This is a genomic window from Butyrivibrio sp. XB500-5 (genome assembly GCF_003625505.1).
Taxonomy (GTDB): Bacteria; Bacillota; Clostridia; order Lachnospirales; family Lachnospiraceae; genus Butyrivibrio.
Window position 1 is genome coordinate 115,343 of the sequence record NZ_RAIS01000005.1, and the last position, 186,197, is coordinate 301,539.

At 42.2% G+C, this 186,197-nt stretch carries 178 protein-coding genes (1 of these 178 cut by a window edge); 9 read left to right on the forward strand and 169 right to left on the reverse strand.

The features are described 5' to 3' along the window. The 25 genes from D6856_RS10085 to D6856_RS10205 form a co-directional block, all read right to left on the reverse strand. Positions 1 to 883, reverse strand: partial view of a CDP-glycerol glycerophosphotransferase family protein gene (locus tag D6856_RS10085; protein WP_120686774.1) — the 5' portion only. Its footprint begins 347 nt before the window's first position; only the first 883 of its 1,230 coding nucleotides appear in the window; its start codon is at positions 881 to 883; the stop codon falls past the left edge of the window. Between the two features lie 2 nt (positions 884 to 885). Further along, positions 886 to 2,115: a hypothetical protein gene (locus D6856_RS10090; protein ID WP_147367828.1), complete on the reverse strand. Its 1,230-nt coding sequence runs from the start codon at positions 2,113 to 2,115 to the stop codon at positions 886 to 888. Positions 2,116 to 2,242: 127 nt separating this feature from the next. After that, positions 2,243 to 3,409, reverse strand: coding sequence for a Coenzyme F420 hydrogenase/dehydrogenase, beta subunit C-terminal domain (locus D6856_RS10095; protein WP_120686776.1), 1,167 nt, complete (start codon positions 3,407 to 3,409; stop codon positions 2,243 to 2,245). 5 nt (positions 3,410 to 3,414) lie between these two features. Further along, positions 3,415 to 4,437, reverse strand: coding sequence for a glycosyltransferase (locus tag D6856_RS10100; RefSeq protein WP_120686777.1), 1,023 nt, complete (start codon positions 4,435 to 4,437; stop codon positions 3,415 to 3,417). A gap of 32 nt (positions 4,438 to 4,469) precedes the next feature. Beyond that, positions 4,470 to 5,642: a polysaccharide pyruvyl transferase family protein gene (locus D6856_RS10105; RefSeq protein ID WP_120686778.1), complete on the reverse strand. Its 1,173-nt coding sequence runs from the start codon at positions 5,640 to 5,642 to the stop codon at positions 4,470 to 4,472. A 17-nt stretch (positions 5,643 to 5,659) separates the two neighbouring features. After that, complete coding sequence (locus tag D6856_RS15440) at positions 5,660 to 6,295, reverse strand: acyltransferase (RefSeq protein WP_120686779.1); 636 nt, start codon at positions 6,293 to 6,295, stop codon at positions 5,660 to 5,662. Continuing rightward, entirely contained in the window at positions 6,296 to 7,366 is a 1,071-nt protein-coding gene (locus tag D6856_RS10115; protein ID WP_120686780.1) for a glycosyltransferase family 4 protein, read from the reverse strand. A gap of 5 nt (positions 7,367 to 7,371) precedes the next feature. Next, on the reverse strand, positions 7,372 to 8,121 hold the full coding sequence (locus tag D6856_RS10120) for a WecB/TagA/CpsF family glycosyltransferase (protein ID WP_243114072.1): 750 nt from the start codon (positions 8,119 to 8,121) through the stop codon (positions 7,372 to 7,374). Between the two features lie 26 nt (positions 8,122 to 8,147). Further along, the gene (locus D6856_RS10125; RefSeq protein ID WP_120686781.1) at positions 8,148 to 9,179 is read right to left on the reverse strand and encodes a GDP-mannose 4,6-dehydratase; all 1,032 of its coding nucleotides are present in this window, start codon (positions 9,177 to 9,179) and stop codon (positions 8,148 to 8,150) included. After that, positions 9,176 to 10,039 carry a sugar nucleotide-binding protein gene (locus D6856_RS10130; RefSeq protein WP_158588906.1) on the reverse strand — a complete coding sequence of 288 codons (864 nt, stop codon included), beginning with the start codon at positions 10,037 to 10,039 and terminating at the stop codon, positions 9,176 to 9,178. The genes D6856_RS10125 and D6856_RS10130 overlap by 4 nt, the downstream gene beginning before the upstream one ends. A 1-nt stretch (position 10,040) precedes the next feature. After that, complete coding sequence (locus D6856_RS10135; RefSeq protein WP_120686783.1) at positions 10,041 to 11,048, reverse strand: GHMP family kinase ATP-binding protein; 1,008 nt, start codon at positions 11,046 to 11,048, stop codon at positions 10,041 to 10,043. 17 nt (positions 11,049 to 11,065) lie between these two features. Beyond that, positions 11,066 to 11,620, reverse strand: a complete 555-nt coding sequence (locus D6856_RS10140; protein WP_120686784.1) for an NUDIX hydrolase — start codon at positions 11,618 to 11,620, stop codon at positions 11,066 to 11,068. Then, positions 11,610 to 12,269, reverse strand: a complete 660-nt coding sequence (locus D6856_RS10145; RefSeq protein WP_120686785.1) for a D-sedoheptulose-7-phosphate isomerase — start codon at positions 12,267 to 12,269, stop codon at positions 11,610 to 11,612. The genes D6856_RS10140 and D6856_RS10145 overlap by 11 nt, the downstream gene beginning before the upstream one ends. A gap of 44 nt (positions 12,270 to 12,313) precedes the next feature. Continuing rightward, positions 12,314 to 13,639 (reverse strand): D-glycero-beta-D-manno-heptose 1,7-bisphosphate 7-phosphatase, encoded by a 1,326-nt coding sequence (gene gmhB, locus D6856_RS10150; RefSeq protein ID WP_330544291.1) that lies wholly within the window; start codon positions 13,637 to 13,639, stop codon positions 12,314 to 12,316. Between the two features lie 524 nt (positions 13,640 to 14,163). Then, positions 14,164 to 14,640, reverse strand: a complete 477-nt coding sequence (locus D6856_RS10155; RefSeq protein WP_120686787.1) for a hypothetical protein — start codon at positions 14,638 to 14,640, stop codon at positions 14,164 to 14,166. A 119-nt stretch (positions 14,641 to 14,759) separates the two neighbouring features. Beyond that, positions 14,760 to 15,518, reverse strand: coding sequence for a DUF2971 domain-containing protein (locus D6856_RS10160; RefSeq protein WP_120686788.1), 759 nt, complete (start codon positions 15,516 to 15,518; stop codon positions 14,760 to 14,762). Between the two features lie 89 nt (positions 15,519 to 15,607). Then, positions 15,608 to 16,228, reverse strand: a complete 621-nt coding sequence (locus tag D6856_RS10165) for an RloB family protein (RefSeq protein ID WP_120686789.1) — start codon at positions 16,226 to 16,228, stop codon at positions 15,608 to 15,610. Beyond that, positions 16,229 to 17,491 carry an AAA family ATPase gene (locus D6856_RS10170; RefSeq protein ID WP_120686790.1) on the reverse strand — a complete coding sequence of 421 codons (1,263 nt, stop codon included), beginning with the start codon at positions 17,489 to 17,491 and terminating at the stop codon, positions 16,229 to 16,231. It abuts the gene before it with no gap. A gap of 229 nt (positions 17,492 to 17,720) precedes the next feature. Then, positions 17,721 to 17,987 carry a hypothetical protein gene (locus D6856_RS10175; protein WP_120686791.1) on the reverse strand — a complete coding sequence of 89 codons (267 nt, stop codon included), beginning with the start codon at positions 17,985 to 17,987 and terminating at the stop codon, positions 17,721 to 17,723. Between the two features lie 92 nt (positions 17,988 to 18,079). Further along, positions 18,080 to 18,646 (reverse strand): rubrerythrin, encoded by a 567-nt coding sequence (rbr, locus tag D6856_RS10180; protein ID WP_120658427.1) that lies wholly within the window; start codon positions 18,644 to 18,646, stop codon positions 18,080 to 18,082. A gap of 355 nt (positions 18,647 to 19,001) precedes the next feature. Next, on the reverse strand, positions 19,002 to 20,114 hold the full coding sequence (locus tag D6856_RS10185; protein WP_120686792.1) for a galactitol-1-phosphate 5-dehydrogenase: 1,113 nt from the start codon (positions 20,112 to 20,114) through the stop codon (positions 19,002 to 19,004). A gap of 45 nt (positions 20,115 to 20,159) precedes the next feature. Then, the gene (locus D6856_RS10190) at positions 20,160 to 20,867 is read right to left on the reverse strand and encodes an IspD/TarI family cytidylyltransferase (protein ID WP_120686793.1); all 708 of its coding nucleotides are present in this window, start codon (positions 20,865 to 20,867) and stop codon (positions 20,160 to 20,162) included. A gap of 4 nt (positions 20,868 to 20,871) precedes the next feature. Next, positions 20,872 to 23,004: a LicD family protein gene (locus D6856_RS10195; RefSeq protein WP_120686794.1), complete on the reverse strand. Its 2,133-nt coding sequence runs from the start codon at positions 23,002 to 23,004 to the stop codon at positions 20,872 to 20,874. Positions 23,005 to 23,033: 29 nt separating this feature from the next. Continuing rightward, entirely contained in the window at positions 23,034 to 23,741 is a 708-nt protein-coding gene (locus tag D6856_RS10200; protein ID WP_120658629.1) for a ribulose-phosphate 3-epimerase, read from the reverse strand. A gap of 106 nt (positions 23,742 to 23,847) precedes the next feature. Next, positions 23,848 to 24,927 (reverse strand): glycosyltransferase domain-containing protein, encoded by a 1,080-nt coding sequence (locus tag D6856_RS10205; RefSeq protein ID WP_120686795.1) that lies wholly within the window; start codon positions 24,925 to 24,927, stop codon positions 23,848 to 23,850. 124 nt (positions 24,928 to 25,051) lie between these two features. Here D6856_RS10205 and D6856_RS10210 point away from each other — a divergent pair, with 124 nt between their 5' ends. Beyond that, positions 25,052 to 26,236 (forward strand): glycosyltransferase family protein, encoded by a 1,185-nt coding sequence (locus tag D6856_RS10210; RefSeq protein ID WP_207667277.1) that lies wholly within the window; start codon positions 25,052 to 25,054, stop codon positions 26,234 to 26,236. 204 nt (positions 26,237 to 26,440) lie between these two features. Here the strand turns inward: D6856_RS10210 and D6856_RS10215 are convergent, their stop codons facing one another. The 24 genes from D6856_RS10215 to D6856_RS10330 form a co-directional block, all read right to left on the reverse strand. After that, on the reverse strand, positions 26,441 to 27,265 hold the full coding sequence (locus D6856_RS10215) for a flagellin N-terminal helical domain-containing protein (protein ID WP_120686797.1): 825 nt from the start codon (positions 27,263 to 27,265) through the stop codon (positions 26,441 to 26,443). A gap of 244 nt (positions 27,266 to 27,509) precedes the next feature. Then, a complete protein-coding gene (locus D6856_RS10220; protein ID WP_092245381.1) occupies positions 27,510 to 28,340 on the reverse strand; it encodes a flagellin N-terminal helical domain-containing protein in 831 nt (276 codons plus the stop codon). A gap of 386 nt (positions 28,341 to 28,726) precedes the next feature. Further along, positions 28,727 to 29,206 carry a hypothetical protein gene (locus tag D6856_RS10225; RefSeq protein ID WP_120686798.1) on the reverse strand — a complete coding sequence of 160 codons (480 nt, stop codon included), beginning with the start codon at positions 29,204 to 29,206 and terminating at the stop codon, positions 28,727 to 28,729. A gap of 17 nt (positions 29,207 to 29,223) precedes the next feature. Next, a complete protein-coding gene (fliS, locus tag D6856_RS10230) occupies positions 29,224 to 29,622 on the reverse strand; it encodes a flagellar export chaperone FliS (RefSeq protein WP_120686799.1) in 399 nt (132 codons plus the stop codon). A gap of 59 nt (positions 29,623 to 29,681) precedes the next feature. Then, positions 29,682 to 31,250, reverse strand: a complete 1,569-nt coding sequence (gene fliD, locus D6856_RS10235; protein ID WP_120686800.1) for a flagellar filament capping protein FliD — start codon at positions 31,248 to 31,250, stop codon at positions 29,682 to 29,684. A gap of 115 nt (positions 31,251 to 31,365) precedes the next feature. Then, positions 31,366 to 31,839, reverse strand: coding sequence for a flagellar protein FlaG (locus D6856_RS10240; RefSeq protein ID WP_243114073.1), 474 nt, complete (start codon positions 31,837 to 31,839; stop codon positions 31,366 to 31,368). Positions 31,840 to 32,032: 193 nt separating this feature from the next. Next, positions 32,033 to 33,220 (reverse strand): CgeB family protein, encoded by a 1,188-nt coding sequence (locus D6856_RS10245; protein ID WP_120686801.1) that lies wholly within the window; start codon positions 33,218 to 33,220, stop codon positions 32,033 to 32,035. Between the two features lie 77 nt (positions 33,221 to 33,297). Then, positions 33,298 to 33,513 carry a carbon storage regulator CsrA gene (gene csrA / locus D6856_RS10250; protein ID WP_092245403.1) on the reverse strand — a complete coding sequence of 72 codons (216 nt, stop codon included), beginning with the start codon at positions 33,511 to 33,513 and terminating at the stop codon, positions 33,298 to 33,300. Between the two features lie 24 nt (positions 33,514 to 33,537). Further along, positions 33,538 to 33,993 carry a flagellar assembly protein FliW gene (gene fliW, locus D6856_RS10255; RefSeq protein ID WP_120686802.1) on the reverse strand — a complete coding sequence of 152 codons (456 nt, stop codon included), beginning with the start codon at positions 33,991 to 33,993 and terminating at the stop codon, positions 33,538 to 33,540. A gap of 97 nt (positions 33,994 to 34,090) precedes the next feature. Next, positions 34,091 to 36,196 carry a flagellin N-terminal helical domain-containing protein gene (locus D6856_RS10260; protein ID WP_120686803.1) on the reverse strand — a complete coding sequence of 702 codons (2,106 nt, stop codon included), beginning with the start codon at positions 36,194 to 36,196 and terminating at the stop codon, positions 34,091 to 34,093. Between the two features lie 463 nt (positions 36,197 to 36,659). Next, positions 36,660 to 37,193, reverse strand: a complete 534-nt coding sequence (locus D6856_RS10270; protein ID WP_120686805.1) for an imm11 family protein — start codon at positions 37,191 to 37,193, stop codon at positions 36,660 to 36,662. Positions 37,194 to 37,283: 90 nt separating this feature from the next. Further along, complete coding sequence (locus D6856_RS15200) at positions 37,284 to 37,454, reverse strand: hypothetical protein (RefSeq protein WP_158588908.1); 171 nt, start codon at positions 37,452 to 37,454, stop codon at positions 37,284 to 37,286. Between the two features lie 127 nt (positions 37,455 to 37,581). Next, positions 37,582 to 38,799 (reverse strand): PoNe immunity protein domain-containing protein, encoded by a 1,218-nt coding sequence (locus D6856_RS10275; protein ID WP_158588909.1) that lies wholly within the window; start codon positions 38,797 to 38,799, stop codon positions 37,582 to 37,584. An 11-nt stretch (positions 38,800 to 38,810) separates the two neighbouring features. Continuing rightward, positions 38,811 to 40,853 (reverse strand): T7SS effector LXG polymorphic toxin, encoded by a 2,043-nt coding sequence (locus tag D6856_RS10280; RefSeq protein ID WP_120686807.1) that lies wholly within the window; start codon positions 40,851 to 40,853, stop codon positions 38,811 to 38,813. A 14-nt stretch (positions 40,854 to 40,867) separates the two neighbouring features. Then, complete coding sequence (locus D6856_RS10285; RefSeq protein ID WP_120686808.1) at positions 40,868 to 41,272, reverse strand: hypothetical protein; 405 nt, start codon at positions 41,270 to 41,272, stop codon at positions 40,868 to 40,870. A 12-nt stretch (positions 41,273 to 41,284) separates the two neighbouring features. Then, a complete protein-coding gene (locus tag D6856_RS10290; RefSeq protein WP_120686809.1) occupies positions 41,285 to 41,587 on the reverse strand; it encodes a hypothetical protein in 303 nt (100 codons plus the stop codon). Between the two features lie 314 nt (positions 41,588 to 41,901). Further along, positions 41,902 to 43,749 carry a flagellar hook-associated protein FlgK gene (locus D6856_RS10295; RefSeq protein WP_120686810.1) on the reverse strand — a complete coding sequence of 616 codons (1,848 nt, stop codon included), beginning with the start codon at positions 43,747 to 43,749 and terminating at the stop codon, positions 41,902 to 41,904. 55 nt (positions 43,750 to 43,804) lie between these two features. After that, entirely contained in the window at positions 43,805 to 45,463 is a 1,659-nt protein-coding gene (gene flgK / locus D6856_RS10300; RefSeq protein WP_092245415.1) for a flagellar hook-associated protein FlgK, read from the reverse strand. A 128-nt stretch (positions 45,464 to 45,591) separates the two neighbouring features. Continuing rightward, the gene (locus D6856_RS10305; protein WP_256372425.1) at positions 45,592 to 46,119 is read right to left on the reverse strand and encodes a flagellar protein FlgN; all 528 of its coding nucleotides are present in this window, start codon (positions 46,117 to 46,119) and stop codon (positions 45,592 to 45,594) included. A 42-nt stretch (positions 46,120 to 46,161) separates the two neighbouring features. Continuing rightward, positions 46,162 to 46,449 carry a flagellar biosynthesis anti-sigma factor FlgM gene (gene flgM, locus D6856_RS10310; RefSeq protein WP_120686811.1) on the reverse strand — a complete coding sequence of 96 codons (288 nt, stop codon included), beginning with the start codon at positions 46,447 to 46,449 and terminating at the stop codon, positions 46,162 to 46,164. A gap of 258 nt (positions 46,450 to 46,707) precedes the next feature. Continuing rightward, entirely contained in the window at positions 46,708 to 47,259 is a 552-nt protein-coding gene (locus tag D6856_RS10315) for an ANTAR domain-containing response regulator (RefSeq protein WP_243114075.1), read from the reverse strand. A gap of 19 nt (positions 47,260 to 47,278) precedes the next feature. Then, positions 47,279 to 48,613 (reverse strand): type I glutamate--ammonia ligase, encoded by a 1,335-nt coding sequence (glnA, locus tag D6856_RS10320; RefSeq protein ID WP_120686812.1) that lies wholly within the window; start codon positions 48,611 to 48,613, stop codon positions 47,279 to 47,281. 58 nt (positions 48,614 to 48,671) lie between these two features. Next, complete coding sequence (locus tag D6856_RS10325) at positions 48,672 to 49,271, reverse strand: cytidylate kinase-like family protein (RefSeq protein WP_120686813.1); 600 nt, start codon at positions 49,269 to 49,271, stop codon at positions 48,672 to 48,674. Positions 49,272 to 49,333: 62 nt separating this feature from the next. Then, complete coding sequence (locus tag D6856_RS10330) at positions 49,334 to 50,686, reverse strand: SLC13 family permease (protein WP_120686814.1); 1,353 nt, start codon at positions 50,684 to 50,686, stop codon at positions 49,334 to 49,336. Between the two features lie 802 nt (positions 50,687 to 51,488). Between D6856_RS10330 and D6856_RS10335 the strand changes: the two genes are divergently transcribed. Next, complete coding sequence (locus D6856_RS10335; protein WP_120686815.1) at positions 51,489 to 52,559, forward strand: hypothetical protein; 1,071 nt, start codon at positions 51,489 to 51,491, stop codon at positions 52,557 to 52,559. A gap of 78 nt (positions 52,560 to 52,637) precedes the next feature. Here the strand turns inward: D6856_RS10335 and D6856_RS10340 are convergent, their stop codons facing one another. The 4 genes from D6856_RS10340 to D6856_RS10355 all read right to left on the reverse strand — a co-directional run bounded on the left by D6856_RS10340 (position 52,638) and on the right by D6856_RS10355 (position 54,871). Further along, a complete protein-coding gene (locus D6856_RS10340) occupies positions 52,638 to 53,243 on the reverse strand; it encodes a thymidine kinase (protein ID WP_120686816.1) in 606 nt (201 codons plus the stop codon). A gap of 12 nt (positions 53,244 to 53,255) precedes the next feature. Beyond that, the gene (locus tag D6856_RS10345; protein WP_120686817.1) at positions 53,256 to 54,038 is read right to left on the reverse strand and encodes a mechanosensitive ion channel family protein; all 783 of its coding nucleotides are present in this window, start codon (positions 54,036 to 54,038) and stop codon (positions 53,256 to 53,258) included. Next, positions 54,025 to 54,225 carry a hypothetical protein gene (locus D6856_RS10350; RefSeq protein ID WP_092245446.1) on the reverse strand — a complete coding sequence of 67 codons (201 nt, stop codon included), beginning with the start codon at positions 54,223 to 54,225 and terminating at the stop codon, positions 54,025 to 54,027. Before D6856_RS10350 ends, D6856_RS10345 begins: the two co-directional genes overlap by 14 nt. A gap of 181 nt (positions 54,226 to 54,406) precedes the next feature. After that, positions 54,407 to 54,871, reverse strand: a complete 465-nt coding sequence (locus D6856_RS10355; protein WP_120658606.1) for an Hsp20/alpha crystallin family protein — start codon at positions 54,869 to 54,871, stop codon at positions 54,407 to 54,409. A gap of 292 nt (positions 54,872 to 55,163) precedes the next feature. Between D6856_RS10355 and D6856_RS10360 the strand changes: the two genes are divergently transcribed. Next, positions 55,164 to 57,179: a carbohydrate-binding domain-containing protein gene (locus D6856_RS10360; RefSeq protein ID WP_120686818.1), complete on the forward strand. Its 2,016-nt coding sequence runs from the start codon at positions 55,164 to 55,166 to the stop codon at positions 57,177 to 57,179. A gap of 97 nt (positions 57,180 to 57,276) precedes the next feature. Further along, positions 57,277 to 57,534, forward strand: a complete 258-nt coding sequence (locus tag D6856_RS10365) for a hypothetical protein (RefSeq protein ID WP_092245455.1) — start codon at positions 57,277 to 57,279, stop codon at positions 57,532 to 57,534. A gap of 96 nt (positions 57,535 to 57,630) precedes the next feature. On the opposite strand, the gene D6856_RS10370 is transcribed toward D6856_RS10365, so the two are convergent. The 39 genes from D6856_RS10370 to D6856_RS10560 all read right to left on the reverse strand — a co-directional run bounded on the left by D6856_RS10370 (position 57,631) and on the right by D6856_RS10560 (position 102,412). Next, complete coding sequence (locus D6856_RS10370) at positions 57,631 to 58,806, reverse strand: glycoside hydrolase family 88 protein (RefSeq protein WP_158588910.1); 1,176 nt, start codon at positions 58,804 to 58,806, stop codon at positions 57,631 to 57,633. A 92-nt stretch (positions 58,807 to 58,898) separates the two neighbouring features. After that, a complete protein-coding gene (locus D6856_RS10375) occupies positions 58,899 to 60,464 on the reverse strand; it encodes a lipopolysaccharide biosynthesis protein (RefSeq protein WP_120686820.1) in 1,566 nt (521 codons plus the stop codon). Further along, positions 60,464 to 61,393 carry an alpha-1,2-fucosyltransferase gene (locus D6856_RS10380; RefSeq protein WP_120686821.1) on the reverse strand — a complete coding sequence of 310 codons (930 nt, stop codon included), beginning with the start codon at positions 61,391 to 61,393 and terminating at the stop codon, positions 60,464 to 60,466. The genes D6856_RS10375 and D6856_RS10380 overlap by 1 nt, the downstream gene beginning before the upstream one ends. After that, entirely contained in the window at positions 61,390 to 62,574 is a 1,185-nt protein-coding gene (locus D6856_RS10385) for a polysaccharide pyruvyl transferase family protein (protein ID WP_120686822.1), read from the reverse strand. The genes D6856_RS10380 and D6856_RS10385 overlap by 4 nt, the downstream gene beginning before the upstream one ends. 54 nt (positions 62,575 to 62,628) lie before the next feature. Next, complete coding sequence (locus D6856_RS10390) at positions 62,629 to 63,618, reverse strand: glycosyltransferase family 2 protein (protein ID WP_158588911.1); 990 nt, start codon at positions 63,616 to 63,618, stop codon at positions 62,629 to 62,631. Continuing rightward, entirely contained in the window at positions 63,615 to 65,039 is a 1,425-nt protein-coding gene (locus tag D6856_RS10395; protein ID WP_120686824.1) for a DUF3329 domain-containing protein, read from the reverse strand. Before D6856_RS10395 ends, D6856_RS10390 begins: the two co-directional genes overlap by 4 nt. Positions 65,040 to 65,065: 26 nt before the next feature. Further along, complete coding sequence (locus D6856_RS10400) at positions 65,066 to 66,241, reverse strand: hypothetical protein (RefSeq protein ID WP_120686825.1); 1,176 nt, start codon at positions 66,239 to 66,241, stop codon at positions 65,066 to 65,068. After that, positions 66,228 to 67,190 carry a glycosyl transferase GT17 family protein gene (locus D6856_RS10405; protein ID WP_120686826.1) on the reverse strand — a complete coding sequence of 321 codons (963 nt, stop codon included), beginning with the start codon at positions 67,188 to 67,190 and terminating at the stop codon, positions 66,228 to 66,230. Before D6856_RS10405 ends, D6856_RS10400 begins: the two co-directional genes overlap by 14 nt. Positions 67,191 to 67,200: 10 nt before the next feature. Further along, positions 67,201 to 68,244: a glycosyltransferase family 2 protein gene (locus D6856_RS10410; protein WP_120686827.1), complete on the reverse strand. Its 1,044-nt coding sequence runs from the start codon at positions 68,242 to 68,244 to the stop codon at positions 67,201 to 67,203. Beyond that, the gene (locus tag D6856_RS10415) at positions 68,241 to 69,002 is read right to left on the reverse strand and encodes a DUF5672 family protein (RefSeq protein WP_243114076.1); all 762 of its coding nucleotides are present in this window, start codon (positions 69,000 to 69,002) and stop codon (positions 68,241 to 68,243) included. Before D6856_RS10415 ends, D6856_RS10410 begins: the two co-directional genes overlap by 4 nt. A 1-nt stretch (position 69,003) precedes the next feature. After that, complete coding sequence (locus D6856_RS10420) at positions 69,004 to 70,047, reverse strand: alpha-1,2-fucosyltransferase (protein WP_120686828.1); 1,044 nt, start codon at positions 70,045 to 70,047, stop codon at positions 69,004 to 69,006. 321 nt (positions 70,048 to 70,368) lie between these two features. Next, positions 70,369 to 72,177: an ABC transporter ATP-binding protein gene (locus D6856_RS10425; protein WP_120686829.1), complete on the reverse strand. Its 1,809-nt coding sequence runs from the start codon at positions 72,175 to 72,177 to the stop codon at positions 70,369 to 70,371. 44 nt (positions 72,178 to 72,221) lie between these two features. After that, positions 72,222 to 73,094 (reverse strand): alpha-1,2-fucosyltransferase, encoded by an 873-nt coding sequence (locus D6856_RS10430; protein WP_120686830.1) that lies wholly within the window; start codon positions 73,092 to 73,094, stop codon positions 72,222 to 72,224. Positions 73,095 to 73,177: 83 nt separating this feature from the next. Then, positions 73,178 to 74,332: an SGNH/GDSL hydrolase family protein gene (locus D6856_RS10435; RefSeq protein ID WP_120686831.1), complete on the reverse strand. Its 1,155-nt coding sequence runs from the start codon at positions 74,330 to 74,332 to the stop codon at positions 73,178 to 73,180. A gap of 47 nt (positions 74,333 to 74,379) precedes the next feature. Further along, a complete protein-coding gene (locus tag D6856_RS10440; protein WP_120686832.1) occupies positions 74,380 to 75,933 on the reverse strand; it encodes an MBOAT family O-acyltransferase in 1,554 nt (517 codons plus the stop codon). After that, positions 75,930 to 77,819 carry an asparagine synthase (glutamine-hydrolyzing) gene (gene asnB / locus D6856_RS10445; protein WP_120686833.1) on the reverse strand — a complete coding sequence of 630 codons (1,890 nt, stop codon included), beginning with the start codon at positions 77,817 to 77,819 and terminating at the stop codon, positions 75,930 to 75,932. The genes D6856_RS10440 and asnB (D6856_RS10445) overlap by 4 nt, the downstream gene beginning before the upstream one ends. Before the next feature lie 42 nt (positions 77,820 to 77,861). After that, positions 77,862 to 79,649, reverse strand: a complete 1,788-nt coding sequence (locus D6856_RS10450) for an HAD-IIIC family phosphatase (protein WP_120686834.1) — start codon at positions 79,647 to 79,649, stop codon at positions 77,862 to 77,864. Between the two features lie 11 nt (positions 79,650 to 79,660). After that, positions 79,661 to 80,818: a glycosyltransferase gene (locus D6856_RS10455; protein WP_147367830.1), complete on the reverse strand. Its 1,158-nt coding sequence runs from the start codon at positions 80,816 to 80,818 to the stop codon at positions 79,661 to 79,663. A 67-nt stretch (positions 80,819 to 80,885) separates the two neighbouring features. Beyond that, a complete protein-coding gene (locus tag D6856_RS10460) occupies positions 80,886 to 81,275 on the reverse strand; it encodes a VOC family protein (RefSeq protein WP_120686836.1) in 390 nt (129 codons plus the stop codon). A gap of 4 nt (positions 81,276 to 81,279) precedes the next feature. After that, positions 81,280 to 81,525: an acyl carrier protein gene (locus D6856_RS10465; RefSeq protein WP_092245517.1), complete on the reverse strand. Its 246-nt coding sequence runs from the start codon at positions 81,523 to 81,525 to the stop codon at positions 81,280 to 81,282. A gap of 53 nt (positions 81,526 to 81,578) precedes the next feature. Next, the gene (gene asnB, locus D6856_RS10470) at positions 81,579 to 83,522 is read right to left on the reverse strand and encodes an asparagine synthase (glutamine-hydrolyzing) (protein WP_120686837.1); all 1,944 of its coding nucleotides are present in this window, start codon (positions 83,520 to 83,522) and stop codon (positions 81,579 to 81,581) included. An 8-nt stretch (positions 83,523 to 83,530) separates the two neighbouring features. After that, on the reverse strand, positions 83,531 to 84,292 hold the full coding sequence (locus D6856_RS10475; protein ID WP_092245523.1) for a hypothetical protein: 762 nt from the start codon (positions 84,290 to 84,292) through the stop codon (positions 83,531 to 83,533). Further along, on the reverse strand, positions 84,292 to 85,398 hold the full coding sequence (locus D6856_RS10480) for a glycosyltransferase (protein ID WP_092245526.1): 1,107 nt from the start codon (positions 85,396 to 85,398) through the stop codon (positions 84,292 to 84,294). Before D6856_RS10480 ends, D6856_RS10475 begins: the two co-directional genes overlap by 1 nt. 2 nt (positions 85,399 to 85,400) lie before the next feature. Continuing rightward, the gene (locus D6856_RS10485; RefSeq protein WP_120686838.1) at positions 85,401 to 86,336 is read right to left on the reverse strand and encodes a methionyl-tRNA formyltransferase; all 936 of its coding nucleotides are present in this window, start codon (positions 86,334 to 86,336) and stop codon (positions 85,401 to 85,403) included. Beyond that, positions 86,336 to 87,535, reverse strand: a complete 1,200-nt coding sequence (locus tag D6856_RS10490; RefSeq protein WP_120658582.1) for a glycosyltransferase — start codon at positions 87,533 to 87,535, stop codon at positions 86,336 to 86,338. Before D6856_RS10490 ends, D6856_RS10485 begins: the two co-directional genes overlap by 1 nt. Beyond that, positions 87,535 to 88,977 (reverse strand): glycosyltransferase, encoded by a 1,443-nt coding sequence (locus D6856_RS10495; protein WP_120658581.1) that lies wholly within the window; start codon positions 88,975 to 88,977, stop codon positions 87,535 to 87,537. Before D6856_RS10495 ends, D6856_RS10490 begins: the two co-directional genes overlap by 1 nt. A 23-nt stretch (positions 88,978 to 89,000) precedes the next feature. After that, a complete protein-coding gene (locus D6856_RS10500) occupies positions 89,001 to 89,747 on the reverse strand; it encodes a DUF2334 domain-containing protein (RefSeq protein ID WP_092245537.1) in 747 nt (248 codons plus the stop codon). Further along, positions 89,744 to 90,718 (reverse strand): SDR family oxidoreductase, encoded by a 975-nt coding sequence (locus D6856_RS10505; RefSeq protein WP_120686839.1) that lies wholly within the window; start codon positions 90,716 to 90,718, stop codon positions 89,744 to 89,746. Before D6856_RS10505 ends, D6856_RS10500 begins: the two co-directional genes overlap by 4 nt. A 104-nt stretch (positions 90,719 to 90,822) precedes the next feature. Then, complete coding sequence (locus D6856_RS10510) at positions 90,823 to 92,139, reverse strand: nucleotide sugar dehydrogenase (RefSeq protein ID WP_120686840.1); 1,317 nt, start codon at positions 92,137 to 92,139, stop codon at positions 90,823 to 90,825. Positions 92,140 to 92,165: 26 nt separating this feature from the next. Continuing rightward, positions 92,166 to 93,266, reverse strand: coding sequence for a glycosyltransferase family 4 protein (locus tag D6856_RS10515; protein WP_120686841.1), 1,101 nt, complete (start codon positions 93,264 to 93,266; stop codon positions 92,166 to 92,168). A gap of 1 nt (position 93,267) precedes the next feature. Then, positions 93,268 to 94,242 (reverse strand): ATP-grasp domain-containing protein, encoded by a 975-nt coding sequence (locus tag D6856_RS10520; protein WP_120686842.1) that lies wholly within the window; start codon positions 94,240 to 94,242, stop codon positions 93,268 to 93,270. A gap of 27 nt (positions 94,243 to 94,269) precedes the next feature. Next, positions 94,270 to 95,214 carry a 1-aminocyclopropane-1-carboxylate deaminase/D-cysteine desulfhydrase gene (locus D6856_RS10525; RefSeq protein ID WP_120686843.1) on the reverse strand — a complete coding sequence of 315 codons (945 nt, stop codon included), beginning with the start codon at positions 95,212 to 95,214 and terminating at the stop codon, positions 94,270 to 94,272. Then, complete coding sequence (locus D6856_RS10530; protein WP_120686844.1) at positions 95,171 to 95,809, reverse strand: sugar transferase; 639 nt, start codon at positions 95,807 to 95,809, stop codon at positions 95,171 to 95,173. The genes D6856_RS10525 and D6856_RS10530 overlap by 44 nt, the downstream gene beginning before the upstream one ends. Continuing rightward, entirely contained in the window at positions 95,802 to 96,842 is a 1,041-nt protein-coding gene (locus tag D6856_RS10535) for an ATP-binding protein (protein ID WP_120686845.1), read from the reverse strand. The genes D6856_RS10530 and D6856_RS10535 overlap by 8 nt, the downstream gene beginning before the upstream one ends. A 202-nt stretch (positions 96,843 to 97,044) precedes the next feature. Further along, positions 97,045 to 98,820, reverse strand: a complete 1,776-nt coding sequence (locus tag D6856_RS10540; protein ID WP_120686846.1) for a hypothetical protein — start codon at positions 98,818 to 98,820, stop codon at positions 97,045 to 97,047. A 25-nt stretch (positions 98,821 to 98,845) separates the two neighbouring features. Then, entirely contained in the window at positions 98,846 to 99,280 is a 435-nt protein-coding gene (locus tag D6856_RS10545) for a zinc ribbon domain-containing protein (RefSeq protein ID WP_120686847.1), read from the reverse strand. A gap of 35 nt (positions 99,281 to 99,315) precedes the next feature. Further along, positions 99,316 to 100,110, reverse strand: a complete 795-nt coding sequence (locus tag D6856_RS10550; RefSeq protein ID WP_120686848.1) for an LptM family lipoprotein — start codon at positions 100,108 to 100,110, stop codon at positions 99,316 to 99,318. 97 nt (positions 100,111 to 100,207) lie between these two features. After that, positions 100,208 to 100,669, reverse strand: a complete 462-nt coding sequence (locus D6856_RS10555; RefSeq protein WP_120686849.1) for a hypothetical protein — start codon at positions 100,667 to 100,669, stop codon at positions 100,208 to 100,210. A 21-nt stretch (positions 100,670 to 100,690) separates the two neighbouring features. Beyond that, entirely contained in the window at positions 100,691 to 102,412 is a 1,722-nt protein-coding gene (locus D6856_RS10560) for an XAC2610-related protein (RefSeq protein ID WP_147367831.1), read from the reverse strand. A 746-nt stretch (positions 102,413 to 103,158) separates the two neighbouring features. Here D6856_RS10560 and D6856_RS10565 point away from each other — a divergent pair. Continuing rightward, positions 103,159 to 104,040, forward strand: coding sequence for a tetratricopeptide repeat protein (locus D6856_RS10565; protein ID WP_120686851.1), 882 nt, complete (start codon positions 103,159 to 103,161; stop codon positions 104,038 to 104,040). Between the two features lie 57 nt (positions 104,041 to 104,097). Here the strand turns inward: D6856_RS10565 and D6856_RS10570 are convergent, their stop codons facing one another. The 30 genes from D6856_RS10570 to D6856_RS10715 all read right to left on the reverse strand — a co-directional run bounded on the left by D6856_RS10570 (position 104,098) and on the right by D6856_RS10715 (position 142,618). Continuing rightward, the gene (locus tag D6856_RS10570; RefSeq protein ID WP_120686852.1) at positions 104,098 to 105,369 is read right to left on the reverse strand and encodes a DegT/DnrJ/EryC1/StrS family aminotransferase; all 1,272 of its coding nucleotides are present in this window, start codon (positions 105,367 to 105,369) and stop codon (positions 104,098 to 104,100) included. A gap of 4 nt (positions 105,370 to 105,373) precedes the next feature. Continuing rightward, positions 105,374 to 107,317, reverse strand: a complete 1,944-nt coding sequence (locus D6856_RS10575; RefSeq protein ID WP_092245588.1) for a polysaccharide biosynthesis protein — start codon at positions 107,315 to 107,317, stop codon at positions 105,374 to 105,376. A 4-nt stretch (positions 107,318 to 107,321) separates the two neighbouring features. Further along, positions 107,322 to 109,934: an O-antigen ligase family protein gene (locus tag D6856_RS10580; RefSeq protein ID WP_120686853.1), complete on the reverse strand. Its 2,613-nt coding sequence runs from the start codon at positions 109,932 to 109,934 to the stop codon at positions 107,322 to 107,324. 70 nt (positions 109,935 to 110,004) lie between these two features. After that, the gene (locus D6856_RS10585; protein ID WP_120686854.1) at positions 110,005 to 111,669 is read right to left on the reverse strand and encodes a DUF6020 family protein; all 1,665 of its coding nucleotides are present in this window, start codon (positions 111,667 to 111,669) and stop codon (positions 110,005 to 110,007) included. Next, a complete protein-coding gene (locus D6856_RS10590) occupies positions 111,656 to 112,606 on the reverse strand; it encodes a glycosyltransferase family 2 protein (protein ID WP_092245597.1) in 951 nt (316 codons plus the stop codon). Before D6856_RS10590 ends, D6856_RS10585 begins: the two co-directional genes overlap by 14 nt. Positions 112,607 to 112,663: 57 nt before the next feature. Next, on the reverse strand, positions 112,664 to 113,197 hold the full coding sequence (locus D6856_RS10595) for a GNAT family N-acetyltransferase (RefSeq protein ID WP_158588915.1): 534 nt from the start codon (positions 113,195 to 113,197) through the stop codon (positions 112,664 to 112,666). 28 nt (positions 113,198 to 113,225) lie between these two features. Continuing rightward, a complete protein-coding gene (locus tag D6856_RS10600; protein ID WP_120686855.1) occupies positions 113,226 to 114,995 on the reverse strand; it encodes a hypothetical protein in 1,770 nt (589 codons plus the stop codon). Beyond that, positions 114,979 to 116,118 carry a dTDP-4-amino-4,6-dideoxygalactose transaminase gene (gene rffA, locus D6856_RS10605; RefSeq protein WP_120686856.1) on the reverse strand — a complete coding sequence of 380 codons (1,140 nt, stop codon included), beginning with the start codon at positions 116,116 to 116,118 and terminating at the stop codon, positions 114,979 to 114,981. The genes D6856_RS10600 and rffA overlap by 17 nt, the downstream gene beginning before the upstream one ends. Before the next feature lie 42 nt (positions 116,119 to 116,160). Continuing rightward, positions 116,161 to 116,619: a GtrA family protein gene (locus tag D6856_RS10610; protein ID WP_092245608.1), complete on the reverse strand. Its 459-nt coding sequence runs from the start codon at positions 116,617 to 116,619 to the stop codon at positions 116,161 to 116,163. Between the two features lie 53 nt (positions 116,620 to 116,672). Then, complete coding sequence (locus D6856_RS10615; RefSeq protein WP_147367832.1) at positions 116,673 to 118,400, reverse strand: hypothetical protein; 1,728 nt, start codon at positions 118,398 to 118,400, stop codon at positions 116,673 to 116,675. 20 nt (positions 118,401 to 118,420) lie between these two features. Continuing rightward, on the reverse strand, positions 118,421 to 119,536 hold the full coding sequence (locus tag D6856_RS10620; protein WP_207667278.1) for an acyltransferase: 1,116 nt from the start codon (positions 119,534 to 119,536) through the stop codon (positions 118,421 to 118,423). An 8-nt stretch (positions 119,537 to 119,544) separates the two neighbouring features. Beyond that, positions 119,545 to 121,302 carry an ABC transporter ATP-binding protein gene (locus D6856_RS10625; protein WP_120686859.1) on the reverse strand — a complete coding sequence of 586 codons (1,758 nt, stop codon included), beginning with the start codon at positions 121,300 to 121,302 and terminating at the stop codon, positions 119,545 to 119,547. A gap of 40 nt (positions 121,303 to 121,342) precedes the next feature. Continuing rightward, entirely contained in the window at positions 121,343 to 122,419 is a 1,077-nt protein-coding gene (locus tag D6856_RS10630) for a glycosyltransferase family 52 (RefSeq protein WP_120686934.1), read from the reverse strand. Then, positions 122,409 to 123,482 (reverse strand): glycosyltransferase, encoded by a 1,074-nt coding sequence (locus D6856_RS10635; RefSeq protein WP_120686860.1) that lies wholly within the window; start codon positions 123,480 to 123,482, stop codon positions 122,409 to 122,411. Before D6856_RS10635 ends, D6856_RS10630 begins: the two co-directional genes overlap by 11 nt. Positions 123,483 to 123,485: 3 nt before the next feature. After that, positions 123,486 to 124,568, reverse strand: a complete 1,083-nt coding sequence (gene pseG, locus D6856_RS10640; RefSeq protein ID WP_120686861.1) for a UDP-2,4-diacetamido-2,4,6-trideoxy-beta-L-altropyranose hydrolase — start codon at positions 124,566 to 124,568, stop codon at positions 123,486 to 123,488. 17 nt (positions 124,569 to 124,585) lie between these two features. Then, entirely contained in the window at positions 124,586 to 125,653 is a 1,068-nt protein-coding gene (pseI, locus tag D6856_RS10645; protein WP_120686862.1) for a pseudaminic acid synthase, read from the reverse strand. Between the two features lie 41 nt (positions 125,654 to 125,694). After that, positions 125,695 to 127,662, reverse strand: coding sequence for a pseudaminic acid cytidylyltransferase (pseF, locus tag D6856_RS15470; RefSeq protein WP_120686863.1), 1,968 nt, complete (start codon positions 127,660 to 127,662; stop codon positions 125,695 to 125,697). Next, positions 127,659 to 128,867 carry an ATP-grasp domain-containing protein gene (locus D6856_RS10655; protein WP_120686864.1) on the reverse strand — a complete coding sequence of 403 codons (1,209 nt, stop codon included), beginning with the start codon at positions 128,865 to 128,867 and terminating at the stop codon, positions 127,659 to 127,661. The genes pseF and D6856_RS10655 overlap by 4 nt, the downstream gene beginning before the upstream one ends. Before the next feature lie 123 nt (positions 128,868 to 128,990). Further along, positions 128,991 to 130,556 carry a hypothetical protein gene (locus D6856_RS10660; protein ID WP_120686865.1) on the reverse strand — a complete coding sequence of 522 codons (1,566 nt, stop codon included), beginning with the start codon at positions 130,554 to 130,556 and terminating at the stop codon, positions 128,991 to 128,993. A 3-nt stretch (positions 130,557 to 130,559) separates the two neighbouring features. Beyond that, the gene (locus D6856_RS10665; RefSeq protein WP_120686866.1) at positions 130,560 to 131,567 is read right to left on the reverse strand and encodes a glycosyltransferase family 2 protein; all 1,008 of its coding nucleotides are present in this window, start codon (positions 131,565 to 131,567) and stop codon (positions 130,560 to 130,562) included. Further along, positions 131,560 to 132,831, reverse strand: a complete 1,272-nt coding sequence (locus tag D6856_RS10670) for a hypothetical protein (protein WP_120686867.1) — start codon at positions 132,829 to 132,831, stop codon at positions 131,560 to 131,562. The genes D6856_RS10665 and D6856_RS10670 overlap by 8 nt, the downstream gene beginning before the upstream one ends. Before the next feature lie 7 nt (positions 132,832 to 132,838). Beyond that, the gene (locus tag D6856_RS10675) at positions 132,839 to 134,029 is read right to left on the reverse strand and encodes a glycosyltransferase family 4 protein (protein ID WP_120686868.1); all 1,191 of its coding nucleotides are present in this window, start codon (positions 134,027 to 134,029) and stop codon (positions 132,839 to 132,841) included. A 5-nt stretch (positions 134,030 to 134,034) separates the two neighbouring features. Further along, positions 134,035 to 135,321 carry a glycosyltransferase family 4 protein gene (locus D6856_RS10680; protein WP_120686869.1) on the reverse strand — a complete coding sequence of 429 codons (1,287 nt, stop codon included), beginning with the start codon at positions 135,319 to 135,321 and terminating at the stop codon, positions 134,035 to 134,037. After that, positions 135,318 to 136,250 carry a glycosyltransferase gene (locus tag D6856_RS10685; protein ID WP_120686870.1) on the reverse strand — a complete coding sequence of 311 codons (933 nt, stop codon included), beginning with the start codon at positions 136,248 to 136,250 and terminating at the stop codon, positions 135,318 to 135,320. The genes D6856_RS10680 and D6856_RS10685 overlap by 4 nt, the downstream gene beginning before the upstream one ends. 15 nt (positions 136,251 to 136,265) lie before the next feature. Continuing rightward, positions 136,266 to 137,399 (reverse strand): EpsG family protein, encoded by a 1,134-nt coding sequence (locus D6856_RS10690; RefSeq protein WP_120686871.1) that lies wholly within the window; start codon positions 137,397 to 137,399, stop codon positions 136,266 to 136,268. Between the two features lie 30 nt (positions 137,400 to 137,429). Beyond that, on the reverse strand, positions 137,430 to 138,239 hold the full coding sequence (locus D6856_RS10695) for a glycosyltransferase family A protein (protein ID WP_120686872.1): 810 nt from the start codon (positions 138,237 to 138,239) through the stop codon (positions 137,430 to 137,432). Positions 138,240 to 138,243: 4 nt separating this feature from the next. After that, entirely contained in the window at positions 138,244 to 139,356 is a 1,113-nt protein-coding gene (locus D6856_RS10700; RefSeq protein ID WP_120686873.1) for a hypothetical protein, read from the reverse strand. Positions 139,357 to 139,417: 61 nt separating this feature from the next. After that, on the reverse strand, positions 139,418 to 140,863 hold the full coding sequence (locus tag D6856_RS10705; RefSeq protein WP_120686874.1) for an exopolysaccharide biosynthesis polyprenyl glycosylphosphotransferase: 1,446 nt from the start codon (positions 140,861 to 140,863) through the stop codon (positions 139,418 to 139,420). Between the two features lie 67 nt (positions 140,864 to 140,930). Next, the gene (locus tag D6856_RS10710; RefSeq protein ID WP_120686875.1) at positions 140,931 to 141,680 is read right to left on the reverse strand and encodes a glycosyltransferase family 2 protein; all 750 of its coding nucleotides are present in this window, start codon (positions 141,678 to 141,680) and stop codon (positions 140,931 to 140,933) included. Next, positions 141,680 to 142,618, reverse strand: a complete 939-nt coding sequence (locus D6856_RS10715; protein WP_120686876.1) for a glycosyltransferase family 2 protein — start codon at positions 142,616 to 142,618, stop codon at positions 141,680 to 141,682. Before D6856_RS10715 ends, D6856_RS10710 begins: the two co-directional genes overlap by 1 nt. 307 nt (positions 142,619 to 142,925) lie before the next feature. Between D6856_RS10715 and D6856_RS10720 the strand changes: the two genes are divergently transcribed. Beyond that, the gene (locus tag D6856_RS10720) at positions 142,926 to 143,753 is read left to right on the forward strand and encodes a hypothetical protein (protein WP_120686877.1); all 828 of its coding nucleotides are present in this window, start codon (positions 142,926 to 142,928) and stop codon (positions 143,751 to 143,753) included. Positions 143,754 to 143,820: 67 nt separating this feature from the next. Here the strand turns inward: D6856_RS10720 and D6856_RS10725 are convergent, their stop codons facing one another. The 4 genes from D6856_RS10725 to D6856_RS10740 form a co-directional block, all read right to left on the reverse strand. After that, positions 143,821 to 144,762, reverse strand: coding sequence for a GDP-L-fucose synthase family protein (locus tag D6856_RS10725; protein ID WP_334295373.1), 942 nt, complete (start codon positions 144,760 to 144,762; stop codon positions 143,821 to 143,823). A gap of 29 nt (positions 144,763 to 144,791) precedes the next feature. Beyond that, positions 144,792 to 145,883 carry a GDP-mannose 4,6-dehydratase gene (gene gmd, locus D6856_RS10730; RefSeq protein ID WP_120686879.1) on the reverse strand — a complete coding sequence of 364 codons (1,092 nt, stop codon included), beginning with the start codon at positions 145,881 to 145,883 and terminating at the stop codon, positions 144,792 to 144,794. A gap of 71 nt (positions 145,884 to 145,954) precedes the next feature. Beyond that, the gene (cysK, locus tag D6856_RS10735; protein WP_092249175.1) at positions 145,955 to 146,884 is read right to left on the reverse strand and encodes a cysteine synthase A; all 930 of its coding nucleotides are present in this window, start codon (positions 146,882 to 146,884) and stop codon (positions 145,955 to 145,957) included. Positions 146,885 to 146,956: 72 nt separating this feature from the next. Next, entirely contained in the window at positions 146,957 to 147,910 is a 954-nt protein-coding gene (locus D6856_RS10740) for an SGNH/GDSL hydrolase family protein (protein ID WP_120686880.1), read from the reverse strand. A 228-nt stretch (positions 147,911 to 148,138) separates the two neighbouring features. Here D6856_RS10740 and D6856_RS10745 point away from each other — a divergent pair, with 228 nt between their 5' ends. Next, complete coding sequence (locus D6856_RS10745) at positions 148,139 to 148,867, forward strand: hypothetical protein (protein ID WP_120686881.1); 729 nt, start codon at positions 148,139 to 148,141, stop codon at positions 148,865 to 148,867. Between the two features lie 58 nt (positions 148,868 to 148,925). On the opposite strand, the gene D6856_RS10750 is transcribed toward D6856_RS10745, so the two are convergent. From D6856_RS10750 to D6856_RS10955, 42 genes are all read right to left on the reverse strand, one after another. Then, positions 148,926 to 149,912, reverse strand: coding sequence for a DUF4003 family protein (locus tag D6856_RS10750; protein WP_120686882.1), 987 nt, complete (start codon positions 149,910 to 149,912; stop codon positions 148,926 to 148,928). A 26-nt stretch (positions 149,913 to 149,938) separates the two neighbouring features. Then, on the reverse strand, positions 149,939 to 150,907 hold the full coding sequence (locus D6856_RS10755) for a Gfo/Idh/MocA family protein (RefSeq protein ID WP_120686883.1): 969 nt from the start codon (positions 150,905 to 150,907) through the stop codon (positions 149,939 to 149,941). A gap of 12 nt (positions 150,908 to 150,919) precedes the next feature. Further along, positions 150,920 to 151,138 (reverse strand): hypothetical protein, encoded by a 219-nt coding sequence (locus tag D6856_RS10760; protein ID WP_120686884.1) that lies wholly within the window; start codon positions 151,136 to 151,138, stop codon positions 150,920 to 150,922. A 71-nt stretch (positions 151,139 to 151,209) separates the two neighbouring features. Then, on the reverse strand, positions 151,210 to 151,965 hold the full coding sequence (locus D6856_RS10765) for an SDR family NAD(P)-dependent oxidoreductase (protein ID WP_092249198.1): 756 nt from the start codon (positions 151,963 to 151,965) through the stop codon (positions 151,210 to 151,212). Between the two features lie 53 nt (positions 151,966 to 152,018). Further along, complete coding sequence (locus tag D6856_RS10770; RefSeq protein WP_120686885.1) at positions 152,019 to 152,423, reverse strand: acyl-CoA thioesterase; 405 nt, start codon at positions 152,421 to 152,423, stop codon at positions 152,019 to 152,021. Between the two features lie 56 nt (positions 152,424 to 152,479). After that, positions 152,480 to 153,622 carry an ATP-binding protein gene (locus tag D6856_RS10775; RefSeq protein WP_120686886.1) on the reverse strand — a complete coding sequence of 381 codons (1,143 nt, stop codon included), beginning with the start codon at positions 153,620 to 153,622 and terminating at the stop codon, positions 152,480 to 152,482. A gap of 82 nt (positions 153,623 to 153,704) precedes the next feature. Next, complete coding sequence (locus D6856_RS10780) at positions 153,705 to 153,992, reverse strand: hypothetical protein (protein WP_120686887.1); 288 nt, start codon at positions 153,990 to 153,992, stop codon at positions 153,705 to 153,707. Between the two features lie 121 nt (positions 153,993 to 154,113). Beyond that, positions 154,114 to 154,848 carry an amino acid ABC transporter ATP-binding protein gene (locus D6856_RS10785; RefSeq protein ID WP_120686888.1) on the reverse strand — a complete coding sequence of 245 codons (735 nt, stop codon included), beginning with the start codon at positions 154,846 to 154,848 and terminating at the stop codon, positions 154,114 to 154,116. 1 nt (position 154,849) lies between these two features. Then, positions 154,850 to 155,518 carry an amino acid ABC transporter permease gene (locus D6856_RS10790; RefSeq protein WP_120686889.1) on the reverse strand — a complete coding sequence of 223 codons (669 nt, stop codon included), beginning with the start codon at positions 155,516 to 155,518 and terminating at the stop codon, positions 154,850 to 154,852. A 4-nt stretch (positions 155,519 to 155,522) separates the two neighbouring features. Continuing rightward, positions 155,523 to 156,182: an amino acid ABC transporter permease gene (locus D6856_RS10795; RefSeq protein ID WP_120686890.1), complete on the reverse strand. Its 660-nt coding sequence runs from the start codon at positions 156,180 to 156,182 to the stop codon at positions 155,523 to 155,525. Between the two features lie 71 nt (positions 156,183 to 156,253). Then, on the reverse strand, positions 156,254 to 157,249 hold the full coding sequence (locus tag D6856_RS10800) for a transporter substrate-binding domain-containing protein (protein ID WP_120686891.1): 996 nt from the start codon (positions 157,247 to 157,249) through the stop codon (positions 156,254 to 156,256). Positions 157,250 to 157,457: 208 nt separating this feature from the next. Then, on the reverse strand, positions 157,458 to 157,835 hold the full coding sequence (locus tag D6856_RS10805; protein WP_120686892.1) for a DUF5975 family protein: 378 nt from the start codon (positions 157,833 to 157,835) through the stop codon (positions 157,458 to 157,460). Positions 157,836 to 157,841: 6 nt separating this feature from the next. Continuing rightward, a complete protein-coding gene (locus D6856_RS10810; protein ID WP_120686893.1) occupies positions 157,842 to 158,159 on the reverse strand; it encodes a hypothetical protein in 318 nt (105 codons plus the stop codon). Between the two features lie 85 nt (positions 158,160 to 158,244). Continuing rightward, on the reverse strand, positions 158,245 to 158,457 hold the full coding sequence (locus D6856_RS10815) for a mersacidin family lantibiotic (RefSeq protein ID WP_120686894.1): 213 nt from the start codon (positions 158,455 to 158,457) through the stop codon (positions 158,245 to 158,247). A 45-nt stretch (positions 158,458 to 158,502) separates the two neighbouring features. Beyond that, complete coding sequence (locus D6856_RS10820; RefSeq protein WP_158588917.1) at positions 158,503 to 158,709, reverse strand: mersacidin family lantibiotic; 207 nt, start codon at positions 158,707 to 158,709, stop codon at positions 158,503 to 158,505. A 23-nt stretch (positions 158,710 to 158,732) separates the two neighbouring features. Beyond that, on the reverse strand, positions 158,733 to 158,930 hold the full coding sequence (locus D6856_RS10825; protein WP_120686896.1) for a mersacidin family lantibiotic: 198 nt from the start codon (positions 158,928 to 158,930) through the stop codon (positions 158,733 to 158,735). 51 nt (positions 158,931 to 158,981) lie between these two features. Next, positions 158,982 to 159,143 (reverse strand): mersacidin family lantibiotic, encoded by a 162-nt coding sequence (locus D6856_RS10830; protein WP_120686897.1) that lies wholly within the window; start codon positions 159,141 to 159,143, stop codon positions 158,982 to 158,984. Between the two features lie 19 nt (positions 159,144 to 159,162). Further along, a complete protein-coding gene (locus D6856_RS10835) occupies positions 159,163 to 159,342 on the reverse strand; it encodes a mersacidin family lantibiotic (protein WP_120686898.1) in 180 nt (59 codons plus the stop codon). Positions 159,343 to 159,391: 49 nt separating this feature from the next. Then, on the reverse strand, positions 159,392 to 159,589 hold the full coding sequence (locus tag D6856_RS10840) for a mersacidin family lantibiotic (RefSeq protein ID WP_120686899.1): 198 nt from the start codon (positions 159,587 to 159,589) through the stop codon (positions 159,392 to 159,394). 56 nt (positions 159,590 to 159,645) lie between these two features. After that, complete coding sequence (locus D6856_RS10845; protein WP_120686900.1) at positions 159,646 to 159,834, reverse strand: mersacidin family lantibiotic; 189 nt, start codon at positions 159,832 to 159,834, stop codon at positions 159,646 to 159,648. A gap of 42 nt (positions 159,835 to 159,876) precedes the next feature. Further along, complete coding sequence (locus D6856_RS10850) at positions 159,877 to 160,053, reverse strand: mersacidin family lantibiotic (protein WP_120686901.1); 177 nt, start codon at positions 160,051 to 160,053, stop codon at positions 159,877 to 159,879. 54 nt (positions 160,054 to 160,107) lie between these two features. Then, positions 160,108 to 160,293, reverse strand: coding sequence for a hypothetical protein (locus tag D6856_RS10855; protein WP_120658115.1), 186 nt, complete (start codon positions 160,291 to 160,293; stop codon positions 160,108 to 160,110). Positions 160,294 to 160,451: 158 nt separating this feature from the next. Further along, positions 160,452 to 162,500 carry a cellulose binding domain-containing protein gene (locus D6856_RS10860; protein ID WP_120686902.1) on the reverse strand — a complete coding sequence of 683 codons (2,049 nt, stop codon included), beginning with the start codon at positions 162,498 to 162,500 and terminating at the stop codon, positions 160,452 to 160,454. 27 nt (positions 162,501 to 162,527) lie between these two features. Next, entirely contained in the window at positions 162,528 to 164,648 is a 2,121-nt protein-coding gene (locus D6856_RS10865; protein WP_120686903.1) for a peptidase domain-containing ABC transporter, read from the reverse strand. Beyond that, positions 164,645 to 165,388 carry a flavodoxin family protein gene (locus D6856_RS10870; protein WP_120686904.1) on the reverse strand — a complete coding sequence of 248 codons (744 nt, stop codon included), beginning with the start codon at positions 165,386 to 165,388 and terminating at the stop codon, positions 164,645 to 164,647. The genes D6856_RS10865 and D6856_RS10870 overlap by 4 nt, the downstream gene beginning before the upstream one ends. Before the next feature lie 21 nt (positions 165,389 to 165,409). Next, positions 165,410 to 168,406, reverse strand: coding sequence for a type 2 lanthipeptide synthetase LanM (gene lanM / locus D6856_RS10875; RefSeq protein ID WP_120686905.1), 2,997 nt, complete (start codon positions 168,404 to 168,406; stop codon positions 165,410 to 165,412). A gap of 531 nt (positions 168,407 to 168,937) precedes the next feature. Then, complete coding sequence (locus D6856_RS10880) at positions 168,938 to 170,263, reverse strand: sensor histidine kinase (protein ID WP_120686906.1); 1,326 nt, start codon at positions 170,261 to 170,263, stop codon at positions 168,938 to 168,940. A gap of 5 nt (positions 170,264 to 170,268) precedes the next feature. Continuing rightward, complete coding sequence (locus D6856_RS10885; RefSeq protein ID WP_120686907.1) at positions 170,269 to 170,985, reverse strand: LytR/AlgR family response regulator transcription factor; 717 nt, start codon at positions 170,983 to 170,985, stop codon at positions 170,269 to 170,271. Between the two features lie 157 nt (positions 170,986 to 171,142). Next, positions 171,143 to 171,841 (reverse strand): hypothetical protein, encoded by a 699-nt coding sequence (locus D6856_RS10890; RefSeq protein ID WP_120686908.1) that lies wholly within the window; start codon positions 171,839 to 171,841, stop codon positions 171,143 to 171,145. Between the two features lie 135 nt (positions 171,842 to 171,976). After that, complete coding sequence (locus D6856_RS10895) at positions 171,977 to 173,128, reverse strand: hypothetical protein (protein WP_120686909.1); 1,152 nt, start codon at positions 173,126 to 173,128, stop codon at positions 171,977 to 171,979. Between the two features lie 21 nt (positions 173,129 to 173,149). Next, entirely contained in the window at positions 173,150 to 173,908 is a 759-nt protein-coding gene (locus tag D6856_RS10900; RefSeq protein ID WP_120686910.1) for a hypothetical protein, read from the reverse strand. A gap of 135 nt (positions 173,909 to 174,043) precedes the next feature. Next, positions 174,044 to 174,967: a bile acid:sodium symporter family protein gene (locus D6856_RS10905; protein WP_120686911.1), complete on the reverse strand. Its 924-nt coding sequence runs from the start codon at positions 174,965 to 174,967 to the stop codon at positions 174,044 to 174,046. A 155-nt stretch (positions 174,968 to 175,122) separates the two neighbouring features. Then, complete coding sequence (locus D6856_RS10910) at positions 175,123 to 175,794, reverse strand: hypothetical protein (protein WP_120686912.1); 672 nt, start codon at positions 175,792 to 175,794, stop codon at positions 175,123 to 175,125. 124 nt (positions 175,795 to 175,918) lie between these two features. After that, the gene (locus D6856_RS10915) at positions 175,919 to 176,647 is read right to left on the reverse strand and encodes a hypothetical protein (RefSeq protein ID WP_120686913.1); all 729 of its coding nucleotides are present in this window, start codon (positions 176,645 to 176,647) and stop codon (positions 175,919 to 175,921) included. Positions 176,648 to 176,924: 277 nt separating this feature from the next. Next, entirely contained in the window at positions 176,925 to 177,596 is a 672-nt protein-coding gene (locus D6856_RS10920; RefSeq protein WP_120686914.1) for a hypothetical protein, read from the reverse strand. Positions 177,597 to 177,623: 27 nt separating this feature from the next. Then, positions 177,624 to 178,316, reverse strand: coding sequence for a hypothetical protein (locus D6856_RS10925; RefSeq protein ID WP_120686915.1), 693 nt, complete (start codon positions 178,314 to 178,316; stop codon positions 177,624 to 177,626). A gap of 18 nt (positions 178,317 to 178,334) precedes the next feature. Then, positions 178,335 to 179,027 (reverse strand): hypothetical protein, encoded by a 693-nt coding sequence (locus D6856_RS10930; RefSeq protein WP_120686916.1) that lies wholly within the window; start codon positions 179,025 to 179,027, stop codon positions 178,335 to 178,337. Between the two features lie 198 nt (positions 179,028 to 179,225). Continuing rightward, entirely contained in the window at positions 179,226 to 179,819 is a 594-nt protein-coding gene (locus D6856_RS10935) for a hypothetical protein (protein WP_120686917.1), read from the reverse strand. A gap of 178 nt (positions 179,820 to 179,997) precedes the next feature. Beyond that, on the reverse strand, positions 179,998 to 182,259 hold the full coding sequence (locus D6856_RS10940) for an extracellular solute-binding protein (RefSeq protein ID WP_120686918.1): 2,262 nt from the start codon (positions 182,257 to 182,259) through the stop codon (positions 179,998 to 180,000). Between the two features lie 30 nt (positions 182,260 to 182,289). Further along, the gene (locus tag D6856_RS10945; RefSeq protein WP_120686919.1) at positions 182,290 to 183,009 is read right to left on the reverse strand and encodes a hypothetical protein; all 720 of its coding nucleotides are present in this window, start codon (positions 183,007 to 183,009) and stop codon (positions 182,290 to 182,292) included. Beyond that, positions 183,003 to 183,704 carry an ABC transporter ATP-binding protein gene (locus D6856_RS10950; protein WP_120686920.1) on the reverse strand — a complete coding sequence of 234 codons (702 nt, stop codon included), beginning with the start codon at positions 183,702 to 183,704 and terminating at the stop codon, positions 183,003 to 183,005. The genes D6856_RS10945 and D6856_RS10950 overlap by 7 nt, the downstream gene beginning before the upstream one ends. Before the next feature lie 32 nt (positions 183,705 to 183,736). Continuing rightward, positions 183,737 to 184,099, reverse strand: coding sequence for a GntR family transcriptional regulator (locus D6856_RS10955; RefSeq protein WP_120686921.1), 363 nt, complete (start codon positions 184,097 to 184,099; stop codon positions 183,737 to 183,739). Positions 184,100 to 184,297: 198 nt separating this feature from the next. On the opposite strand from D6856_RS10955, the gene D6856_RS10960 reads away from it, so the two are divergent. After that, positions 184,298 to 184,996, forward strand: a complete 699-nt coding sequence (locus D6856_RS10960; RefSeq protein WP_092249301.1) for an ABC transporter ATP-binding protein — start codon at positions 184,298 to 184,300, stop codon at positions 184,994 to 184,996. Beyond that, positions 184,990 to 185,787, forward strand: coding sequence for a hypothetical protein (locus D6856_RS10965; protein ID WP_120686922.1), 798 nt, complete (start codon positions 184,990 to 184,992; stop codon positions 185,785 to 185,787). The genes D6856_RS10960 and D6856_RS10965 overlap by 7 nt, the downstream gene beginning before the upstream one ends. Positions 185,788 to 185,942: 155 nt before the next feature. Here D6856_RS10965 and D6856_RS15205 read toward each other — a convergent pair. Next, on the reverse strand, positions 185,943 to 186,197 hold a 255-nt coding region (locus D6856_RS15205; protein WP_199704147.1), incomplete at its 5' end, for a hypothetical protein.

Consider the following 186,197-nt stretch of genomic DNA (forward strand, 5'->3'; position numbering starts at 1 on the left):
ACTCAAAATTCTCTTTATACAAAACAACCTCTGATGTTGCTTTATTAACAGCAGCAGCATTTTGCCAAGGATGAAGTTTGGCAATAACAATATAATTTCGTTCTTTCAAATACTCATTTATAACAGCATCATTATAACCAAATCCCCATATACTTCGACTATTAATTGAATCGCTTGATTCGTAATCTCTAAATGTCGGAGCATATAAAATCACTTTAGTAGATTCATTATGTTTTAAAGAATCTACCCATTTTTTACATTCATTGTTAATTGGTAATCTAGAATCAAAATTATCATTTCTATTAAGCCCCAGTGGATACAAGCACTGAATCGTAGTCCCAAATGCTGTACATCTTATGAGCGAATCAACAAAAGATGATGAAATCAGTCTCACTTTTTCTTGATGTTTCAAACACCATTTACGTATTTTTATAGTATCTCCTTGGAATACATAATCACCTTTACATGACGTAAAATACGTAAGGCATATCTGAGCTTGCGACTTAGTAGCATAATCTTGAAGATATGAAATAGTCTCTGTCACCCACACTTTACATCTAAAGCGACAGAATAGAACTTTTAACTTATCAATAAAACTCGCATCTTTCCCATGATACACAAAATGAAACTTTATATGACTATGCTCCTGTATATATTCTTTATATTTCTCAAGTCTTTCACGAAAATGAATAACAAGGTATATTTCTCCTTCAAAATCCTTTTTCTCGGATAGCCAATAATTTACAAAAGATAGTGCGCTATCAGCCGTATGATTAATCAAATCATACTTATCCTTTTCACAGTTTGAAAGAGGCATAAAAAACACTGCATTCCTCTTTTTAGGAATTAAATAATTCAATACCTTTAAGCAAATATCTTTCATCTTTATATATTTCCTTCTAAAAGAATAGGATTATGCTTTTTCCAATTGGCATACACAGGAATAGTACATAACGACAAAAATAGTAAGTATCCAGAATGTGTTCTAACAGAACTATTATAGAAAAAAAGCACAACCGTCATCACCGACATAACAAATCCAACATCAACAAAATAAGAGTATCTATTACTATCTTTTCTATACTCCAGTCCCATCTTAACAAGACTTACTAACATATATGCATAACTAAGTAGTCCCCACGCCCCAGTTTCAATAAAAGTAGCCGCATGAGAAAAAATGTAATATTCATATTTTTTATTCTGTAAATAAAAATCGCTCTGAAAAATAGTATTGTTTGGAGACATCTCACAATTGCCTAGTCCATAACCAAATATATTTTTCAATAAATCATTATGAAAGAAATATCGATTAATCTGCTCAAATGGATTCAATCGACTCACAGAATATGCCCCACCAACGTATAAACCACTATCGGTGTAGTAGTGATTATCCTTTCCTCCTAAATATGTGATAGCAGATTGTATACTGTATATATAATCAAATCTTTTCGGGAACAAAACAGCCAGGGCACCAAAACCTATGAGTGCGACCGATACACCAATTATAGCTACCACAATCTTCTTCTCAACATTCCTAGATAGGAATGTTGTTATGATCATTATCATTGCAATTTCAACAAAGAAGGCCGTTATTTCTGTAAAACCTGCTATTAAACAAGATGATCCAAGTATCCATAGTAATTGACTCACATTTTTCTGCTTTCGAAGATACTTAGTCATAGTATAAGTACAAATAACCATTAAGTATATGTTTGTATAGGCATTAGCTCCTTGGCGAATACCAAATATGCCTCCCAGCCAATCGCCACTGATATTTAAAACAAAAAATTCAAGCAAACAAAGAATTACATTCAAATACTGATACTTGCACAATATTTCCAATATATATTCCATTTCATGAGCGTCGAGAACTGCCGCACAACTGATAAAGAAGAAAAAGAAAATATACGTCTTCGTACTTGCCCACAAAAAAAGAACAGGCGACATCCCATTTATCAACCACCCAATTACTACTCCGGTTGAAAAAAAGACAATCCATCTAAATATCCACCGTTCATCTTTAGGCCTTTTCGCTCTAAAGTGAAGACTCTTAAAAGTCCAAACTATTAACAATATAGCCAAAATATGAATTAAATTTTTTATTGTTTCCGGCATGTGGAAAACATCAATAATCCAATTCATATTTAGATAGAACAAACATAAGTACTTTATGTACCTTTTCCTATTAAGTAGCATAATCGATCTCTCTTATCAAACCTTTCACTTCCTAATTTATTAAAAATCAAAAAAACATTTTCCTTGTAAATCTGTTTTTATAGAGTATTGTTTTTATCATATTCCTAAGCAAAATACTAGGAGTAATCCTCCAATATTTATTAAAAAAGGACTGCGATGTCATATCCACCAAATCTTCACGCATTTGAGGGAAATTATCAGAATAAGCTAGAGGCTGTTCCATTTCTGAAACATCTCCAATCAATTCTTCTACAGTACAATTTTCTAAATAAAAGTCATTTTTACAAGATTCGAATAAAACCTTTCCCTTTTCTGTGTTTACTAACATTTTTGTCGAGCCTTTATCATCATTATTAAGATGTTCGTAGCGTGATACATCCCAAGCGTCCCATATTGTTATATCGGCACCTCTATTCACACCTCTAAATGGACAAGAAAAGCACGATTCTCTAGCGAATGCATTAGAAAAAAAAGCCTTTAAATATGGATCATAATTCAAGGGCTTATAATACTGCTTTCCACTACTAAATGAAACGTTCATAGTCGAGTAATGATACCCATAATGCTTATCTCTAAATCGAATCTTGTTAATTATGTCGTGATTCTTTTTTTCCATATAGTCTATATATTTAGAGAGTAAAAGCGGCGAAACAACCTCTCTACACATGACTTCTACTGTTATTAGATTATCATGCTTGCCATATTTATTTTTTATACCATTTACTTGACAAGGAGTTCCTGAAAACAAGACTTTTCTTCCCGAAGAAATATCTTGTTCTATGCTCTGATCTTCAAGCATTCTTCTCATACTACTTTGAGTATACTTTGAATTTCTCATTAAAGAGATATCTTTAACATCAGTTGATCGAACATGCTGCGCATGCCCATCATGCATAATGACTCCATAGACTACCCCATCATCATCTATTATTTTCTTCGCCAATGGAGTAAAAGCGCCACCAGATGTACTATCAATTCTAATCATTTCATCTTTGCATTGAACTATATATCCCGTTAGCGGTTTATTTATAATGGTTTCACCTTGAAGCGGGCATACTTCATTACAAAGTGAGCAGTTAATGCATGTATCAACATTAACTTTAGCTCTTTCGAATCCCATTTCATCTGTTACAAGGTTAATCGATTTGGTTGGACAAACTGTGGTACATATCCCACATCCACAGCAATTTTCTTTATTATCAAAATTTATCATAATTCCTACTCCATAATTCCCAACATAGAAAAAAGACAAAGGATATTAGCACATCTATACTTTAGAAGAAATACAAAAAGCTTCTGCTTTATTCTAAGTTTTGAAACCGGATATTCTTGAATTATTTCTTTAAGGATGGCATTTGAACAAATTACGCGTATGTTTTCTATACATTTATGATATGTTTCCCCCGAGATTTTGGGAATCTCTTGTCTAATACAAAGTTTCATTCCTATCAAGTAATACTTCATAAATCTTAGCTTTGCATATTCATATATTCCAGCACTTTTAAGACGCTTACATCCTTCAATATATATTTTTTGCTTCATCTCAAACCTATCTTTCCGATACTTATGAGATAATGAAGTTGGATTTATCCTATATAAATAATCTCTGCATCCATTAAATCTGACCCCAATAGAGTACTTAAAGTACTCAAGGTTAAAAAATAAATCTTCTGAAGTGTATTCTCGCTCTGATTCAAACCGTAGATTATTGGCCCTTATGATTTTCATGCTATATAATGTATTGCATGCAGATATAACTATACCGTCTTGCTTGTCAGGAGAACTCCCAAACAATCTAGGCAATAAATTCTCCTTAATTTCCACACCACAATACTCAGCTATATCAGCTTTTCCATAAGATCCTACATCTTTCCCTTCCTCAGAAATCCTTTCAAATCCTCCAACGCAAGTATCAATTTTATTTTCATAAATACCTTCAACTAAATTCTTGATTAAATCCTTTTTAAAAACATCATCAGAATCCAAAAAAAGTACGTACTCACCATTCGCGTGCTCTATACCGGTATTTCTTGCATACCCCAAGCCCGCGTTTTCTTTCGTATACAATTTGATGTTTTTATTTTTTAACGCATATTCTCTGCATATTGCCTCACTATTATCAGTTGAGCCGTCATTAATTATAATTATTTCTATATCCTTGTAGCTTTGATTAATCAAAGAATCCAGACATTCAGGTAAATATTTTTCAACATTGTAAACCGGTAAAACTACACTTATCATAACTCCTACACCTATATGTCAATACAACATTATTATTTTAACGCTTGTATTAAATATTCCTCTGCTTTTGTTCTCTCTTCGTCAAGTATTAAATCTACAATGCTATAATCTATATTTTCCTCAATTAACGAAAGCAATTCATCTCCACAAGAATAACTCTGAACTCTCCTACTTGAAAGATTCATCATTCCTAACAACGAATCAATGCGAGTATTCGTTGACTGCGTATTCCCTGCTTGGAACCTATTAAAGGTTAAAAATTTCTTATGATTTAGGATAGAAAAACACGTTCCATGGAACGAATCAGTTAATACATATTCTGCATTTCTGATTAAATTTACAAACTCTGAAGGTCCCACTTTATACAACTGATAGTCCCCAAAATTTTCATCACCCAATACATATTCGTCCAGATGTGGCAAGGTAACAATCTTTAAGCCAGTCTTTTCCTTTAGATTGTTAGCCATCCTTCTATGTTCTTTATTCACCCCTAAAAAATAACAGAAGATATACTCTTCTTTAACAATAGGGCTCTGCTCTTGAATGACCATCCATTCCTCAGCAGAAAACAACAATGTCGGATCCAAAACAACCTTAGCCGGTTTGTTAACCCCCAATTCCTCTATGACCTTTACCCCTGATTGCTCTCTAACCGAAATTGCATTAAATCGGTTCAGAAAATCCCTTGCCTGTTTCCTTTGATACTTTGGGATAAACGTTGTGCCAAAACTTGTTGCATAAGAAATTCGCTTAACAGGTTCAGGCACAAAAGTCAAAGTAAAATAATCATGTTCAATATTTATAGGATGCCATAGCATATCACTACCAACCACCACAGCATTCATGGTTAATGAAAGTCGAGTTAAATCTTCTCTTGTTTTATTTTGTTCTGAAAGATGGATATATTTCTTATAAAAATCATCAAACTTCTCGTTTCGAATAATTAGATCACTCAAATATTCACTATTATTTACTGCTTCTTTTTTCCCTTTATACTGTCTAATTTTCGACTTTACTATATCGAGACTACAGAACTTATGAAAATAATATCTAACCTTACTCTGTGTCATATATTTAATCGGATTTAGGCACTGAAACGTCACTGCCTCATGTCCAAGTTTTTCTAATATTTTCTGCGTTGCGTAAGCTTGTAACATACTTCCGTAATTTCTATTATAATAACAGGACGCTATCCCTACTCTCATTTCTTCTCTCCAATTAGTCAATAAAATAATGGTGGTTTTCCTGTTTTATAATCCACCTCATCATTCCTTTTTCTTAAAATTCTAGCCGGAACACCTCCGACAACCGTCCACGCATCAACGTCTTTATTTACCACTGCGCCGGCGGCTACAACAGCTCCATCTCCAATCTTTACTCCCTGCAATATCATTGCACCAGTTCCTATCCAACAGTGGTGTCCGATATGTATTGGTAAAAAATCCGCTTTAAAATCGGGATCATCAATATCATGTGAACCCGTAATCAGTTTTGCATGGGAACTAATGTTAGTGTCATGACCAACTGCAATTCCACCCCTTGCATCTAACTCGGCAAACCAACCGATTGCCACTCTATCTCCTAGTTCCAATCCTTTAGGAAGCAATATCTCAACTCTTCTACAAGGAAAACAGTTTTCGCCAAACTTTGCTCCAAGCAGCTGATAAAACCACTTTCTAATATGTCTACTGGGAAGCTTATTTATTACTCTGTTCCCCCAAAGCGTAACTGCATAGTAAACTGCTTTGTGTAGCTTGCTCATATCGTTTCCCATACTCTTATGGTAGATACGTTTGCCCTCATCTGTATATTCTCTAAACGTCTTGCCATCTTGTACTTTTATTTGATAGCTTTCCATTTACAAACTCCTATAATAATCGGCATATGATTGAGCAAGAATGTCAAAGGAAAATTCTGTGTCAAATGTTTCTATTGCTTTATTTTCCATTACTCTTTTTTCTTCTGGATGCTCAATCAGCCAATTTATTTTTTCTGCAAGCTGTTTTTCATCTCTTGGCTGAACAATTAACCCATTCTCTCCATCCTGAACTATCTCAAGTGTTCCATCAACACCTGTAGCAACTATTGTCTTTCCAACAGAGAATGCCTCAATAGGTGTTAACGGTAACCCTTCCCACAATGAAGAAAGTACTACAAGATCAAGTTGAGACATTAGATTCTGAATATCGGTTCTGTATCCAAGAAATTTCACCGGAAGTCCGGCGCTCAACACCTTCAGCTTTTCCTCGTCCTCACCTGAACCAATGATATAAAATTGTGCTTCAGGATGTTTTTCCACTACGGCATGAATTGCCCTAACATAGTATTCAAAGCCTTTTTGCTCAGAAAGCCTCCCAATATTGCCTATTAAATACTTGCCGCTTTCTCTATCATTTAGTAATTCTTGATCTATCACTATTCCATCGGTAAATGGTTTTACCGCATTGTGAATTACAGTCACATCGCTTAATCCAAACACATCATATAAATTTTTCTTTACCATCTCTCCGCATGCAATCAATGAAGCTTTCTTATATGCATATCGTGTTAATGCACGGCTATTAAAAAAAGTATTATGACTTGTGTTTATAAATTTACATTTCCTATATAACCCTGTTATCCCTACATAAAAAGCTGCCATACGATGATGCGTGTGAATAACAGTAATTTGTTCCTTTTTTACTATTTCTTTAAGCGTCTTAGCAACCGATATGATTGTAGAAGGTGCTTTGCTCGCAATATCCGGAATAGAATAATGCTTAATACCAAATGGCTTTAACTTTTCAGACGAAAATCCATCTGCCGAGAGCACGACTATTTTATTAACAAGAGGATGAAATATCTCACATAGTTGCAGAACTACATTTTCGGTACCGCCGTGTTGTGTAGACCTTGAAAAGAATAGAATATTCTGGTTCTTTAATTCCATACTATTTATCCTTTCCTGTATTTCCACGCCAGTTTGAAAATCTTCATGTCATCAATTATATACCGTTTAAACATTCTCTTAGGATCGCAGAACAAGCGATATATCCACTCTATTCCATGATCAGTCATCCAACGAGGCGCTCTTTTCTGCTCTCCTGCGATAAAGTCTATAGTTGCTCCTATAGAAAATGACATTGGAATCTGATATTTATGCATGTTCTCATATATAAATATGTCTTGCTTTGGAACACCCATGCCAACAAACAATAAATCTGACTTTGATTCTTTGAGCATGGTATTTATTCTTTGTAATTCATCTTCATCTTTTTCAAAACCAAACGGAGGCGAATACGTTCCCGCAATTATTATCCCAGGAAAATCTTGTTCCAAAATCTTAGCAGCTTTCGCCGCAACACCTTCAGCTGCCCCCAAAAGAAATACTCGATATCCCTTCTTACTTGCCAATTCACATAAATGCGGAACTAGATCCGATCCACATATTTTTTCCTTTATGGGTTTTCCATACCATTTGGCAATCCACATAAGTGGGTGGCCATCAACCAAAAGTAATTCGGCATTATCACATATTTCTTTAAAATACGGATCTCTCTCAATACGAACAATCTGATCCACATTTGGAGTGATGACATGGCCTATCTTTCGATTAATGATACAATTTTCTATATGCGTAATGGCTTGCTCTTCGGTTATATTGTCAACATACGTGTTCATAAATGGCATGCGATTTAGAGCCATGTAATTCCCTCCAATATCAACAGTTTTTATCTAGTCAAGAAAGTTTCTCCCTTGCCAACTCTTTCTCTCCAATAATCAAGAAGGTCATGCATAGTCTGCTCAAAACTAATCTCAGGCTCCCATCCGGTGTGCGCCTTAAACTTTCTACAATCCGGAACTTGAAGATCTGCATCAATGGGACGAAGCCTCTCCGGATCAGTTACAACCTTAATATCATCTTTCCTTGTGCTGTAAGAAATCAGAGTGTTCAGCGTGTCGCCTACTTCACACGTATAAGATCCGCCAATATTGTAATATTCTCCGGCAATTGGATTAACTGTTACAAGCATAAAATAAGCTCTTACCGCGTCTCGAACATCAGCATATGTTCTAAGGCTCTTAAGATTGCCTACCATAACCTTGGGCTCAATAAGTCCTGCTTCGATCATTGCAATCTGCTTTGCAAATGTAGACTCATGGAATACATCTCCTCGACGAGGTCCTGTGTGTGTAAACATACGGGTAGTCATTACTGTCATTCCATATGCTTCTGCATAGTAACGTCCCAGCAAATCTGTACCTGTCTTAGATATTGCATAAGGGCTCGCAGGATGGAATGCACACTCTTCATTGATACCCTCCTCCGGTTTCTTATCTGCTGGTATACGTCCGAAAACCTCAGAAGATGCACATACATGTATTACGGGTTTATAATTCTTATCTTCTTGCATAGCAAGCCTAAAAGCTTCAAGCAATCTGCACGTACCAAGTATATTTGTATTAAGTGTATCGATAGGTGCTGTGAAACTTGTCTGTGGATAAGACTGAGCAGCTAAGTGGAATACATAATCCGGCTTAATGCTATTAACTACATTAATAAGACTCATCTGATCATTAAGATCAGCATATTCAAAGAAAACCCTATCCTTCTTATTAACCCTATCAAGAAGATGAGTCACGTTATCCATAGGACTTCTCCAACGGCAAACACCATAAACTTCCCAATCGGTGTTTTCTAAAAGAAAATCTGCCAGGTGCGAACCCACCATACCTGTAATTCCTGTGATCAATGCTTTCATAATTCAATCTCCTTTAATTCTTTTACTATCTTTTCTGTAAATGAGTTATCCTCAACTATTCCATATTTACTTATATACAAGCTATGCATCTGAGTTATTCGTGGACGGTTTGTGAAAAAATCTTCGCCAGGCATAGAAATAGTATACTTTAGTTTACCGCCAATGAACCTGTTCAATTCATCAGCCATTCTTACTCGACTAACTAGTTCTTTTCCTGCAACATTAAGAAATGTCGGCTCGTACTTATCCCATTCAGAGGCAAAATAAGCAACAATATCAACCACATCAGAAACCACTGTTGTATTTCTGTAAAATGGATGAAAAATATCAGCAACCTCATCTTTCCGTATACAATTCAACAGATATGTATAGTACTTATCTTTTGCAGATGCAACATATGATAAGCGAATCGCTTTAAAACAAGGATTCTCTTTGAATTCATCCTCGACTGCTTTCTTCATCTTACCATACGGCGTATAAGCCTTGGTTTCGGACTCTTCGTCATAAATCATTCCTGGAATATCTCCGAATACAGCATCTGATGAAAAGAACAATACCCTACAACTGCGCTTTATAGCTTCTCTAATAAAATAACTTGTCCCTGTTACATTGATTTTCCAGCAAGCATCAAATTCTTTCGCACATTGATCCGGTCCGGAAATGGCCGCTGTAAATACAATGTAATCTATATCATCCAAGATATTATAATCAAATTTCTCAGGTTCGCTCAAATCTAAATATGCATCTGCCTTATCATTACAATCTATTCTCAAAACAGATTCTATTTTGTTTTCATTTGAAAACCTTTTAAGAATAAATTCCGCAATATATCCGGAGCTACCCACAAGTGCCGCTTTCACATCACGCCTCCCTTGGTTCATAGTTTTCAGGTGTATAGTGAACAACCTGTGTTCCACCATCTTCAAAACGGAAAGGAACATATAATAAATCATTCATCGCTTCCATGACAGCGCTTCTTTTATCCTGTTGAACATAGAAAAGAAGGAAACCACCTCCACCAGCCCCCAGAAGTTTTCCTCCTAAAGCACCAGCCTCTATTCCCTTTTCATATAAGCCATCAATAGAATCAGTGGTAATAGCTCCTCCGGTCTGTCGCTTCAATCGCCATGTCTTATCAAGAAGCCTTCCAAAGTCATCTATATCCGAATTCTTATCTTCAAGAATTAACTCTGCTTCATCCACAAGTTGATACATCTGTTTAAGTTGGTTGATCTTTTCATTGTATCCAGCCTGATTTGCTTTCTGCATTTCAGAAGAAAATCTTGTAAATCCCGTGAAGAACATCAAAAGATTATCATTAAGCTGTTTCTTACGATCCGGATGAATTATAATGGGGTGAACATCGTATGTCCCGTCTTTATTGAACTCTATTCTATTCATTCCACCAAAAGACGCAGCAATCTGATCCTGCCAGCCACCTGTTTCTTTACATAGAATTCGTTCAAGATAAATAGCCTCATCTGCCAATTTCTTCTTATCAGCATATTTTCCTTTGAGGGCATAGAATGCATTGAGCATTCCAACTGCAAATGATGATGATGTTCCCAATCCGGAACGTGCAGGTAGATCAGCCTCGTATAAAAGACGTATTTCGTGCATGTCCAACATTTTCATGGCATTTTTTATTGCCGGATGCTTGATCTCATCAACATCTGTCACATACTCTTGTGCTGAATATGTTAAATGAGTAGACCAATCAAAGAATCGAGGCAAATGCCTTACCGTTACATAGCAATACTTATCAAATGTTGTACTAAGAACAGCCCCGCCATATTCGCGGAAGAAGTTCTCCATATCTGTACCGCCACCAAAAAAACTCATTCGAAACGGTGTTTTTGTAATTATCATCGTGTCTCCAATCTATATTATTTATTCATCATTCTTAGCACTTTTAATATTGCGTGTGCTGAACTATTCGGTTTGATATCTCCGTCCATAACCATATCAATAGCTTTGCTAATTGGTATTCTCAGCACCTCAATGCTATCTTCGGACTCTTCAAGACTCTGCTCGGATACCTGTTTACAATCCTTTGCCCAAAATAGATGCATTGTATTTGTTAGTTTAGATGTTGACTCAAAAGTCGGTCCAAGATAAGTCCAGTCATTACTTTCATATCCTGTTTCTTCCAATAGTTCACGCTTTGCCGTTATCAGCGGCCCCTCTTTTCCTTCAACCATGCCGGCCGGGCATTCTGTAACCACTTCTTTACACGCATATCTATATTCGCGTGTTAAAATAATCTGATCATCTTGTGTGGTTGCCACAATAAGTGCGGCATCATTGATCGCAACAGTATAGAAATCATCAATAACTGTTCCGTTTGGAAGTTCTACCGTATGCGATTCAACTGATACAAATGGAGTTGAAAGAAGCTTGTTTGACGACTTCGTAATCCACGGTTGAATTCTATGATTCATCTAAATCTCCAAAAAATCTATCTTCCAGCATAAGACATAAACAATGGTAAACCGGAAGATGAAGTTCCTGTATCATGTAAGTCTCTGTTTCAGGGACTCTTATGCACACATCGGCAACTCCCGCTAGCTCACCACCGTCTTTTCCGGTAAGGCCGATGACTTTTATTCCAAGCGCGCGCGCTACTACAGTGGCGCTCATAACATTCATACTATTACCGGAAGTACTTATTCCAAGGAAAACATCTCCGGGGCGGCCAAAACCATATAGCTGTTGAGCAAATACACCCAAGCCATCAACATCGTTGATATAAGCAGTGGTCAGTGCCTCATGAGCAACAAGTGGAATCGCCATAAGTCCTCGTTCAAGATTCTTAGCTAAATTATCGCCTCTTATAGGATCAATATCCACTAATTTCTTTGCAAAATCCGTCGGTACAGGTCTTAAAATCTTAAACCTCTTCATCAGTTCCCCTGCAATATGCTCACTATCAGCTGCAGAACCACCATTTCCGGCAATTAGAAGCTTATGGTCGCCTTCATATGCCATTTCCAAAATCTCATATACCTTGATAATATCATCTCGACATACAGACAGCTGCGGATATCTTTCAACTAGTATGTCAACGTGTTTCATCAATCTATGTTCCATTAGTATTACCTTTCAAATACCGGCATCACTGCTATCTTTATTTCTTACAAAATCTGCTCTATTGCTTCCTTCAGATTTCTCGCAATGATATCTGCATTGCATGTGTTCTCAAGGTCATTTGATAAGAGTATAGTCTTACAACCTGCATTTTCACCGGCACCTACATCATTATCTCCATCGCCAATCATCCAAGAAGCTGTCAGATCTATATTGAAATCTTCTGCAGCATGAAGTAATAATCCGGGCTTAGGCTTGCGGCAATCGCATTCAATCTTGAGCTCTTTCACTTCACCCTCAAACCCTTTATCCGGGTGATGGGGGCAATAGTATAGTCCATCAATGTATGCTCCTTGCTTGCCCAATTCTGTTTCCATCTTCATGTGTATTGCTTCAAGCTGTTCTCTCGTCACTTCTCCCCTTGCTATAACAGGCTGATTAGTAACAACAATACAAAGATATCCACTCTCATTGATTCTTTTAACTGCTTCTGCTACACCATCTATCAGTTCAAACTGATCAATGTCCCTTAGGAATCCGACATACTTATTGATCGTTCCATCACGGTCTAGAAAAATAGCTTTCTGTTTATGGCTTAAATTCTTGCTCTCAACCACACCATTGGCGTAGTCTCTGCAAACAGCCTCATACCGCTCCGGCGTTCCCATATCTTTAACGTATTCCGGAGAGTCGTAGCAATACATACGTCCTGTATTACACAGAGGCTTCAAAAGTTGTCTATCTAAGTCGACTTTTATAGTCTTGCCTGTCTGAGGGGATTTCTCTCCCACACTAACTGCATCAATGCCTGATTGGTCGAGTAATTGCGGATCTATGACATGTAAACCTGCATTAACTCTGTTCTTGTAATAGGTTGGTCTTGAATCTTCTTTTGTAAGCCATGAAATAACTCTTCCTAAGGAATCACCCACTATCAGGCCACTGTCATAAGGATGGCTGTTAGGATGCGTGAAAAGAGTTGCAAGCACGCCACACTCCTCTTTTTTCTTCATATGTGCTGCATAGAAGCGTTTGAAATCCACATCAAAAACAGCATCAGCATTAAGCAGGAGAAATGGTTCCGTAAGTTGATCTCTCATCTTAAACAAGGCACCGGCATTCCCTAGCGGAGTGTCCTCCACAAAATATGTTATGCTCGCTCCTAATTGCTCACCGTTTCCAAAATAATCCTGAATCTTATCAGCCATATGAGAAACAGTAAGAATGATCTCTTTAAATCCCTGTTCAACCAAACTTTGTATTTCCCACTCTAGTACAGGCTTTGATTCTCCGGCTTTATTCTTAATCGGTATTAACGGCTTAGGTATATCAGGAAACAACTCAGAGATACGAGTTCCCTTCCCTCCAGCCATAATAACTGTCTTCATCTACCAATTTCCTCTATATATTCTGACATTTTTCGCTTTGCATCCTACTTAAGGTGAATTAGTCGCATCATTCAAAAAAATAGAGAACAGAACAAACAATGCCTGCCCTCTACCCTCTCTCGTCCATTGCCCACAAAAGGCATCTTCTTATAGTAAGACGCTTATAACCCAGCATCTGTCCAATCATCATATAAAAATACCCCTTATATGTTATCTTATATATCCATTATTTTCAACCGAACATCCATTCCTTTTTATGCATTGTAACGCAGTAATTTTATACAGGAGAAGTATATAATATTTTCTGCTTTTATTTAGAATCCATGTATGCCTTTACCGTATTTTTGCAAAACAGCAGTAGCCGGTCACCCGCACTACTGCTACCTGTTTCATAAACTCTTTTATAGCTTTATGTGTCAGATTCTTCCTCATCATGAAGCATTACAATTATGTCTGCAAGAAGCCTGTATTTCTCTGCCCTCAAATTACGAAAAAGGACATAGAAATAGTCAATAAAATAGGCTGCAAACGCAAAAAATAAGAAAAAACAAACACAAATTCCCGATGAACATTGCCCAGTTGATCGTATCCTGAAACGAAGCCATGACTGCCTCGTTCAGTCTGGGATTATCTTTCAAAAAGGCTAATACGTTCGCATAGGAAGATGCAGAAAACTTATCCATGGCATTTCCAAACTGCGTGATCATAATTACAAATATCGGAATAGCTAGCGTTACCATCTCTCTGATAGTCGGAGCAGATGCATCTGCGGCTCTATTATTCCTGAAATTAAGATAAAGGAGTTCCTTGATATCATCCGGAAGATTTTTATAGGACTGCCGGATTGCCTCTATCTGTTTTGGCATCGTCTTATTCCTTTTGATCAATCTGATATAGTATTTAGTAAATTTATCGATTGATGTGTCATGGATATATTTGAAAGCTTTCGGAGCTTTTTCTTTTCGCCCCAACATCTTATGCGTCATCTGTCCCCTCCCGGTTGATTTCTTCTCATAAGTCCAGAACAGTCTTTTCAATAATTCTCACATCCAAGCTGGAAGTATGGTCTAGAAAAACGACTACATACTATTATACTATGACTACTTCACCGGTGGTATCTGTTTACGGGTACATACTTTCCCGCAAGCAATGCTTTCTCCACATCGAGCGTCTTAATTGGTACCCCATTATTATCATATTTGTAATTTGGCCGAACCGCATGTATATTAAAAGATCTATATCCCACTACTGTTTTCATCCATAAAAGGTCTCTATTTGTATTTTCCATAATAAAATCGCATACATCTTTTTTTAACTCATGACCGATTATAATTCCCAACAAATCTCTTTCTTGAAACTTAAGGTGTTCTTTTGTTGATTTAGATACTATTCGCCACTCTTTTTCGTAGCTCCAACCTATCGCTTTTTTATAAAAGCTTTTTTTAATAAGTCTATCTATTCCTCCCTCGGTCTCAGTAAATTCATCTTCTCTTTTTTTACAATATTCTATCTTGTTAATTCGTCCAAATACTCCTTGTGTTGAAAAGCACAAGCACACTCCCTTATATCCGCCGGCATAATGAGCCCATAATTGTGGATTATTCCATTCTTCAGATAAAGACAATATCCTAAATGCATCTTTATGCGCTTTAATGTACTGATCCTCTTCATCCGCAGCCAATGACATTGAACATCCGGCATAACCATGAGTTTCAATGTTGATTATTTGCCCTTCTAAAGGATCATTAAGCTGATTATATGTAGGGAGGTAGATCCTATTATGATTTAGTATGTTCATTAATCTAACTAAATCCTCAGTAGAACTTAATTGCTTGTATTTGTAGATAATAGACGGAATAGTCATATTTTACTCTTACCTCGCTCAATCTTATTAATTGTCTCAATCAAATGGATCTTATATAAATATATTTTTACACTTTAATTATTCATGTACTAATACCCAAGCTCCTCTATAATCTCCACCACATCACTCATCGGATTGCACTTGACACCGCCCCATTCAGTCCCTATCTGCTTGTAATATGCCTTAAGCTGCTTAATGCGCTTCTTAGCATCTTCTAGATTTGGACGAAGAACCTCTGCGATATCCATACTCTCTTTGTATCCGTCAATGTACTTAGCAAGCTCTTTCTTAGGTTCCTTACTGTCTTTAAAAGGATGTGTGGTGTAAATAAAGTGCAATATGAACCATACTTCAATACAAGGATTTGATGCTATGAATCTTACATTCTCTGTTTTTTTCTGAAGCCTTTTTACTGTATTTATCTTTTTCTCATCAAGGTCCATATCGAGAACGATATATGCTTTATCGCCATCTTTGGTCGACAGTTCATTCTTTTTCCAGTATGAATCCATGCAATTAAGCATTCCCTTTGGATCTGTGTCCAATCCGGTATTAGCAAAACGAATTACGTACTTTCCATGCTGTTCACGAAAAGATGCAAAATACGCATATTCCGTCTTATTTCTTCCTTCTGCAGCGATGACTATAACAGGCTTTCTTTGTCGTCTGACATCATTTCTCTTTTTCTTTTGAAAAGATCTATCAGCCATTTAGAGCACCTCCTCACCACAAAGGAACGGAATTGCACCATATCTTCCTAGCAAATAGCCTTTCTCTATGTTCTCTGTCTTTCTAACAGAAAACTCATCCAGTGAATATAAGTCAGTGACACCAGTCTGATAGTCTTTCTCTGTAAAATAAATCTGATCTCTTCTGAACATATCAAGCGTCAATATTCCTGTTTCATGAGTAGTTACGATGAGCTGTGATCCTTTGCTGTTTATATCACTGTCTCTAAACAGATTAATGATGAATTTTACAAGGCTGGGATGCATACTCTTGTCTATCTCATCCAGAACAATTGTCTTACCTTTCTCAAAAGCATCCTTAAGTATTGGACCATAGAAGAACAGAAGCTGTGTTCCTAAGGATTCTTCTTGAAGTGTCAACTTATATTCCTCTTTTTTTCCGTCTTCTTTGGTTATGATATGCCCGGTTGTGATTTCCACCTCAAAGTGCTTACTTTCTTCAGATGGAAATGGTTTGCCCTGCATGAGGATTTGAAACGGAATATTATTTGCCATGATTTCTTTTGCGTCAACACTGATGCTACTTATATTGATATCCGCCTGCCGTAAAAGTTTCTTGGTAAAATCCACATATCCTTTGCTCTCATCTGTGCGATATTTGTCAAACGCAAATCCACTAAGTGTCATTACATCGGTAAATGTATCGATAGAATCCGCCAACCACTCGAATGGAATCTTGGTACATTCCACATTCCAGTTCGTTGCAGTCGCCAAGAATAGCTTGTTCGGTGTATTCATCTCATATACTGTCTCAAGCTTGGTTTTATACGCCCTGTTAAATTTGGGTGTCTCACCCTCTTTTAGATCAAATAATAGAGTTGGCTTAGCGGTTCCATAGCGATACAGATACTCTTCCGTTATCTTCTCTGCTGTCGCACTAAAGCCATATATGTACTTCTTGTTATCTCCCGCAACAAAAGTAAACTCAAAAGATGTAGGTTTATTAACGGATTCTGCGTCAAACTTAAATGGAATAACCGGTAATTTGTCGGTTACCTGCACATTATTCGAGTTTCTGACCATTAGTATCGCGACAGTTATCGCCTTGAACAGGCTGCTCTTTCCCGAAGCATTAGCCCCATATATTGCCACTGTATTGACTGCGCTGCATTTGCCTTTTTCTATTATATTTTCAGGATGCTCAGAATCTTTTGACGGCTCCATACTAAGAAAAACCTTATCTCTTATAGACATATAGTTTTCAACAGAAAACTGAATTAGCATATTCTTTCCCCTTTCTAATGCACACTACTCTCATACCAATATGATAAACGTGTTGTATATCGTTTTCAACAATATTTTTGTGATTTTTGCAATTTTTATTCAAATTTTAGGTTTATTTTGTATCATAGGGACGATTAGAGTTCTTTTATAAGACATCAAAAAGCACGTTGCTGTATGATATGTACCCAGAATTCTGGACACATATCAACTGTCAACGTGCTTTTATTTATTACCATCTTCTTTCCGGTTCGGGAATATATGGTAAGTCTTCAAACATATCATCTATATGGTTGACAGGTTCATCGCCGGGATCCTCGTCTTCCCCCAGCATGTGGAAACAGATCTGTCTGCCGTCTGGTATTAAAAGATAAACATCTCTGTCTTTGGTCCTGTAGAAGGTAACTTTCGTTCCCTTGGGGAGGGTGATATCCTCCATGGAATCGGGATCTTCGGGTGTTTTGCTAGCTTCAAGCTCCAAGTCCTTCTTGGCAGTCATGACATCTCCGCTCTTGGCAATAGGCTCCCCATTTTCTCTTTCCTAGAAAACGGCGCAGCCTCAGCTACGCCGTTTTATTATTTAGATTGTCTTTAATAATTCTCTGCCTTGAGCTGGAAGTATGCCTGCGGGTGGTTGCAGATGGGGCAAACTTCGGGAGCTTGCTTGCCAACCACGATGTGACCACAGTTGCTGCACTGCCAAATGCAGTCGCCGTCGCGTGAGAAGACGATCTTGTCCTCGACGTTCTTAAGAAGCTTTCTGTAACGCTCCTCATGCTCTTTTTCGATAGCGGCCACGCCCTCGAAGAGCTCAGCGATCTCGTCAAAGCCTTCTTCTCTTGCTTTCTTTGCAAATGAAGGATACATTTCCTTCCACTCGTACTCTTCGCCTTCTGCCGCGTTCTTGAGGCAATCTACTGTTGTTCCGATGCCTTCAAGGATCTTGTACCAGATCTCAGCATGTTCTTTTTCATTGGCTGCCGTCTCGGCAAATATATTTGAAATCTGCACATATCCTTCCTTCTTAGCCTTTGAAGCGAAGAATGTGTATTTATTTCTTGCCTCGGACTCGCCGGCGAAAGCTGCCATCAGGTTCTTTTCTGTCTCGGTGCCTTTGAGATCTGCTGCTCTGCATCTCCATTTGTTGTTCTCTGCCATAAAAATCTCCTTTCGCGTTGAAACGTATATTTACACTTTTATCTTAACCTTATCCGGATTAGATACATATCTGTTTGCTCCCGATGCCGCCTTTTCAATCAGGAACCCTTGTTCAGATAATCTTCCGAGGACATTGCTCCTAAAATATGTAGATGGTGTTACGCCAATAGCATCTGCTATTTCCCTTGCTGTACGTGGTTTATTGAAACAAAATGACAAAACTTTCAGATCGTTCTTTCCCTCAAGCAACTGTTCAACATATACTTCACTCTACTTCACTGTGAACTTCACCGACTTCACTGTGTGTTTAAATAGCGCAAAGCCGGCACATTTATTAGATTTTCAGCCGCGCGTATTAGTATTCTACCATTATCTTGATATATTCGTCAGCCTTATCGCGCATAATTTCAAGTCCTTGCTGCATCTCGTCGAGTGTGAACCTATGGGTAATGAGGTTCTCGGGCGAGAATCCGCTCTTTCTGATCTCGGATAGCCTTGAAAGAACGTAGTTCCAGTCGTCGAGAGCAGGAGCGTTGGTGCCAAGCGGATTTCCATAGAATGAGGAATTCCAGGTTCCGACAAGCTTAAGCTGGTTGCGGAGGATCTTCCAATAGACTTCGCGCTTCAAGCTCATGTCCGAGGCGGGGTTTCCGACAAGAACGACGGTGCCGAGCGGAGCGGTTAAGGATACTGCGCGCTCGTAGGCTTCTGACGTTCCGATGCATTCGAAAAATACGTCGGCGCCGGAGGTTTTCTCGCGGACGAAATCCGCAGGGTCGCCCTCGCGATAATCCCAGAGGTTGCTGAGCGCAAAGCCCATATCTACAAGCTTTTCCATCTGGATGCCTTTGTTGTATATGCAGTAGATGTTGCGGTAGCCCGCGTCTCTAAGGAACATTGCAAGTAAGAGGCCGATTGTGCCGAGGCCACATATAAAGATAGACTTGTTCGCGTCTGAAGGCGTTGTATAGCCCTGTTGCGTACCCGCACCGGCGCATATTTCGAGACCGGCTTTTCGCATTGCATGAACCGCAACGCACATAGGCTCAAGCATTGCTGCTTCGCTGTCGGTTATTTCATCAGAAATTGGAAGCAAGTTCCAAGTAGGTACTGCCACGTACTCCGCAAATCCCCCGTCGCAACGCGATCCGAGGTAGTCATAGTTAGAGCACATCTCGTAGTGCTTGTTTTTGCACTGAGCACACTCCATGCAGGGTTTTAGCGGGAAGATGCCGACTCTTTTCCCTACAAGTTCTGGTGCAGTCTCGCATTCCTCTACTGTTCCGGAGAATTCGTGACCGGGAATGAGCGGCATATTGTGCGCGCCCGTTTTATATATGCGCGGGATGTCGGAGCCACAGATGCCGCACGCGCGCACCTTAACAAGAGCCTCGTTCGCTCTCGGAACGGGCTTCTCCACATCCGCGTAACTTATTTCGCCTATGTCGTATAGAACTTGTGCTTTCATCTATATCTGTCTCCGTGTTGCTGAGCGCAGAATTCACGCTCATTTTCAGTACTTCTCCCGGAAGATCTCCTCGGCGCGCTCCATATCGGCTGCGCTTGTGATCTTGAAGTTGCGCACGTCGCCGGGGATCATGGCAACCTTCATACCTGCCATGACTGCAGGCTCAGAGGAGCCGTGAACAACGAGGATCTTGTCGGGAATGAGTTTCCTGTTGGCGTCGAGATATTTCTTGTATGCAAAAGCTTCGGGTGCCTGACCCGCAAATATCGTATTTCTGTCAAGGAGCTCGTCGACCTGAACGCCGCCGTGGCTTAAATATACGGTATCGTTCATGGGAAGAACGGGCATAGCTCCGTCGTGGTCCGAAAGCGCCTCAAGACACGCTGTGATAAGCTCTTCGGTTACGAAGGGTCTTGCCGCGTCATGTACTATCACGTTGTCGGTCATGTCGCCAAGTCCCAGAAGCTCGATAGCTTCAAGGCCGCTTAAAATCGAAAGCTGGCGGTTCTGACCGGGATCAGCATAGCCAAGGATCTTCTCGCTGATGGCAGGGTAATCAACAATTGCATTTTCGATGTCTTCGCGCCACTTATCCTCCGCAACTATTATGATGTTTTGAACTATGGGGAGATTTCCGAAGGGCTCCAAGCTGTGCACGATCATCATCTCGCCTGCCAGATCCACAAACTGTTTGGGGACATCGCCGCCGACTCTGCTGCCGACGCCGCCCGCAAGAATTATAGCTACATTCATACGCTCACACCTCTACATTTTCAAGCATTACAGGTATATTTCTGCTTGCGCAGTTCATTGCGGCAACTCCTGTGTCGCCGTAGTACGCACTCCACTTATCTATGAAATCAAGACTTCGTCCCTCTTCATCAAAGATAACGCCCGGCGTGTTCTTTGCCTTCTCTACAAAAGCAAGATATCTTTCGCGCACCGAAGGCTCTGCCTTGTCAAGATTTCCGGTCAGGTAATCCTGAGGGACAAAGACCGATACGAGCTTGTCGTTCTGCGCACCTGCGAATGTCTCGAGCACGCGCTCGAACTTATCTATAGCCTTTTCACCGTGATAGATAACGGTGCTGATAGTGAAGTAATAAATGACCGCCTTACGGCCTGCATATTCGCCAAGGAACTCCTTCCACTCGCGATCACGTGCCTCTTCTTCAGGGGAAACGGAACTTCCGCCATGGCCGTGCGCGCCGGTATCCGCTCCGCCATTCACGCCGTCCGCCGAGTCGCTTGCTCCGCCGCCGACTGCAGCGCTCCAGTCCTTTCCGACATACGGCGAAACTTCAATCTTCTGCTCCCAGAAGGCACGGGTCTCTTCGCCGGAGAGGGAGATGAGCTTCTCGAGATAGAGCTCGCGCTGCTTCTCCGACTTAAGCAGCACCTTATCCGCGTAGACAACGGCGGGCTGTTCGGCGAGGATCTCGATGCCGCGGCAGGCTTTGTCATCGCGGTCGATGGGGTCGTCGATGTCAAAGCAAGGGACATAGACGAGCTCATCGGTGAAATTTATAAGATTTGATGAGTAGAAGAATTCATGCACGGTAAGTGCCGTATTCTCTGCATCGTAGGGAACCTGGATCACAATCTTGTCGGGACGGATCTGCGCAAAATCAAGCTCCTCGCAGTTTTCTACGCCGACATAATCGGGGAAGAGCATACGCTCATCATGCATTTCACCCACGTTTCCGTAGTAATCGCAGTCATAGAAATTTATGGGATATACGTGAACATCATGGCCATCGGCCTTATACCTGTGCCACAGGCCTTCCATGGTCTCCCACCACATAGCTCTGCAAGGAAGGAACACAATTGTCTCCTTTTCCTTTACCGGAGCCGGAGCAAGCATTTTTGTCATGTATCTTTTTACCGATACAAGCATGTGATTTGCATCAAAAGTATATCTGTAAGGATTATGCTCAAGTTTCTTCTTAAGCGCTCTCTCCTGGCTGATATAGCACGGATACTCATGCATACCGCCGCCCTTACGTATCTCCATATAGTTTCCGTAGTTGCTTGACAGAATCTGGTCATAGCAGCACGGAATCTGGATTGTCGTATTTTCAAACTTCATCTCAAAAGTCTTTTCAAAAAACTTCTTAGGAAAAATATGATTGCCGTACATCATATAAAACGGCATCAAAGCAACCCTGTCGCCGTCGGAAACAGGGCACTCCATATAAATTTTCTCGATAAGAAGCTCAAGCTCTCTTTTTAATTTTTTGCCTCTTTTAAGATGAACATGATTTTCTTTCTCAACATCTATGAGCAAACTTTCAATGTTCTTGGCAAGATCTCCGAGTTCGTCCTTGGCCTCAACGGCGTTGTGGACGAGGATGGCTCTTTTGGCCCTGTCATAACGCTCTTTTTCCTTAGCCTCGTCGGCAAACATTCCGTCCATGGGGAAAATATCGACACCGACCGTATACGGGCAGCCGCTGAACTCATCCATATGTTCCTTGGTGCAGTCGATGGAGCTGCAATTAACTATTCTTCCGAGAATGTTGTCATAACCTTCCTCAATATCTCTCAGCGAAAGAATGATGTACTCCTTGGGAAATTCTTTTTTGGCAATCTCAAAAAAGCGCTCGTAATCATCGCGCATCATGCAAATATCAAAGTCATCGTCCCACGGAATATATCCGCCGTGCCTGACCGCGCCGAGCATCGTTCCGTAGTCGCCAAACCACTGAATATCGTGCTTTTCACACAGCTTAGCGATCTCAGAAAGGATCTGCAGCTGTCCCGCCCAGTAACGCTTGATCATCGTCGGGATATAAAAGCCGTTCCTGACCTCTTCCCTAAAAAAAGAAAGCGGAAAGCTGATCTCTTCTAGTGGTACCATCTTCATTTCTTCATCGGGATTAGTATTCATCAAGCTCTTTTAGCTCCTTATCATCGGGATTAGTATTGATCATCGAATTGTACAGGCTCCTTATCGAGGTATGAAAAATCAAGTTTCCTTACAGCCGGGATAATATCGGCGTATTCAGCTCTTTTGCCGAATAAAAGAGTTGTTCCGAGAACAAATCCGTCCATCTTCTTTGGCACGTACTCGCGCATTCTATCCGCTCCGCAAGCCCCGTCCCAGTAGAGCTCGAAGCCCATTTTTTTCCTAAGATGCAAAAGAGTGTCGATTTTCTCGCCAACGAACGGCAAAAACATCTGACTGGCGTTGCCGGGATTGACCGCCATAACAAGAACTCTGTCGACGATGCGAAGGAGCTCTCTTATAGATTCCACGCTGGTTCCGGGGTTTATCGCGATGCCCGGATGCAGACCGTAATCAATTATCTTAGAGATTGTCGTTGACGGGTGATACTCCGCCTCGGGATGAATGTAGACGGTATCGCCCTTTCTGAGATATCTGAGGAAAAGATCTATATTATTCCTCGGGTGCTCGATCATAAGATGCACGTCGAGCGGCTTCTTACTGATCCTAGCAATTGAGATCATGTCATATAAAGACATGGCAAAATTATGGACATAACGACCGTCCATGATATCTATGTGAAAAGAGTCTATTCCGGCCGCCTCAAGCGCCTTGACCTCTTTCTCAAGATTGCCGAAATCGGCGCACATCATTGACGCCGTAAGAACAAAATCACTCATATTACCCCCTCGTCAAGTCAAAACATTACACTGAAAAACCACTTCTATTTTACCACAGAAATGCGCTATAGTGGCGGTTTTACAGGCTTTTTTGCCCGCAAAATTCTTAATGTATCTTTGCAATCTCAAGCCACGGGTTTATATACACCGAAAGGTCGCACAGATCAAATATATAGCCGTTTTTCCAAGTCACATAATCAAAGCTTATCTGATCCCTCGTGTGCTCGTAGGACATGTACTCATCCCACCAATCCTGCATAACCTTCTTAAGCGCCTCGTCGTGGTGATCGCGGACTATGCAGGTAAGCTCAGCGATATAGCCTTTTGCGGTATATCCGTTTTTCTTATAAACCTCGAGCTGCGTATCGAGAGCCGCCTTATCGGCCTTTCCGCGCTCGACGATAAGAACCGCCTCATCCATTATGCTTTCCGAACAAAAATGAGCAAAGCATATCATTCCGCAGTCACGCCTGTACGTATCTATAAAGGTGCGAATATCTTTTTTTATGATCAAGGATCCGTCGATATAGACCGAATAATCATATTCCGGGAAAAAGATATGAGGAAACATCTTGGGATAGCGCGAAAGCCTCACGCTGCTTAAGTTATCGGGATTGTCGATAACTCTTATCTCCCACTTGCCCTTATAATCCGGTCTTTCTCTGTCTGTTAAAAGAACATACGAAAGGCCCGAGTCTCCCGTTTCAGGTTCATTTATCTCGTCATAGTCCCCGGTGATGACCGTGTAAACAACGCCCTTTCCCTCAAACTTATCCGAAGGCGTCGGGTATCTTAAATGATATTTTTCTCTGACGTGATCGACCTGTCTTATATATTCAAGAAGGTTATCCAGCTGCATACTTTTCTTTTCAAGATGCGCCGCCGCTTGCTTCAGACTGTCCGCAACCTCTGCGGATACTCCGTCGTCCGGGCTACTGTATGCATATTTGATGATCGCGTCCATTGAAAGAATCCGCAATCTGTCGACATCAAGGATGTTCTCATCGGCCTCTTTGTAGAGTCTTTCAAGCGTATCTTCATTTTCATCACACAAAAGATTCGCATTCAGCGTCTCATATACAGACAAAAAAGCCTCCCGCACGCCGTCTTTGCCCATAGTGCCTGCGTTCTCGTATAGGTATGACAAAATTTCGTTTATCTGCTTGATCAAATCCGCGTTCTTCATAAATAGTCTCCATGCTCAAAAATACAAGGCATATATGATGTATGGATTGCTCCGACTCGTTTCCGCAATTTTCACAATCCTATATCAATTATAGCAGATATAGTGCTACAATAAGTCTATGAATGTGATAGTTTACAGATATGACAGCATTTGCGAGCCAGATTATATCGATGCTCTGAAGGCTGTCGGATTAACGATAATTGAAGACAACACCGGAAGATCTGAGCATGATTCCATGACTCTGGATGAGAGGATCACCAATCTCGGCAATTTGATCGCCGAGCACAGGCCTCTTTTTATCTTTTCCATCAACTTTTTTCCTTTTATCGCCATGCTCTGTGAGAGGATCAAGGTTCCGTACGTCTGCGTTTCCGTGGACTGCCCGGTTCTCGAGATCTATAATAATGCGATAAAAAGTCCCTACAACAGAGTTTTTCTCTTTGATAAAAAGCAGTACGAATCCGTCGCGTACGCCAATCCGAATTGCATTTTTCACCTTCCGCTCGGCGGCGCCGTGGACAGGATGAACGCCACAACGAAGGGTGCTGTCGGCTATGACTTCGACATCTCTTTTATCGGATCTCTTTATACCGAAAAAGACCCGTACGCCGCGCTCAAGCTTCCTGCGGATATTGAAAGCAGTCTCAACGAGAAGATGCAACGGCAGCTGGATGAAAAAATTTACGGACTTGAATACGTGGAAAATACGCTTACGGACGAAGAGATCAACGCTATAAAAGATGCCGATCCGGATTTTTATTCATCAAAGCTAAGTATCAGAAATCTTGACAGGCAGATAGTTCTGGATGATTATCTCGGATCTCATATAACTGTCTTGGAGAGAAAAAATATCTTAAACACTCTTGCCGATAGCATCGGAAGCTATAAGCTGGATCTTTTCACAACAAGTGACACGTCGGAGCTTCCTTCATCGATCCGAAATCGCGGCATCGCCAAGTCTTTTACCGAGATGCCGATCATTTTCAAAAAGAGTAAGATCAATCTCAACACGACCATGAGGTCGATAAGATCGGGACTCCCCCAGAGGATCTGGGATATCCTGGCTTGCGGCGGTTTCCTTCTAACGAATTATCAGCCGGAGCTTGATACTTTCCTAACTCCCGGCGTTCATCTTGAAACCTATCGTTCCATAGATGAGCTTGTCGAAAAGGCTAATTATTACTTGGAGCACGACGACGAGCGCGAAAAGATCGCGCAATCCGGATACAAAAAAATCTGTGAAGAAGACAGTGTTCTTCACAGAGTGATGGCGATGATAAAGATAATAATGGAAACGCAAGCACATTAAATAGAGTTTTGCTCGCAAAACTCCCGCGCCCGAGCGGAATTGCGTAGCAATTGAATTCATCTCCGCGAGGTGCGCATCCCCGCGGAGCTTTTTCTTGTAATAGGGGTGTAATCCCTATTACAAGAAAAAGGGCCCCGTTTCCGGGACCCTTTTTGGTAGTTGCAATTATGCAAATGACCAATTTTCCTTGTGAACCATTTAGAATTAACCGAGAAGTGAAAGTACACCCTGGTTTGTCTGGTTAGCCTGAGCCAGCATTGACTGTCCAGCCTGTGCAAGGATGTTGTTGTTAGAATACTTAACCATCTCGGTAGCCATATCTGTATCACGGATAAGTGATTCAGCTGCCTGAGTATTCTCAACTACGTTGTCAAGGTTCTTGATTGTGTGCTCAAGTCTGTTCTGGATAGCACCGAGATCAGATCTCTGCTGTGATACTTTCTCAAGAGCTGTCTTGATTGTATCCATAGCTGTACGAGCTGTTGCTCCTGTTGAGCCTGCTACTGTAACTCCGCTGACACCGATTCCTGAAGCAGTCATCTTGTCGATGCTTACTTTGATAAGGTTCTTATCATTGTTCTCGGAACCAACCTGAAGGTTCTTGTTCTTAAAGTTACCATTAAGAAGCTTTGTGTCGTTGAAAGATGTAGCCTCACCAGTTCTGTTGATCTCCTCTTTAAGAGCTGTGATCTCAGAATCAATGTAGCTGCGATCCTTTGTTGTAAGAGTGTCGTTAGCTGCCTTTGTAGCAAGCTCGTTCATTCTCTGCAACATATCGTGTACTTCGTTAAGAGCACCCTCAGCTGTCTGAACAGCTGAAATACCATCCTGAGCGTTAGCAGAAGCCTGTGTAAGACCTCTAACCTGACGTCTCATCTTTTCGGAAATTGCAAGACCTGCTGCATCATCTGCTGCTCTGTTGATCTTGTAACCGGATGATAACTTCTCACTTGACTTAGCCTGAATACCAGTTGTGATTCCAAGCTGTCTGTTTGCATTCATTGCTGTTACGTTGTGTTGTACTACCATAATATAATTCCTCCTTGAATTTGTACGGCAGCTTCCTTGCTGCTCGTTTGCTCGTTTTTGGAAATAGCTCTTAGTGCTGGCCTAAAAACTATCTCTGTTTGTTTACACTATTATTATCGACCATAAATCTAAAAAAATAACCCCCTTTTTTGAAAATAAATTATAAATTATTTCTAAAATACTAAAATCGCTCCGGATTTTAATCTCCGGAGCGATCCTAGGCTTAATTGGGTTATGTTTTTTATTACTGAAGGAGTGAAAGTACACCCTGGTTTGTCTGGTTTGCCTGAGCAAGCATTGACTGGCCGGCCTGAGCGAGGATGTTGTTGTTAGAATATCTAACCATTTCCTCAGCCATATCTGTATCACGGATAAGTGATTCAGCTGCCTGTGTATTCTCAACTACGTTGTCGAGGTTCTTGATCGTGTGCTCAAGTCTGTTCTGGATAGCACCGAGATCAGATCTCTGCTTTGAAACCTTCTCAAGAGCTGCCTTGATAGTTCCGATTGAGTTTCTTGCATTAACACCGTCAGTACCTGTTACGTTAACCTTTGTTCCGTCGATCTCAAGTCCTGAAGCTGTAAGAGCTACGATGTCGATCTTGATAACGTTGTTGTCAGCCTTGTCGGAACCAACCTGAAGGTTCTTATTAACGAATGTTCCGTCAAGAAGCTTTGTGTCGTTGAACTGTGTAGCCTCACCTGTTCTGTGGATCTCGTTTACAAGTGCATCAACCTCACTCTGGATGTATCTACGATCTGATGTTGTAAGAGTATCGTTAGCTGCCTTAACTGCAAGTTCGTTCATTCTCTGAAGCATATCGTGAACTTCGTTAAGAGCACCTTCTGCTGTCTGTACTGCTGAGATACCGTCCTGTGCGTTTGCGGAAGCCTGTGTAAGACCTCTTACCTGACGTCTCATCTTCTCGGAAATAGCAAGTCCTGCTGCATCATCTGCTGCTCTGTTGATCTTGTAACCGGAAGAAAGCTTCTCACTTGACTTAGCCTGAATACCTGTTGTGATACCAAGCTGTCTGTTTGCATTCATCGCTGTGACATTGTGTTGTACTACCATAATATAATCCTCCATGAACGGGGCCCGCGTCCGTGCTGCCTTTTCATCCTTTTACTATTGTGCAGCTTACGCGGAGTCCCTTCCATGGCTGCTTGTTTTTTGTTTGTCACTATTATTATCGGCAGTGAATGCGCGTACTTAACCCTTATTTGAATTTTTTTTCAAAAAAAATTGCAAAAATGAAATTTTATTCGATTTTTTCATTTTTGCTATAAAGTATTTGCAAAACCTTGCCGATATATGGCAAACGCCCTCTTGGAGGTTCTGCTCTCGCATTCGCTCGCCAGAACTAAGTAGTACACCAGGACTCGAAAGAACCGAGTCAGGTGATTACTTAAAAAAGGGATCGTAGGACTTTTTATCCTACGATCCCGTGTATTGTTTTTTCAGTTCTTTTGATCCAAAAACTGCGGTGGAATATCTTTGAAGTTATTCATGGTTCGATAGTAATTAAATGCCGCGGCGGATGTCTGCTTACTTACATTCATCTTCTGCCTTGCGGTGTCAAAATAGGTTTCGGCAAGCTTTTTATTCCTGCGCTCTGCCGCTTCGATCGATGCGCTCTTGGCAGTTACTTCTTCTATAAGTGCCTGCATGCGTTTGATCTGATCGGCAAACTTTTCTCTGTTTGAACCCACTTCCTCTTTTACTCTGTCGAAAAGTGACTGGAAGCCGTCGTCGAGTGCGACAAGCTTGTCAATAAGCTCGCCCTTCGTATCGACTGTGGCGTCAAACAGATCTTCGTTGACACTGTCCGGATTGGAAAGAACCTCTTTTTGCCTCTCGTTCTCAGCTTCGATCTCGGTCATTATCTCGATCTTTTTCCTAAGGCTCTCTTCCAACATATCAAGGCTTGAAGCTAGCATCCGTAAGTCCCCCTTAATTATGCATCCTTAACAACAATGTTATTGGCTCTCATGACTTCTACCCAGTTATCTCTGATAGCGTGCATGTGCTTGTTGACTTCGGCGATGATCTCTCTGTCTTTTGAGATGTTCGCCTCAACAAGTCTTCTTCCAATATAAGAATACATATTCTCGAAGTCCTGTGCAACAGCATACTTCATATCCAGAGTGTTTCTAAGATAATCAATGATACGCTCTGTCTTCATGATGTTCTCATGGGCCTTGGGGACGTCGTGCTTTTCAATTGCCATGTCCGCGATATTGAGGAACTTGATCGCTCCGTCGTAGAGCATCAATGTAAGTTCCGGGCCGCTCGCACCCATAACCTTATTGTTTTTGTACTGAGCATAAGCTTTTTGTGCTGTTGATACCGGCATATGTGTTCCCTCGCATTTCTGTAAAATTATATCCGTATGATTAGTTTTATATTATGCCATTACTGTCCGCCGCCAAAGAAGTTGGCAAGTGACGAACTGCTGCTGTTGATCTTGGAAAGCGCGGTCTCCATTACGGAGAATTTCTTGTAGTATTTATCCTGAGCCGCCTCAAGTGCTTTCTGTGCATCGGAGATCTTGGTGTTGTAAGCGCTGTACTGTGAAGCCATGAGCTTATCTTCATAGATCGTAAATGCACTGCTGTACTGAGTTCCCTTCATCATATCAAAGAGCTTGTTGTAAAGAGTCTTTGAAAGCTCTGAGAAGAAGCTCTGTACAGTATCGGGATCATTGGCGATCATACCGCTGAGAAGATCGGTGTTACCGCTGCTTACGGAATCATCCGCATCTCCGTCGATATGGAATACGTCTCTCTCGTTATCTTCTGTTGAGAAGTAACTTCCTGTTGAAATACCGAAGCTTGCAAGAGAAAACTTACTCGTCTTACCGTTCTTGTCAGTGATCTCGAAGGACTGGTTCATGATCTCTTTAAGAGCGTTTCTTACGTTTCCGATAGTCTCGTCCTTGGAAAGGAGTCCTTCTTTGATCTTCTTCTCCCATTCCTCAACTTCCTTATCGGACATCTGATCCTTCTGATCATCTGTAAGCATCTTATATTTCTTGGCAGGATCTGCATTGTAAAGAGTAGCGAACTCTTTCATAAGGTCGTTGTACTCTTTTATCATCTTCTTGATGTTGTCGTAGATTCCGCTTGTATCCTGTTTGGTCGTAAGAGTTATATCTGAAGCAACCTGATTGGCAGTTATCGTAAGTCCGTTGATCTGGAAAGTATTGGAGTTGGATTCGTATTTTACTCCGTTAAGGTAGATCTCTGCGCTGCTGCCTGCCTGGTAATTGGATTTACCATCAATCTTTTCCTCAACAAGACCAAGTGCAGTCATAGCATTTGTACTTACCATGCTAAAAGAGTTTGCTTCGCCCATTTCCTTTGATGAAATATAGAATCTTCCTGTTCCCTCATCAAAGTTGGCGTTTAATGTCTTTCCAGTGGACTCACCGGTAGTCTCATCTATTGACTTGGTACTTCTTAACTTACTAAGAACACTCTCTATAGTATCGGAAGCAGCAATGTCAACGGTGATATACTCATGTGAATTATTTCCGCCGATCTTAAACTTAAGCTGTCCTCCCTCTTCACCTGTTGCGGCGCCAAGCTCTTCCATTGTTGTGGACATGGTAGGTCTCTTAGGGTTCTCTCCTACAGTCTTAAGCTCTTTTCCCGTAAGATAAGCAGCCTTGGCAAGCTTAGTTATATCAAGAGACTGTGTGGTATTCATTGCGCTGTCGCCGGTTATAACCGTAGCGGCATTGGCATTTGATGATGTAGTTGTCTTTTTTACATAAGCGGAAGCAAATCTCATGTTGCTGAGTGTTCCGTTATAAAAAGAAACTACTTTTTTATTAAGTTCTTTCCACTTATCCTGCTTCCAGGTAAGCTTCTTCTGGTCTCCCGTAAAAGTATCGACCTTATCTTTCTTTTTCTGAGTAAGGGCTGTGATGATACTCTCGGTATCAAGACCGGAATTCATTCCTGTTATTCTGATAGGCATATCATTTCTCCTTTCTCAATCCGTGAGATGTGATCGGAAATCCGTTTCCTAATTAAACAGATATACATCGGACAGGCAGCCTATCCATATGCCGTCGTGCCGATAAATCTGCGTGTTACCTCTTTTCGTCAACCATGATGCCTGCAACTTCCCAGATCCTTGCGATCATATCAAGAGTCTCATCAGGCGGAAATTCCTTAATAACTTCCTTGGTCTCTTTGTCGACCATTTTAATGGTAACTCTGTTGGTCTTCTCATGTATGCCAAAAACAGCTTCGGCGTTGGACCGAACCTTCTTGGTCATCTCAGAGATGGCTTTCTTGATCTTGGCGTTGTCAGCCTGGATCTGTTCCTCAGTCTCCGCTCTCTTGCTCTGATTCTGGGCAAAATTCTGCGCAGCTGACTCGTTGTTGGAGCCGGCAGAATTATCTGCTGCCTCTACCTTGAGATCCATTCCCTGTACAGCACCGTTTGCCTCATATTCAGCAATCTCGCTCTGAGACTGGCTCTGTTCTTTTATCTGTGTTCTTACCTGTGGCTGCGTCTGCTGAACAAGCGGACTAAAGCCGTTAATTGCTTCCATTCCCATAATCCTATACCTCCGTGTCAGAATCAGGAATCTTACCTGTATTTATCTTGTTTACGCGTTCCATAAAGCTTATTTGGACATAAGCATAATATTTCTTACAAGGTATATCGGACAAAGTTCTTTAATCTTTAGTCGCATGACAAAAGAAAATGCTAAATTTAATAAAAAATTTAGATTTTACACGTTAAAAAGATCATTCTTCCAGTATCTTAGGTAGCAATTTCGTATATGCAAACTCTTCATACACTTTTTTCTGTCCCGCTTTAGCTATCTCTTTTCTCTCATCCTCATGTTCAAGGTAATATTCCGTAAGCTCAACCATTTCTTCCGGAGTATGCGCTATCACAAGCTCTTTTCCGTTCTCGAAATACTCCTCGATCTCTTTTTGATAAGTTGTGATAAGAAAGCCGCCTGCTGCCAAAACATCGAGAACCCGCAGCGGAACGCCTGAGATGATTGATCTAAGCGTTATATTCAGATTGATCTTGCTGCGCCTAAATATAAGGGGCATTTTGGTCTGATAATCCGCAAGTCCCATGTTCTTTACGCCTTTAATGGGTCTTGCTCCGGGCGGTGTATATAGGAAAGAATCGAATCTTTCGCCCATCCGCTCGAGTATATGTCTTCTTTCGTTGACCGTGACCTTGATGCGCAGCATATCAAGAATGATGCTGTCGTAGTTAAGGTCGTAGTTTCCCGTATCTTCGAATTTTATATACTCGCGGAGCTCTTTTACATGCTCCGGAGTGATAACCTGTTCATCGGAAAAAAGATCTTTTCCGAATATCTTTTCCTGATCGTTTATAACGTTATCTATATACTCTTTTAGATCCGGCGGTAGGCTTTGTACCTGATCGTAAAAGTTGAATTCATTGTCATATAAGTTCCCGAGAAAGCAGACATCGTGCTGATAGACCATAAGGCCGTCCGTCTCGGCATCGAGTTTGTCGCAAAACTCGGAAAGTCTCTTTTCGTTTACTCCAAGGGGCGAGTATCTGACAGTCGTGGTTCCCTTGGATTTCATCTGTCTGTATCGCTCTTTGTCAAAGACGAAGACTCTATTCACGGGATTTGTGATCGTATGCGAATCAAGCGTATAGTGCGGGCAATCGAAAACCCAGGACACATACGGAGTGTTGTATTTTTGGCATGCATCCGAGATGCAGGGGTAGTAATCGAAGCTGTAGACTATGTCGTAATATCTTTTGCCTGAAAAATCTTCCTTGGTCAAAAGAGCTCTGAACCTCTCGTCAATCTCCGGAGTAAGTTCAAAGCCTTCAAGCTGCAGTCTAAGCATATCGACTTCGTGGCCGAGCCTTCTCATGGCATCCATGCAGTCTTCGCCGTTAAATTCGTCCCAGTAGTAATATAGTATTCGCACGCTGTCCCTCTTTAAATCAAAGTTCCGCCCAAAGCAAAACCGGCCGCCCTATTCCGGGCGGCCGACGTAAGTTTAGATCAAAGCAATTTCTTAAGTTCCTCAATTCCGGATACATCTGTTGCTTCTTTATTCTCATTCTGGATCTGGATGTATACTTCTTTTCTGTAGATCGGGATATCCTTGGGAGCCGAGATTCCGAGTTTGATCTGATCTCCTCTGATATCGAGTACTGTGATCTCAATGTTGTTGTTAATTACAATTGCTTCGTTCTTTTTTCTTGATAATGCTAACATGTCCTATCCCTCCCCGTGTATGATTTAAGCGTTGGCCTTGTTCTTCTGCAGAATATCATAGATCGGGAATTTTACAGGATACTCTTCATTATCAATGATAGTCTGGGTTGCCTTCATCTCTTTTGTATTGATGATGAAAGGTCCCTTGAGATTAACTGTCATCTGCTTAAGGTCGTGCGGAACGGTAACCGTAACAAGCACGAGCATCTCATCGTTGTCCAACTCGCCGATATCGGAAACTGCTTCCTTATCAACCATAGGCTGATAATCGGGGCAAACAAAGAGCGGATCCATAACAGGCATTGCGAATCCCGGCTCTTCTATTGACTGAAGCCACTTGATCGTATTTGTTCCCTGCTCTTCGTCATGCATAAGTGTAAATCTCTTAAGATCAGGAAAACCGATTATTCCATTTGGAAAAGAAATGATCTTATTGTCTTCAATCTCAACCTCTCCAAAAATTCTAGTGTTTAATTTCATGCTGTAACCTCCATAATCCTGATAAAAATATACATTGTTATCACTTTATTTAATTATATACGTAAAAACGTACAATTACCACATTTTAATTATTTGATCAGATATAATTCATAAGAGAATTCTGACTGATCTTACCTGTAGCCATAAGGCTGGCCTCATAAGTAACCTGAGCCGATGTAAGCTGAGTAACGGTCTCGGCAAGGTCGATGTCCTCGTTTTCAGACTGAAGTGTCTTAAATGTTGTAGTCTGAGTCATGAGTCTTGAATTAACAAGGTCGAGTCTCTTACATCTTGTGCCGTTGTCCGTAACCGCGATGTTGGCTGTATCGAGAGACTTCTGAAGCGATGTTATCTTGTGCTCGAACTCCTTTTGGATGTTCTGTCTCTGATAGTTAAATGCCTTCTGTGCGGCGTCGATCTCAACTTTGATCCTGTCTTTTTCGTCTGTATTTGAAGAAGCGCTGAGCTTGTCCTCTAAGATCTTGATCGTTGCTTCCATCTGCTTAAGTTCGCCGACCATAGTGCTGAGATCATCGACATCTCTTTTAACACTTGTTGTGAAAACCGCATCAGCTGTGGTGTTTACAACCACCGACTGCGCGAATCCCACGTCATAAGCGATGTCATGGGATGCTGAACCTTTATTATACAGCACTGTCTTGCCATTTTCATCCGTATAATTGCAATTAAACAGATTTTCAGGCTTGATATCACCGTCTTCCCACTCTTTTTTGTTATAAACAACATCAATTGAGTTGGCGTTTATAAGATCGGGCAGTGTAGAAAGCTTATCGGAAAGCTCCTTGTTAAGGAGCACCTCGCCTGTAGCCACGTTAAGGTATGCAAGTGAGCCTGTCTTGTTCTCATCAAGCTTTCTGTACACGCTATCTATATCTTCCTGAGATGTTGTTGTAAATATAAGGTTGGCGCCGCCGATCTCAAGAGTTGTTTCTTTATATGAAGAATGTACGCTTCCGTTGGCTGTAACGTTGATGATGTTCCGGCTTATCGTTCCGTCGGAATTAACCTTATTGGAGCCGTCGGTAACTGTGTAGGTTCCGTCGCTGTTGACCACTGCGGTAGCGGTTCCTCCTTCGTACTCGAGCTTCATCTTGTAGGACTGTCCGATAGCGGGAACGAGAGGAAGCTTAAAGCTTACTCTGTCACCGTCTTCGTTTGTAAAAGAAAGTGTGGTCTTCTGAACAGTCTCTCTTGAAACCTGTCCGGAAAGAACATTCGCACTCTGCCGGGTCGTATCGTACACGCCGTTACTGTTGATAACGAAGCTGTAATCGGCTGAAGCTTCTGATGCCTTTATGATGTAGGAGCCGTCGATATCTTTTTTAACATCGTAAGATATTCCTTCGCTTGTAACCGTATAAGCCTCGCCCTGAGCAAGATCGTCAGGTGAAGGAAGCGCTATTCTGTGTGTCTCTCCCTTGGTTGTTGTAAATGTAAGGTTGATTAGATCCGAAGTTCCTTCAACCGAGCTTGTTGCGGGCTGAGTGAGCTGTTCTCTCCACTTAAGTTCGGGAGCTGTGAAATTGGAATCACCCTCTCTGTAATTAAGGTTGTCATAGGAAAGTCTGATCTTTCCTACGGAATATTCCTGAATGTCGTTCTCTCTTACTTCCTGCGCATTCATGTTGAGGATGTTGGTAGAGTCGAGCTTGCTCATTCCTGTAACTCTGCTTGACCAGCCGATGCTTGAAGCGTTGAACTCGTCGTTGATCCCCTTGTAGTCGGCTGTTGTTGTTCTGTCAAAAGTAAGAGCCGTGTCGGTTCTGTAGCCTGTGAAGATGTATCTTCCTGCGTAGTCGACATTTCCCGTTGAATAATACTCTTTTGCCAGTGCTTCCATCTGTGTAACTATGGTTGAAAGATCGTCTGACGTAAGGTCCATGTTGGCGCCCTTAGTAGCCTGCTTAACACAATCTGTAAGAACGGACGTAACTGTAGAAAGAGCATCGGCTGTGACATTCAGCCAGCTCTCTGCGTCCTTGGCGTTCTTCTCATAATATTGTGAAAGCTGAGTAACATTGCTGCGAAGGCGCAATGCTCTTATAGCGATAACCGGATCGTCCGAAGGTCTTGTGATCTTCTTGCCGGTTGACATCATGGTGTTAAGCTGATCCTCGGAAACCTTGTTATTATTGATATTGTAAAGAGAATTATTCTGCATTATCTTGTTGGTGATACGCATAGTTCGACCTCCGTGTGTAGACCATCCTTAGTCTGAAAAAACAATGCGCATCCGTGCACAAGTGTATACCATATAAGTTTCTCACATTGATTATCGGCAGCTTCCATCGATATCTTTAGGGGGTAAAAGAACTTTCGTATAAGTTTATTGACAAATAAAAATACCCCTTTCACTGTTTGTCCAGTAAAAGGGGTACATATCACTGTAATGAATGAAAAGAGCTTTTCAGTATTTGAAATATTCGGTATTACTATTTTAAGCACTGCCTCCAATTTATCTCACTCAACTACTCGATCAAAAATGGTAATATGTGAAATGTCATAGTTAAACCACACTTCGTAATTCTAATCTGTCAGACGAATGTCATTATTTTCAGCTAAGGAAATGATTTCGTCTAACATTTTGCAACTAAAAAAACTCAAAAAATCATTTATATGAACTTTCTTCTTATCCCCATTCAACATCATGATTCATACACGAGTTCCATCTTAAAGCCTTCAAGATTATTATTTATAACATAATTATAAAAATCTTCAGAAACAAACACATCTCCGCGTGGCAAGTCAACGATTTTAAAAATATTAGTTCCAATAATCATTTCATTTCTAAATACATATTTCTTAAATGCCATTATTCTTTTGCCATCTCGAAATGTTCGATACTCAGACAAATCATAATTAACCGCGTCAATTATTTTTAAAACATTTATCCCATAAAGTATTTCATCACCTAATTGTAACTCCAATAATTCAACTTCATCTTTGATTAACGGAAACAATACTTCTAACGCTCTCTTATTAAATACCGGAATATTAAATCCGGGAGCATCACCTTCTTTTAATTCCTCATCTTCCTCATAAAATTCAACCTTACGTGTAGTCCAATTATCTTTTAAACTTGTTCCATCAAACATATGATAATAGTCAAAATCCGCTTCTTCACATAGCTGAATACCTTTATAATTATTTACATCAAAGTCTAATCTATAAATCTTCATAGTCCCTTCCTCTACTAAAATGATCCATCCAACAATCCATTTACTTTTCTATAGTACTCATTAGTATGTAAGCTAGGATGATAAGCTGCGCTAGAAACACCCTTTTTCATTTGTAGGAATATCATATTCAGATTCAAATGTTCTACCCATCTTCGCAACATCATCTGAATTTTTTGCAGCAACTTCTGCCACATCATCCGAAGCTCCTGCGGCGACTTTCGCTCCTTTGGCGACTTCTCCGAATTCTCCTCCAACGACCATGGTTCCTATCGTTGTCAGAAGGTAGCCTGCTGATTCATAAGCCTCTTCTTTTTGACATTATCAACAAATACCACCAAGTTCCTACCATTCAGGTGGATTCTTTATGGTGTCAAATAAAGCATTCTCATTAAATATCATTTACAGGAATCTCATAAATCGATTTCACATTGCAATCTGTTGGAACTAATGCATAATACTGCTGATCGTTATCAAGAACGAAGCTTACCACTTTCATTCTCTTATCTTTGTTCCAATAGTTTTTCAGTTCTCCTTCATAATCCTCAAAGTCTTCTTTCCAGTCAATCTGAAGAATATAGCCGAGCTCTACGAGTTCAAAAACAATCAGCATTCCAAGCATTTCTTCTTTCTTCCTATCTTCAGAAAACTGTTCGCATTCAAACCAAACTTCCCTAAGATTGTATTTAGTCCAAAACTCTTTATCTGAAATAGCACTGTAATCACTGATAAGCTCGTTTATCCTATCTTGGAAAATAGGAGGAACAATACCCTCAAGCTCTCTGTTGTTTGTTATTCCATTTGTTGCAACATCAAGATTGATTTCTTCCTTAACTGGCTTGATTATCTCTATATTATGAGCTGTAATCTCACCATTCTTATAATGAGCAAGATCATAGGGATAATTCATATCACCCTTAAGTTCGCTGTCATCAATCCCAAAGAGCTTTGAGATTGCTGCCGCTTCATATGACCATAGTCCCTTGTAATCCGCCCAGTCTTTGGCAGCCTTAGGCCATCCCATATCTGAATGGGCTTTAAGGTAATTTTTCATATACTCTTTAAGCATCTCTTTTGCTTTGGCTTTATCAGTTACAGCCTCTTCACATATCAATGCCGCATTTGCGTACGGTGTCTCTCTATAGAACTTTGTGGATCTGAATGCTCTTTTAAGTCCGTAGCCTTCAGCAAGATAGCCAAGCAGTATATCATCTATCTCGTCTTTATCAAGCTTATCAACTAACGGTTTTAACTTATCCTTGCCAAGTTCAAGCATTATTCCTAATGAGAAGAATCTCAAAAAGACAATATATCCTATATTCTTAAACTCAAGCTGTACCGCGTATTCTACAAACATATCAAATAATTCTTCGTAACTGATATCAATACGATTCAGCGAATACTGTGCATCAAGGATATCTCTAAAATCAACTATTAAACCTTTTTTAAAGTTATAGATTACTTCAACATTTTTTTTGGGATGTCGTTGAATTCCATTCTTTTCGCATTCTTCTAAATCACATATCTCATTCTTAAGCTTTGTTATATGAGGTATACTTACCTTTAATACAACTTCCAAAAATTTCGAAGAACATCTAGTATCTCTCATGTATTTCTCCCTTAAGGCCATTCGCCTATTATTTTTCCAGTTTCATCAAGTCTAAATGTTGTTACTTTTCCAGTCTCATCTACTTTAGATAAAACCGAATCAACATGACCAGACAAATATGCATCCTGAATATCTTTTGCCTTGAAAAAAGCTTCTTCTTCGCTCATTCCACCTTTAACAAGTGAATCATATACTCTGCTCTTTTTAATATCTTCCTCTACACCAAACAACCAAGGTTCAGACATCTGCTTACCACTTTTAGTCATTCCAAGTTGACTTTTTCCGTACTTAGCCTCATTAAAAGCATAACGGATATCTGATTCCAAGTTTTTGTTTTCTAAAACATCATCAATTCCCTTCTGTATTTTTTCATCTAATCCCTCAGGCACCTTTCTTCCTATAGAATCAAACTCATATCCCTTTTCCAACACCTCTGCACCTTCAGTAATATTCTCATGGGCATAGTGCTCACCGAAATTACATTTTTGAATATTATTTGCCTCTTTGGGATTGAACTTTTCAAATGCATTTGCAACATCATCAGCTTTATCAGCTGCTTTTGCTACATCATCAGCTTTATCTACTACTTTCTCTAAATCATCAAACTTATCGACTACTCTTTCTACATCGCCAAGCTTATCAGCAGCTCTTTCGATATCGTCTAATGAATTAACTACGGTCTCAGTAGCCTCGCCTGCGACTTCTGCTCCTTTAGCCACTTCTCCACCTTTTGAAGCTTCTCCGAATTCGCCTCCGATAACCATGGTTCCTATCGTTGTCAGAATGTAGCCTGCTGATTCATAGCCCTCTTCCACCGACATGGTGTTCACTTTATTTGTGACTTGATCTTTTAAGATATTATAGAGGTTTACTACCTGTTTCCCTTTATCGCCTGCCCATGCAGCAAGGTCGTCCGGAAGGTTTGATGTACCGTTGTCCTTTATATAATTGGCCCCTTGCTCTATTGTACCACCTATTCCTTTTCCTATCTTTATTCCCAGTTCAGGAAGTTTTAAAAAACCTGTTACTGTTTCGACAGCGCAGTTAAGTCCTCCTCTCTGAAAAGCCTTATAATTAATCTTTGCATTCTTTTCAGCATCAGTAAAGCTTCCAGTCTCAAGATAACTCTGCACACCTCCCGCCAATTCAAAGAATGTATACATTCCCATGGATGTTGCTCTTAAAAAAATAGCATTATTCGGCTCTAATTTTATAGCTTTATGTCCAAGTTCTTTCAGCTTAGGCTCAATATAATCACCAAGCGCGGAAAGTATCTTGGCTCCCTGCTCCATCCTTTGAAGCTTTTCTTTCCCATCATATGATCTAAATACATCATGGATATTTGTTTCTTTTATAGCCTTTGGACCACCCATACCGATCACTTTGACCAGAGTATCTTCCATCTCCGGCTTGTATACTTCCATCTGATCAAGGCCCGCAGCTTTGGCGTTTATATCAGCAGTAAGCTCATTGACGTACTCTTCAAGACCTGACCTGTTTACATAATTCCATGCATTTTCATCGAATCTTTCAAAATCCTTTATACACTTATCTATATATTCTCCGTCGCCGCACAGCTCTTCATATGAGCGTCTTGCAGGGTCATAATCAGGCTGTGTGAATGTGAACTGGTAAATATCACTGAACTCATCCGCCTTCTCCTGCACATATGCCGCCTCATCTTCTATGCATCTTCCTCCATAGTTCAGGGCATCATAGAAGTTCTCGACATCTCTTTTTATACCTTTAAGGACATCTGTATCTATACGTGCCTTAGGAGAAGCGTCAACAGCATCCTCAAACTCGCCTTGTATCGCGCCATACATATTGTAAAGCTTGTTCTGGATATTTTGTTGTTCATAGTGAAATTGTAATTGTTTATCTCTGATGAATCTCTTAGATGCTTCCGCTGCCTTACCTACAAATGTCTCATTATTGACATATCTATGATAATCCGATTCAAGCGGAGCTGCTTTTGTCAGATAGCTTTCTATCTGATCATAAAGATTTTCTATGAATCTGATTGATTCTTCCGAATCGTAGCTCTTTCCCATTATGTTTTCCCCATTTATCCTGCTTCCTGATTTCCGGACTCCTGCATACTTTCTATCTCATCTTTTTCCGCCTCAAGATGCTCTATTCTCTCTTTCCATTTTTCAATGAGTTCATCCAGTTTCTCTATTGCAGCATCAAGTTCCGAAATTGTCGAAGCTGCCTGTTTCTGTGCATTCTTTGTATGCTCACTTATCGTCCTTTTCATGTCGGCAGCTTTGTTTTCTCTGTCCCCTCTCCACTTGGAAGCTCTCGTTATATCATATGCATTAAAAGGATCATAAGCATCGGTCTTGACCATATCTCTTTTCTTTACTATGCGCCCGCGTGAATCAATGAAGATTGCTTTCAGATCCTCCGCTCTTCCTATCTTTTCCCAAAGCGCATCTATCTCTGTTTGTATATCTTCTATAGATCTCATATTTATTCCCCATCATCTTTTACTTGTCTCGACTTTTATACTTGAAGCAGCTTCTCTATCTACATTTATCATGCTGTCTCGCATCTTGATATAAGCCGATGGCAAAGTTGCTGCTGATTCCGCATTATAAGCCTTTGATGACTGAAGGACATCCTTTAAGAGTTTAGTCATCTTCTTGCCAACAGCGGTATTATCCCAGGTTTTTACGTTATTAAGTACAGCATCGGAAAGGACACAGGTAGACGCGGAGGTGCCGATAGAATCGACTATCTCCGTAAAGACATTCGTGTCCATAAAGACTTTATTTTCAGACATTTCCCCTATCCTTCCTTTTTCTTATAAGCGCATTTGTAAACAACTAATTAACATAATAGCACATACTTCTTTTTTTGCATAGTGCAGGAATTTTCCCCCGGGATTCACAGTATTATTTTCTGAGATGCGCTGTTCTTGTACGCATGGCTGATTTGCTAAATGAAAAAACAGGAAAATGTCGATTTCCATGAGTAACACGAAATGAGACATTTTCCTGTTTTTGAATTATAAGCAAATCGCTATGCGGCGAAAACAAGCATCTCAGTAAAAATACTGTGAATCCGGGAGCTAAAAGTACTCCGTACGGCGCCTTATTATACTCCGGTCTGGAGAATTAGTCTGTCGTAGATCTCAGTAAGTGTCTGGATCATCTTGGATGACAATGTGTATGCATTCTGGAACTTAACAAGGTTTGATGCTTCCTCGTCTTCGTCAACGCCCGAATCAGATAATCTCTGGTTCTGAATTGTTGTATCGAGTGCTTCGTATGTATCCTGAAGTGTTCCGGAATTGCTTGAGTTAAGGGCTACGTCAGCAAGAACCTTGGTAAGGTACTCACCTGATGTTGCTCCTCTGAATATCTTCTTGGTTGAGAACATATCTTTTAACTTGGTAAGGTTACCGAATTCCGATTCACCCTCAGTCTTGTCGGCCTTGGTTGAAAGTCTGTTAGCATCTGCCAAAAGTACACTGTTAACTGCGAAGTTACCGCCGCGAAGCTTGTAGTAGCCCTTGTTCTTGGACTCTGATGTGAGCTGTTCGTAGCTGTACTGAGCTGCGGAGTTCATGTCCATGGCTCCTGTCAGCATGAATACGCCTTCCTGAGAATCGGATGTGTATCCGCCCTTTGTGATCTCGTTTACCGCATCAGAGAACTGTCTGATGAACTCGTTCATCTGCTGAAGATAATAAGGAATTCCCTGATAATCGTTGGCATATCCGATGGATACGTTGGTAAAGCTGTCGGGAACGCTCTTAAGGTTCTCTTCGTCTATCGTAAATGTATATGTATTGTATCCGTCATACTCCCAGCTGTCATACTTGTAATCCTTGGCTCCGATGTGGATAAGGCCGTTTTCGGGAATTGCGCACTTGGTCATATCCATGAGATGTTCGTCGGTAACCTCAACGGTTACTTTAAGAGGGCTTGCGTTCTCATCGACAAGTCCGCTCTTTCCGTAGAAATAACTGCCGTTGTTTCCGTCTCTCATTGCAAGAAGACCCTGAAGCTCTCCTCCGATGAGCTTAGAATCCATTGCGAAATCCGAAAGCTCGTTTACGGGGTCGCCGTCCTTGTAGCTTGCACTTCCCCATTTGATGTCGTAAAGACCGTCTATATCGTTCTGGCCCATTCCGCCGTCGTCTTCTCTGGCTACACAGATCATTCTTCTGTATTCGTATGTATCTACAAGCTCGTATCCGCCTGAGATCCATACCTGGAATCTTGTTGCGCCGCTTTCTCTGTCGGGCTGTGTCTCATCTATGATGGGAGTCTCTTTTGTTTCTATGGAGACCATCTTGGAAAGGTCATCCAAAAGAACATCTCTTTTATCCCTGAGTTCATTGGCAACAGTGCCTGTCATCTCGATGACGTTGATCTGCTTATTAAGTGAAGCAACTTCCTGTGCGATGGAGCTGATTCTGTCGGCGCAGAGCTTAACTTCCGAGTTGATGTCGTCCTGTAAGCCCTGAAGGTTATTGTATACGTTGTTAAAATACTCTGTGATGGAACGAACGTTTGAAATGTACGCTGTCTTACTCTCTGTTGTTCCGGCTGCAGTCATTACTGACTGAAGTGAAGCTGTCATCGTGTTATACAAAGATGCAAAGCCGGTTGTTCCGTCGTCGTTAAGATACTGCTCAACAAGCTTGTTGTAGTAGTTTTTCTGGGATACGTTTCCAAGGAGCTGTGCGTTGTTTCTGTACTTAATATCGTAGAAATTGTCTCTTACTCTTTCGATGGCTATGGTGTCTACACCTGCACCTGCGCAGCCGTATGTAGCAAATACTCTTAAGGCGTCGTTGGCTTCCTGCTTAACGGTCTGTCTGCTGTAGCCTTCGGTATTTACATTGGATATGTTGTTTGCTGTTGTGTTTAGGGCTGCATTTGCTGCTCTAAGTCCCGATGCAGCGATGTTTAGTCCAAAAAATGTAGATGTCATAGCTTGCTCCTTTTCCCAAAATAACTAGGTCCGTGAGTGTTTCATTTATTGCTCGTTATGAGCCGAGTGTGTTAACGAGGTGTTCAAGCATCTCGCTTACAACGTTGATATATCTGCTTGATGCGTTAAACGCATTCTGGAACTGGATCATGTACTCAAGCTCTTCATCGCTTGATACTCCGACTATCTGTTCTCTTGCGGAAGAAATTGCGGTAACTGTCTGCTCCTGTGCTTCCGCGATACTGTTATTTACATCTCCGGAGTTGGCAACCTGTGAAACAAGTGCGTTGTAATAAGTAACGAAGCTGTTTCTTGTGCTAACGTTGGGGTTAAGAGTGTACTTTTCCGATGTAAAAGCCTCTTTTAACTTGGTCATCGTCGCTGTATCTTCGTTGCCCTCAACCGTTCTGAATCCGAAGATCGTGGGATCCTGCAGAAACTTGGGATTGATCTGTGTGTTATTGATCGTGAAGCCTGTATAAACCGAACCTGCCGGATGCTCTTTTCCCATATCGTAAAGGACTCTGTCCTCGGGATTTGCAACTATGAAGAGGTCGAAATCCTTAACCGTTCCGAGTGTGTTGTCGATCGTTGCGGGATTACTCTCAGCTTCTTCAAGCACTTCGTTGATGGCTGTCATGATGTTGTGGATCATCTGATCGAACTCAGCCTGAACGTTCATGATAACCGACTGTGCGATGTTGCTGTTGTAGTAATCTTCGCTCTCAACGATGTCGTGGTAGGTTGCGTTGTGATCGCCTCTTGCCAAAAGAACTGACTTAAGCTTTCCTATATCGGTATCGGTTGAAGTCGAGATTGTCTGTGTGAGGTCATAAATGTGAGCTCCGTCTATCGAAACCACGATCTCATCACCGTCTTTATCGATCTCTGTACGTGCTGCGTACTCCCAATAAGGAGTTGCATATCCAACCGAGCTTTCAAGCGTTGTATCTATTCCGATGTGATTGACATGGTCTGTTGTTATAAAGCTTGATCCCTCGAAGTAAACCGATACGTTTCCGAAGATGTCCTCGGAATAATCTATCTTTCCGTATTTTCCGAGCTGATCGAGAAGGTTGTTTCTCTCATCTCGAAGGTCGTTTGCTTTTTCCTGCTTGCCTGATTCTATATCTACTATCTTTTCATTGAGCTCTTTTATCTTGTCACCGATCTTATTGATGTTCTTAACGATGTCGTATACTGTTGTGTCGAGGTTTTGCTGATAAGAAGTAAGTCCGTCGTATACGCTCTTTGCTCTTGTAAGGAATTCGTTTGCTCTTGTTACCATTGCGCTCTGCGTTACTGCCGAGCAAGGATCTTTTGCAAGCTCCTGAACCGCTGTCCAGAGGTTGTTGAGTGACTCAGCGAACTCTGTTCCGTTCATTTCCTGGAGCTGATCTTCAACTTCTTCGAGTGTCTTTTTAGACACGTCATAAAAGGCGCTTCTTCCCGACTCTTTCCTAAAGGATTTGTCGAGGAATTCACTCCTTACCTGCTTACAATTATTATAGTTAACGCCGGTTCCGATCTGTTTCCAGGCGATACATTCATTCTTTTTTTCCAGAGTCTGGTATGCTCTGGTTCCCTGTGATACCTGCTGTCTTGTATATCCTTCGGTATCTATGTTTGCCATGTTGTGAGCTGTGGTGTTCAATGCGTTCTGCGAAACCTGAAGTCCCGAGCTTCCAACATATAAGTTAGCCATAAGTGACATGGGCTTACCTCATTTCTTTTACAAAAACCACTAATTTTGGGTACAAAAAAGACACTACCGCGATTATCGGTATTTATCGGTGGGTTTATCTACATGCCTTAGTACCACCGCTGTACTCAAGTGGTACATTATTGCTTTGCATCAAACCCGCCCGATGTGTAACCGATAACATCGCCCGTAGTGCCTGCAGCTCTTGAATAATTTGCCGTTTCCGGAGCTCTTTTTGAGGCTTGGATGATGTTCATCTCAAATTGCACCATCTCCAGTGAACTCTTTAACAGTTCCTGGTTCTGGCCATTTACACGTCTGACATTTCCCGCAACGCCAACGAGTCTATCGCGCTGCAATGCCAGGTTCTTCTGATCCTGCGGTCTCTTCTCAAGTACTGCGATCAGATCGGTCAGTTTTAATGAATCAACATCCTTGTTAAGTACATTCGCAATATCCTTCATAGCTGCTTCGCGTTGTTTTTCGAGGGACTGGATATTACCTATTATGTACTGCTCCTCATCCGTGATTTTAGCAAGTGCCGCCAGATCGCCTTCAACAATGATGGAGGTCTTGCGGCTAGATAACCCCAGCAATTTCTCGTAACTTGCACATTCTCGGTCGAGCACGTCAACCAAGTTTTCCATAAGACTTGCCACTGGAATCATCCTCCGTTATTTTCATTTATCTTTTTATTTAATTAGACTTGATCAGACGAGCCCGTTTGCTTCGTCGTACTTAGCCAGTAACTTATTAGCAAAATCCTCTCCGCTAACATCGTAAGTGCCGTTCTTAATAGCATTCTTAAACTTTGCTACGACATCTTCCCTAACATCGGGAGTTGCCTTAACAGCCTGCTTAGCAACCTGGATATCTTTACCTATAGAAGAGAAAGAAACAGTGTCTCTTACGTCTCCGGGTTTCTTGGTCTGCTGAGCCTTATTTACTTTGTTGTTCGAGTAAATCTGCTGTACCTGACTGTATGCTTCTATACGCATATCTTTTTCCTCCTTCCTTGGAGCATTTACTTCTTACTATCTTTATCGGAAGAAGTTGTCATTTCTTTAGTCTTTTTTCCTGAAAAAAAGAAATGGCTTAAATACCCAAGGTGTGCATGCCTTTTTACACTTTACATTATCTTTATCGGATAATTTATAAAAAACTTTAGATTAATTTTATAAAAATAAGCAAAAACCTTCAAGAAAAAATGAAAACGGCGCGCAGAGCAGGTTGACATCCATTCGCTAAAAAATATTTTATATCGCGGATAGGGAAATGACCATCTCAGCGGTCTCTTTGAGACTCGTTCCGGAGTCCATAGCGCATTTTTGCAGATATTTATGCGCCTCGGGCTCCGTCATATGGTGTCTGTCCATCAGGATCTCTTTTGCCTGGTTTATTATCTTCTTATCTTCATCGGATCTACCCTGCTTTGCTTTCTCTTTGGCCTTCTTCCTACTTCTCGTAACGCCCTCGAGCATGAGTTCAAGGGTGGAAAAGAGATCGGACTTCTTGAGAGGCGTCGGCAGGTAGACGAGCTTGTCGCCGCTGTTGTCTATCGGGGCTTTGTCGGGTGAAGCTATCATGAGCATCTGGAAAAAGTTGGGGAGGTCTGCGGCAAGCTCAGAATAGAGCATGTCACTTAAGCGGTAGCCGCAAATAACGACTCCGCTTCCAAGGTCTTCCATAGCGGAAAGAGCCTGCGCTCCCGAAGTGCAGGTTACCATTCCGTCATATCCGCCACGGCTCAATATGCTTTTGAAATTTTGCGCATCTTCCGATTTTGCAAAAGCAATGATAATGTTCACTGATAAGCCTCAGACTTCCTTAGAAAATGTTCAGGTATCTACCGATCTCCCACTGTGTTACACAGGTGCGGAAGTCTTTCCACTCCTTGCGCTTTGCGTCGAGTATCTTATTAAATATGGAACATCCGAGAACTTCTTTTACAAATTCATCGTCCTGGTATGCGTCGATTGCTTCGCCGAGTGTCATGGGAAGTGTCTCAAGTCCGCTCTCTCTGAGGTCGTCGTAGGTTGCGTTCTTGAGATTGTCGCCAAGCTCCTCGGGAGGAGTCATCTTCTTTTCGATTCCGTCCATGCCTGCTGCGAGGATAAGTGCGATCGCAAGGTAAGGATTGCAGGTTGAATCGGGGTTCCTGAGCTCGATTCTTGTGTCCCTGCCGCGCTTTGAAGGTATTCTGATAAGAGCGCTTCTGTTGGCGCCTGAAGATGACCATGAGATGTTGACCGGTGCATCGTAACCGGGAACAAGTCTCTTATATGAATTGACGATAGGGTTTGTGACAAGTGTCATTGCCTTAACGTGGCTGAGTACGCCGGCGATGAAGTACTTGGCTGTATCTGAAAGCTCTCCCTTATCGTCTACAAATACGTTATCTCCGTTCTTGTCATGTGCGATTATGTTGATGTGCATGCCTGAACCGCTGATTCCTTCTGTGGGCTTAGGCATGAATGTTGCGTAGAGGCCGTGCTTCTTGGCAATTGTCTTAACTGCCATTCTGAAAGTCATGATCATGTCTGCAGTACGCTCGGCGTCTTCTTCTCTAAAGTCGATCTCGTGCTGTGCGGGTGCGATCTCATGATGTGAAGATGAGATGTCGAAGCCGAGTTCCTCGAGATTGAGAATGATGTCTCTTCTTACGTTCTCGCCCTGATCTGCGGGAGCAACGTCAAAGTATCCGCCTTTTTCATGTGTCTTGTTTGTCGGTCTTCCTTCGTCGTCGTAATCAAATAAGAAGAACTCGGGCTCGGGATTAAGCTTGAAGCTAAGGCCCATTTTCTCAGCTCTTTTTACAACTTCATGAAGAACGTTTCTTGAATCTCCCATGAAAGGCTTGCCGTCAACCGTATATACGTTGCAGAACATTCTTGCAACCTTGCCGGACTGCGGTCTCCAAGGATATATCTCGAAGCTGTCGAGATCGGGATAGAGATACATGTCGCTCTCATCGCTTCTTACAAAGCCTTCTACGGACACGCCGTCAAACATGCACTCGTTGTTAAGCGCAAACTCAAGCTGGCTTGCAGCGATCGCGATGTTCTTGGGTATTCCGAATATGTCGCAGAACTGCAGTCTTATGAAAGCTACGTCCTCTTCCTCAACGATGCGGAAAATATCTTCTTTGGTATATTTGCTCATACTGACCTCCATTTATATATTGTTTCACCATTTAGATCTTCAGTAACAAACGTCTGTCTTATCCTAGTTCCTCAATACGTGCCTTTATATATTCTTCAATTATATCCACGGTTTTATCGATGCCGAGCTTGGAGCTGTTTATTGAAAAATCGTAGAGTCTCGAATCGCCCCATTTCCCCTGACAATGATAGTTGTGGTAACGCTTTCTCTTTTTATCCTTCTTAAGTATGAATCTCTTGGCGTCCTCTTCGCTTAATTCGTATACTTCCTTGACGCGTTCGATCTTTTTATCCATGTCACCTAATATAAAGAAGGAAATTAGTCCCGGATACTTCTTGAGTTTGGTCTCGGAACATCTTCCGATCACAACAAAGGATTCGCCGCTCTTTGCTTTATCTTCAAGAAAATCAAACTGCATCTCGGAGATATTGTCCTCGATGGAATTGCTGTATCCTTTAACCCGTCTTGATAAAAAGACATTCTTGGGGGTTTCGTTGTATTTTTCCACGGAATCGATTGTCATCCCCATTCTCTGTGCAATCTCCGTGATCAGATGACGGTCGTATATAGGAAGCTCAAATCTCTTAGCCAGTTCCTCGGCGATAACTCTCCCGCCGCTTCCGAATTCACGTCCGACTGAAATAATAATCTGTGACATAATCACCCTCCCATTGATGCCAACATGTAAGCTTTTATGCGCCCTGTCTTTTGACACCTATATCATAAGTATATTACAAAAAGATAGATAGTTGAAACCAGCAAAATTATTACTGTTGCGGGTGCAAGTTTCTTACAGTAGCGTCCCCATGTTACGGGGTGTCCGCTCTTGGCTGCAACTGAGGTTCCGACTACGTTGGCAGAGGCTCCGATAGGTGTTGCGCTTCCGCCTATGTCGGTACCGATAGCAAGTGCCCACGCAAGCGTTGTGATGGGCATTCCGGACGCTGCTGAAAGGTTCTTTATGACGGGAACCATCGTTGCCGCAAAAGGAATGTTGTCCACAAAGGCGCTGGCGATAGCGGATACCCAGAGAATGATGGCAATCATAAGTCTCTTGTTTCCGCCGCTTATGCTCTCGATAAACATAGCGATCTTATCGAGAATCTGTGTCTCTTCAAGTCCGCTTACGACAATAAATAATCCGATGAAAAAGACAAGAGTCTTGTAATCAACTTTTTTGAGAAGTTCAAGCGCATGCTTTCCCGCTGTAAGGAGAGTGAGCGCTCCGATAAAAAGCCCTATCGTTGCAACGGTAAGATGAGTTGTGCCGTGCGTTACGAGAAGTATTACCGCGCATGCGAAAATAACACTACTTATAATGAAGTCTTTTTTATTCGTAATTGCTTCCGAAGGATCGGGGAGCTTGCTGATATCTATTTTCTCTGCTTTCTTTGAAACAAGCTCTTTTCTGAATGCAAAGTACAGGAAAACGATAGCCACAACAAGGCCTATTCCCGCTGCAATACCAGTGTTTGTAAGGAAATCAAAGAATGATAAACCAAGTGAAGTACCGATGATGATGTTCGGGGGATCTCCGCACATGGTCGCACTTCCGCCAAGATTGGCGCAGAAAATCTCCGAGAGTATCATCGGTAGAGGATTGAAATCAAGGAGCTGTGCGAGTTCGACGGTTACGGCCGCAAGGAACATGATAACCGTGATGCTGTCGATGAACATCGAAAGAACAGCGGCCATTATAGTAAAGGTGATAAAAATCGGAATTGTTTTGCATTTGACAAGAAAAGCTATCTTCATGCAGAGCCAGCGGAAGAATCCCGCTTTCGCCATGCCTTCTACCATCACCATCATTCCGGCGATGAATAAGATGGTCGCCCAGTTGATACCTGCGCTTTCGCTTTCCTCAAGCTGATACCAGAAATCTCTTGTAAAGAAATCTTTAAATGCGAGTGTATTGAGTATGGCATTAAGATTGCCCATACAAATTCCAAATACGACGGTAAGTGTGAGAATACCACTTCCCAGTGTTACGTAGTGCCTCTCAATCTTATCAAGAACAATCATAACGAACATTCCGATAAAGATGATAACGGCAAAAATCTGTGCTGCTAACAATGTATAACCTCCTGCTGTCTGAAGCCTTATGTCTTATCGGGAATTGCACCAAGCTCACTTGAACTTACGCTTTTGTCCCGTATAACATAAGATAGGCGTCCCATCTGATTTTTCTAGATGAAACGCCCTTGTTTCAAAAAAATATGCCTCCATGATAACACCGCAGGCAGAAATAGACAATGTGCAGGATGACCAATATAATTCGGTGGCGGGGCGGATTTGTCTTATATCTTGACAGCGTGGAGGGCGGAGTTTGATAGGTATTTGCTTTTTCGGGTTGACACCGGGCGGGGCTTGTCGTAATATAATGTTAAGTATATGAAATATTTATTTCACAAATATAATGCATAAAAGGAGAGAACATACATGAGATTATTAAATAAGTTGCCCCAGAGCTGGCAAGATTTCTTTTGGAATTGTTTTATCATCGCGTAAGGCTGTAATATTTATTAACTAATGCCATTTTTGTTTTTAAGTATGAGGCTGTCCATCTATATTGGTGGGCAGCCTTGTTAATTTATCTTGCGCCGCTACTTTTTACGGGCTCGTGAGCACATTCTCTTTTCACCCCGTAATCCCTTAACTTCTTTCTTATTTTCCACGCTGCTCTCTTAACTTGCCGCGGCCACGTGCCGATATATATTATGAAATATCACCGCGCCGGAAGTCTTCTTCCGGCCACGGTGTATTGGGCTACGGAAAGCATGGATCTTCAAGGAGGATATCAAATCTTCAGCTTTGAAGGTTCACTTTTTTTGCGCAAAATGTGCACCTTCAGGGCTACCGATCGGAGGTAAGAACCATGAAAATTGCACAAAGTAACGTCAACCTGGTGTCGACTTCGAAGCACTACGAGAGTAATCTTGCAGAGTTTTCGAGCGGCATCGCAGTCTACGGAAAATTCCAAGGGAATCTGGAAGCGCAGCAAAAAAAGACATTGGATACAATGAACTCGATTTCCCTGAAAAACACGGAATTATCCGGGGAGGGCACAGCGCTGGAAAGCGAGAATTACAATTCTCTAAAGCCCACAAAATTTGCGCAGCTAAGCCCAACCGAACAATCTCTTGCCGAGCAGTTAATGGCGATCAGGACATCTCTTTTGGATCAGATCCTGAAGTTCATGCAAAGGCTCGGCGGCGACAGCAAGTCGGCAAGCTACAATGATATGCTCGGAAAAATGTCGGGACTTATTCAATCAGGAAGCCTGCTGTCTGTGACAACGCTGACGCAAAGTCACATCGAAGAAGAGGAGGTTTTATTTGAAGGCACGGGAACCGCATTCACGGAAGATGGGCGCATCATCGATTTCGGAGTCAGTTTTTCCATGTCATCAAAGCTCGTTGAATCGGCAGGATTAAGTTTCGCTCAGTCGCTTAACTTCCTTGATCCGCTCGTTATCAATGTCGGAAGCGATGTAACTACGATCAGCGATCAATCCTTCTATTTCGATCTTGACTGTGACGGAACAGAAGAAAAAATCGCAAATCTCGCCGATGGCTCGGGATTTCTTGCCCTTGATATTAACAATGACGGCAAGATAAACGACGGCTCGGAGCTCTTCGGAACGCAGAGCGGCAACGGTTTCAACGATCTTTCCGCTTATGACAAAGACGGCAACGGATGGATCGATGAAAACGACGAGATCTATAACAAGCTAAGAGTCTGGATAAGAAATGAAGACGGAACAGACACTCTTCTTTCATTGAAACAGGCTGATGTCGGCGCAATATACTTAAGAAGCGCAATGACAGATTATCAGCTTCGAGACGGCTCTTTTAACATCGCAGCGAAGCTTCGCTCAAGCGGAGTATATCTGAAGGAAAGCGGCGGTGCCGGAGTCGTTCAGCAGATCGATCTGGCAGCAAGGTAAAAAAATGGGCGTCGCCCGAATGAAATACGTTGATTCATTCGGTGCGGTCGCCCTTATTTAATGCAATCCTCGCTCCGCTCACAGCTCGCGTTCTCTTTCCCCGTAAACTTCGCCGCTTAAGAAGTGGCGTCTGCAAAGTGATACGTAAGATTCGTTTCCGCCCATCATAACCTGCTCGCCCGTGCGAACGATCTTGCCATCGGCCACTCTTGCATTGAAATGCGCTCGGCGCCCGCACCAGCACACGGTCGGAACTTCTTCTATATAGTTGGCGATTTCCATAAGTCTTTTTGATCCGGGGAAAAGATGACTCGTAAAATCTGTACGCAGTCCGTAGCAAATAACGGGAAGATCGTACTTATCAACGACCTGCGCCAAAATATCAACCTGCTCCTCCGTCAGAAACTGCGCCTCGTCCACGATCACGCAGTCGAGCTGCTTCCAGCCTTCAGACTTTTTGGTAAACCACTCGTTTTTTACTTCATCAATGAAATCCTCAACAAATGTTGCCTCTGCGCTGAGTCCCATTCTGGATTTAACGACTTTTTCGCCGTCCCTGTCATCGGTCTTGGGTTTTAAAAGAATACACTTTTGCCCCTTCTCGATGTAGTTGTAGCGCACCATCAGCGCATTTGCCGTCTTGGAGCTTCCCATTGCTCCGTACCTGAAATATAACTTTCCCATACCTTCTCCACTTTAATTTTCTTCCGAATTGATGACCACAAGCTTGTTGTAAGGAATCTCGATTCCTTCCTGTGCAAATCGCTTCATTATCTCAACAAGGCAGTCAGAGCATGCCTTCGGATTTTCCCTGAAATCCCTTGTCTCAACAAGCACACGAAGCGTCACACCGCTGTCGTCGCAGCTCTTGCAAAGAACGGTAGGCCTTAATCCGTGATGTGACGGATGTGATTCCACAACGTCCGCCATTATGTCCATCGCCTTTTGCATATCCGTGCCGTAAGCAACCGAAACCACAATAGGAAAAGAAAAAGATTGCTCCTGCGTGTAGTTGATAATAGTCGCCGAGCCCACTGTTGAGTTGGGTATATAGATTATCTCGTTCTGATAAGTCTTGATAACGGTGTGTCTAAGCGTGATGTTCTCGACAAAGCCGGGATCAATGTTATCAATCTTTATTCTGTCGCCGATATCAAAAGGCCTTGATTTCGCCGCTGAGATCGCTATTCCCGCAAACACATTGGATAATGTCGACTGCGCAGCAAGACCGAAGATAGCCGCGATAAGTGCTGATGATCCTGCGAATGTCTTCCACGCATTTTTAAATAAAGGAATATTTCCGGCGATCGTAAAAAAGGCCAATCCCCAGATGGCAGCGATCAATATGCCTCGCAAAAAGACAAGGTGTATCTTGCCGCGAAGCCTTTCCTTGCTGATATATTTGTTGATCAAAAGACTTATGAAATATGCCAGAATAAGCGGGAATGCATATTTAAGAAAGTATTCAAGTATCTCCATCGTCCATTTCCTCAAATGCGATCATAGAATCAATAATGTCTTCAAAATCTTCGCGAAGTTCCTCGAGAGTGTCACCCTCATATGTATATATACGCCCGTCGATCACGACTTCACCGGTGTAGTAATCACAGTTTTTGTCGTAGTTTACGGTCCCTTTGTAGCCTTCGTATTCGAATTCTTTTTCCATGGTGCTCCGTTTCCGCATGATATTTGCTCATTTTATATACATGTACATTATATACATATATTTTTTGTACATGTATTTGTAATCCTTATAAGCATTTTATATCATTGAAGCATTAAAAAAAAGGGTCGGTTGCTGCCGACCCTTTTCACTCTTATTCAATTCTTAAATTCAATCCGGCGCGTCAGTCCTTAACTTCGATCTTCACAGCTTCTTCCTTCTCGGGAATCGCTTCCTTCTTGGGGATGCTGACCGTAAGAACACCGTTCTTGTACTGAGCTATGATATCCTCAGGCTTAAGTCCGGGTGTACGGAAGGATCTCTGGTAAGATGAGCTTCTTCTCTCGCGGCGGATGTACTTGCCGTTCTCATCCTTCTCGTCCTTGTTCTCATTGTGAGAAGCACTGATGGTAAGGACTTCGTTCTTGAGATCGATGTTGATATCTTCTTTGTTGAATCCGGGCAGCTCAGCCTCGAGCTGATATCCGTTTTCTTTCTCGATGACGTCAGTCTTCATAAGACCTGATGCCGGCTCGAAGTTTCTCTCGATAAGTCCCGTATCGCACAGGTCACCGAAGAATCTGTTGTTAAAGAAATCATCCATCTCATCAAATAAGTTATTGTTACTCCATAACATAGGCATCAACATAAGTCATCACTCCTTTTTATATAAATTTTTTGTTGTAGTGTTTGGTTGCAACCGATTATGTTGTGTTAGCACTCTCATGTCTCGGCTGCTAATTTTCTTTTCAAGTATGTTATAGAACAAATAGAACAAAAAATCAAGTGTTTAATTATAAAAAAAATATTAATTTGAATCCGAAAAAATATTTGCCGTTCATCCTTATCGTTAGATATTTTACTGTCTTTTTGTGAACCATACTGTTATAATTATGGTTAAGAACTAATACCCCCACCTCACATGTAAAGGTAATAAACCGATGAACTCAAGATCCATCTTTAAAAAATCGATTGTAGTCATCCTCATATCGGCGTTTTTTATCGCAGGATTCATTGCCTGCTTTCGCTTTTTCACCTCGAATTCAAAGAGCGGAAGATCTTTCGACGCCAAGTCAGTCCCGCATTCACAGATTCCCTATGAAATAACTTCAACCATCACTCTTAACGGCAAGAAAGTTAATTGTGATAAAAAATATGTTTCGCAGGTCAGCAATGTAGCTATGATCACAGAAGGCGGTAATTACTGCATCGAGGGCTATCTTGATGATGGACAGATCAGAGTTTTCACAGCTGATGAAGAAGTAACTCTGATCCTAAACGGAGTCGATCTTCGCTGTTTGAACATGGCTCCGATCTACGTTGAATCCGCAAGTAACGTAACGGTCTATGTTCCCGATACGACCACCAACAGTATTACTTGTGCTGAGATCGGCACATATGAAAGCGCCTTGGAAGCGGCCACATACACTAACAACTCCACAAACGAAGCATCGGCCGAAACTTCCGAAAACAAGGATACTCCCGTTACCAAGAAGGGCGTTATCGTTTCGGAATGCAATCTTTCTTTCAAAGGCGGCGGTACACTTGATGTATTCGGATATATGAGAAACGGCATTCATGCGAGGGATTCCTTATATCTTGAGGATACGACCATCAATCTTACAACGACCAACAACGGTATCAAAGCAACCAACGACATTATCGTCACATCGGGTCATTACGATCTGGCATCTGTCGGAGACGGACTTCAGGCTGACGGTAATCTTACGATAAACGGCGGCACCTTCAATATCACCACGGGTCAAGGCTCCGCCTCTATAGAAAAAAAATCTGAAACTCCACCCACATTTGACGGAGCAGGGATGAGTCCTGATGCCGCCTTCGGTAATTCGGGAATGCCTCCTATGCCTCCCGAAAATGCAAACTTCGGCGATTCGGGAATGCCACCCGCACCACCTGCAGATGCGAACTTCGGTGATTCCGGAATGCGCCCCGAGCCTCCTGCAGATGCGACCATCGATGAATCCGATGGCTCCATGTCTTCCGATGATTCAGAAGATTCTGCGGATTCCTCCGGATCCGGTTCTTCAGAAGAATCCAAGAAAAAAACGAAGAAGTCCGAAAAGCTTAGCAGAAAAGCCATCAAAGCAAGTGATACACTCATGATAAATGACGGTTCTATCACTATAGACAGCGCAGATGATGGCATCCACGCTGATAACAGCATCGTGATAAACGGAGGAAGCATTCAGATCGCATCCAGCGATGACGCCGTTCACGCCGATAACAGCCTTATCGTAACAGGCGGAAAGCTCAACATTACAGATTGCTGTGAAGGTATAGAATCAATAAATATAGATATTTCCGGAGGCGATATCAGTGTTGTCTCAACCGATGACGGTATCAATGCATCCGGCAAAAAGGCCGAGCCTATAATAAATATCTCCGGAGGTAAGGTCTATGTAAATTCCGAAGGAGACGGAATAGATTCAAATAAAAATATAGTTATTACCGACGGAGAAGTTTACATTGACGGGCCCTCCAATTCCGGTAATGCCGCAATTGACGTAGGAATCGAGGACGGCGGAATACTTGTTATAAAAGGAGGAATTGTAACAGCAGTCGGAATGTCCGATATGCTTGATGTTGCTGACGAATCCTCCACGCAGCAATCACTTACGTACGTATTTGATGAATACCTTAATGAAGGCGGAATCATCACTATTATTGATAACAGCGGTAAGCTTATATCTCAGCTGACTCTCAAAAAGAACTGTGACAGTATAATTTTCTCTTCACCCGATCTTGTCGAGGGCGAGACTTATACTTTTACATGCGGTGATGTTGAAGGTACTCTTGAAGCCACAAAAATAAATGCAACCAACCATGAGAGTTTCCAGATGAACTTCCCGGGACCTACTACTACGGATGCTTCAAAAAAGGATTCGAAAAAAGAGTCTAAAAAGGAATCCAAGACAGATTCCGATTCAGAATAAAAGCCGGTAAAAGCTATTGCGCCTCACGTAGTTATATGATATATTACATGTAGTATTAAAAACTACATTGCGTTTCACAGATGTGGGGAGGCATATTATGAATACAAAAGAGCTTAAGAGATTTTTAAAGGAGCACCTTGTTCCTTCTAAATTATACAAAGTGGGCGGACATCACAAGAACAGAATCTGCCTCGACAAGACCAAGAACGGCTGGGCAGTATTCTTCCAGGATAAAAAAGATCGCATCGGCGAGATCGACTTCGTTGACGAAGCAAGTGCCTGCGACAAGATGAAGGACGAGCTCAGAAAGCTCATGGAGCAGATGTACGGCATCACATGGGCTGTAGCGAAGTAAATCGGTCAGCAAAAAACTCAAAATAAAACTGCTCGGATAAAATTATCCGGGCAGTTTTTTATGTCCAATGAAATTGTGGCGAGAACCGCGTCGTATTCAGTTCGCCTTGGCAAAAGAGATAGCGGCGAGAACCGCCCCCTGTCCCCAGGGATAATTGCCGTAGGTCTGATAGTGAACGCCGAAGTCATCGCATGAGCTGAGCGCATCGAGAACTGCGCCACCGTCGATGTGATGTTCCATACACTCTGAAGCCTTCTGCTCTGCTTCTTTTATCTTAGTCTGCTCTTCTGCGGAAAAGATATCACTCTTTAATCCCACTGAAAGTGCATATGCGATCATTCCTGTAGCGGACATGTCAATGTGTCCGTCAACGGCCTGAAGCTGCCAGCTCCATCCGCCGTCTTCGCGCTGATAATCCAATGCCGCCAAGGCAAGCTCCTTGAACCAATCACCTGCGGCTCCCATGATGAGCCATCCGAAGGCTCTGCCCCAGCACATGAGACCTTTCTTCTCTGCATAGAGCTCGGTATGTCTTCGCTGCTCTTCATTATTCACACCATCGATCACGTATCTCACATTTTCCTGTAATTCATACGCGTGATAGATAAGTCCGCTCTTAGGATCTCTTCCGAAAGTATAAAAATTCTTTAAAAGATTGTCCTTGACAGAACGCATGCCTTCGACAAACTTTTTCTGTTCTGCCTTGTGCCTGCTCTCTACGCCTTCGCCTGAATCTGCTGCAGCTCCGAAAACTTTCGCATATTCCGCTGCGAACATTGCTACTTGCCCTACTCCGTCAGCGAAGATATTTTTGTTCCCGCGAGATGCATTGTAGATAACTGAGCCCGCCGAATCCTTGGGGCTTTTAATTATAAACTCCGCGAGTCTGTCAGCGGCATCTTTGTACTTGGTGTTGCGCGTTCTCTCATACATCTTGATAAAACAAAAGCCTGAAAGCGCGTCGTCGATATAATCAATCTTGCCGCCGTATCTTGAAAGCCACATATCAAGATGTTTGCCGATAACGGATTCGATTCGCTTACGCAATCCGCGCGCTTCATCATCGCTCATCGCATCAAGATACTCAAGTGCGCTAACGAGCCCCAGCATCAGCATTCCTGCAGGCCAAAACAGCGGATCTTTTGTGCGCACGCTTCTTCCGAGCGCCTTTTTCACCGTGTCTTTTGCCCTGTCTGAAATGCTCACGTTCATGATATTTTCAAGCTGATTCACAGTCACTTTTACGACTTCGAAATATGTAGAATTATCCATTTCACACGCCTCCTCAGTCATATATCAAACGCATTCTTCGTCTTAAGAATAAAACCAATAAACTCCTTTGCTCTAGCCGTCCGGCGCCAAACTTACGCCTTCCTGTTCTTGATCTTACCAACGAGATACTTAAACTCCTCTGTCCTTCCGTACAGAAGCAGATATACTCCGTTAAATATAATCGTGATGATCACAACCATCATGACAAATCCTACGATGTTGGTCGTCGGCATAACGCGTCTCTTAATAGCATAACATGCCGCCATAACAGCTATCAAAGATCCCAAGTATTTGAAAGAGTCAACAAAATAGCTCCACGCGCTTTTATCAAAGCATGCCTTGTAAATAATGATGGGCTTGGTTATATTGGCGATAAGTCCCGACACAACGGTTCCGACATATACACCGGCTATACCTGAGATACTCGAGATATCACGCCATGCAATCGCAAGCCAGATCGACAGGATGAGATTGACAATACCCTGAATAAGCGCAAGGTACTTATCCTGCTCAAACACGCCCGCAGCCGTCTTGAAGTTCACAAGAACCTTTCTCTCGCCCTTAAAATAAAAATCAGTTATATACAGAAAAACTGCGATCGGCGTAAGGAGCCATGCAGTATCCCATTTAGCGCCCTTGGCGCCCTTGGTCCATATTTCAATAAGCGGTGAAAGCAACAGCATGAAGCCTACTCCTGCAAAACCATAGATCCAAGAAGCAACAAACCTGTATATCTTGAACATGCTGTACTGCTTATCCTTGCTTTCTGTTGCGATGAGATTTCCAAAGCTTGTAGTGATCGAATTAAACAGCGTATCCACAACACCCGATACAGACCCGACGACCATAGTGTACTGACCCACATATCCGACGTTGTCCGTTCCGATTATCTTGGAAATGATGAGGGCATCCGTCTGAAGTCTGAAGACATCCCCGACCCTATGAAGGACAAGCGCTTTGGTCTTGGTCCATATGGTATCTTCCTCGTCCTTGCTGAGCCGCTCTACATTTTTTTCTTTTAAAAGAGGATACTTGTTATCCAGATATCTTGAGATAATAACTTTCTGAATGAGCTGAATTATCGCATCCGTAATAAGGAACATGTAGAAACTCTTTGTGAGCACCACTACGATGATCTGAAATATTACAGATATTATCTTGGTTCCGTTGTATGCATTCTCCTGGATGTAGCTCTTTTGCTCTGCATTGGCAAGGCTGTATTTGTACGCCACAAAATACGAACTCACCGTATTAAAAAGAAATATCAGATAAAAGAGAATGATATCCCTATGCGGGATATACATATTATCCGGAAGATTAACTATCTTATCAAGAAAAGGAACAAGGGCAAGTCCCACAACCGTCACTACCAGCGCAATATAGCAATACGCCTTCTTATACAGCTGCATATAGGACTTTATCTTCTCTTTTTCGCCCCTGGCAACGGGCCCGTAGAGGCTGAAATTGATGGCTGTTCCTATTCCCAGCTCCGCCATATTAAGGAACGAAAGAATCTCGGTGTATAAGTTGTTAATACCGAGATATTTGTCCATATCAACTATAAAAAGAGTTCGCAGAATAAAGGGCAAGATCAAAGTCGCGATCTTTCCCGCCGTACCGAACAATATATTCTTTTTAGCTGCCTGAACTCTTCCCATTAAACTATGTTTCCTTTGTTGTCCATTAGTATCCAGTCTTTCCAGTAATCATGCATGATCTCGGGAGTAACCGGCTGATTGTTTCTCATCTTATAAGTTCGGATTACTTCATGATCCTGCCTGTCGCTTAGCCTTGCGCCCCAGAAGCTGAAGGTTGAATTTGCACAGATATTGCCCTTGCAGTGACTCATCAGCATAAGGTCATACATGCTGTCCTTACCTGTATTCCAGTCAACCAGCGTGTACTTGCTCTCATCGCTGTAGTGCTCCCTTGCGTACTCATGGTCACTTGTAAAAATATAGAAATGAACATCCGGATATTTTTTTTCAAAATATTCCATCGCGCCTTTATAATACTCGTCCGTCGCGATGTTTCCAAGTATCGCAAAGTTGGACGGATCGAGATAATCGCCGCGCCTTATATGGACGCTCACGCTGTTTTCGTCATCCATCTTTTTCGCAAGCTCGCTGTTTTTCTTCTCAAGCTCAGCATTCTCACTCTTAGGAAAAACAAATAATTTCCTAAGTCCCGGCATAATATCGCCGTAATACTTCTGGCAAGCGAAGTAGCCCGTGATGTACTTATCGTCGAGATCAAAGATCTCATCATGGTACATCTTACTCTCTTCGAAAACCTTGGGATTGGATGACTCCCATATTCCAAGCTTCTTGAAAATCTTTCCTATAACCTTGGACAAAAGACCTTGCTTTAAAAAGCGCTCCCTCTCTTCATCCGTGCAGATCTCATACGGAAGGCCTTCAAATAAAGAGAGCTCGAATTCTCTTTTTGCAAGCATGTTCTTCTGAATGTCCTCGGCGAACCAAGACAGGTCAAGCTTAACCTCCTTGCCCATCTCAACAAGCTTTCTGTATAAAGAATACTGCTGCATCTGGTTGCCCAGACCGCCCGCAATCTGAATGATTATCATGCCAATCTCTCTTTCAAAAATTCATAAGCCTTAATAAGCGAATCTTCCTCTTTCAGCTCCTGTACAGGAAGAACGTAGTTCTCATACGTGCCGAAAAGATCAGTCGCAATGCCCCTGCTCTTAACGGAATAGCCGATTACAAGCGTCGGAACCTTGCTGCTGTACGCCGCGATCGTGCTGTGCGTTCTCGCCCCTATAAAGAAGCAGCACTTTGAAATGTAGCCCTTAAGCTCCTCAGCGGAACAATCGTCAATCATCACAACTCTACCCGTATCCTTATACAGGGAAAAGAGCTCCGAAAGCGGCTTCCTGTCGTCGTTTGTAGGCCATACAACATGCGGAATAAGCGCAATGTTAAGGTCTGTCTCTTTAAGCACATGGTCAATGAAATTCGTGTAATTCTTCATTGTGATACCGGGCGTACTCTCCCTATCCTGCACCATTGGACTTAAGTTAATGCCGATGGTCTTTCCGGGTACAAAGCCCTCTTTTTCCTTGGGCTCCTTGGTATCAAGCTTAAAGGCCGGATCTTCTTCAAGGAATAAGATCTCTTCCTCGATTCCCGCAGCCTTAAGTGCGTTGTATGTGATAGATTCTCTTGCGTATATCAGATCGAATGCCTTCATGTCATCCAAAAGGTTCTTGTCCTCAAGCGAATCCGGCTCTATAGAGCAGCCCCAAAGGATCGTCTTAAAGCCCCTGTCAATGAAGACGTTGTGAGCAAGGATAAGATCAGAAAGCATCTCGGGATAACAGTAGTTGTCGCCGCCGATGGAGATTGCAAGCGGTCTGTGAGTATTGTCCCATTCCCCTTCACATCTCTCCAAAGCCTCGTTAAATGCGATACCTGCATCTTTAAACCTGTATCTTAAAAAAGACTCCTCATCGCCCGAAAGCTTTCTGTAAATATAGTATATGAGGTGGTCAAAAAAGTGTCTGTCGATGTGATTTTCTTCAACGATCGTGCAAAGTCCCTTTTTCTCAAGCTTTCCAAGGGAATACTTTCTGTCTTCCTCTGCGGAATTGGTCACGATAAAAACAGGGAGCTTAGTTGAAACGCCTTCCTGCCTTCTCTTTTCCGCGATCATCTTAACCGTCGTGTTTGCGATCGCTTCGCAGCCGTGGTTTCCGCTTCCCGCATGCATGTATAAAACTATAGGTCTGTTTACGTTTATATCCATATTCCGTTCATACCCTTTATCTAAAATATTGTCTGTGCCCGGTTCGTACGCACTTTAGCCGCGCTTATAATTTCCATACAGCTTAAGATACAGGTTCGGGCTGATCCTAAAGATCATCACCTTAAGCTTGTGTCCCATTGAAAGCCCTGCGAACACGCCTCTTATCTTAAGTGCGTGAAGTATCTGTTTCTTGGATTCATCTATCGCAAGTCTTGATAGGTCGTTGTCGCGCTCTTTTTCATCCAGCATCGCAACCTTTCCGACAACAAGAAGTGCCGTCAAAACCATCGATACTCCGAGGCTTACATGAGCATATCTCGAAACGTATTTACCTGCGCTTATCAGCCTCTCCTCCGCAAGCTTCCAACAGGTGAGCTGGTCTAAAAAGCTTTCTTTAAATGCGGTCTTCATCGCGCCGTTTTCATTGTCGGTATAAATATAATCCGCTTTATCTATGCATTTTATCGTATGCTCTTTTCCCTGAGAAAGAGCTATATCCATGAGAAAAAGAAGATCCTCTCCGATTGTGAGACCATCCTTAAATCTGATGTTCTCATCGCTGATTGTCTTTCGTAAAAAGAGCTTTCCCCAGACGTGGGAATTACCTGTTATAAGATAATTCTCCAAATACTGATAGCCGCTTAGCTTGCCTGCTCCGATGCCTGTTCCGATCTCATCTACCAAAACAGTGGCATCGTCCAGGACACGCAGCATATTTTCGAGATATTCATCCAAAACCTTGTCATCGGCATCGACAAATGCGATATATCTTCCCGTTGCCTTCTCCATGCCGAGATTCCTTGCATTGGAGACACCGCCGTTTTTTATATGATAAGCAAAAACCTTGCCCTCATATTCGCTTGCAAGTTCATCGCAAACTTTATCGCTTCCGTCCGTGGAACCGTCATCTATAAGAATAATTTCAAACTCGCTCGCATTTACTTCCTTTTGGTTCAAACAAGATAAGACACACTCACGCAGTGTGTCTTTTGCCTGATAAACAGGGATTATTATGCTCACAAGCTTTTCGTTGTTATCTGTCAATATTTATCCCAGCCTTCTCTTGATACGCCGTCTATTGTATCGATCTCGTAATAGTCCTCATAGGCTTTATTGATCCAGCGCACAGGATCATTAGGATTCTCGGGGTCAAAAGGAACATCCGAGATATCCGATTCATAAGCCTTACTAAACCTGTTTTCCCAACCGGGTCTAAGTAGCGGCGCTGTTATTTCTTCTTCGCCTCTCTCTGCGCACTCTGCGAAATACGTATCTCTTTCATCAAACTCTCTTTTGATCCTTGCAAGGTTAGCGCCCTGCTTGATATAAGTAAATAAAAGTAGTATACCCATGACAACAGTGCAGGATGTGATAAATGCCTGCATTAATCCCTGCGGGATCGTGTCGCTGCTATCAAGCATGACCGTGTTAGCTACAACTGCGATCCCATTTAGTACAGCTATCATCAAAAAGATACTTGCACCGTAGAACGTTCTAAGCTCAGGAGTTCTGGGAACCGCAACAAGCACATATACCGTCACAAGGGCGATAAATCCCATAAGTCTCATGTATCCTGTCATCTCAAGAAACTTACTCTTAGAAGCCATCATATAAGCGATAACCACCAAAAGCACAGCAAACATCAAAGTAAGAATAAGATAATGGTCTTCGATATTAATCGTGATCTTAAGGAATCTCGCCGCCATTGCAGTAATTCCGGTATGAGCATCGCTTTCGACAGTTTGCTCTGCCCTGCTTGAATTACCGGGCGCAAGCACAAGAAATCCCAGACCTATGATACATCCTACAAGTCCCGTGATCATCCATGGTTTTACAAAGCTGAAGTTCTTATTTTCTCTGTATTTGAGATAGAGAAGTATCAGAAGAAAGAGGATCACACCTCCCGATGTATTTTCATTGCACCATCCGGAGATAAGTCCCAAAAAGAACATGCCTACAGCAGTGATCGGTTTTTCCTGAAGTCCCAGCAACAGCTTTTTCCTGTAAATTGTTATAAACGCAAGCATTATCGTTGTGGTAAACAGATAATTGCACGCGCCCGTCTCCCAAAATACCGAATCACTCATCGTGGCGTCAAAAAACCACAAAAACAGGATCACAAGAGAGTACATTCTGATGTCGTACTTTTTCCTGTTGTCGATATTGGCATATATAAGGAGTGTCTGGATCGTAAACACGACTCCGGCAACGACGTTAAAGAGCCCCTTTGATCCGATATACAAAAAGATCCTAAGTATGATATGAGCCACACTCCTACCTGTGTGTGTCATGTAATGCTCATATTCTTGTACGAATAAATCAAAAAAGTTATTGGCTCCCATGACGGTATGTCCGTAAAAAAGATCATCGGACATGGCCGGTGTTAAAAAGCAAAAAACGGTAACGGAAAGAAAAGCCAAAAATACCAGTCCGTAAAAAATTTTCTTTGTGTTTTTATCAGGCATCTTGTGCTCCTTTTCTGTCTACGATCTTATGATCGTTCTTCTTTTATCTTATCCCGGGAAAAGAACTCCCAAAGATATACCGCAGCAATCGGGAATATAAATAAACGTCCGATAAATCTGGATACAAATGTTGCTTCAACGACAGTGTAGATCGAAAGTGATAAGATGATCACCAATGTCATTGCATCTTTTTTCTTATAGCAGATGTAAATAAGCAAGATCACCAAAAGGCTTATGATAACGGCCGGTATTATTCCATACCAGTAAAAAAGCCTTACCCAGCCCATGTCGAAAGTCTCTTCGCTCATCTTGTCAGAGAAAAGCTTCCAGGTTTCGATCGCACCGGCGTGCCTCTCATTTCCTCTGTAGAGATCGTGAATCCTGTTTGTCAGAAGTTCATCGATCCTCCAGATGAAATCGTGGCACTTCATCTCCTGATGATATCTTGGTATGTAGCTTACGCACGCAGACCAAACAGAGAACGCCACGCAGAATACCGGTGTCACAAGTGCTGTTAATATATATATTATCCTACATTCTGCGATCTTATTCCAATATCGAACCAAAAGTCCCGTCGCGAACATGATGATACATATCGCAAGTGCGGTCTTGGACTTGGACAAAAGACATATTGCTACATTAAAAGCTAAAACAAGCAGCCAGCTTATAATTCTCGATTTCTGACCGTAGATCCACATCCACATTGCACTTAGTGCAAAAACACAGCCGTAGAGCGTGTTGGGATGTCCGAATCCAAATACGTATCTAAGTTCCTGCGCATTATCTCTTCCGTAGTCAGTTATCATATAGATGTTGCCGAGTACCCCGACAACAGACAAAAGAGCTATCAGCGCAAAGCCCGCAAGTGACACGTAAAAGATATATTTCATCACTTTCTTTAGATCTATATCTCTTGCAGCTATCATAAACATTGAAAATCTAAGAAGCTCATTCTTACCGGAGAAAAACCTCCAGCAGATAAATGTAAACGCCGCAATGACGCCGATCGCTATCCATTCGCGCTTTCCATGCTTCATGATGATGACAGCCAGGACCGTCAGCGCAAAGGTACATTTGAAGACCATGCTCTCACAGTCATGTAAGCTTATCTCGCTCTTTTCCGCGATCATAAGGACAAGCTCAATCGTGAGTGCGATATAAAATATTAAATTGCTCAGCTTGGTTCGCTTATCTTCGCTCAAGTCCGATCATCCTCTTTATTTTGTGTATGGCCTTTCTCATAAATCTTCCGGCCGTGATATCAATATAATGATAAGCCTTGGAAAATGCCGTGATCTTAGGCATCACAAGGTGTCTGTATTCATCAAGGTGTTCAAGGAGATACTTTGGATAAGTATCATCCACTTCTCCGCGCTCGAATCTAGCATTTCTTCCAAAGATGTCCTGTCCGAGAACAAGATGGTCCATTGTCTCTGCAAGAACTTCTCTGTCGTTGTACTCCTGATGCGCCGCAGCCTTTACCTTAACTCCGATCCTCTTGGCGGGATTGCTTTCCTTGTAGCCTCCCATATATCCGAAATGCCAACCGCCGTCAGCCACTCTGACAGATCGTTCATCGGTAACGGAAATGAGGTCGCGGAGTCTTACGATTCCCTCCTCAGGAATATTCTTCATCGAAGTGATCTTTGTTCCGAGCCACTTTCTATCGGATTGAGGGACATCCGGAAACTCACCCGTGATAGACTTGAGAGTTCCTGACTTCTCCTCGTTGTTCATGTATACGTAGAAGTTTCTCTGTGCAAGGTGATAGACCTTGTTTTTATCAAAGTTATCTATTATCTGAGTAAGAACCTCGGGATTGGGGATCTCATCAACATCTCCGAAGATGATCACATCATCCTCAGTAGCCCCGACCTGTTTAAGGCCTTCTATGAGCCTGTTCTTTTGGAAATAATCTCTCTCGTGAGACTTGGCCTCAACGGGAGTATCGTCAACAACTATATATGTGATCTTATCAAGATGATCCTTAAAAAGCTCTTTGTTCTTCTCAAAGCAAAGCTCTTTCTCTTCGCCCGAAAAAGTCATCGTGGACTCTTCGATGATAAAGCGGTCCACGTAAGGTTCAAGCACTCCGAGCCTCAGCTTTAAAATATCCAGTTCGTTAAAAAAAGGTATGAGATCGTATACCATAATATCCTCTTTAGATTCGCTTCTTCACGGCTGCTTTGATGTCATGTTTAACCGCTTCCGCAAGTAGCTTGATAATAGCTCCGGCGCCACCTCCGATTGCCTTCTCGTGCATGTTTATATCCTCGATGGGCGCCCACTCCGGAAGATCGAAGCGCGAATATTTCTTGTAAAAAGCATCTTTAAAAAGCTCTTTTAGCTTGGCTTTCTTATCCATTACGGAAAGCGCCGAATAAACTATCCTTACCGCCGCGATAGCGCAGGTAAGAGCCTTTCTCTCATTGAGCGGGGAATCATCCTCCTGCCACTTTGCGGTAAGCTCATCGACCTTTCTCCAGACGATCTTCTGATTATCAAGAAATGCCTTGTTATAGCTTGCGGTGAGACTTACGCCGCTCTTTCTGTACAGATACAAAACCTTGTCTATATAGGCTATTCCGGTAGCCCTGTCTACGTACTCAGCAGTCTGATAAAGGTCTTCGCCGTAGTTGAGCCCCTCGATCCTGTTATCAATAAAAGCTATGTCTTTGCGGATGCACTTGATCCACATGGCGTTTAGTTTATCGCCCTTTATGACCAGCTCTTTAAATGCTTTCTTATCAGCGCCCGAATAGAGCCTGCCTTCCTCAAAAGGGAAGTCTCTTAGCTTACTGCCGGGCTTATCCATATCGGCTGCGTTGTAGAAAATAAGATCGGGTGCTTTTGTCAGATCATCAGGACCTGCATAGCCTCTTATCACATCACCGAGCGTTTCCAGCAAATCCTCTTTTAACTTATCATCTGCATCAAGCGCAAGAATATAGTCGCCCTTGGAAATCTTGATACCTTCCTGCCTTGCCTGATAAAGTCCGATCCTGCCCTCATGAATGACGCTTACATTGTCATGGGATGCCGCATACTCATCACAGATCCTCGGTGTGTTGTCGGTTGAACCGTTCTCAACAAGGATGATCTCAAACGAGTCACCTGTATGAACTTTTTGACAAAGCGCGGAGTCAACGGCTTCTTTCAGGAAATCCTGCCCGTTGCACACCGGAACAATGATCGAAAAAATCATGTGATGTTATGCTCCTCTTTCCACTTCTTGGTCTTTCTCCAGAAAAGAAAAGGTCTGACCGCCATCTTAAATCTCTTTTTAGGGCTGTAGAACCTTGGGTAATCTGCGTTCTCGCCCCACCATTTGTGGAAGATAAATGGCTCAACTCCCTTATTTTCGGGAAGCGGATGCTCTCTTCCAAACTTAAGCGCAAGCTCAAAAGGCGCCCACTTTATGCCCTCTTCTTCCATTGCATTCTTGGAATGGCAGCAGATAAAAATATCTTCATTGTAGAATCCGTCGTCAACTCTGACCCACGGAAGGTTGTGCTTTGCCGGGAACTCAAGCAGTCTTTTGGACCTTATCGAAACGCTGTTTCCGACTCTGCAGATATTGCCCTTACTGTCTCTGTACGCGTAGTCGTTCTTGGGAAGCGGCCACGGTGAACCGATGTAATCGTAGTTAAGAAACTCATCGTTCCAATTCTCGGGATGAATGACAAATCCATCCGCGTGAACGAGCAGTACGAAATCTGTATTTATGTGGTCTTTAAGCTCATAGACCATTTTGTAATTGAATTTGTCGATGCTGTCGAGCCTATCTGTATAGCTGAATCTGATGTTCTTCGGAAGATAAAAAGGCTTTTTATCCGACACCAGAACGACATCTCCGAACTCGATCTCCCTCATGCTGTACTTAAGCGCCTGTACCGTCTCGTAGACGTTGACACTCGTCAAGGCACATAACGTAACCTGCGGGAGCTTTATCTTTTTCTCCATCTTAATACTCAAACCTCTTGATAATCCCTACTCTCTTCTCCAGACTGCGCACGATCTTCTTAAGGTAAAAGACTCCGTACAAGCATTTTCTTCTGATCACCTGGAAAAAAACTCCTACCTTGCCGGGCTTTATATTCCTGCGCGCATAAAGTCTCGATCTCTTTTTATATTCCTCGAGTTCTTTCCTACACTCGTCGGCTTCAAAGATCCTGCCTTTTCTGTCCTGATAATGTAAGAAGCTGTATATGTTCTGCTCGGAAGACCAGAAGCCGTCCGAGATATTGTGTCTTGCCCAGTACTTTGGAGCTATCGCATACTTAAGCTCTGTGCTTGAAAGGACCGGCATGATCGAGAAGGATGAATTAGATAGGATCAGATATCTGGCGTTCTTGATCGTCACATAATCCTTACCCATGTCGAAGTGGTGACACTCGTACTCGGGAAGTATTTTCCTTGCGGCCTCTTCATCCTCGGTCACAACCATGAATCTCATGTCCTTGTTGATCTTCTTCATATGCTCTATCGCGTTTAAGAAGTACTTCCTGTCGAGGTAGAGCTCCGGATGGTTGGTGTACTCGCCGCCTCTGATATTGATGATGCAGAGGTCATCCGCCGTATATTCATAGGACTCCGCTTCGGGCTTAACCTTGAGCCAGTCCTTGATCTTGTCCCTGTATCTCTCGAAATAACTCTCGTCCTGAAGGTTACCGTAGATAAGAGTGTTGTCGCTGATATCGAACAGCTTTGGATCCGGCCCGCTAATATAACAGCCGTTATTCATATCGTGCCTTGAATTACCCATGTAGAGGCGATCGTCCTGCTCATTGAAGATTGTGTATTTATCCTTATCTTCCGCAGGTATCTCGGTTCCCATGTCAATGTCCATGAAGTACATGCCCTTCTGAGAATGAAAGACATTGCCCACCTGGCCGGGATTAATAAAGCCAAAATCGACGCCTTTATCAGCCGCCATGCAACGAGTAACTATATAAAAAAATAATTGATTGCCGAGACCGTATCCCGGAATAAACTCTGTTCCTATCATAAGTACTCCACAATTACCTGTTGAATATCAATTAATATATGCTATAATCAGAGTAAAGAAGGAGCGGGACCCCGCTTCTGCATAATAAGTTATTTAGTTACAAACAAAAGTAACCGCCTGACTTTTGCTGAAGTGTGGGGCGGTTATTTCTTTATCTCAATCACCAATGTGATAAGTGCAATAAGCACCAGAGTATACGTAAACATTTCCGTATATGTCACCATCGGCATCACCTCCCTGCTGCAAAAGCAGGGCACCGCTCCACATCATATATTAGCACAGTTTATCTTCTATAACAAGAACGTATGTTCGTATTTTGTTCTACTGTATTATCGTCTTGCCATCCAGCGAAGTTTCCCTAATGGTCTCATCTTTAACTTCATAGATAATGTCGCAATTCGCAATTGTATTAAGTCTATGCGCAATTATGATCATAGTCTTCTTGCCGTGGAAGCTGTTGATGGCCTCCATAACTGCTGCCTCTGTCTCGTTGTCGAGAGCGCTCGTTGCCTCGTCAAATACGAGGATCTCAGGGTTGTGATAAAGAGCTCTCGCGATACCGATACGCTGTCTCTGACCGCCGGAAAGTCTTACGCCTCTGTCACCGATCTTGGTATCAAGACCTTCGGGAAGGCTTCGAACGAAATCGGCAAGCTGAGCCTCCTCCATAACTTCCCAGATTCTATTATCATCTATCCTGTCAGCATCGATACCAAAGGCAATGTTCTCACGGATCGACTCATCCACCAGATAGATCGACTGAGGGATGTATCCGATCTGAGCAAGCCAGGAATCATAGTTACTGAAGATATTGCTTCCGTCGCAGAGGATCTCACCCTTCTGAACATGCAAAAGTCCCAGGATGATATCAACAACCGTTGACTTACCTGCACCGGAAGGTCCCATGATACCAACGGATTTGCCCTTGGGCACAACCATGTTGGCATTTGTAAATATATTGGTATCAGCGTCCGGATAAGCAAATGTGATATCTTTTATCCTGATCTCTTTTTCCAAATGAAGCTCAGGACCTGCAATGGCAGCGCGCTCTGCTCTCATTTCCTTGTCGATCTTCATAGACTCTGTGAGATTGTTGTAAACAAAATCAAGACTGAACTGATTATATGCGATCTCTGTAAGATAAGTATTTATCCTGTTTACGGAAGGCATAAGTCTCAGCGCCGCAGCCGCAATTGCAGTGAGCTGAGTCATAAGAGTCTCGGGCATTCCGCCACCAAGAATATATATAAGAATATATGAAAATACCACAACTATGAACATAGTCTCGATAAGGAGTCTTGGAATATTGTTCATAACAGTGTAGTTTCTTGCAATGTCCGCGCCAACCTTACCGGATTCATAGTAATTGCGGATAAAGAAATCCTGTCTGTTGAGGACCTTAACATCCTTGAGGCCGTAAATAGCCTGGATTCTCCACTTGGCGATCCTGGACTGTGTCTCCTGGTTCTCACGTCCTATTCTGTTGAGCCTTGGCTTTAATACCTTGGTAATGATCAATGTAACGATCAGGAAAACGATAGTCATAAGAACTGTCATCTGCCAATTGATCGCCAGCACAACGATACTAAGACATACCGTTACAACTACCTCTGTTGCCAGCGACAAGATTGACAGCATAAGCGTAAACGTCTTGGGAATATCGCTGTCTGTAATTCTGAAAACCGTAGGAATATCAGCACCGAGATAATCCTCGTAGGGTCTGTTTAGAAACTCTCTCATAACCCTGCTGATCATGTCGTTTCTGGCCCTTGTGATAAAGGTGTTCTGTTTGTAGATAAGGAACAAAAGATATAGATTCTTAACTACGAAGAATACGATCAGAGTAATGATAAGGATCTTGATCATATTGCCTCTGTTCTCATATCCCAGATTGAGAGTATCAACAATTCTCTGCAAAAAATCAAACTTGGCGATCTTCTCATATACGCTTTCAGGATTTGTAATAACCCCCATTACCGGGAGCAACATTCCGACACCGCCGGTCTCAAGAAGACCCCCAATGACTATAAGGACAGCCAGAATTAACAGCTGTCCTTTTTGTTTTTTATCAAATATATAGCTCAGTTTCTTAAAAAGACTGACCTTCTTAGTATTGTCCGTATTGCTCATATTACTGTTTCTTTCTTGTATCATATATTTCCGACGCTACCGCCTCAGACTTCCACCTTCAGCATTCGCTCTGTATAGATATCGTCCATATCTTTGTTGTTGATCCACTTGGCCGGAGCGATGACCATCTTCTCGGGTGCATCGTTGAGCCATGCGGCCCACCAGCTAAAAGAGCTGTTGGCGATGATGTGGTGCTTACACTTACTCATAAGCATCATCTCGGCGATATCGGTCTTAGGTCCCTCTTCAAGCTCAACTACGCTGAAGCAGCGGCCCTTGAAGTGGTTCTTACACCATTCCTTGTCATCGGTGAAAATAAAGAACATTGCCTTGGGATAAACTTCCCTGATCTTATTGATGGCGTTCTTGTAATATTTCTCCGAGCAAAGATTGTGAATGTGCTTGTGCTCTTCGTCTATATAGTCCGTTCTTCTTACGTGAAGACTTACAGATTCACAGCACTCTATCTGCTGGAGCAGCGTCCAGCTGACTGTATCGTTCATAAGCTCCTGAGGTCTTCTCTCAAAAGCCTCTCTTATCTCATTCTGTACGGATTCGTCGGTAAAGTACTTCTCGCTCTGCCAATAGCCTACAAGGTAAGCATCGTCGAGTTCCAGGATCTTTGGATCGAAGCGTCCCGACTCCTCATCTATTCTAAAGGTCTTTCTACCTGTAAGCTTTCTTCTGATGCGGCTGAAAATATCCATCTTGGAATCGGTCAGTGCAACGACTTCTTCCTTACTTGCTTTCTCATACTCAAGCCCGTATCCCGCAATAACGGGTTTCCTTAGCTTGTCATTGATAAAGCCCGTCACATCATCTATCTTTACAACTTTACCTTTTTTCTTAAGAGCTCTGTAGAGCGCATACTGGAACATCTGATTTCCCAGTCCGCCCTTAAGCTGAATTATTATCATATCCCCTCCACCTATAAACGTCTCGTTATGTGAACGCATACATGGTTAATTATACCATAATTCTAAGTTCGAAAGAACCTCCGTCAATCTTCTTCATCGCCTTGCAGAGTACTGTAGTCTCCGTTTGCGATTCTTTCGCGGATCTTGTCCTCACCGCGGGAAAGCTCTTCCATCCAAAGATCGTAGGACTTCTTCCAGGAATTGTACTTATGCCCGTGCCTTCTGTCATGCTTACCGAGCTTACCGGTCTTTACATAATTCTCTGACAGGTATTCTTCAAACCACACCGTCACCTTATCGGCGCCGACAATATTCGTATGTGTTCCGCCGTCTTTGTAATCGGCGGTCTCATCAAAGCCTATCTCATCAAGATGCCGGTTCATATCAAGGAAATTATAGCCTCTTTCGGTCACATAATCCCTGATGTAATTGATCTTACTCTGCTCCTCTTCGTTTACGGTAAAAGGAGTGATGATAAAGAGCGCATCTTTATTGTGCTTCTTAAGGCATGCAATCAGATCGTCCAAATACTCCTGCTGCTCGGCAGGCATCTTCTCAACATCCGATACACTGTGGAAATTCTCTTTTTCCGCGGGTTTCACCTCATCTGAAGCAACAAAGCCCTTCAGATCATCGGGATAAGCGTAAAAGAACGTGCGAAGCTGGCTCCACATTATAAGCGTCTTCCAGTTGGAATGATACTTGCATATATCAAAATAAAAGTTAAAAGGCTTATAATCGGAGATCATTTTGCCGTCTTCGTCATACTCCGCATTTTCCGGCGTAACCATCGCATTTATGGTCTTTATCCTATTAAGGGAATACTTCATGTTATCCGTAACTTCCCTCGTATGGCCCATGTGCTTTTCTTTATCGGCATTAATAAGAGCCTCATCCTCTGCCTGCCACATCTTCATCTCAAAGATAAAAAGATCCGGATCCTGCGTTTTAAGCGTCTCCTCAACAAGATACTTGGCCGCAACGGGGCGCTGCATATTTGTTGAAAGAGGATACATGGTTATACCCATATCGCCGTAGATCCTAGGCGTCGCAATGCAGTAAGGAACAGGGCTTGAGCCGATAACGACTGCGTCTATCGTGTTTCTTTTTTCTGCGTAAAAACCGACAAACCTGTCCTTCACATCACCGTTGGTCCTGATACAGTAGGTGATATGAGGGATAAGCCACATGACTATCAGTATGAAAATGCCAATCTTAATTATCTGTTTCTTAGTCATTTTTATCTCAAATCCTTATACCATCATAATAAGCCGGGTACTCGGCATCAAAAATCATCATAAATAGAATCCGCGGGATTGAATCCGGGTCCGTACTCCGCAAGTAAAAGCACTGTAAAAAACAGCGCCAGGTACACGATCCATCTGATCACAAGCTTCTTGGAAGCAATGTACTCTCTTATATTTGAATAGCCTTCAAAGCTGCTGCCCGTGATCTTACCGTCACGCGATAGCTCCATTCTGTACTGAATAACGGAAACGGTAATGAACACCGCCATTGTAACAAGCAGTATTCCCCACTCGTAGATACTAAGCCCCAGATTCAGCAAACTGCCGTCAACAAAGATCTGAGGGTTAAAAGAGCTGACGCTTCCCTTCAAAAGACTGAGCGCATGCGGAATGTTTTTTGACCTAAAGAACAAGTCACCTATGCAAACAAAGAAAAACGTTCTCATAACCCTGAAGCCGTTTGCAAACTTGCTCTGCATATTGATGTGGAGCTTTTTCTCAAAAAGCCATGTAAAGAACGGAAGTGTCACTTCTCCGAGCACGATGTATGCCCAGTGCAAAAGACCCGAGCCGATAACGAACGTTGCCGCTCCTCCGTGCCACAGACCCACGGAAAACCACAGGATAAACATAGCAACGTAAGTAGTGATCTGCTTTCCTTTCTTTTTACCAAATACATTCTTAAGCTTCTTGCCAAGCCCCATTATCATCTTGGTCCTAAGAAGCGGGTAAAAGACATTGTCTTTCATCCAGATTCCGAGCGTAGCGTGCCATCTTCTCCAGTATTCGCTTATGTTCTTTGCAAAGAAAGGAGTCGTAAAGTTTTCTGGAAGAATAATTCCGAGCATCTCGGCAAGGCCGATAACGATGTCGATTCCGCCCGAGAAATTGGTATATAACTGAAACGCAAAACACACAGTGCCCAGCCAAATATACGCTCCCGGGTACTGCGCATTGTTGTTGTAGATCTCATCAACTATTATTTTGAGTCTCTGCGAGATAACAAGCCACTTAAAGAAGCCCCAAAGCATCCTCTGCGCTCCGAAGGTAAGATTCTTGTAGTCAGGCTTATGATATTCAAAGAACTGATCGCTGTGTTCACGGGTCTTTATGATAGGTCCCTGAACCATCAGCGGAAAGAACATTCCGACAAGAGTCGTCTGAAGAAAGCTGTCTCTTCTTACGCCAATGCCGTTGTAGACCTCGATAAAATACCCAAGCAAAATAAATGTATAGAAAGAAAGTCCCGTAGGAGGGATAACATCGCCTCCTGTTATGAACTTATAGAATTTAAACACGATAAGTATTCCGAGAAGAACCGCAAGCTCCGCCGCAAGTATCAGTCTTCTTTTTACAAGCTCTTCTTCGCCTGTCCCGGCCAAAAGCTTTAAAAGTCCCCAGGTCACAAACGAAGCCACTAGCGGGAATACTATCTGAACATAGTCTCCCTTTACGGAAAACAAATAGAAGATGATGCTCGAGATTAAGAGCACCACCCACTGACCTCTTTTCTTAAACAAAAGAGGCACCGCATAATATGCTATTAAAACAAGTGCAACGAAGCACAAAAAACTAAACGAAGTTATACTCATAGATTTTCTTTCTTATATTCTTTTTCATACCACTGTCGGAACATAAGTATATACCAAATCTGGATTCTGTAAATCCCGCGCTCTGTAAAGTCGGTCCAGATCTTCTCAACGACATCGGGATCAAGAATATCCTGCTGCCGCATCTTGTCCTTATCAAGAAGGTCTTCAGCCCACTGCCTGATCTCGCCGTCCATAAGCCACTTGGCGATCGGAATCGAGAAGCCTTTCTTGAGGCCTTCCATAAGCTCCTTCGGAACATGTCTGTAGAGAACGTCACGAAGAACCTGCTTGCCGACATTTCCTTCTCTAAGATACTCGATAGGGAGCGACCACGCAAATTCCAAGAGGTCTCTGTCGAGCATCGGAACTCTTGTCTCAAGCGAAACCGCCATCGCGGTCCTGTCGACCTTAACCAGTATATCATCAGGATGATACACAAGCATATCCATAAGCATGGCGTTATGAATGGGCTCTGTCAAAAGAGCTTTCGCCATGTCGTCATATTTGTATAAAAGAGGCTTGTCTTTCTTGATCGCGATCTTTTTTACCAAAGGATCGGTCTCATGCTCAAATCTGTGAATCTCGCCGGGGCCCTTGGCTCCAAGATAAATAGCCTTACTTCTTCTTACCTCATCCTTGGGGTTAGTCGCAAGGATAGCGGCGCTTATGGGCTTCCTGAGCAAATACGGAAGTTTTCCGACCTTGCCCCAGACTCTGTCTACGGATTCGTAGGATTTGTAGCCCGCAAAGAGCTCATCTCCGCCGTCTCCCGAAAGAGAAACCGTCACATGCTTTCTCGTCATCTTGCTTACAAGATAAGTCGGAATCTGCGATGAATCCGCAAAAGGCTCGCCGAACATAAAGGGAAGCTGCGGAATAACAGCCTTGGCGTCCTTCTCCGTGATGTACTCTTCCGTATGTATCGTGCCGAGGTGCTTAGCAATCTCTTTTGCCTTAACTGCCTCGTTGTATTTCTCGTCTTCCATTCCGATCGTGAAGGTGCGAACCTGATTATCCGAAACGGACTGCATCAGCGCTACGACCGTGCTGCTGTCGATTCCCGCCGAAAGAAAAGCTCCGAGCGGAACATCCGATATCATCTGGCCCTTAACAGACTCTTTTAACAGCCTCTCAAGCTCAAATGACGCCTCTTCTCTGCTGCCCGTAAAGATATTGCTCTGTCCCTTTATCGCAGCCTCTGTCATCGACCAGTAGGTCTCTTCCTTGGTCTTTAATGTATCGATATCAACCGTTATTATTGTGCCCGCTTCAAGCTTGTAGATACCTTTATATATCGTGTGCGGCGCAGGAATATAACCTTCCGTAAAATATATATCAAGAACTTCTCTGTTGATCTCGTTGTCAAAGCCGTCAATAACGCGCAGGCATCCGATGTCGGAAGCAAAGGCAAAAGAGCCTGCTACCGTTCCGTAGTACAAAGGTTTCTCGCCGACTCTGTCTCTTGCGAGAGTGACCGTTCCGGCTTCCTTATCGTAAACCGCGATTCCAAACATACCCTTGCAGAGCCTGAGAGCCTCTTTCATTCCGTAGCTCTCGATAGCTTCAAGAAGGATCTCGGTATCCGATGTTCCTCTGAAGGTCGTAGCCTTGCCGTCTTTAATAAGCTTGTCTTTTACTTCGCCTGCGTTGTAGATCTCGCCGTTATATACAATAACGCTCTTGCCCGAATGTGAAACCATGGGCTGAGCGCCGTTCTTGGATAAGTCCACAATAGAAAGGCGCCTATGTCCAAGCGCCACTTTCATATCATCACTTATGTAAATTCCTTCATCATCGGGGCCTCTGTGAAGCATACGCTCGTTCATCTTGGCTATAACCGCATGTCTGTCACCTTTGTACCCGATAAGACCGTTAATTCCGCACATATATGTCTCCGAAGCACCGTATGTCTAATCCGGTGCCTATACTCAGTTCACTTTGATAACTTTGTTCTTGGGTTCGTACGCCGAAAGCTCCAGCTTGTACGTTCTGTTGCCGTCACCGTCTTCCTCTATCATATCAAAGCCGTGCAAAGAATAAAAATCTTTTACCATCTTATTCTTGGCAGTCGGATAATAATATCCGTAAATTGTCTTGATTCCTCGCTCTAAAGCCTTCTTACAGAGCTCATCCATCATGGCAAATTCCATATCTCTTTTAAGGACGCGGCAGCTCATGAGCCAGAGGTCTATGTGAAGCTCCTCGCCCTTGACGTTACCGATCACCAGCGAAACGATTCCGTTGTCTCCGAATTTATCCGTCAATCTGCCGTAGAGCGTGATGTTATTGTCATCGGCCGCCGTCTTTTCGATGTCGTCCTGTGTATAGCGCTTGGTAGTTAAGTTAAACTGGTTACTCTTATTGGTAAGCTGCGCGATACGAGGCATATAGAGCTTTTCAAAAGGCGCGATCACAGCTTCCATCTCAAGTGATTTAAGGTACTCGGTGTAGTCGGCAAAGCTCTGCTCCAATTGAGTACGCTTTTTGTTTGCCATATACATCTCGTTACGCTTCTTATCATCCTCTGAGATTGCCGTTGCCTCAAAGAATCCCGAATGATCGAGTATCCTGATATAGTGCTCGGGTGAATCTATGGCGGGCGCCATTGCACCGGGGATCTGTCCCTCTATGATAGCTCTTTCCGCAGGGTTGTCATCCACAAATACAAGTGACTCGGGAAGGACGTTAAGCTCTGAAGCTATTGCCTTCATGTTCTCACTCTTTGGCTCCCAGTTGGCCTTTATCATAACAAAATCATCGGGAGTAAGTATTCCGTCGGGATGCTTTAGTCCCGCGATCGCATTCTCTTCATCGTTCTTGGAATCAACCGTAAGGACTATTCCAAGGTCCTTTTGCATTTTTACATACTGCTGGAACTCGGAATAAACCTGCCCCAAGTTGGTCTCCTGGCCTATCTCGATTCCGTCGACGCCGTCGTCGCCTACAACGCCGCCCCAAAGTGTATTGTCAAGATCGAGCACAAGGCCCTTCTTGTTCTTTCCGTAGATTGACTTGATGATATTGGCAATATTAAAGCTGAGCGTTGGAATAGCCTGAATGCAGAGCGCATACTTGTACATGTGCCATGCAAGAGGATCTGACCACTCATCAAGACCGTAACTACTTGATACGTAGTTGATATCGTTTATAAAAAAGCTTTCGCCGGCATCTGCTTTTTTGGCAGCATAGTCCGCGAAGGCCGCATTTAATCTGTTTATGAAATTAAGTCTTCCGTGAATGTCGTAAGCATCTCTGTTTCCGAGAAGTCTGTAGAAAGGCGCCTCGAAATTGTTCTGTATTACGGGACACTTATAGTTATTTGCAAGGTTATCCCACATTGTCTCAAAGTGCTTGAAAGTAGCTTCAAACTTGGCATCAACGTCTTCTTTACTGTCAGACATCTCCGGGAAGTTTGTGATGTTGCGGTTTGATGTATGGATATAGATAACATCGGGCGCAAACTCTTTTAACTCATCGGAAGGAAACATGGCATCCTGCCAGTACTGGCCGTATTCCGATTCGTAAAATGAAGGTTCTATTCCGTAATTTAGTAAAAAAAGCTCCAGTATCCTTATGATGTCATGGGTCGTGGAGCCTCCTAGTACCGCTATTTTCTTTTTGATCCTGTCCGCACCGTCAGAAAGAAGAGTCTTTTTGATGGTCTTGGACTTTTTCATTATGTAGCTGTTGTCAAAAGGATATTCAAGTTCTTTCATATAGTGTCCTTTTAAAATTTACTGTCATCCGTATTTCCGATGATCTTGTCAAAATACTTCTTCCACATTTCATTCGTAACCTCAGGGCTGCACTTTTCCTGAATCTTGGCAGCTTCGGTTCCGATCCTGTCGGCAAGCTCTTTATCTTCAAGGAGCTTTCTGATTGCCTGTGCCATTGCGTCTTTGTCTCCGACGGGAACCAGAAGTCCGTTCTCTCCGTCATTTATAAGGTCCTTGGGCCCTCCGCAGGGGCAATCCGTCGATATGCACGCAAGTCCCAGTGACATCGCCTCTATAAGCGAGTTTGGCATGCCCTCGTGGTTGGAAGCTAGTATAAAGATATATGCCTTCTCTATATGCTCGGCGACGTGCTTGACGTTACCTGCAAATTCAACTCGTGAATCTATTCCGAGACTTGCCGCGAGCCTTTGCTGCTTGGCTCTGTCGGGGCCATCTCCGTAGAGTACGAGCTTATAATCCTTAAATTTATCTTTGGTAGCTTCCTTGAAAGCTTCCATTACCATAGCCTGGTTCTTGTTTTCGTTAAGTCTTGCGACCATTACGATCTTCTTCTCACGCTCACCGATATATCTGGGTCTGATAAAAGAGGGATCGATCGCGTTCGGAAGAATGATGCATTTCTTCCTGATGTATGCAGGGAACTTGGCTTTGGCGCCGTTTGACTGAACAACGACTCCGGCTGCCTTTCCGAAGTTTGTAAGCATCGCAGCCTTCATTGATGTGCTCGAATACTCCATAGAAGGGTCTGCTCTTACGGATACGACAACCTTGATCTCTTCTTTCGTTGCCGTTGAGAGCGCCATAATATTATTCTTTCCCATGAAGCTCAGGATCATGTCGGGTCTAAGGTCCTTCCAGATCTTTACAAGCTTCTCTGATCTTTTTCTGAAATTCTTGATACGACTCTTTTCCTGCTCGTCCTTAAGAAGTGCCGAGAAAATGCGCTGTATTCCGCCCTTCTCGCCGCCGTTTGGATCAACCCAAACAGGATTTTCGTCAAGGTCCGCTACAAGCTCAGCACTGGGCGCACCTGCGGGAACACTCTTCCAGGCTGCGTGTTTAACCTCGTATTCGTTGGCTGCAAGGTACGTGGTAACAAGAGTAACTTTATAACCCTGCTCAAAAAAATAATCCGCAAGATTAGCCATTACCCTCTCTGCGCCGCCCTTTTGAAGGGAGCCTATATACATAGCGATATGCTTTTTACTATTAACCTCAGAATTCAACAAGCTCGATTATCCCCATGCTGTTATTGTATAAAAAAGCGACTTTCTTGCCGTCGATACAGGGCGCGATATTGGGCTCGTGTATCACGGTGTAGCGCTGCGCGGAAAGCTCCTCCACAGCCTTTTCTATATCTTCGACTTCATAGCAAAAATGATAAGGCGTGTTCTTATAGCGCGCAAGCAAAGGATACATGGGAGAGTCCTCGCCCATGGGCTCTATGAGTTCAACCCTGTAATCGCCGTTTACAAGAAACTCGATGTTGATGTTCCTGATCTCGTCGAACTTAACCGGGCGCTCGATCTCGTATCCGAGCTCCAAGAATTTCTTCTCGGACTTTGCTATGCTCTTTGCAAGATATCCAACGTGATGTATCTTCATGCGTTTAGCCCTGTAATTTGCTCATGATAATGTCTGCCATCTCACCTACATTCTTCATGGAAACGATCTGTCCCATGTTGAACTTGATGTCAAACTCCTGCTCGATGGCATTGATAAGATTGATGTGCTCAAGTGAATCCCATCCGTCAACATCTGCCGCTGTTGTAGCGTCGGTAACGGTAAGATCGTCCTCCTCGAAAACATCTCTGAATACTTCATTTAATTTCTCAAAAACTTCTTCTCTTGTCATTTAAAAAACTCCTTTTAACTTCAAACAGGAATACGCACTCCGCTTACCCTGAATCATGTCATATGGTAATTGTACCACTGCTGAAATATGTAGAACGACCACGCTATCTTACTGTAGTTGGCTCCAGTTGCAGGGCCGCCATCGCCGTTAACCACATAATTGTTGATAAATGCGGATACATAGTCAACATCAAATATATCCTGCTTCTTAAGGAAAGACGTGCTGCTGTAATCAAGAAGCTGTTCCTTCAAAGGACCGCGTAGCCACTGATCCATCGGAACGCCGAAGCCTGTCTTTGGTCTTTCCAAAAGCTCTTTGGGAATATAGTCATAAGCAAGATCTTTAAGAATATGCTTTTTATCTCCCTTATAGAACTTGTATTTATGCGGTATTCTGAACGAATACTCCATAACTTCCGTATCCATTATAGGACATCTCGACTCAAGTGAGTACTTCATGGAAGCTCTGTCCATTTTAACAAGAATATCCTCGGGAAGATAGGTGTCCATATCAAGGAGCATTCTCCTTACCTGGAAGTCCCTTACTCCGTAGAGGCTCTCAACAGGGAAAAGAATCGGCTGCTTGTTGATACCAAGGTTGTAATCCGTGGCGATATAATCAAGCGCGCTCATCGGAATATCCGGCTCTTCTTTTCCTGAGATAAATGCGTGACAGGACTTGATATAGCCCTCCGAAACAAGCTGTGTCTTAGTCTCGGGATTGCGGTTATTGGCAACGACCTTGACTCTGAAAGGCATCTTATCAAGAAGTTTGCCGCTTCCCACGGGGATCTGTCCTATTCCGTGCACGATCGCACCCGGAATATCGAGAAGCTGCGCCTGTCTTACGTTTTCATATATGTTATAGCCGCAGAAGAACTCATCTCCGCCGTCTCCCGAAAGAGCAACGGTAACGTCCTTCTTGGCAACCTTACTTACGAGCATTGAAGGTATCTGCGAGTTGTCCGCAAAAGGCTCGTCGTAGTACTGAGGGATGCTGCTGACAAGATCAAACATCTCTCTTTCCGTTATGTAAACCTCGGTGTGGTCCGTGCCGAGATGCTTTGCGATCTCTTTGGCGTACTCGGCCTCGTTGAACCTTGGAACGTCAAATCCGATACAGAAGGTCTTAACGGGCTGATCCGATAATTCCTGCGCTATAGCGGTTACAAGCGACGAATCGTATCCTCCGGAAAGGAACGTACCGAGCGGAACGTCCGCGATCATTCTGTTCGCAACGGACTTCTTTAAGCGCTCCTTGAGTCCCTCTTTAGCCTCTTCATAGCTTCTTACGGGATCTGCGCTCATCTTTTTATAAACATCTTTGATGTTCCAATATTTCTTTTTACTTATCTCGCCGTTATGGAACTTAAGATAAGAACCGGCTTCAAGCTTATAGACATCGGTGAACACCGTGTCGGGCGCCATGATGTACTGCTGAAGAAGGAATCTGGATAACACCTGTTTTCTTATTTCAGGCTTAAAACCGGGGCATTTCATGATAGGCTTAAGCTCTGATGCGAACACGAGATTCTTGCCGTCTACCCAATAGAAAAGAGGTTTCTTACCGATCCTGTCTCTTATAAGATAAACGTCATCGGTCTCTCTGTCGTAAAGAGCGATCGCAAACATACCGTGAATGTGATCGACCATGTCGATGCCCCATTTAAGGTACGCGGCGATAATGACCTCGGTATCGCAGTTCGACTTAAAAGTGTAATCCGAAAGCTCTTTTTTGAGCTCAAGGAAATTGTAGATCTCGCCGTTGTAAACGACAGAGATCCTGCCGTTTTCCGAGTGCATTGGCTGATGTCCCAAAGGCGACAGATCAAGGATCGAAAGTCTTCTCTGGGCAAAGCCTATGATATAATCGTTCGCACCCTGATACAGTTCAACACCGCTGTCATCGGGGCCTCTGTGATACATGGTATCGTTCATGATGCGAAGCTGTTCTTCAGTTATTCTCTTTTTAGAAATATATCCGCAAATTCCGCACATTGTATGTATTAAAGCTCCACAGGAAGTTTTTCGAAGTTGTCACGAAGTGGTCCGAAGTCCTTACACTCATTGTCGATGGAATCAATGAGCTCAATGTACTTCTCGTTTACAAGTGTCTTGTAATTATCAAGGTTGTCATAGCCCTTCTTGGTCCATGCAAAAGGATGTGTAAGGATCTGCACTCTCTTGTTGGCCTTGATGGTCTCCTCGTCGGGATAGCCGTATCTCCAGATGTGGTTGGCATCCGACATATACTTTACATCAAGTTTGGAATCGGGCTTCGCCTGAGGGTCAAAAGAGAAGAACTCGTCCTGATAAGCATTGATAATACCGGGAAGCTTGATATTCTCTGCAAGAACGTCAGGTGACGGTCTGTGGATGGAGAAAGATGTGATATTAAAGCCAAGCATATCGCTGAGCATATCGATCTCCTGCTTGATCCTCTTTCTTATGAGCTCCATATCCGTCATGCCGTTAAGCGCAAAGTGAAGACCGATGTGCTGTCCTCTCTCGTGCATGTCGGTAAGGATGTCTCTGTTCTTTCTTGATAAGATGTTGTAAGAGTTGTTGGTCCACTGGAAAAAGAATGTGGATCTCATATCCATGCTCTCTTCAACCTTTGAAAGGGCGTAGGCTCTTTCTACAGAATACTCAACATCGTGTCTTAAGATGATAAAAGAATCTCTGTTAAGCGCTTCCTCATATGTGGCATTAAGCCCCGTCTCTTTTACGATTCTAAGTATTTCTCTGTAATCATCAAATGAAAACATTACTTCTTTTCTCCTATTACTTTTTCGAGATAATCTCTCCACTGTATAAATACCGCCTCTGCATTGGCGATCTGTTCAATCTTTCTTGCCTCGTCTCCGAGTCTCTCGGCAAGCTCTCTGTCTTCGATAAGCTTGCAGATGCCCTCCGCCATCGCATCGGGATCTTTTATCGGAACAAGAAGTCCGTTCACACCGTCCTGCATAACGGTCCTCGGGCCGCCGCAGGGGCAATCCGTCGCAACAATGGGCATTCCCATCGCCATCGCTTCAAGAAGCGAATTGGGCATTCCTTCCCAGTCGGATGAAAAGGCATATACCGCGCCCTTCGGGATCTCTTTTTCCAGCTCGTCGCTTCCGCCCATAAGAAGGATGTAGTCCTCCGCGTGGTTGTCAGCGATTATCTTATCGAGTATCTCTTTGGTTCCGTCAAAAGAGTCGGGACCGTAGATCTTAAGCACGTAATCGGGGTGCTTTTCGTGAACCTTTATAAAAGCTTCGCACAGCATGGGCTGATTTTTGAAGTCGACCAGCCTTGCGTGATGAACAACAGACTTTTCGCGCTGCTCAGGCTTTTTTAACCCGAAATACTTGGGATTGATCGGATTGAGTATGATCTGCGAATTGTCCTGAAGATGGGGCTTAAAGAACTCTTTTTGTCCCGTCGTCTGGAAGACGCAGCCCGCAGCTCTGTCAAACAGCCAGGCTATCTGTATCTTATCCGAAATAGCATCGTAATGTCCCACCGGGTCTGTCCTTATGGAAATGACCACAGGAACATCGCTCTTACCTGCCGCCATGAGTGCTCTGTAATTGGCTCTCTGTGCAAAGGCGATAAGAACGTCCGGATGATAGTTCTTAACGAATTCTCTAAGGTATTTGATCCTTAAAAAGAACTTGGCTATTCTGTTCTTCTTTTCATCACCCTCACGCAGGCCTACATGGACTCTCGTGACCTTTTCGTCAAGGGCGAACTCGTTCTCGTCCACCCATTCCGTTGCCACGTATACCTTGTAGCCTTCCTTGGCAAACTGATTGGCAAGATTGGATACAACTCGCTCCGCGCCGCCCTGCACAAGGCAGTTGAGGTGAAATGCTATTGTTTTCATAATTATCTGAGTACCATTCCTGTAACTAATTCCTTGGCGGAATCGTATTTATCAATGATGAGTGAGCCGTCCACGGTCCTTACGATAGGCTTACCGTCAAAGACATCGGCGATCTCCCCGGGCGCATATCCCGAGAAATCTATCATCTCATCAAAAGGATGAGCCTGCCAAACGGTAACTTTGTTCTCATCGCTCTCCTCGCCCGCATAGCAGAATGCTCCGGGGAAGGGCGCCGCAACACCTCTGATGAGGTTGTAGATGTTTCTCGTTCTTTCGTGAAAATCTATTTTACCGTCCGCAGCCGTACGTTTATTGTACCATGAATCAAAGTCTTTTGAATCTGTATGAATGGGAATTTCTCCCTTTTCCATATATGTTGTCACGAGCTTCCTGATAAGGCTCTTGGAGCAGATCATGTTCTTGTACTGCGCGGTCCTTATATCGTCGTGCTCGTTTATCTGGAACATCTCCGTAGCAAAGACGTTGGGGCTATCGGCCTTCTCGTCGTATCTGAAGAGATTGAGGTTAAATCTGGTATCTCCGAGGATCATTGACCAGTTAAGGGGCGATCTGCCTCTTCCGAAGGGCAAGTATCCGCTGTTTCCGTGGAAGCCGTAGATTCCGGCCTTAAACGCATCAAGAACATGCGGAGGGATAAGTCTCTGCCAGCCCATTACGATTCCGAGATCGAAGGTGTTGTTCTTTATAAACTCTACCGTCTTGTCGTCATTAAGGAAATAGCTCTCTGCTTCGTAAACGGGAATTCCGTATTTCTCAGTCAAAAAAGAAAGTCCCTTAAAGCCGGAGACCTGATTGTGCTCAAGAACCTTGGGCGCAATGGTCATGACAAGGTCAACCTTGCAGAGCTCCTTTTCTATGAAATCTATTATGTTTTCCGATGTATCTTTTACACCGAAGACTACTACCTTGTAATGCATCACTCATACCTCTTGAATATCTCATGAATACTGTCTTTGTATTTATCGGGAGTATAGAAAAGAGCTCTCTCTCCCGCTTTTTCCGAATAATGAGAAAGCTTATTGTCATCAGTCAAAAGAGAAAGAATCTTGTCCGCAAGTATCTTCTCTCCGTCCGTGATGTTCTCGGGGTTCATGTCGACCTCTTCGCCCATATCGGGAACGAGAATGCCGTATTCTCCTTCGATAGCTTCCTTGGTGCTGTCTCCGTTAGGAATCCTTGAAATAAGATCCTCGTACTGCTCAGAGCTTAAAAGGATCTCTCTGGGCCCTGTCTTACAGTCAGCGGAAACAACGGGCTTTTTAAGTGCCATTGCTTCAAGGACCGCATTTGGAAAGCCCTCGTGGTTGGAGCTGCAGACATATACGTCGGAAGCCGCAACGTAAGGGAACGGATTCTTCTTCATTCCGGTAAACGCAACCTCGTTTTCTATGTTGAGCTCATTGGCAAGCTCCTTGTAAGCACTCCAATTTCCCGCACCGGCTATTACAAGCCTTGCATTCGGGCATTTCTCGTGGACCAGTGAAAAAGCCTTGACGAGATGCCAGATTCCTTTGATGTAATCGTTTCTTCCCATGGTGGAAATGACCTTGAGGTCCTCTCCCTTAAAAGGGAAATCCTCGACAGGTTCGCTTCCCTTTTCGCAGATATCATCCGTATCCAAAGGATTATAAATATATGTGCTCTTATCGTAGTTATAGTCTTTAAGGAGCTGTCTTACTATCTCTTTTGAACAAGAAAGAACCTGATCTGATCTGCTGCAAAAAAGCTTTATCTGGTCGCTTCGCTCCATATCGGTCTGACAACGAAGTCCGGTCAGAACCTTTTCTTTTCCCCTGGATAGAACGTTGACATAGTTGGCCGAACTTCCGAAGCTGTAGGAAATATCTATTCCGAGTTCTTTCTTGATCTTTTTTGTCTTTTTGACTCTTTTAATAACATTTATTATTTTATTTACAACGCCTTTTTTTGAGAGTACATCTATGTCTATGACATTCAGCCCCTCGATGTCGAAGTTGATATCTTTTGAACTGAAAATAAGAATATAAACGTTGTAAAAGTCCTGCATGAGTCTTGCAGTCTTGATGCACACACGCTCAAATCCGCCCTGGTGAAGCATCGGAACCATGAGCATCAGGTTCTTTTTATTATTATTCATCAAAAATGTCCTCTTTCGTAGAAATAAGCCATCATCTTGGCCTGGCTCTTTACGTCAAAGCCTGCTGCGCGGAGTTCATTAAGTATGTGCTCCGATGACTCTTTTCTGTTTCCTATGGAAAAGCCGGAATCGATATGGCTTATCGAATGCTTGGGCGCCGTGTTTATCGTATCGAATCCGGTACCGGCATCAAGTAAGTCAAAATCGGGCGTATCCTCGTTTTCAAAGACGCTCTCTTTTCTCTCACCGGCTATCTGCGTAAACGTCTGATTGAGCTTGATCTCTTCACTGAAAATATCCTTATCGGCGTCTCCCTGAAGCATGAGATCTTCGAGTATCTTCCTCGCCCAATCTCTGGGGTCCGAGTTAATGCTTCGCATTGAAACAAGCTCAGTTACATTAACTTCGGGAGTAACCTGATCTGAAACCAGGCACTGAAGTCCCGCTGCCTGCGCCTCTATGACACTTCCGGGAAGACCTTCGTATCTTGAAGGGAAGCAGAAGTAATCCATCGCCTGGTAATAATCTGAGGCATTACTCTTATTGCCTGCAAAAATGCATCTGTCGTATATATGTAGTCTGTCGGCAAGCCTTCTCATCTCATCCATAAGAGGACCCGTGCCGAGCATTAGAAGTCTTACTCTCATGCCGTGGAGCATGCTGTATTCGTTTAAGTCGTCATTATCAAGAAGTCTGCAAAGCTGCGTAAATACCTGTAGCAAAAACTCGTGGTTCTTGGCGTATCTAAAGCTTCCGACATGTCCTATTACAACGGCATTGGAAAGTCCAAGCTCGCCTCTTATCTTATTTCTTGTTTCCTCGTTATAAGCAAAATTCTTGAGGTCTACGGCATTTGGAATGATGCGAACGCTTCCCTGATCCATGAGCGTCTGTCCGAACACCGAATATCCGGCCTCTTTTGAGCATGCGAAGTTGTAATCGCAGATGCCCTCTTTTTGAAGGGGTGTCCTGAGAAATCTTGTCGCAAGGCCTTTTACGCCTTTGTCTACACCCGCGCTTCTTGCGTGAGCAACGCAGATTGGAACTCCGTTCTTTTTGGCGATAGGAAGATAAATCGCTGCGGTACTCGTCATGTGGCCCTGTACCACCTTCCACTCGTCTTTATGCTCGGCAAAAAATCTTTTTATGGCCGCTTTGTACTCGGCGTAATTGGTTCCTACAAATTTCGGAAGGCAGAATATCCTTCCGCCAAGCTTATATACGCTGGAATCAAAATAGTCCGGCTCTCGAACCTTCATAAGTTCGTCAGAAGTCGGACTCTTTTTTCCTGTCTTTTCAGGTGAACAATGGACAAGAAAATCAAACTGAATCCTGTCCCTGTCCATATTGCGATATAGATCGATGATCCTGCACTCAGCGCCGCCAACTCCAAGTCCTCCGAGAACATGTAAGACTCTTATCTGACCATAGTTATCTTCCATTTTATCCCCTCGCTGCGCTTCGGTCAGTTTCCTTTTCTGCTCCGAAGCTTCATTACCGTAAATTTGGTCTTAGCTGTTATAAACTCTGCCAGATTCCCAAAGAAGCTGCGTTCTGTAGGTTCTACATTCATAAATTCGGAAAAAGAAACTACGTCGGCCTGTTCAAAAAGCTTCTCGAAATTCTCAAAATCCTTGTCGTTCATGGTGTTTACGTGATAGACAAAGGTTGTGAAGCCGTCTCTTTTATCCTTGATACTGCTGCTCTTTTTAACCGAGATCGGATAGAAGGTCATTCCGAATCTGGAATAGGGCGCTCTTCCGAAGCCGTCGGTTATCTTGTATATTCCGTTTTTCTTAAGAGACTTGATCGTCTTCTTGTCAAAGGAATGAGAAGGCGCCATGAAGATATCGGTGTTGATATCGTGGCTCTTAAATATCCTTCTTGCTTCCCTGAGCATGTCGTCCTGAACGGAATATGGCTGTCCTGCGAATTCAGACTTTCCGCCAACGGGGAAAAGGCCGGGTTCCTTGGTGGTATAAATGTGATTAAAGCCGTGAAGTGCAATGACCCATCCGCTGTCCCGGAGCTCTTTTATATAGTTCCAAAAGTCCTCACGAAAAGGTCCACAGCTTAATTTCTCATCCTTATTATCGGGAACAACACCTATGAGAGGCTTGATATCATGCGCATCGAGCACTTTCTTGAATCTCTCGAATTTGTCCCAATCCATATCAGGTGTTATGTCATCCAAACGAACAGTTATCTTCATAAATTCTCTTTGTACCAATCAATGGCAAGCTTGATTCCTGCCTTGAAATCATATGAAGGATCGTAACCGAGATTCTTTCTTGCCTTGCTGATGTCGGCGTTGGAATCTCTGATATCACCGGCACGAGGAGGGCCGTAGATAGGCTCTACATCAAGTCCGAGTGCATCTGTAAGGTGATGATAAACATCGATAAGGAACTCTCTTCCGCCCGCACCGATGTTGTAAGCTTCACCTGCTGCCTCTGATGAAGCAAGACAAGCTCTGAGGTTACCCTCAACAACGTTATCTACATATGTAAAGTCACGAGACTGCTTACCGTCACCGTTAATGGTAGGTGTCTCGCCGTTCATAAGCTGTTTGAGGAACTTAGGGATTACGGCTGCATATGCACCGTTGGGATCCTGTCTTCTTCCGAACACGTTGAAATAACGAAGTCCGTATGTATCAAGTCCGTAGAGCTTCTTGTAAAGCTTACCGTACTCTTCATCAACTTTCTTGGTAAGAGCATAGGGAGAAAGAACATTTCCTTCCTGTCCTTCCTTCTTGGGAAGGATTGTGGAATCACCGTAAACAGATGAGCTTGAAGCATAAACGAACTTCTTAACGCCGTTCTGCCTTGAAGCTTCCATCATGTTAAGTGTTCCGCGGATGTTGATCTCCTCGTACAAAAGAGGCATCTCGATACTTCTGGGAACGCTTCCCCAAGCCGCCTCGTTGAGAACGTAGGTGACGCCTTCCGTTGCCTTAAGGCAGGCATCAAGATCTCTGATGTCGTCCTGAATAAAAGTAAATCTCTCGTTGCTCATAAAGGGCTGGATGTTCTCGATGTGCCCTGTTGAGAGGTTATCCATGCATCTTACTGTGTAACCCATATCAAGAAGTGCTTCGCAGATGTTTGATCCGATGAAGCCCGCGCCTCCGGTTACGAGGAAAACGCTGTCTTTGTCAAATTTAAGTTCTTTGTAGCTCATTACAATTGCCTCTTTTCAAAATTATAAGGAAGTTCCGCTCTCGCATTCGCTCGCCGGAACAAAGTAGTACACTAAGCTCGAAAATACCTCGCTAAGTGATTACTTTACAGCCTCCAGTAGTCGAACTCAGGCGCTTTATAATCGTTCATATCGTAGATTCCCTTAAGATCCATGAACACTTTGGTCTTGTGGGAAGCATTGAAGAATTTCGCGATATCAGCGGGCTTGTAGCTCTCAAACTCCTTGTGAGCAACCGCAACGATAACCGCGTCCATATCCTTAACGGCATCAATGCTGTCAAAGTCGATGCCATAGAGTCTTTTAGCTTCGTCAGAATCAGCCTCGGGATCGACAACAACGGGAGTGATTCCGTACTCTCCGAGCTCGTTGTAGATATCGATAACCTTGGTGTTACGTGTATCGGGGCAGTTCTCCTTGAATGTGAATCCGAGGATAGCAACCTTGGCATTCTTAACCGCGATGTCGGCTGAAATAAGGTTCTTTACAAGGGACTCGGCGATGTACTTACCCATATCGTCGTTAATTCTACGTCCCGAAAGAATGATTTGTGAGTGATATCCGAGCTCCTCAGCCTTATATGTGAGGTAGTAAGGGTCAACGCCGATGCAGTGACCGCCTACAAGACCGGGGAAGAACTTAAGAAAGTTCCACTTTGTTCCGGCTGCCTCGAGAACGCTCTTTGTATCAATGTCCATCTTGTGGAAGATCATTGAAAGCTCGTTCATGAAAGCGATATTGATATCACGCTGTGAATTCTCGATAACCTTGGCTGCCTCTGCAACCTTGATAGACTGTGCTTTATAAACTCCGGCAAGAGCAACAAGGCTGTAAACCTTAGCTACTTCCTCAAGAGTCTCTTCGTCCATACCTGAAACAATCTTGGTAATAGTATCAAGTCTGTGCACCTTGTCACCGGGGTTGATACGCTCGGGTGAATATCCTACCTTGAAATCAACGCCGCACTTAAGTCCTGACTCAGCCTCAAGGATAGGCACGCAGATATCCTCAGTTACTCCGGGATATACAGTTGACTCGTAAACTACGATGCTTCCCTTTGTAAGGTACTTACCAAGTGTATGGCTTGCTCCCTCTACAGGTGAAAGATCAGGTGTGTGATCGTCGTTAACAGGTGTAGGAACCGCTACTACGTGGAACTTACACTCTTTAAGCTTCTCAGGATCAGCGGTAAACTCTACGCTTGTCTCCTTGATCGCATCATCTCCGACTTCTCTTGTGGGGTCGATTCCTTTTTTATAAAGTTCAACCTTATCCGCATTAAAGTCATATCCTACAACCTTGATCTTCTTGGCATATGCTACGGCGATAGGCATGCCGACATATCCAAGTCCTACAAGTGATAATTTCTCTTCTCCCGAAAGGAGCTTTTCATACAAACCCATTGTGATTCCTCCACAAAATAATATCTTTAGATAATAATCTCTTTTATCTCATTAATATACGTCAATATTATACTACTCCTGTCAAACTTCTGCTCAACATAGCTCCGAGCCGCTTCTCCCATGGCTTTGCGCTCATTTATATTAAGTGCCATGAATCTGTCCAAAGCCTGTAAAAGAGCTTCCTTATCCCTTGGAGCAAACAGAAATCCCGACTTGTCTTTATCAACGATCTCTCTGCATCCGCTGATATCAGAAGCAATGACGGGCCTTCCGGTCGCAGAAGCCTCCATAAGGACGTTTGACATTCCCTCGTGATAAGAAGGATGAACGATCGCATCGCTTTCTTTTATATAAGGGTGAATATCGGGCTGATAAGATATCATCTTGAAATAGCCCTCTTCCTGCGCTTCTTTTACCTTATCCTCGTACTCGTCGTCGAAATAACCGATTCCGGCAAAAGAAACTCTGTCACCGTACTTCTTATGCAGCTCTTTTGCCGCATAGAGGTACTCGTCCGTCCCCTTTTCCTTCATAATTCTTCCGATATAAAGAAATCTCGTCACATCGTCCGCGTGTCCGGGATAGTCTTCTTTCTTGTGCTTATCAAGATTAACTCCGGAGCCGTTCACAACAACGTGCTTCTTGGCCTTAATGCCGTGACTTTCGAATACGTCTTTGTTATGACTGTTCTGGAAAAAGAGACAGCGGCATTTCTTGAGCGCCGTCTTATACATGAACACTATGAGCTTTAGCAGCACTCCGCCTCTTTCAAAGGTAGTTCCGAGTCCCGTGACCGTTGACACATAGGGAACTCTTAAGAATCTGCAAGCCACGCCGCCGTAGATATTGGGCTTTATGGTATATGTGATGACCACGCTCGGCTTTTCTTTTTTTATTAATTTGATATAAGAAAAAAGAAGTCCGAGGTCCTGGACGGGATTGACTCCGCGCCTGTTAATATCGGTGTGGACCACTCTGCAGCCCTCGTCGTTTAATTCTTTGTTCTTGAGGTCATCGGGAAGACTTACCACAACCTCAAAGCCTTCATCCATGAGCCCGAGCAGCAGCTCATTTCTAAAGTCGTACAAGCCGCTTGATGAATTTGCAAGTATCAGTGCTTTTTTCATATCAGATAAGCTCACTCTCCGGAAGCACCAACAGATCGTTGTATTTCATCATGTAGATGCCTTCTTTGTATTCTCCTATCGATGGAGCATTTTCTTTTCCCTCAAGGTTATTTATAACAAACTGCGGGAAGTTGACGCCGCACTCGTATGCGTGAGGATATCCGCCGCCGAATCTCGGATTGATCTCGGAGAGGTACCATTTGCCGTTATCAAGGAAAAGATCCGCGTCGATCATTCCCCTGTATCCGCTCTCCTCCGCAAACTGCGCAAGCTTATCGAAAAGCTCGGGATCCCTTACCGAAACGGATTTGTCGGTCTCGCCGGCTCTCATCTTGATCTTTTTCTTAAGGAATATCGAAACACACTTGCCCGAGATCATGTCGATGTAGATGTCGGCGCCGTACTCCTGTCCCTTCATGTATTCCTGGATCATGAGATCGTCGTATATATCAAAAAGAGTGTTTATCTCCTCGTCGGTATTAACCATGTTGATGTTCAGGCTGGCACTTCCAAGTCTTGGCTTAACGAAGACGGGATAAGCAATCTCGCCTGCTGCCTTTGCCTTGTAAAAGCTATCCTTGTCGATGTAGCACTTTCCTGTTGAGATGCCCTTTTCCGTAAGGAACTTGTACATCGCGTACTTATCAAGGCTCATCTCGCAAAGGTCGTAGCTTGATACGATCGGCGTAGTTCCGACTTCTTCAAACCGCGCACGCTCCTTAGCGATAAGCGAAAGCTCGGGATCTATCAGTGAAAAGACTCCGTCTATTTTTTCTTTTTTACAGATATCGATGACCTTGTCGATGTAATCGGGCGCATCAATCCTGGGAACAATGTAAGCCTTGTCGGCGTCATATATCGCAGGCGCTAAGTTGCTGCAATCAGTCGCGATCACGTTTCCCTTGCCCTTAAGGGTCTCCTTAAAGTATCTGACAACCTTATCTCTTGTTCCTGCGCTTAGTACCAAAATATTCATTTCTATGCTCCATTATCAGTATTTATCTTATTTCATTCCGTTCAGGAAATCGAAGAATAGCGGCGTTCCGCCTGTATGGATAAAAAGAATTTTCTTATCCTCCAAGTTATTCTTTTTGATGTAGTCTTTCATTCCGCAAAATGCCTTGCCTGTATACGTGGCATCAAGCGGCATTCCGTATTTTATCATGGATTCTTTTATAATGTTCTCTATCTCTTTGCTGTCCTTGCCGTAGCCGTCGCCCGTGTAATCATCGATAAACACAGTCTTTGCTTCGACATCGCTCTTATCATAAGAAAAAGCCTTGGCATCAAGATACTCATAGATGCTGTCCAGCACAACATCGCGGCCTCTTGGATTCTTTCTTGCGATGCTGATCCCGACGATATGTCTGTCATCCTCTTCCATCAGCTGTCCACAGACGAGTCCTGCCTGAGTTGTGCCTGTTCCCGTGGCAAAAAAGATATAGTCGAATTTTATTCCCGTCTCTTTTTCATAGGACTTTATCTCTTTGTAGCATCTTACGTAGCTCTCGGTTCCGATGTTGCCGTGCCCGCCGCCTTGGATAAAATAAGGGTTCTTGCCCTCGCCTCTTAGGCGCGCCAGCTCTGCTTCTATAGTGTCATGCACCTTGTCTATGGGAACCGTTATGATCTTGGCTCCAAAGAGCTCCATAAGCACGCTGTTGTAGGTCGTATCACTTACTTCCTCGGGGCCTATAATGATGCAGGGAATGTTCCTTGCTGCCGCCATATTGGCTACGACTCTGCAATGATTGGAATGGCTGCTTCCGTAGGTTACAACAACGTCCGCGCCTTTTTTGTCTATCTCTTCAAAAAACAACAGAGCTTTTCTTGCCTTGTTGCCGCCAAAAGAGTAAGGAATCATGTCCTCTCTTTTGACATAAAGGAAAGAAAGCTCGTTATCATCAAGTTTGTGTATCGGTGTGGGTTTGATGTTTCCTGTATTCATCAAAATCCTCCAATGCGTTTAAAACGACTCCCTCGCTGTGAAGTACTGCCTTTACGGTATCTATTATAACCCTAATGTCTGTAAGGAACGACATGTGTTCCACATACCAGACATCGTATTCAAATTTCTTTTCCCAAGAGATTGCGTTCCTGCCATGAGCCTGCGCCCATCCGGTAAGTCCGGGCCTTATGCTGTGGCGAAGGCGTTCCCTTTCGTTGTAGTAAGGAAGATACTTAACAAGAAGGGGCCTCGGGCCTATGAAGGACATGTCGCCTTTTAGGATGTTAAAAAACTCGGGAAGCTCGTCCAAACTGGATTTTCTAAGGAAGCTTCCGAACTTGGTAAGTCTTATTTCATCGGGAAGAAGCTCGCCGTTTGCATCTCTCTCATCCGTCATGGTCCTGAACTTGAACATGTTGAAGATCTTCTCATCCTTGCCCGGGCGCGCCTGCCTAAACAGTACGGGGCTTCCGAGCTTAACTCTAACAAGTATCGCCACGATCGCGTACAGCCAGCAAAACAGCACTATAACGAGCAGCGACAGGATTATGTCGATGAGTCTTTTTATGTATTTGGCGTAAAATGAATTAGACATCCGAATGCATCCTCACATATTCATCAAACCTGGGCAAAAGAAGCGAAATATAGCCGTACTGCGCCGTGCTGATAACGCCTTTTCTCTTGAGCCTGTCTCTGTACACTGAAAACTGCGGCGTTGTCATATCAAGGTGCTTTCTTATCTTGCCGACATTGGTCTCACCGCTTGTTGCGATATAGGCGACAACTTTTTTGTCCGTCTCTGACATTTCAGACCATATTTTATCATAAATATACTCATCAAGGTACTGATCGTACTCGGGAAGAAGCTCGTCTATATCCTTGTTCTTGCTCTCCCACATAAGATATCCGAGTACCTGGAAAGCAAACGAATAGCCTTTTGTGAGCTTGGCCATGTACTCCGCCTTGCCATTATCAATATCAAATGTTTTCTTATAATGCGAGACTATTGCTGTGTAATTGAGCGGGTCCATTATGATTTTCGGTGCTCTGTACAGGAATGTAAGTGTCTTTTCATTCTGCAGATCGTACAGGTTATCATAGAGTCCTGTCATGATCAGGAACACATTATATCCGCGTCTTAGATATATCTGAATAGCCGCTGCAAACACCTTTACATTGGGATTATTGGTCACTTCATCAACTGTTATAAGGACTCTCTTGCCTGCTTTTGTGATATGCTCAAGCATTCTTCCGACAGCAACATCAATATCCGTAACCGGAGCAGCGCTCTCGATGGACACTCCCAGTCCCAAGGCTGAAAAATCCAGCTTCGCTTTAATAAAAAGAGCATGTAGTTCAGGAATTGCATAAAGCGCAGCCGCCAAACTCTCGAGCATATCCCTCTCGGGACTTATCTCCACTACGATCCAATCTTTTTCTTTTCTGAGCTTCTCGGATATGTCCGTCATCATGACGGTCTTACCCGAACCTCTGATGCCCGTAAGCATATATACGTGATTGGCAGGCTTATCTGCACGGAATGTATCAAGTATCTGATTAGCCTGCGTAAGTCTTGAAATATATTGAGTTGGAAGTGTTCCGAATGAAATTGAAAACGGATTTTGCATTTTTACCTCCACTTGTTTCTTTTATATCTCTTTATATCTTTGAGATTCTTTTATATCTTTTTATATCTCTTTATATCTTCAAAATTCTTTTATATCTCTTTATATCCTTTTATATCTCTTTATATCTATTAATATACACCAAACCAAGGAGAAGTCAATGAAAAAGGAGCAATCGGCGGTTTGGACCGATTGCTCCTGTGTTTTATTCCAAATATATCGTTTCTTTTTCACCGGACTTTTTTATTCCGATAAGTTCGGTAACCCTTCCATCATCTTCTTTTTCACCGATGAATTCCTCATATTGATCGGACTCAAACAATATTTTTCCATCTGATACGGCTATTGTTGTATACTCATAGTCACCTGTGTATTTGTGAAATGTTTTTACTTGAGTACCTTGTACCATAAATGAATACAAGCCGTCCCACTCATTGCCGTCCTTGTCCATCAGATGATATAGCCTTTCACCGTTATCGGTTTGGTATATATATTTATCATCCCATGATTCAAATGCAAAAACACCTATGTCACTAGAAAAAAGGTAAAAATCCCAAGACCTAAAATTAATATGCTTTATAAGCACCTTCCCATCGGAATTGATTACTCCGTGGTTTCCTCTTTTATCTTGTATATAGGCCAAGCTGCTATCATCATTAGGTTCTAGCCATCTATATACAGGCTTCGCAGCAATAGTCCCGTCTTTTCTTAAAAGCCCATAACAATCATAAAAACCACTGTAGAAAACGGTTACTCCGCTTTGAAAAGCCGGGGTAAAATAATCTGAATTATTAAAATATTTATCGCGCAGTTCCGACATTGAATTCCAGTAATCTATACAATCATCGTGATCATCATATGCATGTCCGTAATAATCATATGTATATCCATCCAAAAATCTGGGACTGTTAGTCACAAAATACCTTAAAATGTGCTGCCTATGCGATGTGGTGATCAGTGCAGCAAACGGTATCATAGTAATCGTATTGCCATTTCTGTCAATGTACTTATCATCGCCATCCCAAGTTATTCCGGTTTTATCGAAGTCGATACTTTTAAACCGAGCACCCGTATCCATTCCGGTCTCATTATTGGTAAATCCGAATTTTTCTCTTCTTAAGCCTGTCCACTCGGGCATCTTATTAGAGACATAATAACAGGAAATACCTTCGGTCTCCCGATATTTTAACTCTTGCTTACTCGAAAGCTGCACATGGTCCATATTGTCATCATATGAAAAATACGCATATAATCCCAAAAGCAATATGATTCCGACAGCTCCAAGCAAACACTTTTTCAAAACAGGATTGCATTTTTTATTCTTCCTATAAAAACCTGTTCTATGGATCATCCAGGTAAGTGTCTTATCTTCAACAAAGACCTTGGGCCCTTCGTAAAATCTAAAACCGAGAGAAGCACTTCTGATTATCAAGATCTCATACACAAATCTGACAATCAGCATGAAAACTGTAAAGAATAAAAGAAGTGGTTGTTTAGAAAAAAAAGCTGCACCAAAGCAAGTAAGAATGAATATATTGAATTTGATCCAGCTATTATTTTCCCTGTTTACCAATACCTTTTCGTAATCGCGATCAACAAACGATTCCTGCATCGCGATACACTTATATTCCATGAATAAAAGGCAATCGAGTATAAATTTAAACAGAACAAACAACAGCAAAATATACGAAAAATTTCCGTTTCTCATGTTGGACATGTATAATTCCGCCGCATCCAACACTATTGTTGCCATAATAAATCTTTGGCAAACAATAAAGCAATTTCCGAAATTCTTTTTAAGAAACAGATATAAAGCCAGATATATCGAAATCTTAGCTATGTAAAGGCCGTAGTCCAACTGCAGGAAAACAACAGGAAAATAGCAGCTGATAAAATGCAGAATCAGATTCGCAAAATTAAAAACCACTATAGCCAAAAAAGCTTTTCTTATTGTACCTGAATTAAACTTCGACCTTTCCATTTATTACTCTTCCCTTATATTACAATCAAAACTTCGTGCCGCAGCTGGGGCAGAACAATGCGTCTGAAGATGTTTCGGTGCCGCACTGAGCGCACTTTTTCATCTCTACATCTTTGACGATCTGCACAGGCTGAGCAGGCTGTGCGGACTGTACAGGCTGTGTCTGCTGAACATAACCTCCTCTGATAAGGCTCAAATTCTCAGGTCTTACCTCTATGGGTGCTCCGCTTGCTATTGCCTTTCCAACCTCTTTATCGAGCGCATACAATGCTCCGCAGCAAGTTGACTCTGCATAATACTGTGTACCCCATCTAAATGTGGGAATAAAGAAAAAGAACGTCAAAACCGTGTACGTTTTAAAAATATTGTATCTTCCGTAGCTTCCACAGCTTGGACAGATTACCGGTCCTACTGACTGATAATCCTTTCTTTTGGTTTCTGTGCCCCATACTATAAACATATCTCTCTCCTTTGTATTTAATCTATTTTCATAGTTTATTCTTCGTTATCCTGCTTATTTATCCAGTCTTTAGGCGTTTCATTTGTAATCTTAAATGGCGTATATGCGTCCATTTGAAGATAACTGCTGATTAAGCTCCATGAGCTTACAACATACCACTTATCCCCGTAACGAGCCACTGTCGGGAAATAATAAAAAGTTTTATCTCCAACATCTGCAAGAGCTGCCAAGCTCACAACCTCATCCGCTCCATAATGCTCATAATTTATCTGAGCTTTCTCATTATATTCATCCATTGAACAAGCATCTCCGAGAACCTCTTCAGGAGAGACAAATCTTAGATTTTTTATCTTGGTGAAATCCTTATATCTTTCATTATCATATATTGAAAGGAAATCATTCATTGACTCTTCATCTTTTAACGGAATCACCATTCCCTTTTCAACATCATCTTTCATAAGATAATAAGCTATAGAGCAATAAAGCCTGCGACATTCAATGCTTTGAAGTCCGGACGCATTCGCAGAAATATAAAAATCATTGTCTGAAGGCATCTGAACGGGCATTGTTGGAATAAAGGAATCAAACCTGTCAAGTTCGCTCTCATACTTATAGTGTTCTGCCTGCGTCTCCCATGCGTATGATTTCAGCATCTTGTTGTAATCGAGATCTCTTAATCCCTCCACAAAAGATGTTGCTGCTGCCTCTGCAGTCTTAAAGCCATCACCTTCATATTTGGCTTCCGAAGACCTACCGGCTCCATTTAAACCGCAACCCGTCAAAAGAGTGCATGTCAGCACCGCCGCTACAGCTCCCCTAAAAAACTTCATTTCATCTTTCCTCCTTGGATATATTTATCTAAGCTTGATATATATGTATACAACCGGCAGCACCGAAATGCTGCAGCTAATACTCAAATAATCTTGATCATGTCGTTGTCATGGAAAAAAGAATTGTATTTCCGTCAATCCATACCGAGCCCGGATAGTACTCGGGAATTATATCTTTGCAGAAATCCTCCGAGTATTTCCAGTTGCCTTCACGCTCCTTAATGTTTTCAAATGTCACATCCGGCTTAGCCTCTGTGAAATCGTAGGATGAAGCGTATTTCTGAGCCACATCGTCCGACAACACTATGTATCCTTGAAATTTATAGTCTGTCGGTCCGGGAACTCTGCTATCTCCGCTACCCAAAGTAACCTGCTCCCACTCGATCTCCGTAGCACCTTCCAATGAAGGAAACAGCTTCTCTACGGCACTTATATCAGTGCTTACGCTAGATTTAGCCTCCTCGCCGGCTCTTTTACCGTTTGTGCATGCCGTGGCACAAACGAGCAGTGCCAGCACAAGTATCAGTGTAATTATTGGCTTTATACGGATCTTGTTCATTTTACGAAACACTCCTTGAATCTAGTTAGGCTTCTTCTCTTCAGATATCTTTGCAAATTCGCCATTTTCATATTTATACGTTAGTTCTACGTGTTCGCCTGGACCTGATCCGTATGAGCCCTTAAGAACATTCTCTTCCTCATCAATAAAGTAATTTGGGACTATTTCAAATGATTTTGTATATACGAATTCCCCAGTATTGTCATATATGTATGCGCAATGTACTTCTTCTCCTGCAACGCCTTGATGTCCCAAGGAAATGACGACGTCTTTGTGTCCATCAAAATTCACATCAACATATGCAGCATTAAAATCACATGCGTCAAACACGTATCGCTCACTATACATGTAATCGCTTTTTGAAGGATAATCCACTATAAATGAAATTGTTTTTTCATTATTCTTTAAGAAAAAATAGTCCCTTAGATGAGCATATTCTCCTTCTACCTCTTCTGTACGCTCTATCGAAACGCGGTATAAACTATGTTCTTCATCAACCCATGCGGCGGATTCTACTTTTTCTCCTCTGCGAATTCTCACATCTTGCATTAGCTTTTCATTTATAGTCTCATCATCAGATAAAAATCCCCCTTCTTCCTCAATTATAACCGGCTTACCATCTGACCCTGTCAATATGTATTGCCTGTTATCTTCCATAGTAAGCAGGTACTTGTTCGAGTCAATCATCCGGCAATATATAATATTGTCTGCTATTATATTTCCTTCATAATCGACCACTCTAAGATAATCATGAGCATTTTTATCTTCGGTTCCTGTTTTGGTATTGTCATAGCAATAAATAACGCAATCCAATTCATGATCATTTTTGATGAATTCTAAACCGCTATAGTAGCTCTCAAGTATTTTTCCGGTTATATCCTTACCATCATAGTTGTAGATATATGCACCGTCATCCTTACGAAACATACAGATTTTTTCTGTTTCCAATCGAGATCTTGTGTAATCAATCTGTTCAGGCTTTACAATGATTTTGCCATTCTTATCACACATTCCATAGCTTCCTAGCACTTCGGAATAAAAAATCGCAGATCCATTATCTGCCAGCAACCTTTTAGAACCATTTTCTCCTAAGACTACGACTCTATCTGTTCCATCTATTTTACCAAAACTAATTTGTCTTCTTTCTTTTGCAAAAACCTCTCTATAAAACTTAGTTTTTGCCGAAATGTGGCTTAGGGCAATCTTAGGCAACGTCAACACCACATTTCCGTGATAATCGATTATATGTCCGAGTCCATCCTCGGTTAAACCCTTTTCAAAGCTTATTTTGACTGGATATTTAGCACCTGTGTTCACACCATCATCTGTAGCAATCCCATACTTTACTTTATGAATCTTACTGTTAACGGGAGTTAGATTATCCTTTGAGTATCTATACACCTTCAAACTTCCGTTTTCTACTTCGGGACAGCCTATACACGGATCAGCATTAATCGCTTGACTCGAAGAAATCTTGGAAAGCTCTTCTGTTGGTGGATTATCGATTCTGTATTTACCACCTACATATATTCCGTTGCAAATAACAGTCAGCAACATCAACGTGGCAGATACAGAAATAATAATAGTCTCCCTTTTTTTATCTCCAAATAAGATCTCTGCAAATGCGGACAGCACTCTGTCAATTATCGAAATGGGATTATATCGATCCCACTCCCAATAAAAGAACCATTTTCGGGCATATGGCTCCTCTTCAGGGCTTAAACTGTTGACATATCCGGACATGCTTTCTCGCAGCAAAAGGATATATTGTACTAATCCAAGTAAATAACAAATGAATATATATCCGTATATAATATTAAAATTGCGATGTCTTAAGTCTGCGACATATAAATAATTAATAATCACAGGACTTATCAGAAAAATTATTCCCAGCCGCAATTTTCTCATTTTAAATTTCACACTCTTGTTCTTTGCGCCGTTTTTCCAATAAATCTCCGCCAAATAATCCAATATTCTTCTGATCAATGCAATTGCAATAAAAACTTTGAGGATGATATTCATCCATATGAAAAAAAGTGAAACGTCTTTCCCGTACAAATACTGAAGAAACAAAGAAAAAACATCGCAGAAAGCAAAGCACTTAAGCCCTTTGATAAGGAATATACGAGGTTCGCTTATGCGGAATAGCCCGGCGAAACACAAAAATATCCCTATCATAACAAGCACGCAGTCCAAAGTGCTTGTCATAAAAGGGTTCTTTGCGTCCATCATATGAATGACAAAATATATTCCTGAATAGATATAATAAAAAATTATAAATAGTAATGTTCTGTTCTCTTTTAGTTTATTCATCCGTTCAACACCCAACAATTTATTAACATACATCTTAACATTGTTGAAATTATCTCGTCAAGGCAACTTTATGAAAACAGCCTGTAATCAAGTAATAACCTTTGACAAACATTTTATGATATGGGAAGATTATTCACAACAAGTCTTCACAAATTTATGAAATCAGGAGAGAAAGAATGCAAGAAAAATACAGAAATATGGCACCTGAAGAGTGTGCGGCACGTTTTAAAAGAAACAGAATCCTTAGTTTTATTATATATATTTTGGTCTTAATCACTATTGGTGCTTTTTTTCTAAAAAGAGCCTTTTATATATTCCCGCTTATGAACTGTGATCTTGAAATTGTAGAAATATACCACGGGCTTGATAAGGCTAATTTTTCTTTATTCTTGATAAGAGTAGTCGTATGTTTTCTGGTAATGGCTATTGTATTATCCATGCAGGAATTATTCTTTTTCGGAATATTTATTACCTTGTGCGAACCTGATAAGTATATAAATGCCGAACAGATCCTTAGTAGGCATAATTTCTTTTTTAGAAGGTATTACAAATTTGCAATCATAAACCTTGGACTAGCTTATTCTTCAATTGAAGACTATGAGAACGCCTGGAATTATTATAAAAAAATAATTCCGGCCAGCCCTGAAAGATGCTCTAACATACGTATTTTAACTGCACTGGCCTCTTATTTTTATGATTCAGGCGATAAGGAAAATGCAACCCTTTATAGAGCCAGACTTGATAATATAAAAGCTTCCAACAAAAAGAGTCTACAATTGGATCTTACACTGGATAACTTTATAATTCGGGAAGCACTTGATAACAAGCAGTTTGACGAAGCGAAGGAATTGATCAACAAATACATAAATAACCATCGCGTTTCTCAATTAACCAAAATTCATTATCAATACTATTTGGGCCTAATAGCATACGAGACCAAAGATTATCCGGAGGCTATTTATCGCTTTAGAACAGCTCTTGAAAACGGCAGCAAACTGCCTTTTGCGGGCGACGCTAATGCTAAACTGGAAGAGATTTGTAAGTCTTACCATGTATGATTAATATAAAAATCCGATGGCAGCGCTTTTACGCATCGCCATCGGATTATTTATGTCTTATTCAAAGCACTTCTTAACAGCCTCGATTATCACATCCTGCTGCTCAGGTGTCATCTTGTTGTCGCTGGGAAGGCAGAGGCCTCTTTCAAAGATGTCTGCTCCGACATCGACCATTCCTGTCTCTTTGATGTAAGCGTTACTTCTTGCTCGTCCGCTTCCGTGAACCGTTACAAAGGCATTGGTTCTGTAAATGGGCTGCATGTGCATAGGTTTCCAGATGGGGCGTCCCTCCGCATTGAGTGCCGCGATAGCATCAAGGATCTCTGTAGGGCAGCTCTTGCCGGGTTCGCTGATATAAAGAACGTCCTGCTCGCCGCGAACCTGCTTACACATAGCTTCTTTATCGATGATAAGGCATGAGAGCCAGAAATTGGGCTCTGAGCTCTTTTCATCATATGGATTCATCTTAACGGGAAGGTTCTTGAAGCCTTCCTTGTATCTCTCATAAATAGCTTTCTTCTGAGCGATATGCTCCTCAAGATGAGGAAGCTGACCTCTTACAACTCCTGCAATCACATTACTCATGCGGTAGTTGTAGCCAAGCTCTTCGTGCTGGTACCAAGGTGCGTCTTCTCTGGCCTGTGTTGACCACTTTCTTACCTTGTCGGCGTCTTCTTTGCTGTGAGCTAAGAACATTCCTCCGGCAGAACCTGTTATTATCTTGTTTCCGTTAAAAGAGATTATGCTGTAATCGCCAAAAAGGCCTGTCTGCTTACCCTTATATGTAGCACCGAAGGATTCAGCCGCATCTTCAACGATAAGAGCACCGTGTTTATCACAAACTTTTTTGATCTCGTCTGCTTTACCCGGAGTTCCGTAGAGATGCGCAACCACTACAAATTTAACATCGGGATATATCTCAAAAGCTTTCTCAAGCGCCTTAGGGCACATATTCCAGGTTTCTTTCTCTGTATCGATGTAGACAGCCTCGCCGCCTTCGTAGGCAACGGGATTGACTGTCGCATCAAAGGTCATATCCGAGCAGAATACTTTTTTACCTTCGAGTACTCCGTGACCAACCTTGGGCTGACCGTAGAGTCTTTCTCCTGCGAGCTTAATGGCAAGATGGAGAGCCGCCGTTCCGGATGAAAGTGCAACCGCATCGGTGCATCCGATCTTTTCACAGACTTTTTTCTCTATCTCATTTAAATTGGCGCCTACAGTGGACATCCAGTTAGTCTCATAGGCTTCCTGCATGTATTTAAGCTCGTCGCCGTGCATTGTAGGTGATGAAAGATATACTTTTTTCTCAAATGGCTTAAGTTCCATATCCTCAATCCTCGTTTATCTTCTCTGCTGCTCTCTTAAGAGCTTCCATATGCTCCTTGGTCCTGTCGGCCTTATTGTCGGTCGGATGATAGGTTGTAACTATCTCCTGAACAAGTTCTCTTGTCTCGGACGATTCCTCTCTTGAAGCGACATTGAGCTTTTCAAGTTCGGCAAAGAACTTCATCTCATCGAGCTCAATAGGCTTTCCGATGTGGATCATCCTATTGGACGTATCCTGCAGTCCCTCTTCATCCATAAGCATCTCTTCATAGAGCTTCTCGCCGGGACGAAGACCTGTAAATTCAATCCTGATATCCTCACCAACCTTATAGCCCGAGAGCTTAATAAGGTTCTCCGCAAGGTCAAGGATCTTGACGGGTTCACCCATATCAAGGACAAATATCTCGCCGCCCTTGGCAAAAGCACCTGCCTGAAGCACAAGGGAGACCGCCTCTGATATAGTCATAAAATAACGTATGATATTAGGGTCGGTTACGGTAACAGGGCCTCCTGCCGCTATCTGCTTTTTGAAAAGAGGGATAACGGAACCGTTGGAGCCAAGTACGTTACCGAATCTAACGGCAACAAATTCCGTGTCATAGTGCTTGTTGAAGGTCTGTACGATCATCTCACAGATTCTTTTGCTTGCTCCCATGACGTTGGTCGGGTTAACAGCCTTATCCGTCGAGATCATAACAAACTTCTCGGCGCCGTTCATCGCTGCAGCCATAGCTGTCTTCCAGGTTCCGAAGACGTTGTTCTTGATAGCTTCGTTAGGGCTGTCCTCCATGAGAGGAACGTGCTTGTGAGCCGCCGCATGATACACGATGTCGGGTTTATATTTTTCAAATATTTTGTTGATCCTGAGCGTATTTCTAACCGATGCTATAAGCACAATAAGATTAAGCTCGGGGAATCTTGTCTTAAGTTCCTGCTGAATATCATATGCATTATTCTCATAGATATCCACAATGATAAGCTTCTTGGGCTTGTGTCCGGCGATCTGTCTGCAGAGCTCTGAACCGATAGAGCCGCCGCCTCCGGTTACCATAACGGTCTTGCCGCTCACATAACCGGCGATGGAATCAAGATCTACCGCGATGGGATCTCTTCCGAGAAGGTCTTCTACTTCTACGTCACGAAGTCTTGATACGTTGACCTCTCCGTTAACGAGCTGATACATGCCCGGAAGTGAACGAAGCTTACAGTTGGTGTTCTTACAGATATCAAGGATCTTTTTCATTTCCTGCCTTGATACCGAAGGAATCGCAACTATGATCTCATCTATGTCGTAGAGATCGGCGCATTCAACTATTCTGTCTCTTCCGCCGACAACTCTGATGCCCTGAATGTACTTGCCCCACTTATTGGAGTCATCATCAATGATACATTTGATGGACATCGTTGAGTAATTGCTCGTAATGATCTCTTTTATGATGATGTTGGCAGCCTCGCCGGCACCGATTATCATTACCGCCTGGCTGTTGTTTCTGTTCTCAGCCCTGTGTTTCTGGCTTCTGAAAAATCTGTACGAAAATCTGCTCGTAAAGATAAATGCTATAAGCAAAAACGGATACAGGAAATAACAGGTCAGAGGAACCGCCTGCTCTCCGGGATATTTAAAGAACTGAAGTCCCACCGCATAAAGAATCGATGAAATAACGCACGCCATAACAAGGTTCTGGAGCTCTCGTTCTCCCGCATAGGCCCATAAACTGTCATAAAGCTTGAAAATAAAGAAGATAGCAAGCGTAACAAGTATATTTATTGGCAAGAACTCGGTTGCAGGCATCATAAAGTGCTCAGGTATGTTCGAGATCTTGAAATCATGCCTGATTATAAGCGCAAGATAATTGGCTATGATAATACTTAAGATGTCGTAAATGATAAGTCCGGTTCGCCTATACAGTTTTTGATAATTAAACGGTTCTTTTTTCTTGTCGTTCATATTCTTATTCTCTGCCTGTATTTTTAAATAACAAAGGTGCGATTGAAAGTAAAAGTGCCATAGTCATGGGATTTCCGAGATCGAACACCCACTCGCTCAAGCTTGCTACGGCAAAGCCCAATATAATCGCAAATGCAAGAAGCGACAGAGGCTCTTTTTCCTCATTCTTCTTGTAAAAACGCGCTCCTACAACCAGTCCCGCGATAATAAATATAGTGAACACAATTCCTGTCAAAATGCCGTGGTCATAAGCCACCTGAAGATACGAATTGTGAGCATGGTAAATATCCGTTCCATCTGCGAACTTGGCAGGTTCTGCATGTCCCGTCATATTCAGCTCATTTAAATAGATCTTGAACAACGTTATTCTGCCATTTGTACGGATATCCCAAATATTATCCTCATCTATGTACTGCGAAGAAACATCAAGGAGCATCGCAAGTTCCGCTCTTGTAATGCCGGTCGCCGCAAGGAGATTCTCAGTAGGTAAAAGAGCCTGCTCATCATCGTCTTCTTCCCAATCCTCTTCACCGTCATCCGGATTACCGTACAGATCATATATATATTTGCCGTTTTCAAAGTCGTAATTGAGAATGTCATTGGGATAGTCATATTCCCCGACATCCATGCTGAGGACTTCACTCTCAAAGAGATTTACAAATCTCTCAACACACATAAAGTTGCTGTTGCCCCACGCAGCTCCGCCTCTGACGAACTGATCCGCGTCGTCGCCGTACTCGTGGAATACCGGTCTTGCAACAATTGTAGGAACGATCCTTTGAAGCGTAAACACAGCGGGAAAACATATAATAACAGCCGCTATCATTGTCGCAAGTATTCTTACAAACTGCTTTTTATGGCGTGTCGATACTATAATAAGCACCATGAGAACAACCATAAACAGTGATAAATATGCTGTCTGTGATACCGTAAATATCGCATATGAGGAGATCCATCCAAACAGGATCATCTCTTTCCAAGCGGATTTAAACAGCTCTTTTACCCCAAGATTCTTAGGGAACGCAACTATCTTGGCAGCCAAAAGAACTGCGGCGGTTGCATCCATAAAGATCAGGTATTCCGCTCCGACGGTAACCGTGTGGAAGAGGAAGCCGAATCTTCCGCTGACATAACCCGTAAAATATCTGTGAAGCAGACAATATACAAGCGAAATAGCAAAGTTCATCATAAGTCCGCCTGCAACGATACGGATAAAATGCTCTCTGCCTTTCCAGTAGGTAAGTCTGATGTATAGGCATCCGAAGATAGCCACCAGCACGATACCCCACAATTTTTCATTTCTGAATATGATCATCAGTGCAAACAAGACGATCGTCAGGATGCCGTATCCCGATATCTTAACGTTTCTGCTTGTTTTATCCGTGATATATCTGATCAGTATCCTTATAACGTTTATCACAACTATTCCGCCGAGTACAGCTATGATAACGCCGTATTTGAGAAGCATATTCTTAAGGTCATATTCCTTCTCGGTATCCGCAACCATATTAAGTCTGTAATATCTAAAGCCCGCAACTGCCGAAACCACGAGCCATATAAGATTCGGAACATTTATTATCTCGGATGTCGTAAAGGTAAGAAGTATCATGACCGCGAACCAGATCACCATCCTACGCTGCGACAACCATCTGAAAATATCATAAGCGCCGTTCATGTAGTTACTTGCATGCCATACAACCATGGCCATGGCAAACATGATGGCTACGTATCTGACTTTATCCGCAAGCTCAATTCCCTCAAAGAAAGATATTCCGTTGGGGAGCTTTACAGCCTTGTGGTTAATTGCATAGAACACGATAGCGGCACTTATTATAAGTCCTATCTCATAAAAAATGATATCGGGTACTCTCAGATCAAAGACTCTCAAAGGAAAGACCATGATCATAAGTGTAAGGAAGAACACAGCGGCGATGGGATTGGCAACAACCTTTATCACCTTACCCACGGTCAAAAGAGAGTTCTTTTCCTTGAACTTATTAAAGAAAATGCCGATCAGTGCGTACAAAGCAGCCGTAACCGCCAAAATAGCCGCAATAATTATAAGTGAAAGCTTCTTGGACATCGGAAGTCTGTAATTAAACTTAGCATCAAGGTGCTTACCGGGTATCTCGCCCTCGTTGAGGTAAAGACTTCCGAGATACTGCGAATTATCCGGAACATCCGTGAACTTAACGTTGTATTTGGATCGGCAGTTTTTAACGTACATGCTGTACTCTTTTCCGACTTCAACATCAAATTCCATAGGGACACGTACATATCCGGGCAGTTTGGCATTGCTTATATCAACAAATGCATTGAAATAGCTTGTCTCGAAATTCTCACTGATCGAAACAAACACATAATGTCCCTTTTCAAGTGAATCCACATATATATCAACCGAACTTAATCTGTCATACTGAGCCACAAACTTCTGTGAAATACTGTAATCATAGTTAATTATCTGCTCGTCGGGAAGCCTGTTCCCTCCATCATTGGTCTCAAAAACGTTCGTCCAAATACGGCAAGGAAAGATGCTCAATACTGCGATGAGCGCCAAAATAAGGAGCACAGCTCTGAATGCAGTTTTTTTATCAACAATACTTCTCATAATTTCCATTGTACTTTCCGATTTATTTGCCTTTTTTAACGCAAAAATCCATCATTAAATATTAACATACACCCAAGGCTTAATCAAACCGCCTGTCGCCTGTGATCATAAGGAGCGGGAAGGCCAGCCAGAGTATCACGACGTACCTTACAAGATAGGTCGGACCAAGGAGCACGGTAAGCCATGTAAGTATCATGGGCAAAAAGGGTATAATCCCGCTGTAATTCCTTCTGTGGAGCCTGTAAAGGAACACAAAAAGATAGATAAGCGCAAGAAGTCCCGGAGAAAAAAGATATGCGAGAACAGGCGCATCCTTGTGAAAGCTGCCTATGGAAATATATCTGTATAACTTATCTATAGGCGGAATAAGGCTTATCCTCTCTCCCGGAAGCTCCACCTCGTAGCCAAAGTACGAGCTTTCGTCGTAAGTAAACGTATAGACCGTATTTCCTTTGTATACGTTAATATCCGCAGGCGGATACCAGTAACCGTAGGAAGTAAGGAACCACGCATTGACATATGTCATCGGATGCTTTTTAAAAAGAGTGGCCCAAAGCTTCCAAAAGTTCTTTTTATCCTGCTCGTAGAGAGCATTGTTAAAGCCTACCTTTACAAGATCCGAGACTCTCGGAGTGTATTTAACAAGGTTCTTTTCGGGAATATAAGCGGTAAGGATTGCTTTCTCTTCCCCAGTCATTTCATCGTCGTTATATGCATAGACACGAGCCATCTGCATGATGGGTACGGTCAGCATCTCCTGATTGTCTTTCCTTCCGGATGTAAGAGCCGCAGAAAGCGCTGTTGACACTATCAAGTACAGGACAACCGGAATTATCAAAAGCCCCACGAGTTTTCCGGATATCTTTTTCCTGAAATAAATAAGCGCAAACGGGATAAAAACAAGGTATGCATAAAAGCCGTTGTGGCGCATTAAAGGCATGAGTACTGCCGCAGCCATTAATAACAGCTGTTTCTTTTTATCTGACATAAAGCCGTCTGTATCACGCACAAGCTCTGTCAAAAGAACTGTCATAAGAAGTAAAAATGCCGAAAAGAGTCCGTCTTTGCTCGAGCACAGCGTATACATTACGATAGTCGGAAATACGCCGTAGTAGATTGTCCAGGCAATAACAGAATTCTTGCCGATCCCTCTTTTTCTGAGATAATCAAGGACGTAAGTCATTATCAGCGTGATAACCAGCATCTGGATAACGATATAGGTAAATATCGCAATATTCCATGAGCCCGTGAGCTTGTGAACAAGTGCAATTGTTCCGCCCAGCAAAAGCACGTGCATAAGCGGATGATGCGTTGTAAAGCTTCTTGTCAGGACTTCGTTTAATTCGTCCTGTGCGTCATATACGAAAAATCCCGGAAACTCCGCCAAAAGAACCGGGAGATTTAGAATGATCAAAGAAATGAAGGTTCTTTTGAAAAAGCCTTTTCCTTCCATGGGCTTAGGTACTGCGTTAAGGTCGATGAATCCAAAGAGCTTACGGCCATCCAGCGACATTTCGTAGCTTCTCCAAACATATCTCGTATCGATGGTAAGGATCACCATGATAAAGAACATGATCATTGGCATATTGCCTTCTAATTTAATGGAATCGAACTTCTCAAGACTGTATCCGATGAATAAAAAAGCCCCCGTTAAAACGCCAAACAAGCCTGACAAAAGCCAGGCTAATACTGTTTGCTTTATGCTGTTGTTCTGTGATTCCGGCCCCAAACTACTCTTTGTCATCTCTTGTCGTCTCTCGAATAACATACTGTGGATTCTTGTTCTGTGAGATGTAGAGTCTTCCTACATATTCTCCCACCATTCCAAGCATAAGAAGTATCATTCCGCCGATAAATACAAGTGCGGACATAAGTGCATAATATCCCTTAAACCGGGATGCATCCGGATAAACAAATTTAAGGATAACGGTGTAAACACCGAACAAAAAGCCGGCAACTGACAATAATCCGCCTGCCAAAGTGGCGATCCTAAGCGGTTTAATACTAAAAGCGGTAAAGCCGTTGATCCACAGCTTCATGAGCTTGCTGAAGGTATAGCCGCTCTCTCCGACTTCTCTTTTTCTGTGATTGACATCAACATTGACAACATTACTTGTTGTTCTGAGAACAAGTCCGATAACGTACGGATAAGAGCTCTCATACTTGATCATCTCGTCAACCACGAATCTCTTGACTGCGAAGTAGCTTGAAACAAAGAGATCCTTGGGTTTTCCGAGCATCACATGAGCCATCCATTCATTCATGGCGCTTCCGAAGTTTCTGAATCCGTTGTGCTGCTTATGAGCATATCTTGCATATACGGCGTCCGCTCCGTCTCTGAGCGCATTCAGAAGTTTATATACTTCGTTTGCGGGAGTCTGTCCGTCATCGTCAAGACACACCACATAATCGCCCTGCGCCGTGTTTAGTCCGGCCATGAGAGCCGCATGCTGTCCGAAGTTCTTGGCAAAATTGATGCCTGTGACAATATCGGAGTGTTTATCCGCTATTTCTGAGATCTTGCCCCAAGTATTGTCGGGGGATCCGTCATTTATAAGCACGATCTCATAGATGTACTCTTCGGAATCCTTCATTGTCTCTATGATCTCATCTACAACAGCTCCGAGAGTATTCTCGGATCTGTAGCATGGAATTATAAAACTGACTGATTTTTTCTGCATTCTTATCAAAACCTTTCGCTTAGTTCGGGTTTTACGATTATATGTTCAAACTGCCGTTTATAAGAGTTTTTCCATAAGTATCATATCACTTTTTTGACCATCACTGCACTCTACCTGTAAAAGATCCTTGGTCTTTACAAATCCGGCCTTGGAATAGCTCCTTATGGCTATTTCGTTATAGGCAAATGCCTTGAGATAGACTCTTTTAAGCCCAATCTCTTTTGCATAGGAAAGAGCAAGAAGCACGGTCTCACTGCCGTAGCCTCTTCCGACAGCGTCGTCCTCGCCGATGAATATTCCATATTCGGCTGTTCCTTCTTCTCTGTCGATATCCCTGAAATACACGCTTCCGACAGGCCTGTGATCGTTATCGTTCTCGCAGATAATGAACTGCTCAACCTTGCCTGTCATGATCTTGGTCTTAAACCAGTTTTCATGAATCTCTTTGGTAAATACAACCTTATAAACGAAATTATTACGTACTCTCTCGTTATTTCTCCACTTTACTATAAGCTCCGTGTCATCCAAGGTTATCTTTCTTAGGGACACCTTTTTCCCGATGACATCAAAGCCCTGTGTCTCTTTTTTCATAACAGGTCTCCGTAGTCTCTTGTCAGTCTTATTTTTCCCTGATCTCGTATATTGCGAAGGCATCGGCCACTACATCCTTTTGTTCAACCGTAATGTCCAAGCCTTTGTATTCATAATAATCTTTTATCCATTCGATGCTCTCAGACTTATTTTGAACGAAATATGCCTTATCTGTCAAAAGAGCTGACTGCATATCGTCAAATCCCGCCTTTGCAAGCTTCTTTTTCGTAAGAGGGCTGTTAATTCCCCAGCCGCCCATAAGGTCGTGGTTTGCAAAAGAGTTATCGACTCTGTCAAAGAGCTTTTCAGAGAACAAAGCTTCGCCCTCCGTCATGTCTTTTCCGCATGATACGGAGGTATAGGTATCTACAAAGTAGAAATTGTCTTTATTGTCCGCAAAATAGTCATAGAGCGCATCATAATGCATCCTCATAAGCTCTCTGGACTGCTGTTCCGCAGTTATCACTGCCTTTTGATTCGGAATAGACAGAACCGACAGTACTGCAGCGATAAATAATATCTTATACGGGTAGTTGCCGCTCTTCTTGGCTCTTTTAAGCAATATGGCAAACAGGATCATTATCTCGATAAATAAGAGCGGATGCGAGATCCTGATGGGAACTCTTCTTCCCATGATCATGTATATCCACAGTGTTGTTCTGCAGGCAAATAACAGGGCAAGCGCGCCCACAACGCGGAGGGTTTCCTTATTACTGCTGTTCTCCCTCGGAATAAGGTATGATATGAGAACTCCGAGATAAAGCGCTATCACTATAATGTTCCACGGAAAATAAGACTGTGGCTCAAGATAGCTCTTTTGCTCCGAAAAATTGTGAAGCTCATATATATACTCGGAAAAAGCTTGTTTCAAACGCGAAGGAAGCGGCTGTTCATCGGATCTACGTGCCTTGGCGTACGCTGATACTTCAATTAAAACCGATGTATCTATCTTGTCATCAAGGCCGAAATTGTAATTCTCCAAAAGCATGTACTCGCTTTTATCGAGTCCTAGCTCATCATAAAACTCTTTGTTCTCATCATATTCGGGAATGTACTGATAGTCGTAAAGCTTCGTTCTTGCTTCGAAAAAAGCATTATATTCTTTCCATTCCGAAGGTGAAAAAGCAATTTGATGTATGACAAAGCCGATCACCAAAGCCGTAACGATCGCACCGAATAATCTGAGGCAGTCGAAAAACTCTTCTTTTGTCAGGTTTAAAAGCCATCTGATAAAGATAGCAACGCACACCATAGGAAGTGTCAAAAGAAGCATCTCGGAGCGAAGCAGAAATGCGATAAATATAAGTATCAGCGCCGCTTCGAAGTTTTTATCCTCGCCTTTTTCATGCATGAGTATCAAAAAGGCAGCCGTTCCGGATATGAAGCCGGTCGTAAACGTGTAATGAATAAACAAAAAGTGAGCACCAATCGCTCCCAAGGAAAAGAGCAGCATAAATAATACTACTGCGCTCTTATTTTCAAGCTTTTTGCATGTCTTAAGCGCGGTGTGAGTGATAATAAACACGCACAGATACTGCGCTCCGCACAAAAAAATGCCATACCAGTCTAAGCTTCTTACCACTCTGTAAAGGAGCGAGAAGAAAAAGCTTATCGGATACAGCATCTGTATATTATGACCTTCGGGAGCGCCTGTATAGGCTCCCGAAAGTAGATCCTTTATCAGGACGTCATCATTGGCTTCAAACCAATAATCACCTATAAAGCCCATGAAAAGAACCGCCACCAGCACCAAAACCAAAGAGATTATGAAGTTGGATATTTTATACGTTTTTTTCATAGTATTCTTTTACTCTTGTAATAACCTCATTGCGGTCACTGTCAGTGAGCTTGTAGTACATGGGAAGGCGAAGAAGTCTCTCGCTCTCCTTTGTAGTATATTTGTCCTCTCCGCGGAATTCACTGTAGATAACTCCGGCCTTGGAAGAATGAAGAGGAACATAGTGAGAAGCAGGAAGGATATCATTTGCTTTAAGGTATTTGATAAGTCCTTCTCTTTCTTCAAAGTCCTTACACTTAATGTAGAACATATGAGCATTGTGAACGCACTCTTTCGGCACGTAAGGAAGCTCTATAAGTCCTTTTTCTGCAAGTGGAGTGAGTTCCTCGTAATATGCGTTCCAGCTCTTTAATCTGTCATTGTTGATCTCATCGGCCATCTGAAGCTGAGCATAGAGATATGCAGCGTTCATATCACTTGGAAGGAACGAAGAACCGGGCATGATCCAGCTGTATTTATCAACCTTGCCAAGCTTGTAGAGTGTACGGTTGGTTCCTTTTTCTCTGATGATGATGGCGTCGTCTACATACTTCTCATCTCTTATGAGAAGCGCTCCGCCCTCGCCCATGCTGTAGTTCTTGGTCTCATGGAAGCTGTAGTTACCGAAATCACCGATTGCTCCGAGTGCCTTGCCCTTATATGTTGACATAACGCCCTGCGCAGCGTCTTCGATAACAAGAAGGTTATGTCTCTTTGCTATATCCATGATGGTATCCATCTCACAGCCTACGCCTGCGTAGTGAACCGGCACGATCGCTCTGGTCTTGGGTGTGATTGCCTGCTCAATGAGGTTCTCATCGATGTTCATGGTATCAGGTCTGATATCAACGAATACTACCTTTGCTCCTCTAAGAACAAACGCGTTGGCTGTTGAAACGAAGGTATATGAAGGCATGATAACCTCATCGCCTTCCTTGATGCCCGCAAGTATAGCTGCCATCTCGGTTGCATGTGTGCAGGAGGTTGTAAGAAGGGCCTTTGAAACGCCTGTCTTTTTCTCGATCCACTCATTATCAAGATCTGTGTACTTACCGTCTCCGCAGATTTTCTGAGCTTCCACACACTCTTTTATATAATCAAATTCTTTTCCCGTATAGGGTGGTACATTGAAGTTAATTCTCATAAGCTATGACCTTCTTTTCTATCTTCTGTTGAAGCCTCTTTATCAATCTTTCTTCTCAAGAAAAATCTTTCTTGTGATGAAATTATAAACCATTACAACGCCCGTTGCTCCGAATTTAAAGAATACGTCCTTTGCAAAAGAAGCGCTCATAATGCCGTTAAGCCATGACCAGTTCTTGTAGATGAGATCGAATCCCACAAAAAGACAAAGTTCATTGATTCCGAGTCCGATGGCACTGAGGATAACGAAGATTATAAACTCCTTCTTCCTGCTCATATCCTCTTTTCTCTCAAATACAAACTTAAAGCTGAGGATATAGTTTGCAACTACGGAAACCGTAAACGCTATAAATCCCGAGATAAGATAATACTGCGGGAAAACATTATCAAATCCCACTGCCTCGAATCCGGCATTGAAAATCCTGTAGATGACATAATCGATAATAAAGCAGATAACTCCGACCACGCCAAATTTGGCAATCTGTGCCAATAATTTATTCATATTATTTTCCTCTTTCTTGCCTAAATATTCTTATGCGCGCTTTGCTCGCCGTCTTACTGATCGTTTGCGGCATAAACCGTAAATCTATCACTCTCGAAGATTTTATTATAATCGTGTTTGCCGATATAGTCCATCAGCTTATCATATTTAACAGAAAAATTGGCATATCCGTCATTTTCTTTATATCCGATTATTACAGTCGGAGCGGGCTCTTTCGAGGCATCAAGAGAACTCAGGGCTTCATCAAAACTATCAACCGAATAACTGTCAAGATCGGGCCAGGTTGTATTTATTGCAGGACTCATGTCAAAAACATACGGAATGCCCGGGATCTCGCCGAAAGTCAAAACTTTTCCGGATGTCAGGTCATTATTCTCAAGGCTTGCCTTAAGCTCTTTTAGCGTACTGTAATTATCTGCGGTCGTCACAAGGCCTTTTGCTTTCGGAATCTCAGTCACTTTTGTGTCGCGAGGTGTTCCGTCCATACCGTCAACAAATGAGAAATTGATATGGAAAAGAGCGCCCTGGAACAGCGTTGCAATAATAACTCCTGTTATCATTGCCTGCCATGCAAAGTTCCATTCTCCATCGCCGAGTCTTTGCATAAGTCTTCTCATAAGCCACAGACTTATAGGTGCTATCAGGAACAGACAATTAAGGACCGGCATTGTACGGTTATTGCTTCCGAGCGGAAGAATAAGGATCTGAACAAGTGCCATGGCTGACAGCGTTCTCTCTTCCACGGTTCCGTTAAGGATCCCGTGCGCACCTATAATGCATAATACGGCCGATATTATCAAAAACATCATCGCAACCTGAAACATGCAATCATAGTAAAAATAATTGGCTGTGAGAACGCCCTGTCCGTAATAATACCTTGCAAGTACCAAGAGACCTGCTATAAAAGCAAGCTTCTTAAGAAGTACAAATCTTCCCTTTGCCATTAGGAACATGATAATTCCTGCGGCCAAACACGGGATCATTATTATCATATTTTTAAAAGTATGCAAATATGCTTCGATGATAAGCTCAAGCATTCCTCCGGATGAATAATCGGAAGCGCCCTCAGTCATCGACAGAAGCTTCATTATAGCTTCGGGATAAGCATTAAAGCCATATTTTATTGAGATCAGAATAAGCGGAAGTCCAAGCCCCGCCACATATCCGGCTATGCAAACACCGGTCTTTCTCGCCGCATCTATGAATTTTTCCTTGTTTATGAACGAATAGAACCACAAAACAAGGATCAACATACAATCCACTATGGCCGGAAAACGCGCAAGTACGTTGAGTCCAAGGCACACACCCGCCGCAAAAAGAAGTATGTTCTGCTTCTTCCACGTAAAGATTCCGAGAATAAGCAAGATTGAACCGATTGTCAGCAAAAAATACGGAATATACTGATACAGGATCACTCTCGGAGCCCAGCAAAGACTTTCGGCCATAAACTCTCCGATAAAGATCATCCAGCCGGGGAGCCAGTTCTGAAGCACGTAATACGAAACAAGTGCCATAGCACTTATAAAGAATGTGCAATAAACAGCGAAGCCTATCATTGTGCCTGCTCCCGGAAGCTTCATAATCAGGCTTCCGATAAGATTCGAAAAGTACGTAGAAAAAAGCCACATCGGATCTACGTTACTCATAAATTCGAAATTACCGAGATTATAAGTCGTGTCGGCAATATCAAGTCCCGCGGTAATACCAAAAAAGGGATATAACAACAAGACCACGGGAAAGAAATATCTCTCCAGCGGGCGTTGAAATCCCTTCAGTTTCATAAAATAGCTTCTGATATTTTTTAGCATAAATCCTCGTCAATACGTTTGATCAGCTTGAAAAGCTTGGTGTTTTCACATATTCTTCCGATAAAGTTGAAGACATATTTTCTGACCCAATCAACAAATATTCCGGCAAAGAATACTATCAAGATCGAAACAACAAGATGAATAAAATACATCGGAACATTATCAAGCGGAGTCTCTCCGATGATATGCTCGATCCATTCAACCCATCTGTCAGCAATCTCAAAGTGCATATGAAGAAGATATACGCCAAGTGTATACGGCGCGATTATCCTTATAACTTCGGCAAAGAAATTTTCTTTTAGCTTCATGAATCTAAATAAAGAAAACAGTCCAAGCGCTCCCGTAAGCGTGAAAATAAAGTTGTAATGGTTCGGAACGCCCGCGTAGTAGTTAAATCTGCCGGTATCATAGTTTATCTTGTAAAAGACAAGACTAAGCGCCGCTATCACTGCAGCCGATAACACAAAAACTATAGCGCTTCTCTTGGCGTCACGGAAAATAACAACATTATATTTTCTGATATATGCCGCAATAAGATACAGGCATATAAACCATCCGAAATCATATCCCATTCTGTCAGTTCCAAACTGTACCGGAACGACACTCTTGATAACACAGAACCAGAACAAAAGACCTATTATGACAGCCTTCATCTGTTTTCTCTTAAGCGTATTTACCGCAGCATTCATAACCGGCGCAAGCGCATACATGATCACATACGCCGTCACAAACCAGTAGTGCTCCGCAGATATAGGGAAAAGATATTTCAAAGTTCTGTCCAATTTATCCTCGGGTCTTACCGTGTATGCTCCGACAAACATCATCGCAGCGGAAACAAGAAGAGTATAGAAATAAACCTGAAGAATAAGCTGCAGCATCTTGCTGAACTTAACCGTTGAAGCGGACAGGAAATATCCGCTTATAAGCACATAGACATTGACTCCGGTTATAGCTATGGCTTCCAGTATGGTTGCAAATATCCGAACATTCGAAGCAGGCTCTCCTAGTTCAAGCAGAGCCTTTGATTGAAAATTGAAATGAAGAGTAAGGATCATCAGCATTGCCACGATCCTTAAAAGTTCGATATTCGCATTTCTCTTCTGCGTCACTTCACCTCTCATCTGTCAATAACTGCCTTTCCGTCCTTTATGCTGTAAACCATATCGCACTTCTCGATGGTCTGAAGTCTGTGTGCAATAATAACAAGTGTTTTTCTTCCATGAAGCTTGTTTATTGAATCCATGATAGCTGCCTCAGTCTCATTATCAAGTGCGGAAGTTGCTTCATCAAGGACAAGGACCTCGGGATCTTCAAAAAGAGCTCTCGCAATTCCGATTCTCTGTCTCTGTCCGCCTGAGAGACGAATACCTCTCTCACCTATGCTGGTATCAAGTCCCTCGGGAAGTGATCTTACGTATTCATCAAGAGACGCTTCCTTGAGGGCCTGCCAAACTTTATTATCATCGATGTCCTCATCGGCATATCCGAATGCCACGTTCTTTCTGATAGTTGAATCAAGCATAAAGATAGTCTGAGGAATATAGCCAATATTCTTGAGCCATCCGGGATAATCCGTCATTACATCCACTCCGTCCGCATAGATAGTGCCGCTCTCTGTCTGAAGGAGTCCTAACATAACGTCAACGATAGTGGTCTTACCCGCACCTGAGGTACCTACGATACCTACGGACTTTCCGACAGGAACTTCCATGTCGGCATGTTCAAGAACGTATTTATCAGAATTAGGGTACTTATAAGTAATATCCTTTAAAAGAATGCTCTTATTAACCGGAAGCTTCTTGGCTTCAATCTTCTTTCTGTAGTCTTCGCTGTTATATGATATTGAGCCGTCGTGGATTTCCTGCTGAAGATTGTCAGTTACGTTCATGAGGAAAGGCTCAAAGTAAGCTATACTTGTGAGATAGTTGTTGATTCTGTTGGCACTGGGAATGAGTCTTGCTGCAGCAGCCGCCAGTACAGTAAGCGGAGCGATCAGGTCCTCAAGCGGTGTTCCCGTAGCCATAGCAACAAGCATATATCCGATCATTCCTGTAATAGCCACAGACTCTATCAAAAGTCTCGGTGTAGAATTATAAAGATTGTACTTCTGAACCGCATTTACATAGCCGGCTCCACAATCGGCATATCCGTTAATAAAATAATTCTCTTTATTGGCAATCTTTATCTCTTTTATTCCTGTTACGGACTCATCAATCCACTTATAAAGACCGCTGTAATAATCCTGATTCTCTTGTCCCGCCTTGACCATGATGGGCTTGATCTTATACTTAATGAGCAAAAGAACTATCACAAGGATCGCTGCAAGTGAAAGAGTCATCTTAGCTTCTTTACTAAGAAGATATACAACAATACATATAAAAACGATGATCTCGCTGATAAGCTGTAAAGAGCTAAGGATAAGACCGTACATATTGTTAACATCAGAAGTAATGCTTCGCTGAATAACACTGGTGTCAGCGTTAAGATAATATTCGTACGGACGCTGCATAAAGTTGATCATCATTCTTCTTGATGTGGCAAACTGATTGGTGTAAACAAACCTAAGCTGAACCACATTCATGAAATACAAAAACACATTCTTTATGATATAAACAAATATGAGTGCAACCATCAATGCCCCGGCAAGCTTAATAACATCGGAGTTGCTGATATTGAGCAACTTGCAGATGTAGGAAAGCTTTTTGCTCTCTTCTATCTTCTCGGGCTTCGATATCGTCTCCACGATAGGTAAAATAAGAGCGATTCCGAGAGACTCAAGTAAGCCTCCTATGAGCATCAGAAAAATCATGCCCAGCATCTGTCTTTTTTGTCTTGCATCAAGCAAAAGCATCAGTTTTTTATAAATCTTACGCATAAAACCAATAATCCTTCCGGTTTTAATATAATCAAAAGCTTTAATCTGTTATTGCTTCATTCTGTCTGTGAATCTCCGGAGCTTCATATTTGTCCATGAAATCGTCTCCGAGATAATGCTTTTCTTTTACGAACTGAATCGAATCAACCACGGTATATACAGACACGAGCCTGTCAAAATAGAGTCCGTCGATAAAGTTAAGCATCTCCATAGGGAACGAACCGTCAAGAACGATCGCATCGGGAAATGTCTTGTTGTAATCAAGATAATCTCTCGGGTGCTGTTTGATGAGTACCACAGCACGCTTACCATCTATAGTACCATATTCGTCAATAATATCCCTAAATATGCGCTCTCTGGTCTCAAGGTCACAGAGCGGCTCGGATAAAACAAGAAGTGTCTTACCGTCTTTTTCTTTAAACAACTTTTCTTTCAGCCCCTGCATATCATCAACAAAGAGCTTAAGCATCTTCTCTTTTTCTTCCGAGGTAAGTCTATCCGTAAGCTTCTTTCTTGGAAGTTCAACGTATTTTTCACACGGATAAGGAAGCACGGATATATTGTTGACCTCCATATCAATGCAATATCTTCCGTATCCGTTTTGTATATGGATAAGTCCCAAAGCCGCCATAAATGCTTTGATTTTAAAATGACCCCTGTTATCGTATCTTGCAGTGTCATAATACCTTATGCAGTCGAGTCCATCCTCTACGGCGTGGTACCTTATCTTTTTATAATTCAGATAATAGCCTATAGGATCCGAATCGCAGAACACATATATATCCTTGTATTTCTTAAAATCCACGGGGATATACTTCTCTTGGAGCTTGCCAAATCTCTTGCAGAACTTAATTCGCTTAATCATATTGGTAACGATATTTCCGGAATCGGTCTTGAGCTCTTTGAGTTCAGGGAAATAAGTATCTTCCTTCTCGTCATACTCAAATACCTCATCGAAGATGTCGCTGTTTTTGGCTCTCTCGACCATCTTCCCAAAGTTGTTGGACATCTTGGAAAGTACAAGAGATGCCTTCTTACCGTCAGCTATATAAAATTCTTTAAGGCACGCCACATATACATGATAAAAGGTGTGACATACATAAATTCTATCGTGCATTTTGTTTCCCACTTCTCAGCCCTCTATAAAACCACAATAATCTGTAATAGCAATAAAAAAACAGGTGTGATTTCATTTGATAAGAGATTAGCTTCTTTTCCTCGGGGTGGATTTTCTCTTTGTAATATTCATTGTCTTGGAAATTTGGAAAGGTTTCTTGCATTTCCATGGCCAGTTTCTTGCAAAATCCGTACACATTTTTAAGTCCGGACTTCTTTGGCATCGCCGAAAACAATGTATTTATGTAAAAGAGTACCGTGTATTGGAACTCTATCTCGGGCTTATACTCCTCAAAGTAGCCGTTTTCTTTGGCCTGTGCGACTATCTCTCTTCCGGCAGTCATTCTGTCCTCAAGATTCTTCATAGAGATACTGTGAACCGTAGAGGCATCGTGCTGATAGTAGAAATACAAAGGCTCATCAATGTATTCAAAATGCTTGGATCTGAGCATCCAGGTATTACTTACGGCGTTGTCCTCGTAAAAGATATCCTCAGGGAATATCTCAAGCTTGTCCTTGGTCTCCGGAACATAATCACCCACAATGAGCTCTCGTCTGTAGACCTTAACGACCAAAGAACCGGTTTCTATCAGTAGGTTCTTGTAGCGTTCTTTATCCATAACACCTGTTTGCGAATAATTATTGTTGTGGACTATCTTTCCGACGTTAAAGCTATGATCTGTGACCATAGTGTAATCACATCCGACCATGTCTGCACCGGTCTCTTCTGCCTTCTTAAGAAGTCTCTCGTAATAGTCGGGAACAATAAAATCGTCCGCATCTATAAACCCAAGCCACTCGCCCCGGGCTTTCGCAAGACCGATATTCTTGGCGCCTCCCTGGTGGTGATTGACTTCGGAATGAAGGGCTATGAATTTATCAGGATATCTTGCCATATAGTCCTTCAGGATTTCATAAGATTCATCCGTAGAGCAGTCATCAACGGCTATTATCTCGTATTCACCAAAAGAGAGCTGCTGATTTACCAGACTCTTTAAACAATAATCAAGTTTTCCGTCAGCTGCCATGTTATATACAGGCACTATGATACTTAGTTTTTTCATGCTTTATATTATCTCTAAAATAGCACGTGCAATCTTATTTGCACCGCCTCCGTCTACAAGTTTCCTTGCTTTGTCACTCATTTTCTTTCTGAATTCTTGATTGTCGATCGCTGCGATTCCCCATGCAACTATCCTCTGAACAATCCTGTCGTCTTCTCTCAAATCACCTGCGTACTTAACCGCTCCGGACTTATCAAAGGCTTTTACAAATTCAACCTGATTGTCTGCCATACTGTAGACCACGGTAGGTACTCCGACTGCGCACAGCTCATAAAGTGTTGTTCCGCCTGCCGTCACCGCGAAGTCGCAGCTTTTCATAAGTCCCGCCATATCGGGAGTTGATTCATGCAGTGTTATCGCAGGATATTTAGCCGCAAGCTCTTTTAACTCTTTGACATAGTCTTCCTCAAACAGAGCTCCGACGATAACGTCACAGGTAAAGAGCATAAAATCAGGTATCTTCCTGCACGGTCCGTCGTTTTCATATACTTCCTTAAGAAGACTGCCGACTATATGATACGGATCGGTTCCTCCCGCGGAGAGAAAAGCTCTTTTGGCTATTGGAATAACATCATAATCTATGCCCTCAAATTGCTTACGAAGAGGCGCATACTTCGCACCAAGAAGCTTATGCGGAGCGCTGTAGAAATCCTTGGGAATCTCGATGTCGTAATTGACCACAAGGTCAACCGGATAATCAAATTTATAAAGATCGTCAATAAATCCGGTCTTGGTCGAAAGATTATTCTTTTTTATGATGTCGTTTATCACATCAAAGTAATCCTCTTTGAGGAAATACGAGTCCATAAGATAAAAATCCGGCTTTTCATCGGCAATCATCTCTTCCAGGATCTCAATATCCTGCATAGGCTCTGAAAAAACCGTGTGAAGGATGCGTGCATCATACTGTATATCTTCTTCATCCGAAAGCGTTTGCAAAAGATTGGCACTATCCTCATCGGAAAGGACAAACTCAACCTCCGCGCCAAGAGACTTAAGCTCCTGTGCAATTGTCATGCATCTTCTGATATGTCCTGTTGCAATGATTCCGTTACCGTTTGCTTTTATCCAGATCTTTTTTCCCATATCCGAATCATCCTCATTTATTGAAAATCTTCGTATTTGAGCGGATCACCTCTGAAAAGATCGCGCGTTGCAACCTTACCTATAACTTTATCATATTCTACGGGTGGAAGGCCGTTTCCGGGTCTTATCGACCTGATATTGGCAGGTGTCAGTGCCTCGCCCTGCTTGATATCTTCCACAACAAAAAGAGATCTTGCTCCTTCCCTTTCTGTTTCCTGTACGGGAGTAAGCTTATATTCTTTAGAACCGAGCGCTTTCTCGACCATCCTAACGTTCTTTACAAGTTCCTCAAATTCCTTTGGCTCCATAGAAAATGCACCGTCAGGACCTCCGTCGGATCTCTTAAGCGTAAGATGCTTCTCGATCATTCTTGCTCCGAGCGCTACGGAAGCTACAGCTACGCCCGAGCCCATTGTATGATCCGAAAGTCCCATGATACAGCCGTATTCCTGCGCAAGAGTCGGAATCATATTAAGATTAACATCTTCATAAGGAGTCGGATAAGCTGATGTACACTTAAGGAGAATGACATCCTTATTTCCTTCTTCAAGGCAAGCCTCTATCGCAAGCCTGATATCACTCTCTCTTGCAACTCCCGTTGCGATGATCATAGGCTTTTTCTTGGAAGCACAGTTTCTGATAAGCGGAATATCCGTAATCTCATAGGATGCGATCTTGTAAGCCGGCATGTTCATCTCTTCCATGAAGCTGACAGCTGTGTCATCAAACGGTGAAGAGAAGCAGTCGAGTCCGAGATTCTTTGCAACTTCACAGAGCTTAGGCTGCCACTCCCAAGGAGTATAGGCTTCCTCATACAGCTTGTGAAGAGTCGTTCCGTCCCAGATCGTACCTCCGGTAATCTGAAAATAACTCTTATCAGAATCAATTGTTATTGTATCAGCCGTGTAAGTCTGTAGCTTTATGGCATCAACGCCCGCATCTTTTGCCGCGTGGATTATCTCAACCGCCCTGTCATAATCCTGCAGATGGTTGGCGGACATCTCCGCGATAATGTACACGGGATGATCGGTTCCGATAATATGATCAGCCAATTTGATATTTTGATTAAGTTCATATCTTGGCATCTATGTTGTTTCCTCCATAATTCCAAGTGCCGCTCGGCACATCAGATTTCATAATTGTTTTTCATAACGTATTCATCATTGGTCCACGGCTGTCTTGCGGTATAAAGCGTTCCGTCAGCCTTCTTTACGTAAACGGCAGGATAATAATGGATAAAAAGAGGTGAGAGGCAGACCGTATAACCGCCTGCATTGGTAAACACCACTCTGTCCCCTGCCTTAAGCTCAGGCTCCTGCTCTGCCATAAAGAGTCTGTCGTATTCCATACAGGTCGAACCGCATATCATCTGTGCGGGAAGCTTCTCTCTTCCGGATTCTCCACCCGCAATCTCAAATCTGTGCGGGTACCATCTTCTTGTAACCTGAGGATTAAGATTAACTCTGCTTCCGTCGATGATAACGTATCTGTGCTCTCTGACCTGCTTCGCATCAATAACACTTGTTACAAAATCAAAGCACGATGAAACCATGGATACTCCGGGCTCCATGATAAGCTTAGTCTTTGATACATCAAAAAATTCCGAAAGTGACTCTGCAATTGCAGGCACATAGCTTCTAAAGTCAGGCTTATCCTTAACTCCGCCGTAGTATCCGCCGCCCATATCAACATATTCAAGATCCAGTTTGTATTCTTCAGCAACAATTCCTGCGACCTTGGCAAGAACCTTATACGCGTCTACAGAGCGTGACTTGGTCGAAGAATGAAGATGAAGACCTGCTATCTTAACGTTATCCGCGGTTTTGAGCTTGTTGATCACTGCCTCAAGCGCGCCATTCTCATAGCAATATCCAAATCTGCTTCCTTCTTCGTCAGCAAGTACTTCATCGGGAAGAAATGCGGAAATATCATAATTAACTCTTAAACCTACATTTAATTTTGGGCCCGGATGGTTTTTGGCAATCTCAAGAACCCAGTCGGGTTCATAATTGGAATCAAGATTAACGATTCCTCCGGCTAAAAGAACTTCCTCAAACGGAGCTCTCTCCTTGATAGGTCCGTTAAATATAACTTCATTTGGTTTATATCCGATTCTTTTTGCAAGATCATATTCCTCGGCGGATACAACTTCGGCAAAAAATCCATTGTCTTTAAAATGCTTAAGAAGCCACGGAAGAGAATTCGTCTTTACCGAATAAGAACAAATGTAATTATTCCAATCCTTATCCAGAGCGGTTTTGAGCATATCTATATCCGCATCAAGAAGCTTCTCGTCAATCCTGTAATAAGGGGTAGCAAGCTTGCTGTCGTCGAATTTCTCGCCGCGATTTAAAGCCTGCGCATATGCCGTGAGTCTACGAACATCGCCTTCACGAACAATTTCCCCACAAGCATCGGGATGCAGCCTAACATACTTCTGCTCCGCGATCTTCCAATCATCGAATGTATCGATGTCCTGAACCTCGTCATCCGAAAGGATAACGGGAACCATATCTTCAACATCCGTAGTTCTGCCTCTGAAGAAAGCATCGGTTCTGCACGCATAGAACTGACCACTGTCATGATATAACTTTTCAAGATCCTGTGACCTTGTATTTTCAAATTCGGGATATTTTCTTACAAGTCGTCCGTCCACAACAACAAATCCCCTCTGAGGAGGATATGAAAATTGGCACACGGGAGTTACCGATTCATGCTCATCAAGGCATTTCATCGCCTCTTTTAGCCTAACAGCTGTTATGAATGGAGCCGTAGGATATATGCAGCAAAATCTGTCAAAATCCTGCCCAAGTTCTCTGTATTTTTCGAGCACCTCGGCGATAACTTCATCGGTTGTCGCATAGTCGCCCGCCGTCGCGTCGGATCTAAAGAATGGCACTTTTGCACCGTATCTTTTGGCAACCTCGGCGATCATCTCATCATCCGTTGAGACCATGACCTCGTCAAAGGCGCCACTTTCAAGAGCCGCCTTGATCGAATAAGCAATTATAGGCTGCCCGCAGAATTCTTTTATGTTTTTTCCGGGGATTCTCTTACTTCCGCCCCTGGCTGTAATTATGGCTATGGAAGTCATTTTGTCTCCTCCAGCTCAAATTCGCTCTTTATGGCGTCGCAATATCCGTCCAGCTCAAAATGAGTCACCGCCTCAAGCACATAGAAGCCTCGCCCCATAATGGATGCGCCGTTTGTGACTTTCCCAAGGAACATTCCGGGCTGCAGATTGCACTGCCATGCCTTAAGCGGATATTTCTTCATAAGTTCTTTTTCATCAGGAACCTTGTTCACTCTGACATCTTCAAAATCAAAATATCTTATGACCATGTTTCCTTTGGTCTTAGCATCAAACGAGTAGGTCTTATTCAGACCCGGAAGCGCATATTTTATAAACTCGACCACCTCATCAACACCGCTTGCCATCGGGGTAAAAAGATTGTGAAGATTATGTCCCGAAGGTCTTGCAGATGTTTCGATGATAAACGGTCTGTTATTGTTGTCTTTTATTATATCCGCATGGATAAGATTATCCTTAAAGCCTAAGCAATCACCGATCTTCTGCATAAGATCGACAACTCTGTCATAAAACTCTTTGTTTTCCTCTGTTCTGAGGACGGAATAATAGCCTACACACTCTCTGTACGGAGGCGGTGTGTTCTTTTTGCCCCTAAGAAGGATGAGCTTAAACTTACCGTCAACAAACACTCCGTCAACACCGTATTCAGGTCCGGGAATACAGCTTTCTATACAGTAATCCTCGTCATAGGGCTGACCTTTGAGAAATTTCTCCTCAAGCTCGGCGCGAGAATTAAAGATCTCAACTCCTCTGCTTCCCGAGCCGAATCTGGGTTTAACAACAACAGGATACATATCGTTAAGTTCTGAAGCATCGGGAACATCTGATCCCGCGGGCAAAAGATACAGCTCAGCATCTCTAAGTCCGTTTTCATTCAAAATTCTGTGAAACTCATATTTATCGGTACAAATACCGGCCGCTTCTTCAGTTACTCCGACAAGTCCGTATCTGTCATTTACAGCACCCGTTGTCGTAAGATATCTTCCTATCGGAACCGGAAGCACAACGTCAGGCTTATTTTCTTCTTTGTCCAAGATCTCGAAAACCTTCTCGGGATCTCTTATATCAACCACAAAAGAAGCATCTGCCTCTTTAAGCCCCGGCGCCTTGGGATTGCCGTCAAGTGCAATGACAAAAAGGCCAAGTTCCTTGGCTTTACTGATCGTATATATCGATTCGGAGCTTGCTCCGATAACCGCTGCTCTCATCTATAAAAACCTCCGAAGAACACCGAAATTCTCGCATTCTCTAACTAATTGATTATAATATATCGCGCGTACAAGGTCAAAATCCGAAGCACCGTTCGTTACCTCGGTGGCGCATAAACCGGGCTATCTAACCTCGTAAGTTGTCCACATATCTTCGGTAAACAGCTGCTTGAAATCCCCTGATACCTTGCAAGAAGCTGTCAGATTATCGAAAGCCTCTTTTTGCAGATCATCATCAGCGGCGTACAAAACTATCTTATCCGCATTTATCACATCTTTATCAACAATCTTATCTGTATTCTCTTCATCCATGTAAAAGACCTTGTCGTAGCATAGAAGCTCATCCGTCAGCCTCCATACGTTATGCGCAGTCGCAGGATTAAACATAACAACTGCTACTGAATTCTTATCAGCGTTTTCTTCGCTTGCATAAGCCATTTTCTCTACATCCTCAGGATAAAGAAAGAGCACATTTTTATCAATGAAATGTCCCTTTGCAAGAAAGAACAAAAGAGCTGCCGCCATAGCGATCAAATATGCTTTATTTCCGATCGAATCGATGACGTAATAAAGGTCGAAGAACAATAGCAATATAATTAGCCCGTAAATAGGCATCTCATATCTTCCCGATGCACTTCCCACAAGAAGCGCACACTTGGATGTCAAAAGAAAATATCCGACCGTTCCCGCAGTCAGAACAATAATCTCCGCACTGACTTTTTTGTGTTTCTTATTGGAAACAAGCAAAGTCATTATCCCAAGGATAAGCATTATAGCGACAATGATCAGTCCTCCCGAGAAAACAAAATTGTTCACAAGTCCTATAAAGAAAGACACTCTCATTCCCGTGTTTTTAATGTCAAAAAAGCTTCCGGCCGCTCCCGTTCCTCTGTAGCCGCCGAAAAGATGATGAACGCTTGCAGGATATGTAATAACCGCCAGCATAAGTGATACTGCGCAGCTAATAACATAAACAGCCGCCTTCTTTACATCTTTTTTCTTAAAGAGGATCCAAAACGTCAGCGCCGCTCCGATACTCACAAAGAAGAATATATAAAAATACTGGATCAAAAATCCGATGTAGGATATCGCCATAATAGGAAGTATCCTGCGCACCCACAACTTCTTAAGATCAGACGAATACTCATCATAATCTTTCATAAGCTTAATGTGAGCATAGGCACAAAGAATTATCGCCGCTCCAAGCCATGCATACATACGGATCAGCAGATTGCATGAAACGGTCTGAGTATTGATACCCCAAAACAAGAGCGTCAAAGCCTGTACTTCAAAAGGAACTTCGAGTGCCTTCATAAGCGCAATCATCGCAATAAATGCGATAACAAACGCTATTAAATTGGTTATGATCCCGCTCCACTTCGTAAAGCTTCCGGGCGTAAATGAACATAATGTGTGGAAAATATAATAATAAACGGGAGGATGAACATCCCATGACTGAACGAGCTTAACCAGTCCATAGTTAAAGCCCTCACCCTTTTTTACGGAGAACTCATCGAGAACAGTCTGCCTATCCTGCCATTCCCTGTCAGGCTGATAGAGTCCCAGACTCCTGTTCGAAGAAAAATATGTATAATACTCATCCTCATGAAAGCCCATCTTTCGGAATCCGTAAAATACACTGACCAGGATCGATATGAGTAAGATTATGTAAATCGCATATTTTTTCATGCTTTACAGTCCCCTAACGTAAGCGTGGAGTTTTCTGACAAGCCTCGGTGCGGGAGCAAGGATCAAAAGATATATCTTATCCCTTTTGGACAGATACTTGCTTCCAAGGATCTTACCGAGATTCTTTCTGATATTTTTAACAACGCCTCTGTAAAAAACATTATCCCCTGTCATCTTACTTGTAGGAATGTGCAGAAGATAATCAAGTCTCTGATAATACCCGAATCTCTCAGCCACAGGGACAAGTTCAGGATATTTGTCTTTTACTATATCAAGCGCAACATCTGCATTTCTTACGATGTCTGTGAAAACACTCGGGAAATAATCCTTATCTTCGGCTTTCTTCCTGGAATTACTGCCCGTTCTGTAGTATACGTGATAATATTTCTCGGGAAGGATTACAAGCTTATTTATCCTTGAAAGGGCCTTGATCATAAGATAAAAGTCCTCATTAAGCTCACCTTCGGGAAAGCGAAGATCATCCGCAAGGACCGATCTTTTTGTGATCTTGGTACAAAAAGAAGCATCGCCCGTGTGCATAAGAAGCGTACGCATATGTTCCTTGGGTGTAACAACCGTTTCACCTTCGGGAGGCGTGATCACATCAGGAAGCATCGTGCCGTCTTCAGCGATCTCATCCCTTGAAACCTGAACCATATCGGCATCATAGCGCTTAGCAGCATCCATGAGCGTACCAAACATCCTACTATCGACAAAATCATCACTGTCGACAAAGCCAAGATATTCACCGGTCGCATGACTTATTCCAAGGTTTCTGGCGCTGCTTGAGCCGCCGTTTTCCTTGTGAAGAGCCGTGACATTCTCATATTTGTCCGCATACTCATCGGCTATCTTGCCTGTAGAGTCGCTCGAACCGTCATCAACAACTATAATCTGTAAAAGCTCCGCAGGGTAATCCTGAGAAGCCACAGACTCAATACATCTTCCGAGAAGATCCTCGATATTATATGCAGGTATGATGACCGTTAGTTTTCCGGTATTCTCAGCCACTTACAGCCTCCGTCTCAGCCTCGGTCTGTTCTACCACAACAGGCTCCGGCTTTATCTCATTCTCTTTCATCTGAAGTAAAAGATCATATCCAACCGCCAAGATGGTTATAAGCATAGCTATCGAAAGCGGCCATACATCAGACACAGTCGAGCCGAAAAGATATCTCGAATATGTGATCATCGCTATAACCTGAAGCATAGTGCAGATTGACATTCTCTTATACGAAAATACAGCATAAACTACTGCAAGTACTTCGGGAATATACGCGTATCTTTCATGCATTGCAGGCAGACAGAAGCAGCAAAGCAGTGATGTAAAGATAACAAGAGTTATCATATATTTTCCGGTTATCTCAAATTTCTTTTTATAAATATAATATGCAAGAATACCAAAGATCATCACTGTCGCTACAGATCCCACAGGTATAAGTATCTTTCTGATTCCGGAACTGAGATCTTTTGTAATTATCGCATAGATGCTGGGATAATTCATGGTGAGCCTTGAGAACATCTTAACCTGCTTACCGTAAATACCAAGAAGGTCTCCCCAGCTTCTTCCCGCAATCGCAGCCGGAACCATGGCAAGAACGTGGATAACGGGTATCCAGAAGACATATCTGATCTTAACTTTATTCTTAAGCCACATAAGTATCACAAAAGGCACGAAGAAAATAGCCTGCTGCTTAAAGCTGTAGGCAAAAGCCAGATAAATAAACGCTTTGTTGTCTTTTCCCTTGATAATGCTAAGAAGAGATAAGAAAACAAACGTGGTATATATAGAATCGTTCTGCGCCCAAGCTCCGCTGTTAAGCACCATTGAAGGAAGGAACATAGCCGCAGAGTACGCGATCATCGTCTTCTTTACATCTTTACCGGTAACTTCGCAAGCAATTCTTGCTATAGTTACAGCGCAAATAAAATCAAATATCACGGAAACTGTCTTAACAAGATACCTGTCTTCGATCCCGCCGCCTATATAGTGAAGGATCACGATAATATACTGAAACATGCAGTTGTAGTCAAACGTACTGGCATCGGAAACACCGGGTTTAATCCCAAGATAAGCAAATCCGCCCGCCTCGTGGCACTCTCTCATCCAATCTGCAAAAGCAAGCTTGTAATCGCCCGAAACGATATCATAAAGCGACAGTCTGATGATCAGTCCAAGACATGTCATTACCGTAAAAAAGAATAGATCAAATAATGTCAGCTTCAGACCGAAAATTTCAAATTCGGTGTCAAAAAATTCATCGATACTTCTCATAAATTCCTCATTCCAATCGGTTCTTTTCCTGCATGGTTCTTAAGAAACCGGCAGGTTTAATAATCCTTGCGGCGCTCATAGGCCCTTTTGCGGAAAAAGCCGGCTCTTTTCCGTCTTTATATCCTCTGCAAAAGCGAATAAGCTCAGCGGCCGCATGTTTTGGATTCCAAAGCTTGCCAATTGTCTCAGCGGCTTTTTCACCAAACTCCAAGATTTTATCTCTATCTTCAAATAAGAGCAATACTTTATTTGAAAAATCAAAGTAATCGCCGTTTGAATATGTATATCCGTTTACTCCGTCCTCAATAAGAAAAGGAACCGCACCGGCTTCATTGGAAGCAACAACCGCACATCCGCAAGACATCGCCTCGTTGACAACGGCTCCCCAGCCTTCAAGATAATTGCTGGTGAAAATAAAAATATCAGCCGCTTTCATATAATCCAGCACCTCTTCAGGCTTTTTCCCACCTGTCAAAGTGACTTTATCTTCAATTCCCTTCTCAGTTATGCTGCGCTCAAGATCTTTTTTGAGCTCTCCATCACCTATGATATCCATCCTAAAATCATAACCGAGTCCTTTTAACTTCTCGGCAAGATTAACTGCAAATTCCGGATGCTTAAGATCAATAAGTCTTCCCGCCCAGCAGATCTTGATGGGATAACCGACCTTTCGCTCCGTCTTTACTTCGGATGCTCCGACAGGGAAATAGCCCCATTTAAGCATCTTGCCGGGATAACTGCCTATAAGTTTAAAATCCGAGGCAACATAAGCACCCGCGCATAGGAGATAAACAGGCTTTTTTCTGTATCTGATGTGTTCTTTATATTTGTTTATAAGCCCCTTGGGACTTATCATCTTCCACTGTCCTTCTCTGTAAATTCTCTCACTCACACGAAAAGACAGCTTGCCGGAAGACAATCTTTTCTCCTCAAGCTCTTTTACAAGCCCCTCTGACCAACCGAATATCGTAACGTCGCTATTTAAGATAAGATCTTCGCAGGTCTTTTTGTCCTCATAGTACACAGAAACAAAAGAGTATGAACCGGGATCAACTGCCCATCCCATGTCTATCCTCTTCTGCTCCATCGGCATGGTCTGGATGAAGTGAAACTCCACGTCAGGACCATACTCCGCCATTTCCTTACAAAAAGGAATCTGATGGTGATTTATGTAATTAGAGACAAAAGTAACGACCACTTTGTTTACTCCTTACCATTAATCTCATCATAAATCTCAATAAGTCTCTTATAATTGGCATCCGCGTCATGAGTTACGCGCGCGTGCTTGGATGCATTGTCACCGTAAACCGCTGAGATCACGGGTTCATCCCAGATCTCAAGGATCTTGTCCGCAAGCTCTTCGGGATTCTTATTCTCAAACAAAAGACCATCCTTCTTATCCGTAAGAAGATTCGGGATGCCGCCTGTTCTCGATGCTACGATCGGAACTCCGAGGAGCATAGCCTCTCCGACTGAATTGGGCGAATTCTCGATCACGGAAGCGCACACAAATACGCTGCTGTGCAAGAATCTGTCTTTCATCTGCTCCTGATTGAGCGTACCGAGCATCGATACTTTCTTTTTAAGCTTGTTTGAAGATATCAACTTCCTCAAGTATTTACCGTACGCACTCGCTCTTAAGAAAAACGGGTATTTGTTGTTACTTTTACCGATTATATTGTTACCCGCAACGTAGAGATGCGCATCCGGGTATTTCTCCAAGATCTTAGGCATAGCCTGCAGCACAAAATGGAAGCCCTTAAGCGGGTAATCACCCTGTGCCAAAAAGATAGTGTGAGGATCTGCCTTCTTCTCTTCCCACTTTCCGGTGTAAAAGAGAGGTCTCATCGTCTCATTCATCGAAAAATACTTCGCTTCGGGATTGATCTTAGCAGTCTCCGCCTTGTCAAAATCGGTTCTTCCCGTAATGTTTCCAACTGAAAGAATTGCCTCTTTCTCATGCTCCGCACGTATCAAAAACTTATTTCTCTGCTGAACCAGGGAATCATCCTTAATACGATCTCTGAAAGTAGCAGATTCCTGAACATTGGCCGGAAGTCCTGCCATGTAATCAAACGCGATAGCACCGCAAAGCCCCTGAATACCCAGAAGTGTCTTATCCGGATTATTAAAGGCTCTGAGCATAGCAAGTGTATGAGGGAACTCGGTTCCGAAAATATGCACAATATCGGGATTAAAATCATCCAATACTGTGCGGAATCTCTCCTCGATACTGCGATCGTAGGTCTCCGGATGGTCAAGATCCTCAGTAAAATCATAGTAGGTTATACCGTCGATAACCTCTTTGTAATTGCCGGCATCTTCTTTAGGAAAACAAATTCCAAGTGTCAAATTTTTCTTTTCGGAATCATTTTCCCCAATGATCCTATCAAGACAACCCGTAAGCCAGCCTTCTCTTACGGAGTATTCAACTCCATGCGCTTCCGCATACGCCGGAAGCATAATGTTACATAACCATAAAACTCTCAATTTCTCTTCTCCTTTAGCTTGTAAATAAAGCTCTTAAGCGTGTTGTAAACTCCTGATGTAAGCTTATTTGATGACAGCGCAGTTCGTAGCGCTGCAAAAGTAAATATCCTGATTATATCATATTTTCGAATTTGTGACACAGGAAGATACATTTTGATAATATCACGGCGCTCTTCCTCAGACAGTTTCTTGTTTACATCGGAGAATCCGCCGCCCTCATAATTGGCAACGATCACCGGCATGTAGACTGCCTGTGCCTTCTCTTTATAAAAGCATCTTAAAAAATGCTCGTAATCCGCTCTGACCTTATATTTTAGCTCAAACGGATTTCTGTATATGAGTCTCTCATCATAAAAGCATGCCTGATGGGACGGAACGTTTCTGTAGCACGCAAAATCATCAATCTTGGGATTGGACGCCACTCTGTATCCTGTCATGCAATCAAATGTATCTCCGTAAAAGATCGAAGGAACCGTCGTTCCGCTCTTTTCAATCTTGGAAATAATATGATCATGGACCTTTCTGAGCACATTCTCATCTCTGAAAGTATCTCCGCAATTCAAAAAGAAAATATATGAAGGAAGCTCTCCGGCACGAAGAATCTTAACTTTCTCCGCATCTTCAAACTCCGCGTCCTCTGCTCTGGCGTTCTTAACCTTATCATTTAAATGCGAAGCCGCGATATTCATCGCATGATAAATTCCGTTATCACAGCTCTCAATTATAGTAACTTCGCCATTTTCATCGACATTTCCGGTCATCCCCAGTTTTTCCCTGAGCTTATCAAGCGAACCGTCCGTAGACATTCCGTCTTTTATCAAGATCCTGTAATTGCAATAAGTCTGCTTCTTAACGCTCTCAACTGTCTCGATCAGCTTATTTCCGGGATTATATGAAACTATTATTATTGTAAAAAAAGGCTTCTTCATAAAAACAAAAACTCCTTAATAACCTTTATCCGAAAGAATAGGCGGCATATCGTGGAAAAGAATCGTCTGATACGGAAGTATCCTGACTCCGTCCCTCGGTGCGTCATATCTCATATACATAACAAAATATACCAAGCACGCAGCGCAGACCAACACCGTGACCAGCTTTCTCTTTTTATCATCCTTGATATTCTTTATAACTGCAGGGATAAAAAGAATCTGAGTCACCGTAAGGTAATATCCGAGCCTCGAGATTTCCGGAAGGAATTTACCGAATATATAAAGCGCCAACGCGATCAGATTACAGTGAAAATAAAACAGATAAGTCCTGTTTTCCTTAAGCTTATCCCGAAGTACAAAAAACGCAAAAGCAAGCACGGCAACGCATCTTGCTATGGCAGTAATACTCGTTCCGGTATTAAGCTCCGTATTTTTGTATGTGTAATAAATCCACAAAGCAGCCTTAAGATAAAGATCATTAAGGAACAGACACGACAAGCACATAACCGCGCCCACTCCGTACATCCATCTCTTCCACTTAAGTCTTGCCAGCGGATAAAAGAAAAGAATCAGCAATATGGAAAAATGAAAAAGACAACCGATAAGTGCCACAACCGCAAATCTCGGCCAATCTTTTTTTATCACAAACTTGATCGAATACAGCGCCATTCCTAAAGCCAAATAATAACGCACGGTACTTATAGACTGGAAATAATATCCGAGCAACATGAACATTCCAAAACTCAAAATGAACCATTCACTCTGATCCCAGATTGCTTTCATAAAAAAGAGAACCGTAAAAAACGAAAAGAAAGCGAAGACCAAAATAAATTGTTCCGACCCGCAGATTGAATAAATAACATATGTTACCATGTTGAAACCGGGCTCCGTTATCACGTATGCATTGGAATAAACAAGATGCATCTTCTCAACATATGATGCATAATCGTTTCCTACATTAACCCTGAGCGCAGACACCAAAAAAAGGCCCAGGAATATGGTAAGCATCGCAATAAGATTGACCATGTCCTGTCTTTTCATGCCACGATGAATGCAGATATTACGTGCATACTCTGTATTAAGTTCCGTCTTCTTGATCAGCATGGCGGTCATAATGACCACCGCCGTCAAAATCAGGTAAACAGCCATCTGTATCCTCTCAAATAACTTAAGCTCAGATTATCTTGTCTTTAGTTTTCTTCCGTGGTTTACGCCCTTGACAAGAAGCTTATAGCTCTTAACAAGCCCCATATCCTTACACATCACATCTTTGTTCTTAAACAAATATCTAAAACCCAGAATCTTGGCAAAATTCCCATATAAGAAATGATAGAGTACACCGCGGTCAAAAAAGAATCTGTCGGTATATCCTTTAAACCAGGTCGATTCCCCGACTTCTTCGTGACCGAGTGAGACCGGTGTCCTGTACATGCAAAGCCCCGCCTTCAAACAGTCATGCAAAAACAGTGAATCCTCTCCGTTCATGAACTCGGCGCCGCCTCCGAACAAAAGAGAATATCTCACTCCCGCCTTAATTATCTTATCTCTCCTTGCAGCGATCGCGTACGCAGGGTATCTTCCGTAATTTCTCCAGGTTATCCTCGCGTAATCCTCATTCCGGTAGGTCTCCCTCCCCGGCTGCGCCTGTACGTTAAAAAGAAGCACATCCGCTTCCGGATGCTTATCGAATTCGTCAACTATTCTCTGTGAATATCCCTCATCATAAACGATGTCATCGTCTCCAAAGTGAATAAGCTCATGAGTTGCCGTATCAAGCGCCATATTTCTCGATAATCCAACGCCCTTGGCATGTCTTGTGAGCACCTTACATAAACCGCTTTGGGTTACGATCATCTCATCCTTATCCGCACCGCTTCCGTCGGGAACCTGATTGACGATAACGGCATCGGTCTCTATTTTCATTTTAAGAGGAAGCTCCTCTGCAGCCTTATTAACGGCTGAAATTAGTATCTCAAGTCTATCAGACATCAGGTTAAACTCCGTAGTATTTTTTTATAAATTTCTCATCGGCACGTGCAATAACGATTCCCAAAATAGGGCAGTCATGCTTCTTTAGCTGTGAGATTACATGTTCGGTCATGCATCCGTTCTTTTTCCCCATAGGAACGCCCAGTATCACGCCGTCCGATTCGCCTATTTTTCTGTAATTCTCAAGGACCTTGCCGGGAACCTCCATGGGAGTGAGCTTAGATACGCTCTCACTTCTTCCGTTACCAAGAACATTCTTTAATACATCAAGATCTTTTACCGACCTCTCATAATCTTCCAAACTGTCGGTTGAAATGAAATAGGCCTTTTCTGCCTTTGAAGCATATTTTTCATACGCCGCCGTCAGCTCGTTTTTGAGCATGTCGCAGATCTCACCTTTGGAAGATAATACTCCGAGAACAGGAATCCCATATCTTCTCTCACACTCCTCGGGTACATATACCGAATCATCAAACGCATCTAATAAAAGAATTATCAGCACAGCCAAAAGAGCTGCCACAACAGCGCCAAATATAAACGCCGTCAGAATCCTGTTATCAACTTTCTCAGGATAAACATCGCTTCTTGAAATAACCGAAATGGTATCAACCGCATGCATAACACTGATGCTCGGGAAGATTTCAAAATCTTTTATAATTGCATCCGTTATCTTATTCACCTTGTCTTTATCTGCGTTCTTGACTGTGATGACAAGAAATCTGTAGTCCGAAGGAACGTCCGCCGAAACTGAATTTTTTACCTCTTCTTCCGTTATGTCGCATCCTTCGTCCTTCAAGATCTTTGCTGTCTCTTCAAGCACATCGTGAGACGGCAAGATAAGCTTGGACCATGAATAAGAATTATAATAATCTATCATTGTCCCGCCGGATTCATTGGTAAGATACGCATCGGGAGAATAAGTCAGATAAAATGAGGTCTGCGCTTCAAAGCACCTCTCAGGTCCGAAAATCACCGTCACCAGATAATAAATGCATCCGCCGATAAGCGCACCGATAAGTGCCATGACAGGGATAAGCCACAGCTTCTTTATAAGTCTTAAATAAAAGCTCTTAAGATCCAGCGTTTCTTCCATATATTTGTTCTTGTTTCTGTCCATGTATCGTCTCCGTATCGCAATTATCGGTTACGCAAGTCATTTTCTCCGCGCACCGACTGCCTTATGAGTTCTTCTTGGCAGTAATCTGGTCATCCTCAATTCCCTCCGTTGCATCGGGAGTAATAAGAATCTTGGGTGTAAGCAGCGCAATCTTAAGATCGAGCCAAAGCGAATAGTTCTCTATATAAGTAAGATCAAGCTTAAGCTTGTCATACGGCGTTGTGTTGTACTTGCCGTAAACCTGCGCATACCCCGTAAGTCCTGCTTTAACCTTGGTCCTGAACGCAAATTCAGGCATCTCTTCCATGTACTGATCTATGATCTCAGGTCTCTCCGGTCTAGGTCCGATAAAAGACATATCTCCGATGAGAATGTTAAAGAGCTGAGGAAGCTCATCAATCCTGCACGCCCTGATAAACTTACCAAACGGTGTGATCCTGGAATCATTCTTGGATGCAAGCCTTGCAACACCGTCCTTTTCCGCATCCACACTCATACTTCTGAATTTCATTATCTTAAACTCGCGCCTGTCCTTGGTGCACCTTACCTGTTTGTACAGGACCGGGCCTCCGTCGTAAAGCTTAGTAACGATCGCTGCGATCAGCATAAGCGGCGAAGTAATGATAATAAGCAAAAGAGATATCAAGATATCAAGGAATCTTTTTATAAATCTCTGCTCAATCTTGATGGAATATTCTCTAAGCAAAAGAACCGGTGTATCAAAAACATGAAGCTGCGATGACCCTTTTAACAGCACATCCGTTATCTTGGGCATAACATATATTCTTATATTTCTGCCATAGCAATATTTAACAAGCCCATTCCTGTATTGGCTCGGAACATCCCAGATGATAACTCCGTCGTAATCTCCAAGGCATTCTTCGTATACCTTATCAATACCCTCGGAAATATTGATCTTTTTTACAATAGTGTACTTATCTTTTCTTGTATCAAATTTACTGATAATATCATCCGCAGCATACTCGCCGTTTACAAGGAGAAGCCTTCTCGGCGGGAATATCCGCATATAAAGAGCGTTTGTTATGTATGCCCATGCAAAAGATATCAATAACTGAATCAGGAACATCCCCAACATCGGAAGGACGTCAACATACTGAATTCTAATGATCAAAAACTGGGCGTAAGTAAAGAAATTTACCAAAAACAATATAAAGATCTGTGACAAAAAAACATCCAATGGCTTAAGGTAGCCTATTTTAAGTCCGCCATAAGCATTAGAAATAACTATCAGCAATACAAAATAAAGAAGTAGTGTGAATATGTGGCCCCATATTGTATACGTAAGACCTCGACCCATGTACCAATCGCCTACAAGAACATATTCCCCAGTCTCCTGATCCAGCTGAAGAGTTTTTCTTCTCCAATCATGTAAGATCGGATAATAAACACTAAACCAAAGCCATGCGTAAACCGCAGTCTGCATAGCAAGCCCCACAAATCCCAACAACAAAACTGTTATTCTTCTTGATGATTCAGAACGTTTCATATTATTCCCTATGACCGTCATCTTTCTCGCAAATTATTCATTCGGCAGATTATATCATTGTCCTCTTTTACAGTCTGCGAAGAGTCGCTCTGACAGCCCATCCTCCAAAGTAAAATAAAGATTCCAACACCGACAGGTTGGCTATATTTCTGTATAAAAACCAGATTCTTTCCATAGCGATAAGCTTATTGGACGAAAGAGACTTTGGTGGTCTCCTGTAGATCGTAAGATTCTCATCAAGTCCGTAAGCTGTAATTCCGCTCTTAAGTATCCTCCACCACGTCGCCGTGTCCTCACTCGGAACCATAGGCATGTGGATAATTTCCATATCTATATTTTCCGTATCGAACATGACCGTACTCGTGAAAATAACTGTTCTGGAAAGCGCCTGCCTGAAATTAAGCGTCGCGGGCGCATGAACAATCTTTCCGGTAGGTCTTGCCTTCTCATCTCCGAACTCATAAGAGTGAAAAGAAAAAGCGGCTCCCGTCTTTTCCATGAAAGCAATCTGCTTTTCTAACTTGTCCATCTCCCAAACATCATCGGCATCAAGAAAAGCTATGTATCTTCCGGCAGAAGCATCTATTCCTGAGTTTCTCGCCGCAGCCGCTCCACCGTTAACTTCTTTTCTGATAAGTCTGATCCGCTCATCCTGCAGCTCTCTGATATATTCCTCTATAAGATCGGCGCTCCCATCTCTGGATGCGTCGTCCACAAGGATAAGCTCCCAATCCTTGTATGTCTGATTGCATACCATAGCTATGGTATCTTCTATATATTTAGCCGCGTTGTAAACCGGCACGACAATACTGACCATTACAACTCCTCTTTTACGATATACAAAGGACGCTTCTTAACTTCAAGATACGTCTTTGAAAGATACTGACCGACCACACCCACAAAGAACAGCTGCAATCCGCTGACAAACAAAATGATACTCGCCATGGAAGCCCATCCCACCATCTGGTTGGGATCTCCCACGGTAAGCTGCCTTATAACAATAAATATGACAAAGATAAAGGCGACCAGACAACATAGCATACCCAAAACAGAAGCAATTGTCAGAGGCGTAGTCGAAAAAGCCACGATCCCGTCAATAGCATAGGCAAAAAGCTTCCAGAAAGACCACTTGGTCTCGCCCTTTCTTCTCTCGATATTTTCAAATTCAATCCATTTATTCTTAAAGCCGACCCAGCCGAATATTCCTTTTGAGAACCTATTGTATTCTTCCATGGAAAGAACAGCATCGACAAATTTGCGTGTCATGAGCCTGTAATCCCTTGCGCCGTCAACAATCTCCGCGTTGGAAATCTTGTTGATAAGCCTGTAGAATCTCCTTGCGAAGAACGATCTTATCGGAGGCTCGCCTTTTCTGCTGACCCTTCTTGTGGCCACGCTGTCGTATCCTTCATCCATCACCGCATTTATCATTCCAGGCAAAATAGCCGGTGGATCCTGAAGGTCACAGTCCATAATAACCACATAGTCGCCCTTTGACTTCTGCAGTCCTGCGTACATCGCCGCCTCTTTTCCAAAGTTCCTGGAAAAGCCCACAAGATGCACTCTTCCATCCTTCTCATGAAGACGCGTCACTTCTTCCTGCGTCTTATCGGAAGAACCGTCATCAATATATATGATCTCAAGCTCGATATCTTTTTCCTTGAAAAAAGACTCGTTCTTTAAAAGCTCGTTGTAGAAATCCGCGATATTATCCTGCTCGTTGTAGCAGGGAACAACAACACTAAGTAGCTTCATTATTGTTTTTACTCCTGATTCATATTCTCGGACATTCAAAAGCCTGTGCCCTCTTCTGCCACAAGTTATAAAATCCCACTCTATTCAGTATTTTACACTTAAAGGGCCTGTCTTTCAAATTTCTGCGGGATATTCTTGGAAAAAAGCATATACTACCTGCAACCTTTACACATTTATGATTGTTTATGATGTGTAAAGGTTTTATTTTGCCCGTAATTAAAAAATAATTCATATTTTCACAATAGAATCTTTACTTTATTTTGCAGAAGCCTTAAAATCTAATCAACATAATATAGGAGGACATAATATGAAAAAGACTAGATTACTTGGACTTACACTTGCATTATTGGGAACTGTGACAATGCTTGCCGCATGCGGTTCAAAGAAAGAAAGCGCTGAGTCATCACCCGAACAGGGCGCTGAAGCTGCAGCTACCGAAAATACAGCCGAAATAGAATTCGGTAAAAAATCTGAAGAGGAATACCCTATTTCAGATGAGGTCCGGAAAAAGCTTGATGCTTTAACAACAAATTATTCAAAAGTAAATTGGGAAGCTGAATACATGCCGACAGACGGCATCGTAGTTTCTGAAGGAACATATATTGACACTCAGAATATGGTAAGCGTAGAATACCACCATTTGGTCGTAGCATTTACCAATACAACCGATCAGAATATCAAGTTATCATTGGACGGTAATGTTGAAGGCGTAGACGGTACCTATATACAGGACATCTTCACTGATGATATTGAAATCTGGGCAGGTAACACTGTAGCAATTACTTTGGAATTGTTAGAAAAGGCTCCTTCCGGAAACATCAAGTGGAACAAGGTTGAAATCCAGCCTCTTGACTTAGAATATACTCCATACGAAATCTCCGCAAAACTAGACAAGGGTGATTCCGGAAATTACAGTATTAAATCCGAGGTGGTTTCCGATCCGGAGCATATGAATTCCTACAGCACCAAAACAGGTTGCGGACTTATACTTGATAAAGACGGCAAAATACTAAGCGGAAACAGCTTATACGAATCAAGCTGGGATTCATGGTCCAATTTATCTATCCCCGCAGAAACATTTAACGGCGAAAACGCCGATCAGGTAATATTTGTAAATCTTTATCTGCCAAAATAAATTTTGAATCAAATAATAAAACCCTCTACACAACTCAACTGTGTAGAGGGTTTTCAATTTCCGATCTTTATCTCTCAGCGCGCATGGGATTCTCCAAGAAATCCTTGTACGCAAGCTTGATACCGTCTTCAAGCTCTGTCTTATATGTCCAGCCAAGTGCTTTGGCTTTTGATACGTCAAGAAGTTTTCTGGGCGTTCCGTTGGGCTTTGTGGGATCCCATCTGATCTCGCCTGTGTAGCCGATGATGGCTGCAACCTTCTCCGTAAGCTCTTTTATCGTAAGCTCTTTTCCCGTTCCGGCATTGACCGTCTCGTTGCCGCTGTAGTTATTCATAAGGAATACGCAGAGGTTCGCAAGATCGTCTACGTAGAGGAACTCTCTCAAAGGACTTCCGTCGCCCCAACATGTAACGTAAGGAAGATTCTGTTCCTTAGCCTCATGGAATCTTCTTATAAGTGCGGGAAGAACATGAGAATGTGTAGGATGGTAGTTGTCATTTGGTCCGTATAAATTAGTCGGCATAACCGAAATATAATCAGTTCCGTACTGCTTGTTTAAGTACTCACAATACTTAAGGCCCGATATCTTGGCAAGTGCGTAAGCTTCGTTGGTCTTTTCAAGCTCTGATGTAAGAAGGCAATCCTCTTTCATGGGCTGAGGAGCCATTCTGGGATAAATACAGGATGAACCGAGGAACTCAAGCTTCTTACAGCCGTTCTTCCAAGCCGCGTGGATAACATTCATCTCAAGGATCATGTTCTCGTACATGAAATCCGCAAGAGCTTCGGAATTACCCATGATACCGCCAACCTTGGCGGCTGCAAGGAAAACATAATCGGGCTGCTCCTGGGCAAAGAACTTTTCGACCTCGTCCTGTCTCGTAAGATCTAGCTCGCTGTGGGTTCTCGTGATGATATTGAAATATCCCTGTTCCTTAAGCTCTCTTACGATCGCAGAGCCAACCATTCCTCTGTGACCCGCAACATAAATTTTATCATTTTTTTCCATCATGATATGCGCCTCTTTTCCCTCTTATCTTACTTATCAATGCCCTTTTCAAGGAACTCCGCAAGGTTAAATTCAACGTGCTCATTGGCTCTCTCAACGGCAACCTTAGCCATATCGTGCTCAACCATGATCTTTACAAGCTGTTCAAAAGAAGTGGTCTGCGGATTCCAATGGAGCTTCTCTTTTGCCTTGGTAGGATCACCCCAAAGGTTAACAACGTCTGTAGGTCTGTAGAAATCAGGTGATACCTCGATGAGTACCTTTCCCGTAGCCTTGTCGTAACCCTTCTCGTCAGCGCCCTCGCCCTTGAACTCAAGCTCGATGCCGGCGTAGTGGAATGCAAGAAGCGCAAACTCACGAACAGAGTGCTGAACGCCTGTTGCGATAACAAAATCCTCAGGCTTATCGTTCTGAAGAATAAGCCACATACACTCAACATAATCCTTGGCATAACCCCAGTCACGAAGACTTGAGAGATTACCAAGATAAAGTTTATCCTGCTTGCCCTGTGCGATACGTGCTGCTGCAAGTGTGATCTTACGTGTAACGAAAGTCTCGCCGCGGCGCTCTGACTCGTGGTTAAAAAGAATTCCCGAGCAGCAGAACATGTTGTAAGCTTCTCTGTACTCTTTTACGATCCAGAAACCATAGAGCTTTGCAACCGCATAAGGGCTGTATGGATGGAAAGGAGTGTTCTCGTTCTGAGGAACCTCCTCAACTTTTCCGTATAATTCCGAAGTTGAAGCCTGATAGATACGGCAAGTCTCTGTAAGACCGCACTGACGAACGGCTTCAAGAACTCTAAGTACACCCGTAGCATCGACGTCAGCTGTAAACTCAGGTGAATCGAATGATACCTGAACGTGTGACTGTGCTGCGAGGTTGTATATCTCATCGGGACGAACCTTGGACACGATACCGATGATGCTCATTGAATCGCCGAGATCTCCGTAATGAAGATGGAAATGAGGCTTACCCTCAAGATGTGCTATCCTCTCGCGGAAATCTACCGATGATCTTCTTATAATACCGTGAACGTCATAGCCCTTTTCCAAAAGGAACTCTGCAAGGTATGATCCGTCCTGACCTGTAATACCTGTTATAAGTGCAACTTTACTCATATTTGCTCCTAATTCTGCTAATAGTATGTCTCTACTTAAATTTTAACACACTATACTATAACATATAATAATCACTCTTCAAACAGAGGGGTAGAAAAATATCTCTCCGCAGTATCGGGGAGCACTGTAACTACAGTTTTTCCGGGGCCGAGCTTCTTGGCAAGCTTAACCGCAGCGGCAACATTGGTTCCGCTTGAGATTCCGCACATGATGCCCTCTTCTCTTGCAAGTCTCTTAGCCATTGTAAGCGCCTCGTCATCAGAAACGATGTGAATGTTGTCATATATCGATCTGTTGAGGATATCAGGAATAATTCCGTCTCCGATACCCATCTGAATATGCGTTCCGATATTTCCGCCCGCAAGTATAGCTGCATTCTCGGGTTCTGCTGCCCAGATCTCGATGTCGGGGTACTGCGCCTTAAGAACCTCTCCGATACCGGTGATGGTTCCGCCCGTTCCGATTCCGGAGCAAAACCCGTGAATAGGTCCTTCAACCTGTTCCATTATCTCAAGCGCAGTGTGGTTCTTGTGCGCCATTGTGTTATTCGGATTCTCAAACTGCTGAGGAACAAAAACATTGGGATCTTCATCTCTCATTCGTAGCGCCGTGTTAAGGCACTCCTCGATGCAGGCTCCGATATCACCGTCATCATGAACAAGTATTACTTCCGCGCCGTAGTGCTTAACTATCTTTCTGCGCTCCTCACTGACGGAATCGGGCATAATGATCACTGTCTTATAGCCCCTTACCGCTCCTACAAGAGCAAGACCTATTCCCTGATTGCCGCTCGTCGGCTCAACAATTACAGTCTTTTCATTTATAAGTCCCTGCTTCTCGGCAGCCTTTATCATGTTAAGAGCGGTTCTGGTCTTGATCGAACCGCCCACATTTAATCCTTCGTATTTAACAAGAATCTCCGCTCCGTCCGGATCAGCGATCCTGTTAAGTCTAATCATTGGTGTATGCCCTACAGCAGCGAGCACGTTGTCGTGTATCATTGCCAAGTATCTCCTTAAAACTGTTTTTATTCCAAAAGTCCCGAGCATTATCGGAATGCATTGCCACTAAGCTTACCAGCCAATCTTACGGATCTTCTCCACAAGATTTCTTCCGTAGATCTCGCATCCAAGCGGATTCGGATGAAGAAGATCAAGGAAGTATTCGGGAAGATGCGGAACCATCTCCATTCCGTCTATTACGCTCACATTCTTATAGCTACCCGCGATCTCTTTTACCTTCTCGCAGAAAGCCATCAGAACCGGAATTCCCTCTTCGCTGTCACCGCGCCACAAAGGCGAGATGCACAGGATCGGAATCTCATCACCATAAATACCTATAAGTCTCTCATAGTACTCCTCAACAGCCTGCACAGCATCAGCATCGCCGTACTGGTTGGTTCCGAGCGCAACGATGATCTTATCGGGGTTATACCCCTCCATCTTCATCAGGCAGTTCTTATCATAGATATATCCGCCGATTCCCTGATTGACTATATCATAATTTAGAATTCTGTTCGCGACGCTCACATAAGTACAGCCCGAACGAAGCGGTCCGTAGCCCTGTGTGATCGAATCTCCGAGCCAAAGAACCTTCTCATTTTTCGCAGCCTTAGTATATGCCGCGTCAATCTCAAAGTTCCTTACAAGCACTGTCTCGTCCGCAGGAAGATAAATAACAACTGATTTTTTACCGGTGGGAAGCTTCCATGAAAGCCTTCCCTCATCCGCGATATCTTTTACATAGACAATGTTCGTGATCTGTCCGTCTATCATTAGTTCAAAAGAGTCTTCGGAGCCCTTCCAGATTATCTTGTAGTCAAAAGAAACTTCGCTCGCCTCAGTCGTAAACTCAAAAGTCTTAGCTGTAGTCGCCGTACATCTTTCGTACCAAAAATCCAGAGCCCCCTTGAAGTACTCGATCTGATCCTTGTTGTACTGAAAAGCCTGAAGATATCCGTCTTCGGTCCCCTCAAATTCGTACGCCCCAAAATAAAGCTCTTTTAATTCCTCATTTGATAAAACCATACCTATACCTCACATAAAAGCTGAAATAACAACATAAGAATGATTATACTTTATTCTAAAATGTTTTACCAATACAAAAGAGCTGATTTGGGAGATTCCCGCAATTGCCAATAATATTTCGCATTATTTGACAGATATATCTTAACAATGATATAACAAACGACATGAGTGTTTTAAATACCGACTCATGATTCATCTAACGTTTATCAAAGGAAAAGGAGAAAAAATATGGAAAAGAAGGGCGCACAGTTATTCATAGGTGCATTAACTGCCGGAATTGTGGCTACATCAGCTATTACGGGCGCAGCAACAATCAAGGGGAACGTAGAAACTACTGAGACTGTAGAATATGTGATGAAAGAAAACGAACATAATTTTACGTCTCAAGAATACTCGCTAAATACATTAGGCACGCCATACATAACAATAACGTATAATAAAGACGGTAAAATAGTGCAAAAAAACATCCATGACTGCGATAGTTTTGACGAAATAATAAAAGGCCTTCCAAAAGGTTTTGGATATAAGAAATTCTATTTAAAGGGCTACAAAGGAGAGGTTTTTGCCATCACCGGTAACCCCTATACCTCGAATGGAAAAAACACATCATATTATGCTTATTTCTTTACAAAACAAAGCGGCAACCATGTCCGCTACGTTGGAAGCATCAAGACAGATAGTTATGACAGACCGATAAAGCTATCCAGTGATGGTATTCTCTATGCAAGTGCAACAAGAGACATATACGAGACCTTTCTGGTAACATCTGATGGACAGAAGCTCCTTTACAAAGATCACATCTTTCTTTTTCGTCATGAGGAGGAATGCGAAGGCATTCGAAGAGATTCGGACGTCAGCGCTCCCGGAAAACAATTCCAAAGTAGAGACAAAAAAGATTATGATAAATATGTTAAACAACTACAAAACACACCGGCAATCAACTTTGACATAAAATAACCTAAAAACGAGGAAGCTCAGCTGAGCTTCCTCGTCTTATTTCTGCCTATATAAAAGATCAGTGGCTTGAAGCGCTTGCTGCTGCGCTTGATGCCACGATGACCATAAGCATGATCTCTTCGGCGATGACTTTGGCGAGAGTGCCTCCGACAACCGCTGCGTTTACGGCAGCATCGTCTCCGGCGTAGCTTTCATAAACCAAAGTAGCAGCGATCATAAGTCTTGTCTGCTTTGTCACAGACCAGAATCCAAAGCCTTTTTTCTTCTTAAGATACTCAGCCGCCTCAACAACTTCGGATACAATGTCATCAGTATTCATGGAAATATTGGTCAAAAGACCCAGTGAAGCAAGCTCATACTCTTTTCCGTATGTAGCACGTGCTGCCTTGAATGCATTGAAAATCTCCAATGTCTTCTCGCTCTTTTTGACAGCATCACCTTCAAAAGCAGTAAGCACCTGTGCAAGTGAATACACGGCATTCTCATGGAATAAGAATTTACCCTTGATAGAAGCATAGGTATTTTCGAGCTCTTCGAGAATAGCCTCTGCGCTCTTATCAGCCATTGCCATAATAACCGCAAGACATGTGTCCTGATCGGTCGTTAAGAAAGGATGCTTACTCTTCATTCCCTTCATGAGTACATTAGTCTTTTCGATTATCGCGTCGGCATCCGCAACTCTCTTTGCATCAGCGATCACCATTGCAGAAAGTGCTCTGTAGCTTGATCCGAAGAACTTACCCGACTGAAGCTTGCCGTACACAGCGATTATATCCTCAAGATACTGATCCGGGTTATCTGAAAGAGCCATTCCCGTAGCGGCGATGAGCTCATTGTTTCCGCGGAAATATGACATTATATTCTGTCTCTTTTTTAATTTCTTTCTGCACTCTTTTACATGCTGAATATCAACGTTCTTTTCGCTCTCTGTATATGAAAGTGCCGCAATCGTCTTAAAAAGCGGATGCTCCCACCAAAATCCCTTGCGATAAGAGATTACGTTCTCCCCTAACAGATCACATTTTTTCATTACATCATTTTTCATCGTGCCTCTCCCTTGTTGTTAATATTTTAATATCCGATCTCTTTTAGTATCATATCCATAAGCTTTGCGTTCTTAACGGAAAACTTGGATGATACATGAGGTTTCTCACCGTTTTCGATGCATCTGTTCATCTGCTCGATTTCAAGGGAATAGTTCTGCGGGATATCGAGGCGTTTGATTGACACCCCTTCATCCGTGTAGATCTTGTAGGCCGCCTCGCCCTGCTTGTTGTACTCAACCTTGGAGCGAATATAGCCTCTACTTCCGTGAACGTAGAGATTGTCAAATCTTGCATTCTTATCAATTCCAAGAACCATTCCGACATTGAACGCCGCTCTTGCTTTATTCTTGAAACGTATCATGCAAGACGTATGGATATCTACGTTATCCTCATTATATTCCGCCTGAGCCTTGATATCTTCAGGTTCCGAATCAATAAGCGTAAGGATCATCGTCGTGCAGTAGCAACCAAGATCGTACATTGCTCCGCCGCCGTTTTCTCTTCGTATACGGATATCGTCGGAATATCCCTGGGTCAAAAAAGCTGTCTCAATATAATCGATATCCCCGATCATTCCGCTCTTTACAACCTCTTTAAGGCTCTCAATATAAGGGCTGTGAAGGTACGCATAAGCTTCCATCAAAATTACGCCGTTTTTCTTGGCAATCTCAAAAAGCTCTTTCGCATCTTTTTCATTAAGCGTAAGGGGCTTTTCGCAAAGCACATGCTTACCCGCGTTCAGAGCTTCTTTTACCCATTTGTAATGAAGATCGTTCGGAAGAGGAATATATACGGCTTGGACATCGCTGTCTGCCAAAAGCTCCTCATAGCTTCCGTACGCCTTCTTAAAATCGAACTCTTTTCTGAAACTCTCCGCCTTCTTAATGCTTCTTCCCGCTATCGCGTAGAGCTCGCAGTTTTCAGAAAGTCTCATTCCGGGAATCGTGCAACCCCTTGCAATGTTCGCCGTTCCAAGTACACCCCATTTAACCATATAGAACCACCTTTATTTTTTGAAAAGACCGCCCGCAAGATTCTTGATATCGCCAAAATCAAGCTTTCCGTCAGATACCGCTGCCTGAACCTTCTTGATGTCATCTTCGCTTATATCGATATTGGCTTTCTTCAAGATTTCTTTTGCCTGAGCAGGGTCAACCTTGGCAATCTGTGCCATGAGTTCCTTATTTCCGCTGATCTGTTTGATGATTTCTGTGATGTTTCCCATAGTGTAACCTCCTCCGGTTATAAGTGTTTTCTGCGTCATTTTTATTATACTACAAAAGAGCTGTCGTTATATCACAGCTTCTTTTTCTGCTGCCCACCCGTCATCGCTACCATGAGCGCATTCGGAACAAGCTTGCCAAAAAAGATCGCTGCTTTCATCCTATGCGTCGGGATAATAACGGTTTTCTTTTTATCCATGCCCTTAAGGCACTCATCAACGCAGCGACGGGCGCTTATTCCGTTTAGAGCAAAAGTCACATCTGCGTTTTCGTTAAACTCCGTATCCACAGGTCCCGGGCAAAGGCAGCAAACATGCACCTTGCTTCCAAGCTCTTTTAACTCTCTCGCTACAGCTCTGGTTATCGAAACAACATACGCTTTTGAGGCATAGTAGGTCGCCATATAAGGGCCTCCCGGAAGAAGTCCTGCGCTGGATGCGACATTGAGTATCGTTCCAAAACCCTGCTTGTTCATCTTTTTAAGTATGCCCTTGAACAGAATGTGCATCGCAACGTCGTTAACCTTGATTATCGAGATCTCTTTTTCAAGATCGGTCTCAAGAAAATTCCCCGCCGTTCCAAAGCCCGCGTTGTTGATAAACACGTCGATCTTCTCATCGGATACATCCGTAAGGAGCTTCTTACACTGCTCCTCGTCCGAAACATCCGCAGTTATTATCCTGCACTCTACTGAAAGCTCCTCCTTCAAGGCAACGAGGCGCTGCGTCCTTCTGCCCGTCAGAATGAGCTTATAGCCCTGCTGCGCATATCTTTTTGCAAACTCGGCGCCAAGCCCTGAGGTCGCACCTGTGATAAAAGCTGTCTTCATAAAATACTCCCAATCCCATTTATATAGATTAACGCATCAACCCCGAGCCATCTTCAGCCTGCGAGCTCGCTCAGCGTCTTGTAGAACTCCGGATACTCCTTCTGCACCCTTATGGGTTTTCCTTCCTTGGTCAAAAAAGCGTGTGAAGATGTGGCTGTACAAACTACTACTCCATCTTCATTTTTCATCTCGTACGAAAGAAATAGCTTCACACCCTTAAATTCTTTTACGGAAACACTTATTATAACCTTATCAGAAAACGTCGTAGTCTTCTTATAATCGCAGTTCACATTGATAACGGGCGATATTATACCCATATCCTCGAGCCTTGCGTAGTCCCATCCAATCTGAGAAAGGAAGTCAACTCTTGCTTCTTCCATCCATCTTATGTAATTGGAATGATGAGTTATCCCCATTCTGTCTGTCTCGTAGTATTGCACGGTATGTATGTAGTCCATGTCAGTCCTCTTTCCTTAATTTATAAACGCTTGTCCCGTTCCATTAAATTTCATTATCAATATTCATCCAAGAAATTGTGCCTCACGCCATCTTTTTTATACTCGATAATGGTGTTGAGCTGCACATTCTCTACGCTTCTGAAGATATTGGACTCGACGAACGGATTGGTTTTTTTGAGCTTTTCTATAAGCTTCTTGGTCTCAAGCCTCTTGGACGATGTTGTTCCGTCCGTATGACAAGTCGTGCAAGTCTCCGTGAAGTGGCATGCACACTGCAGGAAATGAAGCTCATTGTAGTCTCTCCAAGCGCAGATATCGCTCTCTCGTATGAAATACATGGGTCTTATAAGCTCCATGCCCTCAAAGTTGGTGCTGTGAAGCTTTGGCATCATAGTCTGAATCTGACCGCCCTGGAGCATTCCCATGAGAATAGTCTCGATAACATCATCGTAATGGTGACCGAGCGCGATCTTGTTGCAACCGAGCTCTTTGGCCTTACTGTACAAAAATCCTCTGCGCATTCTGGCGCAGATATAGCACGGACTCTTTTCTATATTATCTACCGAATCAAAGATATCACTCTCAAAAATTGTGATAGGTATGCCGAGCGCCTTGGCATTACTCTCGATAAGCGCCCTGTTTTCTTTGTTGTATCCCGGGTCCATTACAAGGAAAGTTACTTCAAACGGAATCTGTCTGTGCTTTTGTATCTCCTGAAAAAGCTTAGCCATCAGCATGGAATCTTTTCCGCCCGAAATACAAACTGCAATTTTGTCTCCCGGATTTATGAGCTTATAAGTCTTGCACGCCTTGGCAAATCTTGAAAAGAGCTGTTTATGATACTTCTTTCTAATGCTCTCCTCAGCCTTTTGCTGCTTCTCACCCTTTTTAAAATGCTCAAGCTCATCCTGAAGATAAGCCATATATCCGCCCTTAAGGCCATAATATTCGCGTCCTTCAAGCGCGAGAAGATCCTCTGCCTCCTTGGTTTTCTGTCCAATCTGACAGTATAGAATAAGCTTTTTGTCCTGCGGAATCTTCTTGATTGCCGCATTTTCTTTCTTCTCAAGCTTATCCATATCAATACGGATCGCGCCCGGAAGCATGCCGTACGCAGCAAGTGCCTCGTCGCGCACATCTATTAACTTATACGAATCCTCCGGAAGTTTGCGGAGCTTTTTTATCGATATTTCTTTCATTACCCAATAATCCCATCTATTTTATATGACTTATTGTCATACGCCATAATATACTATTTTCAGCGGCGCTGCCAGTTGATTTTTATAGGTCGGAAAGTCTCATCATAAATATAGAATATTCATCATTCTGGAAGTCGAGATCCGGAGAGTTCTCGCCGCCACCGTTGGTACTGCGCTTGATCTCCGCATAGAATTCCTCGCCCTGGTTGACGATATCCATAACGGAAAGCTCAACTCCGGCACCACCCGCAGCCTTACAGAAAGCCGCAAGCGGATCAGCTTCGCTCCTAGTATCCAAAAGACTCTGCTTAAGAGCCGCATCCTCTTTTGCCTTATTTAATAAAACTTCAAGTTTATCTGCCGTATTCATGATATCTCCCACCTTTCTTTCTCAGGTTTGAAACTAATAGAATTATAACAAAAAAAGCTCGACCATTTCAAAATGACCGAGCCCCGTTGCCCTTTTTTACAATTATATCACAGCGGATCCCTCAATATGAAAACGTCTGCAAAAACTGCTTAAGTCTGTCAGTCTTGGGATTGTCAAAAAACTCATCGGGGGCACCCTCTTCAACAATCCTTCCGCCGTCGATAAAGATCATCCTGTCGGCAACTGCCCTGGCAAACTGCATCTCATGAGTGACAATGACCATCGTCCTGCCCTCTTTTGCAAGGGACAGTACAACATCCAGAACCTCGCGCACCATCTCAGGATCAAGCGCCGCCGTGATCTCATCAAGAAGCAGAACCTCAGGATGCATGATAAGTGCTCGCACAATTGCAACTCTCTGCTTCTGACCGCCGGAAAGCTGCCTTGGAAAACTATCTTTTTTAAGCAAAAGACCTACCTTATCAAGGAGCGCCAGTGCCTCCTTTTCCACTTCCTTCTTATTGCTCTTTTTGACCTTCAAAGGCGCCAGCATCAGATTCTGAAGCACTGTCAGATGCGGGAAAAGATCATAGCTCTGGAAGACCATTCCCGCTTTTTCTCTTATCTTTCCTATGTTCTTGGAAGAAGCATCAACAACCTGGCCATCAAGAGTGATCTGCCCATCCTGTATATCCTCAAGACCGTTGAGGCAACGCAGGAACGTACTCTTTCCGCAGCCGGATGGCCCCACGATCACAACAACCTCGCCCTTTTTGACCGAAAGATTCAGGTTCTCGAAAACCGTTATGTCCTCGTACCTCTTACTTATATTCTCTACTCTTAGTATCTCGTCCATATCAGTTCTCCCATTTCTTCTCAAGATATCTCGAAAGCATGCTGATCGGCCAGCACGCTATAAAGTACAGTAAAAAGATAATAAGGAACACCCCAAAGGCTGCTCCCGGCGAAGCCTTCCTGTTCGCCTCGATTATCTGCTGCCCAACTTTCAAAACCTCCACGATTCCGATCATCATCACAAGGCTCGTAGTCTTTATCATCCTTGTAATAAGATTTATCGAAAGCGGGATCATGCGCCTTATTATCTGCGGCACAATTACATACGCATAAGTCTGCGACCTGCTAAGTCCAAGAGATAAGCTGCTCTCATACTGAATAACCGGAATACTCAGAAGTGCTCCCCTCACAAGGTCCGCCATCTCCGCAGTCCCCCAGAAGGAAAAAACAATGATCGCAGCAGTCTCCGCTGATAAGTTGATTCCAAGCGCCTTGGTGGTACCAAAATACACAATGAACAAAAGCACCATCTGCGGCATAATCCTGACAATCTCAAGATACACTCTGGAAACCGCCGTGATCACAGGATTCTTAAATGCCATCAGTATTCCAAGCACAACTCCAAGAGCAATACTTATCACCACAGACACAAGACTGATCCTAAGCGAAACCGCAAGTCCCGTAAGGAGACGGATCATATTATTACCCTTTAATAAAACTTCAAATCCCATATGCTCACACTCCCAACGTCCTAAATCTCGCCTTTTTCTCAATCACACTTCCAATAACAGAAACCGGAAGCAGCATGATAATGTAAAAGATAACCAGAAGGAACAGCGCTTCTGTCGTATCATAGTAAAGACCTATCAGATCCTTGGCTGTAAACATAAGATCCATAAGACTTATCGCAGAAAAGACGCTTGTCTCTTTCAAAAGAAATATCACATTTGCAAGGATTCCCGGGACGCTCTGCGAGATCGCCTGTGGCAATATTACCGATATAAAGAGCTGTCTCTTTGAGAGCCCAAGTGCAAGAGCACTCTCCGTTTGAGACTTAGGGATACTCTCAAGACCGCTCCTAAAAACCTCCGCCATGTAGCTTCCACCTAAAAGTCCTAAGCCTACAAATCCGCAAGTCTCCGCAGATATAGACACTCCCACTTTGGGAAGACCAAAGTAAATAAAAAACAGCTGTACAAGAAGCGGGGTATTTCTAAAAAGCTCAACATACACTCTCGACAACTGCGCCAAAAGCGGCACATTAAAGTGAATAACAAATGCTACAAAAAGACCTATGACAAATGCCAGCAATATGCCCAACCAGCCAATCTTTATCGTCAGCAAAAATGCTTCTATATATAAAGGAATGTAAGATGTAATAACTTCAGGGTTCATAATTTTTCCTTAAACCGAGTTTGGGAGAGTCCACAGACTCTCCCTCGCTCTCTATATAATAGGATGATATGTTACTCAGCGTCTGATGTTGCCTCTGTAGCAGCCTCTGCAGAATCCTCAGAGCTTGCAGCCTCTGCTGCCTCATCGGCTACCTTGCCGCCTTCAACTACAAGTGTCTCCTCATAGTCTGCGCCGTAAGTATCAATAAGAGTTGCCTCATAGTCTGCGTGGAAGAACTTCTCCTCACCAAGAGATACGATCTCATTGTTGAGCCAGTCAAGAAGTGAGCTGTTGCCCTTAGATACTGCAGGAGCAATTGTATCCTGGCTTCCAAGTGAAGGAATACCTACAACATATCCGGGATTCTCGATAGCGTAAGCAATAACCTCTGTGTTGTCATTAGCCCAAGCTACACCTGTTCCGTTCTCAAAAGAAGTCTTGGCTGTAGCATATGTATCAAACTTCTGAAGCTTGATATCAGGATAGTTCTTCTCAAGATATGTCTCAGCTGTTGTTCCTGAGATAACGATAACCTGATCATCTGCAGCAATCTGTGAAAGATCCTCAATAACCTTGCCCTCAGGTGAAACAACACCAAGTGCAACATTCATATAAGGAAGTGCGAAATCAACCTTCTGCGCTCTCTCCTCAGTTACTGTGAAGTTTGCAAGAACAATGTCAACCTTACCTGTCTCAAGATACTCAACTCTGCTTGCTGCCTCAGTTGATACATAATTGATCTCAACTCCAAGGTCCTTACCGATTCTCTCCGCAAGATATACATCGTAGCCCTGATACTCACCATTCTCATCAACATAACCAAAAGGGTTCTTGTCAGAAAAGACTCCGATATTGATCTTGCCGCTCTCCTTGATCTCATCAAGTGTTCTGTAAACCTTATCACCTGCATCTGCCTGGGCTTGTGTAGCATCAGCCTGTGCACTCTCACTCTGCACTGCCTGATCTCCACCCTGTGCTGCTGCCTGTCCGCATCCTGTAAGTACGCCGGCTCCAAGTACAAGTGTAAGTGTAGTAGCTAATAATTTAGTCAAAAGATTCTTTTTCATAATATTTGTTCTCCTTCGTAATCGATGAACAAATATTACTTCGATTTGCCTAGTAGGTCAATAGGTTTTACGATAGCTAATCTTTATTGCTATTGATAGATGTTGGTTATAACAAAAAAAGAGGCGACAATAGAGTCTAAAGTCGCCCCTTCTTTCTAAAATTATATTAAACTATCCCCTTGCCTCATATTTATGAATCAAAACGCCTCTACATCTGATAATAAACATCCATAATAAAGAAATTGCAATTTGCTTTTCCCTGCCGCAATTTGCTGTATATCTTGGCATTATCTTTATTTTCCAATTTTGAATATATCTCATTAAGTAACTTATTGTACTGTGCAAAGTTGCCTTCGAATCGGACTTTTACAGCCGAATCAATCCTCAAATGATATTTTATATCCTGCGCTTCGGCAGGTCTGTCTTCAATCTCTTTTTTATAATAAAAAATATATCTGTCTTGATCTTTTTCTACGATTGCACCACTATTTGCTTTCTTAAGCATCTTACAGAAATCTCTTCTGTCTACAATTATCTTATCCGTACAAACTTCCCTAAACTCCGTATACAGTTCGGCATAGTCCATATTTTCTCATCCTTGCATCTTACGTTCGTAATATATTCCGGATATTAACGCCACTAAACACTGAGCCCCAAATAGAATTTGAGTATAAATCTCAACATTGCGAAAGGAAAACAATTCATTAAGTTCGAAAATAGTTGCTATTCCCCAGCCCGCAACCGCAGCCAGCAAAACCTTGGATGAAGCTGCACGAGCTTTAGTTACAACCATATTCCATTCAGGACTGTTATTGTAATGTGCTTTTTTTACAGCGTTCCAGATAATAAATCCGAAAAAACTGATTATCGTTATTATCAGCGCTACCGTAACAAATACATGATTGTCCATCTTTTCCCTCCTTATTTCTTTGATCGATCTCTTTGAAATGATCGGGAGTGAGCAATTGTCACTCCCGTTTCATTTCTCATATTAATCAGTCTTTATTTCCACCTAAATATCCGCTGACCATAGATGAAACCGCTGTGACAATTGTTGCGCATGCTCTTGATGAATCTGAGATCAACTTAATAGTCTGCTTGATTGTCTCACCATCAACATCACCTGCGCCCTGAATTTTAGCCATATCAGCAAAACTCATATTCTCAAATGCAGCACCTATGATCTTATTAATCTTCTCATTACTCATAGTATCATTCTCCCTTCAAGTACAGTCTTTTGTTAACTGTTATCATTATTTAAAAGAATCCGCAAGACCTTTAGAAAGGTCATATGCGCTGGCAGTAAATGATATAATTTCAATTGCCGTCTCTAAAAACCCTTTAAAGCCTTCTCCGTCAACATCGCCTGCACCCTGGAGGCGCGCCATATCCTCTGCGCTCATGTTCTCAAAAGCAAGACCTACAATCTTATCAAATCTTTCTTTTCTTTCATTATTCATGATCATGTCATCCTTTCTTAATATCAATCTTTGCCCGTGATAATATCATATGTAGCCTTTGTAAGCTCATATGTGGGGATTGTATACTCGATAATAGTCTTAACGACACTTGACCAACCTTCCGCTTCAGTATCTCCTGCGCCCTGGATATTCGCCATATCTACATCCTTAAGATCCTCAAATGAATTACCTACTACCTTGTTAAGATTTTCCTTTGACATATTTTTTCTCCTTTTCTTTTTAGATTTGTTTAATTAATGTTTTCGTTTAGATTATTTTTGAAAAAGACTTACTATAGTCTGTATTGTAATATTTGCAAGAACAGTCCATGTTTCTGCGTCAGTATCTCCGGCGCCCTGGGTCTTTTCCATTTCCTCATCCTTAAGATCTTCGAATGAGTTTCCTACAGCCTTATTAAGCTTATCCTTAGACATATTCCATCCTCCTTCCTTATTAATCTTTGTTGGTGCTTGCAATAATACTTATTACAGCAGGAATACCATAAATAGCACTTAATACCACAGGAGTTGTCTCAGCATTGGTATCACCTGCACCCTGGGTCTTTTTCATATCGTCATCCTTAAGATCCTCGAATGAATTACCTACGACCTTATTCAATTTATCCTTTGCCATAGCTTTTCTCTCCTTTTCATAATTTAATAAGTTATGATCATTTGCAGTTTCATCGGAATAATTCGCTATCTCTAGGCGGCAATGATATTCCGGTTGTCGGTAGCGTCCCAATAAATGTAAGCCTTTCGTAAATATCTCCGAAATATTCCGCCTCAGTATCTCCGGCGCCCTGAGTCTTTTTCATTTCCTCATCCTTAAGACCTTCGAATGAGTTACCTACGGCCTTATTCATCTCTTCCTTTGCCATAGTTTCTCCTTTCCCTTGTCAGACCATCCTTAATCGCTCACTGCTTTTTTCACTTATCAACCAAATATTTTTTGTGTAAGATTCAAAAATGCATCTAACGACAGTGGTGAGGGTGGCATAATCGCAGTTTTGAGTAGATCAAGAGTCTCAGCATCAGTATCTCCGGCACCCTGAGTCTTTTTCATTTCTTCATCCTTAAGATCTTCAAATGAATCGCCGACTGCTTTGTTGTTCTTATTGGCCATAATATTTCCTCCTTATAACCAATCAATGTTTTTTACCCATATTCAATTTTGTCTTGGATACGACGTTCCGGCGGACACTGCTCCTGAAACCACGCTTACTATAGCAACACTTACGGTTTCTGCCTCAGTGTCTCCTGCGCCTTGCGCTGCCGCCATCTGTTCGACATCAAGTTCTTCGAAGGAATCTCCGAGTGCTTTTTCAAGCTTATTTCGGGCCATGGCGTCCCTCCTTTCATTTTTATTTGTTAGCTAACTATCTATCGCAACCGTTTTTTAACACTTAAGTCCGTGTGTCAACAAAACAGGTAGCGTCACTGCTGAAGGCGCTGTAAATTCAGGCTGTATATATAATGTCTTGATTGCACCTTCGTCTTCAATTTCTCCCGATCCCTGTGCCATCCTCATTTCATCGAGAGTCAATTCTTCATATGCTTCTCCTACAAACTTGTTCGCTCTCATATTTTCTCCTTTTCTAAAGCTAATATTTACTACACCGTAAATCGACTTATTTTTACCAGTTACCTTTATGTCTATTGACATCTTTATGTTATCAGCCGGTCTATCGATATTTCGCTTTTGTAATTAACGGTATGAAAATCGGAACCAACTGTATTTTTTTATTTGTTTGTACTGATAAGCGAGATATTATCAATCGTTTCATCTGTCGAATCATCTGTTTCAAATCCGAATGAAACGGATTTTCCGGGAGCTATATTTTGATTACTTCCTTCATTAAGAATCGAATAATAATCATCGTCATGTTCTTCTATTGATGCTCCCCATATCTTGTCGATGTTTCCGGAATAAGTGAATTCAATCTTCCAATCGGATATAGGGTGGTCAGACTTGTTTGTAATTGTCATATAGGCAACAAATCCATCTTCCCATCTGGTTGTGACCTCAAGATCGGCACTGTAATCTTCAGGCTTTACCATGTTTCTGTCATTCACAATCAAAACTTCATTAGGCAAAGCTATTTTGTCTTTGGATGGATTCTTTGCAATAAACCCAAAGCTTACCGATTCTCCAACAGGAATATCCTGGTTGTAATCCGCATGAGTGACTATTATTTCATCTCCGTCTTTAATATATTTAGCATCCCATATATGTGTAATCTCATCCTTAAGATCCATAGCGATCTCCCACTTATGGATATCACTTGATGTATTATTGGTGAGTGTAACGTTCACATAGTACCTGTCTTCATCCTCTTCAGTGATCGTATATTCAGCTGCAATATTATGACTTTGATAACTCCTTGATCTGTCACTTTCTTGCACTACTTCCCCGCGATAAACAGAGTCCAATTCTTTTATCGATCTGTATATATTTATCTCTCCGTTACCGAATTGAGTATCTTTTCCTTCAGGTCCGACATCTTTACATCCGGCGGTCAAAAGAACCAATGCATCATCTTTTCTGAAATGCGGATATTTCTCTTTTCCATATGCATAGACATCAGCAAAGCTCGCTGTTGCTACTGCAGATGATAAACTCGTACCCATCTCCAAAGAATATCCATGAGGAAGGATTCCATCGTACATATTGTCCATATATGTGGGATAAGCAACAAATATAGCTGCCTTCACACCGGGAAGATCCTCTCTGGTAACATTCTCTCCCCCGGGTGCACAGAAATCCACACATGAGCCATAACAGCTATATGATGCTAATGTCCCTTTCCATACGGAAGATACTGTATTAACACCTTCTATCGCTCCCGGAAGATGCAGAACTTTTTCTTCTTCAAATTTTTTATCAAGATCTTCGCCTTTATTTCCGGAAGATGCAAAAACAGTTACATTGTTATTCAATGCATATCTGACAGCTCTCTTGTATGTAGCTGTCAAAATGCGCTCCTCATTGTTATCAATGCATTTAAATGTTCCAAGGCTAAGATTTAATACATCATTACCGTCATTAACCGCATCTATTATTGCAGCGATAGTCCATATTGATTCGCCATCTACTGCACCCAACACTTTATATGGTGTTATGATCGCATCCGGTGCAATCTGTGCTATGATTCCGGCCGTTTCTGTTCCGTGCCCCTTATAATCATTAATAGAATCATCGTCCTTCACATAGGATTTAGCATGTTTAAGATCAAGCTTTCCCGAAAACACCGGATGATCCGGATCAACTCCACTGTCTATATGCGCGATCCTTACATTTTTTCCCGTTGTATACTCAAATGACTTTTCATCTTCTGTAACTTCATCCACATGCCAGTTCTGTTTATTGTACGGATCGTCTGCCAGAACTTTCATGAGTTCTTCAGTGGATTCCGATGAAATGTCAGATTCCCCCGGCTTATCCACCGGTTCCTCAGCTCCTTCAAGCTTTGGAAGATCACCCGCAACTTCTATCTGATCATGAATGCTTTTATCCTGAATGATCTTATCTACATCAACTGTTTCCGGATAAACCAAATGCATCAGATTAATTTCTTCATAAACATCTACTTCTATGTTTTTGTCTTTCCTAAGGATGTTCTCTTTAACCTCTTTGATATTCGCGTTTTCTTTTAGCAGAACATCAATTGTTTGCTCCTTCTCCCCGGCAGCTTTCGCACTTATCTGAAAACTGCCAAGTAAAACAAATGCAGGAAGAAGGGCAACAAGAGGTTTCCTTATAAAAAAGGCTCTCTTGTGTCGATTTTTCATGTTTAATCCTCTTTCCAACTGTGCGTATTACGCAGTCTTAGGTTGCTTTCTGTAAAGTTTCGCATAATGTCCGTTCTTCGCCAGAAGTTCTTCGTGATTTCCTTCTTCCACAATTCTTCCCTTATCCATAACGATAATTCTGTCAAAATCTCTGATTGTAGAAAGTCTGTGTGCCACCACCACAAGCGTGGACTTCATATGGAAAAGATGATCCATGACAATCTTTTCCGAAGTATTGTCAAGCGCGCTGGTAGGTTCATCAAGAAATACTATCTGAGGATTTGAAATGATCGTTCTGGCAATAGCGATCTTCTGCCTCTGTCCACCTGACAGATTCTGACCACTTTCAGAAATTCTGGTTTCAAGTCCAAGCGGGAAGCTACTCACCAATCCATTTAGATTAGTTGCATCTATTACCTTATTAATCTCCTCATCAGTGAAATTTCTTCCCATTGTGATGTTCTCTCTGATGCTTCCGCTAAATAGCATACTTTCCTGAAGAACGATTCCAACCTTTTCTCTTAATTTGTGTATATTCAAATCTCTGACATCTTTATTCTCATAAAGGACGCGTCCCTTGGATGTAGGATAAAGGCTTGCCATAACCTTAAGCATTGTTGACTTGCCGGAACCACTGCTTCCGACTATCGCCACCTTTTCGTTAGGCTTGATCTTTAAGGAAATGTCAGATATGGAATAGTCAGAAAACAAGCTGTACCTGTACGAAACATCTTCCATTCTTACTTCTCTGCACTGTTCGGCGGGAAGCTCTTTTCCCTCTGTTTCCGTCTCATTTGGAGTATCCATTATGTCTAGCAATCTTTCCATGTATATTTTGACCATAACTATCTGGCCATATGAAGCCATGATTGAAATAATAGGACCAAGGAAAGCCGCTCCTATAGCATTAAAAGCAACTATATCTCCGGTTGTAATTACTCCATCCATTGCCAACGCCTGACCACCAATAAAAATACATAATGGATAGAAAATCTGAATAGTTTGCGTCGCGTTAGCCAAAAAAGATTGATACTTTGAACGAGATATCTCTAGACCAATCTGCTTATCAAAGTTTTCTTTCCACTTTTCAAACAGATTCTTTTGAGCATTGGTAGACTTAACCGTAAAGATATTATTTACCATCTCATTTATCATGTCCTGTGACTTGGTCGTAACTACCATCTCATTCTGTGCGATCTTCCTGTTTAATTTGGTATTCATATACGATACAAAACAAAGCAAGGCTGCAATAAAGAGCGTAAATACCGCAAGGACCGGACTGATACACAGCATTGTTCCCAAATATAGGAAGAAGAAAATAATATCTATTACAAGCGCTATCATCTGATCTATGATGACCTGCCTGATATATGTGTTTGAATTAATCCTATATACAAGTTCTCCCTTACTTCTGTTAACGAAGTAGGAATACGGAAGATCCAAAAGCTGTTTTATAGTATCTCCCAAAAAGCCCTTATCAAATGCCGTTTGAAGCTTTGTTATCACTCGCGTTCGTATCAGATTAAAAACATAATAATTTGCAATCAATCCAAAGCAGGCAATAAACAACACTCCCAACGTCGGGAACCTGGTTTCTTCTATTCCATCAACAAGATTTTTCATCGCCATAGGAACAACCAAACTCATACACTGCATCACCAATGAAAAGATCAATGTCGTCATCAATAACTTTCTGTTCTTTTTGGCATTTTCCACAAGCGCCGGATGGAGCTTAGGCATCTGAAAATGCCTCTGACTCTCAACTTCGGAATAAAGAACTATATTAGAAAAATGTTCACCGAATTCATCCGTACTTATTGTCTTCTTTCCCGATGCAGGGTCTACCAGTGAGATAGACTTATTATTCACCTTCTCAACCACTACAAAGTGCTTTCTGTCCCAAAAGGCTATGAAAGGCTTTGGCACAGCCTTAAGTGATTCAATACCGATCTTGATTGCTCTTGATAACACTCCGTTTTCTTTTAATACTTGTTGAATCTGTAAAAGGTTATATCCACCGTTTGGAACACCATATCGTTCTCGCATCCCCGATAGTTTTGTTTTGTCTACAAAGTAATCAATCATCATCGAGGCACATGCAAGTCCGCATTCAGAGTGTTCACATTGTTGTTGAAATCTTACTCTCAAACCACTACCTCCTCGCATTTATATTTTTCTTTTAAATAATCTTCAAATGTGTCAAAATTTATCATTCCGGTATTGTTCCAATATTCGTATTCTTCATATTTAGGCATCGCTTCATCTTTCATCAATTGTTCCCTGTATTTGAGAAATCCCGGTCTTGTATATTTGAATACCATTTCAATATCTTCGTTTGAATCATGCGGAATAAACGCATACTTCCTTATTCGGCTTGCAATCTCCGAAGATACTTCTTCCATCCACTCTTCATTCTTAAGCTGATCCGGCTCCTGTGCGGCATTAGAGCCTGCGATAACATTTCCGCCCATATGGGTGATGAGTTTACTAAGTGGACTTATCACCGTACCGTGTCCGTTGCTGCAGCATGTGCTTAATATCACAACAGGCTTACCCTGGAGGCGAAACGTATGCGCCCACCACGACAGCTTATCGATTATCAACTTAAGATCAGCCGTCATATAATGCATGTAAACAGGTGATGCAATAATAAAAACATCCGATTCCAATATCTTTTTTTGTAATTTCTCAAGATCATCATCACTTACACATTTCGTATTCAAGAAACACTTAGAGCAGCCCAAACACGGAGCTATCTTATAATCCTGAGGATGTGCATATTCAACTTCAAATACATCTTCATCAAGTCTTTCCGTTATTCTTTTGATAAAGGTTGCTGTATTTCCTTTCTTTTGCCTACTTCCGTTAAGTACAAAAATCTTTTTCATATATAGCTACCTCGTTTCCGTTTACTCACCCATCTCCAGCAGCAATACATTGTCTATATCAAGCGCCGCGTACAGATATGACCAGGCAACTCCGGATATTCCTTCAAACATGCCGATACTTTCAATGTCACTCACTTTAGCGACTCTGTATCCGCTATAAAGTGAATTCATATACATGTCGGACATCCACTTCTTGAGATAGTCCATCCATTTTTCATCATGCGTATACTCATATAGCATTTTCAGAGTAGTTACTATTCCTCCGGTTCCTTGACAGAGCGCATCGGATCCGAGCGATTCATTAAGTAGCGTTTCAAATCGTTTGATCAGAGTGTTTAACTGCCTCTTATTAACAACGCGACTATCGATACGATTCATTGCAATTCTTGCCTGGATCATACCGGGATAACCTTCGTTCCATTTAAAAGCATTCTCGGGACTAACTTCCTGATTAAACTCATGATCCAGAAGCTTTTTTACTTCCTTTGAATCGTACTTTCCGCCGGATACCAGGCCATACATCATTCCGCTTATACCATGCGCAATTCCTGCTTTTGAGTTTCCGCTCACATATTCCTTATTAACCTCATCTGTAAGCAGATTTATATATTTATCAAGTGTGTCTTCTGTCAGTTTGAGACCGGGAAAATAGCTCCTGATCAAATTTAATATCCTGACTATTCCCGAAATACCTCTTACATAATCGTGATGCTCATACTCTTCCAGCTCTTCTTTGGTTAATTTATTAAAGATCTTGACCACTTTTTTCAGAAACTCTCTATCTCTGACCCGCCTTAAATATTTCTTTTCCAAAAGCATCGGATAGATCAATGAAAGCCTCCCGGAAAACGCACTTGAAATATCCGAATTACCGGCTATTTTTATTGCCGATCCCATTACCATATGGTAAAAATCAATATACTTCTTATCTTTTGTTGCTCGATACAATTCCAGGAACAATACTGCAATTCCGCCAAATCCTCCATATAGATTTACGTTACACGGATGCAATTCCCAATGATCGTTATCATTTCTGTCAAGAGATGCAAACGAGCATTCATTATTTTTTACATAAGCTTTATTTATAAGCTCATCAGCAAGTCTTTTGGCTTGAGCGAGATAATCGATTTTCTTTGCTTCCTGTATGATCCCCGTCCGTCCGATTTCTCTGTTGAGATACGGATCGACAATTCCAAGAGAAAGCATCATGATTGTCTTCTGAAGTCTTATCTCCTTGTCGCTAAGATGCATGAGTTTTCTACGCGCAAGCTCATAACCTGATTTATCCAAAAAATGAAAATATATTTTTCCATGACTGTCTATGACATCTTTTGAATCTGTTTTTGCAAAAAAGATCGGTATATCATTAAACAGCAAGTCATTCACTTCACTTTTTATGATCCTCTTATCTACGTACGGATATGCCCAGATATTCATCATGAGTCTTTCCCTATACTTCATATCCTCGTTATAGTTGGGATGATCTGCATAGCGGATCATTGATGCATATCTTTCCGTCGATTTAAAAAGTGCTCTTACTTGTTTGCCTTTAAACGCCTCAAGTTCTTTAAGCGCAGCGTTCTTATTTTCAAGGATAAACTGCATAAACTGATCAAATGCTTCAATGATCACAAGGCTATACTTTGAAACATCAACGTCTTTCTCCTCATCATACTGTGGAATATTGTCTCCTCCGGTAAAATATCCCTTTACGTTTTCATAATGAAAATTTGAGGTATCCATATTTTTCGGTGCAAGGATCTTATTCGAAGCTTCTCCGCCTTTTCCGTTGAGAGCACTCATATTGACATCCTTATCCGTACCAACGTGTACCTGTCTCGGAAGCAGCATTGAAGCAGCCACCGACTCAACTTCCAATCTCTTGGTCATATCAAAAGTTGCCGAATCTTCCATCACTTTTGTGGGAACCTGGAAAAGAGTCTCCATATCAATGATGACCGGATATTCTCCGTTCGCTATTAAGTTTTCAAGGTGAAGATCATTTATATTAAACAGATAGCAGAGAGCCACCAGATATCCGTATCTGGTATAGAATCTTTCAACTTCCTCCTCTGATCTGCAGTATTTCTTTTCTATAAATTCGTTATACGCATACGTTTCCTTATAGATTCCCTTAGGGATCTTAACTTCAAGCATTCCGGATGCCTTGGTATACCAATCCACAAACGATTCAAACGCCTGATTTATCCTAAGATCCTTGGGTTTATATACAAGCTTCTTATCATCAAACTTAAGTATGGAAACGGAGTTACCCTGCGCATGGGAATCCCCTGTAGATAACTTAATATCCGTTAATGTAAGCTTCTTACTTCCAATGAATTTCTCAACTTCCTTATGATCTTTATCAAGGTGTTCAAGAATATTCGTGTAGTTTTTTATCATAAAAAGAGTTCTTACGGTAGCAACCCTTGCTGCTACCGGATAACTCTCATAAAACGAGATAAAATCTTCTTTCTTTCCGAAAGAATTCTTCAAAAACTCCGTGAACTGCTTCTTTTCATTTCTTGCTCTGAACTTATGATGTTCCTTATATATTGCAAGTCTTAAAGCTGTTAGCTTTCCAAACACCATAAACATCTCTGTCACATGGCTCTGAATAAACGCTTGTATCGTTTTTTCACTCACCTTTACATGCTTAAGGTTTTTAACAGCCTCATTTAATTTCTTTCTCAGATAAAGAGTAAACGGAATACCCGTAAGTCCGATTCCTGCTGCCGTATCAATCATTTCATCTTTAAAGCCGTCCATGATCTCAGTGAACGTGTCGAACCACTCATCGCCTTCCTGCTTCTTGATATCGACTTCAGGTTGAAGTGCATAAGCGAATTCTTCTTCTGTCATATTGTTCTCTTTGAGCATTTCATTGAACGGTTTGTCTTTTAACAATGTCCTTACATCACGCCACTCTTTTAAATAGCTGTAATCGACATCATTATGTCCGTTATAGCTACGGCGCTTTTCTTCAATTGTTCTTGCTCTTCCGATCATTTCATTCATAATTATCTAACCAACCCTTCCTCAATCAGTTATTGATAATAGTTTCCTGCATTTATTTTTAAAGGCGATCAACACTTGCATCACCTGATGTACATATGTTATCAATCTGCAGCTGCCAATAACCCGTATCGGAGTTAACGAAAACAAAAAAGGAACCAACTGCATTTTTTTGCAGTTGGTTCCCTGACGGTATGTCGGTTACTTATTATGGTCTTATTTTCTTATAGAATAACAAAAAGCAGGATACCGATGCCTGCCATTTTTTGGTGCCATCGGTATCCCGCCTTCCCCGGTCCATAACAGTTCAATCACATACCAAATGGTGGAGTAATAATAGTCATAATACCAGGACATACACAGCTCAAAGAAGCCATCAAAGCTGAAACATGAATTATAATACTCATTTTATCTCACCCTCCTTTTTTTGTTAATCGGTTCCTGCATTACTTTTTACAACCATATAATACCAAAAACTGTTCGCAATATCGTTTGTGAGAACGAATTGCGTCGTATTTGGAATTAACTGTATTATTAAACCGTCAACATCAAAGTAGCTATAGCTGTAAACATTTTATTCTCACAAGAAATCTTTAAGTTTCCATCATACTTTCGTGTGACCCTCTCGATATTCGAAAGGCCAAATCCATGTGCTTCTTTATTATTCTTTGTAGTCTCAATCCTATTCCCTCTAATAACTACATCGTCTATACAGGAATTCTTTACAGACAAAATCCATATGTTTTTCTTTAATATAGACTGAATATCTATCTTTTTTTCTCCCTTTGCTCTCACAGCTGCTTCAATAGCATTATCCAGAAGATTGGAGATAAGTATCACAAGATTTACATCCTCTACCTTATTAACCGGGATGCATCCTTCCATAGTCATAGTTATGCCCTTCTTCGAAGCAAGTTTTCCTTTATACTCAAGCAATGCATCTGCGATAAAGTTTCCGGTATCAAATTCTTTTTCTTTTGTTATTTCCATCGTCTCCTGCATTTTACTGATGTATTCAGACGCTTGATCATATTTTCTCTCAGCTATAAGAGAATGAAGTGCCAACAATAAATTTTTCGTATCATGCCTAAATCTTCTAAGTTCCGTATTCTTCTCATGCATCTCAATGTACGACGCAGCTATCTGTTTCATTGGTTCCTTCAGATTACCGATCATAGCATTCATAGATGTATTCTGATTTCGAACCGTATTTATATGTGGTATCAATATCATCATTAGTACAATTGACGCAACACTAAATACTTTTAGTATCAGTCTAATATTATCCATTTGAACTAATACCACCTCTATATAAGTACACGAAAATGTTAATAGGAATACTATAATATACTCTTTGATAGTCAACTTAGTAAACCAGGCTTTAAAATAGCTATAATGCTTTTTATATATTAAAACATTAAATAAAATAAGCGTTGTCAGCCCCACAACAATCCGTGAGACATTTCCGCCGGAACCATCATATAATCCAACAATCGAATCATTGATAAATAAACTGAGATTAATAGAAATAACATCAAAAAGATTTTCATAAAATGGGATTATTATTAATAACTCTAGATTAAACCCATATTTTGCCATAAAAAACGGAATAAGCCTTCCCAGCGTCAATATATACACTGTAAACCTTATCGCCATATCGTTTTGATCCCAAGACAAAATGATATTCGCAGGAGCGGAAATCAGTGAAATGATCAGATAAAGCATTATCCATATCCAATTACTGTTCCTCCACTTTGTTTTTTGAAACTCAAAGAATTTGTCAAGTATAATCCAAAAGACAATAAAATTAATCAATGCGCTAAACGCATTTATCCCCAGCATCAGTCCTAAACCATCCATTTATCTTATACCCCCTCATTTACAAGATATTCAGAATAAATAGTATTAAACTCTTTGTATTTGAGTCTGCTTATAAGAACTTTATCCCCCGTACTCATAGTGACTTCGTCATGATTATACGAATCCACTTGCGCCAGATTAATTAAAAATGATTTGTAAACTCTGTAGAATTTTTGGGATGAAAGACGCTCCTCAATAGCACCGAGTGTCTCATGACACTCCATGTTTTCACGTCCGTCGCAGAAATGTAAGATACAGTTTTTGCCCATACCTTCAACATAAGAAATTATGCTTTCTTTGAAAAAATGATTTTCACCGTCAAGTCTGATCTTAAGTACATTGTCTTTTTCCATTGCTTGCAAGAAAGCATCCAGAACATCATAGAACTTATTATCATCTATCGGTTTTGTCAGAAACCGAAACGTTCCGACTTCAAAAGAATCAAATACAATTGAGGGATAGCTTGTCACAAAAACAATGACGGAATTCTTATCCTGCTCACGTATTTTCTTTGCAGTGACAAGGCCATTGTCACCATTATTTTCAAACTCATAATCCATAAAGATCAGATCATAATTTTCACCGGATTCGAGTAGCTTATCGCCTGAGTCATACTCATTAATTGAATAATCAAAATCTTTTTTGACTGAATAATTCAGAATTCGCTTTTTGACCTCTCCACGCATAAACTCTGAATCATCGCATACTGCAATTTTAACCATTTACTCTCTCCTCATAGTTTATGAATATTAAGTTGTATAGAAAAAAGCAAGGTGCCTTCCCCAAGCTACCTTGCTTATATTATGCCAAAAATCACACAAAATTTCAAATGTTATGCAACACGTGTTTTGTATTCGTGTTAAAATATGTGTCCCCCATTTATGATTGGCTTATTTTTACCGCATTATCCAATATTTGCAAGCCTTCCTCGGAAGGACTTCCGACCGTGAATGTTGCTATGTATCCATCCTTTAACAGTGCAATTGCTTTAACATGATAATCCCCGGACTGATTATTTCCTTTTAACACAAGAGCATAATGCTCTTCTCCGAGAAAATTCGTAGTCTCGACTGCAGCATCAATATCACTGTAACCGATACCTTCAAATTCATTGATCGTCATTTGCTTGCTTCCCTCAACTACAGCCCTTTCATTAAATACCGCTGTAGTCATCTTGCCGGCTGATGATAAAGATACATTAAAAGTTGTGCCGTCATCTTTTGCCGCGTAAGCCACTATTGAACTTCGGCTGATTTCCATAGCCTCTTTAACCGTCTCGTTACTTGTATATGCGCTGGCTACATCATTTATTTCCGCAAGCTCATCATTATCAAAAAAACGCATGTCGTCAGGAATACTGATCTTTACATTAAAAAAGGCGTTTTCGTATGTATTTTCCTTGATCACACCGGGTGTGAAATCCTTATCTGATTCAGTTTCTACGCTCAAGTTTTCAGTGGCGGAATCTCCCGTATTACTCCCTTGAGCTGCATATTCTATTGGAGATTTATCACCGCAACCAACAGTTACAAGTGTAATTGCAACAGTGAAGATTGCTACTAAATTTTTTATCCTCATATCTGTCTCCTCTCCCATTTATCAAGTGCTCAAATCAAGCTTATACAAAATATGCCTGTTCTAAACATAAAAGGAACGAAAGACATCATTTGAGGAATGAACGACATTGTTATTACAGTTCACTCTATAATCTTGTTACTTAACAACCGTAAAGTTGATCACTTCCGCGTTAAAGTAATTCTCCCAATATTTATTGTACTCAGCTTCTCCGCCGGTAAATTCCACGGTATCATCAAAGTTGTTGGTCTTTCTCGTAATTCCCGAGTAACTTGCATTGCCGGCCTCATCATATATTTCACTGATGTTGTCTTTCAGCATAACTCCCGTTCCTTCGGGATTGAAAAAATACACTTCGTAAGAATGCGGGTTACAACCATAAATCAAACCGTCCGAGGCCGCCAAAGGATAACCTGTTCCGGCGGAACCCACATAACCAAGGCTCCTGATCTCTCCGTTAACCTCTCCGTACAAAGTCGCTCCGATCGAAGCATTGGTCTTATCATCATTCTTATAGACATAGTCCGTTACCGCAAGCACATCGCCCTCGTGTCCTATGACCTTGAGATACGCATAGCCCTGACCCTCGGTGAGATAAGAAATCACCTCGTCAAAGCTTTCAAAAGTTTCCTTCTGCGCAGCCTGCTGTACAAAATCATCAAGCAAAACCGTATCGCCCGGATACATCGCCTCCGCAACAGCCTGAATGTCGAAGCCATCAAGATCCTTAGCTACAGTAGAAAGACTGTACGCGATACCGATCTCGATATCGTACCAAGTGCAAAGATCCGCGCACTCATCGCCCACATATCTGTAGAACTTCGCCTCCATGTTTCCGCCGCCCCATCCGGCGAGCTTGCCCTCATCTGTCGAAGTCCACTCATAATTCATTCCCGAAATATCGGCATACTCTTCAGCTCCGTACTCCACTCTGGCAGTGAAATTATTCCCATCCAGATCAAAAGTTACCTGATAAAGATGGTACTCACTCCCCTCAATATCCATCGTGCTGCAAACTACATTTGTAGCACCTTCCGGAATTTTAAAGTAGCTTTCCGTAATATATCCGACCTCTTCCTCGGTAGCATCTCTCCAAGGATTTGCAAGCTGAGTTCCCGCATTCTCCGATTTCTCATTTGTACTCTCAGAAACTTCGCCGTTATCGGAAACCGCAGAGCTTCCGGAAGAAGCCGCACCGGCACCGTCCGAGCCGTTTCCGCATCCCGTCATCAGCAGCATAGCTGCCATTGTCAAAAGAGCTGTCGTCTTACAAAATATATTTTTTCTCATAATATTTCCTCACTTTATCTTTTACTCAACCGCTGTAAAAACTACAACTTCCGATTCAAAATAACTATTGCTGAACTGTTCAAACTCCTCTTGCCCACCGTTAAACTCAGTATATTCATCGGTGGCGCGCTCTCTGTAGCTTCCGAAGTACTGCCCGGGAGTCACATCCGATTGATAAAAATGCTCTTTCGTAACCAGCGCCTTCGATTCCGGATTTATAAAATACACATTATAGTTGTAATCGTCATAGGTATAAAGTGAATCACCCGAAACCGCAAGCGGATAGTCTTTATCAGTGCCTGCGATACTGCATTGATTTATGTATACATCTCCGGATTTTGAATAGACTGAAGCCTGATTTGAAGTAATGACACCCTTGTAAGGATAAATGATATCCGTGATCAAAAGCATATCCTCGTCACAACCGTCCAGCCTAACATAAGCATATCCCTGTCCCTTGGTAAGATAAGAAATAATCTCATCAAAACTCTCAAACTCCGTCTTACCTGCTGCCTTCTGCACAAAATCCGCCGGTAAAGGCACATCCTCTTCAGGCTCTGCTTCTGTTTCGTCAGGTGTCTCTCCTTCTTCCTCATACTCCTCTTCGGATTCTTCAGATTCTTCAGAGTTATCGTCACCACCGTTTAATACGATAGTGTTCGGATCGTCAATCGTCACCCTGTCATTTGGTTCCTGCGGATTGCCCACGCAACCCGTCAATATAAGAATCGTCGCTATTATCAAAAGAGCTCTCGCCCTATTTATAATATCCTTTCTCATTACTCTTTCCTTTCATATTACAATCAAAACAAAATCACTGTTCCTTCCCCAAAGAACAATGCTTACAAACAAAAAAGTGCACGGAAGAATATACTTCCATGCACTAGTATATCATATTCGGATGAATATTACAAATTAGTTAAACTTTCTTAAGATATTTGCAAGAATTGCTCCCGAGATATTATGCCATACAGAGAAGATGGCTCCCGGAACAGTTGCCATTGCAAGATCGGGGAAAGCTGTAGTTGCCAATGATGTGGCAAGTCCCGAATTCTGCATACCGATCTCAACAGAAAGAGCTTTCTTTTTGGACACAGGGAGTTTAAGAAGAACTCCGAGGAAATATCCAAGAAGATATCCAAGCAGATTATGAAGAATAACAACTACAAATACGATGGCACCTGTAGTAAGAATTCTCTCTGCGTTATGAGATACAACTGCCGCAACGATAAGAGTGATCGCAACAACCGATACAACCGGCAATATTGTAACCACCTTCTCCGTTACTTTTCCAAAGAACTTATTGATGATAAGTCCGAGTGCGATCGGTATGATAACAACCTTGATGATCGAGATAAACATGCTCTTTACGTCAACGGATACCGTTGTTCTAAGAAGCATATATGTGATAGCCGGTGTGAGGAACGGTGCAAGAAGTGTGTTGACACTTGTCATTCCAACAGAAAGAGCAACATCACCCTTACTAAGATATGTGATAACGTTACTTGCTGTTCCACCGGGGCATGTTCCTACAAGGATAACACCTGCAAGAAGACCAACCTCAAGACCGAAGATCTTACCAAGCGCAAATGCCAAAAGAGGCATTATCGTGAACTGCGCAAGAGCACCTATCAGGATCTCTTTAGGTCTTTTAAACACAAGCGCAAAATCCACAGGCTTAAGAGTAAGTCCCATTCCGAACATAACAAGCATCAACAGATAATTGATCCAGCTCGTCTGAATCCAGAGACAGCTCTGTGGCACAAAGAGCGCCAGCACCGCAACAACAAGTACAATGATAGCCATGTACTTTCCCACAAAATCACTTACTTTTTTCATACTACAAAAAACCCTCCTAACATATTGGATAAAACCTGTATTACCCAATATCATAGCCCTCACCGGAAGGTATTTCAAGGACGATCGAATTTAATTTTTGTGGGATTGATCTTAGTGTCTTTTATAAACCACTAACCTTATCCGCCGAGACCGTATCATTTCTCAGGCGCGCGGAACTCAACAATCTTAGCCTTATCCCTAAGATTCTGGATCTTATCTATAAGTGTCTGGTCATTTGTAAATTCAACTCTCTTACTCTGATCATTTGACTCATTGTAATAGCCCCAACCACTGCTATATTCAAGGTAATCCTTATGCACGACATCCATGCCGTCCTTTGATACAAGGTATGATTCAAGACCATCACGTTTTCCTGTTGCGAAAATAATACCATTATCAGTTATACTTATATCTCCGCCAGATCCTTCAGGGTTAAGACGACCGATACATCTTACTACACCGCCGACCTCTGTATAGAACATTGCATCACTGCAATAATTCTTCGCCTTATCATCTGAATACTCAGTATCGCGAGTGTATACGTCTTTGGCATTTGCTACCAAAAGAACTGTTCCCTGATAGCCTTTACTGTAAATATATGCGACCTTCTTGTCGCTTCCTAAAGATTTCTCAAAAGATTTAAGGTCCTTATACTTGGTAACCTCTTTACAATCTTCTGTTCCGGTTAAACTGGAAGCATCATTCTGCTTCATCACAACAGCGGTAGTCTCAACTACACCAACTGCCTGTGAACCGATCATAGTTGCCACTCCAAGAGCTCCAACAGTCAAAAGACCTGTCGCAAGCTTTAATACTCTATTTTTCATATCATATACTCCTTTTCCTTTTTATAAGCGTTTGTAAAAACAATGCATGGAGCACGCATTCAGCAGCACTCCATGCATTGCCTCAAGGTGAACTTTTAACCCTGTTCCGGGGAATTACTCTTTATTACTTTGTGCCTCTTGTGAATACTATATCCTTTTCATTATTAAAGAAATTTCTCTGCAATGCATCAAGCTCCAAGGAACTTGCTGTGCGATATTCCTGAGGCGAAGTATTGTTCTTTCTGAAATATGCTGTTTTACAATATTCTCCTTCTCCACGCTCAACATAATCCTTATGCTCAAGCTTTGTTCCGTCCGGTGATAAGAAATAAGTTTCATAAGTGTAATTTGCACATGCTAAGATAATACCGCTACCGTTTATCATTCTATACTTTGCAGTAAGTGTTCCGGCAAAATATACCTTATCTTCTCCATCCTTTTTTGTGTAGAATGACATTGCTCTCGCTCCGCCACCACTTATATCATCTATTACCGCGATGACAGCAACTTTGGCACCCTGAACATTAAGATAAGCATATCCCTGATTCTTAGTAACAGACTGCTCTACCTCTTTAAGATTTTTGAACTTTGTAAGAGTTCCTGTCTGTGCACTAGCTGACAACGCAGACTCGTTCTCCTCCATAGGTACATCAACAGACTCTGTATCAACAGATAATTCTGCAGCAGGTGCCTCTGCCTCAGGCTCAGCAACCTCTGTAGCGGGAGCCTCTGTCTCCACACCTGTTGTCTCAGGAGCCTCTGCTCCGGTTGTCTGTGCGCTACCACAACCTGTCATTGCAACCATTCCTGCAAAGATAAGTCCTGTAGCAAGCTGTACGCCTCTCTTCTTCATATTCAATTTCTCCTTTCCTTATATAAGACTTTTTATAAAAAAACAAGGAGCATGCACACACATACTCCATGCATTTTATCATATATATCACTTATTTGTTTCCCCATTGGTATTATAACCGTCATATAAGTGATGGAAAGTCAAAAGTCTCTTTACGTGTAACATAGTAACATATATCCGCACGTTCGTCCAGTAAAAAGAAGCAGAAACTCATCGATAAAATCAAGTTTCCGCTTCCAAACGTGCTTTTTAAATGTTACCCCTTGCTTTATTATTGTTATTTCACTTTAAATGAAATAGGCTCAACATTTCCAAACAATGTTTTTTCAAGATTACCATAATCCTTTTGTGTACCTGCAAAAGTAACCTTGGGGCTGTTTAAATCCTTAGCTCTGGTATATCCGGTGTAAATCTGGCTTTTTCCATCATCAGAATTAACAAAGCTGATACTATCCTTAGCTTCGAGTTTCTTTCCGTCAGCTGATATCATAAATGATTCAAATGAGTATGTAGTACGAGCCACGATCACTCCGTTACCGGATATTTTGATCACCTGAGAAGTTGCTCCGGTATTGATCTCTCCAACGTATACGACCGGTCCTCCGTCCTTTTGAACATACACCTTCGCCTGACTAGCTCTGTTATTATCATTCTCCATAGGATGGTCAGCTACCAGTAAAGCTTCTCCCTGCAAGCCCTTGAGATAAACATACTTATATCCCTGGCCTTTTTTTACCGGAATATCACCGAGATCATCCGCATCTTTCACGATAGTTCCTGCACTACTCGCATTTAATACACCTTCACGCGCAGCGTTTTCCTTCATGACATATTCAACTGTCTCGACACTAGCAAGTCCGCTTACTGCCTGAACGCCTGTAAATCCTGTTACCGCAAATACTCCTGCTGCCATTACAGCTGCAGCCAACTTCATACTTTTTCTGATCATATCTTTTTCCCTCTTTCCCTTTTTTTATTATTTTACTGTGAATTTTACGTAGCCTTCCTCATGAGGAGCCTTTTTGCAATATTCCTGGAATTCTGCCAAAGTAAAGTCTCTCTCAACCGTTTTGTCTTTGTTTGTAGCTCTGGTATATCCCCAAGCTGTTTCCATAGTACTCTTGTCCACCTGGATGAAATCCTTATGCAATAACTCTGTTCCGTCCACTGAAAGGAAATATGTCTCATAATTATTTCCGGGTAAAACATAGATAACTCCGTTTTTGTCCATGTTGAAATAGTTCTTGGATACACCGGTCTTAAGTGATCCTGCGCAAACGATCTTACCGTTGGCGCTCTTTGTGTATATTGTTACATAACCGGCTACTGCCTTTCCGTCACGATAAACAATTCCGCTGCGATCCGCAAATGCATCATCAGAAGGTGCTACCGCAAGAGCTTTTTCAGGATATCCGGCAATCTTTACATACGCATATCCCCAGCCCTCGTCCAAAGATTTCACTATCTCATCAAGGCTCTTATACTTTGTAACCGATCCAACCTCACCGGCATCTCCGCTCTCTGAAAGTCCTGAACCCTCGTTCTCCTCCATAGTTTTCTCAACAGCCGTAATCGTTCCGCCTAAGATTGACTGCACTCCTGCAAATCCTGTCAGTGCCATCATCCCTGCTGCAAAAAGTGCTGCTACCGCCTGTGTTTTCATCTTCATATTCTCTCTCCTTTTATATTAATTTGCCTTTTTAACTTTGATGGTTTTTGTGTCTATTGAATCATAAAGGGCAACAAAATCACGTTCACCACCCTTGAATTTTGTTTCACCGGCAGATGTATTTCCGGGTCTAAAATATCCCCAAAAACTTTCACCATCGCCATAAGTTGCTTGAACATAATCCTTATGCACAAGTTCGCTTCCATCCGATGACAACATATAAGTTTCGAAAGTATAATTGGAACTTGCGTAAACAACACCATCTTTAGTTATCGCTATAGGATACATTGGTCCTCCGGAATAAAGAGTTCCGGCATTAATTACAGTTCCGGACTTATTCTCCGTATAGAAAGTCGCGCATGTTGTTTCATAATAGCCATCTTCAGGATTAAACATCCCCTTACCATCCCTACGATGTGCTACAACAAGCACGTCTCCACTGTAGCCGGCAACCTTAGTATACGTATATCCCTCGTCTGAATTCAGAGATTTTACGACGGCGTCAAGGCTCTTGAACTTCGTAGTAGTACCGATTTCTTTAGCATTGCCGCTCTTAGACAAGGCGCTGTCAACTAAGTTCGATTCCATCTTCTTATCAACAGTTTCGATCGAACAGACGCCCATGACTGACTGTGCACCCGCAAGTCCTGTAACAGCTATCATCCCCGCTGTGAAAAGGCCTGCCAGTACCTGAGTACCTCTTCTTCTCATGTTTCTTTCTCCTTTCCGTTTTATAACCGTCATAAAAAAGAAAGGAAGTCTAAAAAAACCAAAGTCTCTTTCCCGATGCAAGTATAACATCATATCACTTGATCTGTCCAGACAAAAAGGGCGGAAACTCCGCATGGTTGCTGAGTTTCCGCCCTTTGGCAATTCTTATTTTTGTTAGCAAAAACCTATCTTTTCAGATCATTTTACCTTAGTAAAATTGAGCTTTTTTGCTTTCTTATATTTACTAAAGTGATCGCCGTAATCTTTCTGCACGAGCTCTTTTCCGTTACTTGCAACAGAATATGTTAAGCAGTTTCTGGGTTTGCAAATATAAAGCTCTCCATCAATGACCGCAATAGGACTTGACGTTCCTGTAGGAAGAGTCTCACCAAGCTTTGTAACCTTACCGTCTAGCTTACCGTATATAGTTACACTTAATGCGCAGATTCCGTAATCGGGATCGTCATACACTTTATCCGCTACAGCAAGAAGCTTACCGTTAAAACCTTTAAGCTCAACAAGTGCATATCCCTGACCCTTCTTAAGAGATCTGATGGTCTCATCATAATCACTCTTAGTTGCCTTCTTGGTAACAGTTCCTGATTTGGCAAAAGATATTGCAGCTGCCTGTCTCGGCTCAAGAACTTTTGACACGCCCGCTTCAGCCCCGGTAAAGGCCCTGAGTGATTCGGGGGCGTATTCCATCTGGATGATATATGCCGCCAGAGCGAAAAGATTCAGTGCAAGTAATCCTACAAATACCGATGCTACCTTTGCTAATTTTTTCTTCATGTTTTTTCTCCTTTCCTTTTAACTATAACCGTTAAAACATGGAAGCCATAAAGCCCCATGGGTCTAAGTATATCATCATTATCTTTTATCCGTCCAGACATAGAAAGGCGGAAACTCTGCGCCACTGCTGAGTTTCCGCCTTTTGTTATAACTCTTTTTTAATTAAAAAGTACTTCTATCAGGTGTTTTCATCGATATAAACGCCGACTCTGTTCTGAATAATCTTTGCAACTTCTTCTGCAGTCTTTTCCCCTTTGAAATATGCCGAAGCCTCTTCCATAATAATATTTGAAATCTGCATGTTAACGCTTGCAAATGTATCTATTGCAACTACATAATCATAAAACTTCTTAACATCATCTTCTGATAAAGGATCTAATTTTATATCCTCGAAGGTCACAGGATCATATGTGTTTGCAAAAGTATCATTATCACTTGCTTCCTTGGTGGCTGACTGAAGCTGCTCTTCAAATACGGATTTTACCGGAGAAAAGCCGCCTGTTGATTGTGTATTTGCAGTCATCATATCTCTGATAAGATCGTAAATAACATCCATATGCTCTGTCTTACTGTTTATAGCAAATGAAGGCCCCTGGATCGCAGCCAGATTCTTTCCGAGATTATTGGGACATCCCACCATCTCAATATCACCATGAAATATAACCTGCTTAAGCTTAGCGTATTCCCATATATTTCTGAATCCCAAGCCGTAAAATATTGCATCTCCCGTGGTGTATGGCGCATCGATATCATAATCATTAACTACATCAACCGGTTCTTCATCGGGGAAGTTATTTGTAAATTTCAAAAACTCAACGAATTCCGGTGTATCAAAGTTGCACTTCTTGCTCTTGATATCGAGGAATTCTTTTCCGTAATATACCCAAAAATATGAGCAGACACTCATTCTTGTGTTTAGTGAACCAAACGCGGCTTTATAATCCGTTCCTCTGCTTTTTATAAGCTCATCACAGTCCTTGTATGACAAAGATGTTTTACCGTTTGCATCTTCTGCTCTGACCACATATGTAATGGGCTCAAACGTAGGGATGAATGTATAAGTCTTGCCGTTATAATTCATCATCTCTTTGATGTTGGGAAGTATCTCAAGATCTCCCAAAGGTCCGCCTTGCTCAAAAGCAGGTGCAAGATCAAGCAGTATACCCTTATTGGCGTACTTTTCTATAGCAGATTCATTTCCGGAAAAGCACATGATATCGGCCACTTTTCCGGCAGTAAGGTCAAGGTTAAACTGCTTAATAATGTCTTCGTAGTTGCCATTACCAAGCTCACTGTAATCAATTATCTTTATAGCATACTTATCGTTTGTTCTGTTGAATTCCAAAATCTGATCTTTAATTTGTTTCTCCAGATACAGAGCAGATAATGTAATTATGGTTTTATCTTTCACATCCTCAGGATTTACCTTGGTAAGCTTTACAAGCGAATCGGGTGCATTATAATCCGCACTGGTATCCGCAAGAATCTCTTTTTCATTTAAGGCAATAAATCCTACTTGTGACATCACTTGATCGGAACTGATGTATGAGTCTGTGTAATCAAGCACTTTATCAGCCGTGTCGGATTGCTCGTTATATTTATAAACTCCGTCTGAATCCGCCCCATATAATGTGTTGTTTTCATCCTTAAAGAAGGTATAGTATCCGTGTGACTCAAAACCGCCGAGTTTCTTTTCTACTTTATTGTTTTCAGCGTTAACTATAACGAATGATTGATCATAACTTTTTTCATCAAAATAATTTACAAACAGCTTATTATCCGCAAGTTCGAGAACATTCGTAATTCCGCCCATGCCGCTTAAAGCTTTTTTGTCTACTATCACTTTAAATCCGGACTGCTCGTCAAAAGTCGCAAGGCCATCCAACATAGCGCATACAAGGCCGTGTTTCTCGGTCCATGTCATAGTTCTGAGATATTCCCAATTTTTCTCAAGTTCTTCTGTTATATCATATTTGTAAACAACCTCTCCCGAAGGAGTAACCTTTTCAAGAAATGAGCCTGTTACTCCATCATCGCTGCATTCTCTGTATACCATATAGGCATTTCCGTCATTATCGAAAGTGCATGTAGTTATATAATCATCTTTCTGTCCTCCGATATCTGCGGACTGAACATCAGATCCGTCCGTATTAAATGAAATGTACTTAAATGTACCTTCTGCGCTATGGCAGATTGACACTATTCTGTCGCCGTTACGTCCGAGGGTAGTCACCTTATCGCCATCATTAAGGACCTTGGCAAAATCTTCCTGTTTGTAAATGTAGTTCTTATCAATTGTCTTGGCTTCCTCAAAAGCCGATGCAGAATCAATCTTTTTACCGCATCCGGTAAAAGCTGTCATTCCAAGTGTCAATGTAAGAAGAATACATGTCACTTTCCCTATGACACTTCGTGTCTTAATATTTCTTTCCTTTTTCATTTTTCTCTCCTTTTATAAAAATTCCCCGACTTAATCCAGATTGAGCTTTTTACTTGTAATGTTTACGGTAGCAACAAAGAATATTGCTATAAATACTATTGAGCAAACAAGGTTCTGTATGCAAAAAAGATCCTCATATCCCCAAAAGTGATCGCCGCGATGTGCCACGCTCATGCCTAAATTCTTCAAATAAATGAACATCAAAGTAAAACCTAATACTGTAAAGCAAAGTATCGTTCCGATCGTACTGTGATTGCGCCACAGATTTCCGATGCATATGCTAAAGATCAGTGCCATAACCCCTGCGATGCCCATGAGAAACATAACAAAAAGTAGGTATATTATCGTAAGCGCCGCTTTCGGATCTATGCCTTCGTTAATGACATGCATGATCGATTCAGGCGTAAGTGCCACCAAAGAGATGAACGCCGATGCGCAAAAAATTGTCGCCCATATTAAGGTAACAATGATCTTAGAGGAAACGATCACTTTGTTTTTTGCCGGAAAAGTATATGTCAGGTATGCTTCGTTTGTATAAAGACTCTTGCAGTAGTATTTTGAGATCATGTGCAGAGGTGCGATCACACATAGTACCATCAATCCCAATAGTTCAATCAGTGCATATTCTGTATCTTGAGACCAATGTTGCAATATGCTGCACACTATCCCCAACAGTATGGTTATACCGCACAGTAATGCCATTACCGGCGCTGTCTTTTTAAAGTCGTATTTAATAAGTTTTCCTAACATCTGAACACCTCCCTGAACAATTCATCAACCGACATTCCTTCCTCAGCTCTTATGTCATCAATAGGCTTAAAGAGCTTGATACTGCCGTTCTGTAAGAAAATAGCTTCATCCAACACAGGCTCGACTTCGGAAATGAGGTGAGTTGCGATTATCATCGAAGCTGTAGGTTCATAGTTACTTATAATGGTTCGTAAAATGTAATCCCTTGCTGCGGGATCTACGCCTGCGATAGGCTCATCAAGAATGTAGAGCTTGGCTCTGCGGCTCATCACAAGCATCAATTGTACTTTTTCTTGGTTACCCTTTGAAAGAGTCTTGAGCTTGGCATTCGGATCAAGATTAAGACTTGAAATCATCTCCATCGCTCTGTCCTCTTCAAAGTCTTCATAAAAGTACTTGAACATCTCAACTATGGCTTTAATTGTCATATCCCCGTCAAGGTAAGTTTGATCCGGCAGATAGGATATTACCGCTCTGCTGTCTGCCGTTCCTGCGGGATTACCGTCAACAAGTACTGTTCCGCTGTTAGCCTGCAACAATCCGCATATTATCTTAATAAGCGTTGTCTTTCCGCTTCCGTTGGGACCAAGTAAACCGATTATGTGTCCCGGTTCGATCGAAAGACTTACATCATTCAATGCCGTAACTCTTCCATATGTCTTAGATAATCCCTGAATTTCTAAAAGATTATTCATACTTCTCTCCTTCTAAATAATTGTTGTTCAAATCATTTTTGTGCGTATTCTTTTACAAGTTCCATGATCTCTTCTCCCGTATATCCGAGCTTTTCCATGCTCTTGAAGAATTTTTCGATCTGTACGTCCACAAGTGACTTTCTTAAGTTTTTAATCATGTTATCGTCCTCCGTTATGAAACGGCCACTGGTTCTTTCTGAGTGAACTAGCCCCGTCGATTCCAGGTCACTGAGTGCCTTCTGCATTGTATTTGGGTTTACGCCGGCTTCGCCTGCGAGGTCGCGAACACTCGGCAGCTTATCTCCCGGTTTGTACTTACCCGAAACAATATCAATCTGTAGATGCTCAATAATCTGGACAAATATTGGGCTGTCCGAATTAAGGTTCCATGGCATAGTACTCTGTTCCTTTCTATATAAATTTTATTCTGTATTACTGTACTAATCACTTAGTACAATAATACAATAGTGCAATTTCAAAATCTTGTCAACACCTTTTTAATATTTAGTAATTAATCCGCAATAAAATATTGACCAACCTCATCTGCGCGATTATTGTATTAATAATAGTTATTTTTATAAGGAGAAGAGAAAATGTATAATCTGTTGGAAATACAAGGTTTATCTAAGAGATACGGCAACGTACAGGCTCTTTCAAACATCAACCTTTCCATCGGCTCCGGACATATAACGGGCCTGCTTGGACCAAACGGAAGCGGAAAGACAACTCTCATTAAGATCATATGCGGTCTTTTACAACCAACTTCCGGCACAGTGCTCATAGACGGTAATCCCGTCAGCCCTCAGAGTAAAGCAATCGTATCCTATCTTCCGGATACGACCTATCTTGATAACAGCATGACTGTTGAAGCCGCGATCGCCATGTTCATGGATTTTTACAGAGATTTCGACGCTAACAGAGCTTACGCGATGCTTTCGAATCTTAACATCAATCCCAAGCTCAAGATGAAGACTCTTTCAAAAGGAACCAAGGAAAAAGTTCAGCTCATCCTCGTAATGAGCAGAAGAGCCAGACTCTACGTCCTTGACGAGCCCATAGCAGGCGTTGATCCCGCCGCAAGAGATTACATTTTACATACTATAATTAACAACTACGATCCTTCCGCAACCATCCTCATCTCCACGCACCTTATAACCGACGTGGAACAGGTGCTTGATGAAGCCATCTTTTTACAGTACGGCAACATCAGACTTTATCAGCCCGTTGAAGCCTTAAGAATGCAAAGCGGCAAATCGGTTGATGAATTATTCAGGGAGGTGTACAGATGCTAGGAACACTTATCAAACACGAATTTAAGAATACATGGGTAATAATGTCGCTTATATGCGCGATCACTATCGCCATCGGACTTGTAGGCGGATTGTTCTTTAAATTTTTGGTTGCCTCGGAATCTTTGGAAGACGGTGTGGGTCAATTCCTTCTGGTTTTCGGAATACTGGGATTTGCCATGGTGCTCTCGGCACTTCACATGGCTTCGGTGATCTACCTCGTGGTACATTACTACAAGAGCCTTTACACCTCACAGGGATACCTGTCATTCACACTTCCCGCAAGCATCACCGAGGTTGTTTCTTCAAGAATGATAACAGGATGCGTATGGTCGGCACTCGTTTCTTTATCGATGGGGCTCTGCATTTTTTCAGCAGTTACTATCCCCGGAGGCCTTCCCTACGTAAAAGAATTTTTGGATGATCTCATGTCCGTTTCGGGAGATTATAATGTCTCAGTACTTGCACTCCAATGTGCTTTCGCTTGGATACTCAGAAGCTTCGCCACACTTATGACATACTTCTTCTGCATAAGCATCGGCCAGCTCTGGAGCAAACACAAGATCCTAGGCGCGGTACTTTGCTACTTCGCCACAAGCTTTGTTTTGATGATCATATCCTTTAGCCTTAACTACGGCAACTTGTTCTTCTCACCCGAATCACTCGGAGGATACGACGGCTTTAGCTACTTAACTGAAATGCTTGTAAAAACCGTAGTCTACTCAGTAACGCTGATCGCAGTCTTCTACGGTGCATCGATATTCACATCAAATAAACAGCTCAATCTGGATTGAGGATACAAAATGCCGGATCGTATGATCCGGCATTTTGTAATTAATCATTTGTTCTTATATTTTTGCAGCGGTAAGTTGTGTCTTCGCATCAGTAAGCTGTGTCTTGGTATCATCCTTTCCGTGTTCAGCAGGCATCTAGCTCGCTTTGTATGGTATTAGCTTCTTTGAGCCTTTTCGAGTTCGGCAATTTTTCTCTTTAATTCGGCGTTTTCGTCACGAAGTTCGGTGTTTTCATCGCACAGCTCAGAAATTTTAGATTCTTTCTGCGCAAGCTCGGGCTCGTATTTCTCTTCAGCATCGGTGTATCCTGCAGTATATTGAGAGTTCATCTGCTCTCTGTAACGGCGTTGGCCTTCTAAGATTTCTTTTGCTTGATTGTCATAATTAAGTTCAAAGATCAATGTTCCGAC

Bases quoted from the DNA above. Each gene is read 5' to 3' on its own strand.
- fliW (WP_120686802.1), bottom strand. From the start codon at position 33,993: ATGAAATTAAACACTAGAATTTTTGGAGAGGTTGAGATTGAAGACAAT.
- D6856_RS10660 (WP_120686865.1), bottom strand. From the start codon at position 130,556: ATGAAAAAATATGCGATTTACATAATCTTACTCATATCGATCCTGGTC.
- D6856_RS10290 (WP_120686809.1), bottom strand. From the start codon at position 41,587: ATGTCTGAAAATAAAGTCTTTATGGACACGAATGTCTTTACGGAGATA.
- D6856_RS10695 (WP_120686872.1), bottom strand. From the start codon at position 138,239: ATGTCTGATAGACTTGAGATACTAATTTCAGCCGTTAATAAGGCTGCA.
- D6856_RS10105 (WP_120686778.1), bottom strand. From the start codon at position 5,642: ATGAGAGTAGGGATAGCGTCCTGTTATTATAATAGAAATTACGGAAGT.
- D6856_RS10655 (WP_120686864.1), bottom strand. From the start codon at position 128,867: ATGAGAGCAGCGGTTATCGGAGCAAGCTCCGAATCGATATATACGATC.
- D6856_RS10260 (WP_120686803.1), bottom strand. From the start codon at position 36,196: ATGCGTATCACCAACAAGATAATGCAGAATAATTCTCTTTACAATATC.
- D6856_RS10545 (WP_120686847.1), bottom strand. From the start codon at position 99,280: ATGTTTATAGTATGGGGCACAGAAACCAAAAGAAAGGATTATCAGTCA.
- D6856_RS10560 (WP_147367831.1), bottom strand. From the start codon at position 102,412: ATGTCCGGATATGTCAACAGTTTAAGCCCTGAAGAGGAGCCATATGCC.
- D6856_RS10345 (WP_120686817.1), bottom strand. From the start codon at position 54,038: ATGGAGATACTTGAATACTTTCTTAAATATGCATTCCCGCTTATTCTG.
- D6856_RS10910 (WP_120686912.1), bottom strand. From the start codon at position 175,794: ATGAAAAATAGAGTATTAAAGCTTGCGACAGGTCTTTTGACTGTTGGA.
- D6856_RS10455 (WP_147367830.1), bottom strand. From the start codon at position 80,818: ATGGCTAATCTTGCGGATTATTTTTTTGAGCAGGGTTATAAAGTTACT.
- flgM (WP_120686811.1), bottom strand. From the start codon at position 46,449: ATGCGTATAGAAGCATACAGTCAGGTACAGCAGATTTACTCGAACAAC.
- D6856_RS10295 (WP_120686810.1), bottom strand. From the start codon at position 43,749: ATGACATCTACATTTTTTGGACTAAACATCGCTGCATCGGGACTTAGA.
- D6856_RS10385 (WP_120686822.1), bottom strand. From the start codon at position 62,574: ATGGATATAAACGTAAACAGACCTATAGTTTTATACATGCATGCGGGA.
- pseG (WP_120686861.1), bottom strand. From the start codon at position 124,568: ATGGGAAAAAAGATCTGGATAAAAGCAAACGGTAACGGAATCATTGCA.
- D6856_RS10815 (WP_120686894.1), bottom strand. From the start codon at position 158,457: ATGAGTAATGAGAAGATTAATAAGATCATAGGTGCTGCATTTGAGAAT.
- asnB (WP_120686837.1), bottom strand. From the start codon at position 83,522: ATGTGCGGAATTTGCGGATATATTTCTAAAAAGAGAATAACTGAAGAA.
- D6856_RS10530 (WP_120686844.1), bottom strand. From the start codon at position 95,809: ATGTCTAATTCATTTTACGCCAAATACATAAAAAGACTCATCGACATA.
- D6856_RS10955 (WP_120686921.1), bottom strand. From the start codon at position 184,099: ATGCCATGGAACCTTAATTCGGACAGCCCAATATTTGTCCAGATTATT.
- D6856_RS10490 (WP_120658582.1), bottom strand. From the start codon at position 87,535: ATGAATAATAATAAAAAGAACCTGATGCTCATGGTTCCGATGCTTCAC.
- D6856_RS15200 (WP_158588908.1), bottom strand. From the start codon at position 37,454: ATGGTCGTTGGAGGAGAATTCGGAGAAGTCGCCAAAGGAGCGAAAGTC.
- D6856_RS10585 (WP_120686854.1), bottom strand. From the start codon at position 111,669: ATGACAAAGAGTAGTTTGGGGCCGGAATCACAGAACAACAGCATAAAG.
- D6856_RS10160 (WP_120686788.1), bottom strand. From the start codon at position 15,518: ATGACTATTCCGTCTATTATCTACAAATACAAGCAATTAAGTTCTACT.
- D6856_RS10600 (WP_120686855.1), bottom strand. From the start codon at position 114,995: ATGAAAAAAACGTATAAAATATCCAACTTCATAATCTCTTTGGTTTTG.
- D6856_RS10850 (WP_120686901.1), bottom strand. From the start codon at position 160,053: ATGGCCCGAAATAAGCTTGAAAAAGCACTCGGAGATTCCTTCGAAGAA.
- D6856_RS10515 (WP_120686841.1), bottom strand. From the start codon at position 93,266: ATGAAAAAAGCACTGATACTTGCAAATTCATCAAGCGGCTTGTACGAC.
- D6856_RS10690 (WP_120686871.1), bottom strand. From the start codon at position 137,399: ATGGCTGTTTACCTGATTTTGACGGCGGTGGTCATTATGACCGCCATG.
- D6856_RS10465 (WP_092245517.1), bottom strand. From the start codon at position 81,525: ATGACAAGAGAAGAAGTTTTTGAGAAATTAAATGAAGTATTCAGAGAT.
- D6856_RS10785 (WP_120686888.1), bottom strand. From the start codon at position 154,848: ATGGACGAGATACTAAGAGTAGAGAATATAAGTAAGAGGTACGAGGAC.
- D6856_RS10215 (WP_120686797.1), bottom strand. From the start codon at position 27,265: ATGGTAGTACAACACAACGTAACAGCAATGAATGCAAACAGACAGCTT.
- D6856_RS10120 (WP_243114072.1), bottom strand. From the start codon at position 8,121: ATGGCTCTAAATCGCATGCCATTTATGAACACGTATGTTGACAATATA.
- D6856_RS10140 (WP_120686784.1), bottom strand. From the start codon at position 11,620: ATGAATCATAGAATTCAACCGTGGATTACGAAGTCGTCAAACAAGCTT.
- asnB (WP_120686833.1), bottom strand. From the start codon at position 77,819: ATGTGCGGAATTAACGGTCTTATCGGGTACAAAGGTGACAGACATGCG.
- D6856_RS10370 (WP_158588910.1), bottom strand. From the start codon at position 58,806: ATGGATAATTCTACATATTTCGAAGTCGTAAAAGTGACTGTGAATCAG.
- D6856_RS10450 (WP_120686834.1), bottom strand. From the start codon at position 79,649: ATGAAAGAACTTGAATATCCTTTTGACAACAGCTACATAATGAAAAAG.
- D6856_RS10580 (WP_120686853.1), bottom strand. From the start codon at position 109,934: ATGGAAATTATGAGAAGTATTGTTGATAAAAAAACTGCATTCAGAGCT.
- D6856_RS10715 (WP_120686876.1), bottom strand. From the start codon at position 142,618: ATGAAGCTACTTAGTGTTGTTGTTCCCTGCTACAACGAGCAGGATAAT.
- D6856_RS10100 (WP_120686777.1), bottom strand. From the start codon at position 4,437: ATGATAAGTGTAGTTTTACCGGTTTACAATGTTGAAAAATATTTACCT.
- D6856_RS10380 (WP_120686821.1), bottom strand. From the start codon at position 61,393: ATGATAATCATTCAGATTGCGGGCGGTCTGGGCAACCAGATGCAGCAG.
- D6856_RS10090 (WP_147367828.1), bottom strand. From the start codon at position 2,115: ATGCCGGAAACAATAAAAAATTTAATTCATATTTTGGCTATATTGTTA.
- D6856_RS10440 (WP_120686832.1), bottom strand. From the start codon at position 75,933: ATGAGTATAACTTCGTTTAGTTTTTTGTGCTTCGTTGCACTTGTTTTA.
- D6856_RS10195 (WP_120686794.1), bottom strand. From the start codon at position 23,004: ATGAATACTAATCCCGATGAAGAAATGAAGATGGTACCACTAGAAGAG.
- D6856_RS10475 (WP_092245523.1), bottom strand. From the start codon at position 84,292: ATGTTTTCATTTGATGATTACAGAGAAATACTTAGAATCGTAAAAGAG.
- D6856_RS10575 (WP_092245588.1), bottom strand. From the start codon at position 107,317: ATGAACGACAAGAAAAAAGAACCGTTTAATTATCAAAAACTGTATAGG.
- D6856_RS10225 (WP_120686798.1), bottom strand. From the start codon at position 29,206: ATGCTAGCTTCAAGCCTTGATATGTTGGAAGAGAGCCTTAGGAAAAAG.
- D6856_RS10270 (WP_120686805.1), bottom strand. From the start codon at position 37,193: ATGAAGATTTATAGATTAGACTTTGATGTAAATAATTATAAAGGTATT.
- D6856_RS10760 (WP_120686884.1), bottom strand. From the start codon at position 151,138: ATGGGAAACATCACAGAAATCATCAAACAGATCAGCGGAAATAAGGAA.
- D6856_RS10905 (WP_120686911.1), bottom strand. From the start codon at position 174,967: ATGAAAAAAGTAAGTGATTTTGTGGGAAAGTACATGGCTATCATTGTA.
- D6856_RS10495 (WP_120658581.1), bottom strand. From the start codon at position 88,977: ATGGAAGATAACTATGGTCAGATAAGAGTCTTACATGTTCTCGGAGGA.
- csrA (WP_092245403.1), bottom strand. From the start codon at position 33,513: ATGTTAGCATTATCAAGAAAAAAGAACGAAGCAATTGTAATTAACAAC.
- D6856_RS10415 (WP_243114076.1), bottom strand. From the start codon at position 69,002: ATGGAGAAAAAGATAAAGCTCCCGCAGGTTACGTTATGTGCCTTGACG.
- D6856_RS10870 (WP_120686904.1), bottom strand. From the start codon at position 165,388: ATGAAAAAGATTTTTGTACTTAACGGAAGTAGGCAAAAGAAAGGAAAT.
- D6856_RS10155 (WP_120686787.1), bottom strand. From the start codon at position 14,640: ATGACGCATAAGATGTTGGGGCGAAAAGAAAAAGCTCCGAAAGCTTTC.
- cysK (WP_092249175.1), bottom strand. From the start codon at position 146,884: ATGATACACGACAACGTGCTCGCTGCTGTAGGGCATACACCAATGATT.
- D6856_RS10960 (WP_092249301.1), top strand. From the start codon at position 184,298: ATGTATAATCTGTTGGAAATACAAGGTTTATCTAAGAGATACGGCAAC.
- D6856_RS10405 (WP_120686826.1), bottom strand. From the start codon at position 67,190: ATGGTATACGATCTCATACCTTTTTTTAACGAACTGGATATTTTAAAG.
- D6856_RS10935 (WP_120686917.1), bottom strand. From the start codon at position 179,819: ATGAAGAAAAAATTAGCAAAGGTAGCATCGGTATTTGTAGGATTACTT.
- D6856_RS10485 (WP_120686838.1), bottom strand. From the start codon at position 86,336: ATGCATTACAAGGTAGTAGTCTTCGGTGTAAAAGATACATCGGAAAAC.
- D6856_RS10305 (WP_256372425.1), bottom strand. From the start codon at position 46,119: ATGATTCCAGTGGCAAGTCTTATGGAAAACTTGGTTGACGTGCTCGAC.
- D6856_RS10915 (WP_120686913.1), bottom strand. From the start codon at position 176,647: ATGAAGAAGAGAGGCGTACAGCTTGCTACAGGACTTATCTTTGCAGGA.
- D6856_RS10750 (WP_120686882.1), bottom strand. From the start codon at position 149,912: ATGAAAAATGATGTAATGAAAAAATGTGATCTGTTAGGGGAGAACGTA.
- D6856_RS10830 (WP_120686897.1), bottom strand. From the start codon at position 159,143: ATGTCTAAGGATAAGCTTAATAAGGCTGTAGGAAACTCATTCGAAGAT.
- D6856_RS10505 (WP_120686839.1), bottom strand. From the start codon at position 90,718: ATGAGCTACAAAGAACTTAAATTTGACAAAGACAGCGTTTTCCTCGTA.
- D6856_RS10275 (WP_158588909.1), bottom strand. From the start codon at position 38,799: ATGAGAGATACTAGATGTTCTTCGAAATTTTTGGAAGTTGTATTAAAG.
- D6856_RS10220 (WP_092245381.1), bottom strand. From the start codon at position 28,340: ATGGTAGTACAACACAATGTCACAGCGATGAATGCAAACAGACAGCTT.
- D6856_RS10350 (WP_092245446.1), bottom strand. From the start codon at position 54,225: ATGGAAAAAGAATTCGAATACGAAGGCTACAAAGGGACCGTAAACTAC.
- D6856_RS10805 (WP_120686892.1), bottom strand. From the start codon at position 157,835: ATGGACTATGCCGAACTGTATACGGAGTTTAGGGAAGTTTGTACGGAT.
- D6856_RS10190 (WP_120686793.1), bottom strand. From the start codon at position 20,867: ATGAATGTAGCTATAATTCTTGCGGGCGGCGTCGGCAGCAGAGTCGGC.
- D6856_RS10610 (WP_092245608.1), bottom strand. From the start codon at position 116,619: ATGAATAAATTATTGGCACAGATTGCCAAATTTGGCGTGGTCGGAGTT.
- D6856_RS10635 (WP_120686860.1), bottom strand. From the start codon at position 123,482: ATGAAAAAACTAAGTATCATAGTGCCTGTATATAACATGGCAGCTGAC.
- D6856_RS10775 (WP_120686886.1), bottom strand. From the start codon at position 153,622: ATGAAAGAAATATCGATAAAAAAGCTCCGCAAACTTCCGGAGGATTCG.
- D6856_RS10860 (WP_120686902.1), bottom strand. From the start codon at position 162,500: ATGAAAAATCGACACAAGAGAGCCTTTTTTATAAGGAAACCTCTTGTT.
- D6856_RS10570 (WP_120686852.1), bottom strand. From the start codon at position 105,369: ATGGAACTTAAGCCATTTGAGAAAAAAGTATATCTTTCATCACCTACA.
- D6856_RS10800 (WP_120686891.1), bottom strand. From the start codon at position 157,249: ATGAAAAAGAATCTTTTGACTAAATTATTAGCTACTACACTTACACTT.
- D6856_RS10885 (WP_120686907.1), bottom strand. From the start codon at position 170,985: ATGGTTAAAATTGCAGTATGCGATGATTCAGAGTTTATGCGTGGAGAG.
- pseI (WP_120686862.1), bottom strand. From the start codon at position 125,653: ATGCCAAGATATGAACTTAATCAAAATATCAAATTGGCTGATCATATT.
- D6856_RS10395 (WP_120686824.1), bottom strand. From the start codon at position 65,039: ATGCCTGATAAAAACACAAAGAAAATTTTTTACGGACTGGTATTTTTG.
- D6856_RS10410 (WP_120686827.1), bottom strand. From the start codon at position 68,244: ATGATTTTTTCGATCATTGTTCCGGTGTGCAACGGGCAGGATTTCCTG.
- D6856_RS10200 (WP_120658629.1), bottom strand. From the start codon at position 23,741: ATGAGTGATTTTGTTCTTACGGCGTCAATGATGTGCGCCGATTTCGGC.
- D6856_RS10425 (WP_120686829.1), bottom strand. From the start codon at position 72,177: ATGAGCAATACGGACAATACTAAGAAGGTCAGTCTTTTTAAGAAACTG.
- D6856_RS10950 (WP_120686920.1), bottom strand. From the start codon at position 183,704: ATGAATAATCTTTTAGAAATTCAGGGATTATCTAAGACATATGGAAGA.
- D6856_RS10280 (WP_120686807.1), bottom strand. From the start codon at position 40,853: ATGGGAAAGAGCTACGATTCGGAAGAATCAATCAGATTCATAGAAAAT.
- D6856_RS10625 (WP_120686859.1), bottom strand. From the start codon at position 121,302: ATGCGTAAGATTTATAAAAAACTGATGCTTTTGCTTGATGCAAGACAA.
- gmhB (WP_330544291.1), bottom strand. From the start codon at position 13,639: ATGGCTGGAGGGAAGGGAACTCGTATCTCTGAGTTGTTTCCTGATATA.
- D6856_RS10535 (WP_120686845.1), bottom strand. From the start codon at position 96,842: ATGCAAAATCCGTTTTCAATTTCATTCGGAACACTTCCAACTCAATAT.
- rffA (WP_120686856.1), bottom strand. From the start codon at position 116,118: ATGAGAATTAACTTCAATGTACCACCCTATACGGGAAAAGAATTTGAT.
- lanM (WP_120686905.1), bottom strand. From the start codon at position 168,406: ATGAATGAAATGATCGGAAGAGCAAGAACAATTGAAGAAAAGCGCCGT.
- D6856_RS10115 (WP_120686780.1), bottom strand. From the start codon at position 7,366: ATGGAATTAAAGAACCAGAATATTCTATTCTTTTCAAGGTCTACACAA.
- D6856_RS10565 (WP_120686851.1), top strand. From the start codon at position 103,159: ATGCAAGAAAAATACAGAAATATGGCACCTGAAGAGTGTGCGGCACGT.
- D6856_RS10740 (WP_120686880.1), bottom strand. From the start codon at position 147,910: ATGGTTTTATCAAATGAGGAATTAAAAGAGCTTTATTTTGGGGCGTAC.
- D6856_RS15440 (WP_120686779.1), bottom strand. From the start codon at position 6,295: ATGGAAAGCTATCAAATAAAAGTACAAGATGGCAAGACGTTTAGAGAA.
- D6856_RS10285 (WP_120686808.1), bottom strand. From the start codon at position 41,272: ATGAGATCTATAGAAGATATACAAACAGAGATAGATGCGCTTTGGGAA.
- glnA (WP_120686812.1), bottom strand. From the start codon at position 48,613: ATGAGCAAATATACCAAAGAAGATATTTTCCGCATCGTTGAGGAAGAG.
- D6856_RS10555 (WP_120686849.1), bottom strand. From the start codon at position 100,669: ATGAACAAGATCCGTATAAAGCCAATAATTACACTGATACTTGTGCTG.
- D6856_RS10900 (WP_120686910.1), bottom strand. From the start codon at position 173,908: ATGAGAAAGGATATTATAAATAGGGCGAGAGCTCTTTTGATAATAGCG.
- D6856_RS10780 (WP_120686887.1), bottom strand. From the start codon at position 153,992: ATGAATACGGCAGATAAACTTGAAGTTTTATTAAATAAGGCAAAAGAG.
- D6856_RS10435 (WP_120686831.1), bottom strand. From the start codon at position 74,332: ATGACTAAGAAACAGATAATTAAGATTGGCATTTTCATACTGATAGTC.
- D6856_RS10795 (WP_120686890.1), bottom strand. From the start codon at position 156,182: ATGAACCCTGAAGTTATTACATCTTACATTCCTTTATATATAGAAGCA.
- D6856_RS10930 (WP_120686916.1), bottom strand. From the start codon at position 179,027: ATGAGAAGAAGAGGTACTCAGGTACTGGCAGGCCTTTTCACAGCGGGG.
- D6856_RS10855 (WP_120658115.1), bottom strand. From the start codon at position 160,293: ATGAGAGCGAACAAGTTTGTAGGAGAAGCATATGAAGAATTGACTCTC.
- D6856_RS10340 (WP_120686816.1), bottom strand. From the start codon at position 53,243: ATGGGAAAGTTATATTTCAGGTACGGAGCAATGGGAAGCTCCAAGACG.
- fliD (WP_120686800.1), bottom strand. From the start codon at position 31,250: ATGCCTATCAGAATAACAGGAATGAATTCCGGTCTTGATACCGAGAGT.
- D6856_RS10420 (WP_120686828.1), bottom strand. From the start codon at position 70,047: ATGATAGGAACAGAGTTTATTCCGGGATACGGTCTCGGCAATCAATTA.
- D6856_RS10670 (WP_120686867.1), bottom strand. From the start codon at position 132,831: ATGAGAAGTATCGATGAATTTTTTGACACCGAATTTGAAATTTTCGGT.
- D6856_RS10355 (WP_120658606.1), bottom strand. From the start codon at position 54,871: ATGTTGATGCCTATGTTATGGAGTAACAATAACTTATTTGATGAGATG.
- D6856_RS10710 (WP_120686875.1), bottom strand. From the start codon at position 141,680: ATGGTCAGTATTGTCGTGCCGGTTTACAACGCGGCTAAATATATAGAA.
- D6856_RS10540 (WP_120686846.1), bottom strand. From the start codon at position 98,820: ATGGAAAGGTCGAAGTTTAATTCAGGTACAATAAGAAAAGCTTTTTTG.
- D6856_RS10770 (WP_120686885.1), bottom strand. From the start codon at position 152,423: ATGGACTACATACATACCGTGCAATACTACGAGACAGACAGAATGGGG.
- D6856_RS10335 (WP_120686815.1), top strand. From the start codon at position 51,489: ATGAAAATTGCACAAAGTAACGTCAACCTGGTGTCGACTTCGAAGCAC.
- D6856_RS10145 (WP_120686785.1), bottom strand. From the start codon at position 12,269: ATGGAACATAGATTGATGAAACACGTTGACATACTAGTTGAAAGATAT.
- D6856_RS10940 (WP_120686918.1), bottom strand. From the start codon at position 182,259: ATGAAAAAGGAAAGAAATATTAAGACACGAAGTGTCATAGGGAAAGTG.
- D6856_RS10170 (WP_120686790.1), bottom strand. From the start codon at position 17,491: ATGCTAATTCAGTTTTCTGTTGAAAACTATATGTCTATAAGAGATAAG.
- D6856_RS10615 (WP_147367832.1), bottom strand. From the start codon at position 118,400: ATGAAACTGAAGGGATTTCAACGCCCGCTGGAGAGATATTTCTTTCCC.
- flgK (WP_092245415.1), bottom strand. From the start codon at position 45,463: ATGTCACTTATGGCTAACTTATATGTTGGAAGCTCGGGACTTCAGGTT.
- D6856_RS10430 (WP_120686830.1), bottom strand. From the start codon at position 73,094: ATGATAATAATTCAGCTTAAGGGCGGACTGGGAAATCAGATGTTCCAG.
- D6856_RS10765 (WP_092249198.1), bottom strand. From the start codon at position 151,965: ATGAAGACAGCTTTTATCACAGGTGCGACCTCAGGGCTTGGCGCCGAG.
- D6856_RS10500 (WP_092245537.1), bottom strand. From the start codon at position 89,747: ATGAAGATAACTGTTCGTTTGGATGACATAACACCTGATATGGATTGG.
- D6856_RS10630 (WP_120686934.1), bottom strand. From the start codon at position 122,419: ATGCACGATAGAATTTATGTATGTCACACCTTTTATCATGTATATGTG.
- D6856_RS10375 (WP_120686820.1), bottom strand. From the start codon at position 60,464: ATGGGAAGAGTTCAGGCAGCTAAAAAGAATATATTGTTCGGTACGGCG.
- fliS (WP_120686799.1), bottom strand. From the start codon at position 29,622: ATGCCGGTATCAACAGCACAAAAAGCTTATGCTCAGTACAAAAACAAT.
- D6856_RS10895 (WP_120686909.1), bottom strand. From the start codon at position 173,128: ATGAGAAAAAATATATTTTGTAAGACGACAGCTCTTTTGACAATGGCA.
- D6856_RS10920 (WP_120686914.1), bottom strand. From the start codon at position 177,596: ATGATCAGAAAAAGTATGAAGTTGGCTGCAGCTGTAATGGCAGCAGGA.
- D6856_RS10360 (WP_120686818.1), top strand. From the start codon at position 55,164: ATGAACTCAAGATCCATCTTTAAAAAATCGATTGTAGTCATCCTCATA.
- D6856_RS10925 (WP_120686915.1), bottom strand. From the start codon at position 178,316: ATGAAGATGAAAACACAGGCGGTAGCAGCACTTTTTGCAGCAGGGATG.
- D6856_RS10725 (WP_334295373.1), bottom strand. From the start codon at position 144,762: ATGGAAAAAAATGATAAAATTTATGTTGCGGGTCACAGAGGAATGGTT.
- D6856_RS10595 (WP_158588915.1), bottom strand. From the start codon at position 113,197: ATGAAAAAAGAGACACAGGGCTTTGATGTCATCGGGAAAAAGGTGTCC.
- D6856_RS10685 (WP_120686870.1), bottom strand. From the start codon at position 136,250: ATGAAGAAGCCTTTTTTTACAATAATAATAGTTTCATATAATCCCGGA.
- D6856_RS10590 (WP_092245597.1), bottom strand. From the start codon at position 112,606: ATGCAGAAAAAATCAGTCAGTTTTATAATTCCATGCTACAGATCCGAG.
- D6856_RS10755 (WP_120686883.1), bottom strand. From the start codon at position 150,907: ATGGTTAAATGGGGTGTACTTGGAACGGCGAACATTGCAAGGGGTTGC.
- D6856_RS10165 (WP_120686789.1), bottom strand. From the start codon at position 16,228: ATGGCTGATAGATCTTTTCAAAAGAAAAAGAGAAATGATGTCAGACGA.
- D6856_RS10705 (WP_120686874.1), bottom strand. From the start codon at position 140,863: ATGAAACGTTCTGAATCATCAAGAAGAATAACAGTTTTGTTGTTGGGA.
- D6856_RS10890 (WP_120686908.1), bottom strand. From the start codon at position 171,841: ATGAGGATAAAAAATTTAGTAGCAATCTTCACTGTTGCAATTACACTT.
- pseF (WP_120686863.1), bottom strand. From the start codon at position 127,662: ATGACTTCCATAGCCATAATTACAGCCAGGGGCGGAAGTAAGAGAATC.
- D6856_RS10325 (WP_120686813.1), bottom strand. From the start codon at position 49,271: ATGTCACAGATTATTATTTCAGTCGGACGTGAATTCGGAAGCGGCGGG.
- D6856_RS10365 (WP_092245455.1), top strand. From the start codon at position 57,277: ATGAATACAAAAGAGCTTAAGAGATTTTTAAAGGAGCACCTTGTTCCT.
- D6856_RS10550 (WP_120686848.1), bottom strand. From the start codon at position 100,110: ATGAAGTTTTTTAGGGGAGCTGTAGCGGCGGTGCTGACATGCACTCTT.
- D6856_RS10095 (WP_120686776.1), bottom strand. From the start codon at position 3,409: ATGATAAATTTTGATAATAAAGAAAATTGCTGTGGATGTGGGATATGT.
- D6856_RS10175 (WP_120686791.1), bottom strand. From the start codon at position 17,987: ATGACTGCCAAGAAGGACTTGGAGCTTGAAGCTAGCAAAACACCCGAA.
- D6856_RS10240 (WP_243114073.1), bottom strand. From the start codon at position 31,839: ATGGGAATGGAAGCAATTAACGGCTTTAGTCCGCTTGTTCAGCAGACG.
- D6856_RS10835 (WP_120686898.1), bottom strand. From the start codon at position 159,342: ATGGCAAAGGATAAATTGAATAAGGTCGTAGGTAATTCATTCGAGGAT.
- gmd (WP_120686879.1), bottom strand. From the start codon at position 145,883: ATGAGTAAAGTTGCACTTATAACAGGTATTACAGGTCAGGACGGATCA.
- rbr (WP_120658427.1), bottom strand. From the start codon at position 18,646: ATGGCAGAGAACAACAAATGGAGATGCAGAGCAGCAGATCTCAAAGGC.
- D6856_RS10205 (WP_120686795.1), bottom strand. From the start codon at position 24,927: ATGAAGAACGCGGATTTGATCAAGCAGATAAACGAAATTTTGTCATAC.
- D6856_RS10790 (WP_120686889.1), bottom strand. From the start codon at position 155,518: ATGGGATTTGAAGTTTTATTAAAGGGTAATAATATGATCCGTCTCCTT.
- D6856_RS10480 (WP_092245526.1), bottom strand. From the start codon at position 85,398: ATGAAAACAATAGCATTTCACCTCAACTGCCTTGTGCAGGGCGGCGCG.
- D6856_RS10845 (WP_120686900.1), bottom strand. From the start codon at position 159,834: ATGGCCAATAAGAACAACAAAGCAGTCGGCGATTCATTTGAAGATCTT.
- D6856_RS10825 (WP_120686896.1), bottom strand. From the start codon at position 158,930: ATGTCAAAGGAAAATCTTAACAAGGTAGTAGGTAATTCATTTGAGGAT.
- D6856_RS10520 (WP_120686842.1), bottom strand. From the start codon at position 94,242: ATGAATATTTTGGTACTAAGCGCAGGAACAAGAGATAAGGTTGTCAGA.
- D6856_RS10125 (WP_120686781.1), bottom strand. From the start codon at position 9,179: ATGAAAGCATTGATCACAGGAATTACAGGTATGGTGGGTTCGCACCTG.
- D6856_RS10700 (WP_120686873.1), bottom strand. From the start codon at position 139,356: ATGGACAGAAACAAGAACAAATATATGGAAGAAACGCTGGATCTTAAG.
- D6856_RS10880 (WP_120686906.1), bottom strand. From the start codon at position 170,263: ATGGATGGTTTAGGACTGATGCTGGGGATAAATGCGTTTAGCGCATTG.
- D6856_RS10525 (WP_120686843.1), bottom strand. From the start codon at position 95,214: ATGAATACAGGAAACATCAAACCCACACCGATACACAAACTTGATGAT.
- D6856_RS10840 (WP_120686899.1), bottom strand. From the start codon at position 159,589: ATGGCAAAGGAAGAGATGAATAAGGCCGTAGGTAACTCATTCGAAGGT.
- D6856_RS10185 (WP_120686792.1), bottom strand. From the start codon at position 20,114: ATGAAAGCACAAGTTCTATACGACATAGGCGAAATAAGTTACGCGGAT.
- D6856_RS10965 (WP_120686922.1), top strand. From the start codon at position 184,990: ATGCTAGGAACACTTATCAAACACGAATTTAAGAATACATGGGTAATA.
- D6856_RS10810 (WP_120686893.1), bottom strand. From the start codon at position 158,159: ATGGACAATCATGTATTTGTTACGGTAGCGCTGATAATAACGATAATC.
- D6856_RS10460 (WP_120686836.1), bottom strand. From the start codon at position 81,275: ATGAAGATACATCACGTTGGATATCTTGCAAAGAGCATAGCAAAGTCC.
- D6856_RS10135 (WP_120686783.1), bottom strand. From the start codon at position 11,048: ATGATAATTACAAAAACACCGTTTCGAATGAGTTTTTTTGGTGGCGGT.
- D6856_RS10510 (WP_120686840.1), bottom strand. From the start codon at position 92,139: ATGGGTTTGTATGAAAAGCTCCTTTCGGGAGAAGAGAAATTATCACTT.
- D6856_RS10820 (WP_158588917.1), bottom strand. From the start codon at position 158,709: ATGAATAATGAAAGAAAAGAAAGATTTGATAAGATTGTAGGTCTTGCT.
- D6856_RS10945 (WP_120686919.1), bottom strand. From the start codon at position 183,009: ATGTTAGGAAAACTTATTAAATACGACTTTAAAAAGACAGCGCCGGTA.
- D6856_RS10720 (WP_120686877.1), top strand. From the start codon at position 142,926: ATGAAAAAGACTAGATTACTTGGACTTACACTTGCATTATTGGGAACT.
- D6856_RS10745 (WP_120686881.1), top strand. From the start codon at position 148,139: ATGGAAAAGAAGGGCGCACAGTTATTCATAGGTGCATTAACTGCCGGA.